Genomic DNA, 226025 nt, shown 5'->3' on the forward strand with positions numbered 1-226025 from the left:
GCCGCGGCCGGGCCGGTCACGGTCTTCGCGGTGGCGAGCGGGGCGGGCAACCTGGTGGCCTGCGCCGTGCTGGGCGGACTGGTCGTTCTGGCGGTGGCGGGTCTGCTGGCGACGGTGCCGGCGCCGGCCCGCACAGAGAAGCAACTCACAACGGAAGGAGCCACGCGATGACGACAATGACCTTGATCCATAGTATTGACCTCATGCCGGAACGCGGATGGCGCAGATTCGGACCCGAGAGCATAGAGCGGGCGATGCTGCTCGCCCTGGGCCGGGCGCGGGGCATCGAGCTGCGCCCCAAGTCGATCGACCTGGGCGACGGCAGCCGCCTGGAGATCGAGGGCGCCGACGAGGAAAACACCGTCCTCGTGCAGATCGTGGGCAACACGGGCACGTTCCGGTCCCAGCACCGCAACAAGGTGATGGCCGACATGTTCAAGCTCACCTGGCTGCGCGGGGCCTACTTCCCGCAGAGCCGGATCGTGCTGTGCGTCAGCGAGACCGCCGCCCAGGTCTTCACACCCGCCGCCTGGAGCACCCGCGCCGCGCGGGACCTGGGCATCGAAGTCTGCCTCTACCACACCGACGGCACGATCACGACGATCGTCCACCCCGCGGGAGCGACCCGATGAAGACCACGATCCTGGTGGGCAACCCCAAGCCCCGATCCCGCACCCTGGGTACGGCCACCGCCGTCGCGTCGTACCTCGGTGCGGCCGAAGACGCCCTCGTCATCGACCTCGCCGACTACGCCCCGCGCCTGTTCGACTGGTCGGACGCGGAGCTGGCGGACCTGAACGCGCAGGTGGCGGCCAGCGACCTGCTCATCGTGGCCTCGCCGACGTACAAGGCGACCTACACCGGCATGCTCAAGGCCTTCCTCGACCGCTACGACACCGACGGCCTGCACGGCGTCGTCGCGGTGCCCGTCATGACCGGCGGCGGCGACCTGCACGCCCTGTCGATCGAGACCTACCTGCGCCCGCTGCTCGTCGAGCTCGGCGCGACCGTCCCCGCCCGCGGCCTCTACATGACCATGGCCAGAATGGCGAACCAGGACCAGGTCGTCGAGGAGTGGGGCGCGACCGCCGGCCCGCTGATCAAGGCGGCGGTGAGCGCGCGTGCGTGACATCCCCATCCCGAGCCGGGAGTTCCGGCGCGTGCTCGGCGGCTTCGCCTCCGGCGTCACGATCATCACGGCGGTCGAGGCGGACGGCACCCCGGTCGGCATGACCTGCCAGTCCTTCTTCAGCCTGTCGCTGGACCCGCCGCTGATCGCCTTCTCGCCGGCGCGCACCTCGACGTCGTACCCGCGGATCCGCGACACGGGGTCGTTCTGCGTCAACATCCTCGAGGCGAGCCAGCGGCCGCTGTGCGAGCAGTTCGCGCGTACGGGCACGGACAAGTGGGCCGGCGTCTCGTGGACCCCGGGCCGGACGGGCAGTCCGATCCTCGACGGGGTGCTCGCGTCGATCGACTGCGAGCTGGAGCGCGAGGTCGAGGCCGGCGACCACTACCTGACCATCGGGCGGGTCGTCGAGCTCGACAGCAACCCCGGCGTCTCGCCGCTGCTCTTCTTCAACGGGTCCTACGCGGGCCTGAGCAACGCCGCTTGATCCTGCTCCACCTGTAGTTCTGCCGGACGTCGCCACCCGCTCCGGCCGCCGTGTCCTACACCGGCGGTCACGCTCGGTGGCCCTCCCGGCCGCGCTCTTGCCGCGCCCTTGCTTCCGCGCTTCCGCCGCGCCCTTGCTCTCGCCGCGCCCCCGCTGCGCCCGCGCTCTCGCCGCGCCCGCGCTCTCGCCGCGCCCGCGCTCTCGCTGCGGTCAGAGCTCGAAGAGCGCCTTCATCGCCTCCGTGAGCCGCGACATGCTGGCCCCCGTGACCATGCCGATGCGCTCCGCCCCGATCGACGCCGGCAGCCGCCGCATGCGGTTGACCACGACGACGCCCGTGATCGGATCCTGCTCCGTGAGCGCCACCGCATAGGGCGGCAGCTCCGTGACCCCGCGCTGCCGCACGATCGGAGCGCAGAACGGGGACGCGTTCGACCGGTCGTTGTAGGTGTCGGCCGAGAGCACGAGGACCCGGTAGCGCAGGTCGGTGCGGCTGCCGATGGTCCAGATCTCGCCGCGCTTCACGCGCCTGAGACTACCTTCGGCCCGATCATCTCCCGCCGCCGCACCGCGCTCGATCGAACCGGTGGCGTGTCTCATCCGTAACAATGGGCCTGACGGCTTGCGGACAGGCGGGAGCGCGGGGGTTCCCGCCGTCCGCGTGGAGGAGGGACGTTCATGTCGGAGAAGGCACAGATCGGCGTCACCGGCCTGGCGGTGATGGGGCGCAACCTGGCCCGCAACTTCGCGCGTCACGGCCACACGGTCGCGGTGCACAACCGCAGCTACCAGCGCACCGAGGAGCTGGTGAAGGAGTTCGGCCACGAGGGGACGTTCCTGCCCGCGGAGTCGGCCGAGGACTTCGTGGCCAGCCTGGAGAAGCCGCGCCGGGTGATCATCATGGTCAAGGCGGGCAAGGCCACGGACGCCGTGATCGACGAGTTCGCGCCGCTGCTCGAAGAGGGCGACATGCTCATCGACGCCGGCAACGCCCACTATGCGGACACCCGCCGGCGTGAGGCTGCTCTCAAGGAACGCGGTCTGCACTTCGTCGGCACCGGCGTGTCGGGCGGCGAGGAGGGCGCGCTGCACGGCCCGTCGATCATGCCGGGCGGCTCCAAGGAGTCGTACGAGGCCCTCGGCCCGCTGCTCGAGGACATCTCGGCGAAGGTCGACGGGGAGCCGTGCTGCGTGCACGTCGGCCCGGACGGCGCCGGCCACTTCGTCAAGATGGTGCACAACGGCATCGAGTACGCGGACATGCAGCTCATCGCCGAGGCGTACGACCTGCTCCGCCAGGCGGGCGGCCACTCCCCCGCGGAGATCGCCTCGGTGTTCAAGACCTGGAACGAGGGGCGCCTCGGGTCGTACCTGATCGAGATCACCGCCGAGGTCCTCCAGCAGACCGACGCCGCGACCGGCAAGCCCTTCGTCGACATCGTCAAGGACGCCGCCGAGCAGAAGGGCACCGGCCGCTGGACCGTCCAGGCCGCCCTCGACCTGGGCGTCCCCGTGTCGGGCATCGCCGAGGCGGTCTTCGCCCGCGCCCTGTCCGGCGGCACCGACGTCCGCGAGGCGGCGGCCACGGCCCAGCTCCCGGGCCCGTCCGCGCAGGCCGGCTCGCACGGCGGCGACCTGCAGGCCGACGTCGAGCAGGCGCTCTTCGCCTCCAAGATCGTCGCCTACGCCCAGGGCTTCCAGCAGATCCAGGCGGCCAGCGCCGAGTACGACTGGGAGATCGACCCGGGCGCCATGGCCAAGATCTGGCGCGCGGGCTGCATCATCCGCGCCAAGTTCCTCGACTACATCAAGCAGGCCTACGACAAGCAGCCCGAGCTCGCCACCCTCCTGGTCGACGACTACTTCCTCGACGCCGTCTCCGGCGCCCAGGAAGCCTGGCGCCGCGTCGTCGCCACGGCCGCCGCCCAGGGCATCCCCGCCCCGGGCTTCGCCTCCGCCCTGGCCTACTACGACGGCCTGCGCGCGTCCCGCCTGCCCGCCGCCCTGATCCAGGGCCAGCGCGACTTCTTCGGCGCGCACACCTACCAGCGCGTCGACAAGGAAGGCGCCTTCCACACCCTCTGGGCCACCGAGGACCGCAAGGAGATCGACGCCTGAGAAGGCCTCGGGCCGGCGGGGATCACCGCCCCGCCGGCCCGCCCTTCGTCCCCGGGTCGTCGAACGCGCCGAGCCCGATCGCGTGGGCGACGAAGCCCGCCGCGTTCGCCGCGGCCGGCGTCGGCTCGTAGAACCGGTCCCGGTCGACACCCCAGTCCGAGATCGCCTTGACGACGGCCCACGGCACCCCGGCGTCGGCGGCGGCCGCGTAGAGCCCCTGCGCTTCCATCTCACCGCCGAAGGCCCGGCTGTACTCCCGGAGCAGGCTGTCCAGCAGCGCTTTCGAGTTGACCAGCGTCTGGGTGGACAGGAGCGACCCCGACCGGACGGGGGCGCCGGACCAGCTCGTCTCGGCGGCCTGCAGGCGGCTCACCAGCGCCGGCCGGGGCCCCACCACGTCCCCCCGGCGCTCCGTGCGGTCGTCGTGCGCGATGGTGTGGTCGAGGTCGTGCAGGACCACCGGGTGGCGGAAGTCGATCACGGGCTCCTTGCCGGTGATCGGGCGCACGGCGGCCAGCACGGCGTCCTGCTCGGTCTTGGTCACGGTCAGCAGCAACACCCGGGTCATCGGCATCTCGGCCCACTCCTTGTAGTCGTCGTGCACGCGCCGGTGCCGGTCGCGGGCCAGCTTGACGGCGGTCCACCCGACCGGCACGGTCATCAGCCCGGCGAGAGTGAGCAGCCAGCCCAGCACCTGGGTGCGCAGCGTGCCGGGCGTGAGACCCGGGGCGTCCTGCCCCACCAGCCGCCACGCGAGCCAGCGCAGCGCGTCGGCATAGGTGGCCGGCCGGTCGGCGCACAGGTCACCGCACGCCTGCCGCTCGGTGGAGGCGACGACGAGGGCGAGCACGGCGGTGACGGCGGCGAGGCCGGCCAGCCAGAGCAGGAAGAAGCTGCCGCCCGCCGGGACGGGGGTGTCGGCCCGCTCGACCCGGTCGGGTGGGCGGCGCAGTGCCACGCGGCTGTCCGGTCCGTACGGCTGGTGGAGGGTCTCGGCCACCACCCGGCGCATGGCCTCCGTGGTCACGCCCTGGGTGAGGCAGACGAGGACCTTCCGCACGCGGGCCGAGGTCAGCTCCGCGCCGGCCTGCCCGGCCAGCGCGGCCGCCTCGCGCCGGACCAGATCCTCCATGGCGAAGCCGGCGGTGTGCAGCAGCCGGCGGCCGTCGCCGGGTCCGGTGTGGTGGCACAGCGGCATCGACCAGGTCCAGCCCGGCAGGGACTCGGCCGCGAGCTCGTCGGGCGCCCGGGGCCGGCGGCCCAGCGTCCGGCGCAACCAGGCCGACTCGGTGACGGCCTGCGCGGTCAGGAACACCCCGGCCCAGAGCATCGCGGCCAGCGCGAACGCGACGATCGCCCAGGACGGACGCTCGCCCCGTAGCCTCGACACCACGGCGAGCGCGGCCGCCACCAGCAGCGCGACGACGGGCGGGACGGCGAGGAACAACAGGTCCGAGCGCCGGTCGAGCACCCGCAGCAGGCGCAGCCGCGGCCCACCCCGGACGGCCGCGGGAAGCTTCGCGGCGAGGGGTCGTTCCAGCAGGGCGAAGCTGTCCGGCCCGAGGCGCACGACGCGGTCCTCGGCCGCGGCCACGTAGAGCATCAGGCTCAGCGGGCCGCGGGCGCGAACGAGACCCAGCACACTGCGCGGCCGGGCGACCTTCACCGCCTGCCGGCCGTGCTCGGCGGCGCGGACCGTGCGGGCGGCGGCGCGGCAGGTGGCGAAGGTGAGGGCTGTCATGGCGTCACACCATTCCCGCGCCGGGCTGTGATCATCCGTCCGGGAGGTGGCGGGCGAGGCTGACGCGGGAGTCGATGCCGAGTTTGGCGTAGACCTGGCGCAGGTGGAAGTTGACGGTGTGGGTGGTGATGCCCAGGCGGCGGGCGATCTGCTGGTTAGTGAGAGCCTGGGCGGCGAGGCGGGCCACCGCCTGCTCGCGGTCGGTGAGGGCGCGCCACGGGCCGGGGTCCGGGTCCGGAAGGGTGACCGGGACCATGATGACGATGATCACCATTCGTCGTGCTGGGTCAGGAAAAGGATCAGCCAGCGGAGGATGGTGCGGGCCAGGTCGTCGAGGGTGCGGTGCGTCCGCATCGGGTGTGCCTCCTTCATGAGCCGGTGAGGAGAGCATCGGGCGGCAGCGGGCCCCGGGCCGGGAGTGTCAGGTGTCCGCGGGTGTCCGCGGATGTCCGCACGGGCGCCGGTCGCCCACAATGGAGGCATGACCGACGGCACGCGGGGACCGGATCCGGCCACGCTGCACACGCTCGACGATCTGGCCGACGCCTTCACCCGGTTGCGGCGCCGGGCCGCGCGGCCGGGGCAGGTGCAGCGCTCGGTGCGGGACATCGCCACGCGGACGGGCCGGGCGCCGAGCACGCTCGACCCCTATCTGCGCGGGCTGCGGCTGTGCCCGGCCGACGTGTACGAGGAGATTCTGCGCGCGCTGGGCGTCACCGGGGCGGAGCTGCGGCCGTGGCTGGACGCCTGGGAGCGGATCGCCGACCACCGGGCGGACGGGGCGGCCGGCGGCGGATCACGCCCGGCCGTCCTGCCGTACAGCGAGACCTTCCGCTACCGGGTCACCGGAGCCACCGCAGAGCTCGCCGTGATCACCGGGGACCTGCGCCGGGTGACGTGTGCCGAGGTGTGGGTCAACTCGGAGAACACCCAGATGCGGATGGCCCGGATCGAGGAGAGCTCGGTGTCGGCGGTGATCCGCTTCGAGGGCGCCGACCGCGACGGCTCGGACCAGATCGTCACCGATCGCATCGCCGACGAGCTGGAGGCGGCGGTCGCCGGGCGGCGGCCGGTCGCGGCGGGCACGGCGGTGGTGACCGGCGCCGGCGGGCTCGAGCGCAACGGCGTCCGGCACATCGTGCACGTGGCGGCCGTGCGCGGCGAGCCGGGCGAAGGCTGGCGCCCGGTCGCCGACCTCGGCCGGTGCGTCACGAACGCCCTGCTCGCGGCCGAGGAGCTGGGCGCCGCGACGATCCTCTTCCCGCTGCTCGGGGCGGGCAGCGCGGGCGGCGCCCCCGGCCCGACGGCGCAGGTCATGGCGGGCGCGGCCGTCGACCACCTCACCGCGCGGCCGGGCCCGCTCCGCACGGTCTACCTGCTGGCCAGCAAGGCCGTCGAGCGCGACGCCTGCCGCCGGGTCCTGAGCCGGCACCCCCTCCTGCAGCCGGCGGACTGAGCGCAGCCGGCGGACGGAGATCAGACGGGCACGGCGCGGGCGTTGGCTACCATGAGGGCGGCCATCTCGTCCGGGGGCAGCGGCTTCGCCAGATGGTAGCCCTGCCCCAGTTTGTAGCCCATCCGGCGCAGCCGCTCCAGCTGGGAGGCCTCCTCGATGCCCTCGGCGACGGTGTACATGCCGAGGTACTCGGCGAGCTGGGCCACGGCGGCGGCGACGGCGAGGCGGCCCTTGTCGGCGCCCTCGCAGATGCCGTCGACGAAGGACTTGTCGAGCTTGAGAACGTCGACGGGGAAGGCGCGGACCAGGCTGAGGCTGCTCTGGCCGGTGCCGAAGTCGTCGAGGGCCAGGCGTACGCCCAGGTCGTGCAGGGCCTGGAGGGTGTCGCGGACGCCGCGGCCCTCGATGACCGAGGACTCGGTGACCTCGATGACGAGGTTGGCCGGGAGCAGGCCGGTCTCGCTGAGCACGGCGGCGACCTCGTCGACGAAGCCGGACTCGCGCAGCTGGCGGGCGGCGACGTTGACGTTGACCGAGCGGATGGCCGCGGCGCCGTGCTCCCGCTGCCAGGCGGCGAGCTGCTCGCAGGCCTCGCGCAGGACCCAGGAGCCCAGGGGCACGATCAGGCCGGAGCGCTCGGCGACCGGGATGAAGTCGGCGGGCGAGACGATGCCGCGCACCGGGTGCCGCCAGCGGACGAGGGCCTCGGCGCCGGCCATGCGGCCCGTGGTGAGGTCGAAGACGGGCTGGTAGACCAGGTGCAGCTCGCGGCGGAGGATGGCGTTGTGCAGCTCGCTGCCGAGGCGGGCGTGGTCGACGACCTCCTGGCGCATGCGCGGCTCGAAGCGGGTCCAGCCCGCCTTGCCCGCCTCCTTGGCCTGGTACATCGCGATGTCCGCGTTGCGCAGCACCTCGCCCGCGGTGTCGCCCGGGCCCGCCGTGGCGACGCCGATGCTGGCGTTGGCGAGCAGGAGGTGCTCCCCCACCCCGTACGGGACGGCGAGCTCGGCCAGCAGCGCCGCGGCCGCCTCCCCGGTGCGGTCCGGGTCGTCGGTGTCCAGGAGCACGGCGAACTCGTCGCCGCCGAGCCGCGCCGAGAACCCGCCGAGCCGCCGCGCCACCTCGTAGAGCAGCTGGTCGCCGACCGCGTGGCCCATGGTGTCGTTGATGCTCTTGAAGTCGTCGAGGTCGACCAGGACGACGGTCGCGGGCTCGTGCCGCTCGACCCGCTCGGCGAGGACCGCGCTGAACCGGGCCCGGTTGGCCAGCCCGGTGAGCGGGTCGGTCTCGGCCTGGCGGGCCAGGTCCAGCTGCTGGCGGCGTACCTCGGCCAGCAGGCGGTCCTCGGCGCGCAGGCCGACCAGCTGCCGGGCCACGACGCAGACCGCGATCACCACCACGCCGAGGATCATCGAGCGCTGGTACCAGCCGAGGTTCTCCCCGGAGGCCAGGACGGCCGTGACGGCGGCGGCGACGATGGCCGCGCTGGGCAGGGCGTCACGCAGGCCGGGGCGGCGGGCGGGGGCCGCGGCGGCGGGCCTCGGGCGGGCCAGCGCCTGACGCTGCCGGTAGGCCCCGAGCGACATGGTCGTGCCGACCACCGGCACCGCCAGCACCGACACCCACAGCACCACGGTCTCGCCGCCGCCGACGAGCAGGAGGAAGGCGGCCGCGGCGGCGACCGGGGCGCCCGCGAGCCGGTACAGGGCCCGGGGCTCGACGATGCTGGCCGGGGTGACAGCCGCGCGCCAGATGACCACGACGGCGATCAGGCAGCCGACGCCCACGACGGCGGTGACACGCTGCACGGCCGGGCCGGCGCCGGGGCGCCCGTGGTCGTTGATCAGATAGGTGAAGATCAGGGATCCGGCGACGGCCACGGTCACGTACTCGAGCAGGACCTGCAGCCATTGCGGCAGGGAGCGGCGCTCGCGGGGCAGCCGGACGAAGGCCAGCAGGAAGAACGCGACGCCGAGGAGCAACGGCCCGGCCACGTACGGCGACAGGCCGCGCTCGTGCGTCGGGAACCAGAACGCCACGACGGCGCCGGCCCCGACGCAGAGGGCCGCGCTGGCGCACATCCGCCAGAAGTCCCGCACCGGCCGCGCCACGACGATCATCGCGCCGATGCTGCGGCACGACACGAAGGCCGCGGCCATGGCGACCGGGCCGCCCGCGTAGCCCGCCACCGACGGCCCGGGATGCCCGGCGAGCAGCCATCCCACCACCCCGGCCACGGCGGCCAGGGCAGCCAGGGCGGGCAGGACGCCCGGGGCGGGGCGCAGGCGAGCGGTCATGAGGGCGCAGTTCTCCCGTGGCTGGCGATACCCGACTCAGATCATGTCGGCACCAGCCACGAGGAACTGAGCCTTACTTGAGGGCGGCGGAGACGACCGCGCGCGCCTCCTCCTGGATGCGGGCCAGGTCGTCCTCGCCCTTGAAGGACTCGGCGTAGATCTTGTAGACGTCCTCGGTGCCCGAGGGGCGGGCGGCGAACCAGCCCGACTCGGTGACGACCTTGAGGCCGCCGATCGGCGCGTCGTTGCCCGGCGCGGAGGTGAGGACGGCGGTGATCGGCTCGCCGGCCAGCTCCTTGGCGCTGACCTGCGACGGCGACAGCTTGCCGAGGACGGCCTTCTCCTCCGGGGTGGCGGGCGCGTCGATCCGGGCGTACGCGGGCGCGCCGAACCGCTCGGTCAGGTCCGCGTAGTGCTGGCTGGGCGTACGCCCGGTGACCGCCAGGATCTCGGAGGCCAGCAGGTCGAGCAGGATGCCGTCCTTGTCGGTGCTCCACGGGCTGCCGTCGCGGCGCAGGAAGGAGCCGCCGGCGCTCTCCTCGCCGCCGAAGGCCACCGAGCCGTCGAGCAGCCCGGGCACGAACCACTTGAAGCCCACCGGCACCTCGTCGAGCTTGCGGCCCAGGTCGGCGGCCACCCGGTCGATCATCGAGCTGGACACCAGGGTCTTGCCGATGGCGGCGCTGTCGGACCAGCCGCTGCGGTTGCGGAAGAGGTAGGAGATCGCCACCGCGAGGTAGTGGTTGGGGTTCATGAGCCCGGCGTCGGGGGTCACGATGCCGTGCCGGTCGGCGTCGGCGTCGTTGCCGGTGGCCAGCTGGAACTTGTCCTTCTGCCGGATCAGGGACGCCATCGCCGAGGGCGACGAGCAGTCCATGCGGATCTTGCCGTCCCAGTCCAGGGTCATGAAGCCGAAGGTCGGGTCGACATTCGGGTTGACCACGGTCAGGTCCAGGCCGTGCCGCGAGGCGATCTCGCCCCAGTACGCCACCGAGGCGCCACCCAGCGGGTCGGCCCCGATGCGCACCCCGGCGGCCCGGATCGCCTCCATGTCGATGACGGAGGGCAGATCGTCCACGTACGTGGCCAGGAAGTCATAGCCCGAGACCAGGTCGGAGGTGCGCGCCCGGGCCGCCGGGACCCGCCGGACCTCCTTCAGCCCCGCCGCGATCAGCGCGTTCGCGCGGTCCTGGATCCACTTGGTGGCGTCCGTGTCGGCCGGGCCGCCCGACGGCGGGTTGTACTTGAAGCCGCCGTCCGCGGGCGGATTGTGCGACGGGGTGACCACGACACCGTCGGCGAGCCCGCTCGTGCGCCCCCGGTTGTAGGTCAGAATGGCGTGCGACACGGCCGGCGTCGGCGTGTAGCCGTCGCGGCTGTCGATCAGCACGGTCACGTCGTTGGCGGCGAAGACCTCGAGCGCCGTGACCATGGCCGGCTCGCTCAGCGCGTGGGTGTCGCGGCCCAGGTAGAGCGGGCCGTCGGTGCCCTGATCCCGGCGGTACTCGACGATCGCCTGGCTGGTGGCGGCGATGTGGTCCTCGTTGAAGGCCTGCTTGAGGCTGGACCCGCGGTGCCCCGAGGTGCCGAAGGCGACCTTCTCGCCCGCGACCGAGGGGTCGGGGTGCTCGGTGTAGTAGCGCGAGATCACCCGGGGGACGTCGATGAGGTCGGCGGGTTCGGCGGGCTGACCGGCGCGGGGATGGACGGACATCGGGTGCCTCCTGGCGGACGTGAGAGCTGTCCGGATCGTATCTGTGCCCTACCCTGCTTGAACCATTCGCACCCGCCATCCGAACTACATACTGTGACAGGGGGTCCGCGGCTGCACCGCGTCATTGTTCTGCTGCTGGTGGCGCTGAGCACGCTGCTGATCCCGGCGGCCCCGGCGAGTGCCCACGCGGCGCTCGCGACGGCCGTCCCGGAACCGGGCAGCGTGGTCCGGAGCGCGCCGGCGGAGATCGTGATCCGGTTCACCGAGAACATCGGCGCCGTGCCGAGCCGCACGCAGGTGCTCGCCCCGGACGGCAAGCGCATCACCGGCGACGTGCGCGCGGAGGGGCCGCTGCTGCGGATCGCGATCCGGACGGCCGACCGGCCCCTGGGCACGTACCTGGTCAGTTATCGCATCGTCTCCGCCGACAGCCATCCGGTGGGTGGCGCGATGACCTTCTCGGTCGGGGCGCCCTCGGCGCGCCCCGCGGAGTCAGACCCCACCGGAGTGCACCCGTCGGTCGAGGCCGCGGGCCCGGTCCTGCGCTTCCTCGGGTACGCCGGCCTGACGCTGACCGTGGGCCCGGCCCTGATGCTCGCCCTCCTCTGGCCCCGCCGGCTCGCCCGCCGGGGGCCGATCCGCCTGGTCCGCGCGGGTCTGGTCCTCACCGCCGGGGCGACCCTGGGCCAGCTGTGGACGCAGGCGCCCGCCACCAGCGGCGCCGCCCTCGGGAACGTCTCGGCGGTCGAGCTGGCCGATGTGCTCGCAAGCCCGTTCGGCCTGACCCTGACCGCCCGCCTCGCCGTCCTCGCCGTCGCCGCCGCCCTGATCCCGCCGGTCCTGCGCGGGGCCCCGGGCCGGTGGCGGTCCGTCACGCTGCTCGTCCTGGCCGCGGGCGGGTTCGCCACCTGGCCGCTGACCGGGCACGCCAACGAGTCGCCGCTGCGCGGGGTGATCGTCGCCGCCGACGTGGTGCACATCGCCGCCATGGCCGTGTGGCTCGGCGGGCTCGTCACGCTGTCGGTCTTCCTGCTGCGCCGGGCGCACCCGCGCGTCCTCGGCAAGATCCTCCCCACGTGGTCGCGCTGGGCGGGGCTGTCCGTGGTGTGGCTGGCCGGCGCGGGGGTGGTGCAGGCCGTCGTCCAGGTCGGGTCGGTCGGGGCGCTGGCCACCACCGCGTACGGGCGCCTGCTGCTCGTCAAGGTCGCCGTCCTCGCCGCCGTGCTGGGTGTCGCCGCCCTCGCCCACCGCTTCGTCCGGCGGTCACGCGTCGTCACGGCCGGGCCCGGGACGCTGCGCCGCACGGTCGGCATCGAGGTCGCGGCGACCGTGGTGGTGCTCGGCCTGAGCGCGGTGCTCGTGCAGACCACGCCCGGCCGCAACGAGGTGGCGGACCGCGAGGCCCCGGCGACCAAGGGCGTGTCGTCGACGCTGTCCTCCGACCTGTTCACCCTCCAGTACGACATCTATCCGGTCGAGATCGGCGAGTTCAACACGGTGCACGCGTTCACGTACACGCCGGAGGGCAAGCCTCTCGCGGCGCCGGAGTGGACCGTGACCACCCGGCTCAAGGACCAGGACCTCGAGCCGGTCTCCGAGCCGATGCTCCCGCTCACGCCGCGTAACGACGCGATGGGCTCGCTGACGTTCCCGCTGCCCGGCACGTACGAGATCAGCTTCACCGTCCGCACCACCGAGATCGACCAGGCGACGGTCCGCACAACGATCACCGTCCCGCAGGTTCCGAGCCGCCCCTGAGTGGGCACGGAGAGGTCTCCCAGCGCGACGGCAGGAGGCCCCCGGTGCACGTGAGCGTCATCGGCAACCCGGACGACTCGGTCGTGGTGACCGTCCGCGGCAATCTCGACCTCGACTCCGCGCCCGTCCTCGACACCACCCTCGGCCAGGTCCTCGACCGCCCGGTGCCCCGCATCGTGGTCGACCTGGCCGGCGTGGAGTTCTGCGACTCCACGGGCCTGAGCTCCTTCGTGCTCGCCCACAACCGCGCCCGGGCGGTCGGCGGCTGGGTCCGGCTCGCCTCCCCGAGCGAGTGGCTGCACGGCCTGCTCCAGACCGTGGGCCTCGCGGACGCGCTGCAGGTCTATCCGACGGTGGCCGACGCCCTCGCCGGAGTGCCCGGGCGGTAGCGTCTGCGGACGTGCTCATCCTGCTCCCGCCCTCCGAGGGCAAGTCCGCCCCCGTTGCCGGCGCCCCCGCCGACCCGGCCGCGCTCTGGCTGCCCCGCCTCGCCCCCGCCCGCAAGCGGGTGCTGAGCAAGCTCGTCGCGCTGAGCAGGCGCACCAGCGCCAAGGCGATCGCGGACTCCCTGACGGTCCTGGGGCTGAGCGCCGGTCAGCGCGGCGAGCTGGAGCGCAATGCCACGCTCGCCACCGCGCCCGCCGCGCCCGCCGCCGAGGTCTACAGCGGGGTGCTCTACGAGGCGCTCGACCACGCCGGGCTGGCCGCCGGGGCGCGCGCGTGGGTGGACGAGCGGGCCGTCGTCTTCTCCGGGCTCTGGGGCGTGGTGCGGCTCACCGACCGCATTCCCGCGTACCGTTGCTCGGCCGGGGTCACCCTGCCCGGGCTGGGCGGGCTGACCCCGTACTGGAAGAAGGCCCTGACCACCGCACTGCCGGACCAGGGCCCGATCCTGGACCTGCGCAGCGGCGCCTATGCCGCGATGTGGGCGCCGGGCCCGCAGGCGGTCGCGCTGCGGGTCCTGCACGAGAAGATCGTCGACGGTACGCCGAAGCGCTCCGTCGTGAGCCACTTCAACAAGGCCACCAAGGGGCGCATCGTCCGCTCCCTGGCCATGGCGGGCGCCGCTCCCACGTCCGTGGACGAGGTGCTCGACGCCCTGCGCGACCTCAAGTGGACCGTGGAGGAACGCCCGGGCGCCACCCGTCAGGCCGACGTCATCGTCCGGGAGCTTTAGGACTCCAAGCGCTCCGGCAGCCCGAACCGCGCGAACCGGTCGGCGTGGAACGTGGTGATCTCCGCGATCGCCCCGCCCTCGACGCGCAGCACGTCGAGCGTCAGCGGCAGGAAGACGCCCTCCGCCTCCCGCCACAGATAGAAGGCGACGGCGGGCTGCCGGTTCGCCGAGGTGGGCACGGCGCGCAGCTCCCCCAGCTCCGCGAAGCCGTCCTGGACCCAGTCGCGCACCACGGTGTCCCGGCCGGCGGTCAGGCCCGGCGTCGGCGGCATCGAGCAGCGCACGTCGTCGCGCAGCATCGCGGCCAGCCGGTCGACGTCCTTGGCCAGGCTGGCGTCGGTGAAGCGCCGCACCAGCTCGCGCGTCGCCGCGTCGCCCGTGTCACCGGTCCAGTCCTGCCGCTCGGCCGGAAGGTGCTCCCGCATGCCCGCGCGGGCCCGCTGCAGCGCGCTGTTCACCGAGTTGACCGAGTCCCCGAGCAGGTCGGCGACATCCTTCGCGGGCCAGTCGAGCACGTCCCGCAAAATCAGCACGGCCCGCGGCCGCGGCGCGAGATGCTGGACGGCGACCACGTAGGCCAGCTCGATCGTCTCCCGCGCGAGGGCGGCGGCCTCCGGCTCGTCGAGCAGCTGGTCCGGATAGGGCTGCAGCCAGAGCACCTCCCCGCCGGTCGCGGGCTCCGGGCGTACCTTGGCCAGCAGGTCCAGGCACGCGTTGGTGGCGATCCGATAGAGCCAGGCCCGCGCCGTCGACCGCCCGGCATAGGTCTCCCGCCGCCGCCACGCCCGCAGGAACGTCTCCTGCACCGTGTCCTCGGCGTCCTCGAACGAGCCGAGCATCCGGTAGCAGTGCACGTGCAGCTCCCGCCGGTAGCGCTCGGCCAGCCCGCTGATGTCCGGCTCGGCCGGCCGCGTCTCCGCAGTCATCCCGTCATCCTCCCGCGTCCTCATGTCCGTCACACAGGTAAGACGGCCGCGGCCGCGGAAACTCATCACTCCCGTCAGCCGCCGGTCTCCGTGGGCGGATCCAAGGGCTTGGCGTCGCTGGTGACACCCACGCCGGTCAGGGTCGCGCCGGCGGGGAGGTCGGCGCGGTACTGGGCGTAGCGGGAGCGGCCGGTGGGCGCGGGGCCCCAGGCGGTCCAGCCGGCGCCGGGGACCGGCGTGTCCCCCGTACGGACGAGGAGCCGCACTCCTTCCCCGGACGCCCGGTGGACGAGCCGGTCCCACGTGACGACCTGCCCCGCGTCGAGGATCCGCGACGTCAGGGCGCCGGGGCCCGCCACGCCGTCGCCGGTGACCGTGACGCCGGCGGCGCGGCCGGCGCCCCAGCCCGCGACGGAGTGGTCGGCCACGCCCAGGGCCGAGGCGACGAACGACGCCGGGGGGCTGCCGGCCGGCGGGCGGAGGGTCACGTTGCCGGCCGCGTCGGTGCTGCGGATGCGGTAGTAGTACGTCGCGCCGGGCTCGAGGCCGGTCACCACCGCGCGGTGCTCGCGGCCGCGGAGGTCGGCCGGCCAGTCGGCGAGGGTGTCCGGGGTCGCGCCGGCGAGCAGCGTCGCGGCGGCGGACTCGTTCGTGGCCCAGGACACCTCGGCCGTGCCGTCCGGCCACGGCGTCACGGCCACCTCCGAGGCGACCGGGGGCGAGTCGTCCGGGGCGGCCGGAACGGGCCGGGGGGCCGACGCGCGGGGACGGGCGGCGGCGGGCGAGTAGGACGCGAGGTACGTGCCCGCGGCGGCCGGGAACATCGCGTACTCGACGCCCTTGATCGTGGTCCGGGTCCAGGCGACCGGCGTCCCCGCCCGATCCAGCGCGGTGAGCCCCCGCCCGCCCGGCCCCGCGGTCGGGACCATGCCGGTCAGCCCGGTCGCGCCCGCACCCACGCCGACCGTGAACGTCAGGCTCTGGCCGGACCAGGAGATGCCCGAGTACGACGACCCGTTGCGCCCGTCGAGCCAGGTGAGCAACTGCCTGGCGCTGACGATCGGCACCCCGCGCTCCTGGGCCGAGGCGAGCAGCTCGTCGCTCTCGTGCTCGGTGGCCAGGTCGGTGTGCATGTTGGCGGTGAACGCGCCGTAGTAGCCCTCCGCGCCGAGCGCCCGGTCGAGCAGCGTGTCGACCGTGAACGGGTAGCTCTGGCCGGACTCGTCGGTCATCTGGGTCGCGGCCTGGTAGACGTCGATCAGCCCGCCCGTGGGGCCGGCGAAGCGCATCGGCATCCCCGAGCCGGTCATGAAGCCCGGCCGGTCGGCGACCCACGGGCCGGGCCAGTAGTAGTAGTTCGTGTCGAGCCGGATGCCGCGGGCCGCCGCGGTGCTCGCCTGGCTCGACCAGTCCGACCAGGCGATGCAGTGCGTCCGGTTGGTCACCGGCGCGGGCACGCTCGTGTACTTCGCCCGCCACGTGGCGAGCTGGTTGGTGTAGAAGCCATTGATCGAGGAGGCGGTGTAGTCGGCGCAGTTGGTGTTGACGTGCAGCGCGACCTCAAAGCCGCGCGACTGGTAGGAGGCCGCGCGGGTGTTGGACAGCGGGGTGTTCGGGAAGACGTAGGAGGTGTAGCGGGCGCACTGCCACTCGTCGGCGACGCAGTTGGCCGGGCTGTTGGCGGCGTACTGGTCGAAGCGGCCCGCGGTGCCGCCGGTGGCGTGGTCGTCCCCGGTCGCGACGACGACCGCCTTGAGGCTGCGCGGGAAGTACCAGAACTTCGGCAGCGGCTTGCGGTCCCGGGTCATCTCGCCGATCAGGTTGGCCAGCAGCCGCTGCTGCTCGTCGGCCTGGGGCACGGCGACCTTGGTCAGGTCGATCCAGTCGGTGGCGTTCGGGCCGCCGAAGAACAGGTCGTCGGAGCGCCGCGGCGAGGCGCCGTCGCGTTCCTGCCCGTCCCAGTTGATGTTGCCCTGCCGGGTGAGCACCAGCGAGTACGCCAGGTCGTAGGTGAACGCCGCCGCCCGGCCGCCGTTGCTGCCCACGTCGCGCACGGTCACGGCCGGGCCGCCGCCGCTCGTGAGCATGGCGATCGCCCGGGCGCCGTCGAGCCCGTACCGGTCGGCGGCGCCGTGGTACTGGATCGCCTGCCCGGTGATGCCCGTGCCGGGCGCCTGAGTGGTGTCGACCTGGAGATAGCCGTCGAGGGCGACGTTGTTCGGGCCGGTCAGCCCGAGAAGCCCGGTCAGCTGGACGTCCGGGCGGAAGGTGATCAGCCGGCCGCCGCCCTCGACCCAGGTCCGGAACATGGTGGCCTGCGCGCCGGTGAGCACGCTGCGGCCGAGCAGCACGACGTCGTACTGGCTGAGGGTGGCGGCGGTGACCGTGGACAGCTCGGCCGTGGCGAACTCGTTGAGGCCCTCGGTGCGCAGGACCTCGGCCAGGAACGGGGTGAACCCGGCGGACGGCTTGACGATGAGGATAGGGCCGCCGGGACCCTGGTCGGGCGGCGGCGGTGGTGGCGCCGAGGTGGTGAAGCTCCACGTGACCGGGGTCATGACATTGCCGGCCGGGTCGGTGGCCCCGCTCGCCGTCACCGTGTACGCACTCGACCACGCCAGTGGCGCCGACGGCGTGAACGTGGCCGTCAGCGTGGCCGTGTCGTAGCTCGTCGTGCCCGGCACCCCGGCCACCGTCAGCGTGGCGCCGCTCACCGGCTCGCTGAAGGTGGCACTGATCGGGGTCGTCGCGGCGACCACCGACCCGGGCGCCGGGGTGCGGCTCGTGACGGTCGGCGCGATCGTGTCGACGGCCATCGTGTCGAAGACGACATCGACCCAGTAGTTCGACGACTGCCACGTCTCGGCCGGGAAGCCGCCCCCGTAGCGGTAGACGCCGCCGTCCTGCAGCGCGTGCAGGGGCGCGTTATCGACGCCGGCCGTCGCGAAGGCGCCCTCGTCGCTGGCGTACCGGCCGTTCGGGGCGAGGTAGGAGACGACGTACGTGGTGTTCGCGCTGACCGCCACGGGATCGGCGAACGTGGCGGTCTGCCAGCCGGACGCCGACTCGCCGGTGAAGGTGACGGTCGCGAGCTGCGTGCCGGCCGCCGACCACAGGCGGCCGGTGTGCGTACCCGTGTTGCCGGTGCTCTTCCAGAAGCGGACCCCGGTCACGTACCCGTCGGTGTCCGAGCGGAACTTGAGGCCGAGCTCGACGGCGGCGGTGTCCGGGTCGGCGGGGTTGGCGGGCGCGGCGCTCACCGGCCAGATGGTGCAGGGACAGGGAGCGGCGGCCGGGGCGACGAGGAAACCGGTCGCCAGCAGGAGGACGGCGAGGATTCTCACGGCGCCGCCTCGAAGACGACGTCGGCGTAGTACCCGGCGCTCTCCCACACCTCGGTCGGAAAACCCGTGCCGTAGCGGTAGAAGCCGTCGGTCGCGTGCAGCGGTGCGTTGTCGACGCCACCGGAGGCGAACATGCCGACATCCGCGGCGTAATGGCCGTTCGGGGCGTAGTAGGAGACGACGTACGAGGTGTCCGGGGTCAACGTGACGGGCGTCGCGAGGGTCGCCTGCTGCCAGCCGGACGCCGACTCGCCGGCGAACGTGACCGTCGCGAGCAGGTCGCCGTCGCCCGACCAGAGGTGGCCGGTGTGCGTACCCGTGTTGGTGGCGCTCTTGTAGAACCGGATCCCGGTGACCCGGCCCGCGACGTCCGAGTGGAACGCGGTGCCGACCTCCGTGCCCGCGGTGTCCGGGTCGGCCGGGATAGCCGGGACAATGTCCGCGCTCCAGATGCTGCAGGGACAGGTGCGAGTGGTGACAGTCACCACACGCGACGCCTCAGCACCGACGTTGCCGCTGTCGTCCGTCGCGCGGGCCCGCACGGTGACCGGGCCGGCACTGCCGGGCCGCCACGCGTACGTCCACGCGCCGCGCCCCACGGCCGGATGCCAGCTGGCACCGTCGTCGGTGGAGACCTCGACGCCCCCGGTCACGCCCCCGCCGCTGTCCGTCGCCGTGCCGGAGATGGTGACCGGCGAGCCCACCTGCGGGGTGAGCGCGTTGATCGTGGCGGCCGGCCCGGTGGTGTCGGTGGAGGCCGTCGCCGCGGTCAGGCCCGGCTGGAGGGTGCCCGGCTGCACGCCCATGTCCGCCAGCAGGTTGACGGTCGCCTGGCGCATCGGGGTGCTGGCCGCCCCGGAGCCACGGTCGTGGGAGCTGTCCAGGCCCCAGGACCACTGCACGGTTCCGGCGCCGAAGACCAGGGCGCCACCGGGTACGCGATAGAGCGTCAGGTTGTGGGTCGCGCTGCCCGTGGCGTACGTGGACCCGTAGTCCTGCAGCACGTCGAGCCCGGAGGCGGTGGTCGTGGACAACCTGATCAGCCCTCGGGGGCGTACCCCGTTGTCGGCGTCCTCGTCCCACTCGTAGCCGACCGTGCCGCTGCCCAGCGTCGCGGTGGCGCCGGCGGCCTGCGTGGCGACCGACGTGCCGCGCCAGAACCGCATCTTGCCGTCCGCCGCGGGCACCCGCAGGCTGACCGTCCCCGCGTTGACCTTGAAGATCGTCCCGGTGAGCGCATTCTCCGGGCGGTTGCCGTCGGCGGGCGGGCTGAATCGGGGGTCCCGCCACGAGCCGGTCCACGCCGCGGTGGGGTCGATCTTCCCGTTCGCGTGCGTCTCCTTGTAACAGACCAGCGTCCGGTGGTCGTTCTCCCAGCGCGTCTTCCAGAACACCTCGTTGCCGCTGAAGAACGCCAGGTGGACGCCGGCGTCCCGGGCGGCCTCGACGTTCGCCCGCTGCTGCCCCGACCAGTACTCGTCGTGGCCCACCGACAGGAACGCCCGGTGGTTGCGCAGCAGGGTCCCGGCGCGGTCGGTGTCGGCGCCGGCGATGTAGCTCACGTCGTAGCCGTTGGCCTCCAGCCAGCGGACCATCGGGTACTCGGCGTTGAAGACGAAGTCCTCGGCCCCGGTGCCGCGCGTGCCGAACGGGCGGTTGTAGCTGACCTTGTACGCCCGGCCGGCGGGCGAACCCACGTACAGGCTGTTGCCGCCGTACTGGTTGTAGGCCTGCCAGGTGGTGTCGGAGGTCTGGAAGACGACGTCGGAGTGGCTCGCGTCGTCGCGCACCACGAACGGGATGTGGCTCGCGCCCGAGGTGCCGTCGGTGCGCGTGGGCCGGGCGAAGTAGATGCCGGAGACGGCCGTGGCGGGCACCGGCCACGACGCGGAGACCGCCCAGTTGCCGCAGTCGACCAGGCCGGTGGAAGCCTGACTCTGACACGCGGGCTGCGTCTGGCGCCCGACGGGATTCACCGACGCGACGAGCCGCGCCCCGGCGCCGCCGTAGTAACCCATCCGGTAGATGTCGACCCGGTAGGAGGCGGCCGACGAACTGATCTTGAAGTTGACCGTCTCGCCGGGGGTGACGCTGATCTGCGTACTGAAGCCCTGCACGCTCGCGCTGCCCGCCCCGGAGACGTCCCAGGTGCTCGCGGGCGTCCCGGGTTTGCTGTTCTCGCAGGCGACCGGATTGACCAGCGGCGCACACGCGTCCGCGGCGGCCGGTCCGGCCCCGGGCACGGCGAGCCCCGCGGCGACGAGTGTGACGATCAGAAGCGACCTGAACCGGCGCACGCGATCCCCTCCCCCGAAGGTCCTGGGGGAAGCATCGGAACCCGGCCCGCGCGGCTCTGTCGCCTGAATGACAGAGCCGCGCGAATCCAGCCGATCAACGGATGTCGTACGTCCACATCGGACCGGGACAGAAGTCGTCAAGACGTGCGATGTCCCGCGGCGTCTTTACTGCGCGGCCAGGATGTCCACGACGAAGCGGAGGTCGCCGCCGGGCTGGCCGCCGGTCGGGTTCTCGCCGTAGCCGAGCTCGGCCGGGATGTCGAGCTGGACCCGGCTGCCCACCGGCACGCCCACCAGGCCCTGGTCCCAGCCCTGGATCAGCTGGCCGGCGCCGACCGGGAAGACGGCGGGCTGGCCGCGGTCCCAGGACGAGTCGAACTGCTTGCCGTCGGCGTAGGTGACGCCGATGTAGTTGGCCTGGATGGTCTGACCGGCGGTGACCTTCGGGCCCTTGCCCTCGATGATCGGGGTGACGACCAGCTCGGTGAGCCGCTTGGTGCCGCCCGCCTTCACGTCGGGCTTCTGCTGCAGGGCGGGGTCGATCTCGCCGGTCGGGGCGCTCGGGTCTCCCGCCGGGGGAACAGGCTCCGCGGAAGCCTCCGGGGACGGCGCGGCCGCCGACGGCGCCGCGGGGGCCGGGGCGGCCGTGGAGGTGGAGTCGTCGTCCGACAGCTGGACGCCGACGAAGACGGCCACGAGCACGACGATCACGGCGACGCCCGCGAGCGCACCCAGCAGCGCCTGGCTCCGGCGCTTGCCGGCGGTCTTGTCCTGGACACTCATCGGTTCGGATCTCCTGTCGGACGGCTCGGGAGGGGACACGGGGGAAACTTCGGACACGGTACTCGCCGTCCCGCGGTGACTCTCCGCCGAACCGCCGATCACCCCACCTCCCCCGGGGACGGTTACTCAATTCGCTCTTCTCCGTCACTCACTGAAGGTGAGAGCGTGTACTCCCGCAGGTGACTGCGCCACTGACGATCAGGACGACCGGGAGGACCGCGGTGCCGGAGGACCCCTACACCGGGCGGACCACCGGGCGCCGCGCCAAGGCCGTCCCGGCGGCGCTGCTCGAGGACCGCCGCCGGCACCTGACCGACTATCTGCTGCCCGCCACCGTCATCCTCGCCGGGGTGCTCGTCGTGGTGGCCGGCGGCTTCGTCATCAGCCACCTCGGCCAGGACGACACCGCCGCGCTCCCGCAGCCACAGCCACCCGCGCTCCCGGACGTGCCGCTCGACCCGCCCCCCGCGTCGCAGTTCCCCATCCCCCTCGAGAGCGACACGCCCACGCCCACCCCGAGCTTCAGCACCCCGCCGACGACCCGGCCCACCACGCCGCCGTCGCGCAAGGAGCGGCCGACGCCGTTCCCGGGCTCGGTCTCGGTGACGCGGGCGGGCATCGCGGGGCTGGTCGACCTCGGCGCCGAGGGCAGCCGGGACTGGGTGCACTGGGGGCAGGAGGGCACCTTCTCGCTCGAGCGCAAGGACGGCGGCGACTTCGCCATCCTCGAGGGCGCGCCGACCGCGCCGCGCTTCCGGCACGGCCTGAGCCCGCAGCGCTTCCGCTGGGACGGCGGCAGCCCGGTCGAGCACTCCGACGGCACGCCCACCGGCATCCGCACCTGCGACAAGGGCAACGGCTTCACCCTGTCGGCGCCGGCCGGGACGACCAGCCGCACCCTCAAGCTGTACGTCGGGGCGGTCGCGGCCCGCGGCAAGCTGACGGCCAAGCTGTCGACGGGCGGGCCGGTGGGCACCGCCACGTTCACCCAGAGCGGGAACAACCTCGCCACGACGGCGTACGTGATCACGTACCGCGCGCCCAAGGCCGGCAAGCTCACCCTGACCTGGACCACCGACGCGTCCTTCGACGACGACTGCGGCGGCGTCGCCCTCGAGGCGGCCACGCTGCGCTAGGAACGACCGCGGCCGGGCGAGTGGGGACCCGCACACGCCGCGAGCAGGGCACAACCGAAAAGGGGATCAGTTGTTCGCCGGGTGGGGATCTTGGGTGGCCCGGTTCCGCCTGCCGGTGCTGGCGGTCGCGCTCGTCGCGGTCGTCTCCGCCGGGGTGTGGGGCCTGGGCGTCTTCGACCGGCTGACCGAGGGTGGCTACGGCGACCCCGGCAGCGAGTCGAGCCGGGCCGCGGAGGTGGTGGCGCGGGAGCTGGGGGCGACGGCCGGGGACGTCGTCGCGGTGTACCGGCCTGTCACCGGCTCGATCGAGGAGCCGGCGGTCGGCCAGCGCGTCACGAGCACGCTGTCGGCGTTGCCGAAGTCGGCCGTGGCGGGCGTCGCCGGCTACTGGCCGGACCGGGCGCCGCAGTTCGCGTCCGCCGACGGCCGGAGCGCGGTCATGGTGCTCACGCTGGCCGGGGCGGACGACGGGGCGAAGCTGGACGCGTACCAGGAGATCAAGGACCGGCTGGCCGTGACCGGGCTGGACGTGCAGCTCTCCGGGGCCGCGCCGCTGGCCGACGCGTCCGCGAGCCGGTCGACCGAGGACCTGGCCTTCGCCGAGGCGATCTCGCTGCCGATCGTGCTGGTGCTGCTGCTGTTCATCTTCGGCTCGCTGGTGGCCGCGGCCCTGCCCGTGCTGGTCGGCGGGTGCGCGGTGCTCGGCTCGCTCGGGGTACTCCACGCCGTCTCGCACACGCACGACGTCAACTCTTTCGCCGTCAACGTGGCCAGCCTCCTCGGGCTGGGCATGGCCATCGACTACGGGCTGTTCATGGTCGGGCGCTTCCGCGAGGAGCTGGCCGCCGGCTCCGCCCCGCACCTCGCGGTGGCGCGGACCGTGGGCACCGCCGGGCGTACCGTCGTCTTCTCGGCGACCCTGCTCATGACCGCGCTGGCCGGCCTGCTGCTCTTCCCGCAGGGCTTCCTCAAGTCGCTCGCCTACGGCGGCCTGGCGGCCGTCGCGCTCGCGGCGATCCTGTCGCTCACCCTGCTGCCCGCGCTCCTGGCCGTCCTGGGTCACCGGGTCGACAAGCTGCCCGTACGCCTTCCGCGCCGCAAGCGTGCCGCGGGCGCCGAGGGTACGGGCTGGGCCCGCCTCGCCCGGCTGGTGCTGCGCCGCCCGGTGCTCGTGGCGCTGCCGATCCTCGCGGGGCTGCTCGTGCTGGCCGCGCCGATCCGGGGCGTGCAGTTCGGCGAGAACGACGAGCGGGTGCTGCCCGAGGGCGATCCCGCCCGGGTCGCCGTGGAGACGCTCAAGTCCGACTTCCCGGCGCTCAGCAGCGCCGGCGTGCAGGTCGTGCTGCGGGGCACCGGCGGGTTCGCCCCGTCCAAGGAGGGCGCCGCCGCGTTCGCCGACCGGCTCAACAACATGCACGGCATCGACACGGTGACGCCGTCCGGGGCGCGGGGCACGGTGATCACGTACACGGCGACTTTGATCAACCAGGATCCGTACAGCACCGACGCGCGGGACGTCGTGCGGGAGATCCGCGACGTGCGCCCGCCCGCCGCGACGGAGCTGCTCGTGGGCGGCGCCACGGCCCGCAACCTCGACAGCCTCGCCGCCACGGCCGACCGGCTGCCCGCCATGATCGGGCTGCTCGCCGGGGCGACGCTGCTGCTCATGTTCCTGGCCTTCGGCTCGGTGCTGCTGCCGGTCAAGGCCGTGGTGATGAGCGCGCTGAGCCTGAGCGCCACGTTCGGGGTGCTGGTCTGGATCTTCCAGGACGGCCACGGGGCGGGGCTGCTGAACGTCACGCCGGCGCCGCCCGAGGCGGGCATCGTCGTGCTGATGGCCGCGGTGGTGTTCGGGCTGTCGACCGACTACGAGGTGTTCCTGCTGTCCCGGATGGTCGAGGCCCGGGGCCGCGGCGCGTCGACCGAGGAGGCGGTGACGACCGGCCTGACGCGTACGGGCCGGGTGATCAGCGCGGCGGCGCTGCTGCTCATCGTGGTGACCGGGGCGTTCGCGCTGTCGAGCGTCACGACCATGCGCTTCGTCGGCGTGGGCATGATCGTCGCCCTGGTGCTGGACGCGACGGTGGTCCGGATGCTGCTGGTGCCGGCCGTGCTCAAGCTGCTCGGGAACGCGGCGTGGTGGGCGCCGGGGCCGCTCAAGCGCCTCCAGGAGCGGGCCGGCCTGGCCGAGGTCTCCTCCGAGCCTGCGCCGCCGGCCCCGCGCCTCCAGCTGCAACCCACCTTCCGGCAGGCGCCGGTCTCACCCCCGCCCGCCGCCTCCTGGGACATGCCGGTCGCCGGATCCGCGCCGCTGCCGGACATGCCCTTCGCCGGATCCGCGCCCGGTCCCGCCCCCGCGCGGATCTCCTTCGACCAGGCGCCGGGCGTCCCGCAGCAGCTCGGTCCGGCGCACCGGCGCCTGGAGCTGCCGGCCGCCCCCTCGGAGGAGGCCCCGCACTGACAAATCGCCCGTGTTGGCGGTGGCCGGGCCTCAGCGGATATCGTGGCGCGCTGACTGTTCGGGACTTTGACAGGACGAGGATGACCGCGACGACCGACGGGACCGCCGCCCCGGGGATCGACCCCGAGCGGCTCGCGCTCTGCCTGGCGGTGATCGCCGAGGCCGAGGAGCTCGACCCCGAGCACCCCGACGCGCTGGCCGTGCGCCGCGCCACCGCGGGGCTGTTCAAGGCGGTGAAGATGCGCCGCCGCAAGGACCGCCGCGACGCGATCCTGGCCCACGACCGGGCGGTGACCGCGGCCACCGCGACCGGGGCGCCGAGCCGGATCGACGACGAGACCGCCGGGCTGCCGCTGAGCACCGGGACCACCGGGCGCTCGGCCGGCACCCTGCGGCAGCCGCGCGGCTGTTACATCTGCAAGCAGCGCTACACCGAGGTCGACGCGTTCTACCACCAGCTGTGCCCGGCGTGCGCGGCGAGCAACCACGCCAAGCGGGAGGCGCGCACCGACCTGACCGGGCGCCGGGCCCTGCTGACCGGCGGCCGCGCCAAGATCGGCATGTACATCGCGCTGCGCCTGCTCCGCGACGGCGCCCACACGACGATCACGACGCGGTTCCCCAACGACGCCGTGCGCCGCTTCTCGGCCATGCCCGACAGCGGCGACTGGCTCCACCGGCTCCGGGTCGTCGGGCTCGACCTGCGCGACCCGGCCCAGGTGGTGGCGCTGGCCGAGTCCGTGGCCGCCCGGGGCCCGCTCGACATCCTGATCAACAACGCCGCGCAGACCGTCCGGCGCCCGCCCGGCTCCTATTCCGCCATCACCGCCGCGGAGTCCGACCACGTGGATCCCGGGCCGGTGGAGGTCGAATATCTCGGCGGCCCGTCCGCGCACACCGCCGCGCTGGCCGCCGCCGCCACGACCGAGTCCGGCGACCACTCCCCGGCGGGCTCCGGGATCGGTCTCACCGGCGCCGGGGCCGAGCTGGCCGCCACCGCGCAGGCCGCCGCGTTCACCCCGCACGCGCTGACCGCCCTGGCCCTGACCGGCGGCTCGGCCAGCATGGAGCGGATCGCCGACCTGACCGCGATCGACGCCGGCGGCCTGGTGCCCGACCTGGCCGCCACCAACAGCTGGAGCGACCGGGTCCACGAGGTGCTCCCGCTCGAGCTGCTCGAGGTCCAGCTCTGCAACGTCACGGCGCCGTTCATCCTGGTCAGCCGGCTGCGCGAGGCCATGCTCCGGTCGCCCTTCAAGCGCCGCTACGTGGTCAACGTCTCCGCGATGGAGGGCATCTTCCACCGCGGCTACAAGGGCGCCGGGCACCCGCACACCAACATGGCCAAGGCCGCGCTCAACATGCTCACCCGCACGAGCGCCGAGGACATGTTCGCCGACGGCATCCTCATGACGAGCGTCGACACCGGCTGGATCACCGACGAGCGGCCGCACCCGACCAAGGTCCGGCTGGCCGACGAGGGCTTCCACGCCCCGCTCGACCTGGTCGACGGCGCCGCCCGGGTCTACGACCCGATCGTGCGCGGCGAGGCCGGCGAGGACGTGTACGGCTGCTTCCTCAAGGACTACGCCCCGGTGCCGTGGTGACCGCCGTCCCCGGCGACCTCCCGGTGGTGCGGGAGCTGTCCCGCAACCCGGAGGCCCGCCGCTGGCTGGCGGACCTGCCCCGCCTCATCGACGAGGTGCGCGACGGCTTCGGCCTGGTCCTCGGCGCACCCCTGCACGGCGGCTCGTGCAGCTGGGTCGCCCCGGCCACCCTGGCCGACGGCACCGGGGTCATCGTCAAGATCAGCTGGCCCCACCGCGAGATGTACGCCGAACCCGCCGCCCTCCGCCTCTGGGACGGTCACGGCGCGGTCCGCCTCCTCCGCCACGACCGCAGCCGCCACGCCCTGGTCCTCGAACGATGCCTCCCCGGCGAGCAGCTGGCCGCCCGCGTCCTGGATCCCGTCCCCCGGGGCGCCGCCCGCAGCCCGGCCCCCGTCCCACCGGGCGCCGCCCGCGCCTCCTCGCCCGCCTCGCCCGGGTCTCCTGAGCGGGCCCTGCGCATCGCCGCGGCCGTGCTGCGCCGGCTGTGGTCGGCCGGCGTCCCCGAGGCGTGGGCCGCCCACGACCCGGAGACGCCCGAGTCGCTGGTCGACGTGGCCGCCGACTGGGGCGACATGGTCAGCGAGCGGATGGCGCGCCTGCACCCCGCCTATGACCCGGGCCTGGTCGCCGAGGGCGCCCGCCTGCTGCACGACCTGCCCCTGTCGGCGCCGCGCGAAGTGGTCCTGCACGGCGACTTCAACCCGGGCAACATCCTGTCGTCCGCCGCCGGGGGCGCGGCCGCCGGAGCCGACGGCGAGGACTGGGTCGCCATCGACCCGAAGCCGATGATCGGCGACCCCGCCTACGACTGCTGGCCCCTCATCGAGCAGATCGGCGACCCGGCCACCCGCCGCGACCGCGTCGCCCTGCTCGCCGCCGAACTCGACCTCGACCCGGCCCGCATCGCCGCCTGGTGCGTCGCCCGCTCGGTGGAAGCCGCCCTCTGGCGCACCCACCACGGCCGCGAACACGAGGGCGTGGCCGATCTGGCCGCCGCAGCCGCCCTGACCCGCCTCTTCTGACTCCCGCCGCGCCTCTTTCGACGCCCGCCGCGCCTCTTTCGACGTCCGCCGCGCCTCTTGACGCCGACCGCGCCTCTTTGGCGCCGGCCGACGCCTGCCCGGCCCGTCACCCTCAACGTCGCCGCGAACCGCCCACCCGCGCGGCGGACCCTGCTCAGCCGCGGGCGGTCAGCACGCGGGCCGTCGCGGGCAGACGGTAGCCGCCCGCCTCGGTCCGGTAGCCGGCGATCGTGTCGCCCATCAGCCGCCGGGCCTCGGCGTGGCGGTCCGGATCGAGCGCCCCGAACAGCTCGCCGAGCGGCCCGAACCCGGCCACGAACCCCCACCACGCCGCGAAGTCCGGATACTCCGTGTCCCACCGGAACGACGAGCCGTCGACGTCCCGCAGACCCGCCCCGGCCAGATGCCCCTCGAGGGCGCCGGGCCGCGCCGACTCCGCGAACGGCGCCTCGAAGCCGGGCACCGCCCCCGGCGGCAGGATGGCGCGCAGAACGGCCAGACCGAAGCGGGTGTACGGGCTCCCGTCGAGCTCGCTCCACGTACCGATGCTCAGGATCCCGCCGTCCCGCAGCACCCGTCGCGCCTCGCGTGCCGCGTCGCCGAAGGGCGCCGTTCCGGGCAGCAGCAGTCCCATGCGCGACGTGATCGCGTCGACCGAGCCGTCGCCGAACGTCAGCGCCGTCATGGACATCTCCCGGAAGTCGACGTCCAGGCCCTCCTCCGCGGCCTGCGCCCGCCCCACCGCCAGCACCGCGGGGTTGCTGTCGATCCCGGTGATCCGCAGGTCCGGGCGCCGCCGGGCCAGGTCCAGGCTCAGCCCTCCGGTGCCGCAGGCGATCTGCACGACGTGGGCACCCGCCCGAAGCTCGCCCAGCGGTGCCAGCAGCGTCCCGGCCAGCCCGTCGAGCAGCCGCATGATGTTGTGTCGGTCCACCCGGTCCAGTCTGGAGCCGCCCGCCGCCCGCGGCCATACGCGACAAGCCCGCATCCATACGCGGGCGCGCCGGGGTCAGCGGCGGAGCAGGGCGTCCGGCAGCACGGCGTTGAGCCACCCGGCGGACTCGTCGAGCGGCCACCCGAGGTCGTCGCTGCGGACGAACCAGGCGGCGTTGCAGAGGTAGATCCACAGGATCTCCGTGGCGCCGGACGGGGTGAGGCCGTCGCGCAAGGCGTCCAGCTCGCCCAGGCGGTCGGCCGTCAGCTGCAGCCCGGCGCGCAGGCTGGCGTGGGCGATCTCCATGCTCTGGCGCACGCCCGGCTCCTGGGGCGCGGCGGCGACGACCTGGCGCATGAGGCCCGACCAGCGCTCGAACTCGTCCCGGGTGGCGCCGACGACCAGGCGCAGCAGCTCGTGCGGGTCGGTGGCGCTCTCGATGCGGGCGAGGATGCCGGAGGTCTCCGCGGCGCTGGTGGCGGACTGGATCAGCGTCCGCAGCAATCCGTTCTTCCCGCCGCCGACCGCGTAGACGGTGGCCGGCGAGACCCGGGCGGCCGCGGCGATGTCCTCGACCTTGGTGCCGAAGTAGCCGTGCTCGGCGAAGAGCCGCTGGGCGGCGTCGAGGATGGACTGCCGGGTGAGCTGGGCGTACTCGGTACGGCGGCCGGCGCGTCTCGGTGCGGATGTCACCGCTGGAGCGTAACTGCTACGTTCGCTGGAGTCGGCTCTGATGAACAGAGCCCACTCTGACGACAGAAGGGCACTCTGGTGCGCATCCTCTTCTCCAGCAGTCCGGCGTTCGGCCACTTGCTGCCGATGCTCCCGCTCGCGGCGGCGGCCCGGCGCGCGGGGCACGAGACAGCCGTGCTGACCCATCCCTCGCTGGCCGGCGCCGACCCCGCGCTGCCGCTGCTGCCCGCCGGCCCGAGCCAGGCCGAGCTGCTCGCCGACATCACCCGCCGCACCGGCGTCGACGCCCTCCAGGACCCGGCCGTCGGCGCGGTCGAGTTCTTCATCGGCAGCCGCATGCGCCTCGGCGCGGCCGACGCCGTCGCGGCGGCCCGCCAGTTCGCGCCCGACCTGATCGTCGCCGAGCTGGTCGACTATCTCGGCCAGTTCGCCGCCGCCGTCCTGGGCGTCCCGTGGGTGTCCCACGGCGCCACGCTCCCGCTCGTGCCGCCGCTGGCCGAGCAGTTCGCCCACCACGCCGCCCTGCGCTTCGCCGAGCACGGCGCCACCCCCACCCCGGCCCTGGCCTACGTGGACCCGTGGCCGGACAGCCTGGTGCGCCCCACCGACCACTACCCGTACGAGCGCCTCCCCGTCCGCCCCGACCCGCACATCGGCGACGGCGCGCCCTGGTCGCCCCCGGCGTTCCCCGGCCGCGAGGACCGCCCGACCGTCCTGATCACCCTGGGCACCGTCCACGACGACCCCGCGATCCTGCGCGCCGTGGTCGACGACGTGGCCGCCCTCGACGTCAACGTGATCGCGGGCGGAGCCGCCGGAACAGCCCGGGAGAACGTCGCCGAGGTCGGCTTCGTCCCGATGCGCGACCTGCTCGACGCGTCGGACCTGGTCGTCTCCGCGGCCGGTGCGGGCACGATGATCTCGACCCTGGGCGCCGGGCTCCCGTCCGTCCTGCTGCCGCTCGGCCTCGACAAGCCGGTCAACGCCGAGCGGGCCGCGGCCACCGGCGCCGCCCTGGTCGCCACGGCGCCCGGGGAGATCGGCGCGCTGGCCGGCAAGGTGCTCAGCGACCCCTCGTACGCCGGCGCCGCCCGCGCCGTGGCCGCCGAGATCGCCGCCATGCCCGCCCCCGAAGCCGTCCTGGACCAGCTGCTCGCCCGCGTCTGAGAAACAGCACCGATCGCGCGGATTCCGCCACGCCGCCCCCGCGACTCGGGCAAGCTGACCGTCAGGGGTCTGCCCCGCACCGCAGCTCAGCCCAGGGGGATCTCGTGGCGGGACTCCGCGCGACGGCGATCGTCCTCGGCCTCCTCCTCGCGGCCGCGAACCTCCCCGCCACCCCCGCGCCCACCCCGGTGGCCCCGGTCGCCTATGACGCCGTGCCGCTGGCCGGCGAGCCCGGGACCCTGGTCGCCGTGGCGGGCAACATCGCCTGCGGGCACACGACGCCGGCCTTCAACGACGCGCGGGGCACCGCCGTCGGCTGCGCGATGGGCCGGACCTCCGACATGATCCTGCGGGCCGGCGACGCCGTCGAGTCGGTGCTCGCCGTCGGCGACCTGCAGTACGAGCACGGCGAGTGGGAGGATCTCCAGCTGTCCTTCGACCCGACGTGGGGCCGGCTCAAGAACAAGATCAACCCGGTGCCGGGCAGCCACGAGTACTCGATCGCGGGCGCGCCCGACTACTACCGCTACTGGGGTGACCAGGCGCATCCGGACACCAAGAGCAACTACTCGTTCGAGACCGGCGGCTGGAAGATCTACGCCCTCAGCTCCGCCTGCGCCGCCCACGACTGCTCGCCCGGCGGCCGGGTCTACGAGTGGCTCAAGGGTGAGCTGCAGGGCGACGGCCCGGACCAGTGCCAGCTGGCCTACTGGCACCACCCGATCCTGTCGGTGGGCCAATTCGGCAACAACACGACCATGCCGCCGCTGGCCCGCCTGCTCTACGCGGCCGGCGCCGACGTCGTCGTCAACGCGCACGACCACAACTATCAGCGATGGGCGCGGATCACGCCGGAGGGCGCCGTCGACCCCGACCACGGCTACCGCAATTTCATCATCGGCTCGGGCGGCATCAACCATCATCGCTTCTACCAGCTCGACCCGGTGCGGCACGCGGGCTTCGAGACGGGCACCGACCGGGAGTTCGGGGTCATGTTCATGAAGCTCAACCCCCAGGGGTACGCCTGGGAGTACCGCACCCTCGGCGGCACGTACACGGACACGGGCCGGGAGGTGTGTCACCGGGAGCCCGGCACGTCCCCGGTGCCCGTCCCGGCGACGGCGCCCAAACCGAACCCGAAGGGCCTGCCGATCCCGGGCACGAAGGTCAACCTCCCCAACCCACCGACCGTGGTGCCCGCCGCGAAGGACGGCACGCTCGAGGTGGCCTGGCTGCCGCCCACCAAGCCGGGTACGGCCGGCCCGGTCGACCAGTACCGCATCAGCGTCTACGGCGCCGAGCCCACCCACCCGACGGAGGTGGTGCCGATCGCGCAACGCACGGCGGGCGCCACGGCGACGAGCGTCTCCTACGACATGTCCGGCTCGCCGGGCTGGCAGCTGCGGGCGACCGTGGAGGCCCGCAACCCCGGCGGCTGGGGCAACCCGGCCGTCCTCTCCGCCGGCTTTCCAGCGACGAAGGCAGGAAAAGCGACGGAGGCAGGAAAAGCGCCGGAGAAATCACCAGGGCCAGCTGTGCCGGACGGCTGGACACCCCTGCCACCCGACTACCCGCTGCCCCCGATCTCGCACCCCGGCACACCCCGGTCGGCGAAAGCCCGCGCGGGCAACGGCACGGCCACCGTCACCTGGCGCCCGCCGACCACGGACGGCGGCTCGCCGATGACCGGGTACGCCGTCTACGCCACCCCCGGCGGCCTGGTCGCCACGGCCGGCCCGGACGACGTGGACGCCACGGTGACCGGCCTGGTCAACGACACCCCGTACGTCTTCCAGGTCACCGCGGTCAACGACGTCGCCGAGTCGGCCCCCACCAACGAGACCGCCCCGGTGACTCCCACCAAGACGGTCACGTCGCCGTCCGCCCGGGTGCCGAGCGCCCCGGTTCAGGTCGACGCGACGCCGGGGAACGGCTCGGCGACGGTCACGTGGGGCCCACCCGTCACCGACGGCGGGGCGCCCGTTACCGCGTACACAGTGAAGTCCTCGCCCGACGCACACACCGCCACCGTCGACGGCACATTGAGCTCCGCGCGCGTGGACGGGCTGCGCTCCGGGGCGACGTACACCTTCACCGTGACGGCCAAGAACGCGGCCGGCGTCTCCGGTCCCGGCGGCCCGAGCAGCCCCATAACCCTGCCCGGTGGAGTAAGCCGGCCCGGCGGAGGGGAAACGCCCGGCGGAGGCAAGGTGACCGTGCCCACCCACCCCCGCACCCCGGTCGCCGTCGCCGGGGCGCGATCGGCCAAGGTCACTTGGACCGCGCCCGCCTCCGACGGCGGCAGCCCGCTCACCGGCTACATCGTGCAGCTCACCAACGGCATCGCGCAGGCCGTCCCCGCCGGCACGACCAGCACGACCTTCGGCGGCCTGCGCGCCGGCACGGCCTATCGCTTCACCGTCGTCGCCGTGAACCGGATCGGCCGGTCGGCGCAGAGCGACGAGACCCGCCCGGTCCAGCCCTTCGACCCGGTCACCGCCCCCACGGCGCCGGGGTCCGTGGTCGCGGCCGCCGGCGACGGCTACGCGAAGGTGGCGTGGTCGGCGCCGGCGGAGGACGGCGGCTCACCCATCCTGTCCTACACGGTCGGCGCCAACGACCCCGCCGTCGCCACCCAGGTCACGGGCGACCAGCTCGAGGCCACGGTCCGGGGCCTGACCAACGGCCGGAAGTACACCTTCACGGTGCTCGCCGAGAACGCCGCCGGCCTCTCCCCGCGCTCCCCCGCCTCCGCCGCCGTGACGCCCGTGCTCGGCGCCCCCGACCCGCCCGACCCGGTGCCGTCCGGCCCGGCCGCAGCCGATGCCGGGGGCGACTCCCCGGCGGAAACAGCCGTCAGCACCTGGTTCCAGCGTCCCCACGAGCACGTGCTCCCCGTCGCCCTGATCACGACGGTCGTCGTCGCGCTGGCCGGCGGCGCCCTCATCCTGTGGCGGCGCCGCCGGCTCGGGAAGGAGCGGTCACTCGACGCGGATGATGCCCCACACTCCGTTCTCCACGGCCCACCGGAAGGCCCCTGACCGGTACGCGTGGTCGCCCGCGTGCCGCGCCCGCATGACCAGCGTCCGCGCGTAACCGGACGTCAGCCCGGCCACCGACCCCTCGAACGGCGACACCGGCAGCCACGGCGCGCTCTCCCACGCCATCCCGTGCACGGTGAACGTGTGCGCCCGGGGCTTGTCGCCACTGCCGAGCAGCCGCAGCCACAACGTCTGGCCCACCTCGGCATGCCAGATCGGCGTCGGCGGGTCGTCCCGGGTGAGGACGTCCCGCGGATGCGCGAGCGCCGAGCCGTAGCTGACGCCCTTCTGCCCCGAGTCCTCCGGGTCGTCGTCGGGCACGACGTCGCGTACGGGCAGATCGGGGTTGCCCGCCACGAAGTGCCGCATCCCGTCCTGCACCAGCAGCACCTGCTCGTTGGCGACGACCCGGCCCGCCTCGTCGCGCAGCCACACGTTGCCGCCGGTCCACCGCTCGACGCCGGTGCGCGGGTCGGTGGGCGTCACGTCGCCCGGCTCCACGACCAGCGCGCCGATCAGCCCGTGGTGCGGGTGGTTGCGCACGTCGGCCATGTCCTTGAGGTGACAGACCTGACCCGGGCCTTCCGTGTACGACTCCGGGGCCAGCTGGTCGTCCGCGAACCACCAGTACTCGCGCCAGTTCGTCTCCGCGTGGTCGTGCCGCGCCCCGTCCCGGAGCACCACGACTCCCGTCGCCTCGGGGTCGGCCGGCGTGTGCGTGTGCTCCTCCGGCGGCCGCGCGGCGACCGTGCCGTCGTGGTTGCGCCCCACGTTGGCGCCGTCGTCACTCACCACGTCGTAGCGCAGCAGCGCCGGGTGCAGCGACACCCGCGGGGTCACCGTGCGCTGGTCCTCGTCCAGGGGCACCCGGGGCGGCGACGGCTCCACGTTGAAGTCGGGCAGCAGCGGGCCCCCGTCGAGCTCGATCTCGTTGATGAGCGTCACCTTGACCCACTCGCCCCGGCGGGCCCGCAGCACCAGCGGCTCCCGGGTCTCGCGGACGCCCACCGCCGTACGGAAGCCGTCCTCGCCGGTGACGAAGCCGTCCGCCTCCTCGAAGATGAGCCCCCACGGGTCGGTGAGCCGCCGGCCGTCGTACTCGTGCTCGTGGCGGCGGGCCCGGACCACGTACTCACGAACGCCCGTCCCGTGCAGAGGCCGCGGCGGCAGGGTCGAGGCACGCGCCGGGCCGGGCAGCCGGGGCAGCTCGCGCAGCGTGTCCTCGTGCGGCACCAGCGCCCGGACGAGACCCCAGCAGCCGAGCCACAGGTCGTCCAGGTTGGCGAACTGCCACAGGTGGTCGCCGGTCCCGTACTCGTCGAGGTCGAGGGTGAACGCCTCGGAGATGCCGATCGTCTGCTGGTTGACGAGCGTCGAGCGCGGGTCGTGCCACTCGCGGCGCCAGCGCAGCCCGTTCGTGGCGAAGCTGTGCGACTCCTCGTGCGAGCCCTGGATCAGCCGGATCCGCATCGGCTCCCCCGCGTACGTGCGGATGAGCTCGGTCTCCGGGTCACCGGTCTCGTCGAGGGGCGGCTCCGGGTCCGCCGGCACCTCCTTGACCGGCGTGTCCACGTCCTTCACCGCCGGCACCGCCTCGGCGTGCGCCCCGGAATCGTCCGGCCGGGCCGCCGGCGCCCCGGCCAGCGCCTGCCGCACGGCGAGAGCCTCCTCGTCCTCCTCCTCGGGCTCCTCGGGCTCCTCGACCGCCGGCACGCCGTTGCTCGCGAACCACTGCGACGGGTCGTCGCCCCGGAACGTCAGCGGCGCGCTCCGATAATTGACCGCCATCGAGCCCGGGTCGTCGTCCCCGCTCAGCTCGCCGGGTGGGTTGAGCGGCTTGCCGGCCGCGTCGGTCAGCGGCACGAAGTCGCCGATCGCCAGGCAGGCCTCCCGGAAGGGCGGGATCCCGCTGCCGACCGGCGGCAGGATGACGGCCTGCGGCCCGGACCACGCGACCGTCTCCTGGTCCGGGGTCAGCCAGCGGGAGCCGTGCGGCTCGGCGATCAGGGCGGCGAAGAGCCCGTGCTTCTGCCGGTAGTTCGCGAGCAGGTGGTCGTGGAAGAAGCACGGCCCGAACTCCTCGTCGACCACCCAGCGGTGCAGGCCCACGACGCGCGGCAGGAACCGCGGGTCCTCGGGCACCTCGGCCACGGCCTCGTCGCAGCTCGCGCCGGCCAGATAGTTCCACCCCGTGGACGAGCCGTCGGCGGCCAGGACGTCGAACTTCACCAGGTGCACGTGCAGCCCGCACTCGACCGGCGGCGTGCGCAGGTCGAACCCGTCCGGCGGCAGCTCGGTCAGCGCGTTGAACATGCGCAGCTCGACGATGTCGCCCTGGTTCGCGCGCGGGAAGAACGGCTCGATCGGCCGTTCCGGCCGATCCTCGACCTCGACGCCGTCCACCGCCACCCGGGTGATCCGGTAGTGGTGGCCGGTCGGGTCCTTCCAGCCGGCGTTGTTGTAGACGACCTCGCTCGCCGACACCTCGACGTCGTAGCTGACGATCCGCGGCGCGGGCAGCCCGGCGCGTTCGTTCCACCGAGCCTGGTCGCCGTCGAGGTCCACGAAGAGCATGCCCGGCTGCGGGTTGGCGACCGCACCCGGCGCGAAGGCGGCCAGCTCCTTGTCCGAGTGCAGCGGCATGCCGAGCAGCCGCCGGCGACCGCCGAGGAACTCGTCCACGACCGCGGGCGGCGGCGGGGACTTGCGCGGGAAGGTCGCGTCGATGAACCAGGGGAAACCCGGATGCGCTTCGTCGGTGGGTTCCGGCCGGCGGCCCGGCAGCGGCCTGAGCGGGTGGACCGGCGTCCCGTCCGGGTACGCCGTCACGGTCACGCCGTCGACGAGCCGGTCGAAGCTCCGCCACAACCCCCACATCCCGTGGTGGAAGTGCGGGTAGAGGTGACAGTGCCAGATGATGTCGCCGGGCGCGTGCTGGCGGCTGCCCGACCCGTACAGGGGATCGATGGTGAACGTGGTCTGCGGGCCGATGCTGATCGAGTCGAGCAGCTGGGAGCCGCGCGCCTGCCCCGGCTCGGCGCTGTCGCCCGGGGTCGCCCGCCACTGGTGGACGTGCAGGTGGAAGACGTGGGTCTCCTTGACCCCGGCGTGCAGCAGCCGCACCCGGGCCGGATCACCCTTGTACGCCCGGAAGATCGGCGTCACCGGATCCCCGAACAGCCACGAGCTGTGGTGCTGCTCCTCGCCCGCGACCCGTTCGAGGAACCGGCCGTCGGAGGTGCGCCCGATCCGGAACACCTCGGCCAGGTCCTCGTCCAGCTCGATGCCCACCGCGGCGAAGTCCACCTCGCCCTCCGGCGGCAGCGGCCGGGTGAGCGTCTCCTCGGCCAGCCGGCGCATCCGGTGCGGCAACCGGTTGGGCATCGGCTCGGCCCGGTAGGACAGCGGCATCACCGAGTGCTCGCCGACCAGGTGCTGCCCGCTGTGCACCTCGGGCTCGTCGTGCAGGAACACGGTGAACTCGCGGTGGCTGTGCGGCAGCCCGTCCAGGTGCAGGTCGACATAGTCGTCCGTCACCGTGTCCCCGGGCAGGATCACATCCACGTCCGGACCGTCGCCGAAGATCGTGCCGGTCAGCAGCTCCCCGGTCTCCGGGTCGGTCCAGGTCGCCCCGGGCGGCTCGACAATGAACGCACCGAAGAGCCCGTGGACATTGGTCCCCTTCTCCGTGCCGCGGACGTCGCCGAGATCGTTGACCACCCACACGCCCTCCCGAGCGGCGTGCCAGTGATAGGTGCGGCGCTCCCCCGGGCGTACCGTCGAAGGGGTGTTGCGGCCCACGGCCGCGCCGTCGTCCTCCTGCACCGAGCCGGTCAGGTCGCCCTGCACGTGCAGGCCGACCGTGCGGTCGCGCACCTGGTTCTCGAAGCGGACGTCGACGCGCTGCCCGAGCGCCGCGCGCAGCACCAGCGGCCGCACGACCGGGATCGGCCGCAGCGGGTTGAAGCGGTCGTAGGCGGGCGTGCGCTCGGCGAGCCCGGCCACGCTCTCGCGGTGGTCATTGAGCAACAGCCGGCGCACCCGCGTGACGCTCAACCCGCTCTCCCGGGCCAGCCGGTGGAACGCGAGGTGGTCGTCCACCTCCAGCTTGGCGAGCCGCTCCGCGACGGCGGTACGCACCTGGGCGAGCGCCGCACGGTAAAGATCGGCCCAGGACGCCCGTACGACAGGATCGGGGTCGATGGTCGTGACAGCCCCATCGGTGAGCAGTTTCAGGGCCGCGGTCAGCTCCTCGACGGTGTCGCCGAAATTCTGCCGCTGAGCCTGCGTCACGGGAGCCGGGCGGCGGCTCATCTCCTCGAACCGGGCCAGCCCGTCGACGACGAGCTGCATCCACTGGGCGCGCTCGTGCATGCGGGGCAGGAACCGGTCGTCGTCCTCCCAGCGCGCGCGGGCGAAACGCAGCAGCGGCTCGTAGGCGCGCAGCGTGTAGAGCAGGCCGTCGGGGTCGTGGTCGCCGTCGAGGCCGTAGACGATGGGGAACTGCAGGGCGATGACGTCGTAGGTCAGGTCGGGCATCGTGGACTCCTGGTGGTCATCCGACTGCTCCGAGGAGCAGGAAGGCGCCGAGAATGAGAGCAGCCGCGCCGGCGGGGCGGACGAGGACGCGGCCGTGGCGGGTCAGCCGTTCCGCGGCCATCACGGCGGCGAGCACGGCCATGGCGAGCAGCGAGCCGGCGCCGGTGAGCAGGCCGGTGGCCATGAGCAGCCAGCAGCAGCCCACGCAGGACGCCGCATAGACGCCCGCCACGGTCGCCGCCTCCGCCCACGCCGGCCGGACGCCGCGCCAGTGCAGCATCGCGATGCCGCGGGGCGTGCGGCAGGCGGTGAGGCACCGGTCCTTCCACTCGCTGAACTGGTACGCCCCGGCGAGCATCAGGGCGGCGCCCAGCGGTGCTTGCGGGTGCTCCGCGGCGTACGGCCACTGCGCCAGCCGGTCGGCGAGCGCGAGGTGGAGGGCCACCAGGACGGCCCCCGCGGCCGTCCAGGCGCCGACATAGATCAGCCCGCCGAGCGCGACGAGCCCGGTGCCGCCGCGGAACCGGCGCAGCAGGCCGAGGAGAGGCAGCGCGGTCGGCAGCATCATCGCCACGACCATCACCACCCAGCCGGTGAGCGCCGGGCCGAGCGCGGGGGCGTGGTGGTGGCCGTCCTCGTGGAGGACGGCCATGAGCACCCAGCCCGCCGCGCCGATCGTGACGACGAGGCCGGCCGGCGGCTTCGCGTCCCTGGCCGGCCGGGGCGGGGCCGGCGCCTCGGCTGTCGGCATCATTCGACGGCCTCGGCCAGGGCGGTGCGCCCGGCGAAGGCGTAGCGGAACTTGCCGCGCATCGCCGAGCGGCCCTTCACGTCGAGATAGGCGCCGGACAGAGCCGGGACGCGAACCGCCAGGCTCTCGGTGCGGTGCGCGACGACCTCGCCCTTGCCGGGGACGCCGAGCTCGCGGTTGAGCGCCGTGCCGGTGAGCGTCAGCGGCTCCTCCTCGTCGGTGAAGACCGAGGGGGTGCCGGTGACCTCGACCAGCCCGGTGCCCGGGACGTCGAGTCCGTCCGTCGGGACGGGAACCCCGACGAAGATGTGCCAGCCGGTCGCGTCCGCCCCGATCCGGATGCGCGCGGGCGCCGTGACGACCACGGCCCCGCTGACCCCGGCCAGGTCGGCCAGCGGCCCGTCCAGCCGCCCGCCGAACGCCGCCGTGAGCAGCTGGAACTGCTCCGGCGTGGCCGCCTCGGACACGAAGATCGCGGTGCTCGTGTTCCCGGCGCGCCGGCCGCCGCTGTGGGTGGAGACGCTGACCACGTCGAGACCGCCGACCGCCGTGCCGTCGATGCTCGCGGCGGGGTCCAGCTGCCAGGCGAACAGCCCGGTGCAGTGGTCCTCGTCGGGGGCGTCGTCGAGCCAGCAGGGGCAGATGAGCGTGCAGTCGCAGGCCTCGGTGAAGACGCCGGTGAGGGAGTAAGCCATGATGTCGTGCCTCTCAGTTGCGGACGGTCACGGGCACGGTCGCGGACCCGCCGCGGCTGGACGTGAGGGTGAGCTGGTCGCCCGCCGACGGGGTGACACCGGGCTCGCCGGGGATCGCGGTGCGGCGGATGTCCCACTCGTGCAGGGCGTCGACCGGGGCGCTGCCGATCTCGACCCCGTCGAGGGCGGCGGTGACGACGTCCGGGAGCGGCGCGGTGGCCGTACCCCGGATGCGCCAGCGACCCGACGCCGTGCGGAACTCGACCTCGGTGGTCGCCAGGGTGTCCACGACGGGCCCGGCGGGATCCACCTGGATCGACACGGTGTCCACGGCGGTGCCGCCGGGGCCCTGGACGGTGAGCCGGAACTCGACCGCGCCGGTCGCCGGGGCGGTGAACGTGGCCCGGGCCCGGTCCGCGCCGGTGAGCGTGACCGGCGTGCCGTCGATCTGCTCCCACAGGAAGGTCAGGCCGGGGCCCGAGCTGGCCGTCCCGTCGAGCGTGACGGTCGCGCCGGCCGCCACGATGCGGTCCGGCCCGGCGAGCGCGGTGACCGGGTCGCCCGGGTTCGCCGGGCCGGTCACGAGCACGTGCCGCCGCGCGGAGCCGCCGTGGGCCGAGACGACCTCCACGACGGCGGGCGGCGCCTCCAGGTCGTCGAAGATCTGCTTGCCGTCGGTCAGCGGGCCGAGCCCGGTGACCAGGAGCTCCGGGATGTCCTCGAGGTCGCTGGACGCGGCCTCGACGGTGAGCCGGCGCTGCGCCGTGTCGTAGTCCGCCACCGTGATGGTCACCGCGTCGGTCACCACGGCCTCGGCGCTGGTCGGCGGCTGGTCGGTGGCGTTGACCACGATCAGCGTCGCCGGCACGGCGGCCACGGCGGCCCGGGTGTGATAGCGCCCGTCGGCTCCGGTCAGCGTGGTGCCGGCGGCGCGCAGGGTCTGACCCGGCTCGCTGGTGGCGAAGACGTCGAGCACGACCGTGCCCGCGTTGCGCGAGTAGACGGCCCGGGTCACGTCGGCGCCGACCCGGGTGGCCAGCCGCCCCTGCAGCGTGAACAGATCGGTGAAGATCTTGTCCGGGTTGGTGGGGTCGGCGGGATCGGGCCCGGCGAGACCGCCCACCCCGGGCCCCTCGACCCGGAAGAAGTTCGTGCCGAGCGGGCTGCCCGAGATCGTGTGCTCGGTGACCCCGTCGCCCACGTAACCGGGCGGGGCGTCGGCGCTCCACGTCAGGAACGGCGCCACCTCCCCGTCGGCCACGGCGACGTCGAAGAGCCCCGCGCCGGCGCCGATGTCCTCGGTGACGAAGACGCGCCCGTTCTCGTCGGCGGGCAGTGGGTCGGTCTGCCCGTACGGATGGGTGAAGGTGTAGAGCGCGCCCGGGATGCCGCCGTCGAGGCGCACCCGGACGCGCGCGAAGACCTGCTGCTGCCCGTCCTGGACGGCCTCGAGGGCGAAGGCGGCCTCGAGGGCCAGCACGAGCCGGGCGCGGCCGGGCCGGGCGCCACCCGCCACGTCCATCTCGGCCTCGGCCAGGAAGTAGAACGCCTCGTCGGGGAAGTTGCCGGGGAAGCTCACCGGCGCCAGCGGGTCGGGCAGGTCACCCATCGCCGGGGTGTTCGGGTCGCGTGGGTCGGCCGCCAGCTCGAGGCGCCGGCCCGCGGCGTCCTTGTACCAGCGGGGGAAGCCGTTCTCCGCGTCGATCGGTCCGCGCGCGGAGAGGCGGGCTGGGTTGCGTTGCATACCGGTCCTCCCGTGTCTCTCTTACCGGTGCTTGCCCGGGACAGAAGGGTTGATCAGGGCCGCAGATACCTTCCTGTCGTGTTCTTGTCGTGTGGCGCCGGATGCGCTTGCCATGGCGCCACCGTGGTGCCATAGTGATGCCATGGACCTCACGGCATACGTCTCCCGGTTGCGGGAGGAGCTGGCCAACGCCGCCGAGCTGGGCGGACCCGACACCAAGGCGCTGGCCGAGCGGCTGACGACCGCTCTCGAGTCGGCGTTCCGTCTGGCCGTGCTGGACGCGTTGTCCACCGCGGCCGACGAGATCACCCGCGAGCTGGCGCCGGGCTCGGTCGAGCTCCGGATGCGGTCCGGCGAGTTCGACTTCGTGGTCGTGACGCCGCCGGAGCCCCAGCATGGCGCCACCCCGGCGCCACCCGCGGCGCCGGAGCCGGACGACGGCACGGTCTCCCGCATCAACTTCCGGCTCTCCGACCAGCTCAAGAGCCGCATCGAGGAGGCCGCCGCCCGTGACGGTCTCTCCGTCAACGCCTGGCTCGTCCGCGCCGCCACGGCCGCGGTCCAGCCGCCCGGGGGCGCCCGCCCCCAGCCGTCCGCCCCGTTCACCGGCCAGCGCTTCACCGGATGGGCCCGATGACCACTCCCCTGCTCCCGGAAGGATCGCTCGTGACCACCTTCGACACCCCCCGCCCGATCACCGCCACCCTCGACCTCAACGTCGCCGACGTGCGGCTCACGGCCACCGAGCGCACCGACACGGTCGTCGAGGTGCGCCCGCGCAACCCGGCCTCCGACCGCGACCGGCAGGCCGCCGAGCAGACCCGCGTCGAGTACGCGGACGGCAGCCTGCTCGTCCGCTCCCCCAAGACCCGCGCCATCGCCCTCTTCGGCAAGCCCGGCTCGATCGACGTGGAGATCGCCCTCCCGGCCGGCTCCCGGGTGCACGCCACCGCCGCGCTCGGCGGCCTCGACGCGACCGGCACGCTCGGCGACGTCCGCGTCAAGACCGCCACCGGCGACGTCAGCCTCGAGCGCACCGGCGCCCTCGAGCTGACCACGGCGGCGGGCGGGGTGCGCGTCGGCGAGGCGGCGGGCGACGTGCGGATCAGCACGGCCACCGGCCGCGTCGAGGCGGGCCACGTGCACGGCGGCGCGACCGTGAAGAACTCCAACGGCTACACCGGCATCGGCCGGGTCGACGGCGCCCTCAAGGTGAGCAACGCCAACGGCGACATCACCGTGCGCCACGCGGGCGGCGACGTCACCGTGACCACGGCCAACGGCAGCGTCCGGCTGGAGGAGGTCGTCTCCGGCACCGTCTCGCTGCAGACCGCCGCGGGCTCGCTGCACGTCGGCGTCGCGCAGGGCACGGCGGCGTGGCTCGACCTCAACACGCTCTTCGGCAAGGTGCGCAGCGAGCTCGAGCAGATCGGCGAGCCCGAGCAGGGCGAGCGGGCCGTCCAGGTCCGGGGGCGCACGTCCATGGGCAACATCGACATCGTGCGGGCCGCCTCGTGATCCGGGTGCGGGGGCTGCGCAAGGCGTACGGGGAGACGACCGTCCTCGACGGCATCGACCTCGACGTGCCCGAGGGCGCGGTGTTCGCGCTGCTGGGCCCGAACGGCGCGGGCAAGACGACAACCGTCAACATCCTCACCACGCTGGTGCGCCCCGACGCGGGCGAGGTCCTGGTCGCCGGGGCCGACCCGCGCACCGACCCGGACGCCGTGCGCGCGGCCATCGGCGTCACCGGGCAGTTCGTGGCGATCGACCAGCTGCTCACCGCCGAGGAAAATCTGGCGCTCATGGCCGACCTGCACCACCTCGGGCGCCGGGCCGGGCGGGCGCGGACCGCCGAGCTGATCGACCAGTTCGACCTGCAAGAGGCGGCGCGCCGGCCGGCCCAGACCTATTCGGGTGGCATGCGGCGGCGGCTGGACATCGCGATGGGGCTGGTCGCCACGCCGCGGGTGATCTTCCTCGACGAGCCGACGACCGGCCTCGACCCGCGCGCCCGCCGCATGCTGTGGGAGACGATCCGCGGGCTGGCCGCCGGGGGCACCACCGTCTTCCTCACCACGCAATATCTGGAAGAGGCGGACCAGCTCGCCGGCCGCATCGCGGTCCTGCACCGGGGCCGCATCGCCGCCGAGGGCACGCCCGGCGAGCTCAAGCGGCTGGTCCCGGGCGGTCACGTGACGCTGACCTTCGCCGGCGACGCCGACCTGCGCACCGCGGCGGCGGCACTCGATCGGCCCGTGCCCGCCGACAGCCTCACGCTGGAGGTCCCCGGCGACGGCAGCGTGCGCTCCCTGCGGCTCTTACTGTCCACATTGGATCAAGCCGGGGCCGAGCTGGAGTCGCTCGCGGTGCACACCCCGGACCTCGACGACGTGTTCCTGGCCCTCACCGCGCAAGAGGCAACCCGATGACCACTCTGACCTACGCGGTGCGCGACTCGAACACCATGCTGCGCCGCAACCTCAGACGCATGCTGCGCTACCCGTCGCTGACCTTGATGCTGGCGGCCCTGCCGATCATCTTCCTGCTGCTCTTCACGTACGTCTTCGGCGGCACGATCGGCGCGGGGCTCGGCGGCGACCGGGCCGACTACCTGGTCTACCTGGTCCCGGGCGTGCTCGTCATGACCGTCGCCGGGGGCGCCACCGGCACCTCGATCTCGGTCGCCTCGGACATGACCGAGGGCATCGTGGCCCGCTTCCGCACGATGGCCATCGCCCGCGTCTCGATCCTCACCGGCCACGTCGTCGGCAGCCTCATCCAGACGACGATCGGCCTGCTCATCGTCCTCGCCACCGCCCTGGCCCTCGGCTTCCGCACCGGCGTGGGCCCGGCCGCCTGGCTCGGTGTCGCCGCCGTCCTGCTCATGACGACCTTCGCGATCACCTGGCTCTCCGTCGCCCTGGGCCTGATGGCCCGCAGCGTCGAGGAGGCCAGCAACACCCCGATGCCGCTCACCCTGCTCCCGTTCCTCGGCAGCGGCTTCGTGCCCACCGGCACGATGCCGGGGGGCCTGCGCCAGTTCGCCGAGTACCAGCCCTTCACCCCGGTCATGGAGGCCCTGCGCGCCCTGCTCACCGGCGCCCCGGCGGGCGGCCACATCCTGGCCGCCACGGCGTGGATGGCGGGCATCGCCCTGGCCGGCTACCTCTGGGCGCGGCACCGCTACAACCGCCTCTGATCCTGACCCGGGGACACCTTGTCCCCGGGTAAGGAGGGCCTTCATCCGGGCTCCGCTCGCGTCCAGGCTCGGTGCATGGACATCACCACCAGCACCGTCTTCATCCCCGGCGCCACCTCCGGCATCGGCCTCGCGATCGCCCGGGCCCTCACCGAGGCGGGCAGCCGGGTCATCGCCGGCGGGCGCAGCGTCTCGCGGCTCTCGGAGCCCTTCGACACCGTGGAGATCGACGTCACGGACGCCGCCTCCGTGGCGCGCGCCCGGGACCGCGTACTCGACAAGCACCCGGACCTGTCCGCCGTGATCACCATGTCGGGCATCATGGTCCCCGAGGACCTGCGCGACCCGGCCCACTTCGCCACGACCGAGCGCACGATCGACACCAACCTCCTGGGTACGATCCGTGTCGTCGACGCCTTCACCCCGCACTTCCTCCAGCGCGGCGCCGGCACCATCGTGACGGTGTCGTCCGGCCTGGCCTACGTGCCCTTCCCCCTCACCCCGGCCTACGGCGCCACCAAGGCGGCCGTCCACTCGTACTCGGAGTCCCTGCGCCAACAGCTCGCAGGCACCGGCGTCGAGGTGGCCGAGCTGATCCCGCCGGAGGTCGCCACCGAGCTCATGCCGGGCGGCACGACCAGCCCCACCGCCATGCCCCTGGCCGACTTCGTCCGCGAATCGGTCGCCCTCCTCGCCACCGACCCGACCCCCCACGAGATCACCGTCGACCGCGTCAAGCCCCTGCGCCACGCCGTCACCGACGGCACGTACCACCAGCTCCTCGGCGCCCTCTCCCAGGCGCTGGCCGCCCTCGGTCGCTGACCCCGCCGCCCGCCGGCCCTGGTCCCGCCCCGCGAGCCGGGCAGCGCAGGCGGGCGGCACAGGCGGGCGGCCCCTACGGTCCGGTCACCAGATACTCCACCTGGTGGCCGCTGTTGACGGCGTTGCCCTTGCTGTTGATGACGCGGGAAATGGTGCCGGTGCCGCCGAGCGAGACCGTCACCATGTCGGTGAACTTGATGCCCGCCTTGGCCGGCACCTCGAAGGCCCGCGCGTTCACCACCGACGGATTGACGTTGAAGTAGGCGTAGCTGCCCAGCCCCCACGCCTGATGGTTGTTGACGGAGTCGGCCACCTTGTACGCCGCCCACCCCTGCGTGCCGCCGTTCATATAGGCAGCCTGGTTCGGCGGGTCGTACGGCATCTCGTTCTGGTAGAAGTACGTCCGCCCGTTCTCGCCGTTCCAGATCGTCTGGTACTGCTGATAGTGCTCGACGAACAGTCCGTAGAACGTCACGTCGTCACCGTTCACGACCAGCCCGTTCGCGGCCGTGTTGATCGTCCAGCCGACCGTGCCGCCGTTGCCGTGGTCGGCGCGCCAGATCCACGCGTGGTCGCCGATGACGTCGTCGCTGTTGATGCGCAGGGACACGCTCGCCTTGCCCGCGATCGAGCCGCCGATGCGGAAGAACACATCGGAGAGAACCGTCGGGTTCGCGCTGTGATCAGCTGATGATCCCGAGGGCCCGACCTCCATGAGCACCGGCGAGTTGGTCGTTCCCGCGTCGATGAGCAACCCCGCCACCCGTACGCCGTCCACGTCCGCGACATTGACGGCAGTCACCCCGTTGTCGGGGATGAACGTCGCCAGCCCGAGACCGAGAATGACCGTGTTGGCCCGTGTCACATTGAGCGGCGCCGACAGGTGATACGTCGCCGGGGTCACGAGCAGGTTCTTGCCCGACGCCAGAGCCGCATTGATCGTGGCCGACGTGTCGCCGGGCTTCACGATGGAGAACGTGCTGAGTGGCAGCGAGGTCCCCTGCGGCGAGCCGGACGCCCACGTCGTGCCGGCGGTGTTCGAGCGCACGGACGGGACGAAGACCTGGTAGCCACCGGCACCGTCGACGTACAGGTAGGGCTTCTCCGCGACCTTCGGCGTCTGCCCGACGGTCGTGTAGGGCGGGCTGGGGAACGAGTTCGCCGGGGCACCCTGCGCGCCGACGAAGACCTGGTTCCAGTTGGAGCCCGACCAGCTGCCCATCTGCGAGTTGCGCGTCAGCCACTGCTGCTGCGACCCCGACTGGATCTGCCCGTCGATCTTCGTGTCGGACATGAACCCGCCGGACGACCACCCGCCGTCGGACAGGGCCAGATTCCCGCGTACGTGCATGCGCCGGTAAGGGGCCGCCTGCGACACCGCCCACCGGTCGAGCCCGTCGCCCGGCGTCACGGACAGCCCCTCGGCCGAGCGCCAGAAGTTCTGCGTCGCGTTCTGCGACCCGTCCGGCCACCAGTCGGCCTCGGCGTGCACGTGCCCGTTGATCGTCACCTGGTCCGGGGTGAGCCCGAGCCCGGCGACCTGGGTGAAGAAGCCGACGTTGGCGTCGACGTTGTACGTGCCCGGCTTGAACAGCACCGCGTACCGCTGCGTCCCGAACTGGTTGGTGACCTGGGCGTTGAAGATCTGGTTGAGCTTGGCCTGGATCGTCGCCGCGGGCATCGACGGGTCGAAGACGGTGACGTTCGGGCCGAAGGGCGACTCCGGGGCGGCGGTGAGGCCGGTCCACTTCTGGTTGGCGCCGCCCGAGCAGGTCCACAGCTGCAGTTTCGCGCCGTCGGCGGTGGACGCGCCGGTGACGTCGAGGCACTTGTTCGCCTTGACGTTCACCAGGTCTCCGGCGGCCGTGTAGGTCCACTGTTGCGACGTGAGCCCGCTGTAGCAGTCCCACAGGTGCACGACCGCGCCGTCGCTGGTGGCCCCGTTGGCGACGTCGAGGCACTTGCCGAGACCGCGGAGCGAGAGATCGTCCCCGTACGTCCAGGTCTGATTCGGCCCGGACGCGCACGACCACATCTGCGGCAGCGTGCCGTTGGCCGTACTGCCGTCGGTCACGTCGAGGCACTTGCCGGTGGCGGCACTGACGACAGCGCCGGTGGTGGCGGCGAGAGCAGGCGTGGCCGCGAGACCGAGGAGGGCGGGCAACAGAAGGGCGAGCAGTCGTTTCATGCGGGGTTCCCGGCGTGAGTGAGGGTTTCCCAGGCGACGAAGAGGTTGTTGGTCCCCTGCGGCCGCTTGGCTTCGGTGTACTGCTGCGTCTGCGACATGGCGATGCCGAGCCGGTTGTGCAGGGCGTTGTACGCGACCTCGGTGACCGGGCCGAGCCCCTTCGTCACCGAGCCGCCGCAGATCGCCGACGGGACGGCCGTACCGTTCTCGAACTTGGTGTGGAAGCCGAGCGCGTGCCGCAGCCGGTCCTGCAGCGCCGGGTAGAGATCCTCGCCCTGGATGCGCGTGGTCTCCGCGACGTGCGCGATGGCCGAGATGCCGTACCCGGTGTGCGTGAAGTCGCGGCACGTCTCCTGCGACAGCCCGTCAACGAACGTGCTCTGCCCCTGCCAGTAGCTGACCAGTTCGGCCCGGGTGTCGATGCCCCCGGCCGGCGGATAGTTCGGCTGCGAGCCGTCGGCAGTGACATAGATGTACGACGCCGCGCGCAGCTTGAACCGTGCGATCGCCCTGTCGTACGACGCCTTGTCGTCGAGGAACACCGAGATGCCCACGGCGGCCTCCATCATCGACAGCTCCCAGTTGCCGTTGCTGTGGATGCCGGGGATGACGACGGGCAGGTAGACGGTGCGGAGCATCGTCGCGAAGCGGGCCTGGTTCGGCCAGTTCCCGTACGCGTGCTTGATGATCTCGGCCGCGCGCGGCCACACCGACCCGGCCCACGCCGTCTCCAGCGGGGCGTTGCTGTTCGTGTGCGACGTGATCGTGGCGGACCAGGCGTCCATGAGCTGGATGGCCTTCTGCGCGTACGCGGTGTTCCCGGTCAGATACCAGACCAGGGCGTCCGTGTACGCGGCGATCGCGTCCTCGCGCTCGTCGGTGCACCCGTTGTTGGGGTTCGAGTAGCTCCCGCACTCGACGACGGCACGCGGGGCCGGTGTGCGCGACAGCGACGCGTACCGGCTGGTTGTCATTTGCTGATAAGCGGCGGCCCAGGGCTGCTGACCGAGCTTGCCCTTCACGAAGTCGAGCTGGGCCCGGCCCACCAGGACACCGGGATGCTGGAAGGCCGTGGGGGCCGCCTGGGCGACGACCGTCACGGACAGGACCGACAGGATTGCAGCGGCCACGGCTGACGCGAGCAGCGCGCGGCGGGGGGATCTGCGCATGAGGACTCTTCTCCGGTGGGGATTATCCGGAAGTTGAATTAACTGTTAGGCAACTTAAACGGTCCCCCGCGCCGCGCGCAACCCATCACTTCCTGTCGATCGAGTACGACCACCCGGCCCTGTTCCGCGCGGCGTCGTCGGCCTCGGCGGTGATGCTGATGCCGGACTTTCCGCCCAGCGCGACGTCCACGGTGACCGGCCGGCTGTCCGAGCAGGCCACTGTCTGCGCCGACTCCGTACGCCCGTTCGTCGCCACCGTCCCGTCGCGCAACGTGGCACCCGACCGCACGATGAAGCTCAGCCGGCCCGGCCCGGCGCACACCATCCGCACCGCGTAGTCGCCGGCCTCGCCCACCGCTTTGTCGACCGTCTTGTCGTCCTCCGTGGTCACCTTGCCGGTCACGCCGAGCGCGGCGGCAGCGGCCTCCGCGTTCGCCTTGGTCTCCGCCCCGGCCGACGCCTTGATGTCTCTCTCGTTGACGAACTTGTAGGAGAAGGCGGCCTTGCCGTCGGCCCGCTCGTCGCCGGACAGCTCCAGGTCCGGGCCCTGGTCCGACTCCTGGTGCACCGCCAGCTGGAGCGAGCCGCCCTCCTCCGCGCAGGGCACGGTGCCCGCCGCGAGCTTCTTCCCCGCGTGCGTGACCCGGATGTCGAGCGACCCCTCACCGAAGCAGAAGACATAGAGCCGATACTCGCCCGGCGCCAGACGGGCCGTGCCACTGCCGAAACTGCCGCTGACCACCCCGGCCGTGGAGTCACTGTTGGGTTCGAGCCGGCGGTCGCCGAGCGCGTCGGACGCCCGGTCGTACCGGGCCTGCGTCGTCGGGTCGATCGTCGGCTCCGGCGGGAAGAACTCGGAGTCGCTCGGCGCCGGGGTCGCGGGCGGCGGCTCCTGCGGCCCCCGCGCCAGCGCGATCCCGCCGGCCAGCAGCACCACGGCGGCGGTGACCCCCGCGACGGCGGCGACGCCCCGGCGGCGGCGTACAGTGCGTCTGACCTGGTCCGCACCCGGCGGCCGGACCTCCGCGAGGGCGCTCGCCCGGGCCCGGCCCAGCACCTCGTCGAGACGATCGGTCATCGCGCACCTCCCTCGTCCGTCAGCTGCGCGGCGAGCGCCAGCCGTGCCCGGTGCAGCCAGGACTTCACGGTGCCCTCGGGCACGCCCTCCCGTTCGGCGATCTCCGGCACGGTCAGGTCGGCCAGATAGCGGAGCACGACCACGCGCCGCTGCTGCTCGGCCAGTGTCGCCAGCGCGGCCACGACCGCCACGTGCTCCGGCCCGGGCCCGTCGACGGCAAGATCGTCGCGCCGCTGCCGGCCCAGGAACCGCAGCGCCGATCGGGTACGCCGCCAGCGGCTGAGCGCCAGATTCCACGCGACCCGCCGGACCCAGCCGACGGGGTCCTCGTACGCGGAAACCGTCCGCCACCGCGCGTAGGCCCGGCAGAACGCCTCCTGCACGACGTCATGCGCTTCCTGCCGGTCGCCGAAGTACATGTAGAGCTGCACGGTCAGGCTGCCGTAGTGCGCGGCGTACAACTCGTCGAAACTCGACGGAGGCGCCACCCCCGGCGGCGCCTCCGCCCTCATCTCCCTGGCTGTCACAACCGCAACACGCCTGTCCCCCGCCGATCGTTGCGCCCGATCGTTCACGAGCTCAGGAAGGCGACTGCAACACGCAGAACTCGTTGCCGGCCGGATCGGCGAGCACATCCCACCGCCGGCCGTCCTCGTCGATCGGCTCGTCCGGCGCGCCGGAGGCGGTGAGGTGAACCGATCGGTGATCTCACTCCGCCGAGCGTCGGATGGAGTCCGGTTTCGACAACCGTAGCGTCATAGCCGCCGGATTCTTCGGTGGACCGGCGTCCGGCCCACCGCCGGCAGAGCCGTCGCGACAAGAAATGGGGTGTCCGCAATGGATGAGATCATCGCACCGGCCAGGCACCAGCTCGAGCGGATCAAAGCACTCTGCCTGCGAACGAACCTGAAGTACGTCGACCTGCCGAGCCAATTCGTGGGCGTGGGCATCGCCATCGGGTTCGGCGAGGCCGACTACGTGATCCTCTCGATCCTCGCCGGGGGTAACGAGAACCAACTCATGATCACTGATGGGATCCTGAAGAACATCCGTCGCGATCGGGTGGCTGCGCTGGAGGCCGCGAACCACTTCAACCAGAACAACACCGCGTATCCGGTCTACCTCCATGACGCGGACGCAGGCTGGGCTTTGATCATGCAGCAGACGCACCCGATCGACCTGCTGCTCGACGTACCGCAGTATTTCAGCAGTTGCGTACGGACGCTGCCCGTCGCTGTCACGGAGTACCGCAGAACCATTGCCGAGAAGTGGGATCTCGGCGGCCACCCCTGGTCGTGGACACCTGGAGACCACGAAGCCCTACTGACCCGCAGCATGCTCTGAAGTCCGGCGACAGAAGGCGAGGCAGCAGGATCCTCATGAGTCTGGACGACGTCTTCGAGCCACGCTGGTCGGCTGTGGATCTGTTCACCGACCGGGTGACCGAAAGTATCGCGTTCTCCGAAGCCGTGCTCGCCCATCTGTCGAATGTGCTGGAGGGCCGCGCATTGCTGTCCCGGCAGATCCGCGACAACGTACTGACGTTCTACGGTGTCGGCGGCATCGGCAAGACCGAACTCTCACACAGACTGGAGCGCTGGCTTCGCGGCGATGTACCCGCGGGCACCGACTGGCCGGAACCGCTGCGCCTCGACCACAAGGTCCGGACCGCTCGGCTGGACTTCCATGGGTCAATTTCGACGTGCGCGACCAGATCATCGACACGGTCGGCGACGCCGTCAAGGACGCCGGACGCGACCTGGCTCTAAGGCAGCTCACCGTCCGGGTCGGCTTGGCGGTCGCTACCGCGATCCGCCGGAAACTGTTGCGTGATCGGACCTTGAACGAATGCCTGCCGCTGGCGTCGATCGCCGAGGCGCTCATGGGGCTCCTTCGCGACCGGCACGATGCCACACCGGATGACGTGGAGCGGCGCTTGGCCGTCCTCGAGATGGTGGCGAGGCTGTGCGCCGACCATGACCTGCGTGCGGACTGGCTGCGCCGGTCACTGTTCGAGTTGCCGGGAATGGGCCTGGTCGCCGAAAGGCTGCCCGAGCCGGACGGCAGCACCTGGATCGGTCAGCTGGCCCGCTTCTTCAACGGATACCGCGATCGGACCCGCCTCGAACGCGCCGCGTACTTCCGCGACCTGCTCAGCCTCGAGCAGTCGCCCGATGTAGCCCGGGCGACGCGGCTGTTCCTGAGCTACGCGCTGCGCGATCTGGGCCGGGCGGAGGAGGCTCTGGTCGAGCTGCAGGCGTTGCTCGAGGCCGAGCCGGACTCGTCCCTCCTCCGCTACCAGGGCTGCCGGACCTTGCTCACGTTGCGCCGGTTCGACGACTTCGAGCAGCGATTGCGACTGCGACCGCCCACGGAAGAGACGGAGGTCCGCCGCCTCACCAGTGACCTCGCCTGGGAGCGGGGCGACCTGGCAACGGCGGTGATCGGACCGCGTCTCCGTGCCGCACGGCTACGCAGCGCCGGACGGCATCGCGTGGCGCTCGAGAACGAAAGTGCGGCGCTCTGGCGGTCCGCCGTCGCCGGGGACGCCGGCGCACACGAATGCGAAGAATTGATCAACCAGAGCGATCTGTACGGCTTGCGGCTGACCATGCGTACAGCATTGGCCGCCAAGGCGCTGCTGCTGTTGCCGGACGATGCCGCCGTGGCCGGTGTGATGAATGAACTCGAGGCGGCGCGAACCGAGGAGGAGAGCACCGGGTGGCGCGAATGGACCGTTGCTGTCCTGCGCGCGCTTCGGCTCGGGGACGAGGAAACGGTGGCGCGGATCGGTGCTGAGGCTGCTCCCGCGGGTCGCAGCCGTGGCGCGAACTGGGTGCCACTCGACCGGGCACTGCGCTACGCCGGCCATCGGTCGATCTTCCCGCCCGTGGGGCCGATGAGTGCCGGCTGGCATGCGGCCGTCGCCCGGCTGGTCACCTGACGCGGTAAGACCGTCAGTCGCACTCGCCAGGGGCGGCGCCTCGGATGACGCGGAGGGTGGCGGCCGTCTTGCCGGGCAGGTCGCGCAGGAGCCACACGGGCGGCTGCTTCTCGTCGCGCGGGTAGATGACGACGTTGTCACGGTCGCGGAGGACGCGGGCGGTCTCCTCGGTGACGAGCTGGGCGTACACGTCGAAGGTGACGCCCCGGTCCAGGTCCGGCTCGGCCTCGGTGGGCAGGCGCCCGATCTCGACGCCGCGGGCCAGCCAGCCGTGGCCGGTGCGCTCCGCCTGCCCGTGGAAGTAGTAGGCACCGGTCACATCGGCGGTCGCCCGGTCGAAGAGGAGGACCTGCTGACCGTCCGGGATTCTGCCCGTGCCCCCGTAGGAGCGGCAGTACGGCACGGGGTCCACCTGCGGGTCGAAGTCCAGCGTGACGGCCGGCGCCGGGTCAGCACCGGACCAGGTGCCCAGGCCGGCCGCTCCCACCGCGATGACGAGCGCGGCCCCGGCGGCGGCGACCGGCTGCCGGCGGCGCCAGCTCAGGATGAGGGCGACCGCCCCGGCGACCAGGGCGGCGCAACTGGCGGTGAGGGTCCAGCCGCCGTGGCCGAGGAGGAAGGAGACGCCGGCGCCCGCGGCGAGGAGGAGGCTGACCGCGTCGGCCACGGCGCCCACGGTCACGTGCGGCCAGGCGCGGCGCCGGTCGGTCATGGATCGAAGACTATCAGTCTCCAGTGGACAGCTCGTTGTAGCCGGGGGCGCGGTCCTGGTCCGACAGCTTGGCGATGGCGTCCATGATGTCGTCGGTGGCTTCGCGGCGGGCTCGCGCGGCGGTGGACGTACCCGGGGAGAAGTGCAGGGGTTGACCGAAGCGGACGGTGACCTTGCCCGGGCGCGGGAAGGGTGCGCCGACGGGTTGCACTTTGTCCGTGCCGATGACCCCGACCGGCACCACGGGCGCCCCGGAGGCGAGCGCCAGCCACGCGACGCCGGTGCGCCCGCGATAGAGCCGGCCGTCGCGCGACCGCGTGCCCTCCGGATGGATCCCGAAGGCGCGCCCGTCCCGCAGCACCTCCAGCGCGCTCTCGAGGGCCTGCTGCGCCGCGCGATGGGCGCCGCGTGGCACCGGGATGGCGTCGATGGCGAGCATTCCGGCGCGGAGCATCCGGCTGCCGGTGAAGTACTCCTCCTTGGCCAGGAACGACACCGGCCGCGGGCTCACCAGCGGCACCAGGAAGCTGTCCAGCGCCGAGATGTGATTGACGGCGAAGATCACCGCCCCCGTACGCGGCACATGCTCGCGCCCCTCGACATCCGGCCGGAACGCCAGCCGCGACAGGGGCACCAGCCCGGCCCGGACCATGCGCGGAACGATCACGTCGGCTCCCTCGTGTACGCGTTCACGGCCGCGCGCAGCAGCGCCTCGGGCTCGTCGGCTCCGGTGGTCATCTGCAAGCTGCCCCACAGCCACAGCTGGGCGATGCCGTGCAGGTTCGCCCACAGCGCGCCGGCCGCGGTGACGGACCCCAACCGCTCGACGAGTACGCCGAACAGGAGCTTGCTGGCGGCCCGCAGCTGCTCGTGGTTCCCGCGCAGCAGCTCGTGGCGGAACATCAGCTCGAACATGCCCCGCCGCTCCCGGGCGAAGCCGAGGTAGAGCCGCCCGATGTCGAGCAGGTCACTGTCCTCGGGCAGCCGGGCGACCCGGGCGGTCAGATCCTCGTAGCCGACCCGGGCGACGGCGGCGAGCAGCTCCCGGTGGGTCGGGAAGTAGCGTCGCGGGGCGCCGTGGGACACCCCGGCCCGGCGGGCGATCTCCCGCAGGGACAGGGCGCCGGAGCCGCTCTCGGCGACCAGCTCGACGCCGGCGGCCACGAGCCGGTCACGCAGGTCGTCGGGCATGGACAGTGTCTACCAGGACGGCGTAGACACTGTCTACCCGGTGCGTTCGGCGATTTCCCGGAGCATGGCGATGTGGGCCTTCAGCGCCGCCCGGCCGGCCGGCGTCAGGTTGAGCCAGGTGCGGGGCCGCTTGCCCACGTAGCCCTTGCGCACCTCCACGAAGCCCGCGTCGCCCAGCTGCGAGATCCGCTTCGAGAGCGTGGAGTCGCTGAGTCCGGCCGCGTCGCGCACGAACGAGAACTCGGCCCACTCCGCCCCGGCCAGCGACGCCATGATCGCCAGCCGGGTCGGGTCGAGGAGCAGCGGCTCCAGCCGCGGGCCGGAGCTCGCGGGCTCCGTCGGCACGGTCACGGCCGGGCTGCCCGGCGGGTCAGCACCCGGTGCTGCCACCACGGGCCGGCGAGGGCCATGAGCAGGCCGGCGGCGACGCCGAGGATCGCGACCAGGTGTGGCACCTCCCACTGCCCGGCCCGCACGGCGAGGAAGGCCAGCAGCACGCCGCCGATGATCGCCAGCGGCCAGCGCGACGCCGGGGCCTGCCGGGCGCGGACCGGGCGGCCGAACCAGGCGCTGCCCTGCCGGGTGCTCGCGAGGACGGCGATCGCCAGCAGGGTCAGGGTGATCACGTTGCCCCAGTCCCGGGAGAAGTCCGGCTTCAGGTCGTAGAGCACGCCCAGCCCGGCGACGAGGACGCCCCCGCCGATCCAGTACGCGACGGGCCAGCCGGCCGCGGCGGCGGTCTCCTGCCGGCGCGCCTCGACGTCGTGCAGGGCGCGCTGGGCTTCCTCGGGAGTCGGCGACATGGCAATCCCTCACTTCGCAGTCGAGAAGTACTTTCCTCCTCGGAAAGTTACTCCTCACTTTCCACTGCGGCAAGTACTTTCCGGTGAGCTGTCCCGGACCCGCGCGAGGCGGGCCGCCCCGGACCCGCGCGAGGCGGGGGCTCAGGCGGTGACGTGGTGCCGTCCGAGGGGCAGCATGAGCGGCTTGTCCGAGGTCGGATCGTTGATGATGCGGCTCTCCAGGCCGAAGACCGCCCGTACGCAATCCTCGGTCAGCACCTCCCCCGGCGTCCCCGCAGCGTGCAGCTTGCCGTCCGCCAGCGCGATGAGGTGGTCCGCGTAGCGGGCCGCCAGGTTGAGGTCGTGCAGCACCATGACGATGGTCGTGCCGCGGCTGCGGTTGAGATCCGTGAGCAGGTCCAGCACCTCGACCTGGTGGCTCACGTCGAGGAAGGTCGTGGGCTCGTCGAGCAGCAGCACGTCGGTCTGCTGGGCCAGGGCCATGGCGATCCACACGCGCTGGCGCTGGCCGCCCGAGAGCTCGTCGACCGCGCGGTCGGCCAGGTCGGCGGTGGAGGTGGCGTCGAGGGCGGCCGCCACGGCGGCGTCGTCCTGGATGCTCCAGCGGGCGAGCATGCGCTGGTGCGGGTGACGGCCCCGGCTGACCAGGTCGGCGACGGTGATGCCCTCCGGGGCGACGGGCGACTGCGGGAGCAGGCCGAGCGTGCGGGCGAGCTCCTTGGGCGGCATCCTGTGGACCTCGCGGCCGTCGAGGAGGACGTGACCCGTACGCGGGGCCAGCAGCCGCGACATCGAGCGCAACAGCGTGGACTTGCCGCAGGCGTTGGCGCCGACGATGGCGGTGATGCGACCGGGCGGCACGACGAGGTCGAGCGACTCGATGACCGCCCGGTCCTTGTAGCCCAGCGTGAGCTGCTCGACATCAAGCGTGTGGGATGCGGTCACAGCGAGCCTCCGGCGGACAACAACGAAGCGGTCACAGCGAGCCTCCGGCCCGGTTCGTGCGGACGATCAGATAGATGAGGTACGGCGCCCCGAGCACCCCGGTGACGACGCCGACCGGGTAGCGGTGGTCGAAGGCGAACTGCCCGACGAAGTCCGCCACGAGCACGAGCAGCGACCCGACGAGCCCGGCGGGCAGGAGCAGCGAGCCGCCGTTGCCGAAGAGGCGGGCGGCGATCGGCCCGGACAGGAACGCGACGAACGCGATGGGCCCGGAAGCCGCCGTGGCGAAGGCGATCAGCCCGACGGCGGCGACGATGACGACGAGGCGGGTGCGCTCCATGCGTACGCCCAGAGCGCCGGCGGCGTCATCCCCCAGCTGCATCATCGTCAGGTCGCGGCCGCGCGCGAGCAGCACCGGGCCGAGCACCAGCAGCGCGATCAGCACGGGCACCACCTCGTGCCAGCTCGCGCCGTTGAGGCTGCCGGTGAGCCAGCGCAGCGCCTGCTGCAGGTCCCACTGCCCGGCCCGGCTCAGCTGGTACGAGGTCACGCTGTCGAGCATCGCCGCGATGCCGATGCCGATCAGCACCAGCCGGGTCCCGGCCACGCCGTCCTTGAACGACAGCGTGTAGACGATCAGCGCGACGGCCAGCCCGGCGACGATCGCGAAGACGGACACCTCGGCCCCCGTCAGCTTGAGCGTCACGATGCCCAGGGTCGCCGCGGCGCTCGCCCCGGAGGTGATGCCGATGATGTCCGGGCTCGCCAGCGGGTTGCGCAACATCGTCTGGAAGGTCACGCCGCCCATGCCGAAGCACAGACCCACGATCAACGCCATCGCCGTACGCGGCAGCCGCAGCTCGCCGACCGTGAAGGACGCGCCGGGCACGGTCTCGCCGAGGATCACGTGCCAGATGTCGGCGGGCGGATAGTAGGTCTGCCCGAACATCAGGCTGATCGCGGCCATGGCGACGATCAGCACGGCGAGGACCGCCATCAGCAGCCGGCGGCGCAGCGCCCGGCGCACGCGGCCGCGGGTGACAGCCTGCAGCGTCGTGGTGGTCACAGCTCGCGTACCTTCTGCCGGCGGACGATGGAGATGAAGAAGGGCGCGCCGATGAGCGCGGTGATGATGCCCACGTCGATCTCGCCGGGGCGGGCGACGATGCGTCCGAGGATGTCGGCCGCGGTGAGCAGCGACGCGCCGACCAGCGCCGAGAAGGGCAGCAGCCAGCGGTGGTCGAGCCCGATCAGCAGCCGGCAGACGTGCGGCACGACCAGGCCGACGAAGGCGATCGGCCCGGCGACGGCGGTGGTCGCGCCGCAGAGCAGCACCGCGCCGAGCGCCGCGACGGCCCGGGTCAGCGCGACCCGTTCGCCGAGGCCGGCGGCGAGCTCGTCCCCGAGGGCGAGGGAGTTGAGGGGGCGGGCCGCCAGGAAGCTGATCACCAGGCCGGCCACGAGGAAGGGCACCACCAGCTTGAGCGTGGCGAAGGTGGCCCCGCCGACGCCGCCGATCTGCCACGACTGGAAGTTCTCGCCGATGTCGCCGCGGCCCAGCAGCAGCGCGCTGATCAGCGACGAGAGCGCGGCCGAGGTCGCGGCCCCGGCCAGGGCGAGCTTGAGCGGGGTGGCGCCGCCGCGCCCGAGCGAGCCGACCACGTAGACGAAGACGGCCGCCACCGCCGCCCCGCCGATCGCCACCCAGACATAGCTCGACGGGTTGCTCAGGCCGAACGACGCCATCCCGGTGACCACGGCGAGCGCGGCGCCGGTGTTGACGCTGAGGATGCCCGGGTCGGCGAGCGGGTTGCGGGTCACGCCCTGCATGACCGCGCCGGCCAGGGCGAGCGCGGCGCCGGCGAGGACCGCGAGCAGGGTACGCGGGATGCGTACGGTGACGGCGGCGGTGTTCATCGTCTCGTCGTGGCCCTGCAGCGCCTGCACGATGTCGGTCCAGCCGACGTGCCGCGAGCCCACGGCGACGGAGGCCAGCATCAGCGCGACCAGCACGGCGACGGCCAGGACGGCCCAGAGGGTACGGACCGGAGCCGGGCGCCGCAGCGGGGCGGCGTCCGGCTCGGTCGTGGTGACGGGAGTGGTCACTTCACCTTGGCGGCCGCGTCGGCCAGCTGCTTCACGTAGTCCTTCGTGACGTACGGGATGGCGAGCGGGGTCGGGTTCGCCGCCGTGCCCGCCGGGCCGCTGCCGTCGAGTGCGACGACGGCGCCGTTCTTGATGGCCGGCATCTTGGCCAGCAGCGGGTTGGCCTGCAGGGCCGACACGAGCTTGGCGTCGCCGTAGGTCACGATGATGTCGACGTCGTTGAACGTCTCGATCTGCTCGGCGCTGGTGTCGAGGGCGAACAGCTCGCTGGCCGCGGACGCCTTCTCGACGCTCGCCGGCTGCTTGAGGCCCAGGTCGGTGAAGAACTGGACCCGCGTGTCCTTGGTCGTGTAGTAGCTGATCTTGCTCAGGTCGGCCGGGTCGATGTGCGTGACGAACATGACCGACTTGCCGGCCAGCGCCGGGTACTCGGCGACGTCGGCCTTCATCTGCGCCTCGAGGTCGGCGATGAGCTTGTCACCCTCGGCGGACAGGCCGAGCGCCTGGCTCTCCAGCTTGATCGTGTCGCGCCACGCGGTCGCCCACGCGGCCGTCGGGAAGGCGACGGTCGGCGCGATCTTGCTGAGCTTGTCGTAGTCCTCCTGCGTCAGGCCCGAGTAGGCCGCCAGGATCACGTCGGGCTTGGTGTTGGCCACGCCCTCGAAGTCGATGCCGTCGTTCTCGTCGAAGAGCACCGGCGTCGGGCTGCCCAGCTCCTTGAGCTTGTCGGTCACCCAGGGCAGCACGCCGTCGCCGTTGTCGTCGCCGAAGTTGGCGGCGGCCATGCCCACGGGCGTGATGCCGAGCGCGAGGGGCACCTCCTGGTTGGCCCACTGCACGGTGGCGACCCGCTCGGGCTTCTTCTCGATGGTCGTCGAGCCGAGCGCGTGCTTGATCGTCACGGGGAAGGCAGCGGAGCCGGCACTGCTGCCGGCCGCCGGCTCGTCACTGTCCGACGACCCGCCGCCACAAGCAGCGAGCGCGAGCGCCGCGGCCAGGGCGGCGACTCCCGCCAGGATCCGGTTGGGGCGCATATTGGCGAACTCCACTTCGTGCGCTGTAAGGGATGCCTAACCTAACAGCCTCACGTTTCCCCTGCATGATCGACTCCCCCCGTTACAGCCCCGTGACCTGCACTTCAGCCGCTTCCCAGCCGCGGTGTCGGATCGCCGATCGCCCGTACCCCCGTCGCCCGAAGCCCTGCCGCCGACGATCTTGTGCACCAGGCGGCTCGTGCGCGGCTACGGCGCGAGCACGGACGTCGTCATGCCGCTCGGGGCTCTTCACGGCTGGATGCCGATCCTCGCCATCGGCGTCTTCGCGACCCACGACGGTGTGCTGTTCGCGGTCACCGTGGCCGCCGCGCTGGCCGCCCGGGTCGCGGGCATGCTGTACATCCGGGCCCGGGTCACCAGGCTGACGCGTACCCACGCCATGTTCCGCTGACCGGCCGGCGCCCTGGGTTCCTCAGGGCACCGGCGGGCGTACTCGTCAGCGCAGGGCGGGCAGGACCTTCGCGCCGAAGGTCTCGATGAAGGGCAGCAGCTCCTGGCCCACGTGGTGCAGGTAGATGCGGTCGAAGCCGAGCGCCTCGTAGGAGCGCAGCCACTCGATGTGCTTGTCGAGGTCCGCGGAGATGTTGACGGTCTTGCGGACCTGCTCGACCGTGACGTTCTCGGAGACGGCGTCGAAGTGCTCGGCGGTCTCCAGGTCCCAGCAGACCGGCGGCGGGAAGATGTTGCTGCGCCACTGCTCGTGGGCGATCCGCTCGGCCTCCTCCTCGGTGGGCGCCCAGCTCAGGTGGACCTGCAGGCAGATCGGTCCCTTGCCGCCGGCGTCCCGATAGGCGGCGATCATCTCGCGCAGGTGCTCCTCCGGGGCGTTGACCGTGACGAGGCCGTCGGCCCAGCTCGCGCACCAGCGGGCGGTGGCCACGCTGACCGCGGCGCCGATCAGGGCGGGCGGCTCCGCGGGCCGGGTCCACAGCCGCGCGCGGTCGACCTTGATCAGGCCGTCCCGGGTGACCTCCTTGCCGTCGAGCAGATCGCGGATCACGCCCACGCTGGCCAGCAGCCGCTCGTTACGGATCTCCTTGCGCGGCCAGGGGTCGCCGGTGATGTGCTCGTTGCTGAACTCGCCGCTGCCCAGGGCCGCCCAGAAGCGCCCCGGGAACATGCTGCCCAGCGTGCCGATCGCCTGCGCGATGATCGCCGGGTGGTAGCGCTGACCGGGCGCGTTGACCACGCCGAACGACAGGTTCGTGGCCTGCAGGGCGGCGCCCAGCCACGACCACGCGAAGGCGGACTGCCCCTGCCGCTCGCTCCACGGCGAGAAGTGGTCCGAGCACATGGCGGCGTCGAAGCCCGCGCGCTCGGCCGCGATCACCGCGGTCAGGAGGTCGGCGGGCGGGATCTGCTCGTGCGAGCAGTGAAGGCCGTAGTCCGTCATGGCCGCATTACCTACCCCGCTCGTGCGGGACACAATCGGAGTCCTACCGTGGAGGCATGATCCGGTGGGCGTACGCGTTCGTTGACCGGCCCCGCCCCCTGCTCGCCGCGGCCGGGGCGTTCTGGGCGGCGGTGACCGGCAGCCGCGCCGAGCCTTTCCATGAACACCTGCGCCTGGTACGCGACGACGCCGACCCGTGGATCGCCGTGCAGGGCGTGCACGCGGGTCCCGGCGGGGCGCACGTCGACCTGTACGTGGACGACGTCGCGGCGGTGGCGGCGCGCGCGGAGGTCGTCGCCGATCACGGGGAGTGGTGTGTGCTGCGCTCCCCCGGCGGCTTCCTGTTCTGTGCCGTGCCGTGGCAGGGCGAGCACCGCCGCCCCGCACCCGGCGCGAGCCTGGTCGACCAGGTCTGCCTCGACGTCTCCCCCAGCCGGTACGAGGCCGAGGTCGACTTCTGGGCCGCGCTCACCGGCTGGGAGCTGCGGGCCTTCCCGCCGGAGTTCCATCGCCTCGTCCGGCCGCCGGGCCTGCCGATCCACCTGCTCTTGCAGCGTACGGACGACGAGCAGCCACCCTCCGCCCACCTCGACCTGGCCTGCGCCGACGTGGCGGCCGAGCGGGCGCGGCACGAGTCGCTGGGCGCCACGTTCGTCGCCGAGTTCCCCGAGTGGACGGTCATGCGCGACCCGGCCGGCGGCGTCTACTGTCTGACCGACCGTCAACCCGCGTGAGAGGGGCGAGCCGTGGCCGACACGCTGTACCTGGACTGTGACACCGGCGTCGACGACGCGATCGCCATCGCCCTGCTGCTCGCCAGCCCCGGGGTGGAGCTCGTGGGCATCGGCACGGTCAGCGGGAACACCGGCGCGGCGCAGGCGGCCCGGAACACGCTCGATCTGCTCGCGCTGGGCGGGCGGCCCGGCGTACCCGTCGCGGTCGGAGCGCACCACCCGCTGGCCGGCGCCTTCGCCGGGGGTGCGACCAGCGTCCACGGCGGCAACGGCATCCACGGGGTGGAGCTGCCGCGGGCGGCGGCCGACCCGATCCCGTCCGACGCGGCCGAGCTGCTGCTGGCGATCGCCCGCGCGCGCCCCGGCGAGCTGCGCATCCTGGCCACCGGCCCGCTCACCAACCTGGCGATCGCCCTGCGCCGCGAGCCCCGCCTGCCCGCCCTCGTGCGCGACGTCACCGTGATGGGCGGCGCGGTCCGCGCGCCCGGCAACATCACCGGCCGGGCCGAGGCCAACATCCACAACGACCCGGAGGCCGCCGCCGAGGTGCTCGCCGCCCCCTGGCCGGTCACCCTGGTCCCGCTCGACGTCACCATGAACCACTGCTTCGACGCCGCCGACCGCGAGGCCCTCCTGGCGTCCGCCGCGCCGCTGGCCCCGGTGCTCGGCGAGATGCTGACCGGCTACTACGACTTCTACGAGCCGCAGTTCGGCGAGCGCCGCGTGCCCCTGCACGACCCGCTCGCGGCCGGCATCGTCACCGGCGCGCTGACCCCGGCCGACGCCCCGCGGCTCGGCCTGCGCGTCGACCTCGGCGAACCGGCCGCGCCCGGCGCCGCGGGGCATCGCGGCCTGCTGATCGAGGACCCGGCCGTCGAGCAGAAGACCCGCGTGGTGCTCACGCTCACCGCGGACGGCGGCCCGATCATCCGTACGCTGATCAGCTCCTGATCTCCCGCCCGGCGCCGCCTTTTCCCGCCCGGCGCCTTCTCCCGCCCGGCGCCGCCTTTTCCCGCCCGGCGCCTTCCCCCGCCCGGCGCCTTCCCCGCCCGGCGCCGCCTTCTCCCGACCGCCGGCGGTCAGCTCTTGCGGCGGCCGCTTGAACAGGACCGGCGGTCAGCTCTTGCGGTCGCCGAGCAGGCGGGTGGCGAGGACCGCGGCCTGGGTGCGGCGTTCGAGGCCGAGCTTCGCGAGCAGGCTCGACACGTAGTTCTTCACCGTCTTCTCGGCGAGGAACATCTTGCCGGCGATCTCGCGATTGGTCAGGCCCTCGGCCACGTACTCGAGGATGCGCCGCTCCTGGTCGGTGAGCGACGCCAGCTCACGCGGCTGCTCGACGCCGTTGCGGATGCGCTCGAGGACGCGCTGCGTGACGGCCGGGTCGAGCAGCGACTGCCCGGCGGCGACCCGGCGGACGGCGTCGACCAGGTCGGTGCCGCGGATCTGCTTGAGCACGTAGCCCGCCGCCCCGGCCATGATCGCGGCGAAGAGCGCCTCGTCGTCCTCGTACGAGGTGAGGATCAGCCCCTGGATCGACGAGTCCACCGCCCGCACGTCGCGGCACACGTCGATGCCGTTGCCGTCGGGCAGCCGCGCGTCGAGCACCGCCACGTCGGGCCGCAGCGCCGGGATGCGGCGGGCGGCCTCCTGCGCGGAGCCCGACTCGCCCACCACCTCGATGTCCCCGGCGGCGTGCAGCAGGTCGGCGAGGCCGCGGCGGACCACCTCGTGGTCGTCGAGCAGGAAGACACGAATCACCCCTCTTTCTTACCCAAGTCCGAAGGCGCGCGCCCAGGGCCGAAGGTCCCGTCACCTTCTGACCACGGCCCTGCTGTGGCTACCGTCACCAGACATGAGACGCCTGCCCGCGCCCCTCATCTGTCTGACCCTTGCGATCGGCGCCGCCCCCGCAGCGACGGGGCTCGCTGCCGCCCCCGCAGCGACGGGGCTCACTGCCGCCCCCGCAGCGACGGGGCTCACTGCCGCCCCCGCAGCGACGGGGCTCACTGCCGTCCCCGCAGCGACGGCGGCGGCGCTCGTCGCCGCCCCGGCCGACAACCCCTTGCTCCGCTACGCGCGGGACACGTGGCGGTCGCTCGCGGCGATGACCGACCCGCGCACCGGGCTCGTCGCCGACTCGATCGACGCCGGGCTGACCACGCCCGCCGACTACACCTCGCCCACCAACATCGGCGGCGCCATGTGGTCGGCCGTCGTCGCGGCCCGGCTCGGCATCATCTCGCAGGGCGAGGCCCGCTCCCGGGTGGCGCGCACGCTCGGCACCCTGGCCACGATGCGGCGCCACGAGGCGTCGGGCATGTTCTACAACTGGTACGACCCGAGGGACGGCTCGGTGAGCCCGCGCGACACGCCCTTCCTCTCCAGCGTGGACAACGGCTGGCTGGCGGCGGCGCTGCACGTGGTCGACGGGGCGTTCCCCCGGCTCGGGGCGGATCGGATCGTGGCCACGATGGACTTCGGCTTCTTCTACGACCCGGATCGTGGCCTGATCCGGGGCGGCTTCTGGGACGTCCCGCCGCCGGTGGACTGTTCGGTGCCGCAGGACGGCGTGTGGTTCACCTGCAACCACTACGACATCACGGTGACCGAGCCGCGCATCGCCACCTACCTGGGGATAGCCGCCGGCCAGATCCCGCCCGACGCGTACTTCGCCACCATGCGCACCCTGCCCGCCACCTGCGACTACGCCTGGCAGGAGATGCGGCCGGAGGGGTTCACGGCGACGCACCTGGGCCGGACGGTCTTCGAGGGCTCCTACCGCTATCGGGGCATCACGTTCGTGCCCAGCTGGGGTGGCGACATGTTCGAGGCGCTCATGCCGGACCTGTTCGTGCCCGAGGCCGCGTGGGGCCCGAGGTCGTGGGGGCGCAACCATCCGGCGACGGTCGCGGCGCAGATCGAGCACGGCCTGCAGGACGCCGGGTACGGCTACTGGGGCTTCTCGCCCGCCGCGGACCCGGCCGGCGGGTACGCGGTCTGGGGCGTCGACGCGATGGGCATGGACACGAACGGCTACCCGTCGGACGCGCAGGCGACCCGTTACGACGCCGGCTTCGAGGGGTGCCGTCCGCCCGGACCGGCCCCGGACTACGGCGACGGGGTGGTGACACCGCACGCGGCGTTCCTCGCCCTGCCCTACGCCAAGGGGCCGGTCCTGGCCAATCTGGCCGCCCTGCGCCGCGACTTCCCCGTCTACGGCCCGGGCGGCTTCGCCGATGCGGTGAACATCGGCACCGGGCAGGTCGCCCGGCGCCACCTGTCGCTGGACCAGTCCATGATCATGGGCGCGCTGGGCAACGAGCTGGCCGGGGATCTCCTCAAGCGGCTCTTCGTCACCCCGGCCTTCGAACGCCGCGTCCGCCCGCTCCTCGCGCGCGAGACGTTCAACGTTCCCGCCGCCCAGCGCCTCCCTCACCTCACGTCGCCGATCAACTGATCCGATAGGCCCGGATGACGGTCTGCGTCACACTGGTCGCCGTCGACGACCGGGCGGTGACCCGCAACGACGCGAAGCCGGGGCGCGGCGGATGCTTGACCCACGCCGTCCGCGTCCCGCCGGTCCCCCGCAGGGCGGCGTCGATCCAGGTCTTCCCGTCGTCGTAGGACACCTGCGCGGTGACGATGCCGGCGGACGACCGGAGCGGGACGGCGAAGAGCCGCCCGCGCGGGGCGCTGTTGGCCAGGCTCAGCGCGGGGGCCATCCGCACGGTCGGCAGCGGCAGCGGGGTGGCCGCCGCGGTCCGTCCCGACGTGAACGTCCACGTGCTGGTCACCTTGGTCGACAGCGTGTACGGCGCCGTCCGCACCGCCGTGGCGGTCATCCGGTAGGGCTTGGCCGCCGCGCCGACCGTGAACTGCCGCGGCACCTCGGCGTTCTCGTCGATCGTGCCGACCAGCGTGCTGCCCTGATAGAGCCTGACCGTGCGCGGGGCGGCGCTGACCCCGTTGACCGCCACGCCCGACGCGTCGACGTAGGGCGCCAGGTTCACGCTGATCGTGTCGCCCTCGCGCGTCGCCGAGCCGCCGTAGGAGAAGACGGCCTTGTTCCACGCGAGCCGATAGGTGTGGCCCGGCAGGTAGCGAGCCGGCGCCCGCTGCGCGAACCCGAGATAGAAGTCGCCCTCGGTGTCGTACTCGCCGAAGCCCGCCGCCCACTGGATCCCGTTCTCCGTGTTGACGAAGTCGGTGCGCGTCGCCGGCATCGCGATCCGCGTGTCCGGGCTGTAGCCGGTCTCGATCAGCTTCCCGTCGCGACTCGACAGGGCGGTGAAGCCCACCATGCCGGGCGCCCCGGCCGCGACCCGGGCGTAGGTGCCGGCGATCGCGGCCAAATCCTTGCGCTGGTAGACCCGGGCGACCCCGGTCGGGAACCGCCCGTCGCGCGGCCAGTGCAGCCGGAACGACGAGGCCGCCGAGGTCAGCGTCGTCGTCACCGCCGAGTGGAAGAGCGGCTCGGCCCGGTGGTCGCCGATCTCGGCCATGAACAGGCCCGGCCCGGCGCCGTTGATCGCGGTGTCGCTGAAGATGCCCTCGGGCGAGATCCAGGTGCCCCGGATGGCGGTGAAGGTCGTCGCGGCCTTCTTGTCCGGCACGGACACCGCCACGGGCTTCGCCACCCTGGCGTCGAGATCGACGGTGAGGTCGTGGTCGACGACCAGCCGCGGCTGCACCAGCAGCGCCGTGGACCCGTCGCCGCTCTCCACGGTGCTGCTCACGCCGTAGGTGCCCTGCGGCAGCCGGATGGTCGACGTCGCCCCGGTGGCGGCGTCCTCGGCGTACGCGAAGGTGCTCAGATCGGTGAACCCGGTGAACTGTGTCGCCGGGATGGCGCCGTCGCGCCCGGTGTGCCGCAGCGTGACGGTGTAGGCCGGGCCCTCCCGGTGCACGCCGAACGGCACCTCGACCCGCACGCCGCCCGCGCCGGTCGCCACGAGACGCCCGTCGGGCCACTGCTCGCCGGTGTCGACGGTGGTGTCCGCGGTCAGCCGCACCGTGGCCGTGGCGGCGGGCGGGACGGTGACCGCCGGCGGATCGACGGTGAACAGGCCGGCCGGCGCGGTGGTGTCGACGGCGAGGGCCAGGGTCACCGGCGCGGTGCCGTCGTTGCGGAAGGTCACCGGGCGCACGATCGGCCGGTCGTCGGTGTGCGGGAACGGCACCGATCCGAAGTCGACGCTGCCGGTGTCAGTGGCCACGGTCTGCGTGATGGCGCGCGCGACGTCGACCCGGCCGGCGCCCTGGGCATAGGCCTCGAGGCCCGGCGTGGGCTCGGCCGCCGCGGTCAGCGTGGTCTTGAGCTGGTGCCCGGTCCAGTCGGGGTGCTGCTGGGCCAGGATCGCGGCCGCCCCGGCGACGTGCGGCGTCGCCATGGACGTGCCCGACAGCGTCGTGTACTCCGGCTCGGGCGCCGGGTCGCCGAGGGTGCCGTGCGCCGCCCTGGCCGCGACGATGTCCACGCCGGGCGCGGTGATCTCGGGCTTGACCTGGTCACCCTCGGGCGACGGCCCCCAGTTGGAGAAGTCGGCGATGGCGTTCTCCCGGTCGACCGCTCCCACCGACAGGGCGGCCGGCGCGGACCCGGGCGAGCTCACCGGCGCGTGCCCGTCGTTGCCCGCGGCGACGACGAAGAGCGTGTGGTAGCGGTCGCTCAGCTCGCCGACCGCGGCCTCCATCGGATCGGTGCCCGGCTCGTCGTCGCCGCCCAGGCTCATGTTGACGACGCGGGCGCGGGGCGCGGCCCAGGCCATGCCCGCGAGGATTGCCGAGTCCTGGCACTCCTCGCCCGGGCACACCTTGCCGACGATCAGCTGGGCGCCCGGCGCCACCCCGCGGTAGCGCCCGCCGGACGCGGCGCCCGTCCCGGCGATGGTGGAGGCGACGTGGGTGCCGTGCCCCAGAGTGTCGTCGGCGTCCGGCGCGTCGGTGAAGTTGCGCACCTCGCCCAGCCGCCCGGCGAGATCGGGATGCGTGGCGTCCACGCCGCTGTCGAGCACGGCGACGCTCACGCCGGTGCCGTCGAGGCCCTGCTGCCACGCCGCCGGCGCGCCGATCTGCGGGACGCTGCGGTCGAGGCGCAGCTTGCGCTTGCCGTCCAGCCAGATCCGGTCGATGCCGGCCCGCACGGTGCGCTGCGCCGCCCCGCCGGACGTCACGCCCCGCCACAGCTCGTCGCGCTGGCGGCTGCCGGCCCGCAGCGCCACCATCCCGAGGTCGGGCAGGCTGCGCGCGACCTCGGCGCCGGCCACTTTCGCCGTCCGCTCCCCCGCCGCCGAGTCGTACGTCACCAGCAGCGGCAACGCGCTCGTCCCGGTGTAGCCGAACGCGGCCAGCGCAGTGAGGTCGAACAGCCGCCGGTCGAGCCGCCCTCGCTGCACCAGCGGAAGGGCGTCGCTCGGGAACACGTAACGGTGCCCGCCGGTGCTGCGCTCCACAAAGGTCACCGCCTCGCGCCCCGGCGCCCGGTCGACGGTGACAGCGCTGCCCCGCTGCACGACCCGGTCGCCCGTGATGAGCGTGAAGGTCCGGTCGCCCGCGCCGGACCGGGGCGGCGACGCGGCGGCCTGCGCCTGCTGCGCGGTCGTCACGGTGCCCATGGCCAGCACGGCTGTCAGAGCCGCCGCCCAGGTACGTCTTCTCACATCGATCCCTTCGCCGCTGACGGTCCGAAGAAGACGCCCGGGTCGTGCGTCCGGTTGCATCCGGATCCGAGCTTCCTCGCGACCGTCGCCGGAAGCCAGTCGGGCTCCCTCGATCCGTTCGCTCGGGCAGGGCCGCTGCCTGTGTGACGATCCGGCCCCGATCGTCCGACCTGGACCGCCGCCTTTCCGGGGTGTCCTGCGTCACCGGCCGACGTCGATGACGCTTTCCGGACGCCGGCGTGGCGCGGGCGGCAGCGGCTCCCCGGCGTCCGGATAACCGGTGCGCACGACCACGTACGGCTCGCCGACGTCGGAGAGCAGCCCGCTCAGCAGGTGCCGCGGCCACTCGACCTCGATGCTGTCGCTGATCGGATCGGTGGCGAGCCCGTCGGCGGTCGCGGTGAGCAGCACGGCCGACAGCGCCTCACCCCCGCGCAGGAAGTCGGCCGCCCGGTCGGTGGTGCCGAAGAGCAGCAGGTACGCCGAGCCCGCGTCGTGCCCGGGCCCGGCGTCCAGCCCCGCGCCGCCGTCGGGGGCGAAGTCGCGCACGGGAACGCGGCGCAGCGCCGGGCGCACGGCGGTGCCGGCCGGGATGCCGTCGCCGGACGCCCCGGGCCGGTGGGTCCACCGGGCCAGCTCGCCGCGGTAGTCCTCGTCGAGCCGTTCGGCCTCCCCTGCCAGATCGGTCGAGACGGCGAGCATGGGCACCTGGTCGCCGGGCACGTGGTGCAGATAGGCGCCCTCCGCCTCGGCCGCCCGGCGCAGCGCGGTGACCTGCTCGTCGGTGACGGGCCGGTCGCCGTAGGCCCGCCGGTCCGAGCGCCGGCGACCGACGGCGTCGAGCAGCCGCACGGCGCCGGGGTCCACGGGCCGCGCCCCGGTGAAGGTGATCCGGGCGAGCAGGTCGGGCTCCCCCGGCTCGGGGAGCCGCTCGACCGTGGCGAGCCAGCCGGCGGCGGCGAGGGCCACGCGGGCGTGGTGCAGGGCGGCGCCACAGCTCAGCAGGAGGAGGCGGCCGTCCGGGTCGGTGGCGGTGAGGGCGCGCTCGCGGTCGGCGTACAGCAGCATGGTGTCGCCGTCGATCCGCCAGCGCCAGGGCTGGGTGTTGAAGACGGAGGGGGCGCGCAGGGCGGTCCGGGCCGCCGCGGCGAGGGCATCGGACGGGTTCGTCATGCGTCCACGGTCGCGCGGCGGGTGCGGGGCCGACAGGGACCAAAGTCCCTATCGCAGGGGGACTCGCCAGGTTATGGCGGTGCCGCCGCCGGGCGCCGGCGCGATCTCGAAACTGCCGCCCAGGTCGGCGGCGCGCTCGCCCATGTTGACGAGGCCACCCCGCGCCGCCTGCGGATCCGTGCCGACCCCGTCGTCCTCGACGCGGATGCTGACCTCGTCCGCCGCGGCGTGCACCGACACGCGTACGGCCCGGGCCCGCGCATGCCGTGCGACGTTGGACAGCGCTTCCCGCACGACGGCCAGCAGCTCGGGCACGACGTCGTCGGGCACCGCGCTGTCGACGGGCCCGGTGACGTCGAGCACAGGCCGGAAACCGAGCGCACCCGCCGCCGCCTCGGTAGCCTCGAGGAGCTCCGAACGCAGCGACGTCCCGGCCGGCGCCCGCAGCTCGAAGATCGACCGGCGGATGTCGCGGATCGTCGCGTCGAGGTCGTCCACGGCCGCGTTCAGCCGGGCCGCCGCCTCGGGCCGCAACGCCTGCGGGGAGAGCGCCTGCAGCTGCATGCCCGTCGCGAAGAGCCGCTGGATGACGACGTCGTGCAGATCACGCGCGATCCGCTCGCGGTCCTCCAGCACCACTAGCAGCTCGCGTTCCTCCTGCGCCCGCGCCCGTTCGAGCGCGAGCGCGGCCTGCCCCGCGAAGCTCTCCAGCAGAGCCGCCTCGTCGTCCCCGCCTCCGGTGGCCCCTGCGACGATCAACACACCTTGGGAGCCGGTCAGCGGCGCCGCCAGCGCAATACCATCGGGTACGTCCGCCGGCCACTCCGCCGCGTCCCGCAGACACGCCCCGGGCTGTTGCAGCGCCTCCACGTCGACCGGCAGCACGCGCCCCGCCAGACTCGGCGCGCCGTCCGCGACCTCGACGGTCCACCGCCCGTCGCCGTCGCCGGTGGCCAGCAGCACCAGCACCAGGTCCGCCCCGGCGATCTCCCGGGCGCGGCGGGCGACGAGCTCGAGGGCCTCCTGGCGGCGTACCGGACCGAGCAGGACCGACGTGATCTCCGCCGCGGCCGCCAGCCAGCGCTCCCGCCGCCGCGCGAGCGCGAACAACCGGGCGTTGTCGATCGCCACGCCCGCCGCCGCGGCGAGGGCCACCACGATCTCCTCGTCGTCCTCCGTGAACTGGTCGGCCCCCTGCTTCTCGGCCAGATACAAATTCCCGAAGATCTGCTCCCGCGTACGCACGGGCACGCCCAGGAAACTGTGCATCGGCGGGTGGTGCGGCGGAAACCCGTACGAGTGCGGGTGTCTCGTGATGTCCGGCAGCCGCACCGGGTGCGGATCGGTGATGAGCAGCCCCAGCACACCGCGCCCGTGCGGCAGGTCGCCGATCGTCGCGTGCGTCGCGGGATCGATGCCGTGCGTCACGAAATCGGACAGCTGCTGCCGATCGGGGGCCAGCACCCCGAGCGCCCCGTACCGCGCCCCGGCCAGCGCGCAGGCCGCCTGCACGATCCGCTCGAGCGTGCTGCGCAGATCGAGATCGGTCCCGATGCCGACGACCGCGTCGAGCAGCGCCCGCAGCCGCTCCCGGCTGGCCACCACGTCGCCGACCCGGTCCAGCATCTCCTGCAGCAGCTCGTCCAGGCGCACCCGCGAGAGCGGCCCGAGGCCCAGCGACGGCGGCTCGTTCATGCCGCCGATGCTAGGGCATGTCCAGCCGATCATCGGCGGCCTGCGGCGGGTCCAGCTTCCGCCTCGCCGCGCGGTGCGAAACCTGGACCTCGCCTCGGCGACGCCATGATCGACAGGACACGCCCCAGACAATTCCCACGCTCAGCGAACTTCCAGCCCGCAACTGTTGCACCTTCAAGTGACGCCGGTGAAGATTGGAAGCGTGAAGCGCCTCGCCCTGGCCCTCATGCCCCTGTCCGCCATCGCCGCGGCCTTCTCGATCGCCGCCACCCCGCCCGCCGCGACGCCGGCCCCGCAGCCGGACGACGTGAGCTTGGTCATCGATCTGCCCGGCGCCACCGCCGGCACCTCGGCCGGCACCGACGTGAGCGCCTCCTGGCACCACAGCTCCGGCGACTGCTGAGCCTGGTCAGGGCTGCGCGCGGACCTCACGGTGATGGTCGGCCAGAGCGTCGTCCATGCCCGCCAGGAAGCGCCGGACCGTGTCCAGCTCCGCGTCCGTGAAGCTCGCCATCACCGCGTCCGTGCGCCCGCCGAGCGGCCCGAAGAAGTCCTGCGCGAGCGCCATCCCCGGCTCCCCGTAGCGCAGGTGCACGACCCGCCTGTCCGCGCTCTCGCGGCTGCGGCGCAGGTGGCCGGCCCGCTCGAGGCGGTCGATGGCGGCGGTCGTCGCGCCCGAGGACAGGCCGAGCTCCTCGCCCAGCCGGCCCGGCGTCAGCGGCGCCCCGCGACCCTCAGCGTGCATCACGGCGATCAGCGCCTGCAAATCCGTGTGGTGCAGACCATGCCGGTGCGCGAACGCCTGGCCGACATGCTGCGCCCGCACGCTGTACGTCCGCAGCAGGGTGACGATCTCCTCGCGGAGCGCGTCGCGCTCCGACTCGCGTGGCCGATACACGCACCCCAGTGTTGCAGACAGCCTCCGCATGACCGAGAATCTTTATGGTAGAGATTCTTCGTCGTCGAGAGGAAAGCTCGTGCTGCGCACCCTGACCGGACGGCTCACGGCCTGGCTGGTCCTGCTCGTGGCCGCGGCCGCCGCCGGTGCGGTCATCGCCCTGGCCGGCGACGTCCGGACGTCGAACGACCCGACCGCCACGCTGCCCGACGGCGCGGAGTCGACCCGCGTGGCCGCGCTGCTGCGCCAGCTTCCGTCCGGCGAGGACACGTCGGCGCTCGTCGTCTACAGCCGCGGCGGCCCGCCGCTCACGCCCGCCGACGAGACCAAGATCAAGAACGACACCGCCCGGGTACGTTCCCCCGCCCCCGTGATCTACGCCGACGACCGCAGCGCTGCCCTGCTGGTCGTCACGCTTCCCGCCGGCCTGCCCGCCGACGACCTGATCGCCCGGGTCACCGAGATCCGAGCGGTCGCCGGCGCCGACCGGCCCGACGGCTTGACGGCTCAGGTCACCGGGGGCGCCGGTTTCGCCGCGGACATCGCCGACAGTTTCACGGGCGCCAACACCACTCTGCTCGTCGTCACGGTCGTTGTGGTCGCGGTGCTGCTGCTGGTGACGTACCGGAGCCCGGTCCTGTGGCTTGTGCCCCTCGCCGTGGTCGGCCTCGCCGATCAGGTCAGCAGCAAGCTGGTCGCCCTGCTGTCGCGGCACACGGACCTGACCGTCGGCGACTCCACAGTGGGCATCGTCACGGTGCTCGTGTTCGGGGCGGGCACGGATTACGCCCTGCTGCTCATCTCCCGCTATCGTGAGGAACTGCACCAGCACGAGGACCGTCGTGAGGCAATGCGGCGTGCCCTGCGCGGGGCCGGTCCCGCCGTCGTGGCAAGCGCGGCCACGGTGGTGCTCAGCCTGCTCACGCTGTTGCTCGCGAGCCTCGGCGACACCGTGGCGCTCGGCGTGACCGCGGCGCTGGGCATCGGCGTCGCGGCCCTGTTCGCGCTGGTCGTGCTGCCGCCTGCCCTGGTCGTGTGCGGGCGCGGGCTGTTCTGGCCCTTCGTGCCGCGGGTCGGCGACACGCTCAGGCACGGCGTGTGGTCGCGCGTCGGCCGGGGCGTCGCGCGCCGTCCGGGCCTGGTCACGGTCCTGTCCGTCGTGGTGCTGGCCGCGCTCGCCGCCGGCATCCCGGGCACCCGCCTCGGCCTGTCGCAAACCGAGCAGTTCCGCGTCGAGGCCGAGTCCGTCGCCGGCCTCGAGACGCTGAGCCGCTCCTTCCCCGCCGGCGCCGCCGATCCCGCCGTCGTCCTCACCCGGCCCGCGCAGGCCGACCAGGTGCTCGCCGCCGTCACCGCCACTCCCGGCGTCGCACAGGCGCGCATCACGTCACCCGCGCAGGCCGGCCCGGTGGTCCGGATCGACGCCACGCTCACGGCAGCGCCGGACACGACCGAGAGCTACACCACCATCCGTACGCTCCGCAGCGCCGTCCACGCCGTCCCCGACGCCGACGCGCTCGTGGGTGGCAGCGTCGCCACGGCCCTCGACGACCGCGACGCCTCCCGCCGTGATCTCCGCCTCATCGTGCCCGCGATCCTGCTCGTGGTGCTCCTCGTCCTGGGGGTCTTGCTGCGCGCGGCGGTCGCCGCCTTCCTGCTCATCGCCACGGTCATCGCCAGCTTCGCCGCCGCGCTCGGGGCCGGCTCGCTGCTCTTCCGCGTGGCGCTCGGCTACCCCGCTCTTGACAACCAGGTCCCCCTGTACGCCTTCCTCTTCCTCGTCGCCCTCGGCGTCGACTACAACATCTTCCTCGTCACTCGCGCCCGCGAAGAAGCAGCGGGCCGGGGCACCCGCGACGGCATGGTCCACGCGGTCGCCGCCACCGGAGCCGTGATCACCAGCGCCGGGATCCTGCTCGCCGCGGTGTTCGCCGTGCTGGGCGTGCTTCCGGTGATCACTCTCACCCAGATCGGAGTCATTGTCGGGGTGGGCGTTCTTCTCGACACGCTGCTCGTGCGTACAGTTCTCGTTCCGGCCCTGGCGACCCTTCTCGGCGACCGATTCTGGTGGCCGTCGCGAGTGACTCGTCAACTCCCCGAAGCGTGACAGGATGTCCGCGCTCCCCGGCGTTCCATGCTCCGGGGACGTGGCGGGATTCGTGCTTCGCGGAGTGACGGACGTCCGCCCCCACGGCGGAGCGGAATGTCCGTTGCGCCCCGCCGTGCACAAGAAAATCGAGCCGGCGGTGAACCGCGGACATCAGCCTTTCGGATGACCCCCGCCGTTCGGGGACGGCGGCATATTTCTTCTTTAAATGGTTCCTAAGAATGCCTCAAGAATCTGGCGCGAATTAGTGTTTCCGGCCCGTGGCCCTTACCGTCACAAAGCCAGCCCGGAAGGGCCCCGGAAACGGCGTCGGTGCACCTGCGAAAGGTGACTGACGATGAGCGCGAGACTACAGAAGAGGTACCACCCATGCGAAGGTCGTCCTACCGCCGGGCCGCTACCCGTCGCGGTCTTGACCGTCGTCTCATCGCCGCGGCAGCGGTGCTCCTCGCCGTCGGTGGCGTCGTCGGCATCACCCAGATCTCGAACGCCGACGAGAACGACGTCGCGGCCTGCGCCACCACGGCCGCCGACACGTCCGCGCCGAAGGACAGCAAGGCGGCAACCGATCCGAAGGTCGGCACCTACACCGACAAGGACGGCGACGTCCAGCACAAGGGCGACGGCCAGCTCGCGAAGGGCGAGAAGGCCCCCGAGGCCGAGCCGGTCGCCGAGTGCAAGGACGGCAACACGGTCAAGAAGACGGTCAACGGTCTGGAGATCCTGACCAACACGTGCGACGACAGCGACCTCGACCCGCACGACGGCTTCCAGATCGGCAACCGTTGCGTCTCCACCGAGTTCGGTGAGGTCGGCGAGGCCGCCAAGAACCCGACGCTGCTCATCACCGAGTCCCCCGAGCAGGTCAAGGCGGGCGAGCCCTTCACCCTCAAGGTGAGCACCCGCAACCTCGTCCGCGACCGCTTCCTCGCGGCCGGCCAGGGCGGTTACTACGTCGAGAGCGCCGTCCTCACCGCCGAAGGCCTGACCCGCGGCCACTTCCACACGGCGTGCCGGATGTTGCAGAGCACCGACGAGGCGCCCGACCCGTCGCCGGTGCCGGCCTTCTTCGTGGCCACCGAGGACGGCAAGGGCGGCGCCCAGCCCGACACCGTGACGATCCAGGTGCCCGGCCTCCCGCAGGAAGGCCTCGCCCAGTGCGCCTCCTGGGCCGGCGACGGTTCCCACCGCGTCCCGATGATGCAGCGCGCCAACGAAACCCCGGGCATCGACGCCGTCCGCGTCCGAGTGACCGCCGCCGACGGCGACAACAACGGCGGCAACGGCGACAACGGCGGCGACGAGGGCGACAACAACGGCGGCGACCAAGGCAACGGCGGCAACCAGGGCGGCGACAATGGCGACCAGGGTGACGGCGGCGACCAGGGCAACAGCAACGGTGGCAACCAGGGCGACAACAACGGTGGCGACCAGGGCGACGGCAACGGCGGCAACGGCAACGGCGGCAACGGCAACGGCGGTGACCAGGGCGGCGACGGCGACCAGGGCGGCGACCAGCCGAACCCGGGCGCCACGACCCCGAACACCGAGACCGGCACCACTCCGCCGAAGAGCCCGACCGTGACCATCCCCGCCTCGCCCAAGCCGGACAAGACCACCAAGCCCGCTCAGAGTGGCGGCAGCAACTCGGACTCGGGCGGCAAGGACGCTTCCAGCAACAGCAACGACGACTCCAAGGGCTCCAACTCCTCCGGCTCCTCCAACACGGGCAACTCCAATAACTCCAGCTCCGACAACTCCAGCTCCAACAACTCCAGCTCCGACTCGGGCTCGTCGGACTCCGGTAACTCCGAGTCCGGCTCCTCCGACTCCTCGGACTCCAGCGGGGACTCGTCGGAGGAGACCCCGGCGAAGACCTCGACCGGCAAGGCCACGCCCAAGGCGAGCAAGTCGACCCAGGCCGTGGCGGCTACCGGCGACGAGGACACCGGCGCGCCGGACGCGGGCCAGGACGACCAGGCCGCCACCGGCACCGAGGTGGCCCAGGACCTGCCGGCCTCCGACAACAAGCTGGCCCTCACCGGGGCCAACGTGATGGCCATCAGCCTCGGCGGCGCCGTCCTGATCCTCGGCGGTGCCCTCGCCCTCGGCATCACCCGGCGCCGTCGCGCCGGCGCCGAGGACTGAGCGAGCCTTCTCCAGCACCCCGGGTCGTCGCCTGACGGCCCGGGGTGTTTCTTGCGCCCCCCAAGCTAGGCCGATCCGGCGTCGCCGAACATCCTCCGAAGTAGGTGGTCGGCACCCTCCAAGGTAGGTAGTCAGCCCGGAGCCGACCGGATAGGTTCTCCGCCATGGAGGTCTTCGATCAGCTCGCCGAGCTCTACCAGGGCGAGCACAGCCACAATCCGTTCCAGGCGGCCCTCACCGAGCGCGTCGCCGCCCTCATCCCCGCCGCGTCCACCGTCCTCGATCTGGGCTGCGGCACCGGTGTCCCCACCGCGCGCATCCTCACCGAGGCCGGTCACAAGGTGCTCGGCGTCGACATCTCCGAGGGCATGCTCCGCCTCGCCCGCGAGCAGGTCCCCCAGGCCGAGTTCCGCCACGCCGACCTCCGCGAGCTGCCCGGCGACCTCGGCCCCTTCGGCGCGGTCACGGCCTTCTTCTCCCTGCTGATGCTGAGCCGCGCCGACATCGAGGCCACCCTCGCCCGCGCCGCCGCCTGGCTCGCCCCGGGCGGCCACCTCGCCCTTGGCATGGTCGAGCTCGACGCCGACAGCCTCCCGGTCGAGTTCCTCGGCGTCCCCGTCAAGGTCTCCGGCTACCCCCAGGACGCCCTCGCCGCCCGCCTCGCCACCGCCGGCTTCGACGTCACCAGCATCGAAACGGTCGACTTCACCCCGCCCGACGGCCCACCCGAGCGCCAGACCTTCGCCCTCGCCCAACTACCCGACTTCCCACCCCGCCCAGCAAACGCCCCAGCCTGACCTCACCGCCCCCGTCACCGTCCCGGCCCCTGAAATCCGACCCGACGGCGCTTCCCACCCCGCGCACGCCCAGCCCAGCGCCACTGTCTCTCTCCCCGCGCACACTCGCCTCAACGGCATTGCCTCTCGCCTCAACGGCATCACCTCCACTCCGCGTACCCGACCTGACGCCACTCCCTCGCCTCACGCAGAGCGATCTGACGTCACCGCATCCGCTTCGCGAACGCCCCCGTCGACGGGTCCGCCCGACCCCGGCGTCCTCGCCCCCGTCCCCATGTGCGCGACGTGCCGCCCACCTGACCCATCACGGCCTGACGCGACTTTCTGCCCACCAGGCCGCCGACCAGCACAGCGAGGAGTGATCGTCTCGATTAGGCTTCCGTGACCATGAGGGCTCTTGTGGTTCGCGGCGGCTGGGACGGGCACGAGCCCGAGGCCTGCACCGACATGTTCCTTGCGTTCCTGGGCGAGCACGACTTCACCGTCCGGACGGCGGATTCCCTCGACGTCTACGACGACGCGGCGGCGCTCGCGGAGTCCGACCTGATCGTGCACTGCTGGACGAACGGCGGCCTCACCGAGCGGCAGGAGCACAACCTCGTCGCTCGCGTGCGCGCGGGAGCCGGCTTCGCGGGCTGGCACGGCGGGGTGCTGGCGTTCGGCTACGAAGCGCCGCAGTACCAGTTCATGGTCGGCGGGCGGTTCGTCTGCCACCCGGGCGGATTCGTCGACTACGACGTGGCCGTCACCGGCGAGCACCCGATCGTGCGCGACGTCGGCGACTTCTCGGTGCACACCGAGCAGTACTTCTGCCACTTCGACCCCACCCTCGAAGTCCTCGCCACTACCACCTTCACCGGCGACCGCGACGCACCCGAAACAGCCGGCGCCGTCATGCCGGTCGTCTGGGTGCGCCACTTCGGCCGCGGGCGTGTCTTCGTGTCCACCCTCGGCCACAGCCCCGCCGACCTCGCCCTCCCCCCGACCCGGACCATCACCGAGCGCGGCCTCCTCTGGGCCGCCGGCTCCCTCTGAGCCGCCGGCTCCCTCCGCACCGCCGGCTCCCTCTGAGCCGCCGACCCCCTCCGCACCGCCAACTTCCCCGCACCGCCGACCCCCTCCGCACCGCCGACTCCCTCCGGGCCGCCGGTTCCTCCAGCAGTATTCACACATGTGACGGCCGTCCCTCAGGCGAAATGACGGCACGGGCATGGCTGTTAGCGACAGCATGACGACTATTGGTTTCATCGGGAGCGGTCACATCGGCGGCACGGTTGCGCGGCTCGCGGTCGCCGCCGGCTACGACGTGGTGGTTAGCAACTCGCGGGGTCCGGAGACGCTCGGCGCCTTCGTTGCGGAGCTCGGCCCGCACGCCCGGGCGGCCACGGCGACCGAGGCGGCCGAAGCCGGCGAACTCGTGGTGATCAGCGTTCCCTTCAAGGCCACCCGAGGGCTGCCGGTCGAGCAGCTCGCCGGCAAGGTGGTCCTCGACACCAACAACTACTACCCGGGCCGCGACGGCGACGTCCCCGACCTGGCCGACGGGACGGTCACCCACACCGGCTACGAGCAGCAGATTCTGCGTACGGCGCAGGTGGTCAAGGTGTTCAACAACATCTTCTACGGGCACCTCGCCTCGCTCGTCCGCCCCGCCGGAGCGCCGGACCGCAGCGCCCTGCCCATCGCCGCCGACGACGAGCGGGCGAAGAAGGCCACGGCGGAGTTCCTCGACGCGATCGGCTACGACACCGTCGACGCCGGTTCCCTCGCCGAAAGCTGGCGCCAGCAGCCGGGGCAGCCGGTCTACGGACCGCCCTACGGCTCGTTCGACGACCCGAAGGGCACGCCGGCCGGCGCCGACAAGATCCGCGCAGCCCTCGACGCCGCCACCCGGTAATCCAGCTCTCGAAGCGCCCGGTAACGCAGCCGCAACTCCGCCCCCCGTGACGCAACCTTCGAAGCGCCCGGTAACGCGGCACGCCACCCGCACAGCGGAAGCCTGGCGTCGGCATCACGCAACGACAAGGCGGCGGCCCGCCGGTAAAATCAAGCGGGCCGCTCGTCGTCTCAGCCGACGACGCCACCGTCGCTTACGTCGCCACCCTCAAGGGAAGGCGACACCTCACCAGGCGACGACGCCCTGATTGCTCGGCTGCAGCGTGCCGATCTGCAACGACGCCATCGTGATGTCACTGCGCTCCGGCGCCGGAAAATCGACCAGCTTCGCGTACGGGCCATCGGTCGACGCCTGCAGGTTGAACCGCAGCGAGTTGCCCGCGCCGCACGTCGCGTCGCCCTTGTCGCAGACGGTCCACTTGATGCCCTGCCAGGCGGTCGTCCCCGCACGCAGGAGGACGGGCGTGGCCTTGCCGGGCTGGTTGACATTCTTCGTCGTGACCTCGACCACCTGGCCCGCCGCGTTGACGAGTGAGATCGCGGCGCGGCCCTCGACCCGGCACGTCGACGACGACTTGTTGGTCACGGTGACCAGCGCCATCCGGGTCGCGCCGGCGGTCCGCTGATCCTGTGCGGTGATGTCGACGCTCACGTCGTCGTTCGTACACGCGGGAACTTTCTTGCCCGCGACCGCGTCACCCGCCGGAGCCGCCGGTGCGGCAGCCGAGTCCGCGTCCTCGTCCGACGAGTCATCGGTTGCGGCATCGCCGGTCGTGTCACCGGCCGTCGGCTCGTCGCCGGCCGTGGTCGCTTCGGCCGCGGACGGCGTAGGGGATGCGGCAGCGCCCGGCTCCGGCTCCGGCGACGACGAGCAGGCCTGCTGGCTGAGCACTGCACCCAGGGCGGCTGCGGCGAGCAGGGCAAGGCGCGCGGAACGGGTACGCATCAGTCGACTCCCAACCTCGTACATGTGCTGTCTCCCACGACGGTGCCCGTTCCCCGCGGCATCGTCTCGCAGACGGGCCTCGGGTGGCACGAATGCGCGATACGCCAAGATCGCTGACCAGGGGTCATGTGGGCTGCGTCACTTCCGGAATGCATGACGCGTCATGTAGGTTGTAGGGCACGTACATGACACATCATCTAGAAGGACGGGGTGGAGATCATGCAGTTCGGTGTCTTCACGGTCAGCGACATCACCACCGATCCCACGACGGGCCGGACGCCCTCCGAGGCTTCGCGCATCGACGCGGTCGTCACGATCGCCAAGAAGGTCGAGGAGGTCGGCCTCGACGTCTTCGCGCTCGGCGAGCACCACAACCCGCCGTTCTTCTCGTCCTCGCCCACCACGACGCTCGCCTACATCGCGGCGCAGACCGAGAAGCTGCTGCTCAGCACGGCCACGACGCTGATCACGACCAACGACCCGGTCAAGATCGCCGAGGACTACGCGATGCTGCAGCACCTGTCGAAGGGCCGCGTCGACCTGATGATGGGCCGCGGCAACACCGGCCCGGTCTACCCGTGGTTCGGCAAGGACATCCGCGCCGGCATCCCGCTCGCCATCGAGAACTATGCCCTGCTCCACAAGCTGTGGCGCGAGGACGTCGTCGACTGGAAGGGCCGCTTCCGCACGCCGCTGCAGGGCTTCACCTCGACGCCGCGCCCGCTCGACGGGGTGCCGCCGTTCGTGTGGCACGGCTCGATCCGCAGCCCCGAGATCGCCGAGCAGGCCGCGTTCTACGGTGACGGCTTCTTCCACAACCACATCTTCTGGCCGAAGGAGCACACGCAGCGGATGGTCGAGCTCTACCGCTCCCGCTTCGCGCACTACGGCCACGGCGACCCCGACCAGGCCATCGTCGGCCTCGGCGGTCAGGTGTTCATCCGCAAGAACAGCCAGGACGCCGTCAAGGAGTTCCGGCCGTACTTCGACAACGCCCCCGTCTACGGCCACGGCCCCTCGCTCGAGGACTTCAGCCGGGAGACGCCGCTCACGGTCGGCAGCCCCCAGCAGATCATCGACCGTACGCTCGGATTCCGCGACTACGTCGGCGACTACCAGCGCCAGATGTTCCTCATCGACCACGCCGGCCTGCCGCTGAAGACGGTCCTCGAGCAGCTCGACATCCTGGGTGAAGAGGTCGTCCCGGTGCTCCGCAAGGAGTTCGCCGCCCTCAAGCCCGCCCACGTGCCGGACGCCCCGACCCACGCCAGCCTGGTCGCCAAGGCCGGCGGGGAGAAGGACGCCACCGTGTACGCCGCCGCCGACGACGTGACCGGCCAGGTCCGCGACGAGGCGCCCGCCGCCCTCTGACCCGCCGCACCGCCGCCCGCCGGCTGGGCACCCTGCTTCGGCACCGTGCCCAGTCGGCGAGGTGATGGGCATGTCCGGCCGACAAGGCGATGGGCATGTCCGACCGGCGTGGCGATGGGCATGTTCGGCCGGCGTGGCGTTCGCACGACTTCGCGCGGCACCGTGGCGTTCGGACGGTGGCACGTTCTTCGTGGTAGACGGCAAGGCTTGCGCTCACCTGGCGCATGGAATGGCACAAGGAGCCGAGATGACCGAGACGCGCTGGCTCGCCGATGACGAGCAGCGGGCGTGGCGGGCGTACCTGCGCATGCAGGCCCGGCTGACCACCGAGCTGAACCGGCAGTTGCAGGCGACCTCGCAGCTGTCGCTGGCCGACTACGACGTGCTGGTCAAGCTGAGCGACACCCCGCGCGACCGCCTCCGCCCGTACGAGCTGCAGCGCGAGCTGGACTGGGAGCAGAGCCGCCTGTCGCACCACCTGAGCCGCATGCAACGCCGCGGGCTCGTCCGCCGCGAGGAGTGTGACGACGACGGCCGTGGCGCGTACATCGTGCTCAGCGACGCCGGCCGCGAAGCCCTCACCGCCGCGGCACCCGGCCACGTCGGCGCCGTGCGCAAGCTGTTCTTCGACGCCCTGGAACCCGGCGACGCCGAGGTGCTGCACCGCCTCACAACCCAGATCCTCGGCCGCCTCGACGGGGCGCCCTGACGTCAACAGGATCGTGCGGCTGGGGGCCCCTGACTCGGCGGGGTCTTCGCGGCTGGGGTGCTCTGATCTCGGCGGGATCTTCGCGGCTAGGGTGCCCTGAGCTCGGCGGGACCTGCACGGCTGAGGTGCCCTGAGGTCGGCGGGACCTGCGCGCGCTGCGGGGCGACGAGATCAGGGCGTCCGGCAGGCTCGGCGGGTTGCTCGTCATCGCCGGCAGTTTCGTCCCGTGGCGCGCGGGTAGGCGGCACCGATCTGACCGCACGAACCGCCGGAGGAACCATGACGGACAGCGATGTGAAGCGTGGCGCGGCCGAGGACGGCTTCGGCGTGCCCGTGACGCCGACCGAGGTCGAGGCAAGCAACACCCCGCCCAGCAAGACCGCCGGTGCGCCGGACAGCGACGCCAGTTCCTCGGACGCCGGCGACGAGCAGTCCGCGGACCAGCCGCGGGAATCCTGATGGGCATGATCACGCGGTCCCTGTGGCAGGGCGCCGCAGCGGGTGTCGCCGGCGCCGTCGTGATGGCCGTGACCGAGAAGCTGGAGCAGAGCCGCACCGGTCGCCCGGGCTCGTACGCCCCGGCGCGGGTTCTCGAGCGGCTCGCCGGCCGTCCGGAGCAGCCCGGCAAACAGCCGGACGCGTGGAACTGGGCCATGCACACCGGCCAGGCCGCCGCGGTCGGTGTCGTCCGCGGGCTGATGGCCAATGCCGGCCTTCGCGGCCCGTGGGCGTCCGCCATGTTCACGGTGGTCCGGCTGACCAGCGACCAGATCCTGGAGAACGCCACCGGCGTGGGCGCGCCGCCATGGACCTGGCCCCGGCGCGAGCTCGCGGTCGACCTGCTGCACAAGACGGTGTACGGCTTCACAACCGGCGCGATCGCCGACGCCCTGGCCGCGCGCTCGGGTCCCGGCCCCGGCCAACTGCACGCTGCCAAGGCCCCGGGCCGCCGATCCGGCATCGGCCCGACCAGCAGACGCCGTTCCCTGGCGCGCTGACAGTGCCTCCACGCCGGGCCGCGCGCTGAGAACTCGGCTCCAAGGGATCGGGCACTGACGGTTCGTTCATAGGCACCGCCGCGCTGCCGTTCCCGGTCAATGCCGCGGGACGGCAGCGCGGGGGACGTCACTCGCCAGGTAGGCGGCGATGGCGGCGGCGGACCGGCGGCCCGATGTCGTCAGGACGTTGTGCGCGGCACCGGGGATGGTGACCTCGACTCCCTGGCTGAGCGCCGCGGCCTCCACCAGCCAGCGCAACGGCGCCACCGGGTCCAGCGAGCCCCCGAGTACCAGCGGCCGCACCGAGAGCCGGCAAAGATCCTCCTCGATGGCGTTGCGCACCGAGTGCCCCACCGTGGCCAGGACCCGCCACGGCCGGGCCTCGACGATGTCGCGCATCAGGATCGGCGCCTGCCACGGCTGCTCCACGAACAGGTCACCCGACCACCGCCCGATCAGCGCCCGGCGGCTCCGCGCCGCGGGATCGGTCGTCGGGCTGGCGAGCACCAGCCCGTCGACCAGCCCGGGATCGTTCACGGCGACGCGCGCGGCGACCTCCGCCCCGAACGAGTGCCCGGCCAGGCACACCGGCCCAAGCCCCCGCGCCTCGATCCACGCGGCAAGACACGCGGCGTGCTCGCGGACGTCGTACGCCCGGCGGGGTTTGCTGCTCCGCCCGAAGCCGGGCAGGTCCGGCACCAGCACCGGGTGCCGCACTGCCAGCTGCCGGGCAGTCGGCATGAGATAGCGATGCGACACCGCCAGCCCGTGCACGAACACCACCGGCAGTCCGGACGCCGCCGTGCTCGCCACGTCGTGCAGTCGCAGGCCACCGACCTCGGTCCAGGAACTACGGAACTCCGTCACGCCCGCCGTTGTACCCCCTCCGGCCGCGCCCGCACCTGCCGGCCGCCTCCGAGAAGCCTCGTCAGCAGGCCGAGAGCACGACTCACCCACCCCCGGCAGCTGAGCAGCCGGCTGCCGGACGCCGGCACGGCCGGCCGCTGGACGAGACACCGCAGCGCGGATACCACGCCGGGGACCGGGCCGACCCCCGTGCGGCCCGGTCCCCGGCGAGCTGTGACCCCCGCCCGACGACGCTGCGGGGAACCCGGCCCGCCGTCATCTTCCTCACCTCGTCCGGCGAGCGACGGACCTACCAGGCCCACGCTTCCGGGGCGGGCCCACCGGCGCCGATCGGCGGGAAGATCGCGTCGAGTTCGCCCAGCAGCTCGTCGCCGAGGCTGGTCGTCAGCGCCTCCAGTGGCACGTCGAGCTGCTCGGGAGTGCGCGGCCCGATCACCGGCGCGGTCACGCCCGGGCGGGACAGCAGCCAGGCGAGAGCCACTGTGGCCGGCGCCAGGCCCCGATCGGCGCACAGCTTCTCGTAGCGCTCCAGCGCCGCCCGGTGCGGCTCGACCCGGTCCGGAGCGTGCAGCTGAGTGCGTACCCCCTGGTGGTCTCGCTGTTTCCTCAGCGCCCCGGAGAGCGCACCGAAGTGCAGCGGCGAGTAGGCCAGGATCCCGATGCCCAAGGCGCGGGCCGCGGGCAGCACCTCCAGCTCCACGTGCCGCGTGAGGAGGTTGTACTTGGCCTGTTCCGACACCAGCCCGAGATAGTGGCGGGCGTCCGCGACCGTCTGTGCCCGGGCCAGGTGCCAGCCCGCGAAGTTCGACGAGCCCGCATAGCGGATCTTGCCCTGGACGGTGAGCGTCTCCATCGCCTGCCAGATCTCTTCCCACGGGGTCTCCCGCTGGATGTGGTGCATCTGGAACAGGTCGATCCAGTCGGTGCGCAGGCGCCGCAGGGAAGCCTCGCACGACGCGACGATGTGACGCGCGGACAGGCCGCCGTCGTTGGGCCAGTCGCTCATCGGCGCGTACACCTTCGTCGCGAGCACGATCTTGTCCCGTGCGCCGGAGCCGGCGAGCCAGCTGCCGATGAACCGCTCGCTCAGCCCGTCGCCGTCGCGGCTGCCGTACATGTTGGCGGTGTCCACGAAGTTGATCCCCGCGCCGAGGGCCCTGCTCAGGATCGCGTGGCTCTCCGGCTCGCCGATCTGCCAACCGAAGTTCATCGTGCCCAGGCAGATCCGGGAGACCCGCAGCCCGGTACGCCCCAGAGCGGTGTATTCCATGCCCGGCACCATAGGCACGTCCGGACGGTGGCTCCGAAGCGTTCGACCGTGCTCGAATGGCGGCATGCTCCGCTTCGAGTTCACCGCCGCCGATCTCGCCGGAGTCCGCTTCGCCCACTCCCCCATGGCCGAGGTCGTGGCGAGCGCCGTCGCGTTGCGCCGGTCGTCCCACCTCGCGGTGTACGCGACGTGGCGGACGGAAGTCGGCGTCCGGCTGGGCGGGCGGCGACTGAGCACCTTCGACGCGGTCGTCCGGGAGCCCCGTTGGCATGTCCCGGACTTTCTGACGCCCGTGCCGACGGTCGTCCGGCCGCGGCTGCGCGACGAGCTCGCCGTGGTGGCCGCCACCCCGCTCGACCGGGTTGCCGCAGAGGTAGCAGAGGCGTGGGACGGCACTCCGGCGCCGCCGGCGACTGCGCGCTTCGCCCGGGACCCGCGCGGTGCGCTGACCATGCTGATCAGCGAGATCAGGGAGTATTTCGCCGTGGCGCTGGCGCCCTACTGGCCGCGGCTTCGTGCCGTGGCGGAGGCCGACATCGCGCGCCGCGGCCGGGCGGTGGCCGAGCAGGGATCCCGGGCCCTGATCACGGATCTGCACCCCGCCGTGAGCTGGGACAGTGAGGCCTTGGCGGTGGGCTACGGGCCGGAGCACACCGGCAGCCTCACCGCCGGAGACCTGCCCCTCACCCTGATGCCGTCGGCCTTCACCGGACCCAAGGTGCTCTCGCTGGCCCGGCCGGACACGGGCCGGGCGTTGTTCTATCCGCCGCACGGTTTCGGCGCGGTCTGGACCGGCTCCCCTGTGCCGCCGCGACTCGGAGCCCTGCTCGGCCCCACCCGCGCGGCTGTCCTCTCGCTCGTCGGCGCGCCGCACAGTACGGGTGAGGTGGCCGACGTGCTGTCGCTCGCTCCGGCGACGGCCTCGCACCACCTCACCATCCTGCGGGACGCCGGCCTGGTGACCGCCTACCGCACCGGGCGACGCTTGCTCTACCAGCGCACCCCGCTCGGCGATGAGCTGAGCGGCCCGGCCGGCACCTGACTCGTTCTCCCGTACCGGCGACGGCCCGGGCCGGCGGTGGCAGCGACGGACCCCTCCGTTGCCACCGCCGGTGTTCCCGGTCCACCGCGTGACGCCCGCACCGGCGGCCGCGGCGATCCGTTGCAGAGCCCGGGCGAACCCGGCGATCAGCCGAGCCGCTGACCCACGAACTCCGTGGCGTCGTCCGCGAACTTGGCGTAGTCCAGGTGCGCCGCCAGACTCGTCCCGCCTTGGCAGAACCGGTCGTTGCGGTTGCAGAAGGACTGTGTCCGGTCCGCGAACGTGTCGAGCCGGCCGGCGCCGCGCGAGAAGACGCCGTTGCGCGTACCGGTGCCGGTGTTGAAGGACTCGCCCGCGGTGAACGTCGGATCGCCGAACAGCAGCACGGCCGCCACCCGGTCGCTCAGCGCCGCCGGGATCGCCGCCTGACCGGTTGCCCGGCCCCGCAGCGAGCTGCCGACCAGGGCGTCGCCGACCACGTTGGCGCCCTGGGAGTAGCCCATCAGGACGAACTGCGTGTCCTCGCACTCCTCGGCCGTGTCCGCGACGTTCCCGGCCAGCGCCTGCACGCCCTGCCGCACGCTCGCCGTGTAGTTGAAGCTCGCGGGGTAGTCCACGGCCGTCGTCCGTACGGTCTGCGGCAGGTCCTGCGTGAGCTGCCGGGCCAGGGGCGTCAGGAGCACCCCGAGGCCGGGCCGCTCGGTCGTGCCACGAGCCCCGATGACTTCCACGTCGGGGCACGCGTTCGCCGGTGCCTGGGCGGCGAAGGTGAGCGGAGCGACCGCGAGCCCGGCCGCACCGACCACGCTCGCCGCCGCGATGGAGAGAACTGTCCGTAACCGCATTTCCGTCATCCCTTCTCTGCGGAAACTTCATGCACTTGATACGCACAAAGCACCGCCGGACGACGTGTCCTGCTTGTTTGTTCACATCATCGAACCAAGCGATGATCCTCTCCGTACCGCGCGAACGATCAGACATCGAAATCAACCACTACATTGGGTGACATCGGCAGGGCTTGACACGTCAGCACGAAACCCGCCTCGATCTCGGCGGGCTCCAGCGCGAAGTTGCGCCGCATCCGCACCTCACCCTCGGTGACCCGGGCCCGGCACGTCCCGCACACGCCGCCCTTGCACGCGAACGGGAGATCCGGCCGCGATCGCTGCACCCCGTCCAGGACCGACAAGCCCGCCGGTACGACGGCGGTGGTGCTCCGGCCGTCGAGCATGACCGTGACTTTCCGGCCCTCCGCATCGCCGGTGGCGTCCTGCTCACGCACCGGTTCGGGCGGCGCCTCGTCGACCCAGAACAGCTCGCGGTGGACCCGCTCCGCCGCCACGCCGTGCTCACCCAGGACGCCCGTGGCCGCCATGACCATCCCGTACGGACCACAGAGCCACCAATGATCCACCTGCGGCACGTCGACGAGCAGGGGCAGCAGCGTACGCAGCTTGGCGTCGTCCAAGCGTCCGGTCAGGAGGTCGGTCTCCCGCGCCTCCCGCGACAGCAGGTGCACCAGTTCCACCCGGGTGGGCCAGGAGTCCTTGAGGTCGGCCAGCTCTTCGCCGAACATCACCGTGTCGGCGCGCCGGTTGCCGTACAGGATGACGACCCGCGTGCCGCCCGCCTGCAGCAGCGATGACGCGATCGACAGCACGGGAGTGATGCCGGAACCCGCCGCGATGAGCACGTGCTCGCCGGTCACTCCCGGCTCCGGCGTGAAGGTGCCGGTAGGTGGCGCCACGTCCACCACGTCGCCGGGCCGCACGTCGTGCACCAGCCATGACGAGACCAGACCACCGGGCACCTCCCGGACTCCGATCCGGGGCTTGCCGCCGGCGGGCGCGCAGATCGAATAGGTACGGCGCTCGTCCCGGCCCGCTCCGGTATGCCGCACCGTCAGCGCCTGCCCCGGCCGGAAGGTGAACCGATCCGTCAGCTCCGGCGGCACGTCGAACGACAACGCCACCGCATCGGCGCACAACCGGTCCACGGCCGCCACTCGCAGCGGATGGAACTCGTGCTTGCCACCGCTCGCCATGTCAGATCTCCTTCACGTGCTCGAAGGGCTCACGGCACGCGGGACATCGGTGCAGGGAACGGCATGCGGTCGCCCCGAAAGGCGACAGCTGCTCGGTGTCGGGATGGCCGCAGTGGGGACAGCGCACCTCCGGGCGTACGGGATCAAGGGTGAGCGGGACCGGCCCGGATGCCCGCCGCGGCACCGGGCCCGGTGGGGAGATCCCGGCCGCGGCCAGTTTGTCCCGGCCCGCGGGCGTGATCCAGTCGGTGGTCCACGCCGGGGTGAGCGCCACGCGCACCTCGACGTCGCGATAGCCGGCCGTCTGCAGCGCGGAGCCGAGATCGTCGCGGATCGTCCGCAACGCCGGACAGCCCGAATAGGTGGGCGTGATCGTGACGACGACCCGGCCGTCGTGTTCCTCGACCCCGCGCAGGATGCCGAGGTCGGCGAGGGTCAGCAGCGGGAGCTCGGGGTCCTGGACCCGGGCCGCCACCGTGGCGGCGCCGGTCACCACACACCGCCCGGAGTCGATCGGGCGACGCTCTGCAGCTCATCGAGAATGCCGGACAGGGCAGCCGTGTGCCGGCCGTCGCGGCCCTCGCCAACTCCGACTGCCGGATCCGCAGGCGCCTCGAGGGTGGCGGCGTCCAGAACTTGCGACCACACCGTCGCGAACTCGGGGCGGAGCTGAGCGGGATCCACGCCGAAGCCCGCCGCGGCCATGGCCTGTTCGACCGGGTGCACCGCGAACAGCTCGCCCGTCTGCGTGGCGACGGCTGTCATCGCCGCCTGCATGCGCTGGTGGGACAGGTCGGTGCCGTCACCGAGCCGGACGACCCAGCGGGCCGCGTAGTCGCGGTGATAGGTGACCTCCTTGACGCCCTTCGCCGCGATCGCCGCGAGCACCGGGTCGGCGGACGCGCTCAACCTGTCCAGCAGGGCGAGCCGCCACGTCGCGAAGGCCAGCAGCCGGGCCATGAGATGGGCGAAGTCCGCGTCGGCCGGCTCGGCCAGGCAGACGTTGCGGAACTCGCCCGCTTCCCGCCCGTACGCGAGGGAGTCCTCGTCCCGGCCCGCATCCTCGACCTCCGCGGCGCGCCCCAGCAGCAGCCGGGCCTGTCCGAGCAGGTCGAGGGCGATGTTGGCCAGCGCCAGCTCGTCCTCAATCTCGGGCGCGCGGGTGACCCACTCCTGCAGCCGGTGCGACATGATCAAGGCGTCGTCGCCCAGCATCAGGCAGTAGGTCGTCAGCGCCTCGCGGTCGGCCCCGCCCGGTACTGCGGACGAGACACCCGCGAGCGGGTCGGTGAATCCTGTCCCGTACGCCCACCGGGCATCGTCCTCGTGATCGGTCAGCGCGTCGTAGGCGCTGCCGGGCTCCTCTGGCATCGGGTCGTCACCTCAGATGTGCGGCACGGAGCCGGGGATCGTGTAATGGGTCGGATGCCGGTAGATCTTGTCGCCGCTGGGCTCGAAGAACGACTCCTTCTCGGCCGGCGCCGACGCCACCACGTCGTCGGAGCGGACGACCCAGATGCTGACGCCCTCGTTGCGCCGCGTGTAGAGGTCACGCGCGTGGTGCAGGGCCATGTCGTGGTCGGCGGCGCGCAGGGAGCCGACGTGCACGTGGTTGAGGCCGCGCTTGGCTCGCACGAACACCTCGAACAGCGGCCACTCGTGCCGGCCGGGCTCGCTCATGCCGCCTCCTCCCGGTGCGCGTGCTGCCGTTTGGCGGCGTGGGCGGCGGCCGCCTCGCGAACCCAGGCGCCTTCCTCGTCGGCCTGCCGGCGACGGGCGATCCGGAGGGCGTTGCACGGGCCGTCGCCCGAGATGACCCGCGTCAGCTCCGACCAGTCCGGCTCCCCGAAGTCGTAGTGACCCCGGCCGGCGTTCCAGGTGAGAGCCGGGTCCGGCAGCGTCACGCCCAGCGCCTCGGCCTGCGGGACGGTCATGTCGACGAAGCGCTGGCGCAGTTCGTCGTTGCTGTGCCGCTTGATCTTCCAGGCCATGGACTGCGCGGAGTTGGGCGAGCGGTCGTCGGGCGGCCCGAACATCATCAGCGACGGCCACCACCACCGGGTCACCGCGTCCTGGACCATCTCGCGCTGCTGGGTCGTGCCGCCCATCATGGTCATCAGCAGCTCGTAGCCCTGCCGCTGGTGGAACGACTCTTCCTTGCAGATCCGAATCATGGCCCGCCCGTAGGGGCCGTAGGAACTGCGGCACAGCGGCACCTGGTTGCAGATCGCGGCGCCGTCCACGAGCCAGCCGATGACGCCCACGTCGGCGAAGGACAGCGTCGGGTAGTTGAAGATCGACGAGTACTTCTGCCGGCCCTCGATCAGCCGCCGGGTCAAGTCGGCCCGGTCGGCGCCGAGCGTCTCGGCGGCGGAGTAGAGGTAGAGCCCGTGACCGGCCTCGTCCTGCACCTTGGCCAGCAGGATCGCCTTGCGCCGCAGGGACGGCGCCCGCGTGATCCACTCGCCCTCCGGCTGCATGCCGATGATCTCCGAGTGGGCGTGCTGCGCGATCTGCCGGATCATCGTCTTGCGGTAGCCCTCGGGCATCCAGTCGCGCGGCTCGACCCGCTGGTCGCGCTCGATGGTGCGGTGGAAGGTCCGCTCGTCGTCGCTGAGCTCCGCCTCCATGGTCATCGGGTCACCTCCCGTCGCGACTCGAGCGTCACGAAGCGTCCCGTCACGAACGCCGCATCCGTCAGCGATGCGGTCGCCGCCGGGTTGGCCGGGGTGCCGTGCAGGTCACCGAAGGCGGCGGTCTGGTTGACGAAGACGCCACCGGTGAAGTTCTCCACGAGGTGCACGCCGGCGTCGAGCGCGGCCTCGCGCGCCGCTGCCAATACCTCTTCCGACGTCGAGTGGACCGAGGCCGTCAGCGCTCCGTGCTGACGGACGGTCGTCGTGAAGAGGCGGAGGCTGTGCGCCGTGTCCGCCGTCGTGATCACGAACGAGACGGGGCCGAACCACTCGCGCGTATAGACCTTCTCGTCCTCGGCGTCGAGCCGGGCGACGAGCGGAGTCCGGATGACCGCCGCGGGGAACTGCTCGTCGGCGATCGTGGCAGAGGGGTGCAGCACGCCGGGGAGCGTGCCGGCCTCGGTGAGCCGGGCCAGCACTCCGTCGTTGACGATCGCGCCCAGCGTGCCGGCCGCCCGCTTCGGGTCGCCGAGCAGCTTGTCGAGCGCCGCACCGAGGTCGGCCGCGAACTGGCCGGGGCTCTTGTGTCCCTCGTCGGTGCCGATGCCGCCCGTGGGCACGAGCAGGTTTTGCGGCGTGGTGCACATCTGGCCGCTGTAGAGCGACAGGGAGAAGGCCAGGTTGCGCAACAGGCCCCGGTAGTCGGCCGTCGAGTCGAGCACGACCGTGTTCAGGCCGGCCTTCTCCGCGTACACCACGGCCTGCCGGGCGTTGGCCTCCAGCCATGATCCGAACTCGCTGGACCCGGTGAAGTCCACGACCCGGACCTCCGGCCGCGTCGCGAGCTCGGCGGCGATGCCGTCGCCGCGTTCCTCGACAGCCAGACCGACCAGGTGCGGGTCGAGCCCCGCCTCCCTGAGAACCTCCTGCGCCACCTGCACGGTGATGGCCAGCGGCAGCACCGCTCCGGGATGCGGCTTGACGATCACCGGGTTGCCGGCGACCAGGCTCGCGAACAGGCCCGGGTAGCTGTTCCACGTCGGGAACGTGGTGCACCCGATCACCAGGCCCACGCCACGACCCACGACGGTGCTGGTGCGCTCGAGGACCGGCGGCTCACCGGACCGCTGCGGCTTGCTCCAGGTCGACCGGGCCGGGATGCGGGTGGTCTCGGCCAGCGTGACCGCGACGGCTTCGAGGCCACGGTCCTGCGCGTGCGCGCCGCCGGCCTGGAAGGCCATGACGAACGCCTGGCCGGTGGTGTGCTGCACCGCGTGCGCGATCTCGAAGATGCGCGCATTGAGCCGCGTCAGGATCTCGGCGGCGACACCGGCTCGCCCGTGCGGACCAGCGTCGCGCCAGGCCTTGATCCCCGCCCGCGCGGCCGAGATCAGGGCGGCGGGCTCGCCCTTCGGGTAGGAGAGGTTCAACTCGGTCCCGTACGGCGAGCGCTCCGTCGACACGGTCGTCGTCGCTCCGGGCACCTCGATCGGGAACGGGTGGCCGAGCAGGGCCTGGAAGGCGCGCTCCCCGGCCAGGGCGGCGTCTTCGCCGTACACGCTCTTGCTCGGCGACTCCGGGAAGGCGGACCAGTAGTCGCGGGCGCCGGTGGCCTGGATCGCACGGTCCAGCAGCTCACGATGGCGCTCATAGAACTCGGCGGGGGTTGTCACCAGCGCTCCTTTGCGATTGGCTGTAGGTATTTCCTACCGTCCGGTCGGTTGGTAAATCAAGCCGATGCGGCGAATGTGCAGGATCTGGAGGAGTGACGGATGGGAGAACCGGAGGCGGCCGGGGACGCCGTCTACTATGTGATCATGATCGGCGCGGGCGGCGGGTGGCCCTGGTGAGCAGCGCTCCCCGGGCCCGGCGGGGACGTCCCGGGCACGACCTCGAAGCGGTGCTCGCCGCCGCGGTGGCGCTCTTCAACGCCCAGGGCTACGACGCCGCCAGCATGGACGAGGTGGCCCGGCGCCTCCACATCACGAAGTCCAGCGTCTATCACCACGTGCGCGGCAAGGAGGAGTTGCTGCGCCTCGCGGTGAGTCACGCTCTCGACGGACTGGACGCGGCGATGGCCGAGGTGCGCAAGCTGACCGGGCTGACCGCCCTCGACCGGCTCGAGACACTGATCCGGCTCAGCGTCCTGGTGCTGGCCGACCGCCTGCCCTACGTGACGCTGCTGCTGCGCGTGCGGGGCAACAGCGAGGTGGAGCTCGCGGCTCTGGCACGCCGGCGTGCCTTCGACCACGAAGTGACCGAGCTGGTCAAGGCGGCGCAGGCCGAGGGCAGCGTCCGCCCGGACGTGGACCCGGCCACCGCCGCCCGGCTGCTCTTCGGCATGGTCAACTCCCTGGTAGAGTGGTATGAGCCCGGCCGCGGCAACGCCACCGCCATTGCCGACGCGGTGACCGCGATGGCCTTCGACGGCCTTCGCACGGGACGCCCCGGCGCGCAGGACACAGCCGGCGCCGAACCGGCCCGCCGAGCCGTCCGCTGACCGGAACCGGATCTCCACGGCGGTCATGAGGGGGCCGTCTCGTCGAGCACCTTGGTCATGACATCTGCGAACTGGCCGGGCTCCTCGAACATCACGCGATGGCCTGCTCCGGAGACTGTCACGAGCTGTTTGGCCGGCGCCTGCAAGTCGCGGTACCAGGCGGCGAACAGGTCGACCATGCTGTGCATCTCGGCACCGCCCTGGACGAAGTACACCGGCACGTCGAGGCGCGGCACGTCTCGTCTGAGGTCGATGGTCTGCATCTGCGGATACAGCGCACTCCACGCGTCCAGGATTGCGGTCAGCGTGTGGGCTTTCTGCAGCAGCGGATACTCGGGGACGCCGATGACGAAGCCCGCGTCCCGCTGGGCGTACACCTGCTGTTGATAGAGCATGATCGGCTCGTAGTCGTAGACATCGCGGTAGGGCGGTGGGCCCCGCCTCGCCACCTGGGCAGCGAGATCGTCGCGGCCGGTGCGCCGGGCCCAGGCGAGCAGGTCGGCGTAGGCGATGCGGTCGGTCTCGGGCAGGTCGACGGCCTGCCCCGTGCCGACATACGCCCGGAACCGGTCGGGATGGCGCTGCACTGCCAGGACACCGATGATCGAGCCGCCGGAGTGCCCGACCAGGACGATCTTGTCCTCCGTGAAGCGGCGGCGCAGGTCATCCGCCACCGCCAGAACGTCCGCCACTTCGGTGTCCACCGAAAGCTGCGGACGAGCGTCCAGGGCAGAAGAAGACGCTCCGCCACCCCGGCGATCCATGGTGGCGACGATGAAGCGCTGTTCCAGAGCGGCGAGGCTCCGCCGAACGGCTCCTGTCTCGGAGCCACCCGGCGGCCCCGGCACGATCAGCAACACAGGCAGGTCGGGGCTCGCTCCGCGCAGCAGAACACCGATCCCGTAGCCGTCCGACTCTATAGTGGTGAGCTGGGCCACTCCCCCGGCCCGGGCGGGAGTGCTGGGCGGCAGGGCGGCGGCGGCTGTCAGAGCGAGTGTGCCGATCGACAGGACGGCGACAACGATCTGGCGTAGCCGCGCCGGCATGCCTCGCGGCCTGCTCTTTCGCGTCCGAGCCGCTCCATAGGCGGCAGCCAGGGTCATGGGCACCACCGACAGCAGCATGTGGACGCCGCGGCCGCTGAGCAGGGCGATCAGGCCGAAGGCGCTGGTGTGGGGCGCGTCCACCGAGGGCCCGCGCAGCCGGATGCGGCCGATCTCGACCGCCGTCCAGAAGACGATCGGCGCCACGAGCATCGCCCAGCGGGACCGCAGAATCAGCCCGGCGGCCCCGCCCACCAGAGCGCTGATCAGGACGGACAGCACGGCCTGCGAGCCGGTCAACGGTCCGCGGGGCATGCCGGCGACCGTCACGATGCCCCCTGCCGCAGCAAGGGCGATGACTGCGATTGCTCGTTTCATGGCGGCCATCCTGACGCGGCGGCGGCGATCCGGCACCGGACCAAAGAGGGTGTGCGCTACCTACTTTGGAGGGTGTCCGGACCCGGGCCGGCGTCTTAGTCTCGGCGGCATGACCGGCTTGCTCTTCGCGCTCCTCGTTCCCGAGCCGCCGGGCAGCCGGCGCACGGTTCTGCGCGACCGGCTGGCCGACGCGCTGACAGTTCTGCTCGCTCTCGCCTACGGCGCTGCGACGGTGCCACTGGGTGACGCCATGTCCCCGTCGGCCTTCCTGCCATGGCCGGTGGACGTGGCAATCGGCACCGCATGCTGCGTGGCGCTGCTCGCGCGGCGCCGGTGGCCCGTCGCCCTCGCCGCGGCGCTCATTCCGGTCAGTGCGGTGTCGGTGATGGCTTGCGGCGCGGCGACGGCGGCGCTGTTCACCGTCGCGATCCGGCGCCGGACGAGCATCGCCATCCTGCTGTTCCTCGTCTTCGTCGCGACCGGGCCGGTCTATCACGAGCTGCACGGGGCTTCGGCGTTCCCCGTCTGGGTCGACCTGACCGCCCGGCTGGTCACGGGCACGGCGGCGCTCGGGTGGGGCAAGTTCGTCGGCGCCTATCGCGGCCTGGCGCGGTCGCTGCGTGCCCGGGCCGATCAGGCGCTGGCCGAGCAGCAGCTGCGGATGGAGCAGGCGCGACTCATGGAGCGCACGCGGATCGCCCGGGAGATGCACGACGTACTCGCGCACCGCATCTCATTGATCAGCCTGCACGCCGGTGCGCTGTCGGTCCGTCCCGACGCCGATGCACGAGAGGTCACCACGACCGCCGAGGCCATTCGCAGCAGCGCCCACGACGCTCTGCGGGAGCTGCGAGCAGTCATCGGATTGCTGCGCGACGACACCGCCGCCGGAGCTGAGCTGCCACAGCCGGACCTCGGCGACCTTCACGGTCTCGTCGTGAGCGCGCGGGAGAGCGGCATGACGGTGGAGTACCGCTGCGACCCGCTGGTCGAGCAGGTGTCCGTGCTGCTCGGCCGGACGGCGTACCGGCTGGTCCAGGAGGGGCTCACGAACGCGCGCAAGCACGCGCCGGGAGGCCACGTGGACATCGTCGTCGGCGGCATCATCGGCGAAGGCTTGGAAGTGGAGATCGTCAACTCGTTCGGTCATGCGACATCACAGCCCGAACCACTCCCCGGAGCGGGCATGGGACTGGTCGGCATCACCGAGCGGGTCGAAATGGCAGGAGGGCACGTGGAGTACGGGGCAAGGCAGGACCAGTTCCGGTTGAGGGCGCAGCTGCCATGGCTGTCGTGACGAAGGAACCGCCTGGGACGACGGCGCCGGCCCGGCCGATCAGGATCGCGCTGGTCGACGACGACCCGATGGTTCGCGCCGCGTTGCGGCTGCTGCTGGGCGGGTCGCCGGACATGGAGGTCGTGGCCGAGGCCGCGGACGGGATCGAAGCGGAGGCGATCACCGACGCACACCGGCCCGACGTCCTGCTGATGGACATCCGCATGCCCCGCCGGGACGGGCTCGAGGCCACCAGGCGGCTGCGGGCACGCGTCCGGCCGCCCGCGATCATCGTGCTGACGGCCTTCCACATCGACGAGTACGTGCTCAATGCGTTGCGGGCCGGGGCGAGCGGCTTTCTTCTCAAGGAGTCGCCGCCCGCGCAGATTCTGGCCGCGATCCGATCCGTGGCGGCCGGCGCGCCGAGCATGTCTCCGGAGGTCATCCGTTCGCTCGTCGATCAGGTCGGCAGCTCGACCGTCCATGAGCGGCGCAAGCTTGCGTTGATCGAGGTGGCCAAGCTGACCGAGCGCGAGCGTGACGTCGCGGTGGCGATGGGGCGTTGCTGGTCCAACGCCACGATCGCCGAGAAGCTGGGCCTGGAGCTCACCACGGTGAAGAAGTACACGTCGAACGTGTTCCGGAAGCTGAGTCTCAACAACCGGGGCCAGGTGGCCGTCCTGGTGCACGACGCGAGGTTGCTGTGAAGACGCCGACGACAACGGACCCGATGATTGTTTCGCCTCGTGGCTCTGCGCGGCGAGGGTCGCGGGATCGTGCAGCACAGGCGGGAACGCCGATGAGGTCAGGACTGGTGGCGGGACCATTGCATGGAGAGGCCGGCCGCGCCGCGCTCGGTGCGGATCTCCATGACGGTGCCCAGGATGGTGGCGCGGTCGAGGAGCAGAGGACGGTCGTCCGCGTCGGAGGTGAGGCGTTCGGAGACGAAGACCGGGGTGCCGGCCGGCTGGTGCATCAGCGTGGCCGTGGCGTCGTCGAGGAGCCCGGGGCGGACCGACTCGGTGGCGCGGTGAGCGGTGAGGCCGTGGGCAGCCAACACGGCATAGAGACTGTCGCCGCTGTAATCCAGGTCGGCGAGGTGGACACCGGGATGGTCCGGGACATACGAGAGCTGGTGGACTGCGGGGCGGCCGGCGAGCAGGCGGAGACGTTCCAGGCGCAGCACTCGACGGGAGGCCGCGAGGTTCAAGCGAGCCGCGGCCCAGGCCGGCGGGCGCCGCATGTCCTGGGCGACGATCAGGGTGGTGACCGTCTGCCCTTGGGCGCGCAGATCCTCGGCGAAACCGCGCAGCGAGTCGAGGCGGTAGGCGAGCCGGGGCGACGCCACGAAGGTGCCGCGCCCCGGCTGCTGGGAGATCAGGCCCTCGCTCTCCAGGCGTTGCAGGGCCTGGCGGAGCGTGGCGAGCGTGACGCCGTAGGTGGCGCTCAGCTCCTTCTGCGGCGGCAGCATGGTGTCCGGCGCCAGCTCGCCGCTGCGGATCCTGCTGGTCAGGTCATCGGCGATCACCTGATACTTCGGCGTACGCGGTGGCAGTGGACACCCCCTGGTCGGACGGCGGCCCGGCCTCCCCGCCGCGGACGGCCGGAGGGCGGGGCACGCCGAGTGCGGCGCGCAGGGCCGCCACGTCGCGCCGGAGCTCGGCGGGTGTGGCCCCGTCCAGCACCCTACGCATCAGGGCCGCCCCGACGATCACCCCGTCCCCGGCGCGTCCCGCTTCGGCCGCCTGCTCGGGCGTCGACACACCGAAGCCCACGAGTACGGGCAGCGGGGCTGGCCGGCTCTCCCGGACAGCGTGGCGGAGGCGGGTGGCGAGAGTGGCGGCGGCCGGATCGAGGCGGGAGCGCTCGCCGGTGGTGCCCATGGTGCTGACGGCGTAGACGAAACCCCGGGAGCGACGGCAGATCTCGTGCAGGCGGTCGTCCGGGGTCGAAGGGGCCGCCAGGAGCACCAGGTCGACGCCGGCGGCGGCCGAGGCGGCTTCAAGATCTGCCGACTCCTCGAGCGGGAGGTCGGGGACGATCAGGCCGTCCACGCCTGCGGCGGCCAGACGGGCGGGGCCGACCCGAAGGGCGAGATTGGCGTAGGTCATGACGATGACAGGGGTGGTGAGGCGGTCGCGGACGGCGGCGAGGTCGTCGAGGATGCCGGCCGGGGTCGCGCCGCGAGCCAGGGCGCGGTCGGAGGCGAGCTGGATGGTGGTGCCGTCCAGCATGGGGTCGGAGAAGGGCAACCCGACCTCGACGGCATCGGCGCCCGCGTCCTGGCAGGCGAGGAGGTGGTCGGTCCAGTCGGCGGTGACGGCACCGGTGAGGTACGGGACGAGGAGGGCGCCGCCCGGGCGCAGGTCCAGGGTCACGGGCGTGCCTTCCGGGCGGGCGCGGCCACGTCAGGCGAGACCGCGTTAGGTGAGACCGCGTTAGGTGAGACCGCGTTAGGCGAGACCTCGTGGAGCGAGACCGCGTCAGGTGAGACCTCGTGGAGCGGTGTCACGTTGGGCGAGAACGCGTTGGACGAGGGCAAGGGGGGTCGGACGGCGTCGGGGGCGGGCTTGTCCGGTGTGGGTGGCCGGGCGGTGGGGGGTTGGGGCGGGTCGAGCAGGGAGGCTTCGGCGAGTTGGGCCATGTCCTTGTCGCCTCGGCCGGAGAGGGTGAGGAGGACTGTTGAGCCGTGGGGCAGGTCGGGGGTTCCGGCGGCGCGGAGGACCCAGGCGACGGCGTGGGCCGATTCGAGGGCGCAGATGATGCCTTCGGTGCGGGCGAGGGTGGTGAGGGCGGCGACTACTTCGTCGTCGGTCACGGTGACGTAGGTTGCCTGGCCGGAGGTGCCCCAGTGGGCGTGTTCGGGGCCTACGCCGGGGTAGTCGAGGCCGGCGGCGATGGAGTGGGCTTCGGCGATCTGGCCGGCTTCGTCCTGGAGGACCATCGATCGGGTGCCGTGGACGACGCCAGGGGTGCCGTGGCTCATGGCGGCTCCTCCGGCGGCTTCGACGCCGACCAGCCGGGCCGTGGTGCCGGTGAATGCCGTGAAGGTGCCGGCCGCGTTTGAGCCGCCGCCCACGCAGGCTACGACGACGTCCGGTACCGGTGCGGGGGCAGGCGCCGATGACGGGACTGGTGTGGAACCGGGCGCGAACGCCGATGCGTCGACACCTGCGGACCTGGACGCGGGCATCGATGCGGGAACGGGTGCGAACACGGGCGCGGGCGCCGAAGCGGAGACGGGCGCGGGCACAGGTGCGGGTGCGGGTGCGGGTGCGGAGGCGGTGCGGAGAGACGCAGTTGGCTGTAGCGGCGCGGGCGCGGGCGGCGATGCGGAGACAGGTTCAGACGCGGGCGCCGACGTGGAGATGGGCGTGGGTGCGGGTGCGGAGGCGGTGCGGAGAGACGCGGATGGCTGTAGCGGCGCGGGTGCGGGTCCAGGAGCGGTGTGGAGAGACGCGGATGGCTGGAGCGGCGCGGGTGCGGGTCCGGGGGCGGTGGGAGGAGAGAAGGTTGGGGTCAGGGGGTGGGGCGGGAGGGTGGCGTACTGGTGGCGGGCTTCGGTGCCGATGATGCTTTGGAATTGGCGGACCATGAAGGGGTAGGGGTGGGGGCCGGTGACGGAGCCTAGGCAGAAGTGGGTGTCGGCTACGGCGGCTACCCATTGGCGCATGGCTTCGTTGGTGGCGTCCTTGAGGGTTCGGGTGCCGGTGGTGACGGGGACGACCTCGGCGCCGAGGAGGCGCATGCGGAAGACGTTGAGTTCTTGGCGTTCGATGTCGCGGGTGCCCATGTAGATGGTGGCGCGGAGGCCGAAGAGAGCCGCGGCGGTGGCGGTGGCTACGCCGTGCTGGCCGGCGCCGGTTTCGGCGATGAGGCGGGTCTTGCCCATGCGGCGGGCCAGGAGGGCCTGGCCGAGGACGTTGTTGATTTTGTGGGAGCCGGTGTGGGCCAGATCTTCGCGCTTGAGAAGCAGGTTGATGCCCAGGTGCGCGGAAAGGGTGCGGGCCGGGGTCAGCGGGGTGGGGCGGCCGGCGTGGACGGCCGAGTACCAGGCGAGTTCGGCGCGGAAGGACGGGTCCGACCAGGCTGACGTGAAGGCCCCGGCCAGCTCGGCGCAGGCGGGGACGAGCGACTCAGGGACGTAGCGGCCGCCGAACGGGCCGTATCTACCCGGCACTTTGCCTCCAAAGTTCTAGAGCCTTGGAGGCAGCGTGCCACGAGTTCTAGAACTGTGCAAGGAGGGCGGTGCTCCAGCCGGCGGCCATCCGGGCGTAGCCGGTGTCGTTGGGGTGCAGCTTGTCGGCCATGTCACCACCGCCCCGGACGCCGCTGAGGTCGACAACGTGGAAGTGCGGGCCGGCCGCGGCGACAACGCCGGGGACCTGGGCGTTGTAGGCGTCCGCGCGTTGCTGGCGGAGGGGGCCGTCCTCGCGGTCGGCGTTCCCGATGATCTTGGCGACGTAGACCTCGGCGTGCGGGCGGCCGCGGGAGATCTGCAGCAGGAGGCGGGCGAGGCGCTGGGGTGCGCGGGCGGCGCCGGTGGGGGTGCGCAGATCGTTGGTTCCGGCGTGCAACAAGATCACGTCGGGGCGGGAGCGGGACAGCCAGCCGTCGAGATGGTCACTGAGGCGGCTCATCGTCCAGCCGGAGTGGCCCTCGTGATCCGGGTCCGGGCCGGCGCCGTCGTGGCGGGAGCCGACGAAGTCGACGCGGAGACCCGAGCGGGTCAGTGCCCGGAAGAGGTCGGTGCGGTAGCCGTCGCCCCGGCGGGATCCGGCGCCCATCGTGATCGAGTCGCCGAGGGGCATGACCCGGATCAACGTCGCAGCAGAGGAAGCGGCGACCGACGAGGCAGAAACAGAGGAAGGAACGGCAGGCGAGGAAGGGACGAGGGAAGGCGCGAACGACGAAGGTGCAACGGGAGACCCGGCGGAGGGAGGTGAGGTCGGAGCCGGCGAAGAAGCCGCGATCGAGGGAGAGGCCGAAGGGAGAGGGGACGAGCAGGCTGCGGTCGCCCCTAGTGCCACAACGACCAGTCCCAGGAACTTCTGACACCTCACGTCACACCGTTCGACTGGGCGGGACCAGTTCTTACCGTTAAGCGAACATTGGTCCGCTACGAGACGGGGCGCGGGCTGGGGAGCGACGGCGGGGAGGGTGCGTAGGCTGCGCAGCGTGGATCCGCTTGAGGATGTGCTCGCGCTGACCGGGGCGTCGAGTTACGTGTCCGCGGGGATGGTGGCGGGCGGGCGGTGGGCGGTGCGGTTCGAGGCGCCGGGCGGGGTGAAGTTCAACTCGGTGCGCCGTGGCAGCTGCCTGGTGCACGTCGACGGGAGCGAGCCGATTCGGCTGCGGGAGGACGATGCGTTTCTGCTGACTCAGCCGCGGGGCTTCGTGCTGGCCAGCGCGGAGGACGTGAGCCCGGTGCCGGCGAGTTTGATTTTCCGGGAGGCCGCGGCGCGCACCGGCGAGCGGGAGGCCCGAGCGCGCGGCGAACGGAAGGCGGAGGCACACGGCGAAGAACGAGAGGCCCAAACGCGCGGCGACGAACGAGAAAATAAAACGCGCGCCGAACGTGAGACCGAGGCAAGCGGCGGCGAACGGAAGGCCCTGACGCGCGGCGACGAACGGGAGGACCAGAGGCGCGGCGAGCGGGAGACCGAGGCGCGGGCCGGCGAGCGGGTGGCCATGGCGCGGGCCGGCGTGGGTGATGACGTGGAGGTGATCGGGGGCGGGTTCACCTTCAACGAGCGCGGGCGGACGCTCTTGCTGCCGAACTTGCCGCCGATTCTGCATGTTCCGGGTGATGCGCCCGAGGCGGCGACCGTGCGGTGGGTGTTGCAGCGGATCGGGGCCGAGCTCGGTCGCGGGGACGTCGGGGCGACCGTGGTGGCGGAGCATCTGGCGATGGTGATGTTCGTCGAGGTTCTGCGGCTGCATCTGCGGAGCGGCGGGGCGGCCGGGTGGCTGGCCGGGCTCGCGGACCCGGTCGTCGCGGAGGCGCTGCGGGCGATGCACCGGCGGCCCGCGCATCCGTGGACTGTGACGGCGCTGGCGCACACCGCGCGGGTGAGCCGGTCCACGCTCGCGGCCCGGTTCAAGGATCTTGTCGGTACGGGACCTGTCGACTACCTGACCGGCTGGCGCATCGAGATCGCGGCGCAGCGGCTCACCGAGACCTCCGACACGTTGAGCACCATCGCGCGGCAGGTCGGTTACGGGTCGGAGAGCGCGCTCAGCACGGCGTTCAAGCGGGTCACCGGGCAGACACCGCGCGACTACCGGCGGGGCTGACCAACGCGTGGCGCCACCGAAGAGACGTCCGGCGACTACCGGCGGGGCTGATCCTCCCGCCACGCCTCGCGCAGCTCCCGCCGGGTGTCCCGCCACCACTGGGCCAGCTCCGCCCGGAACTCCCGCAAACCCCGAGCCACGTCGGCGATCGCATACCTGTAGCCCGGGTCCTCGATCCGGGCCCCGATCGCCTCGACCAGGCCGAGGGCGCACAGCACCGGCACCGCCCCGACGGCGATCACCGTGAGCCACCACGCACCCGTCACCGCGTACGCCAGCACCAGCGCAAGCTGCACACCCACCGTGACCACGCCGGCCAGCACCGCGCGGCGCAGCAGCCGCGGCACCAGCCGCAACGCCCGCCACGGCACGCGCCCGGCCGGCACCCACACGCGCCCGCCGAAGCCGAGCACGACCGAGCCGGCCAGCGCCGCGAAGACTTGCGCGGGCAGCGTCACGACCTCCCACCGTACGGCGACCACCGCCGCCACGAGGACCACCACGAGCGCGGCCGAGAACCACCGTCGCAGCGCCGTCAGCAGGCTTCGCAACGGCCACGTCATCGACAGCACGTCCGGTCGCGCGGGGTTGTCGCGGGCGACGTCACTCAGCGTACGCAACGATCGGCGCACCTGGAGCCGCTCGGCGTCCAGCATGGCGAGGAGCCACCGGCCGTACCCGTCGTCGGGGTTGATCGCGAGTCCGGCCCGGGCGTAGCGCTCCGCCTCGGCCCGGTGGCCGGCGTCCCGCTCGACGTCGGCCGCCGTGAGCAGGGCGTGCACCGAGCGGGGGGCCAGCGCGAGCCCCCGGCCGGCCGCCTCGCGCGCCTCCGGGAAGCGCCGCAGTGCCGCCAGCGCCCGCGCCCGCACCAGGTGACCGGCCGGATCGTCGGGCGCGATGTGCACCGCCTGCTCGCCCGCTTGCACCGCGTCCTTGGCCCGGAGCAGCGACAACAGGCCCTCGGCCCGTTCGACGTGGGCGTCGGGATCTGCCGGGTCGAGGGCGAGCGCGGCCTCGGCGGCCTGGACCGCGGCCGGGTACTCGCGGCGGCGGCGCAGCGTGAACGCGAGCAGGAGCAGCAGCCGCGGGTCGTCCGGCGTGTCGGTCAGCGCGGCCCGCAGCGTCGCCTCGGCCTGCTCGTCCCGGCCGACCTCCAGCAGCGAGCGGGCCTGGCCGTAGGCGGGGGTCACAGCAGCTTGCGCTTCTTCAGGTACGCCGCCAGCTCGTCGTACTCGCCGCCGCTGTTGCCGAAGAGCGCCACGTTGCGCGCGGTCGCGAACCACGCGTCGGTGGACGGGCGCACCTCGCGCACGGCGGCCAGCATGTCCTCCTGCGTGATCATGCGCACCTCGCCCGTGGCGACGGCGTCGCGCATCGCGTGCTCGGCGGCGGTCTCGCAGACGTGCGCCAGGTCGGCGCCGGAGAAGTGATCGGTGGCCTGCGCGAGCCGGGCCAGGTCGATGCCGGCGACGGGCCGCTCGCGCAGGTGATACTCCAGGATCGCGGCGCGCGCGGCCTGGTCAGGCGGCAGCACCAGGAGGGTACGGTCGAGACGCCCCGGCCGGCGCAGCGCGGGATCCACGTCCCACGGCGCGTTCGTCGCCGCCAGCACGAAGACTCCCTCGTTGCTGCCGTCGACCCCGTCCAGCTCGGTGAGGAGCTGATTGACCAGGGTACGCAGCGCCGACGAACTCAGCTGGCTGCGCTTGTGCCCGAGCGCGTCGATCTCGTCGAGGAACACGACGCACGGGGCGTGACCGCGCGCCGCCGCGAACAGCTCGTGCAGGTTGCGCTCCGAGCTGCCCAGCCACATCGCCAGCACGTCGGTGATCGACAGCGAGACGAAGGCGGCGCCCATCTCCCCCGCGACCGCCCGGGCGAGGAAGGTCTTGCCGCAGCCCGGCGGGCCGTAGAGCAGCATGCCGCCGCGCAGGCTCTTGCCGAAGAGGGTGCGCAGCTCGGGGTTGCGCAGCGGGCCGAGGAAGGACAGCTCGAGGCGCTCCTTGACCTCGGCCATGCCGCCGACGTCGGCCAGGGTGACGGCGGAGCGCTCGATGTCGAAGGCGCGGTCGGCGACGGGTTGCGCGGGGGCGAAGCGGGGCGGGACGACGTCGGCGAACTCGCCCTCGAGCGCGGCCCAGTCGACACCGCCCGGCGCCCCGCCGCCGGCGCCGGCGCCCGATTTGTCCGAGTAAGACGCCGCGGACGGGGACGGGGACGGGGACGAAGGTGCCGAAGGGGACGGGGGTGCGGAAGGAGAAGACGCCGGTTGCAGCGCCGCCGCCATCACCCGCTGCGCGTCCGCGTCGGCCGGATGCCGGGAGAGCAGCATCGCCGCGTGCCCGATCGCCTCGGTCGTCCGCCCGGCCGCCACCAGCAGCTCCGCCAGGTGCAGGCGCAGCGGCAGGTCGTCCGGGCTCGCCGCCACCGCGGCGGCGAGGCTGTCGATCAGGGCGTCGCTCATGAACAGCGATTATGCCCTGAGTGCCGGAAGGGTGAATTCGCCGCCGAAGGGGCATGAGGGGTGGCATGGCAGACGTCGACGTGCTGAGCGGGGACCGGTTCGAGCTGGGCGAGGGCGGCCGGTGGGTGGGTGACCAGGTGCTCCTCGTCAACATCCCGGCCGGGCGGCTCTACCGCACCCCCGTGGACGATATGACACAGCTCACCGAGATCGCGCACCTCGACGTGCCCCTCGCGGCGATCGCGCCCGTGGCGGACCGGCCCGGCGTGTATCTGGCCGCGGCCGGCACCGGCTTCACCCTCATCGGCGCCGAGACCGAGACCGGCGCCAAGACCGAGACCGGCGCCGAAACCGACACCAGCGCCGAAACCAAGCTCGGGCAGCCGGAGCCCGTCACCGACCGTGAGTGGCGGATGAACGACGCCATCGCCGACCGGGCGGGCCGGCTCTGGGCGGGCAGCATGGCCTGCGACCAGACGAAGGGCTGCGGCGCGCTCTACCGGCTCGACCCGGACGGCAGTGTGCGGACGGTTCTGCGCAGCCTCACCATCGCCAACGGGCCGGCGTTCAGCCCGGACGGCCGGGTGATGTACCTCTCGGACACCCCGCTCGGGCACATCGACGCGTTCGACGTGTCGCCGGCGGGTGAGCTGAGCAACCGCCGCCCGTTCGCGCGGCTCGACCCGGAGCAGGGCGCGCCGGACGGGCTCACGGTCGACAGCGACGGGTACGTGTGGGCCGCCCTCTTCGGCGGCGGCGCGGTCCAGCGTTTCCGCCCCGACGGCGAGCCGGACCGGCGCGTTCCCGTCCCGGCCCGGCAGCCGACCAGCGTGTGCCTGGCCGGCGACACGCTGGTCGTGACGAGCGGGCGCGGCGGGCTGGACGACCCGGCCGACGCGGACGGCGCCGTGATGATCACGCCGGCCGGGGCGACCGGGATCCCGGCGCTGCCGGTGCGGTTGAACGCCCTGGCCGCCGAGGAGGAGCGGCGCGTGGCAAAGGGAACGAAGACGCCGTAGCCGCCGAGGAGGAGCGGCTTGCGGCAAAGGGAACGAAGACGCCGTAGCCGCCGAGGAGGAGCGGCTTGCGGCAAAGGGAACGAAGACGCCGTAGCGGGTGAGTAGGCAGCTGCGCCCGGCACTCGCGGCAAAGGCGCGACGCACCACCCGGCTCGCGGTGTAGCCACGCGCGCCTGGCGTAGCCCGTACTCAAATCTTTTCAGGGAAGAATGCTGTCGACGTAGCCGCCATCGACGCGCAGCGCACCCCCCGTCGTGGCCGACGCCAGGTCCGAGGCCAGATAGACCACCATGTTGGCGATCTCCTCCGGCTCGATCAAGCGCTGCAGCAGCGACTGCGGCCGGTGCTGCCGCATGAACTCGCGCTGCGCCTCCTCCCACGGCAGGCTCTTGTCGACCAGCTGGTAGACGAACTCCTCGACGCCGCCGGTGTGCGTGGGCCCGGCGATGACGCTGTTGACCGTGACGCCGCTGCCGGCCGCCTCCTTGGCGAAGCCGCGCGACACCGCGAGCAGGGCCGTCTTCGTCATGCCGTAGTGGATCATCTCGGCCGGGACGACGACGGCGGAGTCGCTGGCGATGTACTGGATGCGGCCCCAGCCCCGGTCGCGCATGCCCGGCAGGTACGCGCGGGTGAGCCGGACGGCGGCGAGGACGTTCACCTCGAAGTAGCGCCGCCACTCCTCGTCGGTGATCTCCAGGGCGGGCGTGGCCCCGAAGATGCCCAGGTTGTTGATCACGATGTCGGCCGCCGGGACCGCGCCGAGCACCGCGGCCACGCCCTCGTCCGTGGCCAGGTCGCCCGGCGCGGCGATCGCCTCCGGCAGCTCGGCCACCGTCTTCTCCACGGCCGTGCGGTCGCGGCCGTTGACCGCCACCCGGGCCCCGGCGGCGGCCAGCCCGGCGGCGATCGCCCGGCCGATGCCCTGCGTGGAACCGGACACCAGGGCGGTTCTTCCCGTCAGATCGATGCGCATGCGACCAGTTTCCCCCGCCCGGATGCTTTGCTGCGCGCCACGGCGACCGATGGAGAGGGAACACCGCCCGCCCGCGAGCACGAGGGACGTACCCATGCGTTTGCTGCAGACCTTCGCCCGAGACGGGATGGAATCCCTCCTGGCCCTGGTCGCCGTCGTCGTGCTGCACCAGTTCGGGCTGGCCGGGACGGCGTCGGTCTGGTCATTGGTGCTGCTCCTCGGGCTCTGCGCGGTCCTGCAGCAGGCGCCGGTGCAGCGCCGCCTGGCCGGCACCGACCCGGAGGGCCGCCTCGAGCTGCGCATCGGCCTGCAGATGGCGATGTGCACGGCCGCCATGTACCTGAGCGGCTGGGGTGCCCTGCTGGCCATCGCCCACGTGCACATCCTCGCCACCTTCCTGCGCAGGTCGGGCGCCCGGGCGTGGGTGCCGGCCGCGGTGTCCAGCGCCGCGTCGATCGTCGCGGGGCAGATCGCCGTCGCCGCCGGGCTCGCCCACACCTATCTGAACGTCAACCTCTCGCACGGCCTGGCCGCCCTGGTCCTGCTGATCACGGTGACCACGGCCCGCACGCTCGGCCAGTTCGTGGCGCAGCGCGAGTCGGCCGACGCCACCGCGCGGCTCAGCGAGGACCGCTTCCGCGCCCTGGTCCGCGACGGCTCCGAGGTCATCACCATGAGCGACGCCGAGGGCGCCGTCTCCTGGGTCAGCCCGGCCGCGCTGCCGGTCATGGGTTACAAGCCGGAGGAGCTGCACGGCCAGGTGCTGCGCGGGCTCTACCACCCCGAGGACGAGGTCGCGGCGATGGAACTCTTCGCCCGGCTGCTCGCCTCGGACAGCACCGTCGAGCACTCGGCCGAGCTGCGGGTCCGGCACGCCGACGGCACCTTCTACTGGCACGAAATCATCTCCCGCAACATGCTGGCCCACCCGGCCGTGCACGCGATCGTCTCGCACCAGCGGGACATCACCGAGCGCCGCGCGGCGCAGGACCGCATCGCCTATGCGGCCTCGCACGACAGCCTCACCGGCCTCGCCAACGGCCCGACGCTCAACCGGGACCTCGAGCGGGCCCTCGCCCAGGGCACCCGGTACCAGCACGCGGTCGCCATGCTGTTCTGCGACCTGGACGGCTTCAAAGCAGTGAATGATACCTACGGGCACGACGTCGGCGACCGGCTCCTGCAGACCATCAGCGGCGTCATCAAGCGCACCACCCGCGACACCGACTCGGCCGGCCGCCTCGGCGGCGACGAGTTCGGCGTGGTCCTCACCCGCGTCCGCAACGCCGAGGAGGCCCTGAGCGTCGCTCAGCGCCTCATCGAGGGCATCGTCGGCAACGCCGCGGTGGCCGGCCTCAAGCTCGACGTCGGCTGCAGCGTCGGCGTGGCCCTCGCCTACCCGGGCGGCACCGACGCCAAGACCCTGATGCGCAAGGCCGACGCCGCGATGTACCGCTCCAAGCGCCACGGCCGCAACGGCGCCGTCGTCTACCTCGAGGAGGAGACCCCGGCCCCCTGGATGTGACCGCGGGCCGGGAGCCGGAGGCCGGACATGCCGCCGTCGACCGCGAGGGACATGCCCGTCGTGGCGGCGCTGGCGGGGTCGGCCAGATAGGCGACGGCCTCGGCGACCTCGGCCGCGGTGACCAGGCGGCCGGTGGGCTGACGGGCGGCCAGGCGTTCCTTCTCACCGGCCGGGTCGTCGGTCCGGGCGAGGAGGCGGGCCACCCAGGGCGTGTCGACCGTGCCGGGAGCGACGCAGTTGACGCGGATGCCCTCGCCGACCAGGTCGGTGGCCAGGGCGAGGGTCATGGCGTGGACCGCGCCCTTCGAGGCCGAGTAGAGGACGCGCTGGGGCAGGCCGGCCAGGGCGGCGATCGACGAGGTGTTGACGATCGCGGGGTGCGGGCTGCGCCGGAGGTACGGCAGGAACGCCGCCGTGGTCCGCGCGATGCCCACCACGTTGACGTCGAGGACCCGCTGCCACTCGGCGTCGTCGTTGGCCTCGACCGTGCCGACCGCGCTGATGCCGGCGTTGTTGACGAGGATGTCGGCGCCGCCCAGCTCGGTGGCGACCAGCTCGGCGGCGCGTTCGAGGGAGGAGCGGTCGGCGACGTCGGCCACCACGGGCAGGATGCCGTCGGCGGGGGCGCCGGGCTCGAGGTCGAGGACGGCCACGCGGGCGCCCCGGGCGCGGAAGGCCGCGGTGACGGCGGCGCCGATGCCGGAGCCGCCGCCGGTGACCACGGCGACCAGGGTGTCGAAAGAGCTCATCACGCCTCCCGGAGCCGGTTGCGCTGACGGCCCAGGCCGTCGATCTCGACCTCCATGACATCACCCGCCCGCAGATAAGGGAACCGGCCGGACAGCGCGACGCCCTGCGGCGTCCCCGTGTTGATCAGGTCGCCCGGCTCGAGCACCGTGTACTGCGACAGGTGCCACACCAGGAACGGCACGTCGAAGATCATGTCGGCGGTCGTGGAGTCCTGCCGGGGCTCGCCGCCGACCCAGCTGCGCAGGCCGAGCGCGCCCGGGTCGCCGGCCTCGTCCGGGGTGACCAGCCACGGGCCGAGCGGGTTGAAGGTCTCGGCGGACTTGCCCTTGGACCACTGGCCGCCGGACTCGTCCATCTGGAACGTGCGCTCGGAGACGTCGTTGGACAGCACGTACCCGGCGATGTGCGCGGCGGCGGCGGCCGGCGACCCCAGATAGCGCGCCGTCCGTCCGATGACGACGCCGAGCTCGACCTCCCAGTCCGTCTTGACCGACCGGCGCGGGATGAGCACGTCGTCGTACGGGCCGACCACGGTGTTCGGGGCCTTGTAGAACAGGATCGGCGTGACCGGCGGCTGGGCCCCCGACTCGGCCGCGTGCGCCGCGTAGTTCTGGCCGATGCACAGGACCGCGCCGGGCCGGGCGATCGGGGCGCCGAGCCGCTGCCCGGCGATGTCGATCTCGGGCAGCCCGGCCACGGACGACACGCCGCCGGCGGCCAGGAACGCGCCGGTGATGTCGGGGGTCACCGCCGACAGGTCGTAGAACTTCCCGTCCGCCGCCGCCACGGGGCGTTCCTGTCCGGCCGGTCCGACGCGCAGATACCTCATGTGCTCTCCTCCAGGTCGGTCCACAACGTAGCGGGAATCGGCACCCGCGCCATCCGGACGGCGTCGGCGACTTCCTCCGGCGACCGCGCCCCCACCAGCACGCTCGCCACGGCGGGGTGCGTAAGGGGGAACTGGATTGCCGCCGCGCGCAACGGCACCCCGTGCCGCTCGCAGACCTCGCGCACGGCGAGGGCCCGGGCGAGCTGGGCGGCGGTCGCGGGCTGATAGTCGTACGGGGCCCCCGGCCGCGGATCGGCGAGCAGTCCCGAGTTGAACACGCCCGCCGCGATCACCGGCACGCCCCGCTCGGCGCACAGCGGCAGCAGCTCGTCGGCGCCCGACCGGTCGAGCAGCGTGAACCGCCCGGCGAGCAGCACGCAGTCGACCAGCCCGGTCCGCACGAAGTCCGCGAGCATCGCCGCCTGGTTCATGCCCGCCGACACCGCCCCGATCCGGCCTCCCGCGCGCAGCCCCGCGAGCGTGGGCAGCGCCTCGCCCGAGGCCTGCTCCCAGTGCTCGTCCGGGTCGTGCACGTGCAGGATGTCGGCGCGGTCCAACCCCAGACGATCCAGGCTTTCCCGGTACGACGTGAGCACCCCCGCCCCGGAGAAGTCAAACACCGACGTCTCGCCGCCCGCCTCCGCCCAGGCCCCGTCCACGTCCCCGCCCCCGGGCCGCACCAGCCGCCCCACCTTCGTCGACACGGTGATCTCGTCCCGGGGCAGCCCGGCGAGCACCGGCCCGGCGCGGCGCTCGGCCAGCCCGTGCCCGTAGAAGGGCGCCACGTCGAAGAAGCGGATGCCCAGCCGCCACGCCTGGGTCACGGTGGCCCGGGCCTGCTCCTCCCCGACCGGCGCGTAGAGCCCGCCGAGCGGTCCCAGGCCCAGCCCGAGCCGGGTTACCTCAACCTTGGTGCGGCCGAGGCGCACCCGTTCGGCCGGGTTCATCGCGTCAGGGCCGTGACCACACCGGTGAGGTGCTCGAAGAAGATGAGGACGCCGGCCCGCTCGGGCTCCGGGAGCGAGGCGCAGTAGGCGTCGATGGCCAGGACCAGCGGGGCCCAGGCGGCGTAGGACGCCGCGCGGGCGGACTCCGTCACGCTGACGGTGACGCGGCGGCGGTCGGCGGTGTCGCGGACGCGCCGGACGTGGCCGGCCCGCTCGAGGCGGTCGATCAGCAGGGTGACCGAGGCGGTGCGGATGCCCAGGCGGTCGGCCAGCTCCGACGCGCCCATCGGGCCGTGCTGGACGAGCTCGCCGATCGCCGACATGTCGTTGACGCCCATGTCCATGCGCTGGGCCATCCGGCCCACCAGCCGGCGGGAGCCGCCGATCAGGTCGCGGACCGCGAGGGTGGCGGGGTCGAGCCCCTCGAACGGCCGGTCGTCCATGCGCCCCATCCCATCACACGCCGCCCGTCATCGGGCCAGCCGGTCGAGCCAGTCCCGCAGCAGCGCGAGCTCGGCCGGGCGCAGCGCCGGGTCGCCCGCGGCCAGGGCGGCGTCGAGGGCCAGGGCCCGGGCGGCGAGGCCGGTGTCCGGGGCCGCCGGCGGGTCGGTGATCAGGGAGTCGACGAGCGTGTCGCGCATGCGCGCCGCCAGCTGCGGGTCGCGGTCGGCCTCGGGGGTGCCGATCAGGGTCAGCGTCGCGCCGGTGATCGCGGCCATGGCCAGCTGGGCCGCGAGCGTGACCGGGACCCGCAGGCGGCCGGCGGCGGCGATCCGCTCCAGGAAGCGGAGCAGCAGGCTTTCCGCTTCGGCGACGGCGGGCGGGCGGCGGCCGGGCCGGTCGGTGCCGAACATCAGCACGTAGAGCGCGGGGTGGCGCAGGCCGAAGTCGACGTGCATGTCCCAGCCCCGGCGGACGTCGTCGATCGGGTCGCCGGTCATGGTCAGCGCACTCTTCTCGGCCAGATAGAGGTCGAACGCGTGCAGGGCCAGCGCTTCGAGCAGGCCGTCCTTGTCGCCGAAGAGCTGGTAGAGCGAGGCGGCGCGGATGCCGGCCGCCGTGGCGACCGTGCGCGTCGAGACCGCTTGGACGCCCTCGGACTCCAGGATCGCGGCCGCCACGTCGATGATCTGCTGCCGGGTCGGGGCCATGTTGCAATGCTACGCCAATCGGCGTATCACTGGAACGGAACACCGCTACGCATGTCGGCGTAGCAGTGATACGAAGAGGAGTCGCGATGAACCGGATCGGATACGGGGCCATGCAGCTGGCGGGGCCCAACGTGTGGGGGCTGCCGGAGGATCCCGAGGCGGCGCGGCGGGTGCTGCGGCTGGCGGTCGAGGAGGGCGTCACGTTCTTCGACACCGCCAACGCGTACGGGCCGCGGACGGTGAACCAGCTCATCGGGTCGGCGCTCCGGCCGTACGGGGAAGAAGTGATCGTGGGCAACAAGGTCGGCGCCGGCCGGGGCCCGGACGGGTCGTGGATCGTCACCGACCACCCGGACACCGTCCGCCGCCAGGTGCACGAGGCGCTCGGCGACCTGGGCGCCGAGGTGAGCGAGCTGACCTATCTGCGGCTCGGCGGCGACATGCCGGGGGCGCACAGCCAGGTGCCGCTGGAGGACGCGCTCAGCGTGCTCGTCGAGCTGCGCGACCAGGGGGTGATCCGGCGCATCGGGCTGTCGGGGGCGTCGCGCGAGATGCTGGCCCGGGCGCAGCGGCTGACGCCGATCGCCGCCGTGCAGAACCGCTTCAACCTGCTCGACCGCAGCGGCGTCGAGGTGCTGGCCGACTGCGAGGCGCAGGGCATCTGGTTCGTGCCGTACTTCCCGCTGGCCTCCGGGCGGCTCGCCGCCGTCCCGGAGCTGACCGGTCCGGCCGGGCGGCTCGGGGCGACGCCGGAGCAGGTGGCGCTGGCCTGGCTGCTGCGCCGCTCCCCCGCCGTGGTGGCCATCCCGGGCACGAGCAACCCCGGTCACCTGCGCGCCAACGTCGCCGCGGCCGGGATCGCCGGGCAGCTGACCGAGGCCGAGGTCGCCGCCCTGACCGCCCTGTCCGACGAGTCGGCGGCCATCCTGGACCAGGCGCACCAGACCACGATCGACGCGCACGTGTCGGCCGCCGCCAACTTCCGCGGCTAGGCGGTGTTTCGTGGGTCAGGGCGAGTCGCCGGCGAGGTCCAGGTTTCGTCTCGCAAGTGGGGCGGAAGGTTCGATACCGGGGTTGTATCGGGCCTTTCGCACCGCGCCGCGAGGCGGAAGCTGGGCCCGGCGGCGGCCGTCATGCCCCGCGAAACACCGCCTAGAGCCGGGGGCGCAGGGCGAGGGCGACGTCGAGGGCGCGGCCGGTGGGGACGGGCCCGTGGTCCTGGTCCCAGACCTCGGACAGCACCGCCTGGACGAAGCCCCAGGCCACGGCCCGGTCGAGCGGCATGCCGAGCCCGTCGGCCAGCTGTTCCAGGCGCCGGTCGAGCAGCGACAGGGTGGGCTCAGGGCCGGTCAGCGGGTTGTAGAGGATCGGCCCGATCTCCGCGCCTGGGTCACCGGCGACGCCGTGCGGGTCGATGGCCAGCCACGGCTCCCGCTCGGCCCGCAGCACGTTCTCGTGGTGCAGGTCGCCGTGCAACAGTACGTGGTTATCAGCGGATGAGCACAGCGCGACGTACAGCTCGCGCGCCTGCTCGACGAGGTCGCGTGGCACCGGATCATCACCGGATAGCGGGCCAGATGGGCGGTGAAGTCGGCGACCCGGTCCGCGAGGTTCTCGACGGGAAGATCGTCCGGGGCGGGCCGGTGCAACCGTCGCATCACGTCGATGAGGACGGCGGTGGCCTGCTCGTCCCGGCCGGCCACGAGCGAGCGCAAGGTCGTGCCGGGCGTCGCGCGTTCGAGCAGCAGGGCGCCGCGTCCAGGATCGTGGCGGAGCAGCCGGATCGCGCCCTCGCCACCCCAGAAGGTCAGCGTGGCTGCCTCGGCGACCAGATGCGGCGAGCCCGGCACGCCCAGCTTGAGCACGCGCCCCTCCCCCGCCGGCGCCACCCAGTGGAAGGTCAGCGGGAACGGCTCGCCCAGCTCCAACCCCCAGTCGCGCGCGACCCCGGCGCGCAGGTCCGGGAGCTCGTCGAGCCAGCGCGCCCCGGCATCGCCCCATTGCGACGTCACGTTGCTCACGAAGACGGACACCACCGCAGAATACGAAGAAGCCGCCACGACGTCGTGACGGCTTCTGCGCGGTGGTGCCGGTCGAGCTAACCCACCCGTCGGTACGAGGCGGGGGTGCCCGGCCCGTCGATGGTGCTCATCCGGACGTAGTCCCCGGTGTGCGGGGCGTGCACGATGTAGCCGTTGCCGACGTACATCGACACGTGGTGGATCCCGCCCGGGCTGTAGAAGATCAGGTCACCGACCCGGAGCTCCGAACGGCTGATCGCCCGGCCCGCGTTGACCTGGGATCCGGTGTAGTGCGACAGGCTGACGCCGACCGAACCCCACGCGACCTGCGTGAGACCCGAGCAGTCGTAGCCGGTCGGGCCGGCCGAACCGAAGATGTACGGCTTGCCGATCAAGCTGCACGCCTTCTGGGCGGCCCGGTTGCCCGGTGACTGGTCGTACTCCACCGGGCAGGCCCCGGTGCCGAGGCGGAAGTTCTTGTTCTCCACGCCGCTGGCGCCGTACGCCTGGATCCTGAGCTTCTGCAGGTCGTCGACCTTGCCCTGGATCTGCTTCTTCTTCGCGGACAGGTCCTTGTCGCGAGCCGCCACCGCGTTGGTGAGGGTCTGCAGCTCCTGCTGATCCGCCGCGTACTCGTCACGCAGCTTCCGCACGTCCGCGATCTGGGCCTCCTGGTGGGCGGCGATCAGATCGAGGTACAGAAGCTTGTCGTTGAGCCCCGTCGGGTTGCCCTCCAGCAGAATCGCCTTCAGCGCGCCCGGGGAACCCTGCTTGTACGCGTCGGCCGCCATGCCACCCACCTGCGCCATGGCGAGGTCGACCTGAAGCTGCAGCGGGGCCAGCTTCTTGTTGACCTTCTTGAGCTGGGCCTGGTTCTTGCCCAGCTCGACGTGGACCTTGTTGTACTCCTCGATGATGGGCTCGAGTTTGTTCCACTGCTCATCGATCTGTTTCTCGATGCTCCCGGGTGACGGCGTCGCATGAGCCGCGGTGGGCACCAGGAGCACCCCGACGGCCGCGACGACACCGAGCAACCCGCGCAGAATCGTGGCGCGCCGCGCCCCAATCCGTCTCACCTAGGTGCAGTGTCCTTTCTTCCCTCAGCCGCCGACCGGGTTAGCTGACGGGTTCGGACGGGAAGCGCGCCCGGCCGCGATGCTGCTGCGGCTTCACCCCAGGAACGGTGGGTCCCCGGCTCATAACTGCAGCGCCGGGCGCTGCTGGATTAGGCGGTGCCGTGCCGGTTCGCCCGGGGCTCGAGCGAGGGGGGACCGACAGGCCGGACCCACCGTACTCCGGATCTTTGCCGAACTGAACGGCTGGTCGGCACCCCCTACGTCACGTCACCAACTTTAACGGTGAGTAGTCACAGCGGCCAGGCCATGAGCGCCCGGCCGAGCCAGGGCACCACCAGGATCACTGTGGGTAGTACCAGCAATCCGGCCGCGAGGGCCCCCGCACAGGCCTCCACGACGACGGACCGGTTGTCCGCCCCCGTCAGCCGTTCCAGCCGCCGGGCCCGTTCCGCGGCCGCCGAACCGCTCAGATCCTCGGGGGCCGCCGGGCTCACCGCGTCGCCGAGCACTTCCAGCGCCGACCGCAGCGCCGCCGAGCCGCTGTGGCCCCGCGCCGCGTCGTCGGCCACCATCTCCAGGAGCAAATGCACAGCTTCCAGGGGTACGCGGCTCCGCAGCGGCCGGGGCACCGCCCGGTAGAACGCCGTGAACGACTCCATCACCAGCTCGTGCCGCTGCCGCAGGTGCGCCTGCTCGTGGGCGATCACCGCGCCGACCTGCCGCTCGTCCAGCACCTTGAGCGCGGATCCACTGAGCACAACCCGCGGGCTCCGTCCCGGTACGCAGTACGCGAACGGCAGGGGCCCGTCGAGAACCCGCAGCTCGGCCGGGAGCTCGGCGTGCTCGTCGGCGCTGTCGAGCAGGTCGACGAGCATCCGGTGCCGGGCGCGGCGGGCCCGGGAGCGCAAAGTGACCCGGACCAGCGACACCAGCAGCCGCACGATGATCAGCGAGGCGACGGCCAGCGCCACGATCAGGGCCGCCGAGCCGACGGGCCGGCCGGAGCCGAGCTCGTGGACCAGCTCCTGCGGGCCGGCCAGGGCGACGCCGAGCGCGCAGAGGATGCCGGCCAGCGTGACGGCCTGCCAGAGGACGACCGCCGCCCCGGGCGCCCGGGCGGTCCACCGGGCGCGGGCGAGCCAGCCCGGCACCAGCAGGGACAGGGTCAGGCCGAGGGCACCGAGGAGCAGCGCCGTCACGAGCCGGAGGCCGATTCCTTCCGTGCCGCGTCGATCGCGGCGGTCAGGGCGCCCGGGTCGAGCCGCCCGACGAAGTGCGCCAGGGCCGCGTCGCGCACGCCGTCGGGGGCGGCGCTGAGGGCGTCGAGCATCAGGGCGGCCGTCATCTCCTCACGGGACTGCGCGGGCGCGTACCGGTAGGCGCGGTCCTTCTTGTGCTGGGTGACCACGCCCTTCTTGGCGAGGCGGTCGAGCACGGTCATGACAGTCGTGTAGGCGAGATCTCGGGTCTCGCTGAGCGCCTCGTGCACCTGCCGCACGGTGAGCGGCTCTTCCGCCGTCCACAACTGCTGCATGATGTCGCGTTCGAGATCCCCCAATGCCATCCCTTCCAACCTCCCCACCACCGCCCTTTGAGCGGACTAAAGACTGTGACAGAAGTCTACTGCAGCGCGTCGTACTACGACGCGTAGTATCTACTACGAGACGTCGTAGAGAGGGCCATCATCGTGGACGTGCTCGACCTGACCCGGCTGCAGTTCGCGGTCGTGACGATCTACCACTACTTCTTCGTGCCGCTGTCGATCAGCCTCGCCGCCACCGCGGCCGGCCTGCAGCTGACGTGGCTGCGCACCGGGAACGACAAGTACAAGGACCTGACGAAGTTCGTCGGCAAGCTGCTCATCGTCACGTTCGCCGTCGGCGTGGTGACCGGCCTCGTCCAGGAGTTCCAGTTCGGCCTGGGCTGGAGCAACTTCGCCACCTTCTACGGCGACGTCTTCGGGCCGACGCTGGCGATCGAGGGCATGCTCGCCTTCTTCCTCGAGGCCACGTTCCTGGCCCTGTGGTACTTCGGCTGGGACCGGCTGCCCCGCAAGCTGCACGCCGCCACGATCGTGATCGTCGCCGTCGGCACGGTCCTGTCGGCCTTCATCATCCTGGCCGCCAACTCGTTCATGCAGCACCCGGTCGGCTACTCGCTCGACCCTGTCACGGGGCGCGCGCACCTCGACGACTTCGGGGCGTTGCTGCTCAACAAGGTCAACCTGGCGGCCTTCCCGCACACCATGGCCGGTGCGCTGATGGCGGGCGGGTCGCTGCTGCTGGCCCTCGGGGTGTGGCGCTTCCGGGCCGCGGGTGAGGCGGGGTTCCGTACGCTGGCTCGGCTGGGGGCTTGGTTGACCGTCGTGGGCGGCGCCTTCACCGCGATCACGGGCGACCACCTCGGCAAGGTCATGACCGAGGTCCAGCCGATGAAGATGGCGGCCGCCGAGGCCCTGTACGAGACGACGACCGGCGCACCCTTCTCCGCCTTCGCGCTGGGCAAGCTCGACGGCAGCGAGCCCTACTTCACCATCGACATCCCGCACCTGCTGTCGATCCTCGCGACCGGCGACTGGAACTCCGAGGTGCAGGGGATCAACAACCTGCAGGAGCAGTACGCCGCCCAGTACGGCGCGGGCAGTTACATCCCGATGATCCCGGTGGCGTTCTGGACGTTCCGCGCCATGATCGGCATCGGCATGCTGGCGATGGTGGTGGCCGCGTACTACCTGTGGCTCACCCGGAAGGGCCGCGAGCCGAAGCGGTGGTACGACCGGCAGCTCCTGCGCTTCCTGCCGCTGATCCCGATCCTGCCCGCCGCGGCCAACACCTTCGGCTGGATCTTCACCGAGACGGCCCGCCAGCCGTGGATCGCCTTCGGCATCAGCAAGGTCGCCGACGGCATCTCGCCCGGGCTGACCAGCGGCGAGGTGGTGGCGTCCCTGGCCGGCTTCGCGCTGATCTACGGCATCCTCGCCGTCGTCTGGTACCGCCTGGTCCGCCACCTCTCCCGCCAGCGGCTGCACCCTTCGCCTGTGTCCCCCGCGCCGGAAAAAGAAGCCGCTCCCGTCTACTAGGAGAGACCTGTGATCACCCTCTGGTTCTCGCTCGTCGTGCTCTGCTGGGTGCTGTTCTTCGTGCTCGAGGGCTTCGACTTCGGCGTCGGCATCCTCGGCCCGGTCCTCGGCCGCGACGACCACGAGCGCGGCGCGATCGTCCGCACGGTCGGCCCGTTCTGGGACGGTAACGAGGTCTGGCTGGTCGCGGCGATCGGCGTGACGTTCGCGGCCTTCCCCGCCTGGTACGCGGCCATGCTCAGCGCCCTCTACCTGCCCATGGTCGCGATCCTGCTGCTGCTCGCGGTGCGCGGCGTGGCGCTGGAGTTCCGCGGCAAGGGCGGCGGCGAGCGCTACCGGCGCCGGGCCGACGCCGCCCTGGCCGGATCGTCCACCGGCATCGTGCTGCTGTGGGGCGCGGTGCTCGGCATTCTCACCCACGGTCTGGCCCTGGGCGCGGACGGACAGGTCACCGGTACGGGTCTCAGCCGCACCCTCGGGCCGCTGTTCTCCGGTCCCGCTCTGATCGGCGCGCTGATCGCCCTCCTGGCGGCGCTGCTGCTCGGGTCCACCTTCCTCGCGCTGCGGACCAGTGGACCGGTGCGGACCCGGGCCCGTTCCTTCGGGGTCCGGCTGGCCGGTGCTGCTGCCGTCGTCCTTGTCGCCCTGGGTCTGCTTGGTAATCATCCGCTGATGCTTCTTGGCGCAGCCCTGGCTGTGATCATCGCGGTCGTCGCCCGGCGGGAACTGGTGGCTTTCGTCGTCACTGCCGCCGGCGTCGCCCTGGGCACCGTGGCCGTCTTCACCGTGCACGGGGACGTGATCCTGCGGTCGACGCTGAACGACGCGTGGTCGCTGACCCGGGATGGGGCCGCGGCGACGGACTCGGCGCTCAAGCTGATCACCGTCGTGGGGGCGGTCGTGCTGCCCGGGGTGCTCGTGTACCAGGCGTTCTCGTACTGGGTGTTCCGCAAGCGGGTCGCCAGTGAACGGGTTCCCTCGTGAGCGCGCCCGCCCCCGCACGGTCGGATGCCGCCGGGAGCACCGTCAGCCGGGCTCCGATCGATCCGCGGTTGCTGCGGCACGCGCGCTCCGGGCGTACGGGAATCGGGGTCTCGGCTCTGATCGGAGCCGGACAGGCGGCAGCCACCGTGACCCTCGCTGTCGCCCTGGCCCGCACCGTCACCGGGCACAGCGCGATCGGCCTGCTCGTGACGGCGTTCGCGCTGCGGGCGGCCCTCACCTGGGCTGAGCAGGTGGTCGCCCAGCGCACGGCCGCCCGCGTCACCGGTGAGCTGCGCCGCTCGGTCCTGGCCGCCACCCTGCGGCACGGCCCGGCGTGGGTCGCCTCGTACGGCAGCGGGCGCCTCACCGCCGTGCTCACTTCCGGTCTCGACGCGCTCAAGCCGTGGTTCTCCGGCTACCTGCCGGCGCTGGTGCTCGGCGTGGCGCTGCCCCCGCTCGTGCTGGTCGCGATGTTCCTCGCCGACCCCGCGTCGGCGCTGATCGCCCTGGTCACGCTGCCCCTGCTGCCCGTGCTCGGCGCGCTGATCGGCTGGGCCACCGCGGCCCGCGCCCGGCAGGCGTGGCAGGCCGACGCCCGCCTCGCCGGCCACTTCCTCGACGTGGTCCGCGGCCTGCCCACGCTGCGCGTCTTCGGGCGGGCCGCCGCCCAGGTGGACGTCGTGCGCGACATGACCGACAAACACCGGACCGCCACCGTACGCGTGCTCCGCGTCGCGTTCCTTTCCTCGACCGCTCTCGACCTGGTGGGCACGCTGTCCGTCGGCCTGATCGCGGTCGAGGCCGGCCTGCGCGTGGCCAACGGTTCCCTCCCGCTGGGCACCGCCCTGCTTGTCATCCTCCTGGCCCCCGAGGCCTACCGGCCGCTGCGCGAGATGGCGGCCCGCTTCCATGCGAGCGCGGACGCGTCCGCGGTGATCGGAGACGTGGACGAGGTGCTGACCGACGACGCTGCTTTCGTCTCTCCCGTGCTGTCCGCCCCGGGACAGCCCAGCCTGTACGCCACCCGCCTGCACGTCAGCCACGGCGACCGCCCGGTGCTGAACCTGCCTGCGCTGGCCGTGCGCGACCACGAGATCGTGGCGTTGCGCGGCCCGTCCGGCGCGGGCAAGACAACAACCCTGCGCGTGCTGGCTGGTTTGCAGCCACTGATAACCGGGCGCGTCGAAGTGACCGGTCCGGGTGTTCTGTACCTTCCCCAGCGGCCGACCCTCCCCCACACCCGTACGGTCGCCGATGTCTTCCCCGGGTTGTCATCCGCTGATATCCACGAGGCCCTGGTGATGGTGGGCCTGCAGCACGAGGTGACCCCCTCGACGGTGCTCGGCGAGGCGGGGGCGGGCGTGTCGTCGGGCCAGCGCCAGCGGCTGGCTCTGGCGGCTCTGCTCCGCGCGGCCTCGCGCCGGCCGACGGTCCTGCTCCTCGACGAGCCGACCGCCCACCTCGACGCGGAGTCGGAACGCCTGGTGATCGCCCAGCTCCGCGCGGCGGCCGACCGGGGATGCGCGGTGCTGGTCGTGGCGCACCGCCCGGCGTCCCTCTCCGCCGCCGACCGCATCGTGGACGTGACACCCCCGTCCGACGCGTCCCCGGAATCGGCGCCCTCTCCGGCGTTGCCGTCGTCGGCCGGCGTGCCTGCGGCGTTGTCCACAGACGCGGATTGTCCACAGGCCGCGACGCAGACACCCCCCGCCATGCCCCACAATGACCAGCGGGGGCTCCCCCTGGGAGGGCGGGGTGGATCGACCGGCGCCGATGCGAAAAGGGCCGCCGCTCGTCGCCTCCTCATGACACCAGCGGCAGCCGTCACCCTCGGGGCCGCCTCCTCCCTCGCCGGCATCGTTCTCACCGGCGCCGCCGCCTGGCTCCTCGTCCGCGCCGCCACCCTCCCCCCGGTCCTCACCCTCGCCACCGCGGTCGTCCTCGTCCGCGGCTCGGCCGTCGCCCGCCCCCTCCTCCGCTACCTCGAACGTCTCGTCGCCCACGACGTCGCCTTCGCCCGCCTCGGCGACTGGCGGGCCCGGGTCTACGCCGGCCTCATCCCCCGCGTCCCGGGCCCGAAGATGCACCGGCGCGGCGACCTCCTCACCAAGATCGCCGACGACGTCGACGCCCGCACCGACGGTCTCCTGCGCGGCCGCCTGCCCCTGCTCACCGCCGCGATCACCCTCGTGGTGGCCGCGGCCGTGGCGGCCGGCACGACGCCGCTGCTCGCCGTTCCGCTCGGGATCGGCCTGCTGATCTCCGGTGTCGCCGCCCCGGCCCTCGCCGCCTGGCAGGCCGGACGCGTGGACGCCGCCACCGGCCGGGCCCGCTCCCGGCTGCGCGACGCCGTGGTCGAGACCGTCGACGGCATCGAGGAACTGGCCGGGCAGGACTCGCCCGTCCCGGGGAACCGCAGCCGGGCGCTGGAGAAGCTGGAGGCCCGGGCAGCCCGGACAGCCGGCGCCGCGAACGCCCTGGGCATCCTCGGCTGGGGCATTGCCGTCGCCGGCGCGGCCCTCGTGCTCTACCCGGCGACCAACGCCGAGTGGGCGGCCGTGCTCCTGCTCGGCGTCGTCGCTCTCGGCGAGCCGGTCGCCACCCTGCCCGACGCCGCCGTGGCCCGCCGCCGCGCCCGGGGCGCCGACGAGCGCCTGGCAGCATTCGAGCGAGCGCCCGAATTGTCCGAAAACAAGATTCACACCGGCGACACCGAGCTACGAGACGTGGTCGCCGGATGGGACCCCGAGCAGCCCCCCGCCCTGCGCGGCGTCGATCTCGACATCCCCCGCGGCACGAGCGTCGCGATCCTCGGCCCCTCGGGCGGCGGCAAGTCCACGCTCGCCGCAGTCCTCGCCGGGCTGCTCGAGCCGCGCGCCGGCACCGTCACGCGACCCGGGCGGACGATCCTCGTGGGGGACGCGACCGATCATGTGTTCGCGTCGACCGTACGGGAAAATCTGCGTCTGGCCCGCCGCACAGCGACCGACGACGAGCTGCACGCGGCGCTCGGCCGGGTGGGTCTCGGCTCGTGGGACCTGGACACGTGGCTCGGCACCGGCGGCAGCACAATCTCCGGTGGTCAGCGCCGCCGGCTGGCCACCGCGCGGGCCCTGCTGGCCGATCCGGAGCTGCTGATCCTGGACGAGCCGACCGAGGGCCTCGACGAGGCGGCCGCCGCGGCACTGATGACCGATCTGCTCGGCGCGGCGCGCGGGCGGACCGTGCTGCTGCTGACCCACCGCACCGAAGGGCTGTCCGAGGTGTCCGCGATCCTCCAGTTGCGGGCCGGCCGGCTCAGCCCGGCGCTGGTGACCGCCTGATGCGTCTATATTGACCGGCCATGAGCCCCTTGGAGCGCCGGTACCTGGCCGTCGTGCGCCTGTGCTACCCGGCCGATCACTGGCTCGGCCGGGGGCGGGAGGTCGTCGGCACGTACCTCGATCTGGCCGAGCCGGGCCGCCGCTGGCCGTCGGCCGCCGACGTGGCCGATCTCGCCGCGGGGGGCGTACGGGCTCATCTGCGCTCGACCGGTGCCGCCGCCCTGTTGCCCGGCTTCCGGCTCGCCGCGGCGCTCGCCCTGCTGACGGCGACCGCGCTCGCGGCGGCCTGGTCGGTGATCGAGGTGCGGCCGCTGCCGTTCCTGCCCGGGGCCGGGCCGTTCGCGTCGCTGGGGATCGCGGCCTGGCTCGCGTGGCTGGTCGCCGCCCTGGGCTATGCCGTCGCCGGCCCGTGGACGCGCTTCGCGGTCGGCGGGGCCCTCGCGCTGACCGTCGCCGTGCTCCCGGTGGCCGCGCTGACGGGGCTGCCCCGGCCGCCGGTCTTCGTGCTGGTGCCGCAGGTGGCGCTGGGGGTGGTCGCGCTGGCCGGGTCCGGTCGCGCGCCGGCCACCGTACGCCTGCTGCCCGCCGCCGCCGGCACGGTGACCGCCATCGCGGCCGCGTGGCAGCTGCCGGGCGGCGACTACTACGGCCCGCAGCCGACCCAGGTGCTCGCGATCGCCGGGACCGCGCTGCTGCTGATCGCGATGGCCCTCGCCGTCGTCCACGGCCGCCGCGGCGGCTGGGCGCTGCTGATCCTCGCCACCCCGCTCGGCATGCTGTCGCTGCACCCGCTCGCCCGCGCGACGGACGGCGAGCCGTCGTGGCCGAACCTCGGGGTGATCGCCGTCTTCGTCGCCGTCACCGGCCCGGCGCTGGTGCCCCTGGCCCTGGCGGTCAGGCGGAGAAGCTGACCGCTCGCTCGATCTCGGCGAGGCACTCGGGCGTCTCCGTGAACCGGATCGCCCGGATGCCGAGCGCGGCCGCCGCGGCGACATTCTCCGCGCGGTCGTCGACGAAGACCACGTCGGCCGGGGCCTCGCCCAGCACCGCGAGCGCCTTCAGATAGACGGCCGGGTCCGGCTTGGCGACGCCCAGGTCGGCGCTGTAGAGCTTGTGGGCGAAGGTCCGCAGGGCATCGTGCCGGTCCAGCTCGCGGGCCAGCTCGCGCGGGGCGTTCGAGAGCAACGACACGGGTACGCCCGCCGCGTGCACCCGGCCGAGCAGCTGCATCGTCACCGGGTTGAGGTAGAGCCAGCTGGAGACGTCCCGCTCGACGAGATGGGCGAGCAGCTGGCCGCCGGGCGGACCGTTGAGCACGTCCGTCCAGAAACCGAGGGCGCTCAGCCCGCAGTCGTAGTCGCGCCGGCACTCCCAGTAGCGGGCGGTGAACTCGGCCGGCGGCACCCCGGCGGCCAGGGCCATCGACCGGACGTCGGTCTCGCGCTGGGCGAGGCTGATCACTTCCCCGAAGTCCATCAGCAGATGAGCCATGGTGGTTCACCCCTCCCGCTCGTCCGGCAACCGTAGCTTTCAGGCTCATCGGCACCGGTGACGGGAAGGTGAACGTTACTTGCCGAGCAGATCCAGCACCGCTTCCTCGGTGGGCTCCTCCACGGTCTTCCCCTTCTCGTACGCCTCCACGACGCGCGGGTCGACGTACGAGCTGCGCGCCACCGCCGGGGTGTTGCCCAGCAGCTCGGCGACCTCCTTCATGGCGTGCGACACGTTCTTCTTGCGAGCCGTCCCGGAGGACGCCGGCCCGGCCGACGCGAGCTCCGCCGCCGCCTTGACGGTCCCGTGCCACGTGCGGAAGTCCTTGGCGCTCATCTGCTCGCCGCTGATCTCGCGCAGGTACTCGTTGACCTCGTCGGCCTTGACCTCGCGCCACCGCTTGGCCCCCGGCTCGTAGTAGGCGAACAGCCGCTCCTCGCCCTTGCGCCGCCGCCGCAGGTCACGCAGCACCTGGCACACCTCACCGTCCTCGACCGGCGTCGCGTGCTCCTTGCCCGATTTGCCGACGAATTCCAGGACCACACAGCCCCCATGGGTACGCACATGCTCCGGCCGCAACGTCGAGAGCCCGAACGACGGATCCTGCTCCCGCTGCGCGTACTGATCGCTGCCGACCCGGAAGGCGCCCATGTCGAGCAGCCGGGCGATCGCGGCGAGCACCCGGCACCGGGTCAGTCCCCGCCCGCTCAGGTCGGAGCAGAGCCGTTGCCGGATCTCGGGCAGCCGCTCCGCCACCTCGGCGGCGTGCTCGAACTTCTTCTCGTCCCGGGCGACGCGCCACTGCGGGTGATAGAGGTACTGCTTGCGCCCCGCCGCGTCGGTCCCGACCGCCTGCACGTGCCCGCGCGGGTCCGGGCTGATCCACACGTCCTCCCACGCCGGCGGGATGACCAGCTCCTTGATCCGGGCCACCTCGCCGGCGTCGCGCACCGGGTCGCCGTGCTCGTCGACGTAGCGGAAGCCCTTGCCGCTGCGCCGCCGCCCGTACCCGGGCTTGTCGAGCTTGCTGCGCCTGAGCCGCATCTGACCTCCATCGCCGAACGGGATCGGGGGGTTCCCGGCGCAAGGTCACTCAAACCGCTCAGGCGGACGACGTCGTCAGGAGGCCGAGGCACATCTCGTCGCTCGTGCCCTCGCCCCACACGACGTACCGGGGCGGCAGTTTCCGCAGTTGCGGGATCTGCCGGCGCAGCGACGCGTCATGGGTGCAGGTGACGCGGACGGTGTCGCCGGCCTTGAGGGTCACCGGCTCGGGCAGCACCCGGAGCGCCTGGTTGTCGAAGTCGAACGCCGGGACGTCGAGCAGCGTCCGGGCGGCGGGCGTGCCGGGGTTCAGCTCGATCGAGATGGCGCGGCCCAGCATGTGCATGTGGCCGCGGGCGGCGTACACCGTCATCGGGCCGGGGATCGGGTGGTCGCAGCGCTGGGTCGTCCCCGGCTTCGCGGCGCCGCCGCTGCACCGCTGCAGCAGGGCGGAGGCCTCACCGGCGTCGCCGAAGCGCTTCTCGACGTCGGCGACCGCGGTGGCCCGGTCGCACAGGGCACCGGTCTCGCCGGTCCCGCACGGCAGCTCGATCGGCGCCATGAGCGGGGTCGTCGCCAGGGCCACGGTGCGCGGCGTGCCGTCGGTCAGGCGCAGCCGCAGGTTCGACCGGTCGGCCGGGGGCCCGCCCGCACCGGCGGTCAGCAGGTTGTAGTGCACCTGGAGGATGAGCAGGCTGCCCGGGTCGAGCACGTAGCCCAGGTCGCCGTCGAGCAGGGTCTCGGCGACGTTCGGGGTCCAGGTGTCGACCCAGGTCGTGTCGTCCAGCCCGGCGTCGCCGAAGCAGGTGTAGCCCTCCCCCGGGTCCGCGGCGTCCCGGGCCCGGGCGGCGGCGGCCCCGGCCGGCGGGACGGAGAAGACGAGGGCGTGGTGCGCGATCGCGACGTTCTGCGGCTCGAACTGGCTGCCGGTCAGATAGGTGCGGTGGGCGACCTGAGGATCGAGCACCATGCACCTGTACTCGTCGGTGCCGCCGTTCGGAGGCACCGGCGTGTAGGGCTGGGCGACGGTCAGGTCGGCGAAGCGCTCGCCGGGCCGCAACGGCGGCGCGGCCACGGCGGAATGCTGCTCGTGGGTGGCGGTCTGCGGGGCGGGGGCGGCGGCCTCCGGCTCACCGGCGCAGGCGGCGACCGGCAGAAGGAGGACCACGGCGACGGCGGCCGGGGCGACTCTCATGATGATTTCTCCCCTTCTCGTGACGAAGCGGAACCACCACCACTTTCTGCGCCCCGGGCCCGGAAAGCAACGATCTGTCGGAAGCGGTACGCGCGGCCGCCGGTCGACGGCCGCGCGCGCCGGCTAGAGAGCGCGGAGCTTGTCGGCCAGGGTCTTCTGGAAGAAGTCGAGGAAGCCGTCCGGGTCGGGCCCGGCGTTCTGGAGCACGATGTGGTCGAAGCCCGCCTTCGTGTACTCGCGCACGGACTCGACGTACGGCTCCGGGTCCGGGCCGAGCGCGAACTGGCCCCGGACGTCCTCGGCCCGCACGGTCTGCGACGCGGCGTCGAAGTTGACCGGGTTGGGCAGCTCGCTCATGACCTTCCAGCCGGTGAGGGCCCAGCGGGTGGTCTTGAGGACCTCGTCGATGCCGGCCTGCTCGGTCTCCGCGTACGCCATGGGCACCTCGGCGTACTTCGGCCCGGAGCCGCCGGCGCTGCCGTAGGCCTCCACGATGTCGGCGCGCGGCTCGGTCGCGAAGAGACCGTCGCCCAGCTCGGCGGCGACCGCGGCGGCGTCCTTGCCCCCCGCGGCGACCGCGATCACGGGCAGCTCGTCGGGAAGGTCGAAGACGCGGGCGTCCTCGAGCTGCAGATGCTTTCCCTCGTACGACTGGTAGCCGCCCTGCCACAGCAGCTTGATGATCTCGAGGGCCTCGCGGAGCCGTTCCTGGCGCCCGCGGACGCTCGGGAAGCCCTGGCCGACGACGTGCTCGTTGAGCCGCTCGCCGGAGCCGATGCCCAGCGTGAACCGGTTGTCCGAGGTGATCGCCAGGGTCGCGGCGGCCTGGGCGATGATCGCCGGGTGGTAGCGCACGGTCGGGCAGGTGACGCCCGTGGCCAGGCCGATGCGCTCGGTCCTGGCCGCGATCGCCCCGAGCACGGTCCACGCGAAGGGCGAGTGACCCTGCACGTCCAGCCACGGGTGGTAGTGGTCGCTGATCTCGACGAAGTCGAAGCCGGCCTGTTCGGCCCGGACGGCCTGCCGGATCAGCTCCTTGGGGCCGAAGCCCTCGGCCGACAGCTTGTATCCGAACTTCATGATGATCCCCTCTCTCGGTGCCGGTGATTCCCGCGATCGGGCCGGGCAAACGGTGCCGGCCGTTCCTGCGGCGGGGCACGACAAACGCCGGGCCACCGTGGCGGCCCGGCGTTGGGTGTCGCGGGATCAGGAACGCGCGCTCTGCACCGCGTCGCGGCTGGTCTCCTTGGCGTCCTGCGCCGAGGACTGCGCCTGCTCCTTGGTGGTCTGCCCGGCGTCGGTCGCCGTCTCCTTGAGCTGGCCGGCGGCCTGCTGGACGGTGCCCTGCAGGTCGTCCTTGATCTCCGTGGCGACCTCCTTGACCTTGTCGGTCAGGTCGCCGCTGCGCTCCTTGAGCTGCTCCCCGGCGCGCTTCTCGGCCTCGGTGGCCGGGATGAGCGTCGAGGCGAGCAGGCCCACGCCGAAGGCGATGATGCCCGCGGCCAGGGGGTTGCCCTGGGCCTGCTGCCTGGCGGCCGACGGCGCGCTCTTCACGGCGTCCGCGACGTCCGACGCCTTGTCGCTGACGGTGCCGGCGGCGGAGTGCGCCTTGTCCTGCACCGTGCTCGCCGCGGAATGCGCCTTGTCGCTGACGGTCCCGGCGGCCGAGCCGGCCTTGTCCTGCACGGTTTCGGTGCTGCCCATGACCTTCTCCTTCACCGCGGTCCAGCGGCGGCGGGCGACCTGCTTGGGGCTGGTCTTCTCGGCCAGCAGGTCCACGTCGCGCGTCATCTTGGCCCGCGTCTGCTCGATCTCCTGCCTCAGCCGGTCGGGTTCTTCAGCCATCGGGCGTCCTCCTTCAGGGTGTCGGCGGTACGCCGCGGAACGGGGTCGACAGTCTTGAGCCGCTTGCGGCCGACGCTGTAGAGCACGGCGGCGGCGATGCCCCAGAGCACCGCGACGATGAGCGCGGCCCAGCCGAGGTCCATCACGTTGCCGAGGCCGAAGACCAGCGCGAAGCTGAGCAGGACGACGGTGAGGTAGCCGGCGAACCCGGCCCCGCCGAGCATCCCGGCGGCCTTGCCCGCTTTGGACGCCTCCTGCTTGAGCTCCGCCTTGGCCAGCTCGACCTCCTGGCGGAACAGCTGCGAGAGGTCGTCGCTGATGTTGCCGATGAGCTCACCGACCGAGGAGTTGGTGACCTGCTCCTCGCGGTCGGCCGGGTACGGCGCGGTCATCGCAGGCCGCCCGGGCGCTCCTCCACCACGACGTAGTCCTCCTCGACGACAGCGGGCGTGCCCGTGCCGGTCGCGGCGTACTCCGTACCCGTGGTGGTGTAGCCCGTCGTGGTGGTCGCCGGGTACCCGGTGGCCGGGGTGACCTGGTCGTACGAGGGCTGCTCGTAGGAGCTGAACTGATCGGTCGCGGGCTTGGCGTCCGGGTGCGAGACCTCGTCGGCCTTCATGACGCCCTTGCCCAGGCGGCCGACGACGAAGCCGGCGGCCAGCGCGGTCGCGAGGAAGGCGCCGGGGCGGCGGCGGGCGAAGTCGCCGACCTCGCGCAGCACGCCCTCGGGGCCGTTGCGGTCGAGGTAGTCGGCGAGCTGACGGCCGCCGTCGGCGACCCGGGAGACCACGGCCGCGGCCGGGCCCTCGGCGCGGTCGCCGCGCATCTCGTCCAGCTGGCCGGCGATGTCGCGGACCGTGCCGGAGAGCCGGTCGGTCTGGCTTCTGGCCTCGCCGGTGACCCGGTCGCGCACGTCGGAGGCGACGCTGCGGGCCTGGGTCTTCGCCTCGGACCCGACGCGGTGCGCCTGCTCCTTGACGGTGTCCTTGACCTCGCCCGCGGCCTGGCCGGCGGCCTGCTTCGACTGCCCGGCGACCTCCTTGGCCTGGTCCTTGACCTCGGCCGCCTTCTCCTTGGCCTGGTCCTTGACGCCGCCGCCGGTGCTGTCGCCGCCGGTGGTGGTGGTCGTCGGGGCCGGGTAGGTGGTCGCGTAGACCGGCTCGGCCGGGACGGTGGTGGCGGGATAGGCCGGCGTGATCGGGACCTCGCCGTAGGGCTGCGACTCGTCCGGTGCGCGTGCGCCCGTGTACGGGTCACTCATGGCAACCTCCAAGGTGGTTCGTCCGTGTGTGCTACGCCCGTTCACCTACCCCGTCGATCGCCCCGGCTACCTCCTTGCCGTTGTGCAAATTCTGGCAAGAAATGCCTGCATGAAGACCATGAGAGCGGGTATGCGCGACGCCTTTTCCTTCTCCTAGCGGACCGATCGGATTAGGATGCTCGTGACGGTGACCGTCCGTACACAGAGGAGCGTCGGCGATGGACGAGGGCACGTACGACCGGCAGCGCCTGGGCCAGTGGCTGGCCGGCGAGGCACGCGGCTTCTCCCGTCGTGACCTGCTCAAACTCACCGCCCTCGCCGGCGCGGGCGTGGCCCTGGCGCCCACGGCGGCCCAGGCCGCGGCCGCCCCGATCGTCAAGCCGCTGCCGCCGGAGCTGTTCACCGTCTTCGGGACGAACGCGGAGACGCGCTGGTCCGCCCTGGCCGGCCAGGGCCACCTGGTGCCGATCGACCGGTTCTTCGTGCGCAACCACACGAGCACCCCGATCATCGACCAGGCCTCGTGGCGGCTGCACCTGACCGGCGCCGGGCTGCGGCGGGGGCCGGTCGATTACACGTACGGGCAGCTGCGCGCGCTTCCCGCGACCACCGTGACCACCGCCGTCGAGTGCGCGGGCAACGGCCGGAGCTTCTTCACCACGCAGCAGGGGCAGACCGTCTCGGGCACCGCGTGGCAGCTCGGCGCGATCGGCGTCGCCCGCTGGCGCGGGGTGCGGCTGGCCACGCTGCTGCACCACGCCGGCCTGCGCCCCGACGCCGTCGACGTGCTGCCGGTCGGTCTCGACCCGAACTACGTGACCGGCGGCGTGGATCTCGGCCCGGTGCGACGGCCGCTGCCGGTGCGCAAGGCGTTGCGGGACGTCCTGGTCGCGTACGAGATGAACGGGGAGCCGCTGCCCCCGGACCACGGCGCGCCGGTCCGCCTGATCGTCCCGCACTGGATCGGCATCGCGTCGATCAAGTGGCTGGGCAGCATCGAGGTGGCGACCGAGCCGCTCTTCTCGCCGTGGAACACGCAGTTCTACCGGCTGTTCGGCCCCGGCTTCCCGGCCGAGGGGCAGCCGTTCGACCGGCAGACGATCAAGAGCGCCTTCGAGCTCGACCGCGGCGCCACCCTGCCCGCCGGGCGGACGACCCGCCTGACCGGACGGTCGTGGTCCGCCGCCGGGCCGATCAAGCACACCGACATCAGTACGGACGGAGGCGCCACCTGGCGCCGCGCCCGCCAGGTGGGCCCCGGCGTCGCGTGGCAGAGCTGGGAACTCGACTGGCGCCCGCCCGCCGGCTCGCACACCCTGCTGGCGCGGGCCACGGACGTTCACGGGAACACCCAGCCGGACGTCGCGACCTACAACGAGCTGGGTTACCTCTTCAACGCCGCCGTCCGCCATCCCGTCGTCGCCGCGTAAGCATCCGATGATTCCCGCCGGGCGCGAGGTGAGCATCGGATGATTCCCGTCGGCGGATTCGGTGAGCATCGGATGATTACCAGATGGCGCCGAGCAACCGACGAGCAGCTGGTGTGCCGTAAGCATCCGATGATTACGTCAACGGGCTGAGGCATCGTCGGCCCCGCGCGGGGTGAGCATCAGATGATTACCGCGCCGAGGATGACCTCCCGCGCCGCCTCGAGGGTGGCCGGGAGGGCGGCGGGGTCGCGCCCGATGCGTTCGGCGCCCGCGCGCATGACCCCAGAGAGCAGCTCGACCACGAGCGGCACGTCGCCGACGGCCCGGAACTCCCCGCGCGTGATGCCCTGCCGGACGACGCTCTCGACCCCGGCGACGACGGCGTGCATGGGACCGTCCACACCCTTCGGCGCCAGGAACAGCCGGAACATCAGCTGCAGCAGCGGGTCCCGGAAAGCCTCCAGCACCACCTCGGCGATCTCTCCCAGCCGCCCCGGAGCCGGCTCCTCGTCGCGCTCCGCGATGGCGGCCACCCGTTCGGCCGCCGGCTGCTCCGCCCGCTCGACCAGCGCGAGCACCAGCGCGGTCTTGTCGGCGCCGTAGTTGTAGAGCGTGTTGCGCGCCAGCCCGGCCCGGGCGGCGATGTGCCCCATGGTGATCGCGTCGTAGTCGCGCTCGGCGAGCAACTGCCGCACCGCCCCGGCGAGGTCGGCCCACACCATCTCGTGGTGCTCGGTGATGCTGGCTCCCCGGATCCGCGGCATCCGATCATCCTCCCATCCCGTCCCCGGACCACCGCCGACCCATCACCGGGCCACCGCCGACCCATCGCCAGGCCACCGCCGACCCATCGCCAGGCCACCGCCGACCTATCACCGGGCGCGCGCGGCACCGTGACCGGCAGGCTCAGCCTTGAGGCACGGCGGCGGCCAGGTGCGCGTTTTCCTGGTGGATCGCCGTCAGCCGTACGCGGGAGAGCCGCCACCCGTCCGGCGTGCGCACCGCGTCGTTGTCGTAGAAGCCGACAACCAGCCAGCGGTCCGGCCCCTCGGCCACGGGCAGCCAGTGCTCGGCACGGACGTGGGCGTGGACGGTCGCGGTGTCGCCGTCGATGTCGACCACGTGCCCGGTGATGGCGTGATGCGTGGCTTCGAAGGGCGCGAACGTAGCAGCCAGCACGCCGATGTAATCAGCCAATGACACCGTCATCTCGGGCAGCCCGACGACCGAGGAGAAGTCGAGCGTGACGGTGTCCGTGAAGACGCTCGCGGGCAGGTCGGTGAACTCCTTGAGGTCCGCGATGTCGGCATAGCGGCCCATGAGTTCGACCAGCTCGTCGCGGTCAGTTTTTGTTGACAACATGTCGCAAAGATAGCGACACGGTGTCGTGAAAACAAGACCTCGAAACGGCCGGTCGAGCGGCGTAGCTTGAGGGGCGGGTAGTCGCCCTCCGGTGAGGAGCCACCGATGAAGAAGCTCGTCAACGACCCCGCCGATGTCATCTCCGACGCCCTGCTCGGCTTCGCCGCCGCCCACCCCGAGGTCCGCGTCGACCACGAGCACCGGGTCGTGGTGCGCGGCGATGCCCCCGTACGCGGGAAGGTGGGTCTGGTGTCCGGGGGTGGGTCGGGGCACGAGCCGCTGCACGCCGGGTTCGTCGGGCCGGGCATGCTCGACGCCGCGTGCGCGGGCGAGATCTTCACGTCGCCCGTGCCGGACCAGATGGTCGCCGCGACCCGGGCCGTGGACGGCGGGGCCGGGGTGCTGCACATCGTGAAGAACTACACGGGCGACGTCATGAACTTCGAGATGGCCGCCGAGCTGGCCGAGGCCGGGACCGGCGTCAGCGTCACGGCCGTGGTGACCGACGACGACGTGGCCGTGCAGGACAGCCTCTACACCGCCGGGCGGCGCGGGGTCGGCGTGACCGTCCTGGTCGAAAAGCTTGCCGGGGCCGCCGCCGAGCAGGGCCGCCCGCTGGCCGGGGTCGCCGACGTCGCCCGCAAGGTCAACGCCAACGGCCGCAGCATGGGCGTCGCCCTCACCTCGTGCACGGTGCCCGCGGCGGGCAAGCCGACCTTCGACCTGCCGCCCGGCGAGATGGAGGTCGGCATCGGCATCCACGGCGAGCCCGGGCGCCGCCGCGTGCCGGTCGCCCCGGCGAGCGAGATCGCGGACATGCTCGTGAGCCCGATCCTCGCCGACCTCGACTACACGGGCAGCCCGGTGATCGCGTTCGTCAACGGCATGGGCGCGACGCCGCTGATCGAGCTGTACGTGATGTTCCACGAGGTCGGGCACCTGCTGGCCAAGGCCGGCGTGCCGGTGGCGCGGTCGCTCGTGGGGCCGTACATCACCAGTCTGGACATGGCCGGATGCTCGGTGACGCTGCTCCGCGCGGACGAGGAGCTGCTGCGGTTGTGGGACGCTCCGGTGCGTACGCCGGCGTTGCGGTGGGGGGTCTGAGCCCGATGGACACGGCCGCCCTGTCCGCGTGGGTGCGCGAGTTCGCCCGGCTCGTCCGGGAGAACAGGGAGCTGCTCACCGACCTCGACGCGGCGATCGGCGACGGCGACCACGGCCTCAACATGGACCGCGGCCTGACCGCCGTGACCGCCGCCCTCGACGCGCACCCGCCGGACAGCCCCTCGGCCCTCTTCAAGCTGGCCGGCATGACCCTGATCAGCAAGGTGGGCGGCGCGAGCGGCCCGCTCTACGGCACGGCCTTCCTCCGCATGGCCGCCGCCGCGGACACCGTCGTCGACGCCCCCGGCTTCGCCAAGGTCCTCCGGGCCGGCCTTGACGGCGTGGCCGCCCGCGGCAAGGCCACCCCGGGCGACAAGACCATGCTCGACGCCCTCTCCCCCGCCGTCGACGCCCTCGACGACGCCCTGACCGCCGGCGAGCCGTTCGCCGGGGCGCTGGCCGCCGCGGTCCAGGCCGCCGAGGAGGGCCGCGAGGCGACGATCCCGCTGGTCGCCCGCAAGGGCCGCGCCAGCTATCTGGGCGAGCGCAGCGCCGGCCACGCCGACCCCGGCGCCACCTCGGTCACTCTGCTGCTGACCGCCGCCGCGGCCACCCTGACCGGCCCATGACGGTCGGCCTGGTGGTGGTCTCCCACAGCCACCCCCTGGCCCGCGCCGCGGTGGCCCTGGCCGCGGAAATGGCCTCCGCCCCGGTGACCATCGAGATCGCCGCCGGCATGGACGAATCCACCTTCGGCACCGACGCCGTAGCCATCGCCGCCGCGATGACCGCCGCCGACAGCGGGGACGGCGTGGTCGTCCTCATGGACCTCGGCAGCGCCGTCCTCTCCGCCGAGCTGGCGCTGGAGCTGCTCGATGCGGCGGCGCGCTCGCGGGTGGTGCTGTGTGCCGGGCCGCTGGTGGAGGGGCTGGTGGCGGCCACGGTCGCGGCCGCTGCGGGCGCCGGGCGGTCGGAGGTCGCCGAGGAAGCGCGTGCGGGCCTGGCGGGCAAGGTCGCGCAGGTCGGCGGTTCCGCTCCTTCCGGAGGTACGTCCTCCGCCCCCTCCCCCGGCGCGGCCACTCCTCCCGGGGGTACGTCCTCCGCTCCCACCTTCTCCCCCGGCGTGGCCGTTCCATCCGCCTCGGCCGGTCCTCCCACCCCAGCCGATCTTGACGCGGCGTCCACTGTCTCCGGCGCTCCTCCGGGTCGGGAAGTCACGGTGACCGTCGCCGATCCGCACGGCTTGCACGCCCGTCCCGCGGCGCGTCTGGTGACCGAGGTCCGGCGCCGCGACGTGCGGGTCACCTTGCGCAACGCCACCACGGGCTCGGCCTGGGTGCCGGCGTCGAGCCTGTCCGCGGTGGCGACACTGGGCGCCCTCCAAGGTCACCACCTGTCGGTACGCGCCTCGGGCCCGGCGGCGGACGCGGTGACCGCCCGGATCGTCGCCCTCGTGTCCTCACCCGACGTCCCGCCCTCCCCCGCCGCCGCGTCGGGCGCCTCGTCCGGCATCGCCATCGGCCCGGCCGTCCGATGGCGTCCCGCCGACGTCTCCCCCGTTTCCCGTGCCGGGCATTCCGCGGGTTCCTTTGCCGGAGATTCCGCGGGTTCCCTTGCCGCGGATTCCGCAGGTTCCCTTGCCAAGGATCCCGCAGGTTCCCTTGCCGGGGATCTCGTGAGCGACGCTGCTGCGGAGGAAGACCGCCTGGCGGAGGCGCTGGCGGCCGTGCGGGAGGAGATCGGCCGCTTCCGGTCGCCGATCTTCGACGCGCATCTGCTGCTGCTCGACGATCTCGCCGGGCTCACGCAAGACCGCATCGCCTCGGGTGCCGCCGCTCCCCCCGCCTGGACCGCCGCCGTCGACCAGCTCGCCGCCCGGTTCGAGGCGCTGAGCTATCCCTATCTGCGCGGGCGCGCGGCGGACGTCCGCGCGCTGGGCGACCAGGTGCTGCGCGAGCTGCTCGGACTGCCCGCCGCCGGGCCGGCCGGGTCGGGTGTCCTCGTCGCGCCGGACCTCACCCCCGCCCAGGCCGCCGCGCTCGACCCGGCCCGGATCACCGGCGTGGTCCTGGCCGGCGGCAGCCCCACCTCCCACGCGGCGATCCTGCTCAAGGCGCGCGGCATCCCGGCCGTCACCGGCGCCGGACCCGCCGTCCTGTCAATACCCGACGGCACCCTGGTCGCCCTGGACGGCACGGGCGAGGTGGCCGTCGATCCGCCGGCCGCGCTACTGGCCTCCTTCCGCGCCCGCGCCGAAGCCGCCGCCGCCCGAAACGCACAATCGCTCATGCGCGCTTCGGCCCCGGCGCGCACAAGATCAGGCACCCCGATCACCGTGGCCGCCAACATCGGCTCCCTCGCGGACGCCCGAGCCGCGGCGGCGAACGGCGCGGACGAGGCCGGTCTGGTCCGCACCGAGTTCCTGTTCCTCGACCGCGACACCGCCCCGACCGTCGACGACCAGGCCGCCGCCTACCGATCGATCGCGGAGGCCCTGGGCGGGCGCCGCATCACCCTGCGCACCTTGGACGCGGGCAGCGACAAGCCGTTGCCCTACCTCCCGGCGCCCTCCGAGGCCAACCCGGCCCTCGGCCTCCGCGGCCTCCGCCACTCACTCGCCCACCCGGACCTGCTCACCACGCAACTCCTCGCCATGGCCCGCGTGGCCCGCGAGACGCCGATCAGCGTGATGTTCCCGATGGTCACGACGGTCGGCGAACTGCTGGCGGCCCGCCACCTCCTCGACAAGGCCCTGGCCGGATCCGAGCCGCCCGGCCTGCGCGTGGGCATGATGGTCGAAGTGCCGGCGGCGGCCCTGCATACGGCGGAATTCGCCCCGCACGTCGACTTCTTCAGCATCGGCACGAACGACCTCACCCAGTACACGCTGGCCACCGAGCGAGGCAACCCGGCACTGGCCGCCCTGAGCCACGGCCTCCACCCCGCCGTGCTCGACCTGATCACCACCGTCTGCACGAACGCGCAATCCAAACCGGTAGCAGTCTGCGGCGAACTGGCCGCCGACGAACAGGCCGCCCCCAAGCTGATCGCCGCCGGCGTCCGCGAACTGAGCGTCGCCCCGGCCTTCGTCCCCCTGGTCAAGGAGATCGTCCGCGCCACCTGACCGCTCAGGACAGAATGGCCCAGCCGTGGGGCGGGAGGGTGACAGTGGCGTCGGCGAGGCGGCCGTCACCGGCTTCGACGGTCGTGCAACCGGGCGCTTCGACCTCGGCGGGGCGATCAGCGACGTTGAGAGCCACGAGCAGACGGTCGTCGGGGCCGGCGCTGGTCTCGTACGCGAAGAGGTCGTTGGTCAGCTCGACCCGCCGGATGCGCGCGCCGTGCAGCCAAGCGTGCCGCCGGCGGACGCCGATGAGGGCCTGGTGCCGGCGGTAGGCCGGCCAGCCGTAGGGCGCCAGGTCGTCCGGGCTCGGGGGAAACGCCGGCCGGATCGCGTCGTCGCCGCCCGCCCGCTCCTCCTTCACGCCGCGGAACGCCTGCTCGTCGCCGTAGTACACGCTCGGCGTGCCGCCCACCGTGAACAGCACGGCGAGCGCGTGGGACAGGTGGCGTTCGTCGGTGAGGCGGCTGGCCAGGCGGGTGACGTCGTGGTTGCCGGTGAAGGTCAGCGGGACAAAACTGTCCAGGTAGCCGTTGTGCCGGTCCAGGGCCCACGCGAGCTCGAAGAAGTTGCCGTCGTTGAGCGAGCTCCAGATCGCCTTCCACAGCTCGTACTGCGTGAGGGAGTCGACCGTCGACTCCGCGACCACGGCCGGGTAGTCGCCGTGGATGACCTCGCCGACGAACCAGGACTCCGGAAACTCCTTGCGGACCCGGGGCAGCACCGCCGCCCAGAACTCGCGCGGGACGGCGTAGGCCGCGTCGAGCCGCCAGCCGTCGGCGCCGCGCTCGAGCCAGTGGGTCATCACCTTGACGACGTGGTCGGCGACGGCCGGCTCGGCGTGGTTGAGCTTGACCAGCGCGCTGTGCCCCTCGAAGTCGGCATAGTCGTCGCCGTCGAAGTGGAACCACGCCCGCTCCGGCCCGCCCGCGAGCGCCCTCGCGAAGGCCGGGAAGCTCCGCCCGACGTGATTGAAGACCCCGTCCAGGAGTACGCGCAACCCGCGCGCCTTCGCCTCGCCGACCAGCGCCGCGAAGTCGTCCTCCGAGCCGAGCCGCTCGTCGATGCGGAAGTAGTCGACGGTGTCGTACCCGTGCGACTCGGACGCGAAGATCGGCCCCAGCGCGATGCCGTTGGCCCCGAGCTCGACGACATAGTCGAGCCAGGGGATCAGGCTGCGCAGCCCGCCCGCCGCTCCGGGATCACGGGCGGGCACCGCCCCCGTGAAGCCCAGCGGATAGACGTGCCACCACACCACATGGCGCACCCACTCGGGCTCGGTCACGGTCGCGCTCCTCGTCGTCGGCCGGCCGGTCGGGCACCGGCCGCCGCCGATCGTCGTCCCCCCGGCCGGGCGACGTCAAACCCTCGTCCGTCCGGAGGGACCCCACCCGGGCGACGTCAAACCCTCGTCCGTCCGGAGGGACCCCACCCGGGCGACGTCAAACCCCCGCCCGTCCGGAGGGACCCCACCCGGGCGACGTCAAACCCTCGTCCGTTCGGAGGGACCCCGCGGCTGGGAGTTGTCTGGGAGCATCAGCGCCATGATCCGCGTCTCCGCGCTCTTCGTGCTGCTCGACCTGGCCCTGCTGGTCGTCGCCCTCATCGACTGCCTCTCCGCCGACGAGGGCGGCATCCGGGCCCTGCCCCGGACCGTCTGGGTGTTCCTCATCCTGCTCTTCTCGCCGATCGGCGCGATCGCCTGGTTCGTGGCGGGCCGTCCGCCGCGCGCGATCCGCATGAGCAACGGCGAGCTGTGGCGCCCGGGCCGCGGCTTCCCGGAGAACGAGCGCCCGGCGCCGGACGACGACCCCGACTTCCTGCGGCGCATGGCCGCCTCCCGCCGCGAGGACGAGGACCTGATGAAGAAGTGGGAGGCCGACCTCCGCCGCCGCGAGGAGGAGCTGCGCCGCAAGCAGGATCAGGAGGACTGATCGTCCACCTGCAGGTCCTCGAAGTCACCGACCTGCAGGCTCACCGTGCCGGCCCGGACGAGCTGGAAGTCCCACAGCCTCAGCCGCAGGAACAGCTCGCGCGCGTCCTCGGTGAGCGGCCCGCTGATCTCCACCGCGTCCCGCATGCCGTCCCACGGGCCCACCTCGACCCCTGGTAGAGCCAGGAACTCCGGCCGGCCCTCGCTCAGCGGCCCGTCGCCGTCGGGCACGTGCACGCGGAAGGCATCGGCCCGCGCGAGGCCGCGGTGGAGCTGGGCGCGGCCTTCGAGCTCGGACAGCCGGCCCACGTAACGCAACGACATGTGCCGATCCTACGGACGCCGTCAGCGGCAGGTGGCAGCCCGGCAGGCGGTGAGGGCGGCGAGCTCGCGGTGGAGGGCGGCGCGGCGGGCGGGTGGCAGGGCTCCGGCGATGTTGCGCAGCTGGTACGGGTCCCGCGCGCGGTTGTAGTACTCGATGAACCCGTCCGCGTACTCGACGTACGTCCAGCGGGGCGTGCGGAGGGCCGAGTAGGTGGTGGGGTTGCCGGCGGCCCAGGACTGGCGGTCGGGGTCGGCCGGGTCGGTGGGTGGGCCGTGGTGTTCGACCAGGGCGGTGGTGCGCCAGCCGGCGGGGCGCTCGCCGCGCAGCCACGGCGACAGGTCGCGGCCGTCGGCGTCCGGGGGTGGGGGCAGGCCGGCGAAGGCGGCGAAGGTCGGGCGCAGATCGATGTTGAGGGCCGGCGCGCGGACCGTGGCACCCGCGCGGATGCCCGGGCCCGCCATCACGAGCGGCACGCGGATATCGGTCTCGAAGGCGGTCTGCTTGCCGGGACCCAACCGGTGCTCGCCCAGGTGGTAGCCGTTGTCGGAGCTGAAGACGATCACCGTGTTCCCGGCGACGCCCGTGGCGGCCAGTGTGGCCTGGACCGCGCCCAGCATCCGATCGACGGAGACCACGGACTGGGCGCGCTGGCGATAGGCGTCGTCGAGCCGGGCCTTGAGAGCCACGGACAGCGCGGGGCGACCAGCCAGCCATCGGGGCGCGGCCGTGGGTAGCCGGTCGAAAGCGGGCGTCCGGGGCGCGGTCAAGCCCGGGAAGAGCCGGGCGTCACGGGGCGCCGGCGTGTACGGGCGATGCGGCGTGAACGTGGACAGCTCGACCAGGAACGGCTGCCGGGCGGCCACGGACCGGCGTACGAAATCCTGGGTCTTCGCCGTGAGCACCTCGTTGAGATAGCCGCCGTGGTGCACCGCGCGCCCGTTCTCGAGCAGGTCGAAATCGGTCATGGCGTAGCCGTCGGGGCCCGCGACGCCCCACTCCAGCCACCCGGGCGGGACGTGGCCCGAGCCGACCGTGTAGCCGTTGAGGTACTTGCCGTACAGGGCCGTGCGGTAGCCCGCCGCGCGCAGGTCGGTCGCGAAGGTCGAGCGGTCCGCTCCCCCGCGCCGGAAGGCGCCGATGCCCCCGTCGGCGCCGGTGTTCGTGAAGACGCCGGTGTTGTGCGGGTACTTGCCGCTCAGGATCGAAGCGCGGGAGGGGCAGCACAGCGAGTCGGTCACCGTGTACTGCGCGAAGCTGGTCCCGGCGCGCATCAGCGCCCGCACCCGCGGCATGAAGCGGATCAGGTCGGGCGTGAAGTCGTCGGTGAGCACGAAGACGATGTTCGGCCGGGGTGCGTAGGGGCGCGCGGGCGGTGCGGAGGCCGTGCACGCCGCGAGCGCCAGCAGGGTCAGGGCAGCGATCAGGGCACGGCGCAACACCCCTGGACCCTAATGTCTGATATGTCAGCTCGCCCGTCACGCGTCCCCGGCACCCCCCGGACGGGTGAAGCCGTGCCAGGTCCGCCACAGCGCCGCGTACGTGCCCCCGGCCGCCACCAGATCGTCGTGCGTCCCCAGCTCCACCAGCCGCCCGGCGTCCATCACCGCGACCCGGTCGGCGTCATGGGCCGTCTGCAGGCGGTGCGCGATGGCGATGACCGTACGCTCCTGGAGCACCGCCGCGAGCGCCCGTTCCGTGGCCCGGGCCTGCGCCGGGTCGAGCAGCGCCGTCGCCTCGTCGAGGACCAGCGTGTGCGGGTCGGCGAGCACCACCCGGGCCAGTGACAGCTGCTGCGCGCAGGCGCCGTCGAGCACCACCCCGTCACCGCCGAGCAGCGTGTCGAGCCCGTCCGGCAGCTCGGCGGCCCAGTCGGCGCCGACCACGGCCAGCGCGCGCCACAGCTGGCGGTCCGGCGCCTCGGCCGCCAGGATCAGGTTGTCGCGCAGCGTGCCGCGGAAGACGTGGTGTTCCTGGGTCACCAGCACCACCTGCCGGCGCAGCAGCCCGGGCGGCAGGTCGGCGATCGGCACCCCGCCGACCGTCACCGCGCCGGCGCGCGGCCGGTCCACCCCGGCGAGCAGGCGGCCCAGCGTCGACTTGCCCGCCCCGGACGGACCGACGACAGCCAGCCGTTCCCCCGGGCGTACGGTCAGATCCACGCCGCGCAGCACGTCCCGGCCGCCGTCGTAGGCGTACCGCGCGCCGCGCACTTCGATCTGGTCCCCGCCCGGCGGCCGCGCCGACGCGGGTGGCGAGACCAGCGGCAAGGTGGCCAGACCCTCCAGCCGGGCGAAGGACGCGCCGCTGCTCTGCAACTGCTCCAGCCAGACGAGGATGGCGTCGAGCGGCGCCGCCAGCTGTCGCAGATAGAGGGCGGCCGCCGCCACCGCGCCCAGCGACATGTCGCCGCGGGTGTGCAGCATGCCGCCGACCAGGAGCACGGCGACGACCGGGACCACGTACGAGACGTCGACCGCCGGGAAGAACACCGTGCGCAGCGCGAGGGTCCGCCGCCGGGCCCGGTAGGCGCGCTCGATCGCCGCGCGGCCCGACGCCAGCCGGCGCTCGGCCAGCCCGAGGGTCTCGACCGTCCGGGCGCCCGTCAGCGTCGCGGTCAGCTCGTCGGCCAGGGCGGATCCGGCGGCCTGCTCGGCCAGGTACGCGTCCGGGGCCCGCCGCAGGTACCAGCGCGTCGCGACGGCCGCCCCGGACAGGCACAGCACGCCGATCACCCCGAGCAGCGGGGAGACGAAGAAGACGGCCACCAGCACGAACAATGCCTGGCCGGCCGCGATGAGCACTTCGGGCAGCGCGTCGCGCAGGGTCGTCGCCACGGCGCTCACGTCGCTCGTACCGCGGACGGCCAGGTCTCCCGCCGGCACGCGCTCGGCCACCGCCGCCGGGAAGCCGAGCACGCGGTCGAGGAAGCGCTCGCGCACCCGGGCCGCCGTCCGCTCGCCGAAGCGGTAGCCGGTGCTCAGCGCGCTGCGGGCGAGCACGATCTGCGCGACCGTGCACAACAGAATGGCCAGGGCCGCGCGGTCCACGGCCGAGGCGGTGGCGCGGCCGGCGGCGACGGCGTCCACGATGTCGCCGAGCAGCCACGGCCCGGCCAGGCCGGCGGTCGCCGCGAGCGCGTTGAGGGCGACCATGAGGACGACGCTGCGGCGGTCGCGGCACAGCAGGTCGACCGCGGCCCGCCGGACCTGCTCGCGCCCGGCCGCGGGTAAGGGGATCACGACCCGGTGGCCAGGCCGGAGGCCCGGTCGACCAGCGCGCGGTAGCCCGGCTGGGCGGCGAGCAGGTCGCGGTGCCGGCCGGTGGCGGCGACCCGGCCCTCCACGAGCCAGTGCACGACGTCGGCCCGTTCGAGCAGCGCCGGGGAGGTCGTCGTCACGAGCGTGGTGCGCCCGGCCCGGGCCCGGCGCAGCCCCTCGGCCATCGCCGCCTCGGTGTGGGCGTCCACGGCGGACGTCGGGTCGAGGGCCAGGAGCACCTCGGGGTCGGCGTAGAGGGCGCGGGCCAGCCGGATCCGCTGCCGCTGGCCCCCGGAGAGATTGCGCCCCTGGTCATCGATCAGGCCGGTCGCGCCGCCGGGGAGACCCGCCACGATGTCCCCGGCCGCGGCGCCGGCCAGCACGCGTTCGACGGCGGCCTCCCGGGGCTCGTGCCGGCCCGCGACCACGCTGCCCAGGGCGCCGGCGAACAGGTAGGACTCGTTGTCGGCGACGGCGATCCGATCCCGTACGGCCAGGGTGTCGATCCGCTCGTCACCCCACATGGCGGTGGTGGGTCCGTAGCCGCCGAGCCGGTCCACGACGGCCGACGCGTCGCTCGCCCGGGCGGTGGCCAGAGCGGTCAGCAGGCCGGGCGGCACGACCACGCCCGACTCGGGGTCCCACAGCTCGGCGGCGCCGGGGGGTGCGGGCGCGGCGCCCTGCGGATCGGGCCGCAGCCGCAGGAACGCCACGACCCGGCGCCCGGCGACCAGCGCGTGCCCGATGTCGAAGCCGCCTTCGATGAAGAACGCGACGGGTACGGCCAGCATCGCCGCGTACCCCCACACCGCGACCAGCTCGCCCGCCGTGATCAGCCCGCCGGCGGCCATCCGCGCGGCCAGCCAGATCACCACCGCCAGGAACAGGCCGGGCAGCCCGACGCCGAGCGCCTGGATCCAGCTCGTCACCGCGCCCACCCGATAGCCCTCGCGCCGCAGCCGGCCCGACTCCGCCCGGTAGCGCCGCGCGAACAGCTCCTTGCCGCCCAGCCCGTTGAGCACCCGCAGCCCGCCGACGATGTCGAGCAGCCGCTCGGCCAGGACGCCCTGCTGCTCGCGGTAACTCGTCCCGGCGCGCTGGAGCCGGCGCAGCATCGGACCGACGACCGCCGCGAGCACCGGCACGCCCGCGAGGACGACCACGGCGAGCAGCGGGGAGATCCCGAAGAGCAGGACGGCCGCGATCACGTACGCGACGATCGCGCCGAGGCCCGGACCGGTCACCGTCAGCGCCTGCGCCAGCACCCACGCGTCGGCCATGCCGACCGTGACGACCTCGCCCGGACCGGCGCGCCGGGGCAGCGCCGCGCCGAGCCGGGTGGCGTGCCGGACCACCGCGCGCACGGTCCGATAAGCGGCGTCGAGCCGGATCAGCGTCATGGTCCGGTGCCGCAGGATGGCCAGCCCGGCGTTCGCCCCGCCGACGGCGAAGAGCACGGCCACCCACGCGGTCAACGCCGGCAGGTCGCGCCGCTGCAGGCCGTTGTCCACGGCCTGCGACAGCAGGTACGGCGGGAGCGTCAGCCCGGCCATCCACGCCGATCCGACCAGGGCGCCCAGGGCGATCCGGGGTTTCTGGCACCGCACGAGCCACCACAGGTACCGGGCCGGACCTCGCAGGGCAGACACCGCGAGTCCCGAATCCGTCACACGTTGCACCCTATGACCCCGCGATCATCCACCGGAAGACCCGTTTGCGACCATCCCGTCGCCGGGCGTGTCCGCCGCCGCAGCAGCCCGTTATACGCTCACCGCGTGAGTCACTACGAGCCCCCGCTCATCGGCGCGAACCGGGTCATCGGTGGCCGGTCGTTCGACTTCGATCGCCGCGTCGCCGTGATGGCGATCGTCAACCGGACGCCCGACTCGTTCCACGACCGCGGCCGGACGTACGGGCTCGACCAGGCGATCGAGGCGGTGCGCGCCGCGGCCAAGGCGGGCGCGGACTGGATCGACATCGGGGGCGTCCCGTTCGCCCCGGGCGAGCCGGTCTCCGTCGCCGAGGAGCTCGACCGCGTGCTGCCCGTCGTCGAGGCGGCCCGCGACCTCGCCGTGGTGTCCGTGGACACGTACCGTCCGGAAGTGGCCCGTGCCGCCATCGCAGCCGGCGCCGGCGTGGTCAACGACACGTCCGGCCTGCGCGACGTCGGCCTCGCCGCCGCGGTCGCCGGCACGGACGCCACGCTCGTGATCACCCACAGCCTCGCCCCGCCGCGCACGCCCCACCCGGCGCCCCGCTACGACGACGTGACCGCCGAGGTCGTGACCTTCCTGCGGTCGCGGGTGCGGGTCGCGCTCGACCATGGCGTACGCCCGGAGCAGATCGTCATCGACCCCGGCCCCGACCTCAACAAGAACACGCTGCACACCCTCGAGCTGACCCGCCGCCTGACCGAGATCGCCGACATCGGCCACCCGCTGCTGGCCGCCGTGAGCAACAAGGACTTCATCGGCGAGACCCTCGACGCCGCCCAGCCGGACCGCCTCGCCGGCACCCTGGCCGCCGTGGTCTTCTGCGTGCTCAACGGCGCCCGCATCGTCCGGGTCCACGATGTCCGGGCCGCCGTGGACGCCGTCCGCATGACCGAGGCGATGCTCGGCTGGCGGCCCCCGGCCTACACCCGCCACAACATGGCGTGACGCGATGACGCTGGAGGAGCTGATCGTCGCCGACGCCGGGGCGCTGCGCGCGTGGCTGGCGGAGCACCACACCACCTCGCCCGGAGTCTGGCTGGCCCTCACCCGCAAGGGCGGCACCGTCACCACGCTGACCTGGCAACAGGCGGTCGACGAGGCCCTGTGCGCCGGCTGGATCGACGGCCAGGCCCGCAAGGGCGACGAGCACATGTCCTGGATCCGCCTGACCCCGCGCCGGGCCCGCAGCGCCTGGTCCCGGCGCAACGTCGAGCACGTCGCCCGGCTCGAGGCGGAGGACCGGATGCTGCCCGCGGGCCGGGCCGCCGTGGCCGCGGCGCAGGCGGACGGGCGGTGGGCAGCCGCCTATGCCCCGCCGTCGGAGGCCGAGGCGCCCGCCGACCTGCTGGCCGCCGTCGCCGCCGAACCGGCCGCCCAGGCGATGTTCGACGTCCTCACCAAGACCAACCGCTTCGCGCTGATCTATCGCGTCAACGCGGTGAAGCGGGCCGAGACCCGCGAGCGCAAGATCCGCGAGTTCGTCGCCATGCTGGCCCGCCACGAGACGATCCATCCGCAGAAGGCCAGGCCCCCGGCATAGTGTGGGATCCATGCGTGCTGCTGTGTTCACCCAGACCGGTCCCGCGTCCGTGCTGAGCGTCACCGATCGTCCGGCGCCGCCGGTCGGCCCGGGCGAGGTGCGAGTCCGCATGGTGCTGTCCGCGGTCAACCCCACCGACACGGGTACGCGAGCCGGCCGCGGCGTGCCCGACGGTGTGCAGCCACCCCGCATCCCGAACCAGGACGGCGCCGGCCTCGTCGATGCCGTCGGCGCCGGGGTCGGCGATCTTACGCCCGGCGACCGCGTGTGGGTGTGGGACGCCGCGTACGGCCGCGCCGACGGCACCGCCCAGGAGCTGGTGACCCTCCCCCGCCGCCAGGTCGTCCGGATGAACGACGACGTCCCGTTCGAGACGGGCGCCGCCCTCGGCATCCCGGCCCTCACCGCCCACCGCTGCCTCACCCTGGCCCCCGGCGGCCCCGACCGGCTCGCCCCCGGCGCCCTCGCCGGCCGCACCGTCCTGGTCACCGGGGGCGCGGGCGCCGTCGGCAACGCCGCCGTCCAGCTCGCCAAGTGGGCCGGCGCCACGGTCCTCACCACGGTCTCCGGTCCGGACAAGGCGGCCCTGGCCACCGCCGCCGGCGCCGACCTCGTCATCAACTACCGCGAGGAGGACGTCGCCGCCCGCGTCAAGGACTCCGGCGCCGCCCCCGACCTGATCGTCGAGGTCGCCAACGACAACCTCCGCCAGGACTTCGACATCATCGCCCCGCACGGCACGATCGCCCTCTACGCCCCGGGCGAAATCAAGGCCCCCGCCTTCAAGGCCATGCTGAAGAACGTCGGCGTCCACTTCGTCCTCACCTACACCACGCCGGCTCCGGCCAAGGACGCCGCCGTGGCCGCCGTCGCCGAAGCGGTGAACGCGGGCGCCTTCCGCAGCGGCGAGGAGGCGGGTCTGCCGATCGTCCGCTATCCCCTCGACCGCATCGCCGAAGCCCACGAAGCCGTCGAACAACACGCCGTCGGCAAGGTCGTCATCGAGGTCACCCAGCCCTGACCCCCGCCCGGGCATCGGCGCCGGGCACTGCGAAGCGGCGCCGGTAGTCGGCCGGGCTGACGCCCATGTGCCGCTTGAAGAGGGCGCGCATGTTGGCGCCGGTGCCCAGGCCGGAGCGGTGGGCGACGGTTTCCAGGCCGGGAGTGCCCTGCTCGATGAGGCGGCAGGCCAGGGCGACGCGTTCGGCGGTCAGCCAGGCCAGCGGGGTGGTGCCGAGCTCGGTGCGGAAGCGGCGGTGCAGGCTGCCGGTGCTCATGCCGCCGCGGCGGGCGAGGTCGGTCACGGTGATGGGCTCGTCGAGGCGCTGCTGGGCCCAGGCGAGCACCGGCGCCAGGGACTGGTCGGTGGCGGCGGGCACCGGGCGTTCGATGAACTGGCGCTGACCGCCGTCGCGGTAGGCCGCGAAGACCAGGCGGCGGCTGACGTGACCGGCGATCTCGGCGCCGTGGTCGCGCCGGACGATGTGCAGGCCGAGGTCGAGGGCGGCGGCGCTGCCGGCGGACGTGAGCAGCTCACCGTCGTCGACGAACAGGACGTCGGGCTCCAGGCGTACGGCGGGGAAGCGCTCCTGGAATTCCTCGGCCAGCGTCCAGTGGACCGTCGCCCGGCGCCCGTCGAGCAGCCCCGCCTCGGCCAGCGTGAACGCGCCCGTGCACAGGCCGACCAGCCGCGCTCCCCGCTGGTGGGCTCGGCGGAGTGCGGCGAGCAGCGCCGGGCGGGTGGGGGTTTCCACGTACGGACGGTTCGGCACGATGATCGTCCCGGCCCGGTCGAGCTCCTCCAGCCGGCCGGCCGCGCCGATGCTGAACAGCGCGTCCCGCATGGGCGTCGACCGGCGGGGCGCGACGACGCGGAGGTCGTACAGGGGAAAGCCGATCTCGGGCCGTAGCGGGCCGCCGAAGATCTCGCAGGCGCACCCCACCTCGAAGGGGTTGGACTGCTCGTCCACCACGAGCGCGACCCGATGGGAGGATCCTTGCGGCATTGGTCATTTCTACCACTGCTGCCGGCCGTCGCGCCCGGGCACGATCAAGGCATGCTCACGAAGTACGCAGTGGCGGGCGAAGCGGCCGCCCTCACCGAGTTCTGGTCCCAGCGGGTCCTCGCCGCGGCCAACGGCAACCTGCTCAAGGTGGCGAAGGGCACCCGCTCCACGACCTGGCACTCCCACGACGACCAGGACGAGACGTTCCTCCTGCTGTCCGGCAAGCTGACGATTCAGCTGCGCGACGGCGACGTGCCCCTGGAACCGGGCGACCTGCTGGTCATCCCGCGCGGCGTCGAACACTGCCCCCGCGTCGACGGCGACGAGGCCCACTTCCTGCTGATCGGCCCCGAGATCACCTCCACCCCCGCCGGCGGCAAGCCCGACTGGAGCTGAGGCCGTCCGAGGGCGAGGCTCATCCCGACAGGGCGCCGTGCAGGAAGAGGTCGACGAGCTGCTCGGGCGGCAGGGGCGGGTCGTGCGGGTCGGCGGGGCGGGCGCCGCCGAAGGCCAGGCCGACGAAGGCTTCCGCCAGCACCCGGGCGGGCAGGCGGAGGCGCTGGGCGTCCGGCTCCAGCACGTGGGCGACGGCTTGGCGGAGCTCGCCGTCCGGGATGGCCGGCCGGCGGCCGGCGACCTCGGGTGGGTCCGGGGCCGGGACGAACTCGTCGAGGGCGGCGCGGACCCGGCGGTGATAGCCGTCCAGGATGTCGATCACCTCGGCGAGGCGTTCCGCGAGGGGGCGGCCGGCCGGGATCGCGGTCAGCTGCCGGACCTCGGACGCCGGGTCGAACGCCGCCTGCGCGACCTCGGTCATGAAGGTGGCGTACGCGTGCACGACCGCTTCCTTGTCCGGGAAGACGGCGAGGAGGTCGGACTCGGCGATGTCCGCCGCCCGGGCGATCCGCGCGGTGGTGAGTGTCTCGAACTCACCCAGCAGCGGGATCGTCGCCCGGACGACGGACCGGCGAAACTCGTCGCTCATCGCTCCAAGGTAGGAGCCTCAATCCACGGTAAGAGCCTCAATCCAAGGGAGGACCGTCAGTCGCGGCGGTTGGGGAGGAAGCAGGCGACCACCGCGCCGACCGCGATGATGGCCGCGCCGACCAGGACCGCGGGGCGGATGCCGTCCACGAAGGACTGCTGATTGGTGTAGCCGCCGTACTCGGCGAAGACGCTGGCCAGGGCCGCGACGCCGGCGGCGACACCGAGCTCGCGGATGGTGTTGTTGGCCCCGGAGGCGACGCCGCGCTCGTCGGGGCGGACGCTGGCCAGGGCCATGGTGCTGATCGGGGCGAAGGTCAGGCCCATGCCGATGCCGGCCAGGACGAAGGCGGTGACCAGGTCGCCGTACTGAACAGAGGTGGTCGTGGCGAGGCCGATCCAGGCGACGCCGGCCGCGAGGAAGAGCTGGCCGGCGACGATCAAGGTACGCAGCCCGACGCGGCCGGCGACGATGCCGGCCAGCGGCGCGACGATCATCGGGGCGGCCGTCCAGGGCAGGGTACGCAGGCCGGCGTCGAGGGGGCTCAGGCCCTGGACCACCTGGAAGAACTGGGCGAGCAGGAACACCGCGCCGAACGCGCCCGCCGAGAAGGTCAGCGTGACCAGGGTGACCAGGCTGAAGCCGCGGGAGCGGAAGAGGGTCAGGGGCAGCATCGGCGTACGGTTGCGGGCTTGCCAGGCGACGAAGGCGAGCAGCAGCACCGCGCCGCCGATCAGCATCGACAGGATGCGGGCCGAGGTCCAGCCGCGGTCGGGGCCGTCGACCACGCCCCAGACGAGCAGCAGCATGCCGGCGGCCGACAGGACCAGGCCGAGCGGGTCGAGGCGGCGGGCTCCGCCGTGGGACTCGCGCAGGACCGTGAAGGCGAGGATGACGGCGACCACGCCGACGGGGACATTGATCCAGAAGATGAAGGACCAGTGCAGGCCCTCGACCACCGCGCCACCGACGACCGGGCCGACGGCGACGCCGAGGCCGCTGATGCCGCCCCAGATGCCGACCGCGGCGTTGCGCATCTTGTCCGGGACGGCCTGGGACAACAGCGTGAGGGACAGCGGGGCGACGGCGGCTCCGCCGAGGCCCTGGACGGCGCGGGCGGCGGTGAGCATCCACGGCTCCGTGGCGAGGGCCGCGGCGGCGGAGGCGAGGGTGAAGACGACGATGCCGCCGAGGTACATGCGGCGGCGGCCGAGGCGGTCGCCGAGGGCCGCGAAGGTGAGGAGGAAGGCGGCGAAAGGCAGCGTGTACGCGTTGACGAACCACTGGAGGTCGGTCAGCGAGGCGCCGAGCTCGGACTTGATGACGGGCAGCGCGGTCGTGACGACCAGGTTGTCCAGCGTGACCATGAACGTCGGAATGCCGACGGCGGCGATCACAGCCGCGAGTGGAGTGGTGCGGCGGCGTGGGTGCTGCGGCGAGACAGGCGCCTCGAGGACGGACATCGGAACCCCCGACGAAGTTGTTATCCGCTGATAACCAGAGTTAAGCATCGACTGATAACAAGTGCAAGTCATCGACTGATAACCTGGGTTCATGACCAGGTCCCGCCTCACCGCCGAGGAACGCTACGACCAGGTCGTCAGCGCCGCCGTCACCGCCTTCGCCGAGGGCGGCTACAAGGGCACGACGACCGATCAGGTGGCCCGCCTCGCCGGCGTCTCCCAGCCGTACGTCATCCGGCTCTTCGGCGGCAAGCAGAACCTCTTCGTCGCCGCGCTGCACCACGCCTGCGGCCGCGTCGAGCAGCACTTCCGGGCCGTCGCCGCCCACGACCCGTCCCTCAAGGCCCTGGGCGAGGCCTACGCCGAGCTCCTCGGCGAACGCGAGGTCATCGTCATCCTGCTGCACGGCTTCACGGCCGCGTCCGACCCGGCGCTCGGCCCGGTCGTCCGCGAGCTGTTCGGCCGCATCTTCACGACCGCGCGCGAGCTGACCGGGGCGGGCGTCGAGGAGGCCGGCGAGTTCATGGCCACGGGCATGCTCCTCACCGTGCTGGGCGCGATGAATGTCATCGGCCCCGGAGCCGTACCGCCGGAAGGCTGGTCCGCCGACCTCCTCAACACTTTCCAGAAGGACTAGAGGAAGCCTCCCGACTGCCGCGCCCACAACCCCGCGTACAAGCCGCCGCGGGCCAGCAGCTCGGCGTGCGTCCCCTCCTCGGCGACGCGGCCCGCGTCCAGCACGACGATCCGGTCCATCCGGGCGATCGTCGACAACCGGTGCGCGATGGCGATCACCGTACGCCCGGTGAGCACCTCGTCCAGCGTCTCGTGCACCGCCGCTTCCACCTCGGAGTCGAGCGCCGACGTGGCCTCGTCCAGCACCAGGATCGGCGCGTCCTTGTGGAACGCCCGGGCCAGCGCGACCCGTTGCCGCTGCCCGCCCGAGAGCGTCACGCCGCGCTCGCCGACCTGGGCGTCGTACCCGGAATTGCCGTCGGCGTCCCGCAGCCCCGCGATGAAGCCGTCGGCGGCAGCGCGCCGGGCAGCCGTGCGCACCGAGCCGTTGAGGGCCGCGCCGGCGATGTTGTCGCGTACCGACCGGGCCAGCAGCATGGTCTCCTGGGTGACCACCGCGATCTGCCGGCGCAGGCTTTCCTGGGTGACGCGCGCGACGTCCTGGCCGTCGATCGTGATCGTGCCGGCCTCCGCGTCGTGGAAGCGCAGCAGCAGACCGACCAGGGTGGACTTCCCGGCGCCGGACCGCCCGACGAGCCCGACCCGCTCACCCGGCGCGACGGTCAGGCTGACCCCGTCGAGGCCACCGCCGCCCGCCCGCCCGTAGTGGTGCGAGACCCCGGCGAACCGGATCCCGCCGCCGCGCACGCTCAGGGCCCGGGCGCCGGGTGCGTCGGCCACCAGCCACGGCTGCGCCACGGTACGCAGGGAGCGCCGCAACGTCCCGAGGGCCCCGAACAGCCCGGACACGCCGTCGATCAGCCACTCGGCCATGCCGGTGATCCGGAAACTCAGCGCCAGGGCCGCCGCCACGAGCCCGATCGGCGCCTCGCCCGCCTGCCACAGCACGATGCCCCACCCCGCGAGGCTCACCAGGAGCACCCCGCTGAGGAAGAGCATCCCCGAATTGATGGTCACCTCGACGCGCTGCACGTCGCACTGCGCCCGCCGCGCCGCCGCCAGCACCCGGCGCGCCTGCTCGTCCTCCCCGGCCCGGTCGGCGAAGAGGGCGAGGGTGTCACTGTTGGCATAGGAGTCCACGAGCAGCCCGGTCAGCGCCGCGTTCTCGCGTTGCAGCCGGTCCGACGCGTCACGGTAGCGCGGAATCACGTACACCATCAGGCCCGCATAAAGCCCGATCCACCCCAGCAGCGGCAGGATCAAGCGAGGGTCGGTCACGCCGAGCAAAATCACTGACCCCACGATGTACGCGGTGACGGCCGCCACCGTGTGCATGACGCTGTAGACGGCATCCGTCGCCGCCGCGGCGCCCTCCCGCACGTCGGTGGCCACGGTCCCGGCCAGCCGCCGCCGGAACCACCCCACCGACTGGCGCGACACGTGCCGGTGCAACCGCCACAGCAGCCGCGCCCGGGCATTCGGCCGGTAGGCGATGTCGTCGACGCCCTCGTTCAGCAGCCCGAGCAGCGGCCGCACCAGCAGAATCAGCAGGCCGGCCGTCACCAGCCCGGCCCCGTGCTCGTCCCACAACCGCTCCGGGCTGCTCGCGGCGAGCAGGTCGACCAGGCGCCCCGCATAGCCGATGAGCCACACCTCGACGCCCTGCCCGAGCACCGTGAGAACCAGGCTGGCCGCGATCACCCGCCGCAGCGGGCGCAACTCGTGGAGAAGGAAAGCACGCACCCCGCCGGAAGGCGTGCTGAGATCATCATTCGAGAACGGGTCGTCCGCCCGCTCGAGAAGCCGGAACAACAAGAATGCCCTCCAGGGCAAGAGATCGGCCGAGGATCGGAATCGAGCCTGTCGTCCTCACGCTGACCTCCCTGTTGTCCGTTCCGGTCCCTCCCACGATCGCCGGGACACCGGCCGCCGTCAACGGAATATCGCGATCGGCGGCCCTCAAGTCGCGCCGGCCCCGACCGACAGGAGGGTCTGCCACGTCGTCGGGAGGGTGGATCCATGGCGCATCGCCTGGTCGTTGCTCTGATCGCTCTGTTCGCGCTGGTCGGCCCGGTCGTCATCGCCGGGCCGGCCCAGGCTTCTTCCGGCGCGGGCTCCTTCACCTTCGACGCGTCGCCCGAACCCGTGAAGAAGGGTGCTTACGTCACCCTGTCCGGCCGGAACACGAACATCTATTTCCAGAGCGGAGTCAAGTTCTTCTTCAAGGCGGACGGCTCGGACAGCTGGGTCTACCAGAACTCGACGCCGGTCCGGAACGGGACGTACTCGAGGCGCCAGGCCCAGAACCACTCCGGCACCTGGAAGGCCGTCGCCTACTGCGAATGCGACTCGGAGGGCGCACCCAGCCGCACCGACCATGTCGCCGTCCGCGGTGTCCAGCTCCCGGGCATCGTCACCGGCTGCACCGGCGGCTACTACGTCGACTTCCGGCCGTCGGTGATCGACATCAGCTGCACCACATACTGGGGCTACACGTCGGTCCGCTGGAAGAGCGTGACCATGACGTCGGCCCGGGCCACCGCGATCCTGCACTACAACGACTGCGACCCCTACTGCGCCGGCGGCCGGTACCACACCGAGAAGGTGACCCTGACGTTCAGCCGCGTCCGCGTGCACCACGGGGTGCTCACCTTCACCAAGATGACAGAGCACCCCTCCGGCTACTCGTATGGCCTTTATCCGGCCGCCTTCAGCTGACCGGCGCCCGCCGCCAGCGCAGCTGAGCTCCAGCCGGGCTGCCGCCGGCGGCGGAGGCTCGAGCCGCGGCCTGGTCTCCGCGGCTTATCGCGACGGCGGGCGGCGCCAGTTCATCGAACGCCCGGTGCCCGCCGCCACCGACCAGTCCCCGGCGCCGGTGCTCGCCTGGGCCCAGCACATGGGCGTCAGCCCGGCCGACTACCGGCGCCGCTTCGGCGCAGCCCGCTGACCCCGGCGGATCTTGTCGCCGGGGGCTGATAACTTCTGGCCGTGTTCGATTCGCTGACGGGTGCGTACGGGCCGGCGACCGAGGTCCCCGGCCTGCTGACCGCGTTGCGCTCCGACGACCCGGCGCGGCGGGGCCACGCGCGCTCGGAGCTGGGGCACATGCTGGCGCGGCAGGGGGCCAAGTTCGAGGCCAGCGTCGCCGCGGTGCCGTTCCTCGTCGAGATTCTGGGCAGCGCGGGGCACGGGCGCCACGAGGCGTACGAGTTGCTGGCGCTCATCTCCGACAACGATCAGCTGCCCCGGCACCGCACGCGGCGGTCGGGGCCGGCGCTGGGCGAGCTGACGCGCGGCCGGTTCGAGTGGCGGCTGTCGCGGGCGCCCGACGACCCGGCCGACCGTTATCCGTGGCACTTCGACCCGCCGGCGACCGGGGCGCACGGCTGGGAGCGGCGGGCCTACGAGGCGGTGGGTGCGGGCTTCTCCGCGTACGTGAAACTGCTGCACGACCCGGACCCGCGCCTGCGCATCGGGGCCGCCCACCTGGTCGCGTCCCACCCGTCACCGGCCGCGGTGCCGGCCCTCACCGCGCAGCTCGCCGCCGAGACGAGCCCGATGGCCGCGGCGTCGCTGTGCGTGGCGGCCGGGCAGTGCGGCGACGTCGGCGACGCGGCCCTGCTCGACGTCCTGACCCGCTGGCGTGAGACGGCCCACCCGCTCGCCCACCTCTCGGCGCTGACCGCCATCGCCCAGCTCACCGACTCACCCGACGTCCACCTGCTCACCGAGCTGGCCGAGTGCGTGGTCGAGCCGGACGACCCGGTCGACGACTGGCCGTTCTTCGGCGAGCCGGCCCGCGGCGCCTACTGGGCCCTCGAGACTCTGAGCCCGGCCGACAACCCGCTACTGGCCGAGATCCTGCTCGAGCAGCTGCGCAACCATCGCCCCGAGCGTGTCTACTACTCGATGGTCGAGCTCCTGCTGGGCGCTCTCTTCCCCGGCGGCCCGCTGCCCGACACGGCGAGTTTCGGCGACCTGACCGGTCAGCAGCAGGAGTTCGTGCGCCTGGCGCTGCGCTTCCGCCTCCTCGACGAGGATCCGATGCCGAGCGCCTTCGCCGGCTGCAACCTGCCGACCGAGGCGGTGTCCCTGGAGTTCTGGGCCGCGTTCTGAGCGGCCGCGATCGCTAGCATGAGCGAGGACGGCAGAGCGGCGCTCGAACACTGTTCAGCTGACGGCGGCCCGGGGCGGCCGGCGCGGCCACCCCGGAGCGACCGGTCAGCCGACCGCCACCCAGGCGTCGTCGAGGCCGCCGTGGAACTGGTCGTTGTTGACGCCCGTGCCCTTGCCGCCGAGGCTCAGGGGCTGGGTGTTGTCGATGGCGAGGGCGGCCGGGACGGTGGCGCTGCCCTCGACCTGGTCGGCCACGAGGATCTCGAGCCGGGTGCCCGTACGCCGGCATTCGAGGGTGTGCCACTCGCCGTCCGCGATGGACTTGGGGCTCTTGGCGACGTGCAGCTCCTTGGCATCCTTGCCCGACAGCACGCAGCTGGGCTTGCCGGAGACGCCGTCGACCTGGAGCTTGTACTGGCCGCCGGGCGCGGTGGACGTACCCTTCTGGAGGATGTTCTCGCCCGCCGAGGTCTCGGCCGGCGAAAGCTGGATGTAGGCGCCGTAGCGCAGGTCGCGCACGCCCGGGTTGAGGCCGGGGGCCGAGGCGGCCTGCAGGACCACGCGCGGGCAGTTGGCGCCGGTGCACTTGGCGGGGAACTGGATGCCCTGGCCGGAGCCGTGCTTGCCGATGCGGACCGCGCCGCCGTTGGCCGCCGCGGCCTTGAGCGTGTGGCCGTTGCCGGAGCCGTCGTCCCAGCTGCCGTCGGGCACGGTCGAGTCGAAGTTGTAGGACGCCGCGTAGGGCGTCGGCGGCGCCGGCGGAACCTTGGTGCCCTCGGTCGCGGAGACGTTGAACGAGGCATAGCGCTTCTGCGCGCTGCCGCCCATCGTGGTGAAGTCGCCACCGACGCTCAGCAGCTTCGACGCGGGGTCCGCCGCCAGCGTCCGGACGCCGACCACGCCGTTGCCCATCGGCGCCCACGGGGTGAGGTTGCCGGTGGCGTCGATCGCGGCGAGCTTCACGCGCGGGACCGAGCCGTCGGTGCACAGGCCCTTGACCCCGTTGTTGGTCGTGGTGCACGCCTTGTCGAAGTGGCCGCCGACATAGACCGTGCCGTCGAGGACCGCGATCGCCTGCGCGTCACCGTCGAAGACGCGCGTCCATCGCGCTTGACCACCCAGGGTGTACGAGACCGCGCGCCCGCCCTGTCCGCCCAGCGCCGCGTACACGCCGTTGGCGTCGGCCGCCAGCGCGAAGACCTGCGAGACGGGCTTCGGCAGGAACGTCTTGTCGAGCACGCCGGTGACCCCGTCGACCGCGGTCAGCCGCAGCGTCGAGCTGACACCATTGGTCTTGTGGAAGGCGCCGCCCAGGAAGACCCGGGTGCCGGCGGTCGCGAGCGCGTTGACAGTGTCGTCCGTGGTCGGCGCCCACGTCGACAGGGCGCCGGTGGCGGTGTCGAAGGCGGCCACGTTCGCCCGGGCGACGCCGTCGACCGAGGTCAGCCGGCCGCCCAGGTAGAGCTTGCCGTTGCCGACCGCGAGCGCGTTGGGCTGGCCGAGCACGGTGTGCTTGAGCGGGGTGAGGGCGCCGGTCGTGGCGTCCAGGCCGGCCACGGCGTCGCGGGCCATGCCGGCGACCCGGTCGAAGTCGCCCGCGGCATAGACGGTGGTGCCGTCGGCGGCCAGCGCGCGCACGGTCGCGTCGGCGCCCGGGTTCCAGTCGAGCAGCTTGCCGGTCCGCGCGTTGAAGGCGGCGAGCCGGTCCCGCGCCACGGTCTTGCCGGCGGCGACGGCGCCGGTGAACGAACCGCCGACATAGACGACATCGCCGCGATGAGCGATCGCGTAGACAGGACCGTTGAACGAGGGGGACGGCGTGGGCGAGGAGGAGACGATGTCGGCCAGCGCGACGCCGCCCACGGACACGAGGGCGGTCGCCGCGCCGATCAGCAACGTCCGGCGAAGGGCTGAGGTCAAGTTGCGCACGAGGGCTTCAACGCCCCGGCCGCAAATCCGGACATGCCCGTAACGGGCGGAACAAGCGCCCTATCGGATGATCGTGAAGGGCCGGCTGGTGCCGGTGAAGGGCTTGATCGCCCCGGTCACGCCCTTCGCGTCCCCGCGATGCATGATCCGGTACGTCCCCCCGCGCGCGTCCGCCGGCACGGTCCACGTGATCGTCGCCGTCGAGACGCCCAGGTACTCCCGCTTCCACGCATAGGTGGTCTGCCAGTCCGAGTCCGTCGCCACGGTGGTCCAGGTGGTGCCGTCGAGGCGTTGCACCTCGAGGTACGTACCCTCGGTGTGCAAGTTGTTGTTCGGATGCCCGGTCACGAAGTCCACTCGCACATCCGCGCCGGGTTCGTACTGCGCGTCCGGCTCCACGAGCACGCTGCCGAACGACTTGCCCAGCGGCGGGGTGTCGAGGACGACGCCGGGGCGCACGCTGATCCGGTTCTGCGGATAGGACGCCGGCTGCGCGGTGCTGGGCGTGGCCGTCCCGTCGCGCAGGGCCGTCGCCAGCCGGGCCAGCTCCTGCTCGTACGCGGGCCCGGTGTACCGCCCGAAATGGGTGGCCGCCCCTTCGTAGTGCTGCCGGTCGTACTCCTCCGGGGTCGTGACGTAGCCCGCGTAGGCGTTCGCGTAGCCGGCCAGGATCTGGTGGGTCGTGACCCCGGCGAGCGGGGCGCCGACGGCCTCGCGGACCCGCTGACCGGCCACGATCGTGAACTCGCCGGGGGCGGTGCTGATCGCCAGCTGCCCGATCCGGAGCAGTTGGACCGGCATGATCTGCGGCGTCCACGGCGGGTTCTGGCTGCCCGAGCCGAGGAAGACGTCCTTCGGCGCCTGGCACGCGCGGACCGCGGGCGGCGTCGGGTTGACCACGATGCCCGCGACGAGCAGGAGCGGGTTGGCGGTGAGGTCGCCCTCGTCCACGATGTCCGGGCCGGGTCCGTCCTCGGCGCCCGCGGTGAAGTTCTGGCCGAGCGCGCCGGGGCACGTGCGGTGCGGCTGCCCGTCCGGCGTGTACTCCCCCGCCACCTGGACGTTCGAGAAGTCGACGTACCGGCCGCGCGCGTCGATCGGGCCGCTCAGCACCTCGGTGGCGCCGTCGAACAGCTCTGTCGCTTTGTCCGCTTGGAGCTGTCCGATGATGCGCGTGTTGACGGCCTGGTCGTCGGTCGGGCCCTCCGCGCCGCCGTTGCGCAGGTTCGGCGACATGTCACCGGCGTTCGTCTGCGCGAAGGCGGCCACGAAGGCGGGTCCGTTGTCCCGCTCGACCACGTGCGCCGCGTAGCCCTTGTTGTCGGCGCTGATGAGGTGGTTGTCGGGTCGCATGGACGTGCCGTGCGTGGCGAAGAAGCTGAGCAGCCCGACGGGGACGCCGCCCTGCTCGAAACGCAACACCGACATGCGCGTGTCGACAGCTCCGGGGAAGGTCGCGCGGTCGGCGGCCGGGTTCGCCTCGAAGGCGGGGAGCGAGCGGTTCACGTTCGCGCCGGCGAGCGTCCCCTCGGCGATCTTGACCGTGCCCGGCGCGAGCCCGGACTCGGCTCGCTCGACCGCCCGGACGATGCCCGCGACCAGCGCCTCGAAGGTCTGCGCCTCGAAGCCGAGCGTCGTCAGGTTGTAGAGCGTGTGCTCGTCGAACCCGCCCGGGCCGGAGTGCGTGTGCGTCGCCGTGAGCACGAGGTTGGACACGTCGTAGGGCGTTCCCAGCCGGCGCAGCACCTCGGTGTGCACCGCCTGGGTGATGAAGTCGACCTCGGCGCTGACGAAGGCGACGCGCTTGCCGCCGGCGTCCTGGACGAGGAAGGCGCGGGCCCATTGGCGGGAGGCCAGGCCGGCGGTGGTCTGGGCGGGGTCGGCGTACCCGAGCATGCCGACCTCGGCCGGCGAGCCGGTGATGTCGCCGGTCCCGACGCCGACCTGATAGCCGCCGGGCGCCACTGCCGCGGCCCGCGCTGTGGACGCCGGCGCCGCCGTCGCCGTCGCGGACAAAACGAGCATCATCGCGGCGAAAACGCTCAGCACTCGCACAGCGCACCCCTTTTCCATCGACAATCGCTGATGTTAATGGGTGGCGGGGAGATGTGCGCGCGGTGTGGAATACTTCCGGGAACTGTCCCCGAAACTTCCGAGGAGGACGCGTGGCCCGCGTGACCATCGCCGCGATCGCCGAGGAGGCCGGCGTCTCCGTGCCCACGGTGTCCCGGGTCCTCAACGGGCGGGCCGACGTGGCGCCCCAGACCCGCGACCTGGTCGAGAAGCTGCTGAAGCAGCACGGCTACCGGCGGCGCACGTCCCGGCAGCAGACCGGGCGCGCCAACCTGATCGACCTGGTCTTCAACGACCTCGACAGCCCGTGGGCGGTCGAGCTCATCCGCGGCGTCGAGGACGTCATGCACGGCGCCGGCGTCGGGACCGTGCTGTCCGCCGTGCACAAACGCTCAGCCGACACGCGCAGATGGCTGCAGAACCTGTACGCCCGGCGCTCCGACGGCGTCATCTTCGTCATCTCCAGCCCGAACACCGCCGCGTACGGGGAACTGCAGCGCCTCAACATCCCCGTCGTCGTGGTCGACCCGGCCGGCGGCGCCCCGCCGGACATCCCGGTCGTCGGCGCGACGAACTGGTCCGGCGGCATGGCGGCCAGTCAGCACCTCACGTCGCTGGGGCACCGGCGGATCGGCTTCATCACCGGCTCGATGCAGATGGTGTGCAGCCAGGCGCGGCTGGCCGGCTTCCGCGCCGCGCTCGGCCCGCTGGTCGACGAGAGCCTGATCGTCGAGGGCGACTTCGACTACAAGTCCGGCTACGAGGGCGCGCTCGCCCTGCTCCAGCGGCCCGACCGCCCGACGGCCATCTTCGCGTCCAGCGACACGATGGCGCTCGGCGTCTACGAGGCGGCGCGCCGGACGGGCCTGCGGGTGCCCGAGGACGTGAGCGTCGTGGGCTTCGACGACCTGCCCGAGGCGCGCTGGACGTCGCCGCCGCTGACGACCGTGCGGCAGCCGCTGGCCGAGATGGGGGCGCTGGCCGCGCGTACGGTTCTGCGCCTGGCCGGCGGCGGCGAGATCGAGACCCCGCGCCTCGAGCTCGCCACCGACCTGATCGTCCGCGACAGCACGGCAGCCCTGTAAGAGTCACCGACCTGGTCGTCCGCGACAGCGCGGAGGATTCCGACCATTCCCAGTCCGGGATGGCCGCCGCGCTCGCCGCCCAGCTCTGTGAAGCGACAGCACGGCAGCCCTGTGCAGAGCCGGCACGGCGCCCGTCCGAGGCGTCAGCGCTGGTCGAACGAGGTCGGCAGATACCCGTCGATCTCGCGCCGGACCACCGCGGCGGTGTCCTCGACGGCCCGGCGCACCCGCGCGCCCGGGTCCCGGACGCCGTCCGAGCGCAGGTGCCACGTCATGTCCAGCAGATAGCCGTTGCTGTAGCCGACCGAGTAGTAGCCACCCCAGATCTCGCCCGGAAGGTCCCAGCGGAAGAAGACGCTCCGATACGCCTCGCCGCCCGGCTCGAGCGCGAGCCCGGCGGTCCGCATCGTGCGCACCCGGCCGTCCCGGAAGTAGCGGAGCACGCACTTCTCCGGCCACCCGGTGATCGCTTTCCGCAGCGGCTCGCGCCGGCCGCCGGGCACCCGATAGAGATGCACGCGGAGGGTGCCGATCTCGCGAGCACCGTCGCCGCCCTGGTCCACGACGAAGGGGTAGGTCGCGTTGGCCCGCACCACCGACCGGGTCGCCGGGTCGGTGAGGAAGCCGTTGTAGAGAAGGCACCCGACCGGCCGGGTGGCGATCGCTTCCTCGCGGACCGCCGCGTCGCTGTCGAGCCGGCGCGGGTCCTCGCCGAAGTCGCCGAGCGGCGGATGGCCGAACTTGTCCGGGAAGGGCAGGACCTGCTCCAGCGAGGTGTACGGGCGGCGGGCCGGATCGCAGACCGAACGGTCCCGCACGCACGCCAGCACGTGGCCGGCCTCCGCCTTGTGCGCGGCCACCGTCGGATGGAACGACCAGGCCTGGTGCGGCAACACGCCCTTCCGGCCGGTGCCGGCGATGAAGCGGTTGACCCAGCGGGCGGTCTCCCCGCGGGTGTCGTCCTGGCACACGCCGTGATCGGCACCGCCCGTACGGAAGAGGTTGTGCTCGTCGACGTAGGAGACCCCGGCGGCGATCGCGGCCCGCTCGATGGCCGCGTCCGCCCGGCGGGCCACGCTGTTGAGCCAGAGCATGTCCGAGGCGCCGAAGTCGGCCGCCGCGCCGCTCCGGCAGGTCCCCGGCGGGTCGTCCGGGAAGAAGAGCGGATAGCCGAGGACGACGACCTGGCCGCCGGGCTTGGTGAGCTTCTTGACGCCCCGGTACGCCTCGGCCAGCTTCGGTTCCAGAGCCGGAAGTGCCGCGTCGACGAGCTTTTCGTGCTTCGCCTGGCACAGATTCTTGTGGAACCGGTTCTGCAGGAGCCGGCCGGCGGTGAACCGGACGGCGTTGTTCACCCATCCGTTCGCCACGCAGTCCTTGAGGATGCCGGCGAAGTTCAGGTCGTTGCCGCCGATGGTCATCGTCACCAGGTCGTACCGGCGGTCGCCGAGATCGGTCTGGAGCGGCTCGTCCCACTGGCGCCGGGTGAGCGCGGTCCCGCCCAGTGCCCGGTCGGTGATCGGGACGCCGAGGTTCTCCAGCTTGGCGCCGCTGCAGGCCCGGAAGGTCAGCGACCAGTCACCGCCCAGCCGACGGTAGAGCTCGTACGCGTAGGCCTCGCTCGAGCGGTGGCAGCGGTTGCTCTTCACGTCGGTGCCGGGCAGGAACCCGTCCTCCGCTCCGGGGACCGGCGCACCTTCGCCCGCGGAGAACGAGTCACCCAGGGCGAGCAGCGAGAACGGGGTGTCGCCGGCGCCGGCGGCACCACCCGCCCACGGGACCTTGGCATCACAGCCGGCCAGGGCCAGCACGAGCACGAGCGACCAACCAATGAGGCGACGGACCGCCATGAACCAACCTCCACCGACCGGGCAACGCCACCGACTTCATCACCCGGCGCGACGGGGGCCGGCCGGGAAAGCGGCGGTTCACTCCGGGGTGGCAGCCATCGGCACGAACGGCGGGCGAACGGCGCGAATCGGTGGATACGCCGTGCTCCGTTCGGAGCGACCGGCGCGGCGACCTGGTCGCAGGCACCGCGCCGGCCCGCCCGGGGTCAGTCGATGGTGCGCGGGAGGGTCTTCGCCGCTTCCTTCAGGGCCGCGGCCGCCGAGGAGTACGGGTTGTAGGTGTACGTCCGCGACAACGTGCCCGGGATCGTGAAGTACGCGGCGGACAGCTTGGCGGGGTCGGTCGCCAGCTCGCCGCGCGCCGGGACGTCGTTGCCGTCGTCCCAGCCCCACGGGGCGTTGGCCGAGTTGGTGCCGCAGGAGTACGTGCCGACGCCGCAGTCACCGGACGTGTCGCCGGCGAAGGTGCCCAGGGAGGCGTACAGGCTGGTGTTGGTGCGCTGCGCCCAGAGGCCGCCGGCGGCGAAGATGTCGATCAGCTGGTACTGCACGTCGCGGTCGTTGCCGCTGCCCGGCGTCTCGCTCGTCGTCGACGGGTAGTAGACCAGCCCGTCGCCGTTGATCGTGTACTGCGGGTACGCCTTGAGGCCGTGGCCCTGCGCCTCCTGGGCGGTGACGGGGTGCTGGAAGGAGTCGTGCGGCGAGGACTGGAGCTGCAGGGTGCCGTCGATCGTCTCGCCGCCGTTGGACCAGGTGCTGCCGGCCGGGGCGTACGAGTAGAAGTCGCTGTGCGCCACGGTGACCGCCGACCGCAGCACGCCGTAGTCGCTACCGTCGCGCTCGATCGCCAGCAGCAGGCCCTCGCCGTCGTTCTCGTGCTCGGTCTCGAAGAACGGGTGGTCGACCCAGTCGCGCGGGTGGAAGAAGAAGTACGTGATGTACCAGTGGCTGCTCGTCTCGACGACCGAGTAGTAGGCCGCCGCGCCGAAGTTCGCGCCCGCCGTGGCCGCGTTGTCCCAGTTGTTCCGGCCGGTCAGGTCGCCGTCGAAGTCGACCTTCGTGATGTAGTCGCTCCTGCCGCCCAGCGCGTGGCTGCCGGTGGCGTCGACGTCCTGGTAGTGGATGGGCGCCCAGCGCAGGGCGAGCTGCGACCGGCTCACCGCGGCGTGGGCCGGGGCCGGCAGGGCGAGGCCGGTGCAGCCGAGGGCGACGGCCAGGGCCACCGCGATCCTCCGTACGGACATGCGAGTCTCCCGCGATCTCGATGAGATAGACCGATGCCGATCCAATAGATCGTGAGCGGCCGGCGCGTGTCCACATGGCGACCACGGCATGGCGGGCGGGCGACCGTTGGGCTCGAAAGTTTCGGACTCGACTGTCGATCTCCGGCGGCATGGAACGGCAGGATGGACCGGTTCGCGTGGGAGCGTTCCCAAAGATACCGGGACGGCGTTTCAGCAGCCGCGCACAACCGCCTCTGAGACTCTTGACACACCTCGGCCGAAACCCTACGTTAACGAAACCTCCCGATAACTTACGGGCCTCTTTCGGAACTTCCGGAGACCGTCCGCCAGCGGCCGCGCCGCCCTTCGTATGGAGACTTCCGTGACACGCATACCGATGTCCCGCCGCTCGTTCCTCACCCTCACCGCCGGCACCGGCGCCGCGGCCGCACTGGCCGCTTGTGGCAGCTCAGGCCCCGGCACCTCCTCGGGCGGCGGCGCCAACGCCGACTACTGGTTCCTCAGTGGAGCCCCCGGCGAGACCATCCGCGGCGGCGCCGTCGAGCGGTTCAACAAGGGTGACAACGGCGGCAAGATCACGCCGAACGCGGTCCAGAACGACGCGTATAAGGACAAGATCAAGACGGCGATCGGCGCCGGCCAGGCCCCCACCGTCATCTGGGGCTGGGGCGGCGGCGGCCTGAAGAGCTACGTGGAGGCCAACCAGGTCGAGGACCTCACCGACTGGTTCGGCCAGAACGCCGCCGTCAAGGACCGGCTGTTCCCGTCGTCCTTCGGCCCGGCGACCATCGACGGCAAGATCTACGCGATGCCGGCCGAGACCGTGGCGCCCATCGTCCTTTTCTACAACAAAGAGGTCTTCGAGAAGGCCGGCGCCACTCCCCCGCAGTCGTGGGGCGACATCATGAACCTGGTGACCCTCTTCAACTCGAAGAAGATCGCGCCCTTCTCGCTCGGCGGCCAGTCCCGCTGGACCAACATGATGTGGCTCGAGTTCCTCTTCGACCGCATCGGCGGCAGCGAGGTCTTCCAGGCCGTCTTCGAGGGCGAGAAGGACGCGTGGTCCCACCCCGCGGCCAAGCAGGCGCTGACCGAGATGCAGAAGCTCATCAACGCGCAGGGCTTCGTCAAGGGCTTCTCGTCGATCACCGCCGACTCCAACGCCGACCAGGCGCTGCTCTACACCGGCAAGGCCGCGATGATGGTGCACGGCGCGTGGACGTACGGCAGCATGCAGAACGACGGCGGCAACTTCGTCAAGGACGGCAAGCTGGGCTGGATGAACTTCCCGCCGGTCGAGGGGGGCAAGGGCGACCCGAGCGACACCGTCGGCAACCCCGGCCAGTACTACTCGATCTCCTCGAAGGCGACGCCCGAGCAGAAGGAGCTGGCCAAGAAGTTCTTCGCCTCCGGCGTGCTCGACGACACCGAGGTCAAGGGCTGGGTCGACGCCGGCCAGGTGCCGATCGTCAAGGGCGCCGACGCGCAGTTCGCCGGTTCCAAGGACGCCGAGTTCCTCAAGTTCATCTACGACACGTCGTCGAACGCCAAGACCTTCGCCCAGTCGTGGGACCAGGCCCTCAGCCCCACCGCCGCCGAGGCCCTGCTGGACAACATCGCCAAGCTGTTCCAGGTGTCGATCTCGCCCGACCAGTTCATCACCAACATGAACGCGGTCATCGGCAAATGACGACCCTCGCGCCGCCCGCCGTACGGGAGAAGAAGACCACCGTCAACGGCGGGCGGAGCGGGCCGGTCGCCTGGATGGCGGTGCCGGCCCTGCTCATGTTCCTCGCCTTCGGGGTCGTGCCGCTGCTCGGCGTCGTCGCGCTGAGCTTCACCACCTGGGACGGCCTCGGCGACATCCACCCGTCCGGCCTCACCAGCTGGCGGGCCGTGCTCGGCGACCCGGGCCTGGTGCACGCCCTCTGGGTCACGTTCCTCATCATGGCGCTCTCGTGGCTCTTCCAGACGCCGCTGAGCCTGCTCATCGGGACGTTCCTCGCCGGGCGGCAGCGCTACCGCGAGGTGCTGGCGGTGATCTACTTCCTGCCGCTGCTGCTCAGCTCGGCCGCGCTCGCGATCACGTACAAGGCGCTGCTCGACCCGAACTTCGGCCTCGGGCCGGGGCTGGGCTCGTCCCTGCTGACCCAGGACTGGCTCGGCCGGGGCAACCTGGCGCTGGGCGTGGTCGTCTTCGTGGTGTCCTGGCAGTTCATCCCGTTCCACTCGCTGATCTACCAGGGCGGGGTGCGGCAGATCCCCGTTTCCCTGTACGAAGCGGCGCAGCTGGACGGGGCCGGCACGGTCCGGCAGTTCTTCCGGATCACGCTGCCCCAGCTCAAGTACACGATCATCACCTCGTCGACGCTGATGGTGGTCGGCTCCCTGACCTTCTTCGACCTCATCTACGTGCTGACCGCCGGCGGGCCGAGCGACGCGACCCGGGCCCTGGCCCTGGACATGTACCAGCGCGGCTTCAAGGCCAGTCTCATGGGCCCGGCCAGCGCGATCGCCGTCATCCTGGTCCTCGTCGGCCTCGGCCTGGCGCTGCTGCTGCGCCGGCTCGGCGGCGACGCCGACGAGAGCCAGCTGGAAGGAGCCTGAGGTGGCGACCATGACCACCGGCCGTCCCGTCCACGTCGAGTCGCCCCCGCCGCCGCGGCGCGCCCGGCGCTGGCGGCCCGGCAACTGGCCGGCCGGCCTGAGCAGCCTGATCTGGCTGGTCATCGTGGTGGTGCCGATCTACTGGATCGTCATCACCAGCTTCAAGACCCAGAGCAACTACTTCGTCCAGAACCCGCTCGCCCCCGCGGGCGAGCCCACCCTGGACAACTACCGGATGGTGCTGGAGTCCGACTTCCCGCGCTACTTCGTCAACAGCGTCGTCGTCGTGGTGGGCGCCGTGCTCCCGGCCGTGCTGATCAGCTTCATGGCCGCGTACGCCATCGTCCGCGGCACCGGTCAGCGCTTCCTGCGCGGCGTCAACTCGCTGTTCCTGATGGGCCTGGCCATCCCCCTGCAAGCGGTGATCATCCCGGTCTACCTGATCATCATCCGCCTGCAGCTCTACGACACCCTGCTGGCCATCATCCTGCCCAGCGTCGCGTTCGCGATCCCCCTGAGCGTCCTGGTCCTGTCGAACTTCATCCGGGACGTCCCCCGCGAACTCTTCGAGAGCATGCGCATGGACGGCGCGACCGAATGGGGCACCCTCTGGCGCCTGGTCTTCCCCCTGACCCGGCCCGCCCTGGTCACCGTGACCATCTATCAGGGCCTGCTCACCTGGAACGGCTTCCTGCTCCCGCTGATCCTGACCCAGAGCTCCGAGCAGCGCACCCTGCCCCTGGCCCTGGCGGCCTTCCAAGGCCAGTACAGCATCAACGTCCCGGCGATCGCCGCGTCCGTGGTGCTGACGACGCTGCCGATCGTGGTGCTCTACGCGCTGGGCCGGCGGCAGCTGCTGAGCGGTCTGACGGCCGGCTTCGGCAAGTAGCGGGACACAGACCCTTGTGGTGAGGGGTGCCTGGCTGAGGGGCTGGGCGCGGGAAGGAGCCGGGCATTACGCCCGGCTCCTTCTCTCTTTTCCGCCGGGCAAGCGGTACAGCAGCTGCGTTCCCCGGGCGTCGTGACCGTTCATGGTCCGTACGGTGATCGGCCGTTCCTCCTCCGGGGTCAGTCCGGCCCCGGTCAGGAGGGAACGGAGATGGGCGATGTCGTGGTGGCGGCACACCGCGCCGTCGGTGGTGGCGAAGGTGCCGTACGGGTCGTCGTGGTCGCGCGCCCACGTGTCGTATCGGTGGCGGTTGCGGTCGTCGTTCTGCAGCACGTAGTCGCTGACGTAGAGCCGGCCGCCCGGGACCAGGAGGGTGGCCAGGCCGGCGACCAGATCGCGCTGGGCGGTGTCGGCGGGCACGCAGGTCAGCACCGCGAACAGCAGCACCGTGTCGAAGCTGCCCGCCGCGAGACGGTCCGGTGAATCAGCTACGCACAGGTCGAGATCCGGGCGCTCGCGGTGGCCCCGTTCGATCAGCGCGGCCGACGGGTCGGCGCCGCGGACCCGGGTGCAGCCGAGCCCGGCCAGCTCCGCGACGGTCCGGCCGTATCCGCAGCCGTAGTCGAGGATGCGGTCGGCGCGGCGGATCCACGCGGCGTGCAGCGGGTGGGTGAAGGTCTTCGCCGCGCCGGCGCCGTTCCAGTAAGCCGTGTGGTCCGTCATGCGCGAGCAGCGTACTCACCGCGGTGGTACATCTTGGACCAGGCCGGGCGGGCGGGCCGCGGCTAGCGTCGATCGGCATGAGCAATCCTCTGGTGGAGCGCCTGATCGGCGCCTTGAACAGTCGTGATCTGGATGCGGTGGAGTCCTGTTTCGGGCCGGACTTCGCGGGCGAGTGGCCGGCGCATCCGGGGCGGGACGTGCACGGGCCGGGGCAGGTGCGGCGCAACTGGGAGATGATCTTCACGACGTCGCCGGAGATCACGATCGCGATGACGGACGCGGTCGAGGTGGGCGACGAGACGTGGGGTGAGTGGCACTACACGCGGGCGGCCGGGCAGGACCTGCGGGGCGTCATCATCATCACGGTGCGTGAGGGGCTGATCCGGCGGTCGCGGTTCTACATGGAGCCCGTGGACACCGCCGATGCGGCGGTGCCGGGCGGGCCCCGCCTGGCGCGCGACTGACATCATGGGGACGTGCGGGCAGACGACGACTTCGGGACCGAGCTGCGTACGCTGCGGCAGCGGCTCACTCCCGGTGAGGCCGGAGTGCCGGCGTCGCTGCCCGCCGTCCGCCGCGTGCCGGGCCTGCGCCGCGACGAGCTCGCCGGGCTCGTCGGCGTCTCCGAGGAGCATCTGAAGCGGCTGGAACAGGGCCGGCGCCGGCCGTCCCCGGGCGTGGTCGACGCGCTCGCCCGGGCGCTGCGGCTGAGCCCGGGCGAGCACGTGCGGCTGCGGGCGCTGGCCGGCTTCGCCGCGTCGCCCGAGCCGGACGGCCTGGTCCCGCGCGAGGTCACCGAGACCGCCCGCCGGATGCTCGACCGGCTGACCGAGGTCGCGGTGTGCGTCTGCGACGCGAGCTGGACGGTGCTCGACGCGAACAAGCTCTGGCACACCGACGTCTGCACCGTGCCCGACGAGCCGGGGCGCGAGCGGAACGTGGTCTGGCGGGCGTTCACGGAGACCGGCCCCTCGGTGTTCCGGGCCCCGGACCGGCTGGCCGGCTTCCGTGCCACCGTCGTGACCGAGCTGCGCGACACGGCCCGCCGCTATCCGGGCGACGCCGAGCTGGCGTCGATGATCGCCGACCTGCGCGCCCGGAGCCCCGAGTTCGGGCGGCTGTGGGACGCCCCGCCCGCCGAGGGCGGCCATGCGGACCGGCTGCGTGTGCCGAGCCCGGTGCACGGCCACCTCGACCTGGACCTGGACGTGCTGACGCTGCACCCGGGCGACCTGCGCGTCGTCGTCTACACCATGTCCTGAGCCGCCGTCGGCGCACACCTTCCCGGCGGCCGCACTCGGCGCACACCCTCCCGGCGGCCGCCCTCGGCGCACGGCTCAGCGGCGGCCGCCCATGGTCACCTTGGCGGCGCGGGTGGTGCCGACCCGGACGAGCGACGTGGAGCCGCCGGTGCAGGTGCTGCGGGTGCTCCGGGCGAACGTGGACCCGTACTCATAGCGGCCCCCGCCCCGGGAATTGGCCGCCGGCTGCGTGAAGTAGGCCGTCGAGACGGGCACGCCGTCGCAGGAGCGCGCCGGTCCCCAGTACTCGCTGAAGTTCATCGGCACGCCGGTCAGGCGCTTCGACCGGGCGACGCGGATCTGGCCGATGAGCGTGTCGCGGCCGGTCCGGGTGTCCTGCACCCAGGCGCCCCACCACTGGCCGCGCGAGTCGGTCTCGAGCCGCCACACGCGGTAGCGGTAGAACCGGTCGGTGCGGATCGGGTACGCGATCCGGCAGCTCAGGCCGCTGCCCTCCCCGCCGAACGACCCGCAGCCCCGGCCGCGGATGCCGTTGGCGTTCCACAGCGAGAAGATCGCGGTGTCGCCGGACGACCGGTCGAAGCGGAGCCCGTCGGTCTGCAGCCCGGTGTAGCCGCCCTCGCCCGGGGTGGCGGCGAAGTCGAAGTTCAGCGCCCAGTACGTGTGGTGGGCCTTGCGGGAGACGCGGACCTGCTGGTCGACGTTCCAGAAGCCGCTCGCGCCCCGGAAGTTCCAGAACGCGTACATGTTGGCGTTCTGGTGCTGGGGCGCGGCGGCGGCCGGGGACGCGACGCCGGCGAGGCCGCCGGCGAGGACGGTCAGGACGAGCACGGTGCGGGCGAGGAGTCGTTTCATCGCCCCAGCGTGGGGTGGCGGATGAGGCGGGACCAGGGTGAATCCGCCCGGCCGACCCCGTTCGGGGTGCGCGCGGAAGGCGGAGGACGTGAACAGGCCCCGGGTACGAGACCCGGGGCCTGCCGCCGCGTCCGAGGGGCTCGCGCGGCTGAGGGAACAGCGGTCGAAGGAGGAGATGTCAGCGGGAGGCCGACGGTGTGTCCCCGGACGGGCCGGGGTCGGCGGCGGGCGGGCCGGCCGGCGCGGCGGCTTCGACCTTGGGCGGGATCGGATCGTCGCCGTGGGAGTCGGGGTCCATGGACGACTCGTCGAAGGGATCGCCCCCGCCGATCACCCGTTGCGCCTGGTCGCGGTCGAACTCGCCGGTCCAGGTGCCGATCAGGACCGTGGCGACCGCGTTGCCCGCGAAGTTGGTGAGGGCGCGGGCCTCGGACATGAAGCGGTCGATGCCGACGATGAGACCGACGCCGTCGAGGAGCTCGGGGCGGTGGCTCTGCAGGCCGCCGGCGAGGGTGGCGAGACCGGCACCCGTGACGCCCGCGGCGCCCTTGGACGCGATGATCATGAAGGCCAGCAGGGAGATCTGCTCGCCGATGGACAGCGGGTCGTCCATGGCCTGGGCGATGAACAACGAGGCCATGGTGAGGTAGATGGCCGTACCGTCGAGATTGAAGCTGTAGCCCGTCGGCACGGTGATGCCGACCACGGGCTTGCTGACGCCGAAGTGTTCCATCTTGGCGATCAGGCGGGGCAGCGCCGACTCGGACGACGAGGTCGAGAGGATCAGCAGGAACTCGCGGCCGAGATACTTGAGCAGCGCGAAGATGTTGATCCGGGCGAACACCCAGAGCAGCGCGCCCAGGATCAGGAAGACGAAGATGGCGCAGGTGACGTAGAAGCCGAGCATGATCGCGGCGAGGCTCTTGAGGGCGTCGATGCCGGTGGCGCCGACCACCGCCGCGATGGCGCCGAAGGCACCGATCGGGGCCAGCCACATGATCATGGCGAGGATCTTGAAGACGAGCCGCTGGAAGAGCCCGATCGCGCGCAGGACCGGCTGTCCGCGTTCGCCCATGCCCTGCACGGCGAAGCCGACGAGCAGCGCCACGAGCAGCGTCTGCAGCACCGAGCCCTCGGTCAGCGCGGAGACCAGCGTGGTCGGGATGATGCCGAGCAGGAAGTCGGCCGTGCCCTCGCCGCCGGTCTCGCCGACCTGCTTCTGGCCGGTCTCGGCGATCTCGGGGCTCAGGTGCAGGCCCGAGCCGGGGTGGATGATGTTGCCGACGATCAGGCCGATCGCCAGCGCGACGGTGGACATGAGCAGGAAGTAGCCGAGCGCCAGGCCGCCGACCTTGCCGACCTTGGCGGCCTGCCGCACGGAGCCGACGCCGAGCACGATCGTGCAGAAGATGACCGGGCTGATCATCATCTTGATCAGGTTGACGAAGCCGGTGCCGATCGGTTTCAGCTCGACGGCGAAGTCCGGGACTATGAAGCCGACGGCGATGCCGAGCAGAACGGCGCCGATCACCGCCAGATAGAGATAGTGCGTGCGGTCCCGCCTGGCCGGAGCGGTGGTCTGGTATGCCATGCCGCAGACTGTGGTGCAGGTCTCACTACGAGGCACGCTTGCGTTCATTCTGTTCATCGATCGGAAACGCTGCGACGAACAACGCGAAACACGGGAGTCCGATGAGGCGACGCTGGAGCATCGCGGGGCAGCTCTTCGCCCTGCAGGTGCTGATCGTGACGCTGCTGGTGGCCGCCGGGACGGCCGGCGCCGTGCTGCTGGCCCGCCGCGACGCCCGCAACGCGGCGGTCGAGGAAGTGACCGGCGTGGCCCAGGCGATCGCCCACTCGCCCTTCGTCGCCGACGCGCTGACCAGCCCCGACCCGACGGCCCTCCTGCAGCCCTACACCGAGGCCACCCGGCACGCGACCGGCACCGACTTCATCGTCGTCATGGCCCCCGACCGCACCCGCTACACGCACACGACGGTCTCGCTCATCGGCAAACCCTTCGCCGGTACGGTCGGAGCGGCGCTCGCCGGCGGCACGGTCATCGAGGAGTACGAGGGCAGCCTCGGCGACTCCTGGCGCACCGTCGTGCCGGTCCGCAAGGGCAACGACATCATCGGCCTCGTCTCGGTCGGCATCACCACCGACAACATCAACCGCAGCCTCCTGCGCCAGGTGCCCGCGGTCGCCGGAGCCACGGGCGTCGCGCTGCTCCTCGCCGGCCTCGGCGCCTGGCTGCTCAGCCGCCGGCTGCGACGCCTCACCCACGGCTTGGGACCGGCCGAGATGACCCGCATGTACGAGTACTACGACGCCGTCCTCCACAGCGTGCGCGAAGGTCTCGTGGTCGTCGACCGCGACGGCCAGGTGGCGCTGATCAATGACGAGGGGCGGCGGCTGCTGGGCGTACCGGAAGGGAAGCTGGACCTGCCCGCCGAGGCCGCCGAGCTGATCGCCTCGCGCCGGACCACCGTGGACGAGCCGGTCCTGGCCGGTGACCGGGTGCTCGTGGCGAGCCAGAGCGAGACCCGCTTCGAGGGCCGCAGCCTGGGCACCGTGCTGACGCTGCGCGACCACACGGAGCTGCGCGAGCTGACCGGCGAGCTGGAGTCGGTGCGCGGGCTCACGGCCGCCCTGCAGGCCCAGGCCCACGAGGCGGCCAATCGCCTGCACACTGTGCTGACCATGGTGGAGCTGGGGCGTACGGAGGAAGCAATCGATCTGGCCACCGCCGAGCTGGCGCTGGCGCAGCAGCTCACCGACCAGGTCGTCGGCGCCGTCGAGGAGCCGGCCCTCGCGGCGCTGCTGCTCGGCAAGTCGGCCCAGGCGGGCGAGCGCGGCGTCGAACTCACCGTCGAGCCCGACTCGCGCCTCGACAGCGAGCGCGTCCCCACCCGCGACCTGCTCACGGTGGTCGGCAACCTCGTCGACAACGCCCTCGAGGCGGTCGCGCTGGCCGAGCCGCCGCGCCGGGTGCGCGTGCTGGTCCGCCAGGACGAGCGCGAGGTGCTGGTCCGGGTCAGCGACACCGGCCCCGGCATCCCGGCCGACCAGGCCGACGCGGCCTTCCGGCGCGGCTGGTCGACCAAGCAGGGCCCGGGCCGCGGCGTCGGCTTGTCACTGGTCCGGCAGGTTGCCGACAGGTACGGCGGGAGCTACGCGATCGCCTCGGGCGGCGACGAGCGCGGCGCCACGTTGACCGTCAGGCTCCCCGCCTCATGAGTGACATCCGCGTCCTCGTCGTCGAGGACGAACCGCTGATCGCCGAGGCCCACCGCGCGTACACGGAAAAGCTCGAAGGCTTCACCGTCGTCGGCACGGTCCACACCGCCCGCGACGCCATGGCCTTCCTCCGCGGCGCCGAGGTCGACCTCGTCCTTCTCGACCTCAACCTGCCCGACAAGCACGGCCTCGAGATCGCCCGCGCCCTCCGCACCGCCGGCAGCCAGACCGACGTCCTCGCCGTGTCGTCGGCCCGCGACGTGGCGACCGTACGGCAGGCGGTCGCCCTGGGCGTGACCCACTATCTGCTCAAGCCGTTCACCTTCGCGGCCTTCCGCGACAAGCTGGACAGTTACGCCCGCTACCGGGCCCAGCTCCCCGGCACGGGCGAGGTCGCCGCCCAGCACGAGATCGACCGAGCCTTCGCCACCCTCCGCGGCCCGGCCCACGACTCCCTCCCCAAGGGCCTCGACCCCCACACCCTCGACCTGGTCCTGGCGGCGTTGCGCGGCCTCGCCCCGAACACCGGCCTGTCCGCCGCCGAGCTGGGCGCCCGCATCGGCACCTCCCGCGTGACCGCACGCCGCTACCTGGAACATCTCGCCGACGCCGGGCGGGTCGCACGCCATTCCCGGTACGGCGCCCCGGGGCGGCCCGAGGTCGAATACCGGCCGGCCTAGTCTTTGCCGAATGCGGCCCGCCGTCAGTCACCACATGCCGCGATCGATGCCTCTTTCCACGCCTGGCTCGGGCACCTCGGCGTTCTTCGGGTGCCAACTCCTGCCTTCGTCGTAGCCGTGCATCGATGCTCGGTGGATCACGACCGGCGCCATCGAGCGCCCCGCCGCAGCCTCGAGTAGCTCCGGCGAAGCTTCTTCTTCGGCACGCCTCACTTCCTCGGTATTCGGCTCCGCCTGTGTCAGATGGAGGCGGAACCGTCGGACGTGCTTCATTCCCAAGGTGACTGACTTCTGCTCGATGCGATTATCCGTTCCGAGCGTGAGGGCGCCCGCACCGCTGATCTCGTCGGGCTCTCCCGACGAAATCTGGTCGACCCGGCCGTATCCGATGGTTGCCGCCAGCCGACGTTCCGCCGGAGCGCGTCTCACAGCGTCGGTGATCGCACCGTACAGCTTGTCAGCCGAAGGCCGCGGGGACCGCACCGCGGCGAACAGATCCCGCACGATGCGAGTGTCCTTGGCCATCAACTGGCACAAGCGAAGCTCGGCACGACGAACGTCGAGGTTCTGGCGTGAGGTGACGGTGCGGTTGCGAGCGAACACGACTCCGGCGCATCCGACCAGTGACAGGATCGACGGGCGCTCGACGCGAAGTGCCCGGCTGGGTATCGACCGCGCTTCCGGAGCCGCGTGACTCATCCGTCGCCGGAGACAGGTGCGAAAGTGTTGAAACTCCCCGCGGGACACCGGCCGATGCAGGTCGCGTCCTTGATAGAAGTCCGCAGCCGCCCGTTCGATCGATCGAAGATCGGCCGACCGGACATTGAGCTGCTTGACGCGGTATCGGTAATGAACTCGAAGCTTGTTCGAAGTGCCGATGACGACTGTGCGGGATCGGCTGATCCTGAGCGCGTAAGAACTACGCATCTCTCCGCGCATTGTCGCGGTGCCGTTGTTAGGTGCGAGAACTTGAAGCTCAAGAGGCTTAGCGCGGACCGGCGTGATGACCCGGCCGAGCGACTTGGAGGGCATCGTCGACCAAGGCCCGGCGGCGGGCAGACCAGCAGCGCGAAGAATTCCGGTGCCGTCCGCGGCAACAGCTTGCGCATCGCCGGCTCTTACCCGTAGGAGCCGACGCCTGCGCCACTGGTACCTCACGACACTCTTTCGGTGCTGTTATTGAAGGTTTGGTGGATCGCCGCCTGCGGATGGTTGACGGTGCCTTGACCCCCGTAGATGTTGATGACGAAGTTTTCCCGAGCCGACTCGGCCTCCTGTACCAACACGTCGTCGTGGGACAGTTGCATACGTTCAACGATCCCACGCAGTGCGGTTATGACTTCGAGCAACTCCTCGTGTGGCGTTTCGACGTCCAGCGCGGCTTCCCTACCGCGTCGCAGTACCTTGTCGCGCAACCTTGCATAGGCAGTCATCACACTGTCCTCGCTGCCCCGCGACAGCGCCGCCACGGCGCCTTGACACATTGCCCCGACCACCACGCCGACCGGATCCGGATCCATGAGACCTCCTTGGAAGGATTCCTTCAGCATGCGGGTGAGTACTGCCTACCTGTATGCCAACTTCGGCGTTCGGCCGGAAGTCTCGCTCCGGAGGCGCACAAGACCGCCAAAACTCTGTAACCGTCGTCGCGCGGCGTGCGGCGAGACGCGCCTGAGCGGGCGTCCGATCCGGGAGCGCCGGATACACCATGGTCGGGGCCCCTGGAGGTCGCCCGGCTTGAGCGTCAGCATGTCCAGTTCGAGGCAGTGGCCGTGCACCCGGCTCGGCACCCGCAGCCGGTCCCCGTGGCTGCTCGACAGATACGCGTCCCATAAGTGGTTGATGGCCGTCCAGGTCGGCGTCCGGTGACTCGCGCCAGTCACCACCCGGCCATGCACCCGGGGTCCTTGATGAACATAGGTGTACGTCACGTCCACCCTGATGCGAGATCGGCCTGTCCGCCGGTTGTGATCACCATCGATGGCGTGCCACGCTTTCCGGTAGCGGGTGGCAGCACGCCCGACTTCCCCGATCCGAGGAGCTGTTCGTGACCTGACCCTTCCCGTTGAGGGAGTTCCCAGCCGGGCGGCACCTGCTCGAGGTGAAGACCTCGAGCGGAGTGTGTCCATCTCCGGATCGTCCGGTGATGGCAGGTTGGGAAAGAGGAGGGTCGTCGTGGATGCAAGTGATCGCGGAGGACGGACGCACCGCTTTCAGATCGTGGTCTGGATCGTCCAGCTGACCGCTGCAGTGGGATCCCTCATCCGCTCGGCGATGGAGGTCCGCGACTGGATCTGAGTGCTGCAGATGGGGCCGGACACCTGTGCGGCCCCATTTGTGTGCCACTTCGAAACCAGCGGCGCGGCTCAGAGGCGGCGGATGGCGGCTTCGGCGTCGGCGAGGTCGCGGTGCGGACGAGTTCGATCGCCCGGACGCGGCGGCCGAGCAGGGCGAGTTCTTCGACCTGCCGCCGTACGTCGGCGTCGAGGACGACCGACGGGGCGTTCCCGGACCGGCGCGGAGCGGGCGGGCCAGCCTTCTTCATCTGGGTGCCGACCAGATCGTCGCCGCCGCCGCGACGGGAGGGGGCGATGACGGCGGTCAGCAGGACGACCGCGCCGAGGAGGAGAGCTGCGGTCAGCACGGGTGTCAGCGTAGGGCTCCCAGGAAAGTGACAGGCGCGGTTCAGGGTGGGCTCGACAGGCGGGGTTACCTTGGGTGATGGACGGCTGGACCCAGGGAGAGGGAACGGTGAGCGGCTTCTTCAAGCGGTTGGTGCTCGGCATGGTGGCCTCGAAGCTGGAGCGCAAGGCCCACCACGGGCACAACCCCATGGTCAACGGCATGCTGCGCGAGGTCAACCATCGCCTCGGCCGCCAGCACCACTACGGGCAGTACGGCCACCCCGGCTGGCAGGGTGGCCCCGCCGGCCCCTACCAGCATGGCTACCACGGGCACTACCGGCGGCGGGGCGGCGGGTTCCACGGGCACTACCGGCAGCGGGGCAGCGGCTACCACGGGCACTACCGCTTCCACGGGCACTACAAGAAGCGGCGCTTCTGGTGATCAGGAGCGCCGGCCAGCACTGCGCCGGCTGGTGATCAGGAGCGCTCCGGCGTGATCGTGACCGGCGTGTCGAGGACCCGGTTCGGGCCGACGACGCGCCGGTCTCCCGTGAGCGTCACGGTCGCCGACAGCGGCAGGTCGGTCACCGACGGCCCGGCGAAGAGTTCCACCGCGCCCGGCTCCACGACCCGCCGCAGATCACGGCCGATGAAGGACGTGCGGTCGGCGTGCACGGTGAAGGTGACCCGGGCGGCGGCGCCGGCGGCGAGCGGGACCCGGGCGAAGCCGATCAGCTGACGCAGCGGGCGGGTCACCGGGGCCTGCACGTCGTGGGCGTAGAGCTGGACGATCTCGGCGCCGTCGCGGGGGCCGGTGTTGCGGACCACGAGCGACACGTCGAGCGAGCCGTCCGTGGCCGTTTCCGTGGCGCTCAGGCCCAGGTCGGCGTACTCGAATCGGGTGTAGGACAGCCCGTGGCCGAAGCCGAAGAGGGGCCGCGGGTCCAGGTTGCTGACGCCCTCGCTCCATGTGCCGAGCGGCGGCTGCAGGTACGTCCCCGGCTGCCCGCCCGCCAGCCGCGGCACCTGCACCGGGAGCTTGCCGCTGGGGTTGACCCGGCCGCTGAGCACGCCCGCGAGCGCCGGGCCGCCCTCCTCCCCCGGCATGAAGGCCTGCACGATCGCGGCGGCCCCGGTGAAGTCGCCCAGCGCGTAGGGGCGGCCGGAGACCACGACGAGGACGACCGGCGTACCCGTGGCCAGCAGGGCCGTGACCAGCTCGGCCTGGACGCCGGGCAGGGTCAGGTCGGGGACGTCGCAGCCCTCGCCGGAGGTGCCGCGGCCGAAGAGCCCGGCCCGGTCGCCGACCACCGCGACGCAGACGTCCGCGTCACGCGCGGCGGCCACGGCGGCCTCGATGCCCGTACGGTCCTCGTCGCGCACCGGGCACCCGGCCTCCAGCACGAGGGAGTCGCCGGGCAGTTCCGCCCGCAGCGCCGTCCACAGGGAGTCGGCCTCGACGCCGATGCCGTACTGCGGGTAGTCGCCGAGCACGTGGTTCGGGTAGGAGTAGCAGCCCATGAACGCCTGGGCGTCGTCGGCGCACGGCCCCACCACGGCGATCCGGCGCGGCGCCGCCCCGGGGGTCAGAGGCAGCACGCCGGTGTCGTTGGCGAGCAGGATGATCGAGCGCTCGGCGATGTCGCGGGCGAGGGCGCGGTGGTGCGGCGCGTCGAGGTCCGGCACGGGGCCGCCGGGGACCGCGTAGTCCGGGTCGAGCAGCCCCTGCTCGGCCTTCTGCACGAGGACGCGGCGGGCGGCGCGGTGCACGACGTCGGGGTCGACGAGGGCCAGCACATCGGGACCGAAGCCCGCGGTGTGCGGCAGCTCGACGTCGACGCCGGCGGTCAGGGCCAGCGCGCCCGCCTCCGCGGCACTGCCGGCGACGCGGTGCATGGTCTGCAGGAACGGTACGCCCCAGTAGTCGGAGACGACCGCGCCGGTGAAGCCCCACTCGTCGCGCAGGATCCCGCTGAGCAGCTCGGCGTCGGCGGCCGCCGGGACGCCGTCGATCTCCGCGTACGAGTGCATGACCGACCGGGCCCCGCCGGCGCGGATGGCGGTCTCGAACGGGGGCAGGATGATCTCGCGCAGCTCGCGGGGGCCCATGGGCACCGGCGCGTGGTTGCGCGCCGCGCGGGAGGCCGAGTAGCCGGCGAAGTGCTTGAGGGTCGCGACGATGCCGTGGGTCTCCAGCCCCCGCACGTACGCCGCCCCGAGCATCGCCACCAGGTGGGGGTCCTCGCCCAGCGTCTCCTCGACGCGCCCCCACCGGTAGTCGCGCACGACGTCGAGGACCGGCGACAGGCCCTGGTGGATGCCGACGGCGCGCAGGTCGTCGGCGATCGCGGCGGCCATCCGCTCGACCAGCGCCGGGTCGAACGTGGCGGCCCAGGCCAGCGCGGTCGGATAGACGGCCGCGCCGAGCGTGGTGAAGCCGGTGAGGCACTCCTCGTGCATGATCGCCGGGATGCCGAAGCGGTTGCCGGCCACGACGACGGCCTGGAGCTCGGCGACGCGCTTGCGGCCGTCGGCGGCGGTGACCGGGCTGGTGCCGAAGGGCCGGGTCACGTGGCCGAGGCCGTGCTCGGCCAGCTCCTCGAGGGTGCGGTTGCCCGCGGCGAAGACCTCCTGCATGGGCGCCACCTCGCCGGTGCTCTCGGTGGCGAAGCCGGGCCAGGCGCTGCCCAGCTGGGCGAGCTTCTCCTCGAGGGTCATCGCGGCGAGCAGCGCGTCGGCCCGCTCCTCGCTCGAACGCTCCGGATCGGCCCACACCGGGGCCGGGTGCACTGCGGTCATGACACTCCCCACCGAAAGTTCCGGACATCTTCCGGACGGTGCCCGCAGTCTCTCCCGTCCGGTCGCCGCCGCGCAAGACGGAAACGGCGCCGGTGACCCCGAGGGTCACCGGCGCCGGTCGCTGAAACTTCCGGGGTCACTCGCCGGGTTTCTTGAACTCCTCCACCGGCTTGTCCTTCATGTAGTCGGCCATCGTCCGGTAGACCGCCGGGTTGACCACGCCGTGGTCCATCCGGTCGCTGTGGTTGGAGTAGTCGGGGTTGACCAGGTAGCCGGCCATGACCGACTCCTGCGTGCCGACCACCAGCGAGGCGGTCTTGTCACCGTCGGTGGTGCCGGTCTTGCCGAAGACCGGGTGCCCGACCACGTCCCGCACCTGCGGCGCGGTGGCCCCGCCGCAGCTGCCGAGCTGGGCCTGGTCGCCGAGCGGGCAGCGGGCCGCGTCGAGGGCCGAGCGGGCCACGTCCTTGGTGGTGGCCCGGGTGCAGCTGGGCTGGCCGGCGGCGACCTTCGAGCCGTTGGCCGCGGTGATCGACTTGACCGGCGTCGGCTTGCAGTACATGCCGTCGGCCGCAAGCGTCGCATAGGCGTTCGCGATGTCCAGCGGCGTGGACAGCGTCACCCCGAGCGTGAAGGCGCCGAAGAGGTGCGCCGAGTCCTTCGTGGCCACCAGGTCGGCGTCGGCCTTGGCCCGGAACTGGATGCCGAAGCGCTTCGCGACGTCGACCACGTTCTCCGCGCCGGCCTGCTCCTCGAGCGGCACGAAGTACGTGTTGACCGACTTGCCGAAGCCCGTCCACATGTTGAACGTGCCGGCCTCCTTCTCCGACGCGTTCCGCGGGCACCAGTACGACGTGCCGGGGCAGGCCGCGTCCGAGCTGGGCGAGATCGGATAGATCGACTTGTACGTCGAGCCGGCCGTGATCGAGTGGTCGAGCCCCATGCCCTTCTCCAGGGCGGCCACCATCGTGAACATCTTGAACACCGAACCGGCCTGGTAGCCGGGCAGACCCGTGCCACCGGTGATGATCGGGTTCGTGGTGTAGGGGTACGTGGCCCGCACGCCCTTGTCCGCCAGCTCGGGGTTGGAGCTCAGCGGGTTCTTCGGGTCGGACGGGTCGTCCAGCTTGTACTTGCGGTTGGCGGCGAGGGCCTGCACCTGACCCGTGCCGGGCTGCACCGCCGCGAGCAGCAGTGCGTTCTTGCTGTCGTCACTGGTGACGTCGAGGATCTCCTTGCGCGCCGAGGCCTGCGCGTTGAGGTCGAGCGACGTGACGACCTTGTAGCCGCCCGTCTTGAGCTGCCGCTCCCGCTCGTAGGAGTTGGCGCCGAACGCCTCCTGGCTCATCCACCAGCGCACGAAGTAGTCGCAGAAGAAGCCCCAGTTGTTCTTCTGCACCGACACACAGCCGTTGCCGGGCCGCTTGGTCGTCTTGCCGAGCTTGACCTTCTTGGCCTGCGCCGCCTGGTCGGCGGTGATCATCTTCAGGCTCAGCATGTTGTCGATGATGTAGTTGCGCCGGTCCAGCGCCTGCGGGTAGCCGCTCGCGGTGGTGGGATCGAACGCCGTCGGCGCCTTCACCATGCCGGCCAGCAGGGCGGCCTCGGCGATCGACAGGTCCTTCGGCTTCTTCTGGAAGTAGACCTGGGCGCCGGCGTAGATGCCGTAGGCCCCGTTGCCGAAGGGCGCCATGTTGAGATAGCGCTGCAGGATCTCCTGCTTGGTCAGCTCCTTCTCGAGCTGCATCGCGTACTTGATCTCGGTGATCTTGCGCTCGGGGCTGTCCTTGGTGGCGTCGATCGCCTCCTGCGGCGTCTTGGCCGTGTAGGCGAGCGTCATGCGCACGGTCTGCATCGTGAGCGTCGACGCGCCCTGCTGCGAGCCGCCCTTGTTGTTGTTGACGAAGGCGCGGGCGACACCTTTGAAGTCGACGCCGTTGTGCGTGTAGAACTGGTGGTCCTCGGCCGCCACGATGGCGTCCTGCATGTTCTTGGAGATGTCGTCGAGCGCGACGTCGCTGCGGAACTCGTCGTACATGACCGCGAGCTGCGTCTTGCCGTCGGCCGCGAAGATCCGCGTCACCTGCGGCGCGGCCGGATCGGCCAGCTGGCTGGGCAGCTCGGCGAAGCCCTCGGAGCCCGCCTTGGCCGCCAGGCCCGACATCGCGACGGCCGGGAACGAGGCGGCCGCGACCACCACGCCGGCCAGCAACCCGCAGACCACCAACGATCCGGTGTTGGCGAAAAGGGAGCGATCGCGTTTTCGGGTCCAGAAAGTCACCCGATCCACGTTAGCCACGGAGATCCAGCACCACCTCTCAGGGTCACCCCTTTTGCCCACTTGTTGCGACTGTCCTTGCGCCTTGCGTGACCTGCGCCACGGGAGATCGGCCGCGGCCCTCTATGCCCCGCTGCTCAGCCCGCCACTCCTCGCCTCGCGAGCTCCGATGCGGCGTTCGTCACAGCTGGTCCTCGAACGTGGCGACGCCGTCGGTCGCGGCCGCCGCGGGGAGTCGCTTCTTCGCCGCCGAGTCGCCGTAGAGCGCGTACCGCAGGAACTCGGTGGAGGTCTGAGTAGTGGCCTCGAAGTCGGCGCTCTCCGTCACGTGGCCGCCGTCGGTGATCGACAGCATGGCCCGCGACCACGGCACCGCCGCGAAAACCGTGTGCCCCGCCCGGTACGTGACGGTCGTGTCCTTGCGCCCGTGGACGAACAGCATCGCGGCGGCCGGCCCGGAGAACTCGGCGCCCTGGAAGTCGGTGCCGTTGAACACGATCCCGGCCTTGAGCCGCTCGTCACGGCGCGCGCTGAGGAGTCCCACCGTGGTGATGCCGCCCGCCGAGTGCCCGGCCGCCGCGAGCCGCCCCGGATGGATCACCGACGTGATCGTGCCGGCCTGGGCGAGCATGAGGTCGATGACGTGCGAGGCGTCCGCCGGCTGGTTGACGATGTCGTCGGCGTTCAGCCGGCCGGCCTCGTCCGCGGTCCACGACGTGTACGGATAGGTCGGCGCCGCCACCACGAAACCGGCCTGGGCCCAGCGGGTGAGCATGTCCGCGTAGTCCGCCGGCTGCGACGTGAGCCCGTGGCTGAAGAGCACGAGCGGGTAGCGGCCGCCGAGCGGAGTGACGTCGTCACCGGAGACCGAGGCGGGATACCAGACGGTGGTGGGCAGCGATCGGTCGTCGCGGGCGAAGTCCAGGACGCGGCGGCCGACGGCGTACGCCCGGCCGGGGGCCGTCCCCGGCGGCGGGGTGTAGGGCGCGGTGATGTCCCGGGCGGCCAGCGACGACGCGGTCGTCGAGGCGAGGATCGGGACGGCCGACGCGGACGCGACGGTCGCGCCGGACATCCCGATGTCGGTCTCCGCCGTGCACGCGGCGAGGCTGCCCGCCCCCGCGGCGCCCGCCAGGGCGAGCAACAGAGTCCGTCTACGCATGCCGTGAGTCTTGCCCGTTCACCTGTGATGATCATGAGAAACGGGCGAGCCGAACGTCACACTATGAGGTTGAGGAGCAGGACAAACACGAATCCGACGACCGAAATGATCGTCTCCATGACCGACCAGGTCTTGATCGTCTGGCCCACGGTCATCCCGAAGTACTCCTTGACGAGCCAGAAACCCGCGTCGTTCACGTGCGAGAAGAAGAGCGACCCGCAGCCGATCGCCAGTGCCAGCAGCGCCACCTCCGGCTTGTCCAGCGTCTGGGCCAGCGGCGCGACGATGCCCGCGGCCGTGATCGTCGCCACGGTGGCCGAGCCGGTGGCGATCCGGATGCCGACCGCGACCAGCCAGCCCAGCAGCAGGGCCGAGATGTTCGCCGACTCGGCCGCGTTGGCCACCACGTTGCCCACGCCCGCGTCGACCAGCACCTGCTTGAAACCGCCGCCCGCGGCCACGATGAGCAGGATGCCCGCGATCGGGGGCAGCGACCCGCCGATGACCGCGGAGGTCTCCGAGCGGTTGAAGCCCGCGCCGCGGCCCAGGGTCACCATGGCCAGCAGCAGGCCGAGGAGCAGGGCGACGACGGGCTCACCGAGGATTTCGAAGATCGTCCGGACCCGGGTGCCCTCGTCCATGGTCAGCTCGGCGATCGCGCGCAGCAGCATGAGCACGATCGGCAGCAGCACGGTCCCCACGGCCGCCCAGAAGCTCGGAGTCCGGCGACGGGCGGGTTCGGCGACGCCTTCCTCCTTGACGGTGTCGACCGGGTCGGCCACCCGGGCCGGGACGGGCACGTGCACGTACCGGGTGATGAAGTTGCCGAAGACCGGCCCCGCGATGATCACCGTGGGGATCGCGCAGATGAGGCCGAAGGCCAAGGTCAGGCCGAGGTCGGCGCCGAGGCTCGACACCGCCACCAGCGGCCCGGGGTGCGGCGGCACGAGGCCGTGCAGGACCGAGAGGCCGGCCAGGGCGGGGATGCCGATCTTCAGCAGGTTCATCCCGGTACGCTGGGCGACGAGCAGCACGATCGGGACCAGCAGCACCACGCCGACCTCGAAGAAGAGCGGCAGGCCGATCAGAGCGGCGACACCGGCCAGGGCCCACGGCAGCGCGTTGCCCGAGAAGCGGCGCACGATCGTGCCCACGATGCCGTCGGCGCCGCCCGACTCCGACAGCAGGGCGCCGATCATCGAGCCCAGGGCGATCAGCAGGCCGACGCTGCCGACCGTGCTGCCCACCCCGGCGGTGAAGGAGTCGACGGTGTCGCCGGCGGCGGCACCCGCGGTGAGGCCGAGCACGGCCGCGCCGACGATGAGAGCGAGGAACGGATGCCACTTGGCCCAGGCGATGAGGAGGATGACGGCCGCGATGCCGAGCACCGCGGCCAGGACGAGGTGGCCGTCACTGGCGGAGGTGATCGCCTCCGCGGCGAGGACGTGATCAGGCATGCCGCGGCCGTACCCAAACTTCCGGGCGGTCAACCGTTTGCCCGGCCAGGGTCGTGGGTACGGGACGCCGCCCGCCTGCGCCCGGCCGACGCGGCCTGGGCGTTCGCGCTGCGGGCGGGGCTGGCCGTCGCCCTCCCGCTGGTCGCGCTGATCCTCGCCGGGCACACCGCCTGGGCGGGCATCGCCACGTTCGGCTCGTTCGCCGCGCTCTACGCGCGCGACGCGCACTACCGCTCGCGCGGGCGGGTGGTCGCGGCGGCCGGCCTGGGCCTGACCGTCGCGGTCTTCCTGGGTACGCTCGCCGCCCTCGCCGCCGCCCCGGAGCTCCCGGGCATCGTGGCGGTCTCGCTGGTGGGCGCGGCCGCCACCTGGCTGTGCGCGGTGTTCCGGGTCGGCCCGCCCGCCGGCCTCATGTTCGCCTTCGCCACGGCTGTGTCCGCCGCCGTCCCCGCCACGACCGCCGACCTGTGGCGCCACCCCGCCCTGACCGCCGGGGCGGCCGCCGCCGCCTGGGTGATCGCCATGGCCGGCGCCGCCGTCGACCGGGACGCCCCGCGCCGCCTCGCCGTGGCGCGAGCCCTGCGCCGCGCCGCCGGGGTGCTCGACGCGCCCGCGGGTCCGGCCGGTCTGCGCGTACGCCATCTGGCCGCCACCGCCGTCGCCCAGGCCTGGGCCGCCCTGCCCGCCCGCGGTGCCGCCGCCCTCGAGGCGCTCGTGGCCCGGGCGGAGTCCGCGCTGGCCGGGCTCGGCACGCGCGAGGAGTTGCTCGGCCTCGCGGACGCCGTCGCCCGCCGCGGTCCCGTGCCGGAAGTGGCGTCCACGGCCACGGAGGCGGCCGGGATCACCGGCCGTCATCTCAGTGACTCCGGCTACCGCGATCTGCTGCGCGGTCCCGTCCGGGGCACCGCCCTCGGCGGCCCGCTGCTGGTCGCGGCGGCCCGGGTCGCCCTCGGCGCGCTGGCCGCGGGGGCCGTCGCCGGGCTGCTGGCCCAGCTCACCGGGCTCGGCCACCCGTACTGGGCGGCGGTGTCGGCCGTGGCCGTGCTGCAGGGCACCAACCTGCTGGTCTCGCTGCACCGGGGCCTGCAACGAGCCCTGGGTACGCTCGCCGGCCTCGTCGTGGCCGCGCTGGCCCTCGCCCTCCCGGGCGACACGTGGACCCTCGTGGCCGGCATCGTCGCCGCCCAGGTCGTCGCCGAGCTGCTCGTCATCCGCAACTACGGGCTGGCCATGCTCGCGGTCACGCCCCTGGCCCTGCTCGTCGGCGAGCTGGGCGCCGCCACACCGCCGCTCGACCTGCTCCGCGACCGGCTGGTCCAGACGGTGCTCGGCTGCGTCATCGGCCTGCTGTGCGCGGCCGCCGTCCGCACCCGGGTGGCCGCCAAGCACCTCGACCTGGCCGTCGCCGCCTGCGAGCACACCACGGCCGGCCTGGCCCGCACCCGCGAGACCCGCCCCGGCGCCGCCGAGCGCCTGCTGGTCGCCCAGCTCACGGCGCTGCGCGAGGCGTACGACGTGGCCTCCGGCGAACCGGGCCTGACCCCCGCCGCCACCGACCGCGTCCTCACCGCCGAGCGCAACGCCCGCCTCGCCCTCGCCCGGTCCGCCTGACACTCCCTGGGTGCGGTGCGGCCTGGTAGCGGCACGAGCGCCGGACGAGTCTCGAGGGGTCACGTCACTCGGGAGGATTTGTCATGCGCTACACGCTGCTGGGCCGGTCGGGCCTGCGGGTCTCGGAGTTCGCGCTCGGGACCATGACCTTCGGCGAGGGCTGGGGGTGGGGCGTGCCGGAGGAGACGGCCGCGCGGCTGCTGGACGTCTATGCGGACGCGGGCGGCAACTTCGTCGACACGGCCGATGTCTACACCGGCGGGACGTCGGAGGAGATCGTCGGGCGGGCGCTGCGGGGGCGGCGGGACCGGTTCGTGGTCGGGACGAAGTTCACCGGGCAGACCACGCCCGGCGACCTCAACTCGGCCGGGAACCACCGGAAGAACCTGGCCCGGTCGGTGGAGGCGAGCCTGCGGCGGCTCGGCACCGACTACATCGACGTGCTGTGGGTGCACGCGCGGGACACGCTCACGCCGCTGCCCGAGCTGATGCGCGCGCTCGACGACCAGGTGCGCGCGGGCAAGGTGCTGCACGTGGGCGTCTCGGACTGGCCGGCCTGGGAGATCGCGCGGGCGAACACGCTGGCCGAGCTGCGGGACTGGTCGCCGTTCGTGGGGGTGCAGGCGCGGTACAACCTGCTCAGCCGCACGCCCGAGGCCGAGCTGCTGCCGGTGGCCCGGGCCGACGACCTGGCCGTGCTGGCCTGGGGACCGCTGGCCGAGGGCCGGCTCACCGGCAAGTATCTGACGGGCGGGCAGGGGCGGCGGGACCGCGGCGGGTTCGACTTCACCCGGGACGGCGACGACGAGGTCGTCCGGGAGGTCGTGGCCGTCGCCGGGGCCGCCGGCCGGACGCCCGCCGAGGTCGCCTTCGCGTGGCTGCGCTCGCGGCCGGGCACGATCGTCCCGGTGCTCGGGGCCACGAGCGAGCAGCAGCTGACCGCCAACCTCGCGGCCGCCGGCGTCGAGCTGGACGACGACGCGCTGCGCCGGCTGGACGCGGTGAGCGAGCCGCCGCCGGTCTTCCCGGCCGACGTCATGAACCGCGAGGACATGGTCGCCATGGTCTACGGCGACCGCTGGCGCGAGGTGACCGACCGGCGCCACGCCGCGCGCCGGCCGATCCTCGACAACGAGCGCTGGGCGCCTCAGAACCAGTAGGCGAGCGCCTCCCGCAGCCCCGGCCCGTCCGCCCAGGCGACGTGCCCGTCCGGTCGCAGCAGCACGGCCCTGTCGCTGGGTCGCAGGTCGACGCGGTCCTTCCACTCGGCCGCCTCGGCGAGCACGGGCTCGGGGCCGAGCAGCACCGGCCGGCCCTCGCGCAGCAAGCCCGGCTCACCCGGCCAGAAGGTGCCGGCGAGCGGGTGCGTACCGGGCCCGGGATAGCGGACGTCGCCGGCGAGCAGCGCTCCCATCCGGCGCAGCGGCTGCTCGTCGGCGACCAGCTCCTGGAAGATCTCGCGCAGCGCGTCGGCCGCCGGGTCGAGCCCGCGCCGCAGCGCCACCTGCGCCTGGGTGTGCAGCAGGGTGCGCGCCCCGGCCAGGTGCCGCTCGGCGTGATAGGTGTCCAGCAGCCCGGCCGGTGCCGATCCCCGCACCGCGGCGGCGAGCTTCCACGCGAGGTTGACCGTGTCGAGCAGCCCGGCGTTGAGCGCCACCCCGGTCGCCGGGAAGAGGTGGGCGGCGTCCCCGGCCACGAAGACCCGCCCGCTGCGGTACGCCGACGCCTGCCGAGCCTTGAATGTGAACCGCGACAGCCGCGTGGAGCCCGTCATCGGCAGCTCCGCCCCGAGTACGCGCCGGATGCTGTGACCCAGCTCGGCGAGCGTCATCGGGGTGTCGTCGTCGTACGTGTCCTCCTCGTCGAGCGTGACGGACACGAGAATCTCCTGGTCCCCCGCCGGGCCGAACGCGAACACGCCCGTGTCCGTCCGCGTGAACCCCGCCGCCATCCGGCCCCGCCCCGGGATGTCGAGCTCGCCGCCGTCGAGACAAGGGACGGTCACGCGACCGATCCGGTTGACCTCCGGATAGGTGGTGCCCGGGAACCCGATGCCGGCCAGCTCCCGCACGCGGCTGCGGGGACCGTCACAGCCCACGAGGTACGGCACCTCGGCCGTCCACGCGCCGGCGGGGCCGCGTACCTCCGCCGTCACGGTGTGCTCGTCCTGCCGCAGACCGGTCAGCTCGTGCCCGTGGCGGATCTCCGCGCCGAGCTCCCGGGCCCGGTCGGCGAGCAGGCGCTCGAGCCGTGCCTGGGGCAGCCCGATCGCACGCATCGGAGCATCCTCCAGACCGGTGAAATCCAGGTGCACCCCGCCGTACGGGAAGCGGGGCGCCGGAAGCGGCTGGTGCGCGGCCGCCTCGAACCGCTCCAGCTCGCCCCGCATCCGCAGCAGACCGAGGATCTGGCCGCCGAGCCCGCCCGCCCTCGCACCCTCCCAGGGCTCCGAGCGCCGCTCCAGCACCAGCGGCCGCACCCCGGCCAGGCACAGCTCGCCCGCCAGCATCAGCCCCGCCGGCCCCGCCCCCACGATCAGCACATCCGTCACCGATATCCCCCATTTCCGCAGCTGGAGCGCCGATTGTGGACGAAACGGGGGGTCTTGCCGCAAGCCCCCTGTGCCCCGGTATGGTCAAGGGGCAGGGAGCGCCGCGAGCCACGACCGCGGACCCCGGTGCTGGACCCGCACGGTCGCCACCTCGATCGCCCGGCGCAGGGCGTCGGTCAGGTCCGCTCCGCGAGCGATCGCCACTGCCAGCGCGCCGTGGAAGGCGTCGCCCGCGCCGGCCGTGTCGACCGCCTGGACCGCGGGCACGACCAGCTCGCCCGCTGCCTCGCCCGACCACCACCGCACCGGATCGGGCCCGTGCGTGATCGCCCCCTGCCGGACCCCGAGCGCGCGCAGGGCCGCCTCGACCTCGCCGCCGCCCGGCGGGCGGAACACCGCGGAGCAGGCCGTCACCGTCGCCACCGGGAGCAGTTCCGCGAAGACCGGCCGCCAGCTGCCCGCGTCGAGCACCAGCGGCCGCCCGCTGCGCGCGGCCGCCCGGGCGAGGTCCGGGTGATGACCGTCCGCCAGCACGGCGTCCGCCCCGGCGAAGATCCGATCATCGGGTACGCCCACCGCGGCGCCCCGGGCATTGCGGCTGACCACGGTCCGCTCCCCCGTGGCGTCCAGCACCGTCACCGCGGACACCGGCGGCGGCGCGTCACCGATCGCCGTGTCGACGAGGCGGATCCCGTACGCGGCGAGGTCGGCCCGGATCAGACCGCCCAGCGGATGCGGGCCGACCGCCGTGACCAGCGTGACGTCGGCCCCCAGCGCCGCGGCGGTGATGGCGGCGTTCGTGGCCGGGCCGCCCGCCGCGGTGTCGGTGCGCAGCGACTCGACCTTCTCGTCGGGGCCGGGCAGCCGCTCGACCCGCTGGATCAGGTCGACCGTGGCGAGCCCGGCGCAGACGATCCGCGGGGCCGGCACCGGCTCAGTCGGCGAGCTCGGAGAAGAACGTGCCGACGTTGCGGAACATCTCGGCGACGCCGTCCCCGATGCCCTGCGCGATGTCGGCCGCGGGCTCCGGGTTGGTGCCGATTTAGAAGACGACGAGGCCGAGCAGAATCCAGCCGGCGACCTTCTTCACGGTCCGCTCCCCTCGACGGCGGTGTCCCGGCCGTGATCCTGACACACGATCACGGCACTGAGCTGCCGGGACGCGCTGATCGTGAGCACTTTTCCGGGTTCCGGCGCGGTTATATGACGTACGTCATCCAAGCTTGCCGCTATTAGATGACGGTCATAATCTTTCCGCATGGACATCACGAACGCCGTCGCCCTCGTCACCGGAGCCAACCGCGGTCTCGGCCGCCACCTCGCCGAGCAGCTCACGCAGCGCGGGGCGAAGGTCTACGCCGCCGCCCGCGACCCGCGGACCGTCGACCTGCCCGGGGTCGTCCCGCTGCACCTCGACGTCACGGACCACGACTCGGTGGCCCGGGCCGCCGCGGCCGCCGGCGACGTCACCCTGCTGATCAACAACGCCGGCAGCGCCACCGGCACGAACCTGCTCACCGGCGACCTCGCCGGCGTCCGGACCGAGATGGAGACGCACTACTTCGGCACGCTGGCCGTCACCCGCGCCTTCGCCCCCGTCATCGAGGCCAACGGCGGCGGCGCGATCCTCAACGTGCTGTCCGTGCTGTCGTGGCTGCACCCGGGCGGCGCCGGGGCGTACGCGGCGGCCAAGGCGGCCGAGTGGGGGCAGACCAACGCCGTGCGCGACCTGCTCGCCCCGCGCGGCATCCAGGTGAGCGCGCTGCACGTGGGCTACATGGACACCGACATGGCCGCGCACATCCCGGCCGACCAGAAGATCGCGCCGGACCTGGTCGCCACGATCGCTCTAGACGGGATCGCCGAGGGCCGGGACGAGATCATCGCGGACGAGGTCACCCGCGCCGTGAAAGCCGGCCTGGCGGGCTGACAAAGGCGCCGGCCGCGCCGCTTCCCGGCGCCGGTCAAGCCGCTCTCAGGCGCCGGTCACGCCGTCGATGCCCTCGCGCAGGAAGTCGGCGTGACCGTTGTGCCGGCCGTACTCGAGCAGCACGTGCACCATGACCATCCGCAGCGACACCTCCTGCTCCCAGCGCGGCTGGTAGCCCACGGCGTCGAGCGAATCGGCCGCCTGCTCGATGCGGCGCGCGTGCGCCACTTCGGCCTCCCACGCCGCGAACGCCTCGGCGCGGGTGGAGCCGCTCGCGTCGTACGCGGCCTGGAAGTTCATCTCGTCCGACCAGACCAGCGGAATGTCGTGGTCCTCGAACACCCGGCGGAACCAGGTGCGCTCGACCTCGGCCAGGTGCCGCACGAGCCCGAGCAGGCTCAACGTGGACGGCGGCGACGACTGCTCGCGCAGCTGGCCGTCGGTGAGCCCGGCGCACTTCAGGGCCAGGGTCGCGCGGTGATAGTCGAGGAAGGCGCGCAGGGTCTCCCGCTCGCCTCCGGTGAGCGGCGGGCCGATGCGGTCGTCGGTGGTCATCCGGCCATGAGATCATCCGCCCCGGCCCGGCTGTAGACGAGGAGCCGCTGTCCGCCGCTCTCCCCCACGTCGAGCGTCTCGTAATCGAGGCACAGCCGGCCGGCCACCGGGTGATCGAAGAGCTTGGTGCCCGTGCGGCAGTAGGAGACGTCCGCCCGCGACCACAGCTCCCGGAAGGCCGCACTCGCCGCCAGCAGCTCGGTCACCAGCTCCTCCGCCCCGCCGGCCGAGCGCAGCGCCGCCGCGCACTCCGCCCGCACCGCCGCGACGTCCACGTGCAGCGCGGCGGTCGCCGGGTCCAGGAACGCGTCGCGAACCAGGCTGCGCCCCGGTTCGTGCCGGGGGTTGAGCTCCCGGGCGGCGGCGTTGGCGCGCAGCACGGTCAGCGTGCCGTCGAGCAGGACCGCGGGCCAGGGCGAGGTGTCCACGAGCCGGGCCACGGACGGCCGGACGCTCGCCCCGCCGGCGGGCTCGACCGGCCCGGCCGCGATCCGGTGCAGATGCGCCGTGGCGTCCGCGTCGAGCCGCAGCGCCCGGGCCAGCGCACCCACCACCGCGGGCGACGGGTGCCGGTCGCGTCCCTGCTCGAGCCGCACGTAGTAGTCGACGCTGATCCCGGCGACCAGCGCCAGCTCCTCGCGCCGCAGCCCGCGCACGTGCCGCCGGCCGCCCGGGACCAGGCCCACGGCCGCCGGTCCGACGAGCGCGCGCCGGGCGCGCAGGAAATCCGCCAGGTCACCGCGCATCGCCCCAATCTAGCCGGGGAAAAGGTGGTCCCGGCAGGGCCTGGGGAAACGCGGCCGCCGGGCCCAGGGTCGACGTCATGACCTCTTCCCTCAAAGACCGCCACGCCCTGGTCACCGGGGCCTCCTCCGGCATCGGCGCCGCCACCGTCCGGGCCCTGCGCGAGGCCGGCGCCCGGGTCGCCGCCGGAGCCCGCCGCACCGACCGGCTCGACGCGGACCTGGCCCTCCCGCTGGACGTCACGGACGAGTCCTCGGTCCGCGCCGCCGTGGCCGCGGCCGCCGACGGACTCGGCGGCCTCGACCTGGTCGTCAACGCCGCCGGCGTGATGCCCGTCGGCCCGGTGCTCGGCGCGGACGTGGCCGACTGGCGCCGCACGCTCGACACCAACGTGCTCGGGCTGATGCTGGTCACCCACGCCGCGCTGCCCCACCTGCAGGCCGCCGGCTCGGCCGACCTGGTCAACATCTCCTCGATCGGCGGGCGCGAGACCTTCCCCGGCGCGGCCGTCTACCACGCGAGCAAGTTCGCCGTGAACGGCTTCTCCGAGTCGCTGCGCAAGGAGATCCAGCCCACCGGCGTCCGCGTGAGCATCGTCGAGCCCGGCTTCACGGCGACCGAACTGCCCGCCGGCATCACGGTCGCCGCCGTCCGCGAGAGCATCGAGGGCGTCATGGCCGTCCAGCGCAACCTCGACGCCGCCGACGTGGCCGCCGCGATCCTCCACATCGTCTCGCAGCCGCCGCACGTGGTCGTCAACCAGCTCCAGGTGCGGCCGCTCGCCCAGGCGTAGTTCTGTTGTGGGCGCGTGCTCACGGTCGCCGGGGTGCAGGCCGAGGTCCATGTCCCGTACGCCGCCCTGCACCCCCTGCGGCCGGCGGCGGACGACACGGAGCTGCCGCCCTTCCGGGTCGCGCTCGACCGGTCTGTGCCAGCGGGTCCTTTCTGGACGGAGTGCCTCTTCCCGCACCTGAGGGAAGCCGGGCTTCCGCCGCCCGCCGCCGGGATGCTCGACTCCACGGGAACCCGGCCGCGACCGACGCGAGGAGCACGCCGCATGAGCACGATCGTCCTGGTGCACGGACTCTGGATGACCCCGCGCAGCTGGGAGCACTGGGTCTCCTACTACGAGGGCAAGGGCCACACGGTCGTCGCCCCGGCCTACCCGGGTTTCGAGGTCGAGGTCGAGGCGCTGCGGGCCGACCCGTCGGTCATCGCGAACCTGACCGTGCCGGAGACCGTCGCCCACCTGGAGAAGGTCATCACCGCGCTGGACGAGAAGCCGATCATCATCGGTCACTCCTTCGGCGGCACGCTGACCCAGCTGCTCCTCGACCGGGGGCACGGCCGGGCCGGGGTGGTCATCGACTCGGCGCCGCCGGAGGGCATCCGGGTCAACCCGCCGTCGCAGATCAAGTCGCTCTTCCCGATCCTCAGCAACCCGGCGAAGCGGCACCAGGCGGCCGGCTTCACCCCCGAGCAGTTCCACTACGCGTTCACGAACACGCTGTCGGCCGAGGAGTCGCGGGCCGTCTACGACCGGTACGCGATCCCGGCGCCCGGCAGCTGGGTCTGGTCGTACGGGCTGCTGGCCAACTTCACCCCGGGCAAGCAGGAGACGTGGGTGAACTTCCACAACGAGGACCGGGCGCCGCTGCTCTTCATCGCGGGCGGCGCCGACCACATCATGCCGGCCTCGGTGAACAAGTCGAACGCCCACCACTACAAGGGCGCGACCACGGTCACGGAGTACTTCGAGTTCCCAGGGCGCTCGCACTGGACCTGCGCCGAGCCGGGCTGGGAGCAGGTCGCCGACAAGGCCCTCGACTGGGCGCTGCAGCACGCCCGGTGACGGTCAGAAGACCGCGCTGAGCAACGCGTTCAGCGCCTCCGGCATGACCTCCGCCGGGTTGACCTCGGCGTCGCCGGTGGTGAGCCCGGCGGTCATGGTCCTGCGGCCGTCGGGCGTGCTGTACATCAGGGCGCCGTATCCGCCGGACGCGCCGCCGTTGTGATGCAGGACCGTGCCGCGACCCTCGCCGAGGTCCTGCACGAACACGCCGAGCCCGTAGCCGATGGGCCCCGCGGGCGTACGCATCTCGGCCAGCAACGGCGCCGGGAGCAGCCGGCCGCCGTTGAGCGCGGCGAAGAAGGTGGCCAGGTCCCGCGTGGTCGAGATCAGGCCGCCTGCCCCGAACAGCATGGAGAGGTTCTGGCGGGAGACGTCGGCGACCTTCCCGTCGTCGCCGTCCTGATAGCGGTAGTAGCCGTGCGCGTACGGCTCGGGCAGGTCGGTGACGTCGCCGTCGAGCACGGTGTCGCGCAGCCCGAGCGGGCCGAGGATCCGCTCGTGCAGGGCTTCCCCGTACGCCTGCCCGGTCACCCGTTCGATCAGCAGCGCCGCGACGGTGTAGTTGGTGTTGGAGTAGCTCCAGCCGGTCCCGGGCTCGAACCGCGCCGGGTGCGACAGGGCCAGCTCCACCAGCTCCTCCGGCCGGTAGCCGCGCAGCCGCGCCTCGACCCACTCCTTGCCGGTGGCGGGGATGCCGGCGACGACTGTGCCGTCCGGGAAGTACTCGCCCGTGTAGTTGAACAGGCCGCTGGTGTGCTGGAGCAGCATCCGCGCGGTGATCCGCTCGTCGAAGGCGAGACCGGGACCGAGGCCGGTCACCGGCGCGTCGAGCTCCAGCTTGCCCTCGGCGACCAGCTGCAGGACCGCGGTGGCGGTGAAGGTCTTGACGACGCTGCCCGCCCAGAAGTGGCCGTCGACCGGCGGGGCATCGGCCGCGCCGAGGTCGCGTACGCCGGCGGTGCCGGCCCATTCCCCGTGCTCGTCGCGGACGCGCAGCTGGATGCCCGCGAAGCCGGCCGCGACGAACGCGTCGGCGGCCTTCTGCAGATCGCTCATCTCGATGTCCTTCTCAGAGGCCGCGGGCGGTGATGTCGCCGCGGGAGGTGGTGGCGTGGATGACCAGGCCGCTGCCGGTGAGCGAGTTGTCGATGCGCCCGTACGCGGTGGCGGCGTCCAGCGAGGCGGTCCGGGCGCCGACCGTGATGTCGCCGCCCTCGGTCCGCAGCGTGAGGTCGCCGGTCGTGGCGACGGCCTCGGCGACGCGCAGGTCGCCCTGCTGGGTGCCGAGCTGCGCCGAGCCGGTGAGCCGCCCGACCACGATGTCGCCGGCCTGCAGCGTGAGCCGCGCGGTGGCGGCCTCGTCGAGCTCGATCGAGCCCTGGGCGACCTCGACGGTCACGTCGCCGAGGCGCCCGGTGCCCCGCAGCTCCGCGGCGGCCGCCCTGGCCTCGACCCGGGAGCCGGCGGGCAGCTGGACCGTGACCTCGACCGATCCGGAGGAGCCGAGCAGCCGGTGCTCGGGCTTCGCCGCCTCGATCCGCAGGACACCGTCGGCGTGGGTGACCTCGATGCGCCCGGCCGCCTGCACGTCGCGGCTCCGGCTGGGGTCGGCGGGGAGCACCTCGGCGGCGGCGTCGGTGCGGTCGGTGGCGACGAGGTGGATGCGGCCGGCGGGGATGTCCAGAACAACGTTTCTCATGCCGGAAACGCTACGTTGCCTTCATCCATCGAGCAAAGCCGTAATTGCATTGATGCGCTGTCCTTGCTGTTAGAAGCTTCGCAATCATTGCAACGAGCCTGATGTCAACGCAACGACACTGCCGTCGGCGTTGCAATGGATGGGCGGTGAACGCTACGCTGCCGGGGACGCGAAGGAGGCCAGGATGCCGGGCGGCAGGCTCACTCAGCAGGAACGGCAGCAGATCACCGCGGGGCTGGGCGACGGCCTCGCGTACGCGGAGATCGCCCGGCGGCTCGGCCGTCCGACCTCGACGGTCACCCGCGAGATCATGCGCAACGGCGGCCCGGCGGCCTATCGCGGCGACCTGGCCCATCACGCCACCGAGCGCCGCGCCCGCCGCCGCCGGACGGCCGCCGCGAACCCGCCGGCCCAGGGGCGCGACACCGAGGCCGTCCACGAGTACGAGCAGACGTTCGCGGCCGTGTTCGCGCAGCAGGGACTGCCCGCGATGACGGCCCGGGCGCTCGCCGCCCTCTACAGCACCGACACGGGCAGCCTCACCGCCGCCGAGCTGGCCGCGCGGCTGGGGGTGAGCCCGGCCTCGATCTCCAAGGCGATCGCGTTCCTGGAGAGCCAGGGCCTCGTCCGCCGCGAGCGCGACGACCGGCGGCGCGAGCGCTACGTCGTGGACGACGACGTCATGTACCAGTCCACGATGTCCGGCGCGCGCGGCACCGCGCACCTCGGCGAGATCGCCCGGCAGGGCGTGAGTGTGCTGGGCCCCGGCACCCCGGCGGCCGCGCGCCTGGAGAGCATCGCCCGCTTCGTCGAGTACGTGTCCGCGGCCATCGCCCGGGCCGCGGACGAGGCCCGGGCGATACTCCACCCGGAGGTCAAGTGAGCACGGGCCGCCGGGTGCGCTGGGTCAGGACCACGCACACCAGCACGACCAGCGCCGCCCCGAGCGTCGCCGGGGTCACGGTCTCGCCGAGCAGCAGCGCCGACCAGGCCAGCGTGAGGACCGGCTGCGCGAGCTGGAGCTGACCGGCCCGGGCCACGCCACCGCGGGCCAGCCCCGAGTACCAGGCGACGAAGGCCAGGAACATCGACACCGCCGTCAGGTAGCCGAACGCGGCCCACGGGACGGCACCGCCCGTGGTGCCCCGGGCGGCGACGAGTGTCACGGGCACGGTCGCGGGCAGCGCCAGCAGCAGGGCCCAGCCGATCGTGCCCGCACCGCCCAGATCGCGGGCGAGGGCGCCCCCTTCGGCGTACCCGAAAGCACACAGCACGACCGCCGCCAGCAGGAAGCCGTCCGCGGTGGACAGCGTGCCGTGGATGCCGCCGCCGAGCGCCAGGAAGGCGAGCACGGCGAGCAGCCCGGCGATGCTCGCGGCCCAGAACGCCGGGGCCGGTCGCTCCCCCGCGCGCAGCCCGGCGAAAACGGCGGTCAGGGCGGGCAGCGCCGCGATGACGACCGCGCTGTGCGAGGACGTCTGCGTGGTCAGCGCGAGCGACGTGAACAGCGGGAAGCCGACGACCACGCCGAGCGCCACGACCACCAGCCGCCACCACTGGGTGCCGGTCGGCCGGGTCGCCCGGGTCACCAGCAGATAGACCGCAGCAAGCAGGGCGGCGCCGACCGAGCGGCCGAAGGCCACGAACCACGGGTCGAGGGCCGCCACCGCGAGCCGGGTCATGGGCAGCGACAGGCTGAACCCGAGCACTCCCAGCCCCGCCGTTACCGCGGCGGGACCAGTAGCGTTACTCTTCTCTCTCATGAATGACGGTAACGCAACCGATCGCGTTATCCAAGATCTGCGGATGACGGCGGCGGGCTCAGCCCCGGGGACGCGACTGCCGTCCGTGCGCGAGTTGACCGTGCGGCATCAGGCGTCGCCCGTCACCGTGGCGGCGGCGATCCGGCAGCTCGTCGCCGAGGGCGCTGTCGAGGCGCGCCCGGGGCGGGGCACGTTCGTGGCCGGGCGGGTCGAAGACCGCGCGGTGTCCGACCTGTCGTGGCAGACCGTCGCGCTCGGGCCCCGGCCGGCGGGCGAGGACGAGATGCGCGCGCTGCTGGCCACCCCGCCGCCGGGCGCGATCCCGCTGTCCGGCGGCTATCTCGATCCGGAGCTGCAGCCGACCGCCGCCCTGGGCGCCGCCCTGACCCGGGCCGCCCGGCAGAGCGCCGCCTGGCAACGGGGACCGGCCGAGGGACGCGAGGACCTGCGGGCCTGGTTCGCCCGGGAGAGCGGCACCGGGCTCCGCGCCGACGACTTCGTGATCTGCTCCGGCGGGCAGGCGGCGATCGGCTCGGCGCTGCGCGCGCTGACCGGCCCCGGCGACACCGTGCTCGTGGAGTCGCCGACCTATCTGGGCGCGCTGGCCGCCGCGCGGGCCGCGGGACTGCGGGTCGTGCCGGTGCCCGCGGATCGCGACGGGGTGCTGCCCGATCAGCTGCGTGCGGCCTTTGCCCGTACGGGCGCCAGGGTCTTCTATTGTCAGCCGCTGCACGCCAACCCGTCCGGCGCCACCCTCGCCGCCGATCGCCGCGCGGCCGTGGCAGCGGCCGTGCGGGAGGCGGGCGCGTTCCTGATCGAGGACGACTACGCGCGCGACCTCATCATCGACGGTGACGCCCCGCCCCCGCTGGCCGCCGACGACCCGGACGGGCACGTCATCCATCTGCGCTCACTCACCAAGCCCGCCGCCCCCGGCCTGCGCGTCGCCGCCATCGGCGCCCGTGGCCCGGCGGGTGCCCGGCTGCGCGCCACCCGGCTGCTCGACGACTTCTTCGTGGCCGGCCCGCTCCAGCAGGCCACGATGGAGCTGGTCAGCGCCCCGGCCTGGGCCCGCCACCGGCGCTCGCTGCGCACGGCCCTGCGCACCCGGCGCGAGGCGCTGCTCACCGCCCTGGCCCGCCACCGGCCCGACCTGGTCCCGGCCACGGTGCCGCGCGGCGGCCTCCATCTGTGGGTGCGCCTGCCCGACGGTACGGACGACCTGGCGCTCACCGCCGCCGCGGCCGCCGCGGGCGTCGTGGTCTTCCCCGGCCGCCCGTGGTTCGCCGCCGAGCCGCCCGGCCCGTTCCTGCGCCTGACCTATGCGGCCGCCCCGCCGGAACTGATGGACGAGGCCGTCCGCCGCCTGGCCGTCAGCCTCTGAGCCCGGCCCCCGCGACGGGCCCTTGCCGTCAACCTTCGAGCCCGGCCCCCGCGACGGGCCCTCGCCGTCAACCTTCGAGCCCGGCCCCCGCGACGGGCCCTCGCCGTCAGCCTTCGAGCCCGGCCAGGATGCGCTGGTGGTGGGCGTCGAGCTCCGCGGCGGGCACGTTGTCGTCCGCCCGCGCGAAGTCGAAATCGGCCATGTCCGACGCCGGGAACACGTGCACATGCGCGTGCGGCACCTCGAACCCCGCGATGATCAGCCCCACCCGAGGCGCCGCGAAGACCCGCTTCAACGTACGCCCGATGGTGTGCGCCACCGCCAGCACATGCGCGGCCAGCTCGGGCTCGAGATCGGTCCACTCGTCCACCTCGGCCCGCGGCACGACCAGCGTATGCCCCGGCGTGAGCGGCGCAATGGTCAGAAAGGCGGCCACCCGCTCGTCGGAGTGAACAATGCGGCCGGGCAGCTCCCCGGCGATGATGCGGCTGAAGATCGTGGGCACGCCAGCACTCTATCGCCCGCCAGACCGGCGGCATGAACCTCTTGCCGGCCCAGCAGCGTCGAAGCAACGCATCAATCCCACGGCCCTCGAACGAGGTCGAACCACTGACTTCCGATCCGGTCGAGATCCAGATTCTCGATCACGATTCCCACCCTACTGAGGTGCTCTCAGCAAGGATTTACGGCTCGCTCTCCGAACCAGTGGGCCTGGTCGCGGCCGAGGGCCTTGGCGACTGGATCACCCCGACGCGCAATGGGCCGTTGGCGAGGCGGGGGTGCCGGCGCGAGCCTGTCCGTCGCCGATCGCGTCCCGGCCTTGTCGGGCGCCCGATTCGTTCGCCCGCTCGCGGTCGGCTGCGTGTCCGTCAGGAGTGAGGAGCAGCGAGGGGCGGCGGAACGGGGGCGGGCCGGATGACGGGTGCACGGCGGTGGTGGTCCCACCGACCCGGGATGACACGGGCAGCGGTCGTGGCAGCGGCGCTGGGGGCGGCCTTGACGGTCGTGTCGATCACCCGTACGCGCGGGACGGCCGATCCCGGCGGTGGTGACAGCCTGGGGGCCGACGTGCGGAAACTTCGCGTCGCCACGGCGCCCGCCAACTTGGAGTACATGCGGCGGGTCTATGAGCGGGCCATCGACTGGTACAAGATCGCCGAGGGGAAGGCGCAACTCATTCTCACGGTCAACGGCGCCTTTGTGACCGTGGTGTTCGGCCTGTTGTCCGGCAATGTCGCCGGCTTGCGCAACTCGCTGGGCTCGATCGGCGTCCTGACGTGGCTCTTCCTGACCCTCGGCTCGCTCGCGCTCGGCGGCTCGATTCTCGCTGCCGCGCTGAGCCTGCTGTCCCGGCACGAGACGCACATCCGGCACGACTTCGCGGAGCTGGCGGTCGACCCTCGTGACGAGACGACGTACTGTCCCGAGGCCCTCTGGTACTACGGCCACCTGGCGAAGCTGCACCGGCGGGGCATCCAGCGGATGGTGCGCGGCGTCGACGAGGCGACCGAGCTCGATGTCCTCGCTTACCACGTGCAGGGTCTCGCCGCGACGGTGCTTCGCAAGCATCGCCTGATCAACGCCGGCTGGGGTCTGACCGGGGCCGCACTGCTGGCGCTGCTCGGTGGGGCCGTCTCGCTGGTCCTCAGCGCCTGAGGCCTGGGCGGCGAGCGCTGACGACCGGGCCCGCCCCGCGAGGGACGGGCCCGGTCCGTCATCAGTGGCGCTCGGTGGCGTACAGGGAGGCGATCTCGTCGTCGGTCAGGGCCTTGTTCCAGGCGTGGGCCTGGTCGATGGCGCCGGACCAGTAGTCGGTCGGGTTGCCGGCGTACTTGGCGCGGCCCAGGGACAGCGGGCCGGTGCTGACGACGTCGGGGCCGGCCGGGACGGCGGCCGCCCGCTTGCCGTCGACGTAGAGCCTGACCTCACCAGTGGTGTGGTCGCGGACGCCGGCGAGGTGGTACCAGCGGTTCAGGTCGGGGGTGACGACCTGGCGGGCCCGGTTGCCGCCGGGGGTGCTGAAGGCGAAGGCGCCCTGGCCGTACTGCAGGTAGAAGGGGTTCTCGGTGGTGCGGGCGTCCTGGCTGAGCGCGCTGGCGTAGTTGCCGGGGAGCTTGTCCAGGGTGACCCAGGCGGCGACGGTGTAGTCCTTCGTGGTGTCGAGGACCGGCTTCGCGGTGTCGGCCGAGTCGCCGTCGCCGTCGAAGTGCAGAGCGCTGCCGGCCCAGGAGGTGTCGCCCTTGAGGGTCAGGTCGGCGCCGCTGCCGCTGGTGTCGCGGGCGGTGGTGCCGGTGCCCTCGTCCAGGTTCCAGTCGCCGCGGCCGGGGAAGCCGGTGGCGGCCACGGGGTTGGCGCCGGCGGCGATCACCGCGCGGTTGATCTCCCGTACGGCGGCGGGGTCGACCTTGATCTCCCGGCGGTCGTAGGTCCACAGGCCGTTGAGCTCGGTCTCGAGATCGGTGATCTGGGTGTAGACCGAGCCGGACAGCTCGGCGGCCGCGGCCTCGAGGTAGAACCGGCGGGTGTTGTCGACGTACTTGGCGGTCAGGGCCGCCTTGTCCGCGACGCCGCTGTAGATGACGGCCGGCGGGCCGGGCCACATGTGCCCCGGGGTGCGCAGCGTGAAGCCGCCGTGCTCGCCGTCCATCGCGATGCGGGTCGCGTCCGGGTACGCCGGGTCGGTGTTGTTGTAGTCGTGATGGTCGATCACGTCGCCGGCGCCGGAGTCACCCTTGGAGGCGCAGCAGTTGACGCCGCTGTGCGCGTTCAGGATGCGCGACGGGTCCTCCGCCTTGAGCTGAGTGGCGATCTGGCCGGTGGCGGTCCGGTCCCACTCGCCCCAGCCCTCGTTGAAGACGATCCAGCCGATGATCGACGGGTAGCTGTGCAGCTGCCGCATCTCCTCCCGGCCCTGGCTGAGGAACGCCTGCTGACCGGCCGTGGAGTTGATGTCGGCCGACACGAAGTCCTGCCACACGAGCAGGCCGAGCTCGTCGGCGTGCCGGTACCAGCGGGCGGACTCGACCTTGATGTGCTTGCGGACCGCGTTGAAGCCGAGCTTCTTGGTCTCCACCAGGTCGAACTTGAGCGCCGCGTCGCTGGGCTGGGTGTAGAGGCCGTCCGGCCAGAAGCCCTGGTCCAGCGTGGCCAGCGAGAAGATCGGCTTGCCGTTGAGCACGAGCTTCGGGAAGCCGCCGATCTGCTGGACGCCGACCGTGCGCAGGCCGAAGTAGCTGCGGACCTTGTCGCTGCCGACCTTCACCTCCAGGTCATAGAGGTACGGGTCGTCGGGGCTCCACAGGTGGGGGTTCTTGACCGTGAGCCGGAGATCGGCGCCGGCGCGGCCGGACACACTCCCGACCTGCTTGCCCTTCTTGTCGAAGGCGGTGATCGTGGCCCGCGACGACGAGGCCGACTTGACGTTGACGGTGATCCCGGTCAGATCGGGCGTGGTGACCACCTCGTCGATGCCCGCGGCGACGACCGGCTCCAGCCAGACCGTCTGCCAGATGCCCGACGACGGCTCGTACACGATGCCGCCCGGGTTGAGCGACTGCTTGCCCTTCGGCTGGTTCGGGCCGGTCTCGTCGGTGACGGCGACGATGATCTCCTGCGGGCCGAGGCCCTTGAGCCGCAGCGCGTCGGTGATGTCGGCGGTGAACGCCGTGTAACCACCCGTGTGGGAAGCGACCAGCTTGCCGTTGACCCACACCTTGGCCTGGTAGTCGACGGCGCCGAAGTTCAGCTTGACCCGCCGGCCGAGCCACGTGAGCGGGACGGTCACGACCTTGCGGTAGAACATGTGGTCCTCGCGCCGCTCGATGCCGGACAGCTGCGACTCGACCGGGTAGGGCACGGTGATCTTCTCGGGGAGCTTCTTGCCGAAGACCGGCTGCTGGCCCGCCTCCGCCCCGGCGAACTCCCACGGGCCGTTGAGGTTGAGCCAGTCCTTGCGGACCAGCTGCGGGCGCGGGTACTCGGGCAGCGGGTGGTTGCGGTCCACCTTGTCGCCCCACGGGGTGGTGAGGCGGTGCGTCGAGTTGTTGGTCACCGAGCGGATGAGCTGCGGGACGGTCTCGCCCCCGACGACCAGGCCGCCGGCGCCGTCGTAGTTGACGCGGACCCGCTGGCCCTTCTGCACGGTCGCGCCGAGGGTGATGACAACCTTGTCGGACTGCTGCCGCACGGCCTTGATCGGGAACGGCGTGGTGTCGACCTCCACCTTCACGTGCGAGGCGAAGTCACCGAGCGCCGTCACGCGGGCGTCGAAGTCGGCGGTCAGCGTCGTGCCGGCCTTGTCGACGGTGAAGGCGGCCGGGAAGACCTGGTAGCCGTCCGGCGGGGTGAACGCCGACTCCGGCACGATCTGCTTGGCCAGCCCGGGGGCGGCCCAGCGCAGGTAGAGGTTCGCGCCGCCGACGTCCTGGAACATCTCGACGCGTACGGTGTGGGCCTCGCCCGCCACGAGATGGACGGGCGCCGCGGCGGTCTGCTCGACGTCCCAGTCGCCGACCCAGTGGTCGATGACGGGCTGCTCGTCGAGGAAGAAGCGGAAGCCGTTGTCCCCGATCATCGAGAACGTGTAGTCGCCGGTGGCCGGGGCGGTGAGCTTGCCGGTCCAGCGGGCGGTCGTGTGCTCGGTGCGCCCGGTCAGCGACTCGAAGGCGCCGGCCAGGCCGGGCAGGTCGATGTTCGGGTCGAGGGTGGTGCCGCCGAGCTCCGCGAAGTCGCGGGCGCCGGGCGCCGACATCCGGTAGTAGTCGCCCTTCAGCCCGTGCACGGTGGGCGCGGCGGCCGAGGCGGCCCCGGTGGGCACGATCAGAACGGAGAGGGTCAGCAGGAGAGCCAGCAGAAGGGGGCGTACGGGAGATCGCGGCATCGAGTGTTTCCTTCCGATCAACGACGCGTTGCCAACAGATTTACGCATCGACATGCATCAGGTCAACAGAAGGCAACAGATTCGGACACCCGGGGGGCAGCACCACCGCCGATCCGGGGGATGGCCGGGCCGGCTTCGCGCCGCTATCCTCCTAGCGTCTGTCTCATGAGGAAACTGCTGAGTACGGGCATCGCGGGGGCGCTCATCGCATCCTCGCTCGGAGTGGTCGCGGCCCCGGCCGTGGCCACCGCGGCGCCGGGCCGGCTGGTCTCGGCCACACCGCTGCACACCTACGCCACGCGCGCCGGTCCCGCGCTGACGTTCGCCTCGGCGGGCTTCGCCGCGGTGGCGCCCGACTATCTCGAACGACACCGCGCACTGCCACGCGACCCTGGGCGCCCCGACCGTCGACGTCGGCGTCGACACCGGCTACAACGGACTCGTCCACGAGGGCTCGGAGATCCTCGCCCTCCCGCTGATCACCCGCTGGTTCAGCGGGACGAGATCCTGACGCGGCGGCCGACCTCCGCGCGCAGCCGGACGAATTCCGGCTGTTCGCGGGTGGCGATCTGGTCGCCTCGGACGGGGAGGCGGACGGGGAGGTCGGCGACGATGCGGCCCGGGTGGCCGCCGAGGACGACGACGCGGTCGCCGACGTAGACGCTCTCGTCGATGTCGTGCGTGACGAACAGAATGGTCATGTTCGGATTGCGCACTTCGAGCAGGAGGTCCTCCAGGTCCTCGCGGGTCTGGGCGTCGACCGAGCCGAACGGTTCGTCCATGAGCAGCAGGCTGGGCCGGCACACCAGGGCGCGGGCGATGGCGACGCGCTGCTGCATGCCGCCGGACAGTTGCGCCGGGTGCTTGCGGGCGGCGCCGGCCAGGCCGACGGACTCCAGGGCGGCGACGGCGGCGGCGCGGCGGCCGGTGCGGGACATGGGGGTACGCCGCAGGGGCAGCGCCACGTTCTCGCGCACGCTGAGCCAGGGCAGGAGCGAGCGGCCGTACTCCTGGAAGACGACCGCCAGGCCGGCCGGGACGCCCGCCGCCTCGGTCCCGTCGACGAGGATCTTGCCCGCGGCCGGGGCGGCGAGGCCCGCGACACAGCGCAGCAGGGTGGACTTGCCGCAGCCGGACGGGCCCACGATGCTCACCAGCTCGCCCCGGGCGACGCTCAGGTGGATGTCCTCGAGGACAGGCTGCCCGTCGTACGCGTGGGTCAGCCCCGCGATCTCCAGCACGCTCAGCTCCCGGCGGGGTAGGCCGTGGTGCCCTCCGGCGCCACCGGCACCACCACGACGGCCGGGCCGTCCGCGCCCAGGGCCGCGCGCAGCGTGTCCCCGAGATCGGCGCCGGTGGCCCGGACGGCGGGACAGCCCAGCCCCGTGGCCACGGTGACCAGGTCGAGCCCCGGGATGTCGGTGCCGACCACGCCGGGCGCCCCCTGCCGCCGGCCGAGCTGCTTGACCGCCTCGTAGCCGCCGTTGTCCAGGATCACGAACGTCACCGGGGCGCGTTCGCGGGCCGCCGTCCACAGGGCCTGGACCGAGTACATCGTGGAGCCGTCGCCCATGACGCACACGACCCGCGTCCCGGCGAGGGCCCGGCCGACCGCGAGCGGGAGCCCCCAGCCGAGCGCGCCGCTGCCCGTGGTCAGGAAGCCGCCGGGGCGGGTGATCGGGAAGCGCGCGTGGAAGGTCTCGCGGTGCGACGGCGCCTCCTCGACGACCACCGCGTCCGGCGGCAGGAGCCGGTGCACGGTCTCGATGGCGTGGCCCGCGCTCGCCAGGGGTGCGGCGGGCAACGGCTCGCGGGGCGGCAGGGGCGAGCGGTCGCTCTTGTGCACGAGCGGGAGCAGCGCGGCCAGCCCGGCGCGGACCGTGGTGAGCACGCTCGTGCCCACGGGCGCCCAGGCCGCCGCCTCCGGGTCGCAGTCCAGCTGGAGGAGCCGGGTGCCGGGCGGGAGGAACGGGCCCGGCGACGCGACGTGGTACTTGAAGATGGGGCCGCCGGCGGACAGGACGACGTCGTGGCCGGCGAGGCAGGCGACGATCTGGTCGCGTACCGGGGGAAGGAAGCCGCGGAAGAGCCGGTGGTCCTCCGGGAAGCCGGACCGGCCCGAGAGCGGGGTGATCCACACCGCGGCCGCGAGCCGCTCGGCCAGCTCGACCGCCTCCGCCTGCGCCCGGTCGTCGTCGACGCCCGCGCCGATGACCAGCGCGGGAGCGTTCGCGGCGTTGAGCGCGTCGGCGACCACCCGCACGCCCTCGGGCGAGGGGCCGAAGTCCGGGTACAGCTCGCGGCAGGGGACGGCGGTAGCAGGCTGCTCCCAGTCGTCCTCGGGCACGGACAGGAACACCGGCCCGCAGGGCGGGGTCAGGGCCGTCCGGTACGCCTCCGCGAGCGCGACGGGCACGTCCTGCGCGCGTTCCGGCTGGGTGCTGACCTTCACGTACGGGCGGGGGAACGTCGCCGGCTCGTCGGCGCCCAGGAACGGCCGGGTCGGCAGCATCTCCCGGGTCTGCTGACCGGCGAGCACGATCAGCGGCACCCGGTCCCGGTACGCGTTGAACACCGCCCCGAGCCCGTGCCCCACACCGCCCGCCGAGTGCAGGCTGACCAGTCCCGGGCGGCGCGCGCCCAGGGCATAGCCGGCCGCGGCGGCGACGGCGACCGACTCCTGCAGGCCCAGGACGTACCGGAAGTCGGCGGGCCAGTCGCGCAGCATGCGCAGCTCGGTCGAGCCGGGGTTGCCGAAGACCGTCGTGATCCCGGCCTGGCGCAGGAAGTCGAACACGGCTTCACGAACGTTCATCGGTGCCACCTCAGCAGTCGGCGCTCGGCGGTCAGCAGGAGCAGGTTGAGCAGGTAACCGAGCAGGCCGAGCAGCAGCACGGCGGCCCACACGGCCGGCAGGTCGGAGCGGCTCTGCGCGTCGGTCAGCTGGAAGCCGATGCCGTTCGCCGTGCCCGGCAACAGCTCGGAGAAGACCATCAGGATGAGCGCCAGCGACAGGCTCAGCCGCAGGCCCGCCGCGATCCGGGGCAGGGCGGACGGCAGCACGATCCGGGTCAGCCTGTCCGCCGCGCTCAATCCGAACACGCGCGCCGTGTTCGTCTGGACAGGATCCACCTGGCGTACGCCGTCCGCGGTGTTGAGCAGAATCGGCCACACCGCACCGGCCACGATGGACACGATCTGCATCGGCGTTCCCAGGCTCAGCAACACGACGAACACCGGCACGAGCGTCGGCGGCGGGATCGCGCGGGCGAACTGCAGGAGCGGATCCAGGTACGCGAAGAGGCGCTCGGACCGGCCCAGCGCGAGCCCGAGCAGCACCCCGGCGACGAGCGCCCCGGCCAGCCCGGCCGCCATCCGGCCCAGGCTGGGCAGTACATCGGCCACGGCGGCGTCGGTGAGGAAGACGTGCCCGGGCGGGCCGGAGAACCACAGCTCGTGCATCCGGGCGACGATCCGCGACGGCGGCGGGAAGAAGACATCGCCGGCCCGGCGGGTGCCCGCTTCCCAGATCAACACCACCAGCAGGGGTACGCCCACCCGCGCGGCGATCCGCACGCGGCTGCGCGCCATGTCGCTTCGCGCACCGCCGCTCATGGCACTTTGCGCGCGGCCGCGTGCGGGGCTCGTGACGCGGCCTCGCGTGGGGCTTCTCACGCCGCTGCCCGCCACGGCAGGAGCCGGCGCTCGCCGCTCGCGAGCAGCGCGTTGGCGATCAGGCCGAGTGTGCCCGCCCACACCGTGCCCGCAAGCACGTCCGTGGTGCCGTCGACCACCTGCTGCCCCTGCGCGATGAACACGCCGAGCCCGGTCCCGAACCCGGCCAGAATCTCGGTGCCGACGGCGAGGATCAGCCCCACCGCGGCAGCCAGGCGGACCCCGGTGGCGATGAACGGCACGGCCGCGGGGAGCGCGACGCGCCCCACGATCGCGAGCCGGCCGAACCCGAAGACCCGCAGCGTCTCGCGCGGGACCGGGTCGGCGTGGCGAAGGCCGTACACGGTGGCGAAGAGGACCGGCCAGACGGCGGCATAGGTCACCAGCGTGACCTCCGACCGCAGCCCCGCGCCGAGCAGCAGCCCCGCGAGCGGGATCAGCGCCACCGACGGGATGGGCCGCAGGAACTCGAGCACCGGCCGCACCGCGTCGTCCAGCGCGGGCACACTGCCCAGCAGCAGCCCGGCGCCGATGCCCAGCCCCGACGCGCAGGCCAGCCCGGTCAGCCAGGCCCGGACCGTGTGCGCGACGCCGAGCAGGAAATCCTGGTCACCGGTCAGGCCGGCCGCGCGCGCGAGCACCGTACCCGCCGGGGGGAGGAAGTCGGGCCGGATCGCCCCCGTCGCCGCCAGCAGCTGGCTCAGCGCCACGACCACGGCGAACCCGGCCAGCCCCCGCGCCCACCGCCCCGCCCGGGTCATGGCCGCGCGCGGTCTCCTTCGGCCGATCATCGCCCGGCGTGATAGATGATGCTCGCGGCGTCCAGGTCGGCCTTGAGCAGGCCCTGCTGTCGCATGAGATCGATCAGCTTCTGCAGACGGGCGGGTTCCAGCTCCGACGGGTACGCCGGGAGGTCGAGCGCGGCGGCGGTCGGCGCGTCGACCTTGGCGAAGGACGGCAGCACCTTCTCGACCTGTTTGCGGTCGGAGTTGGCGAGGTTCTGCGCCCGGGTGATCGCCCGCTGGAAGGCGGCCGCGGTGTCCGGATTCTTGTCCACCCAGTCGGCCGTGCTGATGTAGCCGCTGACCGGCAGGTCCGTCACCGGCGCCTGACCGGCGTCGAGCAGCTGGGTCGCCTGCACCTTCTGCTTGAGCACGGTCCCGAACGGCTCGGCCGTGTGCACCGCGTCGACGTCGCCGCCGGCGAGAGCCTTGTCCATGACCGAGAATTGCACCGCGCGGTATTTGATCGTGGCCGGATCGACGCCGTTGGCCCGCAGCACCGCATTGAGGGTGAGCGACTGGATGTTGTTCAGAATGTTGACCGCCACGGTCTTGCCGGCCAGATCCTTGACCGTCTTGATCGGCGATCCGGGCGGCACGAGCACCTGCAAAAATTCCGGGGCCACGGCGGCACCGTCGGCCACGATCCGCATCGCGAGCGTGCCCTGCTGATGGGCCTGGAGAAAGGTCACGTAATTGCCGTTGATCACCTCGAGCTGACCATTCTTGAGCGCGGGCAGCGCGGCGAGGCTCTGGGCCACCGGCTGCAGCGTGACCTCGAGGTCCTCGGCGGCGAAGTAGCCCTGCTCCTGGGCGATGTAGAGCGCCGCGGCGTCGACCACCGGCAGCACGGCCACGGTGACGTGCTGCTTGGAGGACCCACTGCCGCCGTCGCCGTCACCGCCGCAACCGGGCGCGGCTAACACGAGCACGGCGGCACACAGAATTGCTGCGATGCGGTGCTGTCGCATGGGTACCAGTCAATACCTCAGCGCCGCGCCGGGGCAAGGACTATCGCAACGGCGACACGTGACAAACGCTCGGTACACAGTGGAACGCCGCCATTCGAGATCGTGACGGGGCCCATACTGTCGCGGGCCGGACGGCGGGCGCGCGCGGCCGGGCGTACGTTGGCGGGGTGGAAAGATCTTGGTCCCTGCGCCCGGCGACGCCCGCCGACGCCGCGTGGCTCGCCGCCCTGCGCGCCGTGGGTCTGCGCCCGGACCTCGAGCGCCTGGGCCGCTGGGACGACACGGCCGAGCAGCGGGTCCGGCAGCGCTTCCTCACCGAGTATGTGCCCGGCAACACCGACGTGATCGAGCACGAGGGCCGCCCGGTCGGCGGCATCGCCATCCGCCCCGAGCCCGCCGAGCAGTGGCTCGAGCACTTCTATCTCGACCCCGCCGTCCGCGGCCTGGGGCTCGGCAGCCAGGTGCTGCACCACGTCCTCGACGCCCACCGCGACTCCCGGCCCTACCGCCTGGTCGTCGTCCGCGGCAGCCGCGCGGTGCGCCTCTACGAGCGGGCCGGCTTCACCCACGAGTCCGACCACCCCAACGGCGTCGACCTCATCATGAGGGCCGCGGGGTCGCGAGCCGTCCCGCAACAATGGTGAGCTCGCCTTCTCCGAGGACCCGCCTTCCGGCGTGAGGAGGCGAGGCCGGGAATACGCCGGAGCGCGGCCGGCGCTGCGTTGATCATGAGCAACGCGCCCGCACCGGCCACGCGGCGGCTGTCCGACCCGCTGGCCGAGCCCGTACGTCTCTTCGGTGCGCACGGGTCGGTCGGGACCCGGACCGACGCGGGCGGCGACTGGGGTCTCTGGATCGACACCTGCCCCGGCGCGGCGATGCACCTCATCGTGGCCGGGACCGTGTGGCTGCAGGTCCCGCACGAGCCGATCCGGCAGCTCCGGGCGGGCGACGCGGTGCTGTTGCCGCCGGACACGGTCCACGGGCTGTCCAGCGGCGAGGGCGTACGGATGGGGTCCTGCGATGTCGCGGCCGCCGCCCGGGCCCGGGACCGGGGCGGCGTGGTGCGGCTCGGTTCCGGACCGGTGTCGGCGCGGTTGATCACCGTGCACTACGACCTCGACCCCGCGGTGAGCCAGACGCCGGTGTCGATGCCGGGAGCCGTCCTGCACGTCGAGGCGGCCCGCAGCCGCAAACTGGACGCGACGATCGGTCTGCTGTGCGACGAGCTCTCGCATCCCGAGATCGGTGTCACCGCCGCGGTCAACAGCCTCGTCGACCTGCTGCTCGTGCAGTTCGTCCGGGCGGTGGGCGCCGTCGGCTCCGGTCCCGCCACGTCGCCCTGGCTGACCACGGTGACCGACCCGGTGGTCCGCGACGCCCTCGCCCTCATGCACCGGCGTCCCGCGTACCCGTGGACGACGGCCGATCTCGCCTCGGCGGTCCGGGTGTCGCGGGCCACCCTGAGCCGCCGTTTCCCCGCCGCGCTCGGGATGTCCCCGGGGGCCTACCTGACGTCGTGGCGGATGGACGTGGCCGCCGTCCGTCTTCGCGACACCGACGACCCGATCGACGTCGTCGCCGGAACCGTCGGCTACGGTTCGTCGCACGCCTTCCGCCGGGCGTTCCAGCGGGCCCGCGGGCAGTCGCCGCTGCACTACCGCGCCGTGTCCCGGATCGCGGAGTAGCCACCCGGGACCGCGAGCCGGCCTCAGCCGCTGGTCGCCATCACGAAACCGCGCGGCTCGCCGGTCAGCGCGGCCTTGGCCGCCGCGCCGTAGTCGTCCGCCACGATCTCGATCCGGCCGGCCTCGATGCCGTCGAGCGCGGCGCCGACGATGTCGGCCGGGTCGTTCATCACGGCCGCCGGGTTGAACGCCTTCATGGTCTCGGTTCTCGTCGGCCCGAAGACCAGCCCGGACACGAGGGTCCGCTGCTTCTCCAGCTCGAGCCGGATCCCGTTGGTCAGGCTCCACTGCGCGGCCTTGGCCACCGCGTACGAGTTGTTGCCGTCGAAGCTCATCCAGGACAGGTTCGACAGCACGTTGAGGATGGCGCCGCCACCGTTGGCGCCGAGCACCGGCGCGAACGCGCGGACCATGGCGAGGGTGCCGAAGAGATGCGTCTCGACGACCGTCCGGATCTGGTCCAGGTCGCCGTCGATCAGGTTCTGCCCCAGCGAGACGCCCGCATTGTTGATCAGCAAGGTCACGTCGCCGGCGGCCTCAGCGGCGGCGGCCACCGACGCCGGGTCGGTGACGTCCAGGCGCAGCGGCACGACGCCGGGCAGATCGACGAGCTCGGCGCGGCGCGCGGCCGCGTACACCTTCGCCGCCCCGCGCCGCAGCAGGTGCTCGGCGAAGAGGCGCCCGAGGTCACGACCGGCGCCGGTGACCAGCGCCGTGGATCCCTGTATGTGCATGATGCTCCCTGTCCGATGGGCCGTCTTTCCGGTCGATCGTAGGAACGCGGCCGGGACGCGCGGGTGGCCGAAAGCCTCAGGACCGTGACCGTCTGCCTCTGTTTTCCGAACGCCCGCCGCGGGTGGCCATTCAGGACGGTCGCTGCCCGGCGGCGGGCGAGCGGGGTCCCATTGCGCTGCCGGGATGACACGGGAATGGGCGGCTGTCGACGACCCTGCATGACGGCCGCGTCCTTCTGGCCGGCCACCGCGACCTCTGGCTCCGCACGACCGGCCCGGCCGCCGGATGAGCCTCAGACCCGGACCAGGATCTTGCCCGGCCCGGCCTCGCCGCGCAGCATCGCCATGAAGACGTCGGCGGTGTTCGCGATGCCGTCGTGCACTGTTTCCTGATAGCGCAGACGACCGTCGGCGACCAACGGGCCCACCTCGGCCAGGAACTGGTCACGCAGGTCCTGGTGGTCGCGGACCAGCATGCCGCGGACGGTCAGGCGTTTGCCGATCAGCTGGCTCAGGTTGCGGGGCGCGGGCACCGGCCCGGTGGCGTTGTAGACGCTGATCATGCCGCAGACGCAGACCCGGCCGTGCACCTTCAGGGCGCTGATCGCCGCCTCCAGGTGGTCGCCGCCGACGTTGTCGAAGTAGACGTCGATGCCGTCCGGGGCGGCCGCCTTGAGCAGGTCGCGCACCCGGCCGTCGTGATGGTCGAAGGCCGCGTCGACGCCCAGCTCGTCGCGCAGCCAGTCGACCTTCTCCGGCGAGCCCGCACTGCCGATCACGCGCGAAGCGCCGCGCAGGCGGGCCAGCTGCACCACCACCTGACCGACCGCGCCCGCCGCGCTCGACACCCACACCGCGTCGCCCTCGCGGAACTCGGCGGTGCGCAGCAGGCCCGCGTACGCGGTCAGGCCGGTCATGCCCAGCACTCCCAGGTACGCCCCGAGCGGCGCGACAGCCGGGTCGATCTTCGCCGCCGACGTGGCGGTGACCAGCGCGTGGGAGCGCCAGCCCAGCCCGTGCAGCACGTGGTCGCCCGGCGCGAACCCCGGGGCGGACGAGGCGAGGACCTCGCCGACAGCGCCGCCCTCCAGCGCCTGGCCGACCTCGTAGGGCGCGACGTAGGACTTGGCGTCGTTCATTCGGCCCCGCATGTACGGGTCGACGCTGAGCAGGTCGTTGCGGACGAGCAGCTGCCCCGGGCCCGGATCGGGCAGCGGGGTCTCCACGAGGGCGAAGTTCTCCGCGACGGGCGCGCCGTGCGGACGGGAGGCGAGGTGAATCTCGAGGCTCGTCGTCACCCCGCCCACCCTAGGGTGGTCATTCGCGCATTGCCGTCCGCGCGTCCGGCCGGCGCGGCCACAATCACGATCATGGCGCACTGGCTGCTGCAGACGAACTCCAAGGACGAGCGGGTCACGCCCGGGACGGCGGCGTGGCCGATCCGGCGGCACCGCGAGCGGGTCGAGCCGGGCGACGGCGTGGTGGTGTGGCGCAGCGGCCGGGGCGGCGGGGTCGTGGCGGCGGGCGTCGTGAGCGGCAAGGCCGGGGACCACACGGCGATCGACGTGACGCTCGACCGGGTGTTCCCGGTGATCGGCCGGGAGACGCTGAAGGCCGACGAGCGCTTCGCGGGCGCCCAGGTGCTGCGGGCGCCCGGCGGCGGGAACCCGCTCCCGGTCGACCAGCCCGCGTGGGAGGCGATCGAGGAACGGATCCCGCCGCAGGGACCCGTGGCCGCCACGGTCCGCGGGGCCGCGGCGGCGGTGGCAGCGGGTGCCACCGCCGTGCGGGAGGCGTTGCGAACCGCGGTGAAGCGCAACTAGACGGTACGGGCCAGCCGGTCGGCCAGCAGCTTCGCGAAGCGGGCCGGGTCGGCCAGGTCGCCGCCCTCGGCCAGCAGGGCGGTGCCGTAGAGCAGCTCGGCCGTCTCCGGCAGCGACGCGTCGGCGGCGTCCCGCTCGTGCGCGTCGCGCAGCGCCACCACCAGCGGGTGCGCCGGGTTGAGCTCGAGGACGCGCTTGACCGCGGGCACGTCCTGCCCCATGGCCTTGTACATCTTCTCGAGCGTCGGCGTCATGTCGTCGCCGTCGCTGACCAGCAGGGCCGGCGAGGTGGAGAGGCGGCCGGTGAGGCGGACCTCCTTGACCTCGTCGAGCGTCTCGCCGAGCCAGGTGAGCAGCGGCGCGAACTCGCCCGTCTTCTCCTCCGACGGCTTCTCGTCGGCGGGGAGGTCGACGTTGCCCCGGGCGATGGACTGCAGCTTCTTGCCGTCGTAGTCCGGCACCGCCTCGACCCAGATCTCGTCGACCGGATCGGTGAGCAGCAGGACCTCGTAGCCCTGGGCCTGGAAGGCCTCCATGTGCGGGGAGTTCTCCACCTGCGCCCGGCTCTCGCCGGTCATGAAGTAGATCTCCTCCTGGCCCTCCTTCATCCGCGACACGTAGTCGGCGAGGGTGGTGGGCTCCGCGCCGTGCGTGGTGGCGAAGGACGAGACGTCGAGGATGGCCTTCTGGTCCTCGGCCGGGTTGAGCAGACCCTCCTTGATGGCCCGGCCGAACTCGCGCCACAGGGTCGCGTACTTCTCCGGCTCCTTGGTCTGCAGGTCCTTGATCGTGCTGAGGACCTTTTTGGCCAGGCGCTTGCGGATCAGCTGGATCTGCCGGTCCTGCTGCAGGATCTCGCGGGAGATGTTGAGCGACAGGTCGGCCGCGTCGACGACACCCTTGACGAAGCGCAGGTAGTCGGGCATCAGCTCCTGGCTGTCGTCCATGATGAAGACGCGCTTGACGTAGAGCTGGATGCCGCGGCGGCCGTCCCGCTGGAAGAGGTCGTGCGGGGCCCGGGCCGGGAGGAAGAGCAGGGCCTCGTACTCGAAGGTGCCCTCCGCCCGCATCTGGATGATCTCCAGCGGGTCGGTCCAGTCGTGGCTGATGTGCCGGTAGAACTCGTGGTACTCCTCGTCCTTGACCTCGGAGCGCGGCCGCGCCCAGAGGGCCTTCATGGAGTTGAGGACCTCGGGGTCACCGTCGGTCTTGACCAGGCGGATCGGGAACGAGATGAAGTCGGAGTACCGCTTGACGATCCCCTTGATCTTCCACTCGTCGGTGTAGTCGTAGAGCGCGTCCTCCTCGTCGGCCGGGCGCAGGTGGACGGTCACCGCCGTGCCGGGCGCCGCGTCCGCGACCTCCTCGATGGTGAACGTGCCCTCGCCGGCCGACTCCCAGCGCGTACCCGTGTCCTCGCCGGCCTTGCGCGTGACCAGGGTGACCTTGTCGCCCACCATGAACGTCGAGTAGAAACCGACGCCGAACTGGCCGATCAGCTCGCCGGCCGAGGAGTCCTTGGTCTCCTTGAGCTTGCGCAGCAGCTCCGCGGTGCCGGACTTGGCGATCGTGCCGATCAGCGCCACGACCTCGTCCCGGGACATGCCGATGCCGTTGTCGCGCACCGTGATCGTCCGGGCGTCCTTGTCCGCCTCGATCGCGATGTGCAGGTCGTCGGCCGTCAGGGCGTCGTCGGTGAGGGCGGCGAGGCGCAGCTTGTCCAGGGCGTCGGAGGCGTTGGAGATCAGCTCGCGCAGGAAGATGTCCTTGTTCGAGTAGATCGAGTGGACCATCAGCTGCAGGAGCTGGCGCGCCTCGGCCTGGAACTCCAGCGTCTCGGTGCTCATGTCATCCCTCCGTGAGTACGAGTGCTTCCCGCGCCGATGGTATCCAGGACGGAGTCAGTCGAAGTCGTCGATCCCGTCCAGGCGCCGCGTGTCCCAGTCGAAGGTGTCCGCGTCGGGCAGGCCGCCCTCGCCGGACTCCCACGGGAAGAACCGCGGCTCCTCCTCCTCGGCCGGCTCCTCCCAGTCGTCGGTCTCGACGGGCTCCGGCTCCTCCCACGTGGGCTCCTCGTCCGGCGCGGGCTCGTCCCATGTGGGCTCGGCGTCCGGCGTCGGCGGCTCGAAGACCGGCGGAGGGGGCGTGAAGACAGGCGTCGGCGGCGGGGTGAAGACCGGCGTCGGCACAGGGGGCGCCAGCACCGGCGGCGTTGTGGGGGTCGTGGTGCGGATCACCGGTACGGCCGGAGCCGCCTTGGTGCGAGCGGGCCGCGTCGTCGAGCGCACCGGCCCGGCCGGAGTCAATGTCCAGATCGTCGACGGGTCCACGGCATCGGGCGTGAACGGGTCAATGGTGTCCGGCATGATCGACGGCGCGCCGGGAGCCGGGGCGGGCTGCCGCCGGACCGGCACATTGTTCAGCGCCGCGTCGGGCTCCCGCGCCGGGCCCAGCTGCGCGTCGGCGACCACCGGCCGATGCCCCAGCCCGGCCGCCTCGTGCCGGGCCGCCCCGCCGCCACTGCCGCCGTCGCCGAGCACGAGCGCCCCCGCGCCCGCCGCCACGAGCACCGCCACGCTGCCGCCGATGACCTGCTTGTCGCGTCTTGTCAACTCTCCCATGAAACCGTCATACAGGCACGAAGCGGACTCTGTACGCAAATGGCCTAGGTTGCCTCCCGGCGTGGCGCGCGGACCACCGCGAGCAGCACGAGCGCGACGGCGCACAGCCCGGCCCCGCACGCCGTCACTACCATGAGCAGCACGCGTACGGGCACCCGCGTCGCCAGCCACCCGAACCCGAGCATGAGCGGAATCTCCAGCCCGGCGCACAGCCCGAGCAGCAGTCCCGCCTCCCCGACACCGCCGCCCAGCTCGCGGCTCACGACCAGCGACAGCGCCTGGACCGACAGGGCGCCGGCGCACCGGGTCAGCACGAACACCACGAGCGTCGCCGCCAGCAGCAGGCGCGGCACGTCCACGCCGGCGCCCGGGGCGGGCCGGGTGGCGGCGAGCTCCGGGGCGTCCGGCAGGCCGAGGGCCACGACCAGGGCGGCGGCGTACATGAGCGACGCGAAGCCGTACACCAGGATGAAGCCGCCGGTCTCGAGCAGCACGGCGGCCAGCGGCGGCCCGGCGACCCACGCGACCGAGAAGAGCGTGCGCAGGGCGCTCATCGTGAAGGCGACGCGGTCCGAGCCGGCGAGCGCCTCCCGGGCGTACGCGAACGACTGCGGCATCATCGCCCCGGCCAGCGCGGTGATCGTGACGGTGACCGCCAGGAGCGCCCAGTAGTCGCGCGTCAGCGCGGTGACGGCGGTCGCCAGGCAGCCCGCCGCGGCCGTGATCACGAGCACGCGGCGGCGACTGGGCAGCCGGTCGGAGATCCGGCCGACGACCGTCGAGACGATCACCACCGACACCGGCGCCGCGGCCAGGAAGACGGCGGCGTGGAGCGGGTCGGCGTGCACGGCGTCGTCGAGGAAGAGAGCCAGGAACGGCGACGCCATCGCGGTCGAGAGCCCGACCGCCAGGAAGACGAGCGCGAGGGGCAGCCAGCGGCGCGCGGCCCGGCGTACGGAGGTGAAGGTCGCCACAGCCACGGAACGTCACGCTATCCCGGCGCCCCGGGGCCGCGCAGTGTCGGCGCTCACTCCGGCGCCAAAACTACGTTCGGTAAGACTTTTGGGTGATCTTCCCGACCTGACCAGGTAATCACTACTCACGGTAATGCCACTTAGAGTGGCTGCGTGACCTTGAGCGAGGCTGCCGTGGCGGCAGCAGTGACAGTAAGTATTGCCGGTGTTTCTTACGCTGCGTTGAACACGGACGCGCTGACGGCCCGGGCCGAGACGGTGGCGAGCGCCGCCACGTGCCGCACGGTGGACGCCGCGATCGTCGCGTACGTGGCCGAGCACGGCACCGCCCCGGCGCGGATCTCGCAGCTCCGGTCCTACGTGAAGGGCGACATCTCGGCGTACCGGATCAGTAAGGGTGTCGCCGCCGGCCCCGGCTGCTGACGTCTCGGCGCGGCGCCCGGATCGCCGCCTCTGTCCGTTTATGGTCAGCTGTCATGAAGCGTCGGACTCTCCTGGCGGGCGCCGGGGCGGCACTGACCCTGACGGCCGCCACCACCTACTCCCGGCTACGGCCGGCCCAGGAGCCGGTGATCCCGGACGCCCCGGCCGGCGACGAGCAGCTGGAGCCGCGCGAATCGCGCGCCCGCGGCCGTACGGTCGATTTCTGGACGGCCGTGCCCGCCGGTCACGGTGACGGCCGCGGCCTGCCGGTGTGCCTGGTCCTGCACGGCCGGTCGAAGACGGCGGCCGACTTCCCCGCGCTCGGCCTGGCCCGCTTCCTGACCGAATCCGTACGCCGCGGCAACCCGCCCCTCGTCCTGGCCGGAGCCAATGGCGGCCGCCAGGGCTGGATGCCATGGGCCGGCGACGACCCGCAGCGGATGGTGCACGAGGAGTTGCCGGAGTGGTGCGCCGAGCGCGGCTTCGTGACGACCTCGTTCGCCGCCTTCGGCTGGTCGATGGGCGGCGCCGGAGCGTTGCTGCTCGCCGAGACGTTCCCGGGCTTCGTGCGCTGCGTCGGCGCCCTCTCCCCCGCCATCACCGAAGGCGGTCCGGTGTTCACTCGCGCGGCTGCACTGCGGGGCGTTCCGGTCGGCCTGTGGTGCGGCACCGACGACAGCCTGATCGACACGGCGCGCACGTTCGAGACGGTGTTGCCGCAGCCCAAGGCGGCCGGGACCTACGGGCCGGGCCGGCACAACTTCGCCTACTGGAGCCGGTGCCTGCCCGCGCTGCTCGATCTGGTGGCACGCGAATGAATCCGGCGGAGGCCGCATGGGGCAGGTACCGTCATTACACAGTGCAACGGTTCCATAACGCTTGGAGGATCACCAATGCGTCGTGCCGCTGTCGTCGCCGCCCTCGTCGTCGCCGCGCTCGGGGTTGCCGCCCCCGCGCAGGCCTTCGCCCACAACAACGTCCACAATGCCACCCTGCACGCCGTGCTGGACGGCCTGACCCTGGCCGTCGCCTCGGCGCCGGTCTGGACCGCGCTGCTGTGGCGCGGTTCCCGCCGCTGGCTGCTCGCCGGCCTGGTCGCGGTCGTGCAGATCCCCGTGGCCATCATCGGCTTCGTGCCGATCGTGCACCCCGGCCTGCACCTGGCCCTGTTCGCCCTGGCGCTGGGCCTGACCGGCGCCTCGCTCTACGTGGTGCGCCGCGCGCCCGCGCCGGCCCCGGCCCGCATCGACTCGTAGAGCCACTCGCCCGCGGGGGTACGTACGGCCAGGCCGGTCACCGTGTCGTCCGGCCCGGCCCGCAGGATCCGCACCGCCGGGCAGCCCGGCGTCTCCGGGTGCCAGAACCCCGCCGGGTCCCGCACGGCGGAGAACGCACAGTGCTCCTCGTCGGTCCAGCCCCAGGCGAGGAGCAGGTCCCGCCCGCCGAGGGAGTACCGTCCCGCCGACGCGACGCGATCCCCCTCGGTGCGGTGGAAGAACTCGGCCCGCAGCCCTGGCACCGCCACCCCCTCGAAAGTGGCGTTGAGCACGGTGCGGTGCGGGCTGTAGGTGTCCAGATCGGGCAACGGCACGCGCCGAGCCTGCCACGATCACGCCCCCACCGGCGGGAAGTCCACGCGGAACAACCCGCTTCGGGCGACTCCGGGAACTTTTCCGCACTTGCGTACCACTGTCCCCGCTCGACAGATCCGGCCGGAAGCGCCAGACTCGTGCGCGCCCTTCACGTTCGACCGGGAGCTGTTTCCAACCATGCGTCGTCGCGCCGCCAGCCTGATCACCGCCACCCTCTTCGCCGCCGCCCTCGCGGGGTGCAGCCACGGCAACCCGATCTGGGGTGATCCGGAGGCCGCGCCGACCTCCGCGGCGGCGACCGCCGAGGCCGCGGCGGCGCCCGAGGCCACCGCCACCCCCCGGTCGACCAAGGCCCAGGCCGCCGGCGCCTGGAAGCCGTGCGGCAAGGACTGCGCCGACGTCGCCGACGACACCTGCGACGGTCTCTACGCCGCGCGCGCCAACAGCCGGGGCGCCCTGCTCGACATGATGATCCAGGACGACTTCCAGATCGACCAGAACCGCATCAAGGACTGCCCCCGCTTCGCCGCCGACTGGAAGGTCGCCCTGGCCGGCTTCGGCGAGGGCACGCTCCAGGTCGGCGCGGACGTCCAGCCCGGAAAGTACGTGACCACCGCGAACCTGAGCGGCAAGAAGGTCCTCGAGTGCTTCTGGGAGCGCCGCGACGCCGCCGGCGAGCTCCTGGGCGGCGACACGATCGCCTCGGCGGCCAAGGTGACCGTCACCATCAAGGCCGGCGACGCGACCTTCACCAGCCAGGGCTGCGGCAACTGGATCCCGGCCTGAGCCATCCTGGGGGCATGCGTCTCGTCTCGCTGCTGCCCTCCGCCACGGAGATCGTCTACGCCCTCGGCCTCGGTGACCAGCTCGTCGGCGTCACCTTCGAGTGCGACGAGCCGCCCCGCGCCCGGGCGGAGAAGACGGTGGTGGTGGGCGGCCGCGACACCCGCGGCATGACCCCCGCGGCCATCGACGAGTACGTGAAACAGCAGCTGGCCGCCGGCGACGACCTCTACACGCTCCGCGCCGGCGCCCTCCGTGACCTGGCCCCGGACCTGATCCTCACCCAGGACCTGTGCCGCGTGTGCGCCCTGCCCTCCGGCCACGTCACGGACGCCCTCGACCACCTGGGCTGCCGCGCCGACGTGCTGTCGCTGGACCCGTACACGCTGGACGAGGTGCTGGCGACCGTCGCCGAGGTGGCCGCGCGGGCCGGCGTACCGGAACGTGGGGTGGCCCTGGTCGCCGCTCTGCGGGCGCGCCTGGACCGCGTCGCCGCCGCCGTGGCCGGCCGCCCCCGTCCGCGCGTCACCGTCGTCGAGTGGGTCGACCCGCCCTTCGGCGCCGGGCACTGGGTGCCCGACCTGATCACGGCCGCGGGCGGCGACCCCGTGGCGGCCCGCCCGGGCGAGCGCTCCGCCGAGACCACCTGGGCCGCCCTGGCCGCGCCGGACCCGCAGGTCGTGCTGGTCACCCCGTGCGGCTTCCACCTCGACGGCGCCGCGGCCCAGGCCGAACGGGTCGTCCCGCACTTCCCGGGCGCCCAGGTCTGGGCCCTCGACGGCGATTCCCTCGTCGTCCGCCCGGGCCCCCGCCTCGTGGACGGCGTCGAGGCGATCGCCGCCATCCTGCACCCGGACGCCGTCGCGGCCCCGTCCGGCGCCGCCCGCCGCGTCGCCTGAGCCCGTCTCCCCCTGAGGTCGTGGCCCGGCCCGGCCGGGTCGTCGCGCGATCATGACTGAACTGTTCGCGCCCGGGAACCGTATTGGTAGCAAGCGGCGGCCGAGACCTGGCCGTCCGGTGAGCCCGGATGTTGGAGGAACGTTGACGATCGTCGTCAGGCGAGAGGTCGCAGTACGCATTCATCCCCCTGTACCGGGCACCCTCGCCCAGGCCGGCCTGCTCGGCGGGCTGGGCCTGCAGCTGGGGTTCGGCGCGGCCGGATGGATCACCTCGGCGGTCTTCGTGACGGCGACCTGGGTGCTGTTGTCCCGGGCGCTGGGCCGGCCCGAGTTCCACCGCTGGGGACCCGCGGACACCGTCACCTACGGCCGGCTGATCCTGACCGGCGGCGTGACGGCGCTGCTGGCCGAGTCGCTGGCCGGCGCGCCCCACCACGCCGTGCTGATCGCGCTGGCGGCGACGTCGCTCGCGCTGGACGGCGTGGACGGGCAGGTCGCCCGGCGTACGGGCACCACCTCCCGCTTCGGCGCCCGCTTCGACATGGAGTCCGACTCGGTGCTCGCCGTGGTGCTGAGCGTCTACCTCGCGTCGATGATCGGCTGGTGGGCCGTGGCGATCGGGCTCTTCCGCTACGCGTTCGTCGTGGCCGCGTGGGCGTTGCCGTGGCTGCGCGGGTCGCTCCCGTACCGGATGTCGCGCAAGGTCGTCGCGGCGTCGCAGGGTGCGGTGCTGGTCGTGGCGAGCACGGGTCTGCTGCCGACCACTGTGGCGCAGGCGCTCGTGGCCGTGTCGATCGTCTCGCTGATCTGGTCGTTCGGCGTCGACGTCCGGCACCTGCGGCGGACGGCGGCCCCGGAGCTCGTGCCGGGTTACCGTTCCGCATGACCTTCGACCGTACCGCCGTCGAGGGGCTGGCGGCCGATCCCCGCGCGTCCGCCATCCACCGCTCGTTGCGCTACTACTACGGCAACGCGGAGCACGACGCCGCGCTGGACCGGCTCTATGCGGCCTGGGTGCGGCCGGGCGATCTCGTCGTCGACGTCGGCGCCCACGTCGGCGACCGGGTGGGCAGCTTCCGCCGGCTCGGCGCGCGGGTGGTGGCGGTCGAGCCCCAGCCGCTGTGCGTGCGCGCGCTGCGCGAGATCTATGCCGGCGACCCGGACGTGACCGTGGTCGAGGCGATCTGCGGCGAGCGGCCGGGCACGGCGGACTTCTTCGTCAACTCGGCCAACCCGACCGTGTCGACCGCCTCGGCCGACTTCGTGCGCTCGGCCGACGGCGCGTCCGGCTGGCGGGAGCAGGTCTGGGACGACCGGATCGAGGTGCCCGTCGTCACCCTCGACGCGCTGATCGCCGCGCACGGCACCCCCGCCTTCGTGAAGATCGACGTGGAGGGGTTCGAGGACGCCGTGCTCAGCGGGCTCAGCACGGCTGTGCCGGCGTTGTCCTTCGAGTTCACGACGATCGGGCGGGACGTGGCGCAGCGCTGCCTCGACCGGGCCGGCGCCCTGGGCTTCGAGCGCTTCAACGTCGCGCTGGGCGACAGCATGGCCCTCGAGTTCGGTGAGTGGATCACCGCCGGGGCGATGGCCCAGCACATCGCGGGGCTGCCGCACGAGGCCAACTCCGGCGACGTCTACTGCCGCCCGGCCTGACCGGCCGCGACCAAGATCGCGCCGCGTATGGTTTTCTTCGGCGCCGTCTTGCGGGGAGGAACATTTCGATGAAGGCCGAGGCATTCTGGCTGGCCGAGCCCGGGCGCGGGGAGATCCGCCCGGTCACCCTGCCCGATCCCGGCCCGGACGACGTCCTGGTCCGTACGCTCCACTCGGGCGTCAGCCGGGGCACGGAGACGCTGGTCTTCCGGGGCGGCGTGCCGGAGAGCCAGCACGAGGTCATGCGGGCGCCCTTCCAGGAGGGCGACTTCCCGGCGCCGGTCAAGTACGGCTACCTGAACGTCGGCGTGGTCGAGCAGGGCGCGCTCGCCGGGCGTACGGTCTTCTCGCTCTTCCCCCACCAGACGCGGTTCGTGGTGCCGGCGAGCGCGGTGACCGTGGTTCCGGACCAGGTGCCGCCCGCGCGGGCCGTCCTGGCCGGGACCGTCGAGACCGCCCTCAACGGTTTGTGGGACGCCGCGCCCCTGATCGGCGACCGGATCGCGGTGGTGGGCGCCGGGATGGTCGGGGCCAGCGTGGCCGCGATCCTGTCGAAGTTCCCGGGCGCCCGCGTGCAGCTGGTCGACGCGAACCCGGAGCGGGCCTCGCTGGCCGCCGCCCTGGGCGTCGACTTCGCGCTGCCGTCCGATGCCGCCGGCGACTGCGACCTGGTGATCCACGCCAGCGCCACCGCGGCCGGGCTCACCCGCTCACTCGAGCTGCTCGCCCCGGAGGGCACCGTCGTCGAGCTCAGCTGGTACGGCGACCGCGAGGTGACCGTGCCGCTCGGGGAGTTCTTCCACTCGCGGCGGCTCGTGGTCAAGAGCAGTCAGGTCGGCGGGATCGCCCCGGCCCGGCGCGGACGGCGCACCTACGCCGATCGGCTGGCCACGGCGCTGGACCTGCTGGCCGACCCCGTCTTCGACGCGCTGCTGACCGGTGAGTCGGCCTTCGCCGCGCTGCCCGAGGTCATGCCGAAGCTGACGTCCGGCGAGCTGCCGGCCCTGTGCCACCTGATCACGTACGACGACAAGGCAGGAGAGTAGATGTTCAGCGTCACGGTCCGTGACCACATCATGATCGCGCACAGCTTCCGCGGGGAGGTGTTCGGCCCGGCGCAGCAGCTGCACGGCGCCACCTTCGTCGTGGACGCCACCTTCAAGCGCCCCGAGCTGGACGCCGACAACATCGTGGTGGACATCGGCCTCGCACTGCAGGAGCTCGGCGCGATCTGCAAGGGACTCAGCTACCGCAACCTCGACGACGATCCGGACTTCGCGGGCATCAACACGTCGACGGAGTTCCTCGCCAAGGTCATCGCGGACCGCCTCGCGGCGCAGGCGACCGGCGGCGGGCTCGGCCCGGGCGCGAGCGGGCTCACCGGGATCGCCGTGACGTTGCACGAGTCACACGTCGCGTGGGCGAGCTACGAGCGGGATCTGTGACCTCGACGCTGTACGCGGTGCTGCCGGGTGGGATCGACGACCCGGCGGCGCCGAGCGGCGGAAACACGTACGACCGGCGGGTCCTGGCGGGACTGTCCGCGCAGCGTGAGGTGCGCGAGATCCTGGCGAGCGGATCCTGGCCGGTGCCTGATGACAAAGACGTGGAACGGCTGGCCGGAGCCCTGAGAGCGCTCCCCGACGGGGCCACGGTGCTGCTCGACGGGCTGGTGGCCTGCGCCGCCCCGGGGGTTATGGAAGCACAGCGCGGCCGGCTCCACCTCGTCGTGCTCGTCCACCTGCCGCTGGGCGACGAGCCCGGGGCGGATCCGGCGCTGACGATCGGCGAGCGCCGGGCCCTGGAGAGCGCGACCACCGTCGTCGCCACGAGCGAGGGCGCGGCCCAGCGCATCGAGCAACTCCACGATCTGCCCCGGGTCTTCGTGGCTCCCCCGGGCGTGGACGGGGCCGGCGTGGCCGAGATGTCCGAGACGGGCAACCGGTTGCTCTGCGTCGCCGCCGTCACCCTCAGGAAGGCGCAGGACGTCCTGGTCGAGGCACTGAGCCTGGTCGATGACCTCCCGTGGCAGTTACGCTGCGTAGGATCGCTGGACCAGGACCGCCACTATGTGACCCGGGTGCGGTCCGTCAGTGACCGGGTGGAGTTCCCGGGCCCGCTGACGGGGGCGGCGCTGGACGCGGCCTACGCGAGTGCGGACCTGCTCGTGCTGCCGTCGCGGGCGGAGACGTACGGGATGGTCGTGACCGAGGCGCTCGCACGGGGCGTGCCTGTGCTGGGCACGCGCGTGGCGGGCGTACCGGAAGCGCTCGGCTCGGCCCCGGACGGCCGGGTGCCGGGCGCTCTGCTGCCGCCGGGTGATGTGCCGGCCCTGGCCGGTGCCCTGCGGCGCTGGCTGACCGACCCCGGGCTGCGGGCCGGATGGCGGTCCGCGGCGCTGGCCCGCCGCGGCACCCTGCGCGGCTGGGACGAGACGACGAGACGACTGAGCGAGGTACTCCCATGACTGGCGAATTCAGCACCGACTGGCTGCTCCTGCGCGAGCCCGCCGACGCGGCGGCGCGCGCGGCCGACCTGGCCGGCCTGGTCAAGGCCGAGGGCGAGCTGGTGATCCGCGACCTGGGCTGCGGCGCGGGGTCGATGGCCCGGTGGCTGGCGCCGCTGCTGCCCGGCCCGCAGCGGTGGATCCTGCAGGACCGGGACCCCGCACTGCTGGAGTACGCCGCCGCGCACGTCCCCGCCACCGCGGCGGACGGCAGCCCCGTGACCGCCGAGACGGTCGAGCTGGACGTCGCCGCGCTCACGGCCGACGACCTCGCCGGGGTGAGCCTGGTCACCTGTTCGGCGCTGCTCGACCTGTTCACGGCCGACGAGATGACCGCGCTGGCCGAGACAGTCGTGGCCGCCGGGGTGCCGGCGCTCTTCACGCTGACCGTGGCCGGCGAGGTGACGTTCGACCCGCCGCACCCGCTCGACGAGCAGGTGACCGCCGCGTTCAACGACCACCAGCGCCGCCGTACGGGTGACCGCTGGCTGCTGGGCCCGGAAGCCGTGGGCGCCGCCGCGCAGGCGTTCGCTCAGGCCGGGGCGAGCGTGACGACCCGCGAGACCCCGTGGCGGCTGGGCCCCGAGCAGGCGCCGCTGATCCTCGAATGGCTGAAAGGCTGGGTCGCCGCGGCCGCCGAACAGCGCCCTGAGCTGCAGCTGGACGGCTATCTGGCGGCCCGGTCGGCGGCGGCCGGGGCGGGCGAGCTGCGGGTGACGGTCGGCCACCAAGATCTTTACGCGCAGATCGGGTGAACCATGAGCCCCCTGCCGGACGTGTAGTGATGCAGACACGGCGGAAACCGGAGGGGCGAAACGCATGAAGCGATCGATCGGGGCGTGGGCCCGGCTGCTCGGCGGAGTGGCGATCCTCGGCGTGCTGATCTGGCGCGTCGGCACGGGCGCCTTCGTCGACGGGCTGCGCATGATCGACGCGACCACGCTCGGCGCCGCGTTCGCGATCGGCGTCGCCACCACGGTCCTCAGCGCCTGGCGCTGGTGTCTCGTCGCCCGGGGCCTGGGCCTGCGCCTGGAGCTCCGGACGGCGGTCGCCGACTACTACAAGGCGCTCTTCATCAACGCGGCCCTGCCCGGCGGCGTGCTCGGGGACGTGGACCGCGCGGTGCAGCACGGCCGCGAGGAGGGCGACGTGGCGCGCAGTGTGCGGGCCGTGGTGCTCGAGCGCACGGCGGGCCAGATCGTGCTGGTCACCGTCGGCCTCACGGTGCTGCTGACCGTACCGTCGCCGGTGTTGTCGGCCTTGCGCGAGCACGGGCACTGGGTCGCCCTCGCGGCCGGGGCCCTCGCGCTGGTCGCGGCCCTGGCGGTGCTCGCGGCCGGGCGGCTGCGGCGCGGGGCGTCGCGCAAGGCCCGGGCGATCCGGACCGCGCTGTCCGAGGTACGCACGGGGCTGCTCGCCCGCCGCAACTGGCCCGGCATCGTGCTCGCGTCGACGGTCGTGCTGGCCGGGCACCTCGCCACGTTCGTGGTCGCCGCCCGCGCCGCCGGCTCGGAGGCGTCGATGCTGCGCCTGGCGCCGCTGATGCTGCTGGCGCTGCTCGCCATGGGCCTGCCCGTCAACATCGGCGGCTGGGGCCCGCGCGAGGCCGTCACCGCCTGGGCGTTCGGGGCGGCGGGGCTGAGCGCGGCGCAGGGGCTGACGATCGCGGTGATCTACGGGGTGTTCGCCTTCGTGGCCGCCGTGCCCGGCCTGGCCGTCATCGCGGTCCGCGCCTGGGCCGGCCTGCGGGCGCGGGCGGCGGCCCGGGCGCCGGAGCCGGTGGTGGTGTCGACCGTCACGCTGCTGCCCCTGATCCCGGTCGTCGTGCCTGATCACCGGCTGATTCCGGCCTCGCGGCCGGTGCGGGAGCTGGTCGGCAGCGGTGCATGAACGTGCCGTCACTCGTGCGGGCGATTATGTTGAGCAGGTGACCAACCGCCCGTACGTGCTGCTCAGCTGTGGCATGTCCCTGGACGGTTATCTCGACAGCGCGGGCGACGAGCGGCTGCTGCTGTCCAACGACGCCGACTTCGACCGGGTCGACGAGGTGCGCGCCTCGTGCGACGCGATCCTGGTCGGCGCGGGCACGGTCCGCAAGGACAACCCGCGCCTGCTGATCCGCGATGAGACCCGGCGCAAGGAGCGGGTCGCGCGCGGCGAGCGCCCCGACCCGGTCAAGGTCACGGTCACCGGCTCGTGCGACCTCGACCCCGGCGCCCGCTTCTTCACCCTCGGCGACACGGAGAAGCTGGTCTACTGCGCGACGCCCGCGCTGGGCGAGGCGCGGGTCCGGCTGGGCGCGGCGGCCACGGTGATCGACGGCGGCGACCCCCTCGATCTCGTCCGGGTCGGCGCCGACCTCGCCGGCCGCGGCGTCCGGCGGCTCATGGTCGAGGGCGGCGGCACGATGCACACCCAGTTCCTGACCGCCGGCCTCGCCGACGAGCTGCAGCTGGTCGTCGCCCCGTTCTTCGTCGGCGACTCGGCGGCGCCGCGCTTCGTCGGCGACGGCCGCTTCCCGTGGGGGCCGCAGCACCGCGCGACGCTGGCCGAGGCGCGCCCGATCGGCGACGTCGTGCTGCTGCGTTACGCGCTCTCCGACCGGTTCACGGCTTGACTACCACTCATGGGGGACGGATGTCGGACACACCGGGCATGGCGGCGGCCTCGATCCGGACGAGGGTCACGGTCCCGCTGCGCTTCGCCGACGGCTATGCGACCACGGCCCGGGTCTTCACCTTCACCGGGCTGGCCGACGGCCGCGAGCACCTGGCCCTCGGGCTCGGCGCCTGGGAGCAGGCCGTCGCCGACGGCGCGCCGCTGGTCCGCCCGCACAGCGAGTGCCTGACCGGCGACGTCTTCGGCAGCCAGCGCTGCGACTGCGGTCCCCAGCTGCGCGAGGCCGCCGAGCGCATCACCGACGCGGGTGGCCTGCTGCTCTACCTGCGTCAGGAGGGGCGCGGCATCGGCCTTTACGCGAAGCTCGACGCCTACGCCCTGCAGGAGGCCGGCCTCGACACCTATGCGGCCAATCGGGCGCTGGGCCGCGGCGAGGACGAGCGCGACTACGGCGTGGCGGCGCAGATGC

General features: G+C 72.7%; 209 protein-coding genes, 3 pseudogenes and 1 riboswitch (2 of these 213 only partly in view). Of the genes and pseudogenes, 97 read left to right on the forward strand and 115 right to left on the reverse strand.

Going from position 1 to position 226025, the window contains the following annotated elements; genetic code table 11:
- The 4 genes in view from RAN62_RS11255 to RAN62_RS11270 are tightly spaced (at most 32 nt apart) and all read left to right on the forward strand, a layout consistent with a single transcriptional unit that may run on beyond the window.
- Window positions 1-171, forward strand: the end of a protein-coding gene (locus tag RAN62_RS11255; RefSeq protein WP_305784502.1) for an MFS transporter. 1032 nt of this gene lie to the left of the window's left edge; 171 of the gene's 1203 nt are visible here — the last part of the coding sequence; the start codon falls outside the window, past its left edge; its stop codon occupies window positions 169-171.
- Window positions 172-203: 32 nt separating this feature from the next.
- A complete protein-coding gene (locus RAN62_RS11260) occupies window positions 204-632 on the forward strand; it encodes a hypothetical protein (RefSeq protein WP_305784503.1) in 429 nt (142 codons plus the stop codon).
- On the forward strand, window positions 629-1129 hold the full coding sequence (locus tag RAN62_RS11265; protein ID WP_305784504.1) for an NADPH-dependent FMN reductase: 501 nt from the start codon (window positions 629-631) through the stop codon (window positions 1127-1129). The genes RAN62_RS11260 and RAN62_RS11265 overlap by 4 nt, the downstream gene beginning before the upstream one ends.
- On the forward strand, window positions 1122-1616 hold the full coding sequence (locus tag RAN62_RS11270; RefSeq protein WP_305784505.1) for a flavin reductase family protein: 495 nt from the start codon (window positions 1122-1124) through the stop codon (window positions 1614-1616). The genes RAN62_RS11265 and RAN62_RS11270 overlap by 8 nt, the downstream gene beginning before the upstream one ends.
- A gap of 210 nt (window positions 1617-1826) precedes the next feature.
- Here RAN62_RS11270 and RAN62_RS11275 read toward each other — a convergent pair whose 3' ends face one another.
- Entirely contained in the window at window positions 1827-2141 is a 315-nt protein-coding gene (locus tag RAN62_RS11275; protein WP_305784506.1) for a type II toxin-antitoxin system PemK/MazF family toxin, read from the reverse strand.
- Window positions 2142-2294: 153 nt separating this feature from the next.
- On the opposite strand from RAN62_RS11275, the gene gnd reads away from it, so the two are divergent.
- Entirely contained in the window at window positions 2295-3734 is a 1440-nt protein-coding gene (gene gnd / locus RAN62_RS11280) for an NADP-dependent phosphogluconate dehydrogenase (protein WP_305784507.1), read from the forward strand.
- A 22-nt stretch (window positions 3735-3756) separates the two neighbouring features.
- Here the strand turns inward: gnd and RAN62_RS11285 are convergent, their stop codons facing one another.
- Both RAN62_RS11285 and RAN62_RS11290 read right to left on the reverse strand, forming a co-directional pair.
- The gene (locus tag RAN62_RS11285) at window positions 3757-5475 is read right to left on the reverse strand and encodes a phosphorylase family protein (RefSeq protein WP_305784508.1); all 1719 of its coding nucleotides are present in this window, start codon (window positions 5473-5475) and stop codon (window positions 3757-3759) included.
- A gap of 31 nt (window positions 5476-5506) precedes the next feature.
- Window positions 5507-5749, reverse strand: coding sequence for a helix-turn-helix domain-containing protein (locus RAN62_RS11290; protein WP_305784509.1), 243 nt, complete (start codon window positions 5747-5749; stop codon window positions 5507-5509).
- Window positions 5750-5956: 207 nt separating this feature from the next.
- Between RAN62_RS11290 and RAN62_RS11295 the strand changes: the two genes are divergently transcribed.
- Window positions 5957-6931: a macro domain-containing protein gene (locus RAN62_RS11295; RefSeq protein ID WP_305784510.1), complete on the forward strand. Its 975-nt coding sequence runs from the start codon at window positions 5957-5959 to the stop codon at window positions 6929-6931.
- Window positions 6932-6951: 20 nt separating this feature from the next.
- Here the strand turns inward: RAN62_RS11295 and RAN62_RS11300 are convergent, their stop codons facing one another.
- Both RAN62_RS11300 and pgm read right to left on the reverse strand, forming a co-directional pair.
- Window positions 6952-9228, reverse strand: a complete 2277-nt coding sequence (locus tag RAN62_RS11300) for a putative bifunctional diguanylate cyclase/phosphodiesterase (protein ID WP_305784511.1) — start codon at window positions 9226-9228, stop codon at window positions 6952-6954.
- Between the two features lie 73 nt (window positions 9229-9301).
- Window positions 9302-10942, reverse strand: coding sequence for a phosphoglucomutase (alpha-D-glucose-1,6-bisphosphate-dependent) (gene pgm, locus RAN62_RS11305; RefSeq protein ID WP_305784512.1), 1641 nt, complete (start codon window positions 10940-10942; stop codon window positions 9302-9304).
- A 93-nt stretch (window positions 10943-11035) separates the two neighbouring features.
- Here pgm and RAN62_RS11310 point away from each other — a divergent pair, with 93 nt between their 5' ends.
- The 3 genes from RAN62_RS11310 to RAN62_RS11320 are packed head-to-tail and all read left to right on the forward strand — an operon-like array spanning window position 11036 to window position 13877.
- On the forward strand, window positions 11036-12700 hold the full coding sequence (locus RAN62_RS11310; RefSeq protein WP_305784513.1) for a copper resistance CopC/CopD family protein: 1665 nt from the start codon (window positions 11036-11038) through the stop codon (window positions 12698-12700).
- A 44-nt stretch (window positions 12701-12744) separates the two neighbouring features.
- Entirely contained in the window at window positions 12745-13089 is a 345-nt protein-coding gene (locus RAN62_RS11315; RefSeq protein WP_305784514.1) for an STAS domain-containing protein, read from the forward strand.
- Window positions 13090-13100: 11 nt separating this feature from the next.
- Window positions 13101-13877 carry a YaaA family protein gene (locus RAN62_RS11320; RefSeq protein WP_305784515.1) on the forward strand — a complete coding sequence of 259 codons (777 nt, stop codon included), beginning with the start codon at window positions 13101-13103 and terminating at the stop codon, window positions 13875-13877.
- Here the strand turns inward: RAN62_RS11320 and RAN62_RS11325 are convergent.
- From RAN62_RS11325 to RAN62_RS11340, 4 genes are all read right to left on the reverse strand, one after another.
- Window positions 13874-14803 carry an RNA polymerase subunit sigma-70 gene (locus RAN62_RS11325; protein ID WP_305784516.1) on the reverse strand — a complete coding sequence of 310 codons (930 nt, stop codon included), beginning with the start codon at window positions 14801-14803 and terminating at the stop codon, window positions 13874-13876. The genes RAN62_RS11320 and RAN62_RS11325 overlap by 4 nt on opposite strands.
- Before the next feature lie 74 nt (window positions 14804-14877).
- Window positions 14878-18147: a DUF4082 domain-containing protein gene (locus tag RAN62_RS11330; protein WP_305784517.1), complete on the reverse strand. Its 3270-nt coding sequence runs from the start codon at window positions 18145-18147 to the stop codon at window positions 14878-14880.
- A complete protein-coding gene (locus tag RAN62_RS11335; protein WP_305784518.1) occupies window positions 18144-20444 on the reverse strand; it encodes a N,N-dimethylformamidase beta subunit family domain-containing protein in 2301 nt (766 codons plus the stop codon). The genes RAN62_RS11330 and RAN62_RS11335 overlap by 4 nt, the downstream gene beginning before the upstream one ends.
- A gap of 165 nt (window positions 20445-20609) precedes the next feature.
- Window positions 20610-21227, reverse strand: a complete 618-nt coding sequence (locus RAN62_RS11340) for an FKBP-type peptidyl-prolyl cis-trans isomerase (RefSeq protein WP_305784519.1) — start codon at window positions 21225-21227, stop codon at window positions 20610-20612.
- Window positions 21228-21406: 179 nt separating this feature from the next.
- Here RAN62_RS11340 and RAN62_RS11345 point away from each other — a divergent pair, with 179 nt between their 5' ends.
- The 4 genes from RAN62_RS11345 (at window position 21407) to RAN62_RS11360 (ending at window position 27456) form a co-directional block, all read left to right on the forward strand.
- On the forward strand, window positions 21407-22363 hold the full coding sequence (locus RAN62_RS11345; protein WP_305784520.1) for a hypothetical protein: 957 nt from the start codon (window positions 21407-21409) through the stop codon (window positions 22361-22363).
- A 94-nt stretch (window positions 22364-22457) separates the two neighbouring features.
- On the forward strand, window positions 22458-24824 hold the full coding sequence (locus RAN62_RS11350; RefSeq protein ID WP_305784521.1) for an MMPL family transporter: 2367 nt from the start codon (window positions 22458-22460) through the stop codon (window positions 24822-24824).
- Window positions 24825-24904: 80 nt separating this feature from the next.
- On the forward strand, window positions 24905-26431 hold the full coding sequence (locus RAN62_RS11355) for an SDR family NAD(P)-dependent oxidoreductase (protein WP_305784522.1): 1527 nt from the start codon (window positions 24905-24907) through the stop codon (window positions 26429-26431).
- Window positions 26428-27456, forward strand: a complete 1029-nt coding sequence (locus RAN62_RS11360; protein WP_305784523.1) for an aminoglycoside phosphotransferase family protein — start codon at window positions 26428-26430, stop codon at window positions 27454-27456. Before RAN62_RS11355 ends, RAN62_RS11360 begins: the two co-directional genes overlap by 4 nt.
- A 154-nt stretch (window positions 27457-27610) precedes the next feature.
- Here RAN62_RS11360 and RAN62_RS11365 read toward each other — a convergent pair whose 3' ends face one another.
- Window positions 27611-28390, reverse strand: a complete 780-nt coding sequence (locus RAN62_RS11365) for a class I SAM-dependent methyltransferase (RefSeq protein ID WP_305784524.1) — start codon at window positions 28388-28390, stop codon at window positions 27611-27613.
- A 75-nt stretch (window positions 28391-28465) separates the two neighbouring features.
- The gene (locus tag RAN62_RS11370) at window positions 28466-29083 is read right to left on the reverse strand and encodes a TetR/AcrR family transcriptional regulator (RefSeq protein ID WP_305784525.1); all 618 of its coding nucleotides are present in this window, start codon (window positions 29081-29083) and stop codon (window positions 28466-28468) included.
- A 78-nt stretch (window positions 29084-29161) separates the two neighbouring features.
- Between RAN62_RS11370 and RAN62_RS11375 the strand changes: the two genes are divergently transcribed.
- Window positions 29162-30250: a glycosyltransferase gene (locus RAN62_RS11375; RefSeq protein ID WP_305784526.1), complete on the forward strand. Its 1089-nt coding sequence runs from the start codon at window positions 29162-29164 to the stop codon at window positions 30248-30250.
- A gap of 104 nt (window positions 30251-30354) precedes the next feature.
- A complete protein-coding gene (locus RAN62_RS11380) occupies window positions 30355-33291 on the forward strand; it encodes a fibronectin type III domain-containing protein (RefSeq protein WP_305784527.1) in 2937 nt (978 codons plus the stop codon).
- On the opposite strand, the gene RAN62_RS11385 is transcribed toward RAN62_RS11380, so the two are convergent.
- Genes RAN62_RS11385 through RAN62_RS11400 form a run of 4 tightly spaced genes read right to left on the reverse strand, consistent with a single transcriptional unit; the run spans window position 33232 to window position 41020 of the window.
- Complete coding sequence (locus RAN62_RS11385; RefSeq protein ID WP_305784528.1) at window positions 33232-37830, reverse strand: multicopper oxidase domain-containing protein; 4599 nt, start codon at window positions 37828-37830, stop codon at window positions 33232-33234. The genes RAN62_RS11380 and RAN62_RS11385 overlap by 60 nt on opposite strands.
- Before the next feature lie 16 nt (window positions 37831-37846).
- Window positions 37847-38581, reverse strand: coding sequence for a DUF2182 domain-containing protein (locus tag RAN62_RS11390; protein WP_305784529.1), 735 nt, complete (start codon window positions 38579-38581; stop codon window positions 37847-37849).
- Window positions 38581-39276 (reverse strand): DUF1326 domain-containing protein, encoded by a 696-nt coding sequence (locus RAN62_RS11395; RefSeq protein WP_305784530.1) that lies wholly within the window; start codon window positions 39274-39276, stop codon window positions 38581-38583. The genes RAN62_RS11390 and RAN62_RS11395 overlap by 1 nt, the downstream gene beginning before the upstream one ends.
- A gap of 13 nt (window positions 39277-39289) precedes the next feature.
- Complete coding sequence (locus RAN62_RS11400; RefSeq protein WP_305784531.1) at window positions 39290-41020, reverse strand: PKD domain-containing protein; 1731 nt, start codon at window positions 41018-41020, stop codon at window positions 39290-39292.
- 142 nt (window positions 41021-41162) lie between these two features.
- Here RAN62_RS11400 and RAN62_RS11405 point away from each other — a divergent pair, with 142 nt between their 5' ends.
- The 5 genes from RAN62_RS11405 (at window position 41163) to RAN62_RS11425 (ending at window position 45044) form a co-directional block, all read left to right on the forward strand.
- Window positions 41163-41657, forward strand: coding sequence for a toxin-antitoxin system HicB family antitoxin (locus RAN62_RS11405; RefSeq protein WP_305784532.1), 495 nt, complete (start codon window positions 41163-41165; stop codon window positions 41655-41657).
- A 29-nt stretch (window positions 41658-41686) separates the two neighbouring features.
- Window positions 41687-42538 carry a DUF4097 family beta strand repeat-containing protein gene (locus RAN62_RS11410; protein WP_305784533.1) on the forward strand — a complete coding sequence of 284 codons (852 nt, stop codon included), beginning with the start codon at window positions 41687-41689 and terminating at the stop codon, window positions 42536-42538.
- Window positions 42535-43452, forward strand: a complete 918-nt coding sequence (locus RAN62_RS11415) for an ATP-binding cassette domain-containing protein (protein ID WP_305784534.1) — start codon at window positions 42535-42537, stop codon at window positions 43450-43452. Before RAN62_RS11410 ends, RAN62_RS11415 begins: the two co-directional genes overlap by 4 nt.
- A complete protein-coding gene (locus RAN62_RS11420) occupies window positions 43449-44222 on the forward strand; it encodes an ABC transporter permease (protein ID WP_305784535.1) in 774 nt (257 codons plus the stop codon). Before RAN62_RS11415 ends, RAN62_RS11420 begins: the two co-directional genes overlap by 4 nt.
- 75 nt (window positions 44223-44297) lie before the next feature.
- Window positions 44298-45044, forward strand: a complete 747-nt coding sequence (locus RAN62_RS11425) for an SDR family oxidoreductase (RefSeq protein ID WP_305784536.1) — start codon at window positions 44298-44300, stop codon at window positions 45042-45044.
- 73 nt (window positions 45045-45117) lie between these two features.
- On the opposite strand, the gene RAN62_RS11430 is transcribed toward RAN62_RS11425, so the two are convergent.
- The 5 genes and pseudogenes from RAN62_RS11430 to RAN62_RS41095 all read right to left on the reverse strand — a co-directional run.
- Entirely contained in the window at window positions 45118-47232 is a 2115-nt protein-coding gene (locus tag RAN62_RS11430; protein WP_305784537.1) for an RICIN domain-containing protein, read from the reverse strand.
- The gene (locus RAN62_RS11435; RefSeq protein ID WP_305784538.1) at window positions 47229-48401 is read right to left on the reverse strand and encodes an alginate lyase family protein; all 1173 of its coding nucleotides are present in this window, start codon (window positions 48399-48401) and stop codon (window positions 47229-47231) included. The genes RAN62_RS11430 and RAN62_RS11435 overlap by 4 nt, the downstream gene beginning before the upstream one ends.
- 85 nt (window positions 48402-48486) lie before the next feature.
- Window positions 48487-49479 (reverse strand): DUF6023 family protein, encoded by a 993-nt coding sequence (locus RAN62_RS11440; RefSeq protein WP_305784539.1) that lies wholly within the window; start codon window positions 49477-49479, stop codon window positions 48487-48489.
- Entirely contained in the window at window positions 49476-49991 is a 516-nt protein-coding gene (locus RAN62_RS11445; RefSeq protein ID WP_305784540.1) for an RNA polymerase sigma factor, read from the reverse strand. The genes RAN62_RS11440 and RAN62_RS11445 overlap by 4 nt, the downstream gene beginning before the upstream one ends.
- Before the next feature lie 67 nt (window positions 49992-50058).
- A pseudogene (locus tag RAN62_RS41095) lies at window positions 50059-50160 on the reverse strand (VOC family protein); the annotation flags it as partial.
- 156 nt (window positions 50161-50316) lie between these two features.
- Here RAN62_RS41095 and RAN62_RS11450 point away from each other — a divergent pair.
- From RAN62_RS11450 to RAN62_RS11460, 3 genes are read left to right on the forward strand one after another with little or no spacing between them, the layout of a single operon-like run.
- Window positions 50317-50823, forward strand: a complete 507-nt coding sequence (locus RAN62_RS11450; protein ID WP_305784541.1) for a hypothetical protein — start codon at window positions 50317-50319, stop codon at window positions 50821-50823.
- A gap of 35 nt (window positions 50824-50858) precedes the next feature.
- Window positions 50859-51248: a hypothetical protein gene (locus RAN62_RS11455; RefSeq protein WP_305784542.1), complete on the forward strand. Its 390-nt coding sequence runs from the start codon at window positions 50859-50861 to the stop codon at window positions 51246-51248.
- Entirely contained in the window at window positions 51182-52423 is a 1242-nt protein-coding gene (locus RAN62_RS11460; RefSeq protein ID WP_305784543.1) for a hypothetical protein, read from the forward strand. Before RAN62_RS11455 ends, RAN62_RS11460 begins: the two co-directional genes overlap by 67 nt.
- 13 nt (window positions 52424-52436) lie before the next feature.
- Here RAN62_RS11460 and RAN62_RS11465 read toward each other — a convergent pair whose 3' ends face one another.
- The 9 genes from RAN62_RS11465 to RAN62_RS11505 form a co-directional block, all read right to left on the reverse strand.
- Complete coding sequence (locus tag RAN62_RS11465) at window positions 52437-53135, reverse strand: hypothetical protein (protein WP_305784544.1); 699 nt, start codon at window positions 53133-53135, stop codon at window positions 52437-52439.
- A gap of 13 nt (window positions 53136-53148) precedes the next feature.
- Window positions 53149-53799, reverse strand: a complete 651-nt coding sequence (locus RAN62_RS11470) for a lysophospholipid acyltransferase family protein (protein ID WP_438874495.1) — start codon at window positions 53797-53799, stop codon at window positions 53149-53151.
- A complete protein-coding gene (locus tag RAN62_RS11475) occupies window positions 53799-54326 on the reverse strand; it encodes a TetR/AcrR family transcriptional regulator (protein WP_305784546.1) in 528 nt (175 codons plus the stop codon). The genes RAN62_RS11470 and RAN62_RS11475 overlap by 1 nt, the downstream gene beginning before the upstream one ends.
- Window positions 54327-54359: 33 nt before the next feature.
- The gene (locus RAN62_RS11480) at window positions 54360-54677 is read right to left on the reverse strand and encodes a winged helix-turn-helix domain-containing protein (RefSeq protein WP_305784547.1); all 318 of its coding nucleotides are present in this window, start codon (window positions 54675-54677) and stop codon (window positions 54360-54362) included.
- A complete protein-coding gene (locus RAN62_RS11485) occupies window positions 54674-55129 on the reverse strand; it encodes a hypothetical protein (protein ID WP_305784548.1) in 456 nt (151 codons plus the stop codon). Before RAN62_RS11485 ends, RAN62_RS11480 begins: the two co-directional genes overlap by 4 nt.
- 141 nt (window positions 55130-55270) lie before the next feature.
- A complete protein-coding gene (locus RAN62_RS11490; RefSeq protein ID WP_305784549.1) occupies window positions 55271-56074 on the reverse strand; it encodes an ABC transporter ATP-binding protein in 804 nt (267 codons plus the stop codon).
- Window positions 56075-56105: 31 nt separating this feature from the next.
- Window positions 56106-57140: a FecCD family ABC transporter permease gene (locus RAN62_RS11495; protein ID WP_305784550.1), complete on the reverse strand. Its 1035-nt coding sequence runs from the start codon at window positions 57138-57140 to the stop codon at window positions 56106-56108.
- Window positions 57137-58180: a FecCD family ABC transporter permease gene (locus RAN62_RS11500; protein WP_305784551.1), complete on the reverse strand. Its 1044-nt coding sequence runs from the start codon at window positions 58178-58180 to the stop codon at window positions 57137-57139. The genes RAN62_RS11495 and RAN62_RS11500 overlap by 4 nt, the downstream gene beginning before the upstream one ends.
- A complete protein-coding gene (locus RAN62_RS11505; protein ID WP_305784552.1) occupies window positions 58177-59229 on the reverse strand; it encodes an iron-siderophore ABC transporter substrate-binding protein in 1053 nt (350 codons plus the stop codon). Before RAN62_RS11505 ends, RAN62_RS11500 begins: the two co-directional genes overlap by 4 nt.
- Before the next feature lie 109 nt (window positions 59230-59338).
- Here RAN62_RS11505 and RAN62_RS11510 point away from each other — a divergent pair, with 109 nt between their 5' ends.
- Window positions 59339-59626: a hypothetical protein gene (locus tag RAN62_RS11510; protein WP_305784553.1), complete on the forward strand. Its 288-nt coding sequence runs from the start codon at window positions 59339-59341 to the stop codon at window positions 59624-59626.
- 45 nt (window positions 59627-59671) lie between these two features.
- Here the strand turns inward: RAN62_RS11510 and RAN62_RS11515 are convergent, their stop codons facing one another.
- A complete protein-coding gene (locus tag RAN62_RS11515) occupies window positions 59672-60628 on the reverse strand; it encodes a TIGR03885 family FMN-dependent LLM class oxidoreductase (RefSeq protein WP_305784554.1) in 957 nt (318 codons plus the stop codon).
- A gap of 56 nt (window positions 60629-60684) precedes the next feature.
- Here RAN62_RS11515 and RAN62_RS11520 point away from each other — a divergent pair, with 56 nt between their 5' ends.
- Window positions 60685-61362, forward strand: coding sequence for a VOC family protein (locus RAN62_RS11520; protein ID WP_305784555.1), 678 nt, complete (start codon window positions 60685-60687; stop codon window positions 61360-61362).
- A gap of 12 nt (window positions 61363-61374) precedes the next feature.
- A complete protein-coding gene (locus RAN62_RS11525; RefSeq protein ID WP_305784556.1) occupies window positions 61375-62313 on the forward strand; it encodes a nucleoside hydrolase in 939 nt (312 codons plus the stop codon).
- Between the two features lie 165 nt (window positions 62314-62478).
- Here the strand turns inward: RAN62_RS11525 and RAN62_RS11530 are convergent, their stop codons facing one another.
- Entirely contained in the window at window positions 62479-63120 is a 642-nt protein-coding gene (locus tag RAN62_RS11530) for a response regulator (protein WP_305784557.1), read from the reverse strand.
- 94 nt (window positions 63121-63214) lie between these two features.
- Here RAN62_RS11530 and RAN62_RS11535 point away from each other — a divergent pair, with 94 nt between their 5' ends.
- Complete coding sequence (locus RAN62_RS11535; RefSeq protein ID WP_305784558.1) at window positions 63215-64819, forward strand: glucoamylase family protein; 1605 nt, start codon at window positions 63215-63217, stop codon at window positions 64817-64819.
- Here the strand turns inward: RAN62_RS11535 and RAN62_RS11540 are convergent.
- The 3 genes from RAN62_RS11540 to RAN62_RS11550 all read right to left on the reverse strand — a co-directional run bounded on the left by RAN62_RS11540 (window position 64812) and on the right by RAN62_RS11550 (window position 70889).
- Complete coding sequence (locus RAN62_RS11540) at window positions 64812-68021, reverse strand: S8 family serine peptidase (protein WP_305784559.1); 3210 nt, start codon at window positions 68019-68021, stop codon at window positions 64812-64814. The genes RAN62_RS11535 and RAN62_RS11540 overlap by 8 nt on opposite strands.
- 201 nt (window positions 68022-68222) lie before the next feature.
- A complete protein-coding gene (locus RAN62_RS11545) occupies window positions 68223-69194 on the reverse strand; it encodes an Acg family FMN-binding oxidoreductase (RefSeq protein WP_305784560.1) in 972 nt (323 codons plus the stop codon).
- A gap of 48 nt (window positions 69195-69242) precedes the next feature.
- Window positions 69243-70889 (reverse strand): GAF domain-containing sensor histidine kinase, encoded by a 1647-nt coding sequence (locus RAN62_RS11550; RefSeq protein ID WP_305784561.1) that lies wholly within the window; start codon window positions 70887-70889, stop codon window positions 69243-69245.
- A 202-nt stretch (window positions 70890-71091) separates the two neighbouring features.
- Here RAN62_RS11550 and RAN62_RS11555 point away from each other — a divergent pair, with 202 nt between their 5' ends.
- On the forward strand, window positions 71092-71292 hold the full coding sequence (locus tag RAN62_RS11555; RefSeq protein ID WP_305784562.1) for a hypothetical protein: 201 nt from the start codon (window positions 71092-71094) through the stop codon (window positions 71290-71292).
- 6 nt (window positions 71293-71298) lie between these two features.
- Here the strand turns inward: RAN62_RS11555 and RAN62_RS11560 are convergent, their stop codons facing one another.
- Window positions 71299-71787, reverse strand: coding sequence for a MarR family winged helix-turn-helix transcriptional regulator (locus tag RAN62_RS11560; RefSeq protein ID WP_305784563.1), 489 nt, complete (start codon window positions 71785-71787; stop codon window positions 71299-71301).
- Window positions 71788-71866: 79 nt separating this feature from the next.
- Between RAN62_RS11560 and RAN62_RS11565 the strand changes: the two genes are divergently transcribed.
- The 5 genes from RAN62_RS11565 (at window position 71867) to RAN62_RS11585 (ending at window position 78736) form a co-directional block, all read left to right on the forward strand.
- Window positions 71867-73894, forward strand: a complete 2028-nt coding sequence (locus tag RAN62_RS11565) for an MMPL family transporter (protein WP_305784564.1) — start codon at window positions 71867-71869, stop codon at window positions 73892-73894.
- Window positions 73895-74263: 369 nt separating this feature from the next.
- A complete protein-coding gene (locus RAN62_RS11570; protein ID WP_305784565.1) occupies window positions 74264-76042 on the forward strand; it encodes a hypothetical protein in 1779 nt (592 codons plus the stop codon).
- Between the two features lie 164 nt (window positions 76043-76206).
- A complete protein-coding gene (locus RAN62_RS11575; protein ID WP_305784566.1) occupies window positions 76207-76839 on the forward strand; it encodes a class I SAM-dependent methyltransferase in 633 nt (210 codons plus the stop codon).
- A 387-nt stretch (window positions 76840-77226) separates the two neighbouring features.
- Complete coding sequence (locus tag RAN62_RS11580) at window positions 77227-77874, forward strand: ThuA domain-containing protein (protein WP_305784567.1); 648 nt, start codon at window positions 77227-77229, stop codon at window positions 77872-77874.
- 193 nt (window positions 77875-78067) lie between these two features.
- On the forward strand, window positions 78068-78736 hold the full coding sequence (locus RAN62_RS11585) for an NADPH-dependent F420 reductase (protein ID WP_305784568.1): 669 nt from the start codon (window positions 78068-78070) through the stop codon (window positions 78734-78736).
- Window positions 78737-78961: 225 nt separating this feature from the next.
- Here RAN62_RS11585 and RAN62_RS11590 read toward each other — a convergent pair whose 3' ends face one another.
- Window positions 78962-79681, reverse strand: coding sequence for a DUF4232 domain-containing protein (locus tag RAN62_RS11590; RefSeq protein WP_305784569.1), 720 nt, complete (start codon window positions 79679-79681; stop codon window positions 78962-78964).
- Window positions 79682-79900: 219 nt separating this feature from the next.
- Between RAN62_RS11590 and RAN62_RS11595 the strand changes: the two genes are divergently transcribed.
- The 4 genes from RAN62_RS11595 to RAN62_RS11610 all read left to right on the forward strand — a co-directional run bounded on the left by RAN62_RS11595 (window position 79901) and on the right by RAN62_RS11610 (window position 82759).
- Window positions 79901-81052, forward strand: a complete 1152-nt coding sequence (locus tag RAN62_RS11595) for an LLM class flavin-dependent oxidoreductase (protein ID WP_305784570.1) — start codon at window positions 79901-79903, stop codon at window positions 81050-81052.
- Window positions 81053-81299: 247 nt separating this feature from the next.
- Window positions 81300-81761, forward strand: a complete 462-nt coding sequence (locus tag RAN62_RS11600) for a MarR family winged helix-turn-helix transcriptional regulator (RefSeq protein WP_305784571.1) — start codon at window positions 81300-81302, stop codon at window positions 81759-81761.
- 279 nt (window positions 81762-82040) lie between these two features.
- A complete protein-coding gene (locus RAN62_RS11605; RefSeq protein WP_305784572.1) occupies window positions 82041-82220 on the forward strand; it encodes a hypothetical protein in 180 nt (59 codons plus the stop codon).
- A 5-nt stretch (window positions 82221-82225) separates the two neighbouring features.
- The gene (locus tag RAN62_RS11610; RefSeq protein ID WP_305784573.1) at window positions 82226-82759 is read left to right on the forward strand and encodes a hypothetical protein; all 534 of its coding nucleotides are present in this window, start codon (window positions 82226-82228) and stop codon (window positions 82757-82759) included.
- 96 nt (window positions 82760-82855) lie between these two features.
- Here RAN62_RS11610 and RAN62_RS11615 read toward each other — a convergent pair whose 3' ends face one another.
- On the reverse strand, window positions 82856-83626 hold the full coding sequence (locus RAN62_RS11615; protein ID WP_305784574.1) for an alpha/beta fold hydrolase: 771 nt from the start codon (window positions 83624-83626) through the stop codon (window positions 82856-82858).
- A 289-nt stretch (window positions 83627-83915) separates the two neighbouring features.
- Window positions 83916-84896: an aldo/keto reductase gene (locus RAN62_RS11620; protein ID WP_305784575.1), complete on the reverse strand. Its 981-nt coding sequence runs from the start codon at window positions 84894-84896 to the stop codon at window positions 83916-83918.
- Between the two features lie 64 nt (window positions 84897-84960).
- Between RAN62_RS11620 and RAN62_RS11625 the strand changes: the two genes are divergently transcribed.
- Entirely contained in the window at window positions 84961-85938 is a 978-nt protein-coding gene (locus RAN62_RS11625; protein ID WP_305784576.1) for an ArsR/SmtB family transcription factor, read from the forward strand.
- A 146-nt stretch (window positions 85939-86084) separates the two neighbouring features.
- Here the strand turns inward: RAN62_RS11625 and RAN62_RS11630 are convergent, their stop codons facing one another.
- The 7 genes from RAN62_RS11630 to paaN all read right to left on the reverse strand — a co-directional run bounded on the left by RAN62_RS11630 (window position 86085) and on the right by paaN (window position 92294).
- Complete coding sequence (locus RAN62_RS11630; RefSeq protein ID WP_305784577.1) at window positions 86085-86783, reverse strand: cutinase family protein; 699 nt, start codon at window positions 86781-86783, stop codon at window positions 86085-86087.
- Window positions 86784-86911: 128 nt separating this feature from the next.
- Window positions 86912-87982 (reverse strand): 1,2-phenylacetyl-CoA epoxidase subunit PaaE, encoded by a 1071-nt coding sequence (gene paaE / locus RAN62_RS11635; protein WP_305784578.1) that lies wholly within the window; start codon window positions 87980-87982, stop codon window positions 86912-86914.
- A 1-nt stretch (window position 87983) separates the two neighbouring features.
- Window positions 87984-88475, reverse strand: coding sequence for a 1,2-phenylacetyl-CoA epoxidase subunit PaaD (paaD, locus tag RAN62_RS11640; protein WP_438874485.1), 492 nt, complete (start codon window positions 88473-88475; stop codon window positions 87984-87986).
- Window positions 88472-89353, reverse strand: a complete 882-nt coding sequence (gene paaC / locus RAN62_RS11645) for a 1,2-phenylacetyl-CoA epoxidase subunit PaaC (RefSeq protein ID WP_438874486.1) — start codon at window positions 89351-89353, stop codon at window positions 88472-88474. Before paaC ends, paaD begins: the two co-directional genes overlap by 4 nt.
- Before the next feature lie 12 nt (window positions 89354-89365).
- Window positions 89366-89662: a 1,2-phenylacetyl-CoA epoxidase subunit PaaB gene (gene paaB, locus RAN62_RS11650; protein ID WP_305784580.1), complete on the reverse strand. Its 297-nt coding sequence runs from the start codon at window positions 89660-89662 to the stop codon at window positions 89366-89368.
- The gene (paaA, locus tag RAN62_RS11655) at window positions 89659-90618 is read right to left on the reverse strand and encodes a 1,2-phenylacetyl-CoA epoxidase subunit PaaA (RefSeq protein ID WP_438874487.1); all 960 of its coding nucleotides are present in this window, start codon (window positions 90616-90618) and stop codon (window positions 89659-89661) included. Before paaA ends, paaB begins: the two co-directional genes overlap by 4 nt.
- Complete coding sequence (paaN, locus tag RAN62_RS11660) at window positions 90615-92294, reverse strand: phenylacetic acid degradation protein PaaN (protein ID WP_438874496.1); 1680 nt, start codon at window positions 92292-92294, stop codon at window positions 90615-90617. The genes paaA and paaN overlap by 4 nt, the downstream gene beginning before the upstream one ends.
- 170 nt (window positions 92295-92464) lie before the next feature.
- Between paaN and RAN62_RS11665 the strand changes: the two genes are divergently transcribed.
- A complete protein-coding gene (locus RAN62_RS11665) occupies window positions 92465-93118 on the forward strand; it encodes a TetR/AcrR family transcriptional regulator (RefSeq protein ID WP_305784582.1) in 654 nt (217 codons plus the stop codon).
- A gap of 23 nt (window positions 93119-93141) precedes the next feature.
- Here RAN62_RS11665 and RAN62_RS11670 read toward each other — a convergent pair whose 3' ends face one another.
- Window positions 93142-94539, reverse strand: a complete 1398-nt coding sequence (locus RAN62_RS11670; protein ID WP_305784583.1) for an alpha/beta fold hydrolase — start codon at window positions 94537-94539, stop codon at window positions 93142-93144.
- 109 nt (window positions 94540-94648) lie between these two features.
- Here RAN62_RS11670 and RAN62_RS11675 point away from each other — a divergent pair, with 109 nt between their 5' ends.
- Both RAN62_RS11675 and RAN62_RS11680 read left to right on the forward strand, forming a co-directional pair.
- Complete coding sequence (locus RAN62_RS11675) at window positions 94649-95836, forward strand: sensor histidine kinase (RefSeq protein WP_305784584.1); 1188 nt, start codon at window positions 94649-94651, stop codon at window positions 95834-95836.
- On the forward strand, window positions 95824-96522 hold the full coding sequence (locus RAN62_RS11680; protein WP_438874488.1) for a response regulator transcription factor: 699 nt from the start codon (window positions 95824-95826) through the stop codon (window positions 96520-96522). Before RAN62_RS11675 ends, RAN62_RS11680 begins: the two co-directional genes overlap by 13 nt.
- A 98-nt stretch (window positions 96523-96620) precedes the next feature.
- On the opposite strand, the gene RAN62_RS11685 is transcribed toward RAN62_RS11680, so the two are convergent.
- The 5 genes and pseudogenes from RAN62_RS11685 to RAN62_RS11705 form a co-directional block, all read right to left on the reverse strand.
- Window positions 96621-97343 (reverse strand): GntR family transcriptional regulator, encoded by a 723-nt coding sequence (locus RAN62_RS11685; protein ID WP_305784586.1) that lies wholly within the window; start codon window positions 97341-97343, stop codon window positions 96621-96623.
- Window positions 97330-98193, reverse strand: a complete 864-nt coding sequence (trpA, locus tag RAN62_RS11690; RefSeq protein WP_305784587.1) for a tryptophan synthase subunit alpha — start codon at window positions 98191-98193, stop codon at window positions 97330-97332. The genes RAN62_RS11685 and trpA overlap by 14 nt, the downstream gene beginning before the upstream one ends.
- Window positions 98190-99008 (reverse strand): pyridoxal-phosphate dependent enzyme, encoded by an 819-nt coding sequence (locus tag RAN62_RS41100; RefSeq protein WP_369077163.1) that lies wholly within the window; start codon window positions 99006-99008, stop codon window positions 98190-98192. Before RAN62_RS41100 ends, trpA begins: the two co-directional genes overlap by 4 nt.
- Before the next feature lie 354 nt (window positions 99009-99362).
- Window positions 99363-99995: pseudogene (locus RAN62_RS11700) on the reverse strand (pyridoxal-phosphate dependent enzyme); the annotation flags it as partial.
- 46 nt (window positions 99996-100041) lie between these two features.
- Complete coding sequence (locus RAN62_RS11705; protein ID WP_305784588.1) at window positions 100042-100626, reverse strand: SGNH/GDSL hydrolase family protein; 585 nt, start codon at window positions 100624-100626, stop codon at window positions 100042-100044.
- On the opposite strand from RAN62_RS11705, the gene RAN62_RS11710 reads away from it, so the two are divergent.
- Both RAN62_RS11710 and RAN62_RS11715 read left to right on the forward strand, forming a co-directional pair.
- Window positions 100625-100870: a hypothetical protein gene (locus RAN62_RS11710; RefSeq protein WP_305784589.1), complete on the forward strand. Its 246-nt coding sequence runs from the start codon at window positions 100625-100627 to the stop codon at window positions 100868-100870. The genes RAN62_RS11705 and RAN62_RS11710 overlap by 2 nt on opposite strands.
- 123 nt (window positions 100871-100993) lie before the next feature.
- Window positions 100994-102112, forward strand: coding sequence for a cupin domain-containing protein (locus tag RAN62_RS11715; RefSeq protein WP_305784590.1), 1119 nt, complete (start codon window positions 100994-100996; stop codon window positions 102110-102112).
- Between the two features lie 35 nt (window positions 102113-102147).
- Here RAN62_RS11715 and RAN62_RS11720 read toward each other — a convergent pair whose 3' ends face one another.
- Together RAN62_RS11720 and RAN62_RS11725 are read right to left on the reverse strand one after the other, a co-directional pair.
- Window positions 102148-103302, reverse strand: coding sequence for a tetratricopeptide repeat protein (locus RAN62_RS11720; protein WP_305784591.1), 1155 nt, complete (start codon window positions 103300-103302; stop codon window positions 102148-102150).
- On the reverse strand, window positions 103299-104576 hold the full coding sequence (locus RAN62_RS11725) for an AAA family ATPase (RefSeq protein ID WP_305784592.1): 1278 nt from the start codon (window positions 104574-104576) through the stop codon (window positions 103299-103301). The genes RAN62_RS11720 and RAN62_RS11725 overlap by 4 nt, the downstream gene beginning before the upstream one ends.
- A 65-nt stretch (window positions 104577-104641) precedes the next feature.
- Here RAN62_RS11725 and RAN62_RS11730 point away from each other — a divergent pair, with 65 nt between their 5' ends.
- The gene (locus tag RAN62_RS11730) at window positions 104642-105595 is read left to right on the forward strand and encodes an SMP-30/gluconolactonase/LRE family protein (RefSeq protein WP_305784593.1); all 954 of its coding nucleotides are present in this window, start codon (window positions 104642-104644) and stop codon (window positions 105593-105595) included.
- Between the two features lie 199 nt (window positions 105596-105794).
- On the opposite strand, the gene RAN62_RS11735 is transcribed toward RAN62_RS11730, so the two are convergent.
- Window positions 105795-106571, reverse strand: coding sequence for an SDR family NAD(P)-dependent oxidoreductase (locus RAN62_RS11735; RefSeq protein ID WP_305784594.1), 777 nt, complete (start codon window positions 106569-106571; stop codon window positions 105795-105797).
- A gap of 94 nt (window positions 106572-106665) precedes the next feature.
- On the opposite strand from RAN62_RS11735, the gene RAN62_RS11740 reads away from it, so the two are divergent.
- On the forward strand, window positions 106666-108096 hold the full coding sequence (locus RAN62_RS11740; RefSeq protein WP_305784595.1) for a diguanylate cyclase domain-containing protein: 1431 nt from the start codon (window positions 106666-106668) through the stop codon (window positions 108094-108096).
- Here RAN62_RS11740 and RAN62_RS11745 read toward each other — a convergent pair.
- Genes RAN62_RS11745 through RAN62_RS11765 form a run of 5 tightly spaced genes read right to left on the reverse strand, consistent with a single transcriptional unit; the run spans window position 108060 to window position 111773 of the window.
- Complete coding sequence (locus RAN62_RS11745; RefSeq protein WP_305784596.1) at window positions 108060-108845, reverse strand: SDR family NAD(P)-dependent oxidoreductase; 786 nt, start codon at window positions 108843-108845, stop codon at window positions 108060-108062. The two genes, RAN62_RS11740 and RAN62_RS11745, sit on opposite strands and share 37 nt — an antisense overlap.
- Complete coding sequence (locus tag RAN62_RS11750; protein WP_305784597.1) at window positions 108845-109675, reverse strand: fumarylacetoacetate hydrolase family protein; 831 nt, start codon at window positions 109673-109675, stop codon at window positions 108845-108847. Before RAN62_RS11750 ends, RAN62_RS11745 begins: the two co-directional genes overlap by 1 nt.
- On the reverse strand, window positions 109672-110622 hold the full coding sequence (locus RAN62_RS11755; protein ID WP_305784598.1) for an aldo/keto reductase: 951 nt from the start codon (window positions 110620-110622) through the stop codon (window positions 109672-109674). Before RAN62_RS11755 ends, RAN62_RS11750 begins: the two co-directional genes overlap by 4 nt.
- Window positions 110619-111065 carry a MarR family winged helix-turn-helix transcriptional regulator gene (locus tag RAN62_RS11760; protein ID WP_305784599.1) on the reverse strand — a complete coding sequence of 149 codons (447 nt, stop codon included), beginning with the start codon at window positions 111063-111065 and terminating at the stop codon, window positions 110619-110621. The genes RAN62_RS11755 and RAN62_RS11760 overlap by 4 nt, the downstream gene beginning before the upstream one ends.
- 27 nt (window positions 111066-111092) lie before the next feature.
- The gene (locus RAN62_RS11765) at window positions 111093-111773 is read right to left on the reverse strand and encodes a TetR/AcrR family transcriptional regulator (RefSeq protein WP_305784600.1); all 681 of its coding nucleotides are present in this window, start codon (window positions 111771-111773) and stop codon (window positions 111093-111095) included.
- 86 nt (window positions 111774-111859) lie between these two features.
- Here RAN62_RS11765 and RAN62_RS11770 point away from each other — a divergent pair, with 86 nt between their 5' ends.
- Window positions 111860-112765: an aldo/keto reductase gene (locus RAN62_RS11770; protein WP_305784601.1), complete on the forward strand. Its 906-nt coding sequence runs from the start codon at window positions 111860-111862 to the stop codon at window positions 112763-112765.
- Window positions 112766-112925: 160 nt separating this feature from the next.
- Here RAN62_RS11770 and RAN62_RS11775 read toward each other — a convergent pair whose 3' ends face one another.
- From RAN62_RS11775 to RAN62_RS11795, 5 genes and pseudogenes are all read right to left on the reverse strand, one after another.
- Window positions 112926-113324: an aminoglycoside phosphotransferase family protein gene (locus RAN62_RS11775; RefSeq protein ID WP_305784602.1), complete on the reverse strand. Its 399-nt coding sequence runs from the start codon at window positions 113322-113324 to the stop codon at window positions 112926-112928.
- A gap of 59 nt (window positions 113325-113383) precedes the next feature.
- Window positions 113384-113833 (reverse strand): annotated as a pseudogene (locus RAN62_RS41105) (aminoglycoside phosphotransferase family protein); the annotation flags it as partial.
- Window positions 113834-113871: 38 nt separating this feature from the next.
- Entirely contained in the window at window positions 113872-114870 is a 999-nt protein-coding gene (locus RAN62_RS11785) for a C40 family peptidase (protein WP_305784603.1), read from the reverse strand.
- A gap of 14 nt (window positions 114871-114884) precedes the next feature.
- Window positions 114885-115021, reverse strand: a riboswitch (cyclic di-AMP (ydaO/yuaA leader).
- 139 nt (window positions 115022-115160) lie between these two features.
- Window positions 115161-116069 (reverse strand): M56 family metallopeptidase, encoded by a 909-nt coding sequence (locus RAN62_RS11790; protein ID WP_305784604.1) that lies wholly within the window; start codon window positions 116067-116069, stop codon window positions 115161-115163.
- Window positions 116066-116434, reverse strand: a complete 369-nt coding sequence (locus RAN62_RS11795) for a BlaI/MecI/CopY family transcriptional regulator (protein ID WP_305784605.1) — start codon at window positions 116432-116434, stop codon at window positions 116066-116068. The genes RAN62_RS11790 and RAN62_RS11795 overlap by 4 nt, the downstream gene beginning before the upstream one ends.
- A gap of 123 nt (window positions 116435-116557) precedes the next feature.
- On the opposite strand from RAN62_RS11795, the gene RAN62_RS11800 reads away from it, so the two are divergent.
- The 4 genes from RAN62_RS11800 (at window position 116558) to RAN62_RS11815 (ending at window position 123167) form a co-directional block, all read left to right on the forward strand.
- The gene (locus RAN62_RS11800; protein ID WP_438874489.1) at window positions 116558-117949 is read left to right on the forward strand and encodes a cytochrome ubiquinol oxidase subunit I; all 1392 of its coding nucleotides are present in this window, start codon (window positions 116558-116560) and stop codon (window positions 117947-117949) included.
- Window positions 117950-117958: 9 nt separating this feature from the next.
- On the forward strand, window positions 117959-118933 hold the full coding sequence (gene cydB, locus RAN62_RS11805; protein ID WP_305784607.1) for a cytochrome d ubiquinol oxidase subunit II: 975 nt from the start codon (window positions 117959-117961) through the stop codon (window positions 118931-118933).
- Window positions 118934-119079: 146 nt separating this feature from the next.
- The gene (gene cydC, locus RAN62_RS11810; protein ID WP_305784608.1) at window positions 119080-122256 is read left to right on the forward strand and encodes a thiol reductant ABC exporter subunit CydC; all 3177 of its coding nucleotides are present in this window, start codon (window positions 119080-119082) and stop codon (window positions 122254-122256) included.
- A gap of 20 nt (window positions 122257-122276) precedes the next feature.
- A complete protein-coding gene (locus tag RAN62_RS11815) occupies window positions 122277-123167 on the forward strand; it encodes a serine/threonine-protein kinase (RefSeq protein ID WP_305784609.1) in 891 nt (296 codons plus the stop codon).
- On the opposite strand, the gene RAN62_RS11820 is transcribed toward RAN62_RS11815, so the two are convergent.
- The 7 genes from RAN62_RS11820 to RAN62_RS11850 form a co-directional block, all read right to left on the reverse strand.
- A complete protein-coding gene (locus tag RAN62_RS11820) occupies window positions 123151-123747 on the reverse strand; it encodes an HAD-IA family hydrolase (protein WP_305784610.1) in 597 nt (198 codons plus the stop codon). The two genes, RAN62_RS11815 and RAN62_RS11820, sit on opposite strands and share 17 nt — an antisense overlap.
- A 75-nt stretch (window positions 123748-123822) precedes the next feature.
- Window positions 123823-124791 (reverse strand): DNA topoisomerase IB, encoded by a 969-nt coding sequence (locus RAN62_RS11825; RefSeq protein ID WP_305784611.1) that lies wholly within the window; start codon window positions 124789-124791, stop codon window positions 123823-123825.
- Between the two features lie 58 nt (window positions 124792-124849).
- Window positions 124850-125986 carry a monooxygenase gene (locus tag RAN62_RS11830; protein WP_305784612.1) on the reverse strand — a complete coding sequence of 379 codons (1137 nt, stop codon included), beginning with the start codon at window positions 125984-125986 and terminating at the stop codon, window positions 124850-124852.
- Between the two features lie 123 nt (window positions 125987-126109).
- Window positions 126110-127066, reverse strand: coding sequence for a TIGR03557 family F420-dependent LLM class oxidoreductase (locus RAN62_RS11835; protein WP_305784613.1), 957 nt, complete (start codon window positions 127064-127066; stop codon window positions 126110-126112).
- A gap of 126 nt (window positions 127067-127192) precedes the next feature.
- Complete coding sequence (locus tag RAN62_RS11840; protein WP_305784614.1) at window positions 127193-127831, reverse strand: DUF3618 domain-containing protein; 639 nt, start codon at window positions 127829-127831, stop codon at window positions 127193-127195.
- Entirely contained in the window at window positions 127807-128223 is a 417-nt protein-coding gene (locus RAN62_RS11845) for a phage holin family protein (RefSeq protein WP_305784615.1), read from the reverse strand. The genes RAN62_RS11840 and RAN62_RS11845 overlap by 25 nt, the downstream gene beginning before the upstream one ends.
- Window positions 128220-129092 (reverse strand): hypothetical protein, encoded by an 873-nt coding sequence (locus RAN62_RS11850; protein WP_305784616.1) that lies wholly within the window; start codon window positions 129090-129092, stop codon window positions 128220-128222. Before RAN62_RS11850 ends, RAN62_RS11845 begins: the two co-directional genes overlap by 4 nt.
- A 218-nt stretch (window positions 129093-129310) precedes the next feature.
- On the opposite strand from RAN62_RS11850, the gene RAN62_RS11855 reads away from it, so the two are divergent.
- A complete protein-coding gene (locus tag RAN62_RS11855) occupies window positions 129311-130522 on the forward strand; it encodes a sulfite oxidase (RefSeq protein ID WP_305784617.1) in 1212 nt (403 codons plus the stop codon).
- A 179-nt stretch (window positions 130523-130701) separates the two neighbouring features.
- Here the strand turns inward: RAN62_RS11855 and RAN62_RS11860 are convergent, their stop codons facing one another.
- Both RAN62_RS11860 and RAN62_RS11865 read right to left on the reverse strand, forming a co-directional pair.
- Window positions 130702-131286: a TetR/AcrR family transcriptional regulator gene (locus RAN62_RS11860; protein ID WP_305784618.1), complete on the reverse strand. Its 585-nt coding sequence runs from the start codon at window positions 131284-131286 to the stop codon at window positions 130702-130704.
- A gap of 142 nt (window positions 131287-131428) precedes the next feature.
- Window positions 131429-131884: a nuclear transport factor 2 family protein gene (locus RAN62_RS11865; protein WP_305784619.1), complete on the reverse strand. Its 456-nt coding sequence runs from the start codon at window positions 131882-131884 to the stop codon at window positions 131429-131431.
- A 105-nt stretch (window positions 131885-131989) separates the two neighbouring features.
- Here RAN62_RS11865 and dhaK point away from each other — a divergent pair, with 105 nt between their 5' ends.
- From dhaK to ptsP, 3 genes are read left to right on the forward strand one after another with little or no spacing between them, the layout of a single operon-like run.
- A complete protein-coding gene (gene dhaK, locus RAN62_RS11870; protein WP_305784620.1) occupies window positions 131990-132988 on the forward strand; it encodes a dihydroxyacetone kinase subunit DhaK in 999 nt (332 codons plus the stop codon).
- 5 nt (window positions 132989-132993) lie between these two features.
- A complete protein-coding gene (dhaL, locus tag RAN62_RS11875) occupies window positions 132994-133617 on the forward strand; it encodes a dihydroxyacetone kinase subunit DhaL (RefSeq protein ID WP_305784621.1) in 624 nt (207 codons plus the stop codon).
- Complete coding sequence (ptsP, locus tag RAN62_RS11880; RefSeq protein WP_305784622.1) at window positions 133614-136112, forward strand: phosphoenolpyruvate--protein phosphotransferase; 2499 nt, start codon at window positions 133614-133616, stop codon at window positions 136110-136112. The genes dhaL and ptsP overlap by 4 nt, the downstream gene beginning before the upstream one ends.
- A 4-nt stretch (window positions 136113-136116) precedes the next feature.
- Here ptsP and RAN62_RS11885 read toward each other — a convergent pair whose 3' ends face one another.
- Window positions 136117-137394, reverse strand: a complete 1278-nt coding sequence (locus tag RAN62_RS11885) for an alpha-amylase family glycosyl hydrolase (RefSeq protein ID WP_305784623.1) — start codon at window positions 137392-137394, stop codon at window positions 136117-136119.
- 259 nt (window positions 137395-137653) lie between these two features.
- Between RAN62_RS11885 and RAN62_RS11890 the strand changes: the two genes are divergently transcribed.
- Window positions 137654-138043 carry a PLD nuclease N-terminal domain-containing protein gene (locus tag RAN62_RS11890; RefSeq protein ID WP_305784624.1) on the forward strand — a complete coding sequence of 130 codons (390 nt, stop codon included), beginning with the start codon at window positions 137654-137656 and terminating at the stop codon, window positions 138041-138043.
- On the opposite strand, the gene RAN62_RS11895 is transcribed toward RAN62_RS11890, so the two are convergent.
- The 4 genes from RAN62_RS11895 to RAN62_RS11910 are packed head-to-tail and all read right to left on the reverse strand — an operon-like array spanning window position 138031 to window position 143210.
- The gene (locus RAN62_RS11895; protein WP_305784625.1) at window positions 138031-138366 is read right to left on the reverse strand and encodes a hypothetical protein; all 336 of its coding nucleotides are present in this window, start codon (window positions 138364-138366) and stop codon (window positions 138031-138033) included. The two genes, RAN62_RS11890 and RAN62_RS11895, sit on opposite strands and share 13 nt — an antisense overlap.
- Before the next feature lie 21 nt (window positions 138367-138387).
- The gene (locus tag RAN62_RS11900; RefSeq protein WP_305784626.1) at window positions 138388-139806 is read right to left on the reverse strand and encodes a sulfatase family protein; all 1419 of its coding nucleotides are present in this window, start codon (window positions 139804-139806) and stop codon (window positions 138388-138390) included.
- Between the two features lie 36 nt (window positions 139807-139842).
- A complete protein-coding gene (locus RAN62_RS11905) occupies window positions 139843-141606 on the reverse strand; it encodes an ABC transporter ATP-binding protein (protein WP_305784627.1) in 1764 nt (587 codons plus the stop codon).
- The gene (locus tag RAN62_RS11910) at window positions 141603-143210 is read right to left on the reverse strand and encodes an ABC transporter transmembrane domain-containing protein (protein ID WP_305784796.1); all 1608 of its coding nucleotides are present in this window, start codon (window positions 143208-143210) and stop codon (window positions 141603-141605) included. The genes RAN62_RS11905 and RAN62_RS11910 overlap by 4 nt, the downstream gene beginning before the upstream one ends.
- 189 nt (window positions 143211-143399) lie before the next feature.
- Here RAN62_RS11910 and folP point away from each other — a divergent pair, with 189 nt between their 5' ends.
- The 3 genes from folP to RAN62_RS11925 are packed head-to-tail and all read left to right on the forward strand — an operon-like array spanning window position 143400 to window position 145900.
- Window positions 143400-144284: a dihydropteroate synthase gene (gene folP, locus RAN62_RS11915; RefSeq protein WP_438874490.1), complete on the forward strand. Its 885-nt coding sequence runs from the start codon at window positions 143400-143402 to the stop codon at window positions 144282-144284.
- Window positions 144285-144288: 4 nt separating this feature from the next.
- Complete coding sequence (locus RAN62_RS11920; protein ID WP_305784628.1) at window positions 144289-144879, forward strand: YdeI/OmpD-associated family protein; 591 nt, start codon at window positions 144289-144291, stop codon at window positions 144877-144879.
- Between the two features lie 10 nt (window positions 144880-144889).
- On the forward strand, window positions 144890-145900 hold the full coding sequence (locus RAN62_RS11925; protein ID WP_305784629.1) for an NADPH:quinone reductase: 1011 nt from the start codon (window positions 144890-144892) through the stop codon (window positions 145898-145900).
- On the opposite strand, the gene RAN62_RS11930 is transcribed toward RAN62_RS11925, so the two are convergent.
- Window positions 145887-146885 (reverse strand): GlxA family transcriptional regulator, encoded by a 999-nt coding sequence (locus RAN62_RS11930; RefSeq protein ID WP_305784630.1) that lies wholly within the window; start codon window positions 146883-146885, stop codon window positions 145887-145889. The genes RAN62_RS11925 and RAN62_RS11930 overlap by 14 nt on opposite strands.
- A gap of 51 nt (window positions 146886-146936) precedes the next feature.
- Between RAN62_RS11930 and RAN62_RS11935 the strand changes: the two genes are divergently transcribed.
- On the forward strand, window positions 146937-147281 hold the full coding sequence (locus tag RAN62_RS11935) for a cupin domain-containing protein (RefSeq protein ID WP_305784631.1): 345 nt from the start codon (window positions 146937-146939) through the stop codon (window positions 147279-147281).
- A 19-nt stretch (window positions 147282-147300) separates the two neighbouring features.
- On the opposite strand, the gene RAN62_RS11940 is transcribed toward RAN62_RS11935, so the two are convergent.
- Together RAN62_RS11940 and RAN62_RS11945 are read right to left on the reverse strand one after the other, a co-directional pair.
- Window positions 147301-147870: a hypothetical protein gene (locus RAN62_RS11940; protein WP_305784632.1), complete on the reverse strand. Its 570-nt coding sequence runs from the start codon at window positions 147868-147870 to the stop codon at window positions 147301-147303.
- Between the two features lie 56 nt (window positions 147871-147926).
- A complete protein-coding gene (locus RAN62_RS11945) occupies window positions 147927-149267 on the reverse strand; it encodes a DHA2 family efflux MFS transporter permease subunit (RefSeq protein WP_305784633.1) in 1341 nt (446 codons plus the stop codon).
- 157 nt (window positions 149268-149424) lie between these two features.
- Between RAN62_RS11945 and RAN62_RS11950 the strand changes: the two genes are divergently transcribed.
- The gene (locus RAN62_RS11950; protein WP_305784634.1) at window positions 149425-149970 is read left to right on the forward strand and encodes a TetR/AcrR family transcriptional regulator; all 546 of its coding nucleotides are present in this window, start codon (window positions 149425-149427) and stop codon (window positions 149968-149970) included.
- Here RAN62_RS11950 and RAN62_RS11955 read toward each other — a convergent pair.
- Window positions 149967-151781, reverse strand: a complete 1815-nt coding sequence (locus RAN62_RS11955) for an ABC transporter ATP-binding protein (protein ID WP_369077164.1) — start codon at window positions 151779-151781, stop codon at window positions 149967-149969. The two genes, RAN62_RS11950 and RAN62_RS11955, sit on opposite strands and share 4 nt — an antisense overlap.
- Before the next feature lie 207 nt (window positions 151782-151988).
- Between RAN62_RS11955 and RAN62_RS11960 the strand changes: the two genes are divergently transcribed.
- Window positions 151989-152687: a hypothetical protein gene (locus tag RAN62_RS11960; protein WP_305784636.1), complete on the forward strand. Its 699-nt coding sequence runs from the start codon at window positions 151989-151991 to the stop codon at window positions 152685-152687.
- 270 nt (window positions 152688-152957) lie between these two features.
- A complete protein-coding gene (locus RAN62_RS11965) occupies window positions 152958-154085 on the forward strand; it encodes a HEAT repeat domain-containing protein (protein ID WP_305784637.1) in 1128 nt (375 codons plus the stop codon).
- Window positions 154086-154190: 105 nt separating this feature from the next.
- On the opposite strand, the gene RAN62_RS11970 is transcribed toward RAN62_RS11965, so the two are convergent.
- Window positions 154191-156014: a LamG domain-containing protein gene (locus tag RAN62_RS11970; RefSeq protein ID WP_305784638.1), complete on the reverse strand. Its 1824-nt coding sequence runs from the start codon at window positions 156012-156014 to the stop codon at window positions 154191-154193.
- Window positions 156015-156074: 60 nt separating this feature from the next.
- Window positions 156075-158069, reverse strand: a complete 1995-nt coding sequence (locus tag RAN62_RS11975) for a neutral/alkaline ceramidase (protein ID WP_305784639.1) — start codon at window positions 158067-158069, stop codon at window positions 156075-156077.
- A gap of 110 nt (window positions 158070-158179) precedes the next feature.
- Between RAN62_RS11975 and RAN62_RS11980 the strand changes: the two genes are divergently transcribed.
- Entirely contained in the window at window positions 158180-159172 is a 993-nt protein-coding gene (locus tag RAN62_RS11980; RefSeq protein ID WP_305784640.1) for a LacI family DNA-binding transcriptional regulator, read from the forward strand.
- A gap of 143 nt (window positions 159173-159315) precedes the next feature.
- Here RAN62_RS11980 and RAN62_RS11985 read toward each other — a convergent pair whose 3' ends face one another.
- Complete coding sequence (locus RAN62_RS11985; RefSeq protein WP_305784641.1) at window positions 159316-161022, reverse strand: SGNH/GDSL hydrolase family protein; 1707 nt, start codon at window positions 161020-161022, stop codon at window positions 159316-159318.
- Between the two features lie 206 nt (window positions 161023-161228).
- Window positions 161229-162266, reverse strand: a complete 1038-nt coding sequence (locus RAN62_RS11990; protein ID WP_305784642.1) for a hypothetical protein — start codon at window positions 162264-162266, stop codon at window positions 161229-161231.
- Between the two features lie 361 nt (window positions 162267-162627).
- On the opposite strand from RAN62_RS11990, the gene RAN62_RS11995 reads away from it, so the two are divergent.
- From RAN62_RS11995 to RAN62_RS12005, 3 genes are read left to right on the forward strand one after another with little or no spacing between them, the layout of a single operon-like run.
- A complete protein-coding gene (locus tag RAN62_RS11995; protein ID WP_305784643.1) occupies window positions 162628-163956 on the forward strand; it encodes an extracellular solute-binding protein in 1329 nt (442 codons plus the stop codon).
- Window positions 163953-164873 (forward strand): carbohydrate ABC transporter permease, encoded by a 921-nt coding sequence (locus RAN62_RS12000; protein ID WP_305784644.1) that lies wholly within the window; start codon window positions 163953-163955, stop codon window positions 164871-164873. Before RAN62_RS11995 ends, RAN62_RS12000 begins: the two co-directional genes overlap by 4 nt.
- A 10-nt stretch (window positions 164874-164883) precedes the next feature.
- Window positions 164884-165762, forward strand: coding sequence for a carbohydrate ABC transporter permease (locus RAN62_RS12005; protein WP_305784798.1), 879 nt, complete (start codon window positions 164884-164886; stop codon window positions 165760-165762).
- Window positions 165763-165828: 66 nt separating this feature from the next.
- Here RAN62_RS12005 and RAN62_RS12010 read toward each other — a convergent pair whose 3' ends face one another.
- Window positions 165829-166485: a class I SAM-dependent methyltransferase gene (locus RAN62_RS12010; protein WP_305784645.1), complete on the reverse strand. Its 657-nt coding sequence runs from the start codon at window positions 166483-166485 to the stop codon at window positions 165829-165831.
- 77 nt (window positions 166486-166562) lie between these two features.
- On the opposite strand from RAN62_RS12010, the gene RAN62_RS12015 reads away from it, so the two are divergent.
- Together RAN62_RS12015 and RAN62_RS12020 are read left to right on the forward strand one after the other, a co-directional pair.
- Window positions 166563-166949 carry a nuclear transport factor 2 family protein gene (locus tag RAN62_RS12015; protein WP_305784646.1) on the forward strand — a complete coding sequence of 129 codons (387 nt, stop codon included), beginning with the start codon at window positions 166563-166565 and terminating at the stop codon, window positions 166947-166949.
- Window positions 166950-166961: 12 nt separating this feature from the next.
- On the forward strand, window positions 166962-167747 hold the full coding sequence (locus RAN62_RS12020) for a helix-turn-helix domain-containing protein (protein WP_305784647.1): 786 nt from the start codon (window positions 166962-166964) through the stop codon (window positions 167745-167747).
- A 75-nt stretch (window positions 167748-167822) separates the two neighbouring features.
- On the opposite strand, the gene RAN62_RS12025 is transcribed toward RAN62_RS12020, so the two are convergent.
- Both RAN62_RS12025 and RAN62_RS12030 read right to left on the reverse strand, forming a co-directional pair.
- Window positions 167823-168602 carry a DUF3472 domain-containing protein gene (locus RAN62_RS12025; protein ID WP_305784648.1) on the reverse strand — a complete coding sequence of 260 codons (780 nt, stop codon included), beginning with the start codon at window positions 168600-168602 and terminating at the stop codon, window positions 167823-167825.
- Between the two features lie 178 nt (window positions 168603-168780).
- On the reverse strand, window positions 168781-170193 hold the full coding sequence (locus tag RAN62_RS12030; protein WP_305784649.1) for a cation:dicarboxylate symporter family transporter: 1413 nt from the start codon (window positions 170191-170193) through the stop codon (window positions 168781-168783).
- Between the two features lie 101 nt (window positions 170194-170294).
- Between RAN62_RS12030 and RAN62_RS12035 the strand changes: the two genes are divergently transcribed.
- On the forward strand, window positions 170295-171842 hold the full coding sequence (locus tag RAN62_RS12035) for a sensor histidine kinase (protein WP_305784650.1): 1548 nt from the start codon (window positions 170295-170297) through the stop codon (window positions 171840-171842).
- Entirely contained in the window at window positions 171839-172522 is a 684-nt protein-coding gene (locus tag RAN62_RS12040) for a response regulator (RefSeq protein WP_305784651.1), read from the forward strand. Before RAN62_RS12035 ends, RAN62_RS12040 begins: the two co-directional genes overlap by 4 nt.
- A gap of 27 nt (window positions 172523-172549) precedes the next feature.
- On the opposite strand, the gene RAN62_RS12045 is transcribed toward RAN62_RS12040, so the two are convergent.
- Window positions 172550-173554, reverse strand: coding sequence for a hypothetical protein (locus RAN62_RS12045; RefSeq protein WP_305784652.1), 1005 nt, complete (start codon window positions 173552-173554; stop codon window positions 172550-172552).
- Window positions 173555-173676: 122 nt separating this feature from the next.
- Window positions 173677-174042 carry a hypothetical protein gene (locus RAN62_RS12050; protein ID WP_305784653.1) on the reverse strand — a complete coding sequence of 122 codons (366 nt, stop codon included), beginning with the start codon at window positions 174040-174042 and terminating at the stop codon, window positions 173677-173679.
- 655 nt (window positions 174043-174697) lie between these two features.
- Between RAN62_RS12050 and RAN62_RS12055 the strand changes: the two genes are divergently transcribed.
- Window positions 174698-174820 (forward strand): hypothetical protein, encoded by a 123-nt coding sequence (locus RAN62_RS12055; protein WP_305784654.1) that lies wholly within the window; start codon window positions 174698-174700, stop codon window positions 174818-174820.
- A 453-nt stretch (window positions 174821-175273) separates the two neighbouring features.
- A complete protein-coding gene (locus RAN62_RS12060; RefSeq protein ID WP_305784655.1) occupies window positions 175274-175588 on the forward strand; it encodes a hypothetical protein in 315 nt (104 codons plus the stop codon).
- A gap of 35 nt (window positions 175589-175623) precedes the next feature.
- Here RAN62_RS12060 and RAN62_RS12065 read toward each other — a convergent pair whose 3' ends face one another.
- The 4 genes from RAN62_RS12065 to RAN62_RS12080 form a co-directional block, all read right to left on the reverse strand.
- Window positions 175624-177945, reverse strand: coding sequence for a glycoside hydrolase family 3 N-terminal domain-containing protein (locus RAN62_RS12065; RefSeq protein WP_305784656.1), 2322 nt, complete (start codon window positions 177943-177945; stop codon window positions 175624-175626).
- Window positions 177946-178081: 136 nt separating this feature from the next.
- Window positions 178082-180226, reverse strand: a complete 2145-nt coding sequence (locus tag RAN62_RS12070) for a transglycosylase domain-containing protein (RefSeq protein WP_305784657.1) — start codon at window positions 180224-180226, stop codon at window positions 178082-178084.
- A 178-nt stretch (window positions 180227-180404) separates the two neighbouring features.
- Complete coding sequence (locus tag RAN62_RS12075) at window positions 180405-181385, reverse strand: alpha/beta hydrolase family protein (protein WP_305784658.1); 981 nt, start codon at window positions 181383-181385, stop codon at window positions 180405-180407.
- A 56-nt stretch (window positions 181386-181441) separates the two neighbouring features.
- The gene (locus RAN62_RS12080) at window positions 181442-182842 is read right to left on the reverse strand and encodes a GntT/GntP/DsdX family permease (RefSeq protein WP_305784659.1); all 1401 of its coding nucleotides are present in this window, start codon (window positions 182840-182842) and stop codon (window positions 181442-181444) included.
- On the opposite strand from RAN62_RS12080, the gene RAN62_RS12085 reads away from it, so the two are divergent.
- Together RAN62_RS12085 and RAN62_RS12090 are read left to right on the forward strand one after the other, a co-directional pair.
- Complete coding sequence (locus RAN62_RS12085; protein WP_305784660.1) at window positions 182831-184453, forward strand: FUSC family protein; 1623 nt, start codon at window positions 182831-182833, stop codon at window positions 184451-184453. The genes RAN62_RS12080 and RAN62_RS12085 overlap by 12 nt on opposite strands.
- A gap of 83 nt (window positions 184454-184536) precedes the next feature.
- Window positions 184537-185613 carry an aldo/keto reductase gene (locus RAN62_RS12090; protein ID WP_305784661.1) on the forward strand — a complete coding sequence of 359 codons (1077 nt, stop codon included), beginning with the start codon at window positions 184537-184539 and terminating at the stop codon, window positions 185611-185613.
- Here the strand turns inward: RAN62_RS12090 and RAN62_RS12095 are convergent.
- Together RAN62_RS12095 and RAN62_RS12100 are read right to left on the reverse strand one after the other, a co-directional pair.
- Window positions 185601-187004, reverse strand: coding sequence for an FAD-dependent monooxygenase (locus RAN62_RS12095; RefSeq protein WP_305784662.1), 1404 nt, complete (start codon window positions 187002-187004; stop codon window positions 185601-185603). The two genes, RAN62_RS12090 and RAN62_RS12095, sit on opposite strands and share 13 nt — an antisense overlap.
- Before the next feature lie 84 nt (window positions 187005-187088).
- A complete protein-coding gene (locus RAN62_RS12100) occupies window positions 187089-187934 on the reverse strand; it encodes a PfkB family carbohydrate kinase (protein WP_305784663.1) in 846 nt (281 codons plus the stop codon).
- Between the two features lie 328 nt (window positions 187935-188262).
- Here RAN62_RS12100 and RAN62_RS12105 point away from each other — a divergent pair, with 328 nt between their 5' ends.
- Window positions 188263-188934, forward strand: a complete 672-nt coding sequence (locus RAN62_RS12105; RefSeq protein WP_305784664.1) for an SDR family oxidoreductase — start codon at window positions 188263-188265, stop codon at window positions 188932-188934.
- Window positions 188935-188979: 45 nt separating this feature from the next.
- On the opposite strand, the gene RAN62_RS12110 is transcribed toward RAN62_RS12105, so the two are convergent.
- Both RAN62_RS12110 and RAN62_RS12115 read right to left on the reverse strand, forming a co-directional pair.
- Entirely contained in the window at window positions 188980-189489 is a 510-nt protein-coding gene (locus tag RAN62_RS12110; protein WP_305784665.1) for a DinB family protein, read from the reverse strand.
- A complete protein-coding gene (locus RAN62_RS12115; RefSeq protein WP_305784666.1) occupies window positions 189486-190235 on the reverse strand; it encodes a helix-turn-helix domain-containing protein in 750 nt (249 codons plus the stop codon). Before RAN62_RS12115 ends, RAN62_RS12110 begins: the two co-directional genes overlap by 4 nt.
- A gap of 77 nt (window positions 190236-190312) precedes the next feature.
- On the opposite strand from RAN62_RS12115, the gene RAN62_RS12120 reads away from it, so the two are divergent.
- Both RAN62_RS12120 and RAN62_RS12125 read left to right on the forward strand, forming a co-directional pair.
- On the forward strand, window positions 190313-191026 hold the full coding sequence (locus RAN62_RS12120) for an SDR family oxidoreductase (RefSeq protein WP_305784667.1): 714 nt from the start codon (window positions 190313-190315) through the stop codon (window positions 191024-191026).
- A gap of 264 nt (window positions 191027-191290) precedes the next feature.
- A complete protein-coding gene (locus RAN62_RS12125; RefSeq protein WP_305784668.1) occupies window positions 191291-192085 on the forward strand; it encodes an alpha/beta hydrolase in 795 nt (264 codons plus the stop codon).
- 3 nt (window positions 192086-192088) lie between these two features.
- On the opposite strand, the gene RAN62_RS12130 is transcribed toward RAN62_RS12125, so the two are convergent.
- Both RAN62_RS12130 and RAN62_RS12135 read right to left on the reverse strand, forming a co-directional pair.
- Window positions 192089-193141 carry a serine hydrolase domain-containing protein gene (locus tag RAN62_RS12130; protein ID WP_305784669.1) on the reverse strand — a complete coding sequence of 351 codons (1053 nt, stop codon included), beginning with the start codon at window positions 193139-193141 and terminating at the stop codon, window positions 192089-192091.
- Window positions 193142-193154: 13 nt separating this feature from the next.
- Window positions 193155-193784: a DUF4097 family beta strand repeat-containing protein gene (locus RAN62_RS12135; protein WP_305784670.1), complete on the reverse strand. Its 630-nt coding sequence runs from the start codon at window positions 193782-193784 to the stop codon at window positions 193155-193157.
- 184 nt (window positions 193785-193968) lie between these two features.
- Here RAN62_RS12135 and RAN62_RS12140 point away from each other — a divergent pair, with 184 nt between their 5' ends.
- On the forward strand, window positions 193969-194667 hold the full coding sequence (locus RAN62_RS12140; RefSeq protein ID WP_305784671.1) for a GbsR/MarR family transcriptional regulator: 699 nt from the start codon (window positions 193969-193971) through the stop codon (window positions 194665-194667).
- On the opposite strand, the gene RAN62_RS12145 is transcribed toward RAN62_RS12140, so the two are convergent.
- Window positions 194660-195547 (reverse strand): DMT family transporter, encoded by an 888-nt coding sequence (locus RAN62_RS12145; protein ID WP_305784672.1) that lies wholly within the window; start codon window positions 195545-195547, stop codon window positions 194660-194662. The two genes, RAN62_RS12140 and RAN62_RS12145, sit on opposite strands and share 8 nt — an antisense overlap.
- On the opposite strand from RAN62_RS12145, the gene RAN62_RS12150 reads away from it, so the two are divergent.
- Entirely contained in the window at window positions 195546-196931 is a 1386-nt protein-coding gene (locus RAN62_RS12150) for an aminotransferase-like domain-containing protein (RefSeq protein ID WP_438874491.1), read from the forward strand. The two genes, RAN62_RS12145 and RAN62_RS12150, sit on opposite strands and share 2 nt — an antisense overlap.
- Window positions 196932-197037: 106 nt before the next feature.
- On the opposite strand, the gene RAN62_RS12155 is transcribed toward RAN62_RS12150, so the two are convergent.
- Entirely contained in the window at window positions 197038-197436 is a 399-nt protein-coding gene (locus RAN62_RS12155; protein ID WP_305784674.1) for an HIT family protein, read from the reverse strand.
- A 449-nt stretch (window positions 197437-197885) separates the two neighbouring features.
- On the opposite strand from RAN62_RS12155, the gene RAN62_RS12160 reads away from it, so the two are divergent.
- A complete protein-coding gene (locus RAN62_RS12160) occupies window positions 197886-198587 on the forward strand; it encodes a Pycsar system effector family protein (RefSeq protein ID WP_305784675.1) in 702 nt (233 codons plus the stop codon).
- A 61-nt stretch (window positions 198588-198648) separates the two neighbouring features.
- Here RAN62_RS12160 and RAN62_RS12165 read toward each other — a convergent pair whose 3' ends face one another.
- The 6 genes from RAN62_RS12165 to RAN62_RS12190 form a co-directional block, all read right to left on the reverse strand.
- Window positions 198649-201810: a LamG-like jellyroll fold domain-containing protein gene (locus RAN62_RS12165; RefSeq protein WP_305784676.1), complete on the reverse strand. Its 3162-nt coding sequence runs from the start codon at window positions 201808-201810 to the stop codon at window positions 198649-198651.
- Between the two features lie 491 nt (window positions 201811-202301).
- Complete coding sequence (locus tag RAN62_RS12170; protein ID WP_305784677.1) at window positions 202302-203051, reverse strand: ABC transporter ATP-binding protein; 750 nt, start codon at window positions 203049-203051, stop codon at window positions 202302-202304.
- Window positions 203052-203053: 2 nt separating this feature from the next.
- Complete coding sequence (gene mdlC / locus RAN62_RS12175; protein WP_305784678.1) at window positions 203054-204625, reverse strand: benzoylformate decarboxylase; 1572 nt, start codon at window positions 204623-204625, stop codon at window positions 203054-203056.
- Entirely contained in the window at window positions 204622-205401 is a 780-nt protein-coding gene (locus RAN62_RS12180) for an ABC transporter permease (RefSeq protein WP_305784679.1), read from the reverse strand. The genes mdlC and RAN62_RS12180 overlap by 4 nt, the downstream gene beginning before the upstream one ends.
- An 80-nt stretch (window positions 205402-205481) precedes the next feature.
- A complete protein-coding gene (locus RAN62_RS12185; protein WP_305784680.1) occupies window positions 205482-206246 on the reverse strand; it encodes an ABC transporter permease in 765 nt (254 codons plus the stop codon).
- A 26-nt stretch (window positions 206247-206272) separates the two neighbouring features.
- Complete coding sequence (locus tag RAN62_RS12190; RefSeq protein WP_305784681.1) at window positions 206273-207238, reverse strand: ABC transporter substrate-binding protein; 966 nt, start codon at window positions 207236-207238, stop codon at window positions 206273-206275.
- Window positions 207239-207405: 167 nt separating this feature from the next.
- Between RAN62_RS12190 and RAN62_RS12195 the strand changes: the two genes are divergently transcribed.
- Window positions 207406-207882, forward strand: a complete 477-nt coding sequence (locus RAN62_RS12195) for a GNAT family N-acetyltransferase (RefSeq protein WP_305784682.1) — start codon at window positions 207406-207408, stop codon at window positions 207880-207882.
- Window positions 207883-207966: 84 nt separating this feature from the next.
- The gene (locus RAN62_RS12200; RefSeq protein ID WP_305784683.1) at window positions 207967-208926 is read left to right on the forward strand and encodes an AraC family transcriptional regulator; all 960 of its coding nucleotides are present in this window, start codon (window positions 207967-207969) and stop codon (window positions 208924-208926) included.
- Window positions 208927-208949: 23 nt separating this feature from the next.
- On the opposite strand, the gene RAN62_RS12205 is transcribed toward RAN62_RS12200, so the two are convergent.
- Complete coding sequence (locus tag RAN62_RS12205; protein ID WP_305784684.1) at window positions 208950-209660, reverse strand: SDR family oxidoreductase; 711 nt, start codon at window positions 209658-209660, stop codon at window positions 208950-208952.
- Between the two features lie 293 nt (window positions 209661-209953).
- Entirely contained in the window at window positions 209954-210967 is a 1014-nt protein-coding gene (locus RAN62_RS12210) for an NADP-dependent oxidoreductase (protein WP_438874492.1), read from the reverse strand.
- Between the two features lie 63 nt (window positions 210968-211030).
- On the opposite strand from RAN62_RS12210, the gene RAN62_RS12215 reads away from it, so the two are divergent.
- On the forward strand, window positions 211031-211483 hold the full coding sequence (locus RAN62_RS12215; RefSeq protein WP_305784686.1) for an EVE domain-containing protein: 453 nt from the start codon (window positions 211031-211033) through the stop codon (window positions 211481-211483).
- Here RAN62_RS12215 and htpG read toward each other — a convergent pair.
- From htpG to RAN62_RS12230, 3 genes are read right to left on the reverse strand one after another with little or no spacing between them, the layout of a single operon-like run.
- Window positions 211480-213330: a molecular chaperone HtpG gene (gene htpG / locus RAN62_RS12220; protein WP_305784687.1), complete on the reverse strand. Its 1851-nt coding sequence runs from the start codon at window positions 213328-213330 to the stop codon at window positions 211480-211482. The two genes, RAN62_RS12215 and htpG, sit on opposite strands and share 4 nt — an antisense overlap.
- Window positions 213331-213384: 54 nt before the next feature.
- On the reverse strand, window positions 213385-214095 hold the full coding sequence (locus tag RAN62_RS12225) for a hypothetical protein (protein ID WP_305784688.1): 711 nt from the start codon (window positions 214093-214095) through the stop codon (window positions 213385-213387).
- A gap of 53 nt (window positions 214096-214148) precedes the next feature.
- Window positions 214149-215084: an MFS transporter gene (locus tag RAN62_RS12230; protein ID WP_305784689.1), complete on the reverse strand. Its 936-nt coding sequence runs from the start codon at window positions 215082-215084 to the stop codon at window positions 214149-214151.
- Between the two features lie 147 nt (window positions 215085-215231).
- Here RAN62_RS12230 and RAN62_RS12235 point away from each other — a divergent pair, with 147 nt between their 5' ends.
- The 3 genes from RAN62_RS12235 (at window position 215232) to RAN62_RS12245 (ending at window position 216757) form a co-directional block, all read left to right on the forward strand.
- Window positions 215232-215501 carry a hypothetical protein gene (locus RAN62_RS12235; RefSeq protein ID WP_305784690.1) on the forward strand — a complete coding sequence of 90 codons (270 nt, stop codon included), beginning with the start codon at window positions 215232-215234 and terminating at the stop codon, window positions 215499-215501.
- A 53-nt stretch (window positions 215502-215554) separates the two neighbouring features.
- Window positions 215555-216319 carry an alpha/beta hydrolase gene (locus RAN62_RS12240; protein ID WP_305784691.1) on the forward strand — a complete coding sequence of 255 codons (765 nt, stop codon included), beginning with the start codon at window positions 215555-215557 and terminating at the stop codon, window positions 216317-216319.
- A 75-nt stretch (window positions 216320-216394) separates the two neighbouring features.
- Window positions 216395-216757 carry a hypothetical protein gene (locus RAN62_RS12245; RefSeq protein ID WP_305784692.1) on the forward strand — a complete coding sequence of 121 codons (363 nt, stop codon included), beginning with the start codon at window positions 216395-216397 and terminating at the stop codon, window positions 216755-216757.
- On the opposite strand, the gene RAN62_RS12250 is transcribed toward RAN62_RS12245, so the two are convergent.
- Window positions 216706-217092, reverse strand: coding sequence for a hypothetical protein (locus tag RAN62_RS12250; protein ID WP_305784693.1), 387 nt, complete (start codon window positions 217090-217092; stop codon window positions 216706-216708). The two genes, RAN62_RS12245 and RAN62_RS12250, sit on opposite strands and share 52 nt — an antisense overlap.
- Window positions 217093-217270: 178 nt before the next feature.
- On the opposite strand from RAN62_RS12250, the gene RAN62_RS12255 reads away from it, so the two are divergent.
- The 11 genes from RAN62_RS12255 to RAN62_RS12305 form a co-directional block, all read left to right on the forward strand.
- Window positions 217271-217879: an Rv1352/Rv1906c domain-containing protein gene (locus RAN62_RS12255; protein WP_305784694.1), complete on the forward strand. Its 609-nt coding sequence runs from the start codon at window positions 217271-217273 to the stop codon at window positions 217877-217879.
- A gap of 14 nt (window positions 217880-217893) precedes the next feature.
- Entirely contained in the window at window positions 217894-218775 is an 882-nt protein-coding gene (locus tag RAN62_RS12260) for an ABC transporter substrate-binding protein (protein WP_305784695.1), read from the forward strand.
- A gap of 142 nt (window positions 218776-218917) precedes the next feature.
- A complete protein-coding gene (locus RAN62_RS12265; protein ID WP_305784696.1) occupies window positions 218918-219661 on the forward strand; it encodes a CDP-alcohol phosphatidyltransferase family protein in 744 nt (247 codons plus the stop codon).
- Window positions 219658-220431: an FkbM family methyltransferase gene (locus tag RAN62_RS12270; protein WP_305784697.1), complete on the forward strand. Its 774-nt coding sequence runs from the start codon at window positions 219658-219660 to the stop codon at window positions 220429-220431. Before RAN62_RS12265 ends, RAN62_RS12270 begins: the two co-directional genes overlap by 4 nt.
- A 62-nt stretch (window positions 220432-220493) precedes the next feature.
- Entirely contained in the window at window positions 220494-221477 is a 984-nt protein-coding gene (locus RAN62_RS12275; RefSeq protein WP_305784799.1) for a zinc-dependent alcohol dehydrogenase, read from the forward strand.
- Complete coding sequence (locus RAN62_RS12280; protein ID WP_305784698.1) at window positions 221478-221876, forward strand: 6-pyruvoyl trahydropterin synthase family protein; 399 nt, start codon at window positions 221478-221480, stop codon at window positions 221874-221876.
- Window positions 221873-222898 carry a glycosyltransferase family 4 protein gene (locus RAN62_RS12285; RefSeq protein ID WP_305784699.1) on the forward strand — a complete coding sequence of 342 codons (1026 nt, stop codon included), beginning with the start codon at window positions 221873-221875 and terminating at the stop codon, window positions 222896-222898. The genes RAN62_RS12280 and RAN62_RS12285 overlap by 4 nt, the downstream gene beginning before the upstream one ends.
- Window positions 222895-223692: a class I SAM-dependent methyltransferase gene (locus RAN62_RS12290; RefSeq protein WP_305784700.1), complete on the forward strand. Its 798-nt coding sequence runs from the start codon at window positions 222895-222897 to the stop codon at window positions 223690-223692. Before RAN62_RS12285 ends, RAN62_RS12290 begins: the two co-directional genes overlap by 4 nt.
- Window positions 223693-223756: 64 nt before the next feature.
- Complete coding sequence (locus RAN62_RS12295) at window positions 223757-224827, forward strand: lysylphosphatidylglycerol synthase transmembrane domain-containing protein (RefSeq protein WP_305784701.1); 1071 nt, start codon at window positions 223757-223759, stop codon at window positions 224825-224827.
- A 37-nt stretch (window positions 224828-224864) separates the two neighbouring features.
- Window positions 224865-225554, forward strand: a complete 690-nt coding sequence (locus RAN62_RS12300; protein WP_305784702.1) for a RibD family protein — start codon at window positions 224865-224867, stop codon at window positions 225552-225554.
- Window positions 225555-225574: 20 nt separating this feature from the next.
- On the forward strand, window positions 225575-226025 hold the 5' portion of the coding sequence (locus RAN62_RS12305; protein WP_305784703.1) for a GTP cyclohydrolase II. It continues 191 nt past the right edge of the window; the window shows 451 of its 642 coding nt (coding positions 1-451); it begins with the start codon at window positions 225575-225577; its stop codon lies off the right edge, out of view.

The organism is Symbioplanes lichenis (assembly GCF_030709675.1).
Taxonomy (GTDB): domain Bacteria; phylum Actinomycetota; class Actinomycetes; order Mycobacteriales; family Micromonosporaceae; genus Actinoplanes; species Actinoplanes lichenis.

Coding starts and splice junctions, on each gene's coding strand:
- RAN62_RS11260 (WP_305784503.1), top strand. CDS start 204: ATGCCGGAACGCGGATGGCGCAGATTCGGACCCGAGAGCATAGAGCGG.
- RAN62_RS11265 (WP_305784504.1), top strand. CDS start 629: ATGAAGACCACGATCCTGGTGGGCAACCCCAAGCCCCGATCCCGCACC.
- gnd (WP_305784507.1), top strand. CDS start 2,295: ATGTCGGAGAAGGCACAGATCGGCGTCACCGGCCTGGCGGTGATGGGG.
- RAN62_RS11285 (WP_305784508.1), bottom strand. CDS start 5,475: ATGACAGCCCTCACCTTCGCCACCTGCCGCGCCGCCGCCCGCACGGTC.
- RAN62_RS11290 (WP_305784509.1), bottom strand. CDS start 5,749: ATGGTGATCATCGTCATCATGGTCCCGGTCACCCTTCCGGACCCGGAC.
- RAN62_RS11295 (WP_305784510.1), top strand. CDS start 5,957: ATGACCGACGGCACGCGGGGACCGGATCCGGCCACGCTGCACACGCTC.
- RAN62_RS11300 (WP_305784511.1), bottom strand. CDS start 9,228: ATGACCGCTCGCCTGCGCCCCGCCCCGGGCGTCCTGCCCGCCCTGGCT.
- pgm (WP_305784512.1), bottom strand. CDS start 10,942: ATGTCCGTCCATCCCCGCGCCGGTCAGCCCGCCGAACCCGCCGACCTC.
- RAN62_RS11325 (WP_305784516.1), bottom strand. CDS start 14,803: ATGACTGCGGAGACGCGGCCGGCCGAGCCGGACATCAGCGGGCTGGCC.
- RAN62_RS11340 (WP_305784519.1), bottom strand. CDS start 21,227: ATGAGTGTCCAGGACAAGACCGCCGGCAAGCGCCGGAGCCAGGCGCTG.
- RAN62_RS11355 (WP_305784522.1), top strand. CDS start 24,905: ATGACCGCGACGACCGACGGGACCGCCGCCCCGGGGATCGACCCCGAG.
- RAN62_RS11385 (WP_305784528.1), bottom strand. CDS start 37,830: ATGCCCGACCTGACCTACGACGTCATCGCCCTGCAGTTCCCCATCGTC.
- RAN62_RS11390 (WP_305784529.1), bottom strand. CDS start 38,581: ATGCCGACAGCCGAGGCGCCGGCCCCGCCCCGGCCGGCCAGGGACGCG.
- RAN62_RS11395 (WP_305784530.1), bottom strand. CDS start 39,276: ATGGCTTACTCCCTCACCGGCGTCTTCACCGAGGCCTGCGACTGCACG.
- RAN62_RS11400 (WP_305784531.1), bottom strand. CDS start 41,020: ATGCAACGCAACCCAGCCCGCCTCTCCGCGCGCGGACCGATCGACGCG.
- RAN62_RS11405 (WP_305784532.1), top strand. CDS start 41,163: ATGGACCTCACGGCATACGTCTCCCGGTTGCGGGAGGAGCTGGCCAAC.
- RAN62_RS11420 (WP_305784535.1), top strand. CDS start 43,449: ATGACCACTCTGACCTACGCGGTGCGCGACTCGAACACCATGCTGCGC.
- RAN62_RS11425 (WP_305784536.1), top strand. CDS start 44,298: ATGGACATCACCACCAGCACCGTCTTCATCCCCGGCGCCACCTCCGGC.
- RAN62_RS11430 (WP_305784537.1), bottom strand. CDS start 47,232: ATGAAACGACTGCTCGCCCTTCTGTTGCCCGCCCTCCTCGGTCTCGCG.
- RAN62_RS11435 (WP_305784538.1), bottom strand. CDS start 48,401: ATGCGCAGATCCCCCCGCCGCGCGCTGCTCGCGTCAGCCGTGGCCGCT.
- RAN62_RS11440 (WP_305784539.1), bottom strand. CDS start 49,479: ATGACCGATCGTCTCGACGAGGTGCTGGGCCGGGCCCGGGCGAGCGCC.
- RAN62_RS11445 (WP_305784540.1), bottom strand. CDS start 49,991: ATGAGGGCGGAGGCGCCGCCGGGGGTGGCGCCTCCGTCGAGTTTCGAC.
- RAN62_RS11450 (WP_305784541.1), top strand. CDS start 50,317: ATGGATGAGATCATCGCACCGGCCAGGCACCAGCTCGAGCGGATCAAA.
- RAN62_RS11455 (WP_305784542.1), top strand. CDS start 50,859: ATGAGTCTGGACGACGTCTTCGAGCCACGCTGGTCGGCTGTGGATCTG.
- RAN62_RS11465 (WP_305784544.1), bottom strand. CDS start 53,135: ATGACCGACCGGCGCCGCGCCTGGCCGCACGTGACCGTGGGCGCCGTG.
- RAN62_RS11475 (WP_305784546.1), bottom strand. CDS start 54,326: ATGCCCGACGACCTGCGTGACCGGCTCGTGGCCGCCGGCGTCGAGCTG.
- RAN62_RS11485 (WP_305784548.1), bottom strand. CDS start 55,129: ATGTCGCCGACTCCCGAGGAAGCCCAGCGCGCCCTGCACGACGTCGAG.
- RAN62_RS11515 (WP_305784554.1), bottom strand. CDS start 60,628: ATGACGGACTACGGCCTTCACTGCTCGCACGAGCAGATCCCGCCCGCC.
- RAN62_RS11520 (WP_305784555.1), top strand. CDS start 60,685: ATGATCCGGTGGGCGTACGCGTTCGTTGACCGGCCCCGCCCCCTGCTC.
- RAN62_RS11535 (WP_305784558.1), top strand. CDS start 63,215: ATGAGACGCCTGCCCGCGCCCCTCATCTGTCTGACCCTTGCGATCGGC.
- RAN62_RS11545 (WP_305784560.1), bottom strand. CDS start 69,194: ATGACGAACCCGTCCGATGCCCTCGCCGCGGCGGCCCGGACCGCCCTG.
- RAN62_RS11550 (WP_305784561.1), bottom strand. CDS start 70,889: ATGAACGAGCCGCCGTCGCTGGGCCTCGGGCCGCTCTCGCGGGTGCGC.
- RAN62_RS11570 (WP_305784565.1), top strand. CDS start 74,264: ATGCGAAGGTCGTCCTACCGCCGGGCCGCTACCCGTCGCGGTCTTGAC.
- RAN62_RS11575 (WP_305784566.1), top strand. CDS start 76,207: ATGGAGGTCTTCGATCAGCTCGCCGAGCTCTACCAGGGCGAGCACAGC.
- RAN62_RS11580 (WP_305784567.1), top strand. CDS start 77,227: ATGAGGGCTCTTGTGGTTCGCGGCGGCTGGGACGGGCACGAGCCCGAG.
- RAN62_RS11585 (WP_305784568.1), top strand. CDS start 78,068: ATGACGACTATTGGTTTCATCGGGAGCGGTCACATCGGCGGCACGGTT.
- RAN62_RS11590 (WP_305784569.1), bottom strand. CDS start 79,681: ATGCGTACCCGTTCCGCGCGCCTTGCCCTGCTCGCCGCAGCCGCCCTG.
- RAN62_RS11595 (WP_305784570.1), top strand. CDS start 79,901: ATGCAGTTCGGTGTCTTCACGGTCAGCGACATCACCACCGATCCCACG.
- RAN62_RS11600 (WP_305784571.1), top strand. CDS start 81,300: ATGACCGAGACGCGCTGGCTCGCCGATGACGAGCAGCGGGCGTGGCGG.
- RAN62_RS11605 (WP_305784572.1), top strand. CDS start 82,041: ATGACGGACAGCGATGTGAAGCGTGGCGCGGCCGAGGACGGCTTCGGC.
- RAN62_RS11610 (WP_305784573.1), top strand. CDS start 82,226: ATGATCACGCGGTCCCTGTGGCAGGGCGCCGCAGCGGGTGTCGCCGGC.
- RAN62_RS11620 (WP_305784575.1), bottom strand. CDS start 84,896: ATGGAATACACCGCTCTGGGGCGTACCGGGCTGCGGGTCTCCCGGATC.
- RAN62_RS11625 (WP_305784576.1), top strand. CDS start 84,961: ATGCTCCGCTTCGAGTTCACCGCCGCCGATCTCGCCGGAGTCCGCTTC.
- RAN62_RS11630 (WP_305784577.1), bottom strand. CDS start 86,783: ATGCGGTTACGGACAGTTCTCTCCATCGCGGCGGCGAGCGTGGTCGGT.
- paaE (WP_305784578.1), bottom strand. CDS start 87,982: ATGGCGAGCGGTGGCAAGCACGAGTTCCATCCGCTGCGAGTGGCGGCC.
- paaC (WP_438874486.1), bottom strand. CDS start 89,353: ATGCCAGAGGAGCCCGGCAGCGCCTACGACGCGCTGACCGATCACGAG.
- paaB (WP_305784580.1), bottom strand. CDS start 89,662: ATGAGCGAGCCCGGCCGGCACGAGTGGCCGCTGTTCGAGGTGTTCGTG.
- paaA (WP_438874487.1), bottom strand. CDS start 90,618: ATGACCATGGAGGCGGAGCTCAGCGACGACGAGCGGACCTTCCACCGC.
- RAN62_RS11670 (WP_305784583.1), bottom strand. CDS start 94,539: ATGAAACGAGCAATCGCAGTCATCGCCCTTGCTGCGGCAGGGGGCATC.
- RAN62_RS11675 (WP_305784584.1), top strand. CDS start 94,649: ATGACCGGCTTGCTCTTCGCGCTCCTCGTTCCCGAGCCGCCGGGCAGC.
- RAN62_RS11680 (WP_438874488.1), top strand. CDS start 95,824: ATGGCTGTCGTGACGAAGGAACCGCCTGGGACGACGGCGCCGGCCCGG.
- RAN62_RS41100 (WP_369077163.1), bottom strand. CDS start 99,008: ATGCCCGCGTCCAGGTCCGCAGGTGTCGACGCATCGGCGTTCGCGCCC.
- RAN62_RS11710 (WP_305784589.1), top strand. CDS start 100,625: ATGACCCGGATCAACGTCGCAGCAGAGGAAGCGGCGACCGACGAGGCA.
- RAN62_RS11705 (WP_305784588.1), bottom strand. CDS start 100,626: ATGCCCCTCGGCGACTCGATCACGATGGGCGCCGGATCCCGCCGGGGC.
- RAN62_RS11725 (WP_305784592.1), bottom strand. CDS start 104,576: ATGAGCGACGCCCTGATCGACAGCCTCGCCGCCGCGGTGGCGGCGAGC.
- RAN62_RS11730 (WP_305784593.1), top strand. CDS start 104,642: ATGGCAGACGTCGACGTGCTGAGCGGGGACCGGTTCGAGCTGGGCGAG.
- RAN62_RS11735 (WP_305784594.1), bottom strand. CDS start 106,571: ATGCGCATCGATCTGACGGGAAGAACCGCCCTGGTGTCCGGTTCCACG.
- RAN62_RS11740 (WP_305784595.1), top strand. CDS start 106,666: ATGCGTTTGCTGCAGACCTTCGCCCGAGACGGGATGGAATCCCTCCTG.
- RAN62_RS11745 (WP_305784596.1), bottom strand. CDS start 108,845: ATGAGCTCTTTCGACACCCTGGTCGCCGTGGTCACCGGCGGCGGCTCC.
- RAN62_RS11750 (WP_305784597.1), bottom strand. CDS start 109,675: ATGAGGTATCTGCGCGTCGGACCGGCCGGACAGGAACGCCCCGTGGCG.
- RAN62_RS11755 (WP_305784598.1), bottom strand. CDS start 110,622: ATGAACCCGGCCGAACGGGTGCGCCTCGGCCGCACCAAGGTTGAGGTA.
- RAN62_RS11760 (WP_305784599.1), bottom strand. CDS start 111,065: ATGGACGACCGGCCGTTCGAGGGGCTCGACCCCGCCACCCTCGCGGTC.
- RAN62_RS11765 (WP_305784600.1), bottom strand. CDS start 111,773: ATGGCCCCGACCCGGCAGCAGATCATCGACGTGGCGGCCGCGATCCTG.
- RAN62_RS11770 (WP_305784601.1), top strand. CDS start 111,860: ATGAACCGGATCGGATACGGGGCCATGCAGCTGGCGGGGCCCAACGTG.
- RAN62_RS11795 (WP_305784605.1), bottom strand. CDS start 116,434: ATGGCATTGGGGGATCTCGAACGCGACATCATGCAGCAGTTGTGGACG.
- RAN62_RS11815 (WP_305784609.1), top strand. CDS start 122,277: ATGAGCCCCTTGGAGCGCCGGTACCTGGCCGTCGTGCGCCTGTGCTAC.
- RAN62_RS11820 (WP_305784610.1), bottom strand. CDS start 123,747: ATGGCTCATCTGCTGATGGACTTCGGGGAAGTGATCAGCCTCGCCCAG.
- RAN62_RS11825 (WP_305784611.1), bottom strand. CDS start 124,791: ATGCGGCTCAGGCGCAGCAAGCTCGACAAGCCCGGGTACGGGCGGCGG.
- RAN62_RS11830 (WP_305784612.1), bottom strand. CDS start 125,986: ATGAGAGTCGCCCCGGCCGCCGTCGCCGTGGTCCTCCTTCTGCCGGTC.
- RAN62_RS11835 (WP_305784613.1), bottom strand. CDS start 127,066: ATGAAGTTCGGATACAAGCTGTCGGCCGAGGGCTTCGGCCCCAAGGAG.
- RAN62_RS11840 (WP_305784614.1), bottom strand. CDS start 127,831: ATGGCTGAAGAACCCGACCGGCTGAGGCAGGAGATCGAGCAGACGCGG.
- RAN62_RS11845 (WP_305784615.1), bottom strand. CDS start 128,223: ATGACCGCGCCGTACCCGGCCGACCGCGAGGAGCAGGTCACCAACTCC.
- RAN62_RS11850 (WP_305784616.1), bottom strand. CDS start 129,092: ATGAGTGACCCGTACACGGGCGCACGCGCACCGGACGAGTCGCAGCCC.
- RAN62_RS11855 (WP_305784617.1), top strand. CDS start 129,311: ATGGACGAGGGCACGTACGACCGGCAGCGCCTGGGCCAGTGGCTGGCC.
- RAN62_RS11860 (WP_305784618.1), bottom strand. CDS start 131,286: ATGCCGCGGATCCGGGGAGCCAGCATCACCGAGCACCACGAGATGGTG.
- RAN62_RS11865 (WP_305784619.1), bottom strand. CDS start 131,884: ATGTTGTCAACAAAAACTGACCGCGACGAGCTGGTCGAACTCATGGGC.
- dhaK (WP_305784620.1), top strand. CDS start 131,990: ATGAAGAAGCTCGTCAACGACCCCGCCGATGTCATCTCCGACGCCCTG.
- dhaL (WP_305784621.1), top strand. CDS start 132,994: ATGGACACGGCCGCCCTGTCCGCGTGGGTGCGCGAGTTCGCCCGGCTC.
- ptsP (WP_305784622.1), top strand. CDS start 133,614: ATGACGGTCGGCCTGGTGGTGGTCTCCCACAGCCACCCCCTGGCCCGC.
- RAN62_RS11890 (WP_305784624.1), top strand. CDS start 137,654: ATGATCCGCGTCTCCGCGCTCTTCGTGCTGCTCGACCTGGCCCTGCTG.
- RAN62_RS11895 (WP_305784625.1), bottom strand. CDS start 138,366: ATGTCGTTGCGTTACGTGGGCCGGCTGTCCGAGCTCGAAGGCCGCGCC.
- RAN62_RS11920 (WP_305784628.1), top strand. CDS start 144,289: ATGACGCTGGAGGAGCTGATCGTCGCCGACGCCGGGGCGCTGCGCGCG.
- RAN62_RS11925 (WP_305784629.1), top strand. CDS start 144,890: ATGCGTGCTGCTGTGTTCACCCAGACCGGTCCCGCGTCCGTGCTGAGC.
- RAN62_RS11930 (WP_305784630.1), bottom strand. CDS start 146,885: ATGCCGCAAGGATCCTCCCATCGGGTCGCGCTCGTGGTGGACGAGCAG.
- RAN62_RS11935 (WP_305784631.1), top strand. CDS start 146,937: ATGCTCACGAAGTACGCAGTGGCGGGCGAAGCGGCCGCCCTCACCGAG.
- RAN62_RS11940 (WP_305784632.1), bottom strand. CDS start 147,870: ATGAGCGACGAGTTTCGCCGGTCCGTCGTCCGGGCGACGATCCCGCTG.
- RAN62_RS11950 (WP_305784634.1), top strand. CDS start 149,425: ATGACCAGGTCCCGCCTCACCGCCGAGGAACGCTACGACCAGGTCGTC.
- RAN62_RS11960 (WP_305784636.1), top strand. CDS start 151,989: ATGGCGCATCGCCTGGTCGTTGCTCTGATCGCTCTGTTCGCGCTGGTC.
- RAN62_RS11985 (WP_305784641.1), bottom strand. CDS start 161,022: ATGGCGGTCCGTCGCCTCATTGGTTGGTCGCTCGTGCTCGTGCTGGCC.
- RAN62_RS11990 (WP_305784642.1), bottom strand. CDS start 162,266: ATGTCCGTACGGAGGATCGCGGTGGCCCTGGCCGTCGCCCTCGGCTGC.
- RAN62_RS12000 (WP_305784644.1), top strand. CDS start 163,953: ATGACGACCCTCGCGCCGCCCGCCGTACGGGAGAAGAAGACCACCGTC.
- RAN62_RS12005 (WP_305784798.1), top strand. CDS start 164,884: ATGACCACCGGCCGTCCCGTCCACGTCGAGTCGCCCCCGCCGCCGCGG.
- RAN62_RS12010 (WP_305784645.1), bottom strand. CDS start 166,485: ATGACGGACCACACGGCTTACTGGAACGGCGCCGGCGCGGCGAAGACC.
- RAN62_RS12015 (WP_305784646.1), top strand. CDS start 166,563: ATGAGCAATCCTCTGGTGGAGCGCCTGATCGGCGCCTTGAACAGTCGT.
- RAN62_RS12025 (WP_305784648.1), bottom strand. CDS start 168,602: ATGAAACGACTCCTCGCCCGCACCGTGCTCGTCCTGACCGTCCTCGCC.
- RAN62_RS12030 (WP_305784649.1), bottom strand. CDS start 170,193: ATGGCATACCAGACCACCGCTCCGGCCAGGCGGGACCGCACGCACTAT.
- RAN62_RS12035 (WP_305784650.1), top strand. CDS start 170,295: ATGAGGCGACGCTGGAGCATCGCGGGGCAGCTCTTCGCCCTGCAGGTG.
- RAN62_RS12040 (WP_305784651.1), top strand. CDS start 171,839: ATGAGTGACATCCGCGTCCTCGTCGTCGAGGACGAACCGCTGATCGCC.
- RAN62_RS12045 (WP_305784652.1), bottom strand. CDS start 173,554: ATGCCCTCCAAGTCGCTCGGCCGGGTCATCACGCCGGTCCGCGCTAAG.
- RAN62_RS12050 (WP_305784653.1), bottom strand. CDS start 174,042: ATGGATCCGGATCCGGTCGGCGTGGTGGTCGGGGCAATGTGTCAAGGC.
- RAN62_RS12065 (WP_305784656.1), bottom strand. CDS start 177,945: ATGACCGCAGTGCACCCGGCCCCGGTGTGGGCCGATCCGGAGCGTTCG.
- RAN62_RS12075 (WP_305784658.1), bottom strand. CDS start 181,385: ATGCGTAGACGGACTCTGTTGCTCGCCCTGGCGGGCGCCGCGGGGGCG.
- RAN62_RS12080 (WP_305784659.1), bottom strand. CDS start 182,842: ATGCCTGATCACGTCCTCGCCGCGGAGGCGATCACCTCCGCCAGTGAC.
- RAN62_RS12090 (WP_305784661.1), top strand. CDS start 184,537: ATGCGCTACACGCTGCTGGGCCGGTCGGGCCTGCGGGTCTCGGAGTTC.
- RAN62_RS12105 (WP_305784664.1), top strand. CDS start 188,263: ATGGACATCACGAACGCCGTCGCCCTCGTCACCGGAGCCAACCGCGGT.
- RAN62_RS12110 (WP_305784665.1), bottom strand. CDS start 189,489: ATGACCACCGACGACCGCATCGGCCCGCCGCTCACCGGAGGCGAGCGG.
- RAN62_RS12115 (WP_305784666.1), bottom strand. CDS start 190,235: ATGCGCGGTGACCTGGCGGATTTCCTGCGCGCCCGGCGCGCGCTCGTC.
- RAN62_RS12120 (WP_305784667.1), top strand. CDS start 190,313: ATGACCTCTTCCCTCAAAGACCGCCACGCCCTGGTCACCGGGGCCTCC.
- RAN62_RS12125 (WP_305784668.1), top strand. CDS start 191,291: ATGAGCACGATCGTCCTGGTGCACGGACTCTGGATGACCCCGCGCAGC.
- RAN62_RS12130 (WP_305784669.1), bottom strand. CDS start 193,141: ATGAGCGATCTGCAGAAGGCCGCCGACGCGTTCGTCGCGGCCGGCTTC.
- RAN62_RS12135 (WP_305784670.1), bottom strand. CDS start 193,784: ATGAGAAACGTTGTTCTGGACATCCCCGCCGGCCGCATCCACCTCGTC.
- RAN62_RS12140 (WP_305784671.1), top strand. CDS start 193,969: ATGCCGGGCGGCAGGCTCACTCAGCAGGAACGGCAGCAGATCACCGCG.
- RAN62_RS12150 (WP_438874491.1), top strand. CDS start 195,546: ATGAATGACGGTAACGCAACCGATCGCGTTATCCAAGATCTGCGGATG.
- RAN62_RS12145 (WP_305784672.1), bottom strand. CDS start 195,547: ATGAGAGAGAAGAGTAACGCTACTGGTCCCGCCGCGGTAACGGCGGGG.
- RAN62_RS12160 (WP_305784675.1), top strand. CDS start 197,886: ATGACACGGGCAGCGGTCGTGGCAGCGGCGCTGGGGGCGGCCTTGACG.
- RAN62_RS12165 (WP_305784676.1), bottom strand. CDS start 201,810: ATGCCGCGATCTCCCGTACGCCCCCTTCTGCTGGCTCTCCTGCTGACC.
- mdlC (WP_305784678.1), bottom strand. CDS start 204,625: ATGAACGTTCGTGAAGCCGTGTTCGACTTCCTGCGCCAGGCCGGGATC.
- RAN62_RS12180 (WP_305784679.1), bottom strand. CDS start 205,401: ATGGCGCGCAGCCGCGTGCGGATCGCCGCGCGGGTGGGCGTACCCCTG.
- RAN62_RS12185 (WP_305784680.1), bottom strand. CDS start 206,246: ATGACCCGGGCGGGGCGGTGGGCGCGGGGGCTGGCCGGGTTCGCCGTG.
- RAN62_RS12190 (WP_305784681.1), bottom strand. CDS start 207,238: ATGCGACAGCACCGCATCGCAGCAATTCTGTGTGCCGCCGTGCTCGTG.
- RAN62_RS12200 (WP_305784683.1), top strand. CDS start 207,967: ATGAGCAACGCGCCCGCACCGGCCACGCGGCGGCTGTCCGACCCGCTG.
- RAN62_RS12205 (WP_305784684.1), bottom strand. CDS start 209,660: ATGCACATACAGGGATCCACGGCGCTGGTCACCGGCGCCGGTCGTGAC.
- RAN62_RS12215 (WP_305784686.1), top strand. CDS start 211,031: ATGGCGCACTGGCTGCTGCAGACGAACTCCAAGGACGAGCGGGTCACG.
- htpG (WP_305784687.1), bottom strand. CDS start 213,330: ATGAGCACCGAGACGCTGGAGTTCCAGGCCGAGGCGCGCCAGCTCCTG.
- RAN62_RS12240 (WP_305784691.1), top strand. CDS start 215,555: ATGAAGCGTCGGACTCTCCTGGCGGGCGCCGGGGCGGCACTGACCCTG.
- RAN62_RS12245 (WP_305784692.1), top strand. CDS start 216,395: ATGCGTCGTGCCGCTGTCGTCGCCGCCCTCGTCGTCGCCGCGCTCGGG.
- RAN62_RS12255 (WP_305784694.1), top strand. CDS start 217,271: ATGCGTCGTCGCGCCGCCAGCCTGATCACCGCCACCCTCTTCGCCGCC.
- RAN62_RS12260 (WP_305784695.1), top strand. CDS start 217,894: ATGCGTCTCGTCTCGCTGCTGCCCTCCGCCACGGAGATCGTCTACGCC.
- RAN62_RS12270 (WP_305784697.1), top strand. CDS start 219,658: ATGACCTTCGACCGTACCGCCGTCGAGGGGCTGGCGGCCGATCCCCGC.
- RAN62_RS12280 (WP_305784698.1), top strand. CDS start 221,478: ATGTTCAGCGTCACGGTCCGTGACCACATCATGATCGCGCACAGCTTC.
- RAN62_RS12290 (WP_305784700.1), top strand. CDS start 222,895: ATGACTGGCGAATTCAGCACCGACTGGCTGCTCCTGCGCGAGCCCGCC.
- RAN62_RS12295 (WP_305784701.1), top strand. CDS start 223,757: ATGAAGCGATCGATCGGGGCGTGGGCCCGGCTGCTCGGCGGAGTGGCG.